This window comes from Nocardia sp. NPDC050406 (assembly GCF_044459025.1).
GTDB lineage: Bacteria > Actinomycetota > Actinomycetes > Mycobacteriales > Mycobacteriaceae > Nocardia.
In genome coordinates, this window is sequence record NZ_JBITIM010000002.1 from 1198739 (window position 1) to 1429424 (window position 230686).

Sequence of the window (230686 nt, forward strand, 5' to 3'; positions counted from 1 at the left end):
GACCAGCGCGGACCTCTCGGTCGCCGCCCTGCTCGCCGGAATGGCCGCCGGGCATATCGCCAGTATGAATCTGGTGCGCCAACACCAGCGCATGACCGAGCAGCTACAGCGCGCCCTCACCACCCGCATCGTGGTCGAACAGGCCAAAGGCGTTATCGCGCACGCGCATCGCACCACACCCACCGCCGCCTTCGAACTCATTCGCGCCCACGCCCGGCGCAATCGGATCACCGTGCACGCCGTCGCCCGCGGCATTATCGAACTCGGCCTGCGAATCTGAGCGCACGCGCCGAGTTTTGCGAAGTTGAGTGACCCTGTGAAGATCGCTGCGTACGCATTACGCATGTCCGGTAACGTGGCGGGAGCGGAGCCGAGATCCCCTGTCCCCGGACGGATTCCGTGGCGTTGACGACCATCCCTACCCTCGATGGCCCGTTGCGACCCGCAATTCCTCTGGGGGAAGATCCATGTCACGAGCACAACGGCCCGTCGCGGGCGCATCCACGCGCTGCGGCAGTGATCACGACGATCTCCTACGCCGCATCGGCACCGGCGACCGCGAAGCCTACGGCCAGTTCTACCGCGCCACGCGCGCACTGGTCTTCACCCGGGTGCGCGCCGTCGTGCGCGACCCGGGCTACGCCGAGGAGACCTGTCACGAGGTGTACCTGCAGGTCTGGCGCAGCGCGGCCGCCTTCGACTCGACGCGCGGCAATGCCCTGACTTGGCTGTGCGCCCTGGCCCACCATCAGGCCGTGGACCGGGTGCGCCGCGAACGCATCGCCTACGGCTACGAAAACCAGTGGGGCGTCAACGATTACCGCCGCCCCGCCGACGTGGTCTCGGAGGAGATCGTGCGCCGCCACGACGAACACGCCGTGCGCATGGGCCTGACCGCGCTCACCCAGCGCCAACGCGAATCGGTGGTGCTCGCCTTCTACGGCGGGCTGACCTACCGTCAGGTGGCCGCGCGCCTCGGCATCGGCGAACCCGCCGCCAAGGAGCGCATCAGATCCGGCCTGGCGCACCTGCGCACGGCGCTCATGGCCGTGCAACCGCACTGAACCCGGCCGCCGCCCGGCTCTCGTCGCCGCCTCAATGTCCGGCCGTCGCCCGAAACCCGCGCGGCACCAACACCACCGCCAGCACCGCCACCGACCCCACCAGCGCCACGGAGATCCACGAGGTCGTGGTGAGCGCCGAATCATAAGCCTGCCGAGCGGTATCGAGGATCTGCTGACCGGCCGCACCACCGGTCTGGTCGGCCACGTAGGCCGCGCCGCCCACCGAACCCCGCGCGGTATCGAGCTCCGCACCGTCCAGTGGCAGCCCGGTCATATGGCTGGCGAACACGCGCGCGTGAATACTGCCCAGCAGTGCCACGCCGAGGCCGATGCCGAGTTCGTAGTTGGTCTCCTCCACGGCCCCCGCCTGTCCGGCGCGCTCGGGCGGCACCGCGGCGACCATGACGGCCGCCGCCGCGGTCACCGCCAGGCCATCGCCGAGTCCGAGCGTCACCAGCACCAGCGCCACCACCGGGTACACCGTCGGCTCCGGCGACAGCGCCAACACCGCGAAACCGCAAGCGAGAGCGCCCAATCCGATACCGAGTACGCTGCGCACCCCGATATGGCGCAGCAGCCACGGCGTGGCCAGCGACCCCAACAGCGTCGCGATGGCCGCCGGAATCGTGCGCAACCCCGCCTCGAGCGGTGAATAGCCGTGAATGTATTGCAGCCACAAGGAGATCAGGAACAGCGCGGCACCGATGGCGAGCATGGCCAACAGCGTGGCCAGCGCCGCCGCCAGGAAGGTCCGATTGCGGAACAGCCGCACGTCCAGCAGCGGATCGGGCGAGCGCAGCTGCCGAAAGGCGAAGAGCCCCAACAGCGCCAGCGCGACCAGCAGCGTCAGCACATCCATCGCCTCGACACTGCCCGCGGCGACGTGTTTGATTCCCCAGGCCAGCGCCACCACGCCCACGATGGACACCAGCGCGCTCACCCAGTCCAGCCCGCCGGACTGCGGCGCGCGGTACTCCGGCAGCAGTTTCACCCCGGCCGCCACCGTCACCACGACCACCGGCACATTCATCCAGAACGCCGCCGACCACCCGAAGTGCTCCACCAGTACGCCACCGGCCACCGGCCCCACGCACGCGCCCGCGCCCGCCACCGCCGCCCAGATGCCGATGGCGAGGGTGCGCTCGTGATCGTCGGTGAAGATCGTGCGAATCAGCGACAGCGTGGACGGCATCACCATGGCCCCGCCGATACCGAGCAGCACCCGTCCCGCGATGAGCTGCCACGGCTGCTGCGCGGTCGCGGCCACCACCGAGGCGAGGCCGAAGAGCACGAATCCCACCAGGAACAGGCGCTTTCGGCCGAATCGGTCGCTGACCGCGCCGCAGGTGATGAGCAGCCCGCCCAGCACGAGGCCGTAGATGTCGATGATCCACAGCTGTTCGATGGGGGTGGGCTGCATGTGGTCGATGAGCGAGGGCAGCGCCACATTCAGAATGGTGGCGTCCATGGCCACGAGCAGCAGCGACGCGCAGAGCACGGCCAGCATGGCCCAGCGCCCCGGCAGCGCGGCGTCGGGTCCGTCGGGGCGCTCGGCGTCGAATGCGGGCAGCTGCCCGTCGGAGACTCGACCCACGGTTTCCCGCCTCCTCGCTTCGGCGATATCAGCTACGGCTCAGCTAGCCAACGATAGCGCCGGGGGCGGTTACTTCTTCAGCCCGTCCCCGCCGGTGCCGCCGCTGGCCAGCCCGTCGGCCAGGGCATCGACCTTCAGCGCGTGCCTGCCCTCGACCACGCCATTGCCGTCGGCGGAACCACCGCCGCGCTGCGCGGCGAGCAGATCGCGAATCTCCACCAGCAGCTCCAGTTCGGTGGGATCGGCCTTCACCTCGGTCGGCGCGGCGAAGCGCTTCTTCAGGTGGTTCATCGGCAGGATGAGCACGAAGTACAGCACCGCGGCCACCAGAACGAAATTGATGCCAGCGCTGATGATCGGACCCAGCGCCACGAAGGTGGCCGGTTTGCTGCTGATGAGCTGAATGCCAAGGCCCAGTTCGCCATTGGTGCCGAACACCGCGAGCAGCGGTTCCACCAGCCCCTTGGTCACCGAGGTGACGATGGCCGTGAACGCGGTGCCCATGACGACGGCCACCGCGAGATCGATGACATTGCCCCTCATCAGGAAGTCTTTGAAGCCCTTGAACATGACGCTGGTGGTATCCAATCCGAAATCAGTTCGCTAATGACGCGCGGAAGTCTAAAGGTGATTTCCCCGGCGACGCGCGCCACCCATCGAAAAGAGTTGCTGTGAGATTGCCAACGTGTGGCGGTCGAACTGTGTTCCGCCCCGCCGTGCTCGGCCTCCGACAAGGAAAACCTTTGTCGGAGGCCGAGACTCGGGGTGTCAGCCCAACTTCGACTTGAGATTCTCGACGATCTCGTTGAGCGCCTTCACGGCATCCGCCGCCGCGCCCTCGAGATTCGCCCGTACCTGTTCGAGGGTCTTGGACAGATCCTCGTTCGCGAGCTTGTCGGCCAGGGCCTTCGCCATATCGGCGAATTCGGCCGCCGCGGTGCTGGCCCGATCGGCGAGTTCGGCGGCGGTGCCGCTGGCCTTCTCCGCCAGCTGTCCGGCCGCCTCACCGGCTTTTCCGGCCAGGCCCCCGACGGTCGCGCCGACATTCTCGGCGAGTTCGTCGGAGGTGGCGGTGAGGTTGTTGTCCTCCTCGGTCATGGCCGCGATCCGCCTACCGGTCCTTACCGCCGAACTTGTCCTTCGCCTGTTTCATGGCGTCGTCGCCCTTGCGCTTGGCGTCGTCGGCGGCGTCATGGAACTTGGTTTCGAATTCGTCGGCCTGGTGCTCGATCTTGGAGCCCATCTCCTCGGCCCGGTGCTTGGCCTTCTCGGCGGCTTCCTTGGCTTTGTCCTTCAGAGACATCGAAACCTCCCTTGGTATGACACGCCCGGGGGCCGGGCGTGCGTTACGGGGTACTCGACGAGCTCACTACACGGTAGCCATCTTTCAGCAAACCGGAAAGTATCAAGATCAACCGATCGGGCCGAGCACCCGCTCGAGGTAGGGATTCGTGAATCGGCCCGCCGGGTCGAAGCGCCGCCGCACCTCGGCGAAGCGCTCCCAGTCGGGATAGCGTTCGCGCAGCGTCTCGGCGGTCTGGAAATGCCGCTTACCCCAGTGCGGCCGACCGTTGTACCGGTCGAACACCCGCTCGCACGCGCGGAAGTACGGCTCGTACTCCATCCCCACGTACTGGTGCACGGCGATGTAGCAGGTATCGCGGCCACCGGCGGGGGAGAGGAAGGCGTCGTCGGGAGCCACCCATCGCACCTCGATCGGCATGACCGTATCGAAGCGCTTGGCCACCTCTTTGATCTCGCGAATGGCCGCGACCGAGTGCTCGCGCGGGATGGCGTACTCCATCTCGGTGAACCGGAACAGCCGAGGGCTGGCGAAGACCCGGTGCGAGCGCTCCACCTGGCGGCGGTAGCTACCCGCGCGCGCCGAGAACTTCTGCACCTGTGGGATCAGCGCCGGGGTGCGGCGGGTGAGGCGGCACAGGGCATCGAACATGTGATTGTTCAACAGCACGTCGGAGAACCACTCCACGGCCCGACCACGCGGCTCCTCGGGTAGCTCGACGGTGTTGTTGCGCTTGGTCATGGCGATCGAGCTGTGCGCGAACATGTAGAACTCGAAGTGCTCGTTGCCGTCCACATGGGAGTCCAGGTCGGCGAGCACCTCCTCGAGCGGTATCGGTCGTTCGATGCCCTCGAGCACGAACGACGGGACCATCTGGAGGGTGACCGCGGTGACCACGCCGAGCGCGCCCACATTGACCCGCGCCGCGCGCCAGCCCTCGGGGTCGGTCTGCTCGTTGAGTTCGACAATGCTGCCGTCGGCGGTCATCAGCTCGATGGAGTGCAGGGCGGCCGAGAGGTTCTGCAGCTTAGCGCCGGTGCCGTGCGTTCCCGTGGCGGTCGCGCCCGCGATGGTCTGGACGTCGATATCGCCCAGGTTCGGGAAGGCCAGGCCGAGCGGGTGCAGGGCATTGCTGGCGGCATTGAGCGTCAGGCCCGCGTCCACGCGCACCAGGCCGGAGGCGCGATCCACCGAATGGATGCGGTTCAGCTTGGACAGCCGCATGAGCAGGCCGTCGGTGAGCACGGTTTCGGTGAAGGAATGGCCGGATCCGGCGACGCGCACGGTCTGTCCGGCGGCCTCGGCGCGCTTCAGCAGCGCGGCGATCTCCTCGGCGGAACCCGGTTCGGCGATGGACGCCGGAGTACAGCTCTGATCCCCGGCCCAGTTCGCCCAAGAGTTGGTCATGTGACCAACATAAACCGCCCGGTGTGATCGGCGCTACCGTTTGCGGCACTCCCATATGGCCGATTTGGCGCGTTCGACCTCGTCCTCGGTCAGCGGTGCGATGGTCAGGGGCAGCCGGGGTACCGAATCGCCGCGCACGCCATTGAGGATCAGCGCCATATAGCGTCGCCAGACCTCCGGATTGACCGGACGCGCGAAGCCCGCGACGGCGTCGACCATATTCACCATGGCGAACAGATCGCCCGGCTCGATCTCCGGCTGCAGTACGCCCGCGTCCTTGGCGCGCTGCACCACCTCGTGCATGCCGGGGCGAATGCGGTCGCGCATACACGCGAAACGCTCCATGCTGTCGCGCATTTCGAGCAGCACCTCGGCGAGGCCGCGATTGGTGGCCATGTGCTGGCAGGCGTACTCGAACACATCGGACAGGCCCTGCCAGGGGTCCGACTGCTGCAGCGCCGCGTCGATGGCCTGGCCGAAGGCCTCGACATTCTGGTCGAAGACCTCGGAGATGAGCTCCTGCTTGTTGGCGAAGCGGCGGTAGACGGTGCCGACGCCGACGCCCGCCTTGTCGGCGACATCGTCGAGGGTGATCTCGAGACCGTGCTCGGCGAACAGCTCACGCGCGGCCGCGATGATGCGCTGCTGATTGCGGGCGGCGTCGGCGCGCAGACGGCGAGGCGGTTGACCTGCGGCGATAGCTGGTTCGTCGGAGACAGTGGCGTGATTCACACCGCCATATTATCAAGCTCCGGGATTAAGTGGAGGACTTCTCTCCGTTTTGCTGGTAACTTCACAGAAAACCGGAGGGGGCTCCTCCACTCAGCGTACGGGACAAGGAATCACCTATGACAACCACAGTCGACATAGCCAAGGCCGCGCCGCCGACCGGCCGCCGCGGCTCGCACGCGATGCGCTGGTGGGTGCTCGCGGTACTGGGCGTCGCACAGCTCATGGTCGTGCTCGACGCGACCGTCGTGAACATCGCACTGCCCGAGGCCCAGGCCGATCTGGGCTTCTCCAATGCCGACCGGCAATGGGTCATCACCGGCTACGCGCTCGCCTTCGGCAGCCTGCTGCTGCTCGGCGGACGCCTCTCGGATCTGTTCGGGCGGCGCACCACCTTCATCGCCGGACTCGTCGGCTTCGCGGTGGCCTCGGCCGTCGGCGGCGCGGCGGCCAACTTCGAGGTGCTCGTCGCCTCCCGCGTCGCGCAGGGCGTATTCGGCGCGCTGCTGGCACCGGCGGCCCTGTCGCTGCTGACCGTTACCTTCACCGAACCTTCCGAGCGCGCAAAGGCTTTCGGCATCTTCGGCGCCGTGGCGGGCGCGGGCGGCGCGCTCGGCCTGCTGCTCGGCGGCGCGCTCACCGAGTGGGCGTCGTGGCGCTGGGTCATGTACGTGAACCTGGTCTTCGCGGCCGTCGCACTGGTCGGCGCGGTACTGCTGCTGGCCAAGCACGTCAGCACCGACCGGCCGAAACTCGATGTGCCCGGCACGATTACGGTGACCGCCGCGCTGTTCGGCATCGTCTACGGCTTCTCGCACGCCGAATCCGACGGCTGGACCGATTCGGTGACACTGGCCTTCCTCATCGGCGGCGTGGTGTTGCTGGCGGCCTTCGTGGCCATCGAAGCGCGGGTGGCCAATCCCTTGCTGCCCTTGCGGATTCTGACCGACCGCACCCGGGCGGGCTCCTACTTCGCGGTCTTCGCCATCGGTATCGGCATGTTCGCGATGTTCCTGTTCCTCACCTACTACATGCAGCAGACGCTCGGATACACGCCGATCATCACCGGCGTGGCCTTCCTGCCCATGGTGGCGGGCATGGTGATCTCCTCCACCACGGTGCCGTCGCTGGTCATGCCCAAGGTGGGGCCGAAAGTCGCGGTGGCCGTGGGCTTCCTGCTCGAGGCGCTCGGCATGGCGTTGCTGACCCGCATCGACCTGGACACCTCGTACGTCACCCACATCCTGCCCAGCCTGATCCTCATGGGCCTGGGTGGCGGTACCGCGATGTCCATCGCCTTCCAGGGTTCGACGGCGGGCGTGGAGCACACCGACGCCGGTGTCGCCTCCGCCATGGTGAACACCAGCCAGCAGGTGGGCGGCTCCATCGGCACCGCGCTGCTGAGCACCCTGGCCGCCAGCGCGTTCTCGGACTACGTCGCCGAGCACGACCCGACGGCGCCGGTCACCATGGCCAAGGCCGCGATCGAGAGCTACATCACCACCTTCTGGTGGGCGGCGGGCATCTTCGTGGTGGGCGCGATCGTGGTGGCCCTGCTGCTGCCGAATACGGTTCCGGCTCCGGCCGAGGGGGAACCGGTGCTGGCGCACTGAGTTTCGCCACGCTGACTGAAGAGAGCCGAGCGCCCCGTCCGCTGTCGCGGACGGGGCGCTTGTTTGTGCTGTCTCAGCAGTTGGACGGGGCGGGGATGCCCGCGAAGCGATCCGAGAGATATCCGGCGGCATTGGCCGCGCCCGGGAAGATCGCGGTGCCGTGGTCCGCGCCCGGGATCACGTCGAACTGCACCCGCGCGCCCGAGGCGCAGTAGCGGCCCGCGGTGCGCTGCGCGAGATCCAATGGCACCTGGTCGCTTCCGCCGTGCCACTGGTAGACGGGCACCCTCGGCACGCCCGGATGGATCTCCAGGCTGTTGTCGTGCAGGATCCGGATATTGGTGGCGTCGGCTTCCATTCCGGGACGGAACATCTCGCCGATGCTGTGACCCGCGCCCGCGTTGATGATCTCCTGCACACAGGCATTCGCGATCTGCGAGCGCAGCGCGAAACCGGCGGGGCTGAGACCGTCGTCCAGATCCATCTGGCCCGGGTACTCGCGCTCCAGTCCGACCGCGACCGCGAAGCCGAGGCCGAAGAGCGGATGCGGGGTGTTGCCGACCTGCAGGGCCAGCTTGCCCGGATTCACCGGGACACCGCCCATGGCCACGCCGACCAGGGGGAGTTCGGGCGCGTACTCGGGCGCGAGCACCGCCGCGAAGCCGGTCGACATCGCGCCGCCGGAGTACCCGGCCAGGCCCACGGGGGAGCCGCCCAATCCGGCGGGCGCGAAACGCTTCGCGGCCCGGATGCCGTCGAGGGTGATCTGTCCGCCCATGCGGGCCGCGCCGTACGCGCTGGTCGGACCCAGATGGTCGGGGACCGCCACCGCCCAGCCGCGGGCCAGCAGCAGGTTCAGCGCGGGGGCCTCCTGCAGGGTGCCGTCGAACAGGCTGTGCGACGGAGCGCATTGCAGGCCCAGGGAATTCACGAACGGCTGATACGAGACCAGCGGTCGCGCGCCGCCGCCGGGCGGCACGATCAGGGTGGTCACCGCGGCGATCGGGGCGGCCGCGGAATTGGTGGAGCGGAACAGCAACTGCCAGACCGTGGCGCCCGGGAATCCAGGGGCGGGCACCACGCGGCTGTTGATGACATCGCCGGGCGCGTAATCACCGAGATTGCCTGGGGGCGCGTAGAACCCGTCCGGATCGGGAATCGGATAGATGGCCCCGTGCGCGGCCGGAATTGCGTTCAGGCCGCTTGCCAGAGCCGTCGCCACTGCCGCGGCGAATACAGAGCTCCGGACCAGCAACCCTCTGAGAGACTGCCGTACCGCCAACTTGGCTCCTCGAGGCCGATGGGACAACGCTGGGATGGCGGCACTATCCTTCCAGTTCCGAGGTGTCGTTTCGGCTCAGCAACACGCCGAATAGCAACGAATTGGCAAACGAGGGTGGGAGGGCCGGTGTTCACACGCTCCGAAGCGCCGGTCCTCCTGGCCATCGCCCTCGGCGGCGCGGTGGGGGCGATCCTGCGCTACGGCGTGAGCGTGTGGCTGCCGCAGCGCGGCGATATCCCGTGGCAGACGTTGGCGGTCAACGTCATCGGCTGTTTCTGCATCGGGGTGCTCATGGTGTGCGTCACCGAGGTGTGGACGGTGCACCGGCTGACGCGACCCTTTCTCGGCATCGGTCTGCTCGGGGGGTTCACCACCTTCTCCACCTTTGCCGTGGAAGTTCGTACACTGCTCGAATCGGGCCGGGCGCAGACCGCGCTCGGATACGTCGGGGGAACCGTGGTGGCGTCGTTGGGCGCGGTCGTGCTGGGGGTGGGCGTGACGCGATGGGTGACCGGATCGGCACGAGGATTGGGGGCAGGCGATGAGTGATTCGACCGAGATCGCGCGGCACGCCCGGGATATCGGATGGGTACGCCCCGTCGGGCGGGGGGAGCCCTCGTGACAGTGCTGCTCGTGGCGCTCGGCGGTATGGTCGGCGCACCCGTTCGCTACCTCGCGGATCGCGCGATGGCCCGTCGATTCGCTAGTGTCTTCCCACTGGGCACATTGCTGGTGAACGTGACCGGGTCGGCGATCTTGGGCGCGCTGATCGGAGCCGGAGCAAACCATTGGCTGCTCGCTGCCGCGGGAACGGGCTTCTGCGGTGCGCTGACCACGTTCAGTACGTTCGGATACGAGACGGTTCGATTGGCTGAGGAGGGCGCTTACAGCTATGCGGTGGCGAACGTCGTGATCGGCGTTGCGGCAAGTCTGGCCGCGGCTTTCATCGGAGTATCGGCGGCGCAGTCGTTCTCGAACACAGCGCAGGTGTGGCCATGATGCTCATGACGAGCCGGTCCCAGGCGATTCGGAAGGGAGGTCTCCCCATGGCTCACGATCGTGCCGGTCGTCCGGCCCGGGCCACGGATCTCGTGGACGTCGCGCATCTGGTGACGGCCTACTACAGCCGTATCCCGGATCCCTCGGATCCGGCGCAGCTGGTTGCCTTCGGCACCTCCGGGCATCGCGGCTCGAGCCTCGACAACGCCTTCAACGAGGCGCATATCCTCGCCATCACGCAGGCGATCGTGGAGTATCGCGCCACCCGCGGGATCACCGGGCCGGTGTATCTGGCCCGCGATACGCACGCGCTGTCCGAACCCGCGTGGACCACCGCCATCGAGGTGCTCGCCGCCAATGATGTGACCGCCATTGTGGATTCGCGCGACCGGTACACGCCCACCCCGGCGCTGAGCCACGCGGTGCTGCGCCACAATCGGGGCGGGACGCGGCATCAGGCCGACGGCATCGTGGTGACGCCCTCGCACAATCCGCCGCGCGACGGCGGGTTCAAATACAATCCGCCGCACGGTGGTCCGGCCGATACGGTGGCCACCGATGCCATCGCCGCGCGCGCCAACGAGCTGCTGCGCAACGGTCTGATGGAGGTCAAGCGCACCACGCTCTCGCATGCGCTGGCCACCAAGGTGGAGCGCTACGACTATCTGGACCGCTACATCACCGATCTGCCGAATGTGTTGAACCTGGACGCGATTCGCGGTGCCGGGATCCGGCTCGGGGCCGACCCCATGGGTGGGGCGAGCGTGGACTACTGGGAGGAGATCGGGCAGCGCTACGACCTCGAACTCGAGGTGGTGAATCCGTTTGTCGACCCGACCTGGCGGTTCATGACCCTCGATGCCGACGGGCGGATTCGGATGGATCCGTCGTCGCGCTACGCCATGGCGTCGCTGGTGTCGATTCGCGACGACTACGACATCTCCACGGGCAACGACGCCGATGCCGATCGGCACGGGATCGTGACACCCGATGCGGGACTGATGAATCCGAACCACTATCTGGCGGTGGCGATCGAATACCTGATCGCCAACCGGATGGGGTGGGACGCGCTGACCAAGATCGGTAAGACGGTGGTCACCTCCGGGATGATCGACCGGGTGGTGCGGGTGCTCGGGCGCGACGTGTACGAGGTGCCGGTCGGGTTCAAATGGTTCGTGCCCGGATTGTTCAGCGGCAGTCTGGCTTTCGGCGGCGAGGAGAGCGCGGGCGCGTCGTTCCTGCGCAGTGACGGCACGGTGTGGACCACCGACAAGGACGGGATCCTGCTGGCGCTGCTGGCCGCCGAGATCACCGCGGTCACCGGGCAGAGTCCATCCACGCGGTACTCGGAGTTGGAGAAGCGCTACGGAGCCCCGGCCTACGCGCGCACCGACGCCGACGCCACCGTGGAACAGAAAGCGAAGCTCGCGGCGTTGACGCCGGACATGATCACAGCGACCGAGATCGCCGGGGAACGCGTCACCGGCGTTCAGACCCGAGCGCGCGGCAATGGCGCGGCCCTGGGCGGGGTGAAGGTCACCACCGAGAACGCGTGGTTCGCGGCCCGGCCCTCCGGCACCGAGGACAAGTACAAGATCTACGCCGAATCGTTCGAGGGCCCCGAGCATCTGACCCAGGTGCAGGCGGCCGCCGAGGAATTGGTGCGAACGGCGCTATCGGAGTGAACAGATCCATCGCAATGAAGCGGGGGAGATCAGGCGCCGCTTTGCCGGTCGAGATCTGGGTGCTGGTCGGGGCGGCGTTCACCATCGCCATCGGATTCGGGCTCGTCGCACCGGCGCTGCCGCAGTACGCGCGCGGGTTCGGGGTGGGGGTCGCGGCGGCCTCGGCGATCGTCAGCGCGTTCGCGTTGATGCGCTTGCTCTTCGCGCCCATGAGCGGGCGGCTGGTGCAGAAGCTGGGGGAGCGGCCGGTCTATCTGGGCGGGCTGTTGATCGTGGCGGTGTCGACGGGGGCGTGCGCGTTCGCGCAAACCTATTGGCAGCTGCTGGTATTGCGGTCGCTCGGCGGGGTGGGGTCCACCATGTTCACGGTGTCCTCGCTGGCATTGGTGATCCGCATGTCGCCGCCCACCGAGCGGGGGCGGGTATCCGGGGTGTACTCGACCAGCTTCCTGATCGGTTCGATCAGCGGACCGCTGGTCGGCGGCGCGCTCGCCGGGCTGGGGTTGCGGGCGCCGTTCATCATCTACGCCCTCGCCCTGCTGGTAGCGAGCTTCATCGTCTATGCGGCGCTGAAGGATTCGCCCCTCGCGTTGCCGGAGGTGCACGGCGAAACACCCGTCATGACCTTCCGCCAAGCGCTCGCCAAGCCCGAGTACCGGGCGGTGCTGTGGTCCAACTTCGGCAATGGCGCGGCAGTCTTCGGCGTACGCATGGCCCTGGTGCCGCTGCTCGTGGTCGAAGTCCTGCGCTACGAGGCAGCCCTCGCCGGTGTGGCCCTCACGGTCTTCGCCGCAGGCAACGCCACCGTCCTGTTCCTCTCCGGCCGCTGGTCCGACCGCCTAGGCCGCAAACCCTTCCTGATATCCGGAACCCTCATCTGCGCCCTCGGCACCGGCGTCCTCGGCATAGCCCCCAACCTCACCTGGCTCCTCATAGCCTCCTTCATCGCAGGCGTCGGCTCCGGCATGTTCACCCCCGCCCAACAGGCAGCCGTAGCCGACATAGTCGGCACCGGCCGCCGCGGCGGCCCCGTCCTCGCAGGCTTCCAAATGGCAGGCGACCTCGGCACCGTCCTCGGCCCCTATGTGGTAGGCCTACTCGCCGAACACCTCTCCTACGGTTATGCCCTCGGCATCACAGGGGTCCTGCTCGCCTCAGCGGCAGTGGCGTGGCTGGTAGTACCGGAACCATTGGCGGGCAAGCCCGTCAGCGTGGTCACGCCCGGCCCGGCGGAACGCGAATCCTGACCGCCTTGCGTGGAACTCGGGCCCGCGGTCACTGCGGGCGTTGAGAGGCAGTCGCCGGGCTAGGAGTAAGGCAGTCACCGCAGCTACTGCGGGCTGGGGAGAAACCGGGCACCAGAAAGGTGGGCAGCCATTACGGGCCGGGCCGGGGAGGAGGTAGTTGCTGCGGCCTGAGTGAGGGGCAGCCGTGGCTGGCCGGGGGAGGGGCGGGCGTGGCAGGCGGGGATAGGGGTAGTCATCGCGCGGTTCTGTGCGGGTGGGTTTGGGTGGATGTGTCTGGGCGCTTGTGATCTCGGGGTGCGTGTCACGGGGGGTGGGGTTTGGGGCAGAGTGGGGGCTGTGAGCAAACCGACTTCGAACTACACTCCTCGGCCGGTGTCGAACAAGACGACGTACGCGCTCGGCGGCGTGGCCGTGGTGGTGGTCGCGCTGATCGTGTTCGCACTCTTCCGGTGGAACAGTGGCGACGGCGAGATTCGTAATGACGGGTACGGCGCGGCGCACGATCCGGCGGTGTCGGTCGCGCTCGACTCCGATGGCGCGATCGTGCTCGGCAAGCCCGGTGTCACCAAAACCGTGGAGCTGTACGAGGATCCGATCTGCCCCGCCTGCGGGTCGCTGGAGCGCATCTACGGGCAGGAGATCGCGCAGCAGCTCGACGAGGGCAAGATCGCGGTGCGCTACCGCCTGGTCAATTTCCTCGATGAGCAGTCCGACAGCAAGGACTACTCGACGCGCGCCATCGCCGCGAACGAATGCGTCGCCCAGAACGGCGACGGCGTCGTCTACTCCAAATTCCACGAACAGCTCTTCACCACCAAGCAGCCCACCGAAGGCAGCGGCGACCTGAGCAACACCGACCTCGCCGCCATAGCCACCGCCGCCGGTGCCCCCGCCGACGTCGCCCAGTGCATCACCACGGGCGCTCGCCTCGAATCCGCGGGCAACCACGCCGAAGCCGCCCTCACCGCCCTCAAAGCCGCCAACGACGGCAAGGTAGCCACCCCGTCGGTCTTCATCAACGGCAACAAGATCGACTGGAACGACCAGGAATGGGTCCTGACCGCCGCCAAGTAATCCGGCACCCCCTGAACCAGTGCGGGCTCCCACCAGGTAGCCCGCACTCTCGGAACGCCTGGCGATGACTATGCGCCGACCAGGTACTGGTGGTGGGGTTCTCTCGGGCTTTGCCGCCACCAGTACCTGGTGATCATGGTCCACCGTTGCGGCCCAGGTGCGGCCCGTGGATCACGAGGGGGAAGTGGTGGCGGACTGGTCTTGGCCGTTGCCGCCACCATTTCCCCCTGATCGGTTGTCCACCAAGGTGGGTGCGGCTTCTTCGGTCCAGTAGGTGTGGCTTCTACGCCTTGCCTGGGAACTGGTGGTTGGGGCGACCCAGGATGGTCGCCCCAACCCGGGACACGCGCCCGCCCTCGTCTTTCGGGCGCGTGAGGCAGGGGTTACTCGGCGGCTTGGAGCGGCAGAGGAAGGGATGCCGCCTTAACCCGCCGGAATCGATCTCACGGGTCTGTACGCGTCGAAGCTCGGCGAGCGTCGCGAGTAGCGTGCGCGGAGGATTTCATCCGCGGCGTATGACCTGCGGTGCGCGCCCGCCCTCGTCTTCGGGCGCGTGAGGCAGGGGGTTACTCGGCGGCTTGGAGCGGGAGAGGATCGGGATGGCTGCCCAACCGGGGTGCGCGCCCGCCCCCGTCTTCGGGCGCGTGAGGCAGGGGGTTACCCGGCGGCTTGGAGCGGGAGAGATCCGGATGGCCGCCCAACCGGGGGTGCGCGCCCGCCCTCGTCTTTCGGGCGCGCGAAGCACGGTTACTCGGCCGCTTGGAGGGGGAGGGGATCCGGGATGTCGTTGTCCGGGGTGCAGCGGGAGAGTTGGGGGTGGATTAGGGGGTGGTTGTCCAAGGGGTAGGTGAGGTTGGACGGGTGTGGGCGGGTGGGTTTGGGGGGTTGGAGGGTTACGCGTTCGTAGGGGGTCGGTGGGAGGTGGGGGGCTTCGGTGTCGGTGTGGGGGAAGAGGTAGCGGGCCCCTTCGCGGGTGGTGGTGTGGGTTTCGCCGGAGGGGTCGGTCCAGTCGATGCGGTCGGTGTCGGGGCGGCGGATGCGCCACGCCTGGGATCCTCTGTCGGCCAACATTTTCAGGCGGTGGTGGCGGGTGCACAGCGCAGCCACGTGCGCCATACCCGGGAGCCGCGGGCGGGGGTTCGCCGCTTCGATGTAGGCGAGTTGGGCGTCGACGGCGGGCATGGGGCATCCGGGAAACCGGCACAGGCCGTCGACGGCCCGGACCTCCTCGGGATGCTGCGACGACGGATGGCGTTGCCCCGCAGGGGGATTCGGAGGCTCGGCCACCACCTCGATCCGCGCGTGCGCGGCGAGGGCTCGAACCAGCGCCCCATCGATCGGCCCATATCCGGCCAGCAGTCCCGGATCATTGCGGATCCCGGCGAGCGTCTCGGCCGAAACCCCCACCTGAATCAGCGGCTGCCGCGACACCGCCGACTCGGCACGGGCCGCCACGGATTCACGCGGCCGCGCCGAATCGTCGCCGCCGCGCGGAGCTTCCGCGTGCGCCCCGTGCGCCGCGCCGCGGTCAGAACCGGCCGTTGGGATGCCTGGCCACCCTGATCCGGCACCGCCGCGAGCCCTCCCGACCTCACCGCGAGACTGTTCGGCACCAGCACCAGTTCCCTCGGCGTCGTCGTAGGCGTGGTCGGCCGCAGCACGAGTCTGGTCGGCGTCGGCGGGGACTCGGCCGGTACCGAAAGGTATCCGTTCGGCTCCGGATTGTTCGGCATCGACAAAGATTTCCTCGGAATCTGTCCTGCGGGTCTGACCGGATTCGCGGCGGGATTGGGGGCAGCGGGAACCGCGGCCGCAATGGCAGGTGAGGCGGTTCGAGCCGTCGGCCAGCGCAACCAGCGCGTCGGCTCGACGCTGCGGCATCGGACGGGGGTCTTCGGGGCAGACCTGCATGGCCAGTTCGCGGAGGCGGTTGGCGACGGTTTGAGCTCCGACCGCGGGGAGGAGGCCGTCGAACACCGCCATCCCGTCTTGGACGGAGCGGATGCGGATATCGCGATCCTGTTCCCGCGCTTCCCGACGTTCACGTTCACCGTCGGGGTCGACGCGAGCCACCCAGCGCCGGGCCGTCTGGCGTAGTCGGGCCGGATCGGAACGGGTGGCGGCGTCGATGAGGTTGGGCTCCACGGCTTCTCGCACCTCACGCGATAGCCCGCGGGTGGTCTCCGTGATCACCTGCACGCGCGCCAGGTCGATGCGCCCCGCGGCGAAGGCCAGCTGCGTCTGCGGCAGTTCGTCGAGCGCCAGCCCGATATCGATGAGCGCGGCCGCCACATTCTCCGACACCTGCACCGCCACCGCGATCTCGGCCGCCGCGAACTCCCCGGCCCGCACCCCGCCGGGCCCGGGCGCGGCATTGCCCGCCCGATGCCTTCGATACAGCTCGCGCACGGCTGTGATTTCCGCCGCCTGGGCAAACGCAGCCGCACCATGTGCCCGCCGCAGCGCGTCGACCAGCTCTTCGTCACCCATCACCTGGACCTCCCTGCTGTCGAACATATGTTCGAGCCTACGCTCGAAGATCGCCATTGTCACCCATCTATCCAGGCGATTTGGTTCGTGGAACAGCGGTGGTGTAACTTCGTTCAGGCCAGCGGGGAACACGCCGCAGGCGCAACCGAACATGGGGCTATGGCGCAGCTGGTAGCGCACCACACTGGCAGTGTGGGGGTCAGGGGTTCGAGTCCCCTTAGCTCCACCCAAGAAAATTCCCCAGGGCGAATGCCCTGGGGAATTTCTTTTTCTCCCTCATTGCTCCCATGGAGCTTCGATGGATGGATCATCGAACGCCTTCGCCGCGTCGTGATAGAGCTCGGTGATCCGTTTCCGGACCCGCTCGCGATCCTTCTCTGAGATATGCGCCTGGTTCAACCGCCCCGCCGCGTGGGTGACCGCTCGTAGGACGCGTTTCGGCTCGCCGCCGATAATGTCCGCCACCGGGAATTTGTAGTCGGCCTCCGTCGCCGGGTCGCCATCGGGATCGCGATAGAGGTAGATGCGGGCGAGTTTCAGTGGATCGCCCTGCGCCCACTCTCGCGCGCGCGATTCCGCTTCGTATCCGGTCCATTCACGATCGCGTGGCGCCCAGGGCAAATCCACGTCGGCGGCGTTGTCCGACGCGGGCGGGACGGGCTTGTTCGCTTCCTTGTCTGTGCTCATGTCTTCCTCCCAACGGCTGCTGTGCTGGGCATGTCCTCTGACGGGTTACCCAGGACCACCTTCGGCAAGCAGGCTGCTGAAACCCGTTCTAGACATATGAGCCAATCTGTCTTACCGTAGCGATATGCAGGTCAAAATGTCTCACAAGCCCCGTTTCGAACTCCGATCCGGCGAGGGGTGGCGCGACCCCTGGCCGATGTACGCGGCGCTGCGCGATCACGATCCGGTGCACCATGTGGTTCCGGAGGGGCGCGAGGACGAGGACTACTACGTGCTCTCCCGGTATCAGGACGTGTACGAGGCGGTGCGCGATGCCGAAACCTTCTCTTCCGCACAAGGTTTGACGGTCGACTATCACGGGCTGGACGTCGTCATGAACATGGGCGAGAACCGGCCGTTCGTCTTCACCGACGCACCCGATCACACCGTCTTCCGCAGGCGGGTGGCGAAGGGGTTCACGCCGCGGCAGGTGGATGAAATCCGACCGGCGGTACGGGCTTTCGTCGTCGAACGCCTCGAGCGGCTGCGCGCGGCGGGGGAGGGCGATATCGCGGCGGAGTTGTTCAAACCGCTGCCCACCATGGTGGTGGCGCATTATCTCGGTGTGCCGGAGGAGGATCGGCCGCGTTTCGACACCTGGTCCGAAGCGATTGTGCAGGCCTCGGCCACCGGCGGCGTGCATCAGGCGAAAGAGGCGGTCGGTGAACTCATGGGCTACTTCACCGAACTCGTCGAGCGCCGCCGCCGCGAACCCGGCGACGACACCGTCTCGCACCTCATCGCCTCGGGTCTGGGCGCGGACGGGGACTTCGGGGGCATTCTCCAGATCCTCGGATTCGCCTTCACCATGATCACCGGCGGCAATGACACCACGACCGGAAACCTGGGTGGCGCAGTGCAATTGCTGACACTGCATCCGGATGAACGTCGTCGGCTGGTGGAGGATCCGAGCCTCATCGCGGGTTCGGTCGACGAATTCCTGCGCCTCACCTCGCCCGTACAGGGCTTGGCGCGCACCACCACCCGCGATGTCGAGATCGAGGGCGTGACCATTCCGGCCGATCGCCGGGTGCTGCTGCTCTACGCCTCGGCCAATCACGACGAACGCGAATTCGGCCCGGACGCAGCCGAACTCGACGTCACCCGCAATCCTCGGGGGATTCTCACCTTCGGCAACGGCAACCACCACTGCCTCGGCGCGGCGGCCGCCCGCATGCAGGCCACCGTGGCGCTCCAAGAGCTGCTCACTCGCTGCCCGGACTTCACCGTCGATATCGACGGCGTCCGCTACTCCGAGGGCAATTACGTGCGCTGGCCCATGAGCGTCCCGTTCCGGGCGACGGCGTGAGCGACTGGCTCGGTGGCGAGCGTGCCGCCCTGGCCGCCGAACGCATTGTCGACGCCGCCGCCCGCCTGTTCGCCGAGCGCGGTGTAGCCGCCACCCAGATGGTCGATATCGCTTGGGAGGCAGGATGTTCCCGCGCCACGCTGTACCGGTACTTCGACAGCCTGCATGCCGTCCGGCTGGCCTTCGTGCACCGCGAGGCGCGACGGGTGGGCGCGGCCGTCGCCGCCGAGACCAGCGCGATCAGCGACCCGGGTGAGCGCCTGGTGGAGCTCATTGCCGCCGCCCTGCGCATGGTGCGCGCGGACCCGCTGCTCATCGCCTGGTTCCGCCCCGCCGATGCCGGATTCGCCCTCGAGATCGGCCAGTCCTCCCAGGTGATCGAGGCCATGGTGGCCTCCTATATGCCCCTCGACGATGAGGACCGAATCACTCTGGCCCGCTGGACAACTCGCGTTATCGTCTCCCTGCTCACCGTGCCCGGCCGCGACGAGGCCGAGGAACGCGCACTCCTGCAACGCTTCGTCGCCCCCGTGCTGACCCGAAAGGCCGACCGTGCCCACCCCCAGTGACATCGTCACCGAATTCTGCGCCCTGTGGGCCGAGCCGAAGCCGGAGCAGTTGATCACCTACTTCGCCGAAGACGCTGTGTACCACAACATTCCGATGCCGGAACTGCGTGGGCGCGAGGCCATCCTCGGCTACCTGAAGACCATCCCGCAGATCTGTGACGGCATCGACTTCGTCATCCACCACCAGTTGGCCGAGAGCAATCGGGTGATGAACGAGCGCACCGACTACATCCGCCGCAACGGCGGTCGCGCGGAACTGCCGGTCATGGGCTACTTCGAGATCGACGACACCGGCCGCATCGGCGTCTGGCGCGACTATTTCGATCTCGGGGGAATCACCAGAGCCTTCTCCGCCTAGCCCGTCAATCGGCCAGCAGCGGGGAATGATCGCCATCCGTGGCGGCGTATTCGATGCCGGTGACGATATCGGCGGTGATCCTCACGAGGTCCACGCCCGAACTCGCCTCAGGTGGCGAGAATTGCGCACGGTAGCGGTCGATATCGTCGGCGCTGGTGATCTTCTCGGCCGTACCGGTGACGATCACGCACCAGCCCAACTGGCTGTCATGGTCGATCGTATCGGCCTCATAGGCGACCACCTGGCGGAAGCTCGCCAGCGTGGTGCCGGTACCGGTTCTGATGATGATCTGATCGCCGTCCACCACATGGTTCACCGGCCGGATCACCGGTAAAGCGTGACGAGAGAAGACAACTCGCCCGAACCGGACCGTCGACAGCAACTTCATCGACACCTCGGGGGGCAAATCGCGACGTTCCGGTGATTCGATAGCTGCCACATCCACGATTGTGCTCGGATCGTCCTCGGTACGGATCGTTCTGCCGACTGTTGGGAAAGGATTGACATCGAGTGTTCCCGAAGGCCGCACACGCCAAACCACATGGTGTTACAACATTCGCATGAACCGGTCCACGGGCGAGCGCTCGAGGAGAGCGCCGCGAGCCTTCACGGTGGTGAAGGCGAATGCTGGACGGGTCCGATAGCGTCGAGGCGTTCGCGGCCGGGCTGGCCGAGCTGACGGCGGTGGTGCTGTCGACCCCGACGGTGGAGCAGGCGCTGCACGACACCGTGGCCATCACCGCGAAGATACTGCCGGGCAAGCCGATGGTGGCCGTCACATTGCATATCGACGAGGACCCGGTGACGATCGCGTCGAGTGGTCCGCACGCCCAAGTGATCGACGAACTCCAGCACAGTCACGGTCTCGGGCCGTGCCTACAGGCCATCGAATCCGGTCGCACCGTAACGTCTCCCGACCTGATCGAGGAACACCGATGGGGCGGCTACCCGTCCCGGATGCTCGCCGAGGGGATTCGCTGTGTGCTCTCCGAACCCCTGCTGGTGCGGGACGCGACGGTCGGGTCGCTCAATGTCTATTCCGTACAGCCCCAGGCGTTCAGCGAACGCGACAAACAGTCCATCGTGGTGACCGCGGCCCATGCGGCCGTCCTGTTGGACGCGGTGACCCGCATGCGGCGGCAGGCGGAGCTGACCGAGCAACTCCAGGCCGCGCTGGCCTCCCGCACGGTGATCGATCAGGCGCTGGGAATCGTGATGGCACAGCGCAAATGCGGTGTCGACGCGGCGTTCGAGGCGCTGCGGCAGGCATCGCAACGGCGCAATGTGAAGGTCGCCGCGGTCGCCGCGGACCTGATTCGCGTGACGACCGGAGCCGAGCCTGGCACAACACATTTCAACCGTCCCGGGCAGCGGCGTCGGAAAGATGGGGACCGGTAGCCCATTCGCATGTCGCGCTTCGAGCGGTACACTCGCCGCATCATGTGATTCTCTCGAGTCCAGTAGCGCGGCTCGGTCCCTACTTGCTTGGGAGGCCCACGATGACCTCGGCGTCGCACCTCTTCGCGTCGGGCACACCGGATTCCGTCAGCCACGCCGATCGCCTGGTTCGTCACCTTTTCGATACGGGCCTACGTCTGAGCACGCTGTCGCGGACGGCGATGGACAGCGATCTCACCGCCCTGCTCGACGACCTGGACAAGATCATTCGCGATACCGGTCTGGTCATGCTCGCCCTGGCCAAGGAGGATTTGGCGCGCGAGGACCCCGCCGCGGATCCCCTGGAGAGAATCGCCTCCTAGACCGTCAGCGCCTACCGGATGGAACGCGCTTGCGGGCCGTATCGCGCTCGCTGATGGCCTCGCCGACCATGGCGCGCACCGCGTCTCGCAGACCGTAGAGCGGATGGTGATGGGCGGGACCGGCTCCCGGATCCTCCCGCAACTCCTTGATGAGCGACCAGCACAGCGCCAGCATCACCAGCACGAACGGCAGCGCCACCAGGATGGTCGCGGTCTGTAGGGATTTCAGGCCGCCCGCGACGAGCAGCACCGCGGCCACACCGGCCATGAGCACACCCCAGGTGACCACCAGCCAGGACGGCGGATGCAACGCGCCACGACTGGTCAGCGACCCCATCACCAGGGAGGCGGAGTCGGCGCTGGTCACGAAGTAGGTCATGACCAGAATCATGGAGACCCACGAGGTGATGCCGCCCAGCGGCAGCGCGTCGAGCATGCCGAACAGCGACGCCTCGGCATCGGAGGCGTACTGGGCGATGTCGGCCCGCCCGGTCGCGGAGAGCCGAATCGCGCTGCCGCCCATGATGCAGAACCACACCGCGGTCACGCCGCTGGGGACCAGCAGAACGCCGACCAGGAATTCGCGAATGGTGCGCCCGCGCGAGATGCGCGCGATGAAGGTGCCGACGAACGGGGCCCACGACACCCACCACGCCCAGTAGAAGATGGTCCACGCGCCGAGCCACTCCGGATTGGCGTAGGCGCTGGTGCGGGTGGCCATGGGCAGCAGATTGAACAGGTAGTTGCCGATGCTGGCGGGCAGACTGTCGAGAATGTAGACGGTCGGTCCGAGCACGAAGACGAACGCCATGAGCAGCGCCGCCAAACCGATGTTCACCGTCGACAGCCACTTCACGCCCTTGTGCAGTCCGGAGAACGCGGAGACCACGAAGGCCGTGCCGAGCGCCACGATGATGATCAACTGCACGGTGATGGTGTCGGGAACATCGGCCGTCAGGTGCAAACCCTTGGCAACCTGAAGCGTGCCCAATCCGAGGCTCGTGGCGGTACCGAAGACCGTGGCGAACACCGCGAGCAGATCGATGCACTGACCCGCCCAGCCGCGCGCTCGACGCTCACCGAGCAGCGGGACGAAGGTGGCCGACAGGCGGTTGCCGCGCCCCTTGCGGAATCCGGCGTAGGCGAGCGCGAGGCCGACCATGCCGTAGATGGCCCAGGGCGTCAGCGTCCAGTGGAACAGCGAGTATTGCAGCGCGGTCCGCGCCGCGGCGGTGGATTCCGGTGCGATATCGGTGCTCGGCGGCGGGGAGACGAAGTGCTGCAGGGGTTCTCCGACGCCGTAGAACATCAGGCCGATACCCATGCCCGCGCTGAACATCATGGCGATCCAGGCCAGATTGCTGAATTCGGGTTCGGAGTCGTCGGCGCCGAGCCGAATGCGCCCGAAGCGGCTGACCGCGATGACCACGCACAGCACCAGGAACACGTCCGCCGACACCACGAACAGCCAGTCGAAATTGCTGAGCACCCAGCTCAGCGCGCTGCTGGAGGCGGTTTCGAAGCTGTTCGCGCCGATGGCCGCCCAGGCGGAGACGGCAATGACCGCGACCACCCCGATGGAGATGAGGCGCAGGTCGGGTGTGGTCGGCTGGTCGGGCTTGTCGGTACTCATCGCCTTCAACTATCGCCGGTAGCCAGTCGTTAGCCGAATTGACGCGCCGACGGCGTAGCTTGAGGAGGTATGCGTACTTTCGTACACCTGCTGCTGTTCGTCGCCGCCATTGTCATCGCCGTGGGCTCGTTCGGTCCCTTCGTCGGTACGGTCGGGGGCCGGGAGATCGGATTCGACGATATCCGTTCGGGGTTCGCGTCCGGCCGCACGCTCGAGGACATCGGCGGCCGTTCGGTCTCGTTCCTCAATTCGTTGACCCTGGCCCTGCTGTGCGTGGCCGCGGTGATCCTGTTGGCCGCGCTGTTCGGGTCGCGCCTGCTGGGCTGGCTCGGCGTGATCGCCGGATTCGCCGCTCTCGGCGTGGCCGCCTGGCGGTTGAACGAGCGGTTCGACGACCGGTTCCGCGGCGAGTACCGGGACCTGCTCACCGGTGCGTGGGGCCTGTACCTGGTCGGCGGCGGACTGGTGCTCGCGCTGCTGTGCCTGCTGGTGCCGCGGGAGCGGGCGCTGTCCTCGCCCGCGCTACCGCGCTGAGCCCTCGGGCAGCGGCGGGAGCGGGTGGCCGTAGAGCCACTCGTCCCACAGCGCACGCAGCGGTGTCGGGCTGTAATGCCCTGCCAGGTCGGTGAATTCGTCCGTGCTCACCGACGAGTGTCGGTAGCGCGCGGTCCATTCGCGCAGCAGGTTGAAGAAGGCCGGGTCGCCCAGGGTGCGGCGCAGCGCGTGCAGGGTGAGCGCGCCGCGCTTGTAGACCCGGTCGTCGAACATGTGGATCGGGCCGGGGTCGCCGACGATGATGTCCTGCGGCAGCCGGGCGAGCATCTGGTGTGCGGCGTGGGCAAGAGTGTCGGCCGACGCGCCGCCGGAGGCTTCGGCCCAAAGCCATTCGGCATAGCAGGCGAAACCCTCGTGCAGCCAGATATCGCGCCACTGTCGAATGGTGAGGCTGTTGCCGAACCACTGGTGCGCGAGTTCGTGGGCGACGAGGCGCTCGGATCCGCGCTGGCCGTCGCAGTGATTCGCGCCGAAGACCGAAACGCCCTGCGCCTCAATGGGTATCTCCAGGTCGTCATCGGTGACGACCACAGTGTACCCGTCGAAGGGGTAGGGCCCGAACGCCTCGGTGAAGACCTCCATCATCCGCGGCTGCCGCGCGAAATCGTGGTCGAAGGCGGCGCGTACCCGCGGCGGCAGCACGGCCTGCATGGGCACGGTGCCGCGCGGTGCGTCCATGCGCTGTTTGCGGTAGTGGCCGATCTGGATGGTGGCCAGGTAGCTCGACATGGGTTCGGGCTGTTCGTACACCCAGGTGGTCTGGCTGGCCTTGGTCTGTTTGCGCACCAGCGTGCCGTTGGCGAGCGCGTAGTACGGCGAGTCGGTGGTGATCGAAATCCGGTAGCTGGCTTTGGAACTCGGGTGATCGTCGCAGGGGAACCAGGACGCCGCGCCATTGGGTTGGCTGGCCACCAGCGCGCCCTCGGTCAGCTCCTCCCAGCCGACCTCACCCCACGGCCCGCGCACCGGTTTCGGTACCCCGGCGTACTGCACGACCACGCCGAGCACGCCGCCCGCGGGTATCCGCTGTTGCGGGGTGATCACGAGTTTGCCGTGCTGGTGTAGGTATTTCGCGACCTTCGCGCCATTGACGAATACCTTGCTCACGGTCAACGACTGCGACAGGTCCAAGGCGAAGCGATCCCGGATACCCGTTGTGACAGCGGTGATCTCGGCGCGCCCCGCGAGCCGGTTGCTGGCGACCTTGTACACCAGTTCCAGTTCGTAGCGCGAGACCCGGTAGCCGCGATTGCCGTTCTGCGGCAGGTACTCGTCGATGGGGTCCTCGTAGAACTTGTGCGGCGTCATCGCGCATCCCACGGCGCGATCGGGTTGCCCCACCATCGCGTCGACGGCGGCACGGTGTCACCGCGCATGACCAGCGAGGCGGGGCCGACGGTCGCGCCCGCGCCGATCCGCGCGGCGGGCAGCGCCACGCAGTGCGGGCCCAGGGTGGCACCCTTCTCGAGAGTCACGGTGTCCATGGCCATGATTCGATCATGGAAGAGATGGGTCTGCACCACGCACCCGCGCTCCACCGTCGCGCCGTCCCCGAGCGTCACCAGATCCGCTTCGGGCAGCCAATAGGATTCGCACCACACGCCGCGGCCGATGGACGCGCCGAGTCCGCGCAGCCACAGATTGAGGACCGGCGTGCCGGTGGCGGCGCGGGCGAACCAGGGCGCGGCGACATGCTCCACGAAGGTGTCGGCGACCTCGTTGCGCCAGACGAACGAACTCCACAGCGGATGCTCCTCGGCGCGAATACGCCCGACCAGCAGCCATTTCGCGAGGATGGAGGCGATTCCGGCGACCGCGCCCGCGCACATCAGCACGACACCGCTGAGCAGCGCGGTGGGTAGGTGGCCGAAGGTCTGCGCGAGCCAGGCGAGGGTGAACAGCACGCCGAGTCCGATGGCGAAGGTCACCAGCACCGGGATGAGGCGGCAGGTCTCGACGATGCCGCGGGCGATGCGCAGCCGCGGCGGCGGATCGAAAGTGCGTGCGGTGTCGGTGGATTCGGCGGCTCGGCGCAGGCGCACCGGCGGGCTGCCCAGCCAGGACGAGCCCGCCTTGGCCTTGGAGGGTGCGGCCGAGAGCACCGCCACCAGGCCGTTCTTGGGTACGCGGCGGCCCGGCGCGGTCATACCCGAATTGCCGAGGAACGCGCGCTTGCCGACCTTGGCCTCGCCGATGCGCAGCCAGCCGCCGCCGAGTTCGTAGGAGGCGATCATGGTGTCGTCGGCCAGGAACGCGCCGTCGGCGACGGTGGTGAATTTGGGGAGCAGCAGTACCGTCGAGGCCTCCACGCGCTTGCCGACCTTCGCGCCCAGCAGGCGCAGCCAGACCGGTGTCAGCAGGCTGGCGTAGAGCGGGAACAGGAAGGTGCGGGCCGAATCCAGCAGCCGTTCGGTGGCCCAGGCCTGCCAGCCGACGCGGCTGCGCACGGGGTGGTAGCCCTCGGTCAGTCCGATGCTGAACAGGCGCACCGCGATGATGGTGACCGCCGCGTAGACACCGAGGCTGAGCAGGGTGGCGACCGGCAGAATCGGGAAGGCGCGGCCGAGTGCCGCCGTGAGCGTGGCGGTGTCGCGGATCCACCAGGCGATGAACGCGCCGCCGGTGCCCAGGCCGAGAATCGGGACGGCGGCCAGCACCATGGAGGTGACACCGAAGATGCCCACCCAGTGCGCGGCGCGCGCCGGGGTCTCGTCGGGCCACCGGTGGCGCGCTTTGCCGACCTTCACGGCGGGGGAGCCCGCCCATTCCTGATCGGCCTTGACCTTGCCGGATACCGCTGAGCCCGGGGCGATTTCGGCGTTCTTGCCGATTCTGGTGCCCGGCAACAGGATCGAGCGCGCGCCGACCACGGCACCGGGGCCGATGACGATCGGGCCGATATGGACTTGGTCGCCGTCGATCCAATAACCGGAGAGGTCCACCTCGGGTTCGACGCTGCAACCGTCGCCGAGTTCGAGCATGCCGGTGACCGGCGGCAGGGTGTGCAGGTCGACGCCCTTGCCGATTCGCGCGCCGAGCGCGCGGGCGAAGGGCACCATCCATGGTGCGCCGGAGAGGTTTTCGGCGCCGCTGGCCTCGGACAGGCGCACCGCGGTCCACAGTCGCAGATGTGTCCAGCCGCCGCGCGGGTATGTGCCGGGGGTGAGGTCGCGCAGCAGCAGCCGAGAGCCGGTCACACACAATGCCATTCGGCCCGGCGGGGAGATGAACAGCAGGAAGGCGACCAGCGCCCACCACCAGGACAGCTGCGGCAGCCAGGGCAGTGAGCCCGACCAGGCCGCGATATTGCCGACGATGGCCAGCCAGGTGAGCCACTGCAATCCGGTCAACGTGGTGAGCGGCACGGTGGCCAGAACCTGGAACAGCTGAGCGGACAGGGGAGTCGGGCGCACGGTGCGTTCCTCCACCGCGGCGGCGGGTGCGCTCGCGTCGAGCAGCTCCGCCAGCGCGCCGAGGCGAGGGTGGTCGTAGAGGTCGGCGACGGCGATCCACGGGTAGCGGCTGCGCAGCGCGGTGACCAGTTGCGCGGCGGCGAGGGAACCGCCGCCGAGGTCGAAGAAGTCGGCATTCGGGTCGGTGACCTCCGCGCCGAGAATCGAATCCCACTGTCCGGCAACCCACTGCTGGGTGGGGGTGAGTCCGGCGTCGGCCTCGGCCTTGCTGGCCTTGGGCAGCGGCCAGGGCAGCGCGTCGCGGTCGACCTTGCCCGAGGTGCGGGTGGGCATATCGGCGACGACGGCTAGGCGGGGCACCAGGGGAGCCGGAAGTTGGTCCGCGAGAAGTTTTCTGGCCGCCGCGAGGTCGTAGTCGGCGGTCGGGCCGGTGAGGTAGCCGACGAGGATCTTGTTGCCCGCCTTGGTGGTTCGTATGGCGGCGGCCGCGCCGGTGACGCCGGGTAGGTGTTGTAGCGCGTTGTCGATCTCGCCGAGTTCGATACGGCGGCCGCCGAGTTTGATCTGATCGTCGGCGCGGCCCAGGAAGACCAGGCCCGCGCTGTCGTTGCGCACCAGATCGCCACTGCGGTAGGCGCGTTCCCAGCCGAGGGATTCGAGCGGCGCGTACTTCTCGGCGTCCTTGGCCGGGTCCAGGTAGCGGGCCAGCCCGACACCGCCGATGACGAGTTCCCCGGATTCGCCCTCGCCCACCGGATTTCCGGCCGCATCGACCACGGCCAGATCCCAGCCGTCCAGCGGCAGACCGATGCGCACCGGCCACCCGCCGTTCAGCAGGGCGGCGCAGGCCACGACGGTGGCCTCGGTGGGCCCGTAGGTGTTCCACACCTCGCGCTCGGAATCCTCGGTCCCGGCCAGACGCTCGGCGAGCTCCGGCGGCACCGCCTCGCCGCCGAAGATCAGCAGCCGCACGGAATCGAGGGCTTCGGCTGGCCAGGTCGCCGCCAGCGTCGGCACCGTGGACACGATGCTGATCTCTCGACGCACCAGCCACGGCCCGAGGTCGGCTCCGGTCCGCACCAGCGCGCGCGGCGCGGGCACCAGGCAGGCGCCGTGCCGCCACGCCAGCCACATCTCCTCGCAGGAGGCGTCGAACGCGACCGACAGCCCGGCGAGTACCCGATCGCCGGGGCCGATCGGGGCATCCTGAAGAAACAACCGCGCCTCGGCATCGACGAAGGCCGCGGCGTTGCGGTGTGTGACCGCAACGCCTTTCGGTGTGCCGGTGGAACCGGAGGTGAAGATGATCCAGGCGTCGTCGGCGGGCGCGGGTGATTCGCTCGGCCGCATGGGTGACGCGGCGTCCGCCCTTGTGGCCAGCCCAGTGCCGGGAGTCGGGGACGACCGGGCGTGGGCCTCGGTGGTCGGGGTCGACTCGGCAGGGGCCTTTGCGGCCCAGCTGGCGTTCGCAGACGACTCGGCGCGCGCCGCGCTCGGAGCGGGCAGTGACTTCCCAGCCGAGTCCCCTGTGGCCCGGGCGATTTCGATCCCCGCCGCCGTCACGATGGCGCTCACCCGCGCCTCCCCGAAGACCAGTTGTGCCCGCTCCTCCGGATCGTCCGCGTCCACCGGCACGTACGCGGCCCCGGCGTGCAGTACGGCGAGGATGGTGACGTACAGCGCACGCGTCCCCGAGGGCATGCGCACGCCCACCCGGTCGCCCTTCCGCACCCCGGCGGCGGCGAGCTTGCCCACCTCGAGGTCGATCTCGGCGAGCAATTCGGCGTAGGTCAGGACCGCGTCGCCGTCATCGATGGCGGGTGCGTCAGGATGGGTAGATGCGACGTCGGCGAGGATGTCGACCAGGGTCCGGGCAGGTGGGGCGAGTGCGGCCCGCAGCAGTGGGCTCGCGCCCATCGCGGTATCGACCTGCGGGTGCAGCATCACGTCCTGCCCATCTCTCATAGACCTGCCCGGATTTCCGCGTTTGTTGTTTCACATGAGGGTTACCAGTGGGCAAACAATGTGCCTGGGGGTTTACGTTACCTGGGGGTTGGGGTGGGGGCTGGTTGGCCTGAGCGGTCACAAATCGTGGTCAGGCGGCGAAAAACGCCGGGTCGGGGAGAAGTTCGACCGCTCAGGCCAACCCCGCGGGGCATCCTGGAACCATGCGCTACACAACGCGCCCCCCAGACCAACCCCTGGCCCCGTACGTGGACTACCTGTGGTACCTCCGCGACACCCCCACGCATTCGACCGAGCGCATCGTCCCGACCGGCACCCTCGAACTGGTGGTCAACCTGCACGAGGACGCGGTGCGCGTCCACGATTCCCGCACCGGGCAGTGGCGGCGGTATTCCGGCGCTGTCGTCTCCGGCGCTCACCAGCGCTACTTCGTCGCCGATACCCGTGCACACGCCGCGATGGTCGGCGTGCACTTCAAACCGGGTGGGGCGCTGCCATTCCTGGGTATACCGCCCGGCGAGCTCGCCGACCAGCACGTCGACCTCGAGCTGCTGTGGGGCCGCGCCGCCGTCGACCTGCGCGACCGCCTCTGCCTGGCCACCACCACGGCCGCACGATTCGCCGAGCTGAACCGCGCCCTGCGGTCCCGCCTGCCGCTGTCGGCCCCAGGGCATCGCGCGCTGCCCTTCGCGCTGGAACAACTCGCCCGACCCGAGGTCACCGTCGGGCAGGTGGCGGCGAGCGTCGAGCTCAGCCATCGGCGGTTCATCCAGGTGTTCACGGCCGAGGTCGGTATGCCCCCGAAGCGGCTGAGCCGAATACTGCGGTTCCAGCGCGTCAGCGAACTCGCACGCGCGGGCACACCCGATTGGCGGCAGGTGGCCGTGGCCTGCGGCTACTTCGATCAGTCGCATCTCATCAACGAGGTCGGCGAGCTGACCGGTGCGACGCCGGTGGAAATGGTTCGCGCCAGTGCCCGTGTGAAGGAGTTCCACCTGGTCGACGAGGGGTCAATTTTCTCCAAGACTTCCCGCTGAACGCGGTCGTACCGTGCGGTTATGACCAAGGCATTCACACCCCTCAGCACCGATGCCGTCGTGCGCTACCAGAGCGTCGACGTCGAGCGCGCGGTCGACTTCTACACCGGCCAACTCGGATTCCATCTCGATCACAGCTTCGGCCCGGTAGCCATGATCTCCCGCGGCGCGCTGCACCTGCTCCTCAGCGGCCCCGACAGCTCGGGTTCGCGTCCGCTCCCCGACGGCCGCCGCCAAGAACCCGGCGGCTGGAACCGAATCGTCCTCTACGTGGACGATTTCGACGCCCTCGTCGCCCGCCTGCGCAGTGCCGGAGCGACTTTCAGCAATGAGATCGAGATCGGCCCCGGCGGTAGGCAAATCCAGATCACCGACCCCGACGGCAATCCCATCGAACTGCACGAGCCGCCCGAATAGGCCGTCGAGCCACGCGAACGCGGTACATTCGGGCGCTATGGCTTTCCCCACCGAATTTCTCGACCTCGCCAAACGTGTGAACAATTGGGGGCGTTGGGGTTCCGATGACCAGATCGGGACATTGAATCTGATTACCGACGAGGTGGTGCGGGCCGCGGCCGCGACCGTGCGCAGTGGACGGCGGGTCGCCCTGGCGGTGCCGTTGAGTCAGCGCGGAATTCAGACCGGAATGATTCCGGGACGGGTGAATCCGCTGCACAGCATGGTGGCGGTGAACTGGGAGCTGTTCGGCGAGGGGACGGTCGCCACCAGCGATGATGTGGTGACGATGGGTTTGCAGGCCGGAACCCATTGGGACGCTTTGCCACACGTCTCCTACGAGGGTCGCCTGTACAACGGCCGCAGCGCCGACACCATTACCGCCCACCGCGGCGCGACCTTCGCGGGCATCGACGCGGTGCCGCATATCGTCTCGCGCGGAGTGCTGTTGGATGTGGCGGCGGCGCGCGGGGTGGAAGGCCTCGACGGCGGTTACGCCGTCACCCCGGAGGATCTCGAGGCGGCCGAGGAGTTCGGCGGGGTTCAGGTTCGCGCGGGCGACGTGGTGCTGGTGCGCACCGGCCAGATGCGACTGTTCCTGGCCGGAGACCGAGAGGGCTACGCCATGCCCGCACCAGGGCTGTCGGTGCGCTGCCCCGAATGGTTCCACGCCCGCGACGTCGCCGCCGTCGCCAACGACACTCTCGCCTTCGAGGTCATGCCACCGGAGATCGACGGCGTCTGGCTCGCGGTGCACGCCCTGCACCTGGTGGAAATGGGCATGCTGCAAGGACAGAACTGGAATCTGCAAGGGCTGTCGGCGGCCTGCGCGGACGAAGGGCGCTACGAATTCCTGCTCTCCGCCATGCCGGAGCCTTTCGTGGGCGCGACCGGAACACCCGTCGCGCCTGTCGCGATTCTCTGAGGCCACCCGGACCGGTGCCAGGGGACGCCTCCTTCACGCAACCCGGGTGACGCCCAGTCGTATTCGTTGCGCGGGCCGGTGGCCGGGAGGTGAACTGGGCCCCAACGGTCCACGGGGACCCTGGAATTGGGGTTTTCGTGGGCGGGGCAAATCGGTGGCCGGGGGGCGGGGGGTCCCGTAGCATTCGGTCACACGGATGGGCCTGACGGTGGTCGGGGACCGGGGGAAACTATGGGGATACAGGTCCCGGCGAGGGTTCGCGACTGGAGTGACTGGTTGCGGCGGTTCGGTCGGACGACGCCCGGCGTACTGGGTGCGCTGGCGATCGTTTCGGCTGCGCTGTGTCTGGTCACGGGTGTGGTGTGCGCGAATCAGTTGAATGGCAAGCAGACTCGGCGCGATGTGCTGTTGGAGCGCACCGAGCCGGTGGCCTTCGGGGCGCAGCGGCTGTATGTGGCGCTGTCGGCGGCGGATGCCTCGGCGGCGACCGCGTTTCTCTCCGGGGGCGTGGAAGCGCCGGAGGTGCGGGACCGCTATCAGCAGGCTTTGGGGGAAGCGGCGGCGGCGTTGGCGGAGGCTACCGCCGGTGCCGACGATGATCAGACGAAGGAGATCGTCGCTCGGATCACGGCCGAACTGCCCGCCTATACCGGCTTGGTGGAATCGGCGCGGGCCAACAATCGGCTGGGCCATCCGGTCGGCTCGGCCTATCTGCGCCAAGCCTCGGGGTTGATGCAGAACTCTCTGCTGCCGACCGCGGAAAAGCTGACCAGCAACCGCATTTCGGCTGTTCGCGACGATCAGCGCGGTATCGCCGCGCAACCCGGCACCGCCATCTTCCTGCTGCTACTCACCCTCGTCCTGCTCGCGGCCACCTCACTGATCCTGTTGCGCCGCACCAACCGTCGCGTCAACCTCGGCCTGGTGACAGCCGCCGGGCTGACCATCCTGACACTGCTGTGGACGGTCACCGCGACCCTCGTCGCCGCCCAAGCGGTGGACGACAATGCCACCGGGGCGCGCGCACGGTTCGAAACCCTCGTCCAGGCCCGCATTCTCGCCCAACAGGCCCGCACAGTGGAGACCCTGCAACTGGTCACCCGAGGCGACATCACCGAGAGCGAGCGTGCTTTCGCCAACCACACCGGCGGACTGCGCAGCCGCCTCGACACCGTCCACGACGCGGTCACCCTCGCGGAGTTCACCGCCTGGACCGACAGCCACGCCCGCCAGACCGAGGCCTACCGCACCGACTACGCGGCGGCGGTCGACCGCGCCATCGGCGACGGACCGGACACCACCGCAACGAATTTCGGCGACCTCGACGCCGCCCTGCTGGACGCGCTGACCCGGGTGCGCGGGGAGCTGCGCGACGGTGTCGACGCCGGTGGCGACCGCCTGTGGCTGAGCCCCTCGGGCGCGCTGCTGTTCATGGCCGCCGCGGCCGCGGCGGTACTCGTCGGAATGTGGCCGCGCCTGAAGGAGTTCCTGTGAACACACGGCTGCGTATCGCACTGCTGACCGTCGCCGCGGCGACACTGGTGAGCGCCTGCGGCACGGGTGCTCCCGAGCCCGACACCATGCCCGCCACGGTGGTGGACTCGCTACCACCCGGCGCGGTCGAACTCACCAGCACGCCGTCCCAGCGCGGCGACGACTCCTGCAATCCCACAGCGAGTTTGCGCCCCGGTGCACTACCGTCGCCCGGAGCCATGCCCGCCGGATCCACCATGGCCGAGATCGTCGCCAACGGCCGTCTGCGCGTCGGCGTGAACCAGGACATGCTGCTGTTCGGCTTCCGCAATCCGACCACCGGCGAGATCGAGGGCTTCGACACCGATATCGCGCACGAGATGGCGCGCGCCCTCTTCGGCGATCCCAACCGCGTCGATCTGGTCCCCATCGCCTCGGCCGAGCGCGTGCCGGTGCTGAAGGACAAGAAGGTCGACATGGTGGTGCACACCTTCTCCGCGACCTGCGAACGCCGCCGCGATATCGAGTTCTCCAGCACGTATTTCGTGTCCAACCAACGCATTCTGGCGACGAAGGGCTCCGGTATCCGTACCAGCGCCGACCTCACCGGCAAACGGGTGTGCGGTGTCTTCCTCACCACCACCCTGGAGCCGGTGTTCCGGATTCCGAACCGCCCCACCGTCATCGGCATGGCGAACTGGCTGGACTGCCTGGTCGCGCTTCAGCAAGGACAGGTGGACGCGGTGAGCACCGATGAGCCGATCCTGGCCGGATTGGCCGCGCAGGACCCGAATCTGGAGATTGTCGGCGAGGCCATGGCCGAAGACGCGTACGCCATCGGAATCCAGAAGGAGGACACCGATTTCGTGCGCTTCGTCAATGGCGTACTCGACCGCATGCGCGCGGACGGCACCTGGAATCGCATCTACGCCGCCCGCATGAGTGTGCTCGGCACTCCGCCCGGCCCGCCTCCGGCGCGCTACCTGGATTGAGCCGCCTATGAAGATGCTCACCGCGGCCGAGATCGACAGCGAATTGTCCAGGCGCGAAACCGAAATCGACGCTATCGCCGCCACTCTGGTGGAGCTGGACAAGCACCCCGGACACAACTTGGTGCGCGAATTCCCGCCGACGGGGGAGACCGAGCGCCGCTGGGGTCCGATCCAGCAGGCCATCGCCGAACTGTGGGAGGATTTCGGCCGCCTGCGCACCATTCTCGACACCGCCCGCCAAACCCGCCGACGGCACCTGATGCTCAGTGACCGCGACCGCGTCGAACTGACACAGCTGTTGCGGGAGAAGAGCTTCGAGGTCAGCCGCGAACAGATTCCGCTGTCGCGGCGCACGATCACCGGGCCGCGCGAGGAGATCCGGTACATCTCCCTGGCCGACATCCTGGACCGCATGCGCGCGGGGTTCCCGGCCGTCGTGGAATTCCTGGAGACGGTGGAGACGGTGAACGCCAAGGTGGCGGCGGGCGTGACCCCGCTGCGTGTCGAACTCGACAAGGTAGGAGCCACAACGACTCCCGCCCTGCGCGCCATCCGCGACGGCATCGCCGACCTGCTCGGCCGCGCCGCCGCCGACCCCCTCGCTCTCGCCAGCGAGGTCGACGACCGTATCGCCGAGCTGACCGAACAGCTCCGCCAAGAAGCCGCCACACTCGCCGAACTCCGTGTCCTGGTGGCGAATTGGGATGACGCGGTGACCAAACTGCGCGAGGAGTTGGAAGGACTGCGCCAAGCGCGCACACGGACCGCCCTGGCGCGGGCAGAGGTGCAACAGAAGATTCTGACCGGCCCGCTGCCGCAGCACGGTGACGAAACCCCGGCGCTGAGGGCGGAATTGGATGCCCTGCGCCCCGGCGAAGGAGAAGCCCTCCACCGCCTGCGGGCCCGCATAGCCGATGCCCGCGCCCAGGCGGCGGCCGACGAACAACTCATCCAGGGCCTCCTGGACCGCCGCGCCGAACTGCGCGGCCGACTCGGCGCGTACCAGGCCAGAGCGAACCGCCTCGGCGTAGGCGAGGACCGAGACGTCATGTCCGCCAACCGCATAGCCACCGGCCTCCTGTCGCGCACCCCCTGCGACCTGGCGGCCGTCACCCGCGCTATCGCGGACTACCGCGGCGTAATCGCACAGAAGTCGGGGAGGACAATGTGAAGTGCGCTGAACCCGGGTGCACCGGTGAGATCGTCGGCGGGTATTGCGAGGAATGCGGCACCGCGCCGGTCACGCAGTCGGCCCCCGGAAGTATCGGTGGTCCTTCCAACCCACCAGGTTCGGCAGTAGCCGCTGGATCGGACTCGGCTGTAGGAAGTACTACCAATTCCGCAGGTTCGGCGGCTGGCTCGGGTACGACCGCGCAATCTGTCTCCGGAAGTGCCAGTGGCAGTGGCTCATCCAATCCACCGGGGCCCACAGTCGCGGCCACACAATCTGCCGCCGGAGGTGGCGCGTCCGATCGATGCCAAGAGCCCGGTTGCGGAGGGCGGATTGTCGACAGCTACTGCGACAGTTGCGGCACCGCGCCAGCGGCCACATCGTCGAGCGGCGCGGCGGGGACCGATTCGAGTTCCCAAGGGGCGACGGTCACCGCGGGGTCGGGGCGGCGAACCGGTCGTTCGGCACGTAGTGGCCGGTCTACCTCGTCCCAGTCCCGACGCGGTCGTCTCGGCGCGGGCTTGGTGGATGTACCCCGAGTCCCCCGCGTGGACCCCGCTTCGGCCGTTCTCACGAATCCGGTCGTCCCCGAACACAGCCGCTACTGCGGCCGCTGCGACAAGCCCGTCGGCCGTGGCCGCGGCGACACCCCGGGCCGCACCGAGGGCTTCTGCCCGAACTGCGGCGCGCGATTCTCGTTCTCGCCCAAGCTGTCCCGAGACGATGTCGTCGGCGGACAGTACCAGGTGCTGGGTGCCCTCGCACACGGTGGGCTCGGCTGGATCTACCTGGCCGTCGACAGCGCGGTGAACGGCCGCACGGTCGTGCTGAAGGGCCTGTTGAACTCCGGCGATCCGGACGCCGTGCAGGCCGCCATGGCGGAGCGGCGCTTCCTCGCGGACGTCAACCATCCGAGCATCGTCCAGATCTTCAATTTCGTCGAGCACACCGGACCCGACGGCGTCACCACCGGCTATATCGTCATGGAGTACGTCGGCGGCACCTCGCTCAAACAGCTGCTGCGCGGCCACCTCGAGGCCGAGCACGCGTTTCTGCCGCCCGCGCGCGCCATCGCCTACGTCCTGGAGATGCTGCCCGCCCTGGGCTATCTGCACGCCCAGGGCTGGGCCTACTGCGATTTCAAACCCGACAATGTGATGCAGACCGATGAGCAGCTCAAACTCATCGACCTCGGCGCGGTCATCGATATGTCGGATCAGGACAGTCCCATCTACGGCACCGTCGGCTATCAGGCCCCGGAGATCGCCGCGACCGGCCCGACGGTCGCGAGCGAGGTGTACACGGTGGGCCGCACCCTCGCGGTGCTCATGTTCGATATGCCGCAGCGCGACGGCCGCCTGGCCGACGAACTGCCCGATCCGGCCACCACCCCGGTCCTGGCCGAGTACGAGTCGCTGCACCGATTCCTGTCGCGCGCAACCGCTTCCGACCCGGACGCGCGCTTCACCTCCATGGACGAGATGTCCGACCAGCTCACCGGTGTGCTGCGCGAGGTGCTCTCCCTCGACGACGGCAAACCCCGCCACGGCATGTCCACCTGCTTCGGCCCACCCCGCTCGGCCTACGCGGTGGGCGAACAGCCGCCGCGCGAGCCCTCGGAAATCATTGCCGCACTACCGGTTCCGCTGGTCGACCCGGCCGACAGCGGTGCGCCGCTGCTGGCCGCGACCACCGGCACCACGGTCGCGGAACTGGATCGCGAACTGACCGCTGGCCTGAAGTCGGTGGTGACCAGCGGTAATGCCTCCCGTGAGATCCCGCTGCGACTGATCCGCGCCGCGGTCGAATCGGGCTACGCCGCCGACGCCCTGCGCCGCCTCGACCAGCTGGCGCCGGACGCGCCCGACGACTGGCGGCTGCCCTGGTATCGCGGACAAGCGCTGCTGCTGAAGCGCGAATACGCTTCGGCCACCGCCGAATTCGACAAGGTCTACAGCGAACTGCCCGGCGAGGCCGCGCCTAAGCTGGCCTTGGCCGCCACGGCCGAACTCGCCGCCACCGACGGCGACCACACCAAGGCCGAAAGACACCGAGCCGCACGGTATTACACCATGGTCTGGCGCACCGACCGCACCTTCACCAGCGCCGCGTTCGCCCTGGCCCGACTGAGCCGAACCGATGGCAGCCGCGCCGACGCCATCGCGGTCCTCGACCAGGTGGATCCGGCCTCCGCAGTCTTCACCGACGCGCAGATCGCCGCTGTCCGAATACTTCTCGACGTACCCCGACCGGGCGAACTCACCGAATCCCTCCTGCGCGAAGCCGGTGCCCGCGTCGACCGTCTCCGCCTGGACTCCAAGAGTCGCAAGGCCGAAATCCGCTCCACCGTTCTCGAGGCCGCCCACACCTGGCTGCGCCTCGGCCGCCACAGCACCGACCCCCGCCCGCTGCTCGGCCTACCGCTCGACGACACCGGCGTGCGCGCCAATCTCGAACGCTGCTACCGCGACCGCGCCCACGAAGCCGACGATATGTGGCAGCGCATCGCACTCGTGGAGCGTGCCAACACCATTCGACCGAGGACCATGCTGTGACCCAACCCGAACCAGGCCGACCCGACACCGAGCCCCGCTCCGCCGACCGCGAGGCGGTGACCGTGGTGGCGCGGACGGTGGCCGACCCGCGCTGTCCGAACTGCGCGGCGAGCGTCGGCGACGACGACCGGTTCTGCGAGGAGTGCGGCCGCGAACTCGGCGTCGTGCGCGCGGCGCTGCCACCTTCGGAATTCACCACCGAACCCTGTGCGGGCTGCGCGGGCGAACGCTTCGACGCCCACGGCTACTGCGCCGACTGCGGAGAACTACGGCGCGCCCCCGACCGCTGCGAGGCGATGCTCGACGGCATCGCCCTGATCACCGATCGCGGTGTGTCACATGCCCGCAACGAGGACGCGGTCGCCGCGGCGGTCCTGCGCGACACCACCACCCTGCTGGCGGTCTCGGTCTGCGACGGCGTATCCAGCACTCGCGACCCGCAATTGGCCTCCGGCGCCGCCGCCCGCGCCGGTGCCGAGGCCTGCCTCACCGACCTCATGACGGGCCGAACCGCCGCCGAAGCGGTGCTGGCAGGGCTGGATTCGGCGTGGAAGACGGTGCGCGGCAACGCGGAGGCGGACTCCGATGCGGCGTCGTGTACCTATGTCGCCGCCGCCGTACGCGGCCTCGAATCGGATGAAGTCGAGATCGCTGTCGCCAGCGTCGGTGACAGCCGCGCCTACTGGCTCGACGCCACCGGCGCGCACCAGATCGGCTCCGACGATTCCTTCGCCCAGGCCCTGGTCGACGGCGGTATGGACGAGACCGCCGCCATGCGCCACCCGCAGGCCCACGCCCTGCTGCGCTGGCTCGGCGCCGACTCCGACACCAGACCGTGGTCCGACGACTGCGTGCACACGCTGCGCACGAGCGGCCCCGGCACGCTGCTGCTGTGCAGCGATGGACTGTGGAACTACCTGCCGGATGCGGCGGCTCTGGCGAGCCGTGTCGGTGACGGCCCCGCCCCCGTGGCCGCCCGCGATCTCGTCGACTTCGCGCTGCGCTGCGGCGGCCACGACAACATCACGGTCGCCCTCGTTCCCGTTCCCTTGTTCGACCGGCAGGAGTAGTACCGTGAATTCGCAATCAGCCGAGGGCATTTCGATCGCCGTCGACCAGAACGAGTATCTGGCCGAGGGGTCGGACACCGTCCACGCCATCGTCACCGTCACCGCGACCGGTGACCTGGTTGCCGCCGCCCCGCCCGCGCCCCGGGTGGAGATCCTGGTCATCGACTGCTCCAGTTCCATGACCGGAGAACGGTTCCAGGAGGCTCGCAAGGCCACCCTGGCCGCCCTCGACGTCCTGCCCGACGGCGTCGAATTCGCGATCGTCGCCGGAACCGAAGTGGCCAGCCACATCTATCCGGGCGCGCCGCGGACCACACCCGCGAACCGGGCCTCGCGGGCCGCCGCGCGCGATGCCCTCTCGACGCTGCGGGCCTACGGCGGCACCGCCATGAGCACCTGGCTGGCTGCGGCTCGTGAACTGGCACAACAGCATCCGACCTCGATCGCGCACGCCATTCTGCTCACCGACGGCAAGAACGAGGGCGAGACCCGTGTCGAACTCGACAGGCAGGTCGAGCGGGCGAAGGGCGTGTTCAGCTGCGATTGCTTCGGCGTCGGCAGCGATTGGAATCCGGAGGAGTTGCAGCACATCGCCGGGGCGCTGTTCGGCCGGGCCGAGATCGCCAAGAAGCCCAAGGAATTGGCCGCGCACTTCGCCGCCACCATGCAGTCGTCGATGGCCAAGACGATCCCCGATCTCACACTGCGCGTGTGGATTCCGACCGGTGCGGAGATTCGCTCCATTCGGCAGGTGGCGCCGACCATCGAGGACTTCGGTCAGCGCCGTGTCGACAGCGGCCCACGCACCGGGGACTACGCGTTGGGCGCGTGGGGTGCCGAAGACCGCGAATACGAACTCGTCGTGCGGGTGGAGCCCGCGCCGGTCGGCCGCGAGAAACTCGCCGCGCGGGTGAGTGTGCTCGCTGAGGACCAGATGCTGGGCGAGGGGCAGGTCAAAGCCAAATGGACCGACGACCTGACCCTCTCGACCCAAATCAGCAAGCGCGTCGCGCACTACACCGGGCAGGCCGAACTCGCCCAGGTCATTCAGGAGGGCCTGGCGGCGCGCGCGGACAAGGATATGGCCACAGCCACGGCCAAACTCCAGCGCGCGGTGGAGCTGGCCAAGGACTCCGGCCACGAGGGCACCGCCAAACTACTGCGCGATGTGGTGGACGTGGACGAGCGCACCGGCACCGTCAAACTGCGCCAGAACGTGGACCCCGCCGATGTGATGGCGCTGGGCCTACGCTCCACCAAGACCGCCAGGCTCGGTAAGGATCCGAAATGACGACCTGCCCCGACGGCCACCAGACGACCGCGACCGACTACTGCGATGTGTGCGGTGCCGCGCTGGTGCCGGACAGCGCGGCCCGCACCATTCCGGCGTGCCCGAATTGCGGTGCGCCGAGCGAGGGGCGGTTCTGCGAGGAGTGCGGGCACGATTCGGCGCTGCCAGCGCCGAGCGGGACGCAGACGGCGGGCAGGGCACCGACATCGAGCGGAGTAGCGACGGGAGGTCCGGGACCGGCCACGATCTGGATCGCCACCATTACCGCGGATCGCGAGTACTACGACCGCGTGCGCGCCCGCAAAGGGCCCGATGCCGACAGCGTGGACTTCCCGGCCTTCTATCCGCATCGGCGAATCATTCTGCGCGGCACCGAGATTCTGATCGGCAAGCGCAGCATCTCCCAGGGCGTGCACCCCGATATCGACCTCGGGCTGCCCCCGGCCGATATCGGCGTATCCCGGACGCACGCGGTGCTGCGCGTCAACGGCAACGGAGTCAGCATTACCGACCTCGGCTCCATGAACGGCACCAGCCTGAACGGCAGTGACGACCCCATTCCGGTGGACAAGCCGGTGGAGTTGCACAGCGGGGACCGCATTCACGTCGGCGGCTGGACCACCATCACCCTGACCGCCGAACCACACTGAGCCGCAGACGATTTCAGCCCCGGCGGGCACGTAGGAAATCGTCCACCAGGTGGGCGCAGTCGGCGCGGGTGCCGACTCGTAGGCCGGTCAGTTTGGCGAAGACGATGGGGCCGATGAGCTGGGCCATGGCCATGGTGAGGTCGAAATCGCCCAGTTCGGTGCGCGCTTCCGGAGTGTCGAGCAGTTGGTCGAACGGCTGCCGATACTGTTCGATCACACGGTCGCGCAGAGACGTGAAGTGCTGGGGCGTACCGGCTTTCGGTTCCGGATCGCTCATGGCCAGCCAGGCCAGAGTGGTGAGCTGCATGGGCGCCTCCTCGATGAGGACGGCCTGCCGGGTGAGTAGCTCCACCAGACGGTCGCGCAGCGTACCGGTGTCCGGCGGTGGATCCACCTGCGGTATCAGGCGTTCGAAGGTGGCGGCCACCAGATCGGCGGTGCTGTCGAAGTGTCGATACAGCGTGGTGCGCGCGACCTTGGAGAGCGTGGTGACGGCGTCGACGGTCACCGCTGGCACCCCACCGGATGTCAGCAAGGTCGTGGCGGCATCGAGCAGTCGGGCGCGTGAGCGTGCTTTCCGGGGGTCGGAATCGCGGTCGTCGGAACGCGGCGAGGGCACCGGGTCGATTCCTTTCTCGCACAGGGTCTATCGCGGCCGGACCGACTTATGCTACAGATAGTAGCGGAGCGATACCGATAGTATCGTTTGTCGGGAGGTCCGATGGTAGCCACGGGAAGACGACCAGCGCGGCGCTGTCGCTGGCGCAGCGGTGGATGCTGACGGTCTCGTGCCTCGCGATCGCCCTGGTGGTCGCGGCCATGGCCGCACTGTATTCCGCCTTACCCGCGATCGCCGCCGAAACCGGTGTGACGCAACAGCAATTGACCTGGGTGGTGGACGGATACACCCTGGCGCTGGCGTGCCTGGTGCTTCCGGCGGGTGCGCTGGGGGACCGTCTCGGCCGCCGGGTAGTGTTGATCGTCGGTCTGGCCGTCTTCGCGCTGGCTTCGGCGGTTCCGCTCGTCGTCGACGGCGCGTTCTGGCTCATCGGGTCACGGGCGGTGGCCGGTGTGGGCGCGGCATTCGTCATGCCGTCCACGCTCTCGCTGCTCACCGCCGGATTTCCGGAAGAGCGTCGCGGGCAGGCGGTCGGGGTGTGGGCCGGAGTGGCGGGATCCGGTGGCGCGCTCGGGATCATCGGCTCCGGGCTGCTGCTGCAATGGTTTTCGTGGCAGTCGATCTTCGTGGCGATGACCGTTGTGGGCGCGGTGCTGTTGGCGGCGGGATGCACCGTGCGGGAATCGCTGGAGGCGGAACGGCCGCCGCTCGACCCGTGGGGGTCGGTCACCGTGGCCCTCTCGGTGGGGTTGGTGGTGGTCGCCGCCATGGAGGCTCCCGCGCGCGGATGGACGGATCCGATAGTGCTCGGAGCGCTCGCCGGAGGGCTGCTCGCGGCGGCGGTCTTCGTCCTCGTCGAACTGCGGGTCGCGCATCCGCTCTTGGATGTGCGCCTGTTTCGCGATCGTGGATTCGGCAGCGGCACAGTGTCGTTGGCGGTGCAGTTCCTGGTGTCGTTCGGGCTGTTCCTGCTGATCGTCCAGTACCTCCAGCTGATTCTCGGGTACTCGCCGCTGGGGTCTTCGCTCGCACTCGGGCCGATGATCGTTCCGCTGGTGGTGGTTTCGCTGTTCGCGCCACGGCTGGCGGAGCGTTTCGGGCTGCGCGCGGTGAGTCTGATCGGCCTGGCGCTGGTGGGTATCGGGCTACTCGCCCTGGCCCGGCTGGACATGTCCAGCGGGTACGCGCATGTGCTGTGGTCATTGTGTGTGATGAGCACTGGAATGGGACTGTGCACGGCACCGGCCACCGCGGCGATCGTCGCGGGGACCCCGGTGGAGAAGCACGGCGTGGCCGCCGCGGTGAACGACGCCGCGCGCGAAATCGGTGCGGCACTGGGCATTGCGATCGCCGGTAGCGTGTTGGCCGCGGGATACGCGCACCACATCGCTCCAGCGCTGCCGCGACTTCCCGAAGCCGCTCGTGGGCCGGTCTCCGATTCACTCGCCGCCGCCCTCGAGGTGGCCGAGCGGGCGGGGCCGCAGGCCGAGCCGCTCGCGGCCTTCGCGAAAACCGCTTTCCTGGAAGGGTTTCAGCAGGCGGGTACCGCGCTGGGCTGGCTGACGCTCGGCGCGGCGGTACTCATCGCCGCGTGGGCTCCGGGTGCGCTGCGGTCATCCCAGCCGAGCGTGCTGGATAGCCCACCAGACCTGTAGCGCGGTGTGCGGGCTGCGCAGATCGCAGCCGGTCAGCTCCTCGAAGCGGCCGATGCGGTAGCGGACGGTGTTCTGGTGCACGATGAGTCGCGCGGCGGTGGCCTCGACCCGCATGCCGGATTCCAGGAAATGCGCCACCGTATCGACGAGAACGGTTGTGGCGTCGCCGGTTCCGAGCGGAAGCAGGTAGCGTCGAACCAGCTCCGCGCCGAGTTCCGGGTCGGCGACGACCGCCGGGAGCAGGCCGAGTTCGGTGAAATCGCAAGTTCCCCTGCGGCCGAAGGCGGCGGCGGTGGCGTACGCGCGGCTGGCCAGGCGGAACGAATGGTCGAGATCCGCCAGACGCGTCGCGGTGCCGAAGCCGATGGGGACAGGGGCGTCGAGGGTGAAGTCGCGGTCGGTGAATCCGGCGAGGTCTCCGTCGATGCGGGTGAGGAAGACGCGCTCGGCGTGCAGTGCTTGGCGCAGTAGGCGTTCCAGCTCCTCTGCGGTGACCGCCTCCGACGGCCGGGTTCGAAAGGCGCGGTACTCGCGGCCGGTATCGAGTCCATAGCGTTGGGCCTGCTGGTGCAGTTCGGTCGGGCCGACCCGGCCGGTGAGCAGGGCTGCGGTGAACTCGGCTCGCTGCTGGCTCTCCCGGCCGATGCGCTCGAGTTCCACCTCGCGGTGGCCGCGCGAATACGCCAGGATGGCGCTGTCCACGATATCGAGCAGCTCGTTGGTCATCTGCAGCAGCAGGCGATCGTCGGCGCCGGAAGCCGGTGCGGCGGCGGCGAGTTCGTCGAGCAGCAGGCGAATCGCCAAGCGCCAGGCGCGCAGTACGCCCTCCAGCGAGATCCGTTGCCGCGCACGCTCTCTGCCGTACTCGACGAAGGTGGCGAGTTCGGCGGGGGTGGGGCCGCGCTGACCGTCCAGGGCGGCGAGCAACTGGTCGATCATGGCGTTGGTGGTGGGGCGCAGCATCTCCGCGACCGTCGGCGCGTAATCAGGGATCTGCTCGAGAACGCGTTCGATGATCATGGCGACCATGCGCTCGCGATCCCCGCGCAGCCGCGCCACCAGCCTCCGCCGGGGAGTCTTCGCAGGTGGGCGTGGTTTCGCGGACATGGTCAGCCGAGAATACGCGGCGGCTTTGGAGAAACCAACAATGTCCGGGGTCCGGAGTTCGGCACTCATTCCATGGCTCGCGCCGATGTAACCCACGACACTCGACGGCATGTATCTCACCCAGGGATTGCACCGGGCGGTGCAGCAGCATCCCGACGCCGTCATGACCGTTTTCGGAGCGCGGGAGCGCACTTTCGCCGAGGTCGCCGAGCGCGTCGCCCGGCTGGCGGGCGCTCTGCGCGGCCTGGGTGTGGCGGCGGGGGACCGGGTCGCCATGTTGGCGCTCAACTCCGACCGCTATCACGAATATCTGCTGGCGGTGCCGTGGGCGGACGCGGTGTTGAATCCGATCAATATCCGCTGGAGTCCGGTGGAAATCGGGTACTCCCTGGTGGATTCGGAGACCTCGGTCCTGTTCGTGGACGATGCGTTCGCCCCCATGCTCCCCGCGTTGCGGCAGGCGCACCCGGGGCTGACCACAGTGATCCACTGTGGCGACGGACCGACCCCGGAGGGCATGCTCTCCTACGAGGAATTGGTGTCCGAGTCCGCGCCGGTCCCGGATGTCCGGCGCGGCGGCGACGCCCTCGCGGGCATCTTCTACACCGGCGGCACCACCGGAAATCCCAAGGGCGTCATGCTCACTCACGCGAATCTGGCCGTCTCCGCCCTGGGCGCACTCGGCACCGGATTCGTCTTCCGCCCCGGTGCGCGCTTCCTGCACGCCGCCCCCATGTTCCACCTCGCCGACCTGGCGGGCTGGCACGGACAGCTCATGCTCGGCGGCACGCACGTCATGATTCCGGCCTTCGATCCGGTGGCCACCATGAACGCCATCCAAACCCACCGGGTCACCGAATCGGTCCTGGTACCGGTCATGATCCAAATGCTCGTCGACCATCCCGAAGTCGTGAACTACGACCTCTCCAGCATGACCGGAATCATGTACGGGGCCTCACCCATCGCCCAAGCGGTCCTCGAACGAGCCATGAAGATCTTCCCCAACACCGGTTTCGTCCAGGCCTACGGCATGACCGAACTGGCCCCCATAGCAACACTTCTCAGCCCTGACGACCACCTGGCGGGCCGCCTGCGCTCGGCCGGTCGCGCGGCACCGCACTGCGAGGTCCGCGTCGTCGACCCCGACGGCGTCGAAGTCCCACGCGGCACCGTCGGCGAAGTCGAAGTCCGCGGCGGCCACGTCATGACCGGCTACTGGAACAAACCCGACGAAACCGCCGCCGCCCTGCGCGACGGCTGGATGCGCACCGGCGACGGCGCCTACATGGACGACCACGGCTACCTCTACATCGTCGACCGAGTCAAAGACATGATCGTCACCGGCGGCGAAAACGTCTACTCCGCCGAAGTCGAAAACGCCCTGGCCGCCCACCCCGCCATAGCCGCCTGCGCCGTAATCGGCGTCCCCGACCCCCAATGGGGCGAACGAGTCCACGCCGTAGTCGTCTGCCAACCAGGCACAACCATCACCCTCGAAGAACTCCGCACCCACGCCAAAACCCTTGTAGCTGGCTACAAAGCCCCCCGCAGCCTGGAACTCACCGAATCCCTCCCAGTCTCCGGCGCAGGCAAAATCCTCAAACGAGAACTCCGCGCCAAACACTGGCAACACACCCCCCGCAGCGTCAACTAACCACCCCGCCACCCGATTTGCCCCCCACCCCACCACCTGTGTAACTTCATCCGCGCACTCGGAGCACCCACTCCGACAGCATCCGGGGCTATGGCGCAGCTGGTAGCGCACCACACTGGCAGTGTGGGGGTCAGGGGTTCGAGTCCCCTTAGCTCCACCAATCGTGTCATTGCACGAACCGACTCCATTGGGGCTGGTACCGCAGAAGCGGTACCAGCCCCAATGTCGTTTCCGGGTTGAGGGATGCGGAAGGTGGGGACCAGGCGGTCGGGGCCGATGATGGCGACCTGGGCGACGAGCGCCTCTATGAGTGCTTTCGCCTGGGTGCGGGTCCCATTGATGATGATGTCGGCGATGTGGTCAGCAATGCCGTCCAACGCGGCGGGTTCCGGGGCGATGGGTTCGCTGTCGAGGGTGGCGGTGAGCTCGTCGCGGCGGGTGGCAAGTTGGCTTGTCCTGGTGCGCAATTCGCTGAGCCTTCCGGCGAGGATTTCGGGATCGAGAGTGCCGTTTTCGAAGGCGTTCAGGTAGCGGTCGATCGCCTGCTGGGCTTTGGTTAGTTCGGTGGTGACGGCGTCCAGTTCGACGCGGGTATCACTACTGGAATCGTGGTGGTGGCGCTGCTGGGCGGTGACGGCTTGGTCGATCAGATCATGGCGGGTTCGGTAGAACTTGCCCAATGCCTCCAGAACGGCAGCGTCGACGGAGTCGGCGTCGAGGCGGGTGAAGTCGCACTTGTCGGTGTCGTAGCGGGCACGGTTGAAGCAGGTGTAGTAGCGGTAGGTGCGGGAGCGTCCGGTGGCGCGGGTGCCGATCATGGCGCGTCCGCAACGTGGGCAGCGCAAGCGGCCGGTGAGCAGGTAGTCCGAGGAGTTGGCGGCGCGGTGGGCGTGGGATTCTCCGCGCGCTTCGAGGACTGTTTGGGCGTGGTCGAAGGTGTCGGTGTCGATGAGGGCGGGGTGGGTGTCGGTGACGGTGGTGTCGCGGAAGGTCAACTCGCCGAGGTAGATTCGGCTGTTGAGGATGCGCAGCACGTGATGGCCGGACCATTCGCGGCCGGTGCTGGCGCGGTGCCCGCGAGCGTTCAACTCCGCGGCGACGGCGCGGGCACCGAGACGGTGGCAGGCGTACAGGTCGAAGATCATGCGCACGACCACGGCTTCGGCCTCGTCCACGACAAGGGTTTGGGTGGTTCTGTTGACTCGGTAGCCGTAGGGCCGTTTGCCGCCCTTCCAAAGTCCTTTGGCGGCTTTGCGTTCCATGCCTGCGATGACGCGGTCGATGATGGTGTCGCGTTCGAATTGGGCGAACATGCCCAGCATCTGCACCAGCATGCGACCCATGGGTGTGGAGGTGTCGAATGGTTCTGTGGCGGAGCGGAACACGACCTTGGCCTGGTCGAGCTCGTCGAGCAGGGTGACCAGGTCACGCAGGTTGCGGGAGAAGCGGTCAACCCGGTAGACCACGAGCACGTCGATGAGTCCGGTACGCGCGGCTTGCAGCGCGCGTTGCAAGCCTGGCCGCTCGGTGCTGGCCCCGGAAGCGTCGTCGGTGAAGGACGTCGTGTGTCGCCAGCCGGGTTGGGAATCGATGTAGGAGTCCAGGCGGGCGTCTTGAGCTTCGATGGAGTAGGGCTGGTTGTCTTCGGTGGTGGAGCGGCGGGTGTAAGTCCCTACCCGCACGTCCTGTTCCCATGCGCCCGTGCCGGTGGAGATACGTGACGTCGAGGATTTCTTGGTGCCTGCCATGCTGCCGGTCCTTCCCATCGATACACGCTTCTCGACAATATGAATGTCCGAAACAACCTGCGGCGGCACGGAATTCGGGTTCGGGATTCGGGGTGTGCCGCCGGGTTTATTGTCCCTCGATCGGTTTTCGGATGTATTGGTGTGGCGGGTATTTCGGTCGTGGTGTTTCATGCGGCGTTCCGTTCGCCGGCGTCGGTGTGATGGCGGTGGGTCCATGCGGTGATGAGGTCGGCGAGGAGGTTGACCGCGTGGTCGTGTTGGGTGGTGGTGAGGGATTCGGTATCGATTTGGTCGATGTGCCAACGTTGGTGGGCACGGTCGCGGGCGGGCGGCTTGGTGGGTTCGGTGCCGGTGGAGGCGCGCTTTCGGGGTTCGGGGTGTTCCATTGAGGCTCCTGTGTGATGTTCGGCGTTTGGAGTGCCGTCACCCATGTACTGGCAGGGGAACCCGCGTTTTATCCATGTAGGGGACTCGAATTGATGCAATTCCGTTCTGGGTGGTTAAAGTTCGGAGTCGATCATGGGTACGCTGCCTGCCGGGTATCTGGGGGCGTCACGACTGCTAACTGCCGAGAAGGGGCCCGATTTCGACATTTCAGTCCGAAACGGTTCGATAACGATCGTCGTCACTACACACGAGCACCTCAGGGGCCGATTGCTTTGTCCCTGAGGTGCTTTGAATATGAATGGGGCGGTGGATGGCGCTATTGCCGGTTGACCAGCCCGGTTTGGTCCTGTCCGTAGTCAGTGGCGGCGTATCTGGTGCCGGTGACTACGCAGATCACGTCGGCGATCTTGGCCAGTGCCGGGATGTCGCCGTGCCCGAAATGCTCTGTGCTCGGCGCGATCACGGCGTTGGCGTGCTCGCTGTAGGCGAAGTTCATCAGGCGGTTGATCACCGCGCCACCCGGCCGGTTCGGGCCGCCGTAGTACACCAGGATCACCGACCACCCGCGCTTGGCAGCGAACGCGTGGATCCGCGCCTCGTCTTCACCCCACTTCTCGCCGGACACGTCCGGTCGCAGGAATCCGATCACATATTTGCTCATGGACGTACCCCTGCGTAGTCGCGGTACACCGGCCGGGTTATCGCGAGGCGACCGCGGCCGGTGCAGCGCCATCGTGCTGGACCCTGCATTGTGCTCGTCGCCAGCCCGGTGCGCGAGAGTCGCAGTAGCGCCCGGTGAACTGAGGTCTCGGGCAACCTGGTTGCGCGGCAGAGTTGCCGCACGGTCAGCGAGTGTGGTGGGTCGAGGTTCGACAGTGCGCCAAGGACTTTCGCCTCGGGTTCGGTGAACGCCATCGCTCACCACCCCCTGCTGATCGGTACGTATGGGCGTGGTGGTTCGGCTGCCAGGCGCGCTTGAATATCGGCGACGGTCAGTCTCTTCGGCTGCTGCGTGCGTTCGGCATCCGGCAGTGCGTGGGCGGCGAGGAAAACCAGCACTAGCGCGATGATGGTGGCGACAACGATGATTTCCATGTCGGGTGTTCTCCATGTCCCTGGAACGGTGTTGGAGTGCACCCGACGCCGGGGACTGGTGATCGAACCGACGTCGGGGCAATGTGGAACGTATGCCCGGCCGACGCCGTGAACGGGTACGAACGTACCCCCAATGCCGTTACGCTGGCGATTGTCGTGACAACACGACCAGGAGGTGGTCCCCGTGAGCGGTTCCGAAGGTCCCTCGCAGATCGGTCAGCGAGTTCGGCTATACCGAGAACGCGCCGGAATGGCGCGGCCTGTATTGGCCGCCCAGATCGGCCGGTCCGCCGAGTGGCTAAAAGCCTTGGAGAACGGCAGAATTCAGCGCACACCCAGCCTTGAGCTATTGCTGCGCATCGCTCGCGTCCTGGATTTGGACGACCTCGCCACGCTCACCGGGGACGATCACGCCGTCCCGGTGACGGTGTTCGCGGGCGAGCGCCATGCCGCCCTCTCCGAGGTGCAGGCCGCACTGACCGACTACCGCATCACCCCGAACGATCGGCCGGTCAGCCTCGGCCATCTCGATGAGCGGCTGCGCAAGGCGTGGCGGATCCGCCATTCCAGCCCCGATCACCGCTCGCAACTGGGCTCGCTGCTGCCAGGTCTGATCCGTGACGCCCAGACCGCCGCGCGGACGGCCGAGGATCGCCGCGCTGCGCGCCGGACGCTGGCCGGTGTGTATCAGCTGGCAGACTTCTATGTCGCCTATCAGCCCGCGCCCGAGCTGGTGTGGATGGTCGCTGATCGCGCTATGAGCGAGGGCTATGAGGCCGACGACCCGTACGTGATCGCGTGCAGCGCCTGGGCGATGGTGCAAGCCTTGCGCGATTCCGGGCGGTGGGAGGAAGCAATCGCACTGGCCCGCAATGCGATCAACCAACTTGCCCCCTACCTCGACCGGGCCGAAACTCCCGACGATTGGCACGGCATCGCCGGAGCCCTGGAATTCGAGATCGCCTACGTCCACGGTCGGCGCGGCCGCTCCGGCGACGCCTGGCGCGGTCTCGAACAAGCCGACCGCATCGCCCAGCAGCTCGGTCCGACCTATCGGCACGTGCAGACCAGCTTCTCCCAGCCGGTAATGGTCGCGCACGCAACAACTCTCGGCGTGGAACTGCGCCAGCCTGGCGAAGCGCTTCGCGCGGCCCGCTCCATCGACGCCGACCACATCGTGTCCGTGCCTCGCCGCGGCCGGCACCTCATCGAGGTCGCTCGCGCGTATCTGCAGCGAGACGAGGACACTGCGGCGCTGACTATGCTCGTGAAATCTGAGCAGACCGCGCCCGAGACGATCCGTTACAACGGTTTCGCCCGTGACATGCTCCGGGACCTGTTGAAGAAGCCGCCAACGGGCATGCGCAACGATGTGCGCGAACTCAGTCAGCGGGTAGGCGTCCGCACCTAGGTACTGGGCAATCAGCACGGACTGACGCTCAACTCACGTCGACCTGGATGGTTGCCACTGTATCGACACGCGTAACACGGCCGGTCCGAGCTTGGCTCAGTGTTGCTGCTCAGGCATGATGGCCGGATGCAGCGCGATCTCCTGACCCTGGCTGAGCAGAACCGCGTAGCCGCCCTCTCCGGGCTTGAGGCCAAGAGCCAGGAGGCGTTAGGCCAGTTCTTCACTCCTGAACGTGCCGCATCGCTAATCGCGAGGATGCCGCGTCTCCCCGAGAGTGGGCACATCCGGGTTCTCGATCCTGGTGCGGGTTCTGGAATGCTGACCGCAGCACTGGTGGCTCGTGTCCTTCAGGAGCGTCCGAGGCTGTCGGTCCATGTCGTCGCCGTCGAGTGTGACTCTTCCGTTGTGCCCTTTCTTAGGAACACTCTAGAAGCCTGTTCGGCCGCAAGTGGGGGCCGAGTAACTACCGAGCTGGTTGCTGCCGACTACATTACTGAAGCGACTGGGCTTGATGCGGATGAACGGCTGACCGGCTTCGATCTGGTAATCCAGAACCCGCCCTACGCGAAGCTGGCGGCCTCATCGGCGGCACGCGCCGCCGTGCGGAGTATTGGCGTGGACGCACCGAACCTGTATGCGGCTTTTCTGGCGCTCGCAACGGTCGCTCTCAACCCAAATGGCCAGCTTGTCGCCATCACCCCCCGATCGTTCTGTAACGGTCCATATTTTGGCGCGTTTCGCAGTCATCTGCTCGACGAGATTGCACTGGACCGAGTGCATGTTTTCGAGTCTCGCTCAACAGTTTTCGCTGATACTGGAGTGCTGCAAGAGAATGTCATCTTCTCTGGTACCAGGGGTGGCAGTCGAGACAGGGTGATGCTGTCAACAAGCAACGGGCATGAGGACGATGCCGCGCATCGTGACGTCGCATACTCCGATGTCATACATCCCGATGACCCTCATCGATTCCTTCGAATCGCGGCCAACGACGACGACACCGAAGTCGCTGAACGGATGCTGTCATTTCCCCACACCTTGGCTAGCTTGGGAATCACCGTTTCGACTGGGCGTGTTGTCGACTTTCGATCGAAGGAATGCCTGCTCACCGAGCGTTCCGAGGATGCTGCTCCGCTTATCTATCCAGGCAATATTCGCGACGGCATGGTCAGCTGGCCCCGCGAGATTCGGAAGCCGCAGTGGTTCTTGCCGGTGACCGGCAAGGACGAGAAGCTGCTGGTCCCGGAGGGGTGGTATTGCGTCGTCAAGCGGTTCTCCTCGAAAGAGGAGCGCCGTCGCATCGTGGCGGCGGTGTGGTCGCCGGAACGCACACCCGGGCCGGTCGCCTTCGAGAACCACATCAATGTCTTCCACATCGCTGGCGAAGGTCTCGACCGAGACACAGCATTCGGCCTGTCCTTGTGGCTGAACTCCTCGCTGGTCGACAGGTTCTTTCGCACCTTCTCTGGACACACCCAGGTGAACGCGACCGACCTTCGAACCCTGCGGTTTCCGAATCGGGAGTCATTACGCGAGCTGGGTTCACTTGCACCGCAACAACTTCCAGGCCAGGAAGAGATCGATACGCTCGTCGAGAAGGTTCTCGATGTGGTAGACACGGCTGCGTGAACAGCATCTCCGCTCGGGTCAGCGAAGCAAGGTCACTCCTCGTAGCACTCGGCATGGATGCCGATCGTTCCAACGAACGATCGGCACTGACTCTGCTAGCCCTACTACAGCTACGCCCATCCGACCTATGGAGCTCAGCCGCCAATCCCATGCTCGGTACCCGGGCGATTATGGACTGGATGCGTGACGAGTACGCCCGCGACTACGCGGCCAACACTCGCGAAACCGTCCGGCGTTTCACGCTTCACCAGTTCGTGGAAGCGATGCTGGTGCAAGAGAATCCGGACAAGCCGGACAGGCCAACGAACTCGCCCAAATGGAACTATCAGATTGATATCGCGGCACTCAAGGTCATCCAGTGCTTCGGCACCCCGGGCTTTGATTCGGCCCTCGCTGACTACCTCGCGGAGGTTCCGGGCTTGAAGGCGCGATATGCCGCAGCCCGAGAGATGAACCGGATCCCCGTCCGCGGCACTGACGGCAAAGAATTCACTTTGTCTCCAGGTGGACAGAACCCGCTCATCAAGCAGATGACGGAGGATTTCTGCTCACTATTCACACCCGGCGGTGAGCTGCTCTATGTTGGAGATGCAGGCGACAAGTTTGTGGTCTTCGAAAAGGAGCGCTTCGCTGAGCTTGGCGTCACCTTCAATGCTCATGGAAAAATGCCGGATCTGGTTGTTTACATGGAGGACAAGAACTGGCTGGTCCTTATGGAAGCCGCTAACTCGCATGGGCCAGTAGATTCAAAACGTCACGGCGAACTCGCTGCACTATTCAAAGCGGCTACGCCGGGCCTTGTATACGTGTCTTGCTTCCCTGACCGCAGAGAGATGCGGAAATATCTGCACCAAATTGCTTGGGAAACTGAGGTCTGGTGCTCCGAAGATCCGACTCATTTGATCCACTTCAATGGAGAACGGTTCCTGGGTCCGTACGCGTGAGCTGCCAAGTCGCACTTCGTGCCCCAAGTTATTCAGAGACTAGCAAGTTGGCCTGACTCTCAATGTAACAAACTCCCTCGAGTTCTGATGTAAGCAGATAAGTCATGGATTTTATCATCGGAGATGTACCAGAAGAATTCATAAACGAAGCAATTCGTATACGAGAGGAGCGAGACGGCCTGTATGGGAATATATTCACTGAGAAGTGTAGTGATCTCAGGTGGGTCGGCGAGATCGGTGAGATCTGTCTTAATAAGTGGTTGAGACTGAATACTTCTCTTCCTGTGGAATGGATCCTGGAGGAGGCGGCGGGTAAGGCAGATTTCATAGTTGGCGGTAGCTCAATCGGAATGAAGACCGTAAAAAGGGGAGGTCCTGTTAAAGCTGGTTATACGGCACAAATTACCGCCAAGCACGCTACGGAGCCAGTCGATCACTTTTTCTTTGCGTCTTATGAAGTCCCACGTAAAAGGTTGTGGCTCCTAGGCGGAATAGCGAAAAGCAACTTCATGCAGGGTGCGACATACTATGGGGCGGGGGATGAAGTTCACAAGCACTACATCGTTCGAGAAGGTCATGAGATATACAATATTGAGATAGAAAAGCTGATTCCTCCTCGACTATGGGTTTCATCCCTGGGCAGCTCGTGACGCCCAGGGTAGCTGCCAACAGTCCAGCCTTCCTCCTAATTGATAGCGATATGCTGGTTGGCAAAGAGCGGTGATGGAAGTTCCTTGCGTCCCTGGAGCCACGAAACGGTCCATTGAAGGTGGGGAAACCTTGCGACTGCTTCTTTACTGGTACGTTTGTCGAGCGCCCCCGCATATGCGAGGGCGACGAGATAAGCTCGTAAGATGCCGGGGTCATGTTCCGTATCAAACTGCGAACGTAGCCAGTAAATGTCCTTCTGGGCGCGGCCGCGTGCCATTACACAAGCCGAAATGGCACGTAGGTAGCTAGTATTATTCTGATCCTGCGTATCGGACCTTGCCGATTCGATGAAGGACTCGGGAGGTTGTCCGCACTCCAGCATGGCTGCATATAGCCAACATCTCAGAAACTCCGAGTAGGAAATCTCCCGATTTTCCAGAAACGCAGTGATCCGACCTTGGACGCTTTTCCGGCCAATGAAGTGCTTGAGATAGGCGGCGACTACGGACGCTAGGGGGGCTAGATCCTCAAGACGGTCGAGGATGCGCCTCAGCGAGGTGTGTTCCCGTATTCTAGTTAGACGCCACAAGCTGAATTTTACATCGCGCTGAACAATGCGCTCCTTACCTAATGCGCTGTTGAGGATCTTTTTCAACACGGGCCGTGCGCGCTTGAGGTTGTTTGCCTCGAAGAAGTAGTTGGCGATGGCCCTATCGCGTCCGTCGTCTGCTGATTTGTACGTATCAATATCGAAGACTTCAGTCTTCGAGGTTGAACAAATCAATCCGCGCCTTCTGCAAAGGTGTTCGAAGTCGCGTATTGCAGCAACAGTTTGTTGCTTCGATTTTGCGATGATTCGAACGTCGTCCATATATCTATAGTAGTTGTGCCCCAGGGCGGCCATCTCCTCGTCAACACGAGAGAGATAGAAATTTCCTAGCATCCGGGAGGCATTTGGCCCTTGAGGTAATCCCACGCCCTCGACTGAGGTCCATCTTGAGAGCATCGTCCGCAAAGCCTTCAGTGGGTGTCCGGAGACTCCAATAGCCGAGAGATCGTTGAACAGAATATTGTGATGAATATGCTCAAAGTAGGACGATATGTCGGTTTGCCCAACCCATTGACCGAGCCCTTCGTTCGCGGCTTCAAGTACTGAATTATGAAACCTGACCCATCGCACAGTACCGCGTTCCATGAAGTACTTACCCGAAGGTGCAAGACGGCTTGAGAAGACGTTCTCTCCTATCCTGCTGTCGATTTCGGAAGCGAAGGATGACACGACCGCCTGATAGCAAATTCGATCGACTATCGTAAGGAGAACTCCTGGACGGTTCGAAACCGTGCTCTTCGGTATATCAACCTTGAATACGGGATCGAATTCAAGCGTTGACAGTCGATTGTTGGCGAGATCTATTAGTTCCGAGGTGTTCTCGACGTAGTCGCGAAAACGAAGGACGTCAGGCACCCAAGCTTCCGGCAGATCGGTTGATTGTACGAATGTCCAAGCCTTTTCCAGATCGTAGGTTGTGATGAGCCCCTTAGGGGCTCGTTTACGCCCACTGCCGCGCTTGATGTCTTTACGCTCGATCAACCACTGAGTGCCGGCCTTCGTTGCGCTGAGCGCACCGCTCTGACATCGTCGCCGGATCGTGGCCACAGAAACCCCGGCGAGTTCTGCGGCTTCCTCGACAGTCACGTAGTCCACAACGACTCCTTATGATCGTGTGCGATCACGCTATGCCATGAGCGCGAACGCTCACAACTGATTTGGGTCTGCCCGGCCGGGCATTTCGATCAAGGTCGTCATGTGGACAGATGAGTTACCGTTGAGAGCTGGATCGGGTGGGGCGCAACAGCTAGGACTTGCGGGGCCGGAAGAGGCTGCGGATCCCTGGGGCGTGGTAGTCGAAGGCGGCTTCGTTGTAGGGCTGGCCGATATGGGAGTGGTGGGTGACCTGTGGGCCGCGTTCAGGAAGGTCGGCTAGCCGCAGACGGTCAGTGACGATATCGCCGCTGGCATCCGTCCATAGGGCCCAGACTGGCCCTGCTACACCATCGGGGTGGCACAGGTCTCGGGTAGTCGTGGCGATCACCAGCCCGGGGTCGAAGCTGCCGAGTGCGTGGCGCAATGCGGTCCGTAGCCCGGTTTCGCGGCGCGCTGAATGGACCGAGAACAGCAGGATCCCGAAGTTGTCGGTCGGGAAACTTTGGTAGGCGTCGAGTTTGGCGGTGACGATTTTCAATGACTCTGTGCCGGTGTCGTATTCGAGGAAGAAGCGCACCGTGCGGCAGTCCTGTTCCCAGCAGCCGTAACCGTCGGGGCGGAGTTGGTCGTTGCCGGAGATTGTTGTCCAAAACGTGTCGGTGCATTGCTTCTCCGACCACCACTGCGTCAGCCCTTGCACTGGGATCGTGGTCGCAAGGCGGTGGTGACGGGCGGGGTTGCGGTGGGCGGCAAGGGTGCAGAAGAAGTCATTTACACCGAGCCTGTGGCCGAGGGTCGGGGAGCATGCCAGCCGCTCCAGACTGAGGGCGTAGGCGGCTGGGGTGGGTGGCTTTTGGGCGCGTTGGGCGGCAATGAGGCGTGCGCCCGGGTAGCCGAGGGCGTGGCGGGTTTGGCTGGTGCCGCCGCCCTCGAGGGACTCGCGAAAGGCGAAGAGCATGCCCATCTCTCGGAGTTTGCGGAGCCGGTCCTGTGCGCGGCGGACGGAGGCGAATTCGAGGGCGGCGATCTGGTCGGTGGTGAGGACTTTGTGCTCGGCAAGGAGGGAGAGCAGCCGTCGGTCGCGGTCGAGCAGACGGAACCAGGGACCAGCGTCTGGGTGCCCACCCCGATGCACACAGCGACCGCCGCGCGGTCCTACGGGGGAATGTGTATGAGTATTAATATTCATTCTGGATTTCGCCCCTTTGCTCCGAATGTGCGCCCGAGCGGCCCGGATGCCGCTCTCCTGTTCGGCGTTTGGGGTGGCGGCTATAGGACGCCGAGCACCCGCCACCCCATCCGCGCCACCAGACGCCGCCCCATTCGCCGTCGGGTTGTCGTCGTGGCCGTTCATCAGGCATCACCGCCGACCAGTTGCCGGGTGCCGACCGCCCGAATCACGATGTCCGGCCCGTCCACCAGCACCGCCCGGTTCGTATGCTGGTCCGTCAGGTCCACCATCGAAGAAGCCGCATGTCAGAGACGTGCGGCTTCTTTCGTTCGTGGCATGGGTCAGTTCACGGGGGTGATCTGCCAGGTGATTCCGTGTGGTGTGAGGGAGTTCAGGAAGTCGGTGGGGGTGAAGGCTTCGGCGGGGGATAGGGCGCCGGGTTTGGTGGGGGTGGTGGTTAGGCGGGTGGCGGCTTCTACGGCCATTAGGGCGGTGTCTCGGTAGGCGTCTGGGCCGGTGAGGAGGGCGCGGATGGTGGTGCCGTCGGGGGTGGTGGCGTCCAGGACCAGGTCGTAGTGGAGGTGGGGGCTGGGGGCGGGGAGGGAGTTGAGGATGTCGGGGGTGAGGTTGGCTAGTTGGGTGAGCATGTCGGTGGCGACTACGCCTGCTACGAAGGAGACGTTGGTGTGGCGGGGGAGGGTGAGGACGGGGGGTTGTTGGAATTTCGCGACGGGGGTTGGGGTCGAATCGCCTGGGAAGGTCATTGCGGAGGGGTGGGGGAGGGGGCCGGTGTGGAGTTCGCCGTTTTCGTAGTGCCAGCCGCCTGAGCGGAACCAGTCCAGTCCTGCCAGAACGGTTTCCGCGCTGCCTCGGGAGCCGCCGCCTTCGCCGCGTGCGATCAGGCTCATCACTATCGCGGCGGGGGCGGGGAGTTGTCGGGCGGCTAGGTGGCCGAGCAGGTCGCCGGGGAGGTTGCTGTTGGTGATGCCGGGGAGGAGGGTGACACCGGCGGCTTCGGCGCGGGGGCCGTACTCGTCGAATACCTTTTTCAGGAACAGTTGCTCGCCGGAGGTGTCGGTGTAGTGCGCGCCCGCGGCGATGGCGGCGGCCAGTACCGGTTCACCGAGGGTGACGTAGGCGGGCAGAGTGCTGATGACGACGTCGACCTCGGTGAAGGCGGTTGTCAGGGCGGCTGGGTCGTCGAGGTCGGCGATGCGGATTTCGGCGGTGGGGACGCCCGCGCGGACGGCCGCGTCTCGCAGGCGGGTTTCGTTGCGGCCCACCAGGATAGGGGTGATTCCGCGGCGGTGGAGTTCGCTGAGGACGTAGTTGCCGGTGTGGCCGGTGGCGCCGTACACGGCGATCGTGGGGAGCGACTGCGTTTCGGTGTTCGTCATGACTTCGAAGTTATGGGGATCGGGTGAGGCAATGAATGGCTCTGCGGCTCAGTTCGATGCTCGATTCACTCAGTGCTCGATCGACCCGTAGGTTGGGCGGGTGGATGTGCTCAGCGAAACCATTACCGCGATACGCACCGGCGATCCGACCTGCGGAATGTTTGCTCGGCACGCTCCCTGGGGGCGCGGCTATCCGAGGGTGCCGGGCACCGGATTCCATGTGGTGCTGCGCGGTTCGTGCTGGCTGATCCCGCCCGCCGGTGACCCGATCGCACTGGCCACCGGCGATGTGATCCTCATGCCGCGCGGGGCCGAGCACGCGCTCGTCGACAGCCTCGGCAGCGTCGTGACCGAGCGGGCTCACCTCGGCGAACCGCGAGAGATCCTCGGTCCCGGCGCGCGCAGCGAACTCTTGTGCGGCGCCTACGAACTGGGTCGTCAGCGCAGTCATCCGCTGCTCGACGAGTTGCCCGAATTCGTCCATCTCCCAGCGCATCCCGATCGAAACCCGGCGCTGCGCGGTGTCGTCGAGATTCTGGCCGCCGAGATGGCGCGGCCTCGCGTCGGCACCGATGCGGCCATCCCGCCGTTGCTGGAAGCCATGGTGTTGTTCGCGCTGCGGGCGTGGTTCGAGGCGCAGGGCCCGGCCCGGTCCGGCTGGGCCGCCGCCTTCACCGACCCCGCGGTCATCGCCGCGCTGCGCGCCATGCACGGTGCGCCCGAACGGGCGTGGACTGTGCCCGAACTCGGCGCTCTCGCCGGAGTCAGCCGGGCCACGCTGACGCGACGGTTCGCCGCCACGGTGGGGGAGCCGCCGCTGTCCTATCTCACTCGATGGCGCATGCTCACCGCCGCCAGACTGCTGCGCGAGACCGAAACCCCGCTGGCCAGCGTGGCGCGCAGGGTCGGCTATCAGAGCGAGTTCGCCTTCGCGAAGGCCTTCAAACGCGAATACGGCCTCGCGCCTGGTCAATACCGTCGCAAGGATGACGCTCCGGCCGTTGTCGCGGTGTAACCGGTGCCGCGGTAGCGGTGTCGGCCTCTAAGTAGCTTTCGGGGGTGACGCGGGACGAATCACCTTCTCCGACTTAATTGTTCGAGATTGGGATCGCTGGCGTGCGGGTGGTGCGATACTGGGCTTCCTTATCGACCGTCCAGGAGGGATGGATGGGGGGCAGCTGGCTGTTGGGGGTGGCGTTCGGCGGGGCGGTGGCTGCGGCCAGGCTGGATCTGGCGCTGCGGCAGGTGCGGCCGATCAGATTGCGCGGTGGGGGTGGGATTCCGCCGGAGCCGGAGGCTGTGGTGTGGGTGCTTCGGGCGGCGCTGGCGGCGGAGGTTGGACAGGGTGGCGAAGCGCCCGTTGGATTGGTCCTGGCGTGCCCGGACGAGTGGCTGCCTGTGCACGCCGGGATGCTCGCGCAGGCGGCGGGGGTCGTGGGGTATCCGGTGAATCTGGTTCGGCTGGTACCGATTTCGGTCGCTATCGGTCGCTGTACGACCGGCTATCCCGGCGGACCGGCCTCGGCGGCCGCGTGCGGTGCGCTGCTGCGTGCAACCGATCCGGCGGGCTATCAGCCTCCAGTGCAATCGAATTCGGACCTGGCTCCAGCGGCGGCGAGCACGCGGCCGCCTGCCCGCCGAGCCCCCCGGTTCTGGATGCCCGGCGTCGCGCTGGCGATCGTAATCGCCAGTGGGACAACAGCTGTCATCGGCGCGACCCGTAGCGACACCACGGCGAGCGCCGCGACGGCGTCCGCCACACCACAACCCACCACACCACAACCCACCACACCGCGGCCGACCATCGTCATCAGCCCCGCAGCGGGCGGCCGCAACCCCGCGCAGCCCGGAATCACGAAACCGACCTTGCCGCCGCAGATCCCGCCGCCGGAAACCAGCGAACCGCCGCCCGTCCCGGAGCCGCCCGCCCCGACCACCACTGTGCAGCCCCCGCCGACCGCGGTACGGCCCGTCGAGCCCGAGCCCGCGAGTCCCGCCCCACCCGAACAACCCGCACCACCGAACGATATGCGCGAGGCCACCATTCGCGGCTTCTGCCAAGGAATCCTCAACCAGGCGGACACCTTCCCAGGCGGCCTGTCGGCCATGCGAGCTCGAGTACCGCCGCCGCTGTTCGCCTCGCCCGCCGATTGGTCGGAGGCATTCGACCGAGCGGCCGCCGGATCATGCTCGTGAGCGTCAGGCACGTCCAGCCCCACCCTTGACAGTTAGTGACCGATCGGTTGCAATGTTGAGTGTGAGCTATGACACGATCATCAAAGGTGGCCGTTGGTTCGACGGCACCGGTGCACCGTCCGCTGTTCGGCATATCGGGTTACGAGGGGATCGCGTGGTCGCGGTGTCCGCGGAGCCCCTCGATGAGGGTGGGTGTGCGCGGGTTGTCGACGCGCGGGGGAAGTGGGTGGTGCCGGGGATGGTGGATATTCACACCCATTACGACGTCGAGGTGTTGGGAGAGCCGGGGCTGGCGGAGTCGGTGCGGCATGGGGTGACGACGGTGCTGTTGGGGTCGTGTTCGCTGTCGACCGTGCACGCGGGGGCCGTGGATGCGGGGGATCTGTTCGGGCGGGTGGAGGCCATTCCTCGGCGGCATGTGATCGACGTGGTGGCGGGGAAGACGTGGGGTTCGGCGCGGGAGTACGTCGCGGCGCTGGAGGCTTTGCCGTTGGGCCCGAATATCGCCGCGATGCTGGGGCATTCGGATATTCGGGCCGCGACGATGGGACTCGATCGCGCGACTCGCAAGCAGGTGCGGCCCACCGCGGCCGAGCAGGCGGCGATGGAGGCCGCGCTCACCGAGGCGCTGGACGCGGGGTTCGTCGGGATGTCGGCGCAACAGCTGTTGTTCGACAAGGTCGATGGTGAGGTGGCGCGCTCGCGGACCCTGCCGTCGACCTATGCGAGGTGGCGGGAACGACGGCGGCTCAACGCGATTTTGCGGCGGCGGGGTCGAGTGTTGCAGGGCGGGCCCGATATTCAGCATCCGCATCGCATACTCGCGGTGGTCTTCGCCAGCGTGGGCCTGCTGCGGCGGCGGCTCAAGACCACCTTGATCTCGGCGGCGGACCTCAAAACCAATCCGCTGCTGGTGTCACTGCTCACCACGATGGCCCGCGTGGTCAATGCCCTCGGCGGCGATTTCCGCTGGCAACATCTGCCGGTGCCGTTCGAGGTGTACGCCGACGGCATCGACCTGGTCATCTTCGAGGAATTCGGTTCCGGCGCGGCCGCCTTGCACCTGGCCGATCAGGTGCAGCGCAATGCGCTCATGAGCGATGAGAACTACCGGCGACGGTTCCGCAAGGACTACGACTCCACATTCGGGATTCGGGTCTGGCATCGCGACTTCTTCGACGCCGAGATCGTCGACTGCCCGGACGGCAGCGTCATCGGCAAGACCTTCGGCCAGGTCGGCGTCGATCGTGGCGGCGTGCACCCGGTCGACATCTTCCTGGACCTCGTGGTCGAGCACGGCACCAAACTGCGCTGGCGCACCACGATCTCCAACCATCGGCCCGAGATCCTGAACAGGCTCAGTGTGGATCCAGGGGTGCAACTCGGGTTCTCGGATGCGGGCGCGCACCTGCGGAACATGGCGTTCTACAACTTCGGCCTACGCTTCCTGCGCCGGGTGCATCAGGCGGAACAGGCCGGGAAGCAGTTCATGTCGCTGGAGCGCGCGGTGCACCGGGTGACCGGCGAACTCGCGGACTGGTACGGCATCGACGCCGGTCATCTGCGGACAGGCGACCGCGCCGACCTGGTGGTGATCGACCCCGCCGGGCTCGACGATTCCCTCGACGCCTACGCCGAGTGTCCGGTCGCCATGTACGACAACTTGCCCCGTATGGTCAATCGCAACGACAAAGCCGTGTCGGCCGTATTCGTCGGAGGCCAGTACGTCTTCGGTGACGGGCAGCCCGCCGAGGTCCTCGGCGCCCGCCGAACCGGCCGATTCCTGCGAGCTGGAGGGTAATTGACGACCGCGCGACGAACCCAGGCCGAGCGCCGCGCCAACACCATGGCCAAACTCGTCGATGCCACCATCGACACCATTGCCGAAATCGGTTACCACAAAGCCTCTTTGGGCGAGATCAGCAGCCGCGCGGGCATATCCAAGGGTGCCATCTTCCGGCACTTCGACTCGCGTATCGATCTCGTGGTGGCGGCCGCCGACGAGGTCCGTCGCCGTCACATGGCGGCGGTGGAGAATCTGCGGCTACCCGAGAACACCGGCCACCCGGTGGATCTCGCGGACATCATGCACCTGATCCGCCGCGAGGTCCGCGACGCCACGAACACCGTGTGGCTCGAACTGTTCGTCGCCGCCCGCACCGAACCCGAACTGCGCGAACGCTTCGAGCCCGTCGTGCGCACCCTGATCAGCGAGGTCGAGGAGATCGCGGTGGCCGCGCTGGCCCCGGACGTCTCGCCCGAGGTCGCGCGGCTCATAGCCACGTCCCTGATTCACATGTTCGACGGCGAGGCGATCTTCCGGAACACCTACCCGCGCCCCGAGATGGAGGCCGCCCGCATCGAGCTCATCGCGGCGGCCTTCCGGAGCGCGACCGCCGCGAATCAGCTGTCGAGTTAGGCGAGCGGTCCTCACGCGCCGAGCGCCTCGGTAATCTTCCGGGCCATCGCGGTGACGGCGGGGGTGGGCTGCTTGCCGGAGTGGGCGGTGGCCTCCACCGCGACCAGGATGGTGGCGCGGAAATTGTCGGCCTCGGCGGGGTCCTCGCCGTTGAGCACGCTCATCGCGGCGCTCAGGGCGGGCAGGACCTGCTCGGCGAGTTCGGCGGTGTTCTTACCCTTCAGCTTGATGTCCTTCGACTTGGCGGCGAGGACGTGCCCGACCAGACCCGTCGCCGAGGTCAGGGCGATGGATCCCTGGGTGACGCCCTTGTGCGGGGCACCGGCGGAGGCGAGCAGCGCGACCGCGCCGTAGGCGGCGACGCGGATGGTGGACTTGTCCTGGTCGGTCAGGGTGATGATGGCGGACATGATGTGCTCCTTCGGTTTTCGTTTCGACCGGAACCGGGTCGGTCCCGGTTGCTTCGTTCGATGTACACACAGTCGCCGGTCGCGCTGACACCGCGCTGACCGCGCGCTGACATGGCCGCTGACACGATGTGCGGACTCGGCGGCCACCGGTATCAGCGCTACCGTTGACGTGATGGTCGAATCCGCGCGAAAGCTTCCTCGGCAGCGGCGGTCCCGGGAGACGGTGGACACGCTGCTGGAGGCCGCCGCGCAGGTGTTCACCCGAGAAGGGTTGGGGGCGACGACCAATCGGATCGCCGAGCGGGCGGGGCTGTCCATCGGGACGCTGTACCAGTACTTTCCGAACAAGCAGGCGCTGTTGCGGGTGTTGGCCGAGCGTCATCTCGCGGAGAGCGGAGCGCGGCTCGGGGCGGTGCTGGCCGAGATGCGGGTGACGCTACCGCCGTTCGAGGAGGCCATGCGGGGGATCCTTGAAGTGGTGGTCGAGTTGCATCGGGATCGGCCGGGGCTGCACGCGCTGCTGCATCGAGTCGCGCCGCGGGTACAGGCGGAAGTCGAAGCGCTGCAAGGGTTCGAGGATCATCTGGTCGCCGAGATCGCGTTCCATCTCGACCGGTGTGGCCGCGGCGGAGACGATGCGACGGCGACGGCGCGGTCCCTGGTGCATACGGTCGATGTGCACGTGCACCGTGTACTGCCCCGGCACGGGGTGACCACTGATCAGCTCATGGCCTTGGTGCGGAGGCTGGCTCCGGAATCGTGAGAGCTGCTGTCATGTAGTGCTTTTCGTTGCGGCCAGGATTTCGCGAAGTGTGGTGGCGAGTTGGGTGAGGCCGGGTTCCTCGAGGGGGAAGTGGCCGCAGCCGTCGAGCAATACCACTCGCGTGGGCGCGGCGACGCGGGAGAGGAAGGCCGTGCTCAACTCGGGTGGAGTCCAGCGGTCGGCGGCGGGATGGGTGAGTGTGATCGGCACGGCCGCAAAGGATTCCGGCGCGGTATGCCGGAAGGAGAGGAAGTCGGCGAGCAGCCCGAACGGCACGCTGACCCCGCCGCCCTTCGGGTCCGACGTGCAGATGCGCGACACCTCGGGGTCCAGGCTCATATTGCCCATGTCCACCAGCCATCGAATCGGCACCCGCACCCCACCCAGCAGCGGATCGACCGCACGCAGCAGCGCCGGTGCGATACCGCCCGTGAAAGACCAGCGGGCGGCCGCGCGACGCGCCGCCGGATCGGCGGGATCGAGCAGACAGGTCGCCACCACATGCGCGATGCCCTCGGTGCGGGCGGCGGCCTCGTAGGCGAGCATTCCGCCCATGCTGGCACCGAACAACACCAGCGGTCGCGGGTCGGATTCGATTTCGGCGCAGACGAATTCGGTGAGCAGCTCTGCCCAGTCGCGGTAGCGCACCGAACCGGGACGCGGTTCCACGGTGTCGCCGTAGAGCGGCAGATCCACCGCCATCACCTCGACGCCCTCCTGCCGGGCGGTCGCCGTCAACGGCCACAGTAGACCCGCGTGGCCGCCCGCCCCGTGGATGGCGAGCAGCCGCACCGTCGCATTCGGATTGTCGGTGCGCGCCACATGAATTCGGCGGCCGCGCCACGGCCACCAGGTGTGCCGAGGTTCGGGGATGGGGTCGCGGCGATGGGAGGCGGGCAGCAATTGTGCGTATCGGAGGAAATCCACCACCTCAGCCTCGTACCGCCGCGGATGGCCGACAACTCGCGTTCCGGCCGCTCGCTGTCGCCGCGCGACAGTGGCTGAGCTGCGTCGATACGCGTGCGTCGCACAGGTTCCCGGGTCTGCTCGCATTCCGTCGCGCGGCCTGACATTTGCCGGGGTTGTCTCGTCGGAGTGTCATGACTGCGAACGAAGATGAGATCAGGGCGTTCCTCGCGCGCCGCACCGAGGCGCAGCGCGCCAAGGACATCGATCGACTCATGGCGTGCTATTCGCCCGACATCGTCTATTACGACGTCGTCGCGCCCCTGCGATTCACCGGCGCCGACGAAGTGCGGCGCAACTTCCTGCGGTGGTTCGACGGCTACACGGGCCCGATCGGCTTGGAGACGCACGATCTGACCATCGGCGTGGAGGGCGATGTCGCCTTCGCCAATATGCTGCACCTGGATTCGGGGACGCATATCGGCGGCGTCGAGTTGTCGATGTGGGTGCGCGAGACCGTGTGCCTGCGCCGCGTGGACGGCCGGTGGTTGGTTACCCACGAGCACATCTCGATGCCGGTCAGCCCGACCAACTTCCAAGTCTGGTGCGCGAAGTCGAAGGACGCGCCCGCGCGCGGTGGCGGCAGCACCGTGTTCGGACTCGTCCTGCGCGGCCTGCGGGCGCGCGTCACCCGACGACGGTAGCTCCTTGACCGTGGCCGGGGGCTGTTCTATGGTTCATTACATCAGTAATGAACCATAGAACTGGTGCCACGTCAGGTGCGCCCGGATGCGATGGAGTGCCGTGTTCGACAACCGGAGCCCGATCTATCAGCAGATCGCCGACCAGATCCGCACGGACGTACTGCACGGGACGCTTGCGGAGGATGAGCAGATCATGTCCACCAACCAGTACGCGCAGATGTTCCGGATCAATCCGGCCACCGCGGCCAAGGCGTTCGGGGAGCTCGTGGCCGAGGGCGTGATCTACAAGCGACGCGGGGTGGGCATGTTCGTCGCGCCCGGCGCGCGGGAGGCGCTGGCGCGTCAGCGCCGGGAACGGTTCTTCGCGGAAGTGGTGGACCCGATGATCGCGGAGGCTACCGCGCTCGGGCTGCCGCTCACCGAGGTTGTCGCACATATCGAAAGTGCGGGGGAGGAACGGAAATGACCATACGGATCGAATTCGACAAGGTGAGCGTGCGATATCCGCGCAGCGCCGACACGGCCGTGGACGGGGTGACGTTCAGCATGGCCGGACCGGGTATCCACGGTGTGCTCGGCCGCAACGGCGCGGGCAAGACCACACTGCTCTCGGTGCTGGCCGCCTTCCGGAAGCCCAGTGCGGGAAGGGTTTTGCTCGACGGCGAACCGGTGTACGAGAACCCCGCCGCGATGAGCCGCATCTGCCTGATCAGCGGCGGCGGTGACACCGTCGAACACAACTGGCCCGAAGACCGTGTCGCCGACGCGCTCACCATGGCCGCGCTGTTTCGGCCGAACTGGTCGGCCGAGTACGCCGACGAACTGGTGGCGAAGTTCGAACTGGCTCCGCGCAAACGGCTTTCGGAGCTCTCCCGCGGGCAGCGCGCACAACTCGGCTGCGTGCTCGGCCTGGCCTCCCGTGCGCCGGTCACCATTTTCGACGAGACCTACCTGGGCATGGACGCACCCGCGCGGCACCTGTTCTACGACGAACTGTTGCGCGACTACGACTCCCACCCGCGCCTGATCATCCTGTCCACGCACCTCATCGACGAGGTCGCGCCACTGTTGGAGGACGTGGTGATCCTGCACAAGGGTCGGCTGCTGGTACACGACGACGCCGAGACCCTGCGCGGGCGCGGCGCCGCCGTGACCGGCCCGGCCGACCGGGTGGATGCCTTCATCGGCGATCGCACCGTCTTGAGCCTGCGGGAACTCGGTGGCACCAAACGCGCCACGGTGCACGGGGAACCGTGGTCGGAGCAATCCGCGCTGGCGGCGGGTGTGACCGTCGAACCCCTTGCGCTGCAAGAACTTTTCGTTCACCTCACCACCAGAGGAGCCCGGTGATGCGACGCTTCGCGGTAACTCGAAACCTGTGGCACTCCAGCGGACTGGTGATCGTCTGGGCCGGGCTGCTGATCGTGTCCCTGCTGGTGACCGTGGCCGTCAGCTTCTTCCGGGACATCACGATCAGTGGCTGGGGCGTCTTCGTCTTCATCAGCCCCTGGTACATGCTCGGCATGGGCGTCTACGTCACGGCGATCTACCTGCCGATGTACATCGCCCACGGCGTCACCCGACGCCAATGCCTCTCGCAGGCACTGCTTTTCGGCCTGCTGTTGGTCACCGTGGGTGCCGCGCTGGTGACCCTCGGCTTCGGAATCGAACGTGCCGTGTATGCGGTGGCGGATTGGCCGCAAGCCCTGGAGGCGGACGCTTCGGCGTTGTACACCTCCGCCGACCAGTACGGATGGATATTCCTGGGCTTCTGGCTGGGTTTCGCCATCTTCCTCGCGGTGGGCGCGGCCATCGCCGCGGCGTTCTACCGTCGGGCCTGGGGCGGTGTGGGCGGGCTGCTGCTCGTCGTCGCCGGACTGATCCTGATCGTGCCCGCCGGAATGGCGAGCGCGACGAACATCCCGACGAAACGCATACTCGAGCAGTGGGCCGATTCGGTGGGCACCGCCGCCATCCTCACCGCCTGCGTCCTCGCCGCCCTCGCGGCGACCGCGGCCACCTGGGCGCTCGTCCGCGATATGCCGATTCGCCTCGGCAGCAGGTGATTCGCGGGGCCGATCCGGGCCCACTGTAGGGTCTGTACCCGGCGTAGGGAACACCGGTGCGAATCCGGGGCTGTCCCGCAACTGTCACCGGGGAGCTATCCACCGATTTCATGGCCACGACCTGCCCAGGTTGGAAGGCCGGTGGGGTGTGTTGATCCGGGAGCCAGGATACCTGCGCCCGCGGTATCGGGATCACACCCACGAGGATGGCAATGAACAACTACACATCGGATCGGCCGGGATTCGGCCGCCGGACGTTCCTGCGCGGCAGTGCGGGGGCGTTCGGCGCTGTCGTGCTGGGCGGGGCCGGAATAATGACGGGCTGCGGCTCCGACAGCGGCAGGGGCGCCGCACAGGGGCCGCCACGATCGGGCGGGCGCTTGCGCACCGTCATCGCGGGGCGGTCGGCGAGCGCCGATGTGCTCGATCCGCATCAGGCCGGTAGTTCGGCGGGCGGCGCGGTGTCGAAGAACGTGTGGGACAAGCTCGTCGCCTACAACAACGATCTGACGCTGCGCTATCGCCTCGCGGAATCGCTCGAGCCCAATGCCGATGGCAGCCAATGGCGTATCCGGCTGCGGCCGGGCGTGGTCTTCAGCGACGGGAGCCCGCTCACCGCGCGCGATGTGCTGTGGAGCTTCGAGCGCATGCTCGACCCGGCCAAGAAGTCGTCCGGCGATCTTTCCGCGGTGGATATGTCGCGTACTCGCGCCGAGGGCGATCTCGACGTGGTGGTCGCCATGAAAACCCCACTGGCGGACTTCGGTTCGGTATTGGCGGGCTGGTACTGCTACATCGTCAAGGACGGCACCGGCGTGATCGACGGGTCGGTGCTGCCCGTCGGCACCGGACCGTTCGCGCTGCAACGCTGGTCACCGGGTGACCGAACCCTGCTGCGGCGCAACGAGAGATACTGGGACGGCGCCGTACTGCTCGACGAGGTCGAGATCATTCAGATCGCCGAGACCGAGGCGCGCGTGAACGCCTTCCTGTCCGGGGAAGCCGATGTGGTGCACGAGATCTCGTACCTACAGGCCCGAAATCTCGCCGGTGATCCGGACACCACCGTGGTGGTGCCACCGGCCGGGCTCATGGGCGCGTTCCAGATGCGCGTGGACATACCGCCTTTCGACGATGCGCGGGTGCGCCAGGCCATGCGGTTGGCGGTGGACCGGCAGGCCATGGTCGATGCGGTGTACTACGGCTACGCCGAGATCGGCAACGACGTCTACGGCAAGGGCGCGCCGTTCTATCACGACGGCCTGCCGCAGCGCTCCTACGATCCGCAACGGGCGCGCGAGCTGCTGCGCGCGGCGGGCAAAGAGAACTTGACGGTGACGCTGCCCACCGCCGACGGCACGCCGGGCATGCTCGAATCGGCGACGCTCTTCGCCGAACAGGCGAAGGCCGCGGGCATCACCATCCAGCTCGAATCGGTTCCGGCCGACACCTACTTCTCGCAGGTCAGCGGTAAAGCGCCGCTGTCCCATATCGGTTGGTGGAACTACAGTCTCGACTATTTCTACGGCCAGACCATGACGAGCGATTCGCCGAGCAATGGCACCGGCTGGCGGCGGCCGGGATGGGATGCCAAGTTCGCGGCGGCGCGCGCGGCCATGGATCCGGCAAGGCGCGCCGCGCTGTATCGCGAACTCCAGCAAGAGCTGTGGGACGAGGGCGGCTACATCCTGCACAGCTTCGCCAAGCGGCCCGACGCGGCCAAGAACCATGTGGGTGGCGTGCGCGACGGCGTGCCCGGCACCGACGACTGGGCGAACTACGCGACTACCTGGCTGGCCGAGCACTGATCCGATCGTGATCGCCTATATCGCTCGGCGCGTGGGCGCCGGGATCGGTGTGCTGTTCGCTGTCGCACTGATGGTTTTCGTACTGTTCGAGGCGCTGGATTCCGATGCGGCCACGGTGATTCTGTCGCGCCAAGGCAGCGGCGATCCGACCCCCGAACAGCTGGCGGCGCTACGCGCGCAACTGGGTCTGGACCGGCCTGCTCCGGTGCGCTTCCTGGAATGGGTGGTCGACTTCGCGCGGGGCGATTTCGGGAACTCCCTGATTTCGGGTCGGCCCGTGCGCGATGTGTTGCTCGATCGGGCCGCCAACAGCGTCACCCTCGCGGTACTGACTGCCGCCCTGCTGATTCCGGTGGCGCTGGCACTCGGCCTCGTGGCGGGTGCGCGGCCTGGTTCCCGGACCGATCGGGTGATCAGCATGAGTGCGCTGGCGGCGGAATCCATGCCCTCCTTCGTTTTCGGGGTGTTGCTGGTGGCCACGGTGTCGCTGTCGCTGCGGCTGCTGCCCGCCGTATCCCTGCTGCCGACCGGGACGAGTGCGTGGAGCCGTCCGGAGATTCTGGTGCTGCCGGTGACGTGCCTGCTGCTCGGCCTGTGCCCGCACCCGGTGCGTATGGTGCGGGCACAGACGACCGAGGTCATGGCCAGCCCGTACATACGGACCATGCGGCTCAACGGGATTGGTGGGCTGCGGTTGATGGTGCGCCATGTCGCGCCGAATGCGGTGTCGGCGTCGATTCACCCGCTGGCGGGATCGGTGGTCGGTCTGATCGGCGGGGTTGCCGTGGTGGAGACGCTGTTCGCGTTTCCGGGTCTGTCACAGGAATTATTGCGCGCCATCGAATCTCGGGACTTTCCGTTCGTGCAGTCGGCGGCCGTACTGTTGGCGGCCGTCGGTATCGGGATCTACCTCGTCGCGGATCTGCTGACGCTGCTGGTGAGTCCCCGGGCACGGCAGGTGGCGATGGGGGAGAACAGATGAAGGGGCGCGGTCGAATTCGTTCGGTCTGGCTGATGGTCGTGGTGGCGGTACTGCTGCTCGTGGTGGTCGGCCCGCTACTCGCGCCGTATGCGCCGACCGCGCCGACCGGTCCGCCGTATCAGGAGCCCTCGGCGCGGCACCTGCTCGGCACCGATGTTGTTGGGCGGGACGTGCTTTCGCGGGTGCTGCACGGTGGTCTGCCGCTGCTGTCGATCGCGGGGTTGTCGCTGGTCGTCGCCTACACGCTGGGTTTGGCGCTCGGGCTGATCGCCGGGCTGCGCGGGGGATGGGATCGCTGGATCATGCGGCCCGTGGACGCCATCGTCGTGGTGCCCTGGTTTCTGCTGCTCGCCGTGATCGCCACCGCCATGGGAGCCGGGCCCGCCGCCATCGTGGTGACCGCGGCGTTGGCGTCGGTGCCGTGGATCATTCGTATCGTCCGCACCGGCGTCCTCGAACTCACCACCACCGGATACGTGGAATCGGCGCGGGCGAGGGGTGAACCGCTGTGGCGGCTCGCGGTGGTGGAGGTGTTGCCGAATCTGCGGGCCGTGGTCCTCGCCGATGCCGGGGTGCGGATGTCGGCGACCATTTCGCTGGTCGCGGTGAGCGGGTTCCTCGGTCTCGGCATGCGCCCGCCTTCACCCGACTGGGCCTTGATGATCACCGAGAATCGGCCCGGGTTCGGTATGCAGCCGTGGGCGGTGCTGGCACCCGCGTTGCTGATCATGCTGTTGGTGGTGTCGGTGAACATGGTGAGCGACAGGGCGTTTGGGGTTGTTCGCCGGAGCAGGGTGCGTCCCCTGGAGACCGACGCGGCGGTGTCCGGACTGCTGGTCGACAGGCTGACCGTTCGTGATTCTCGCGGAAATGTTGTCCTGGAGGATATTTCGCTGCGTATACCGCAGGGCGACAGCGTGGCCGTGGTCGGTGCGTCGGGTGTGGGGAAGACCACGCTCGCCTTGGCCGCACTCGGCGCGTTGCCGCCTGGCATGGTCGCCTCGGGATCGGTCGGAATCGGTACACCCGGTGATCGGCGCGCGGTCGGCTACGTGCCGCAGGATCCGGCGACCGGACTCAATCCCGCGCTGCGCATCGGTACGGCTATCCGCGAAATGGCAAAGCTGCGAGGGGTTCTCAAGGAGGGTGCGGTCCGCGAGGCATTGCGCCGAGTGGATCTGCCCGCCGATCGAGAGTTCCAGCGGCGATTCCCGCATCAGCTCTCCGGGGGCCAGCAGCAGCGGGTGCTACTGGCCATGGCATTGCTGGGCGACCCCGCGCTGTTGGTTCTCGACGAGCCGACCACAGGATTGGACAGCCGTACTCGGGAGCTCCTGGTCGAGACGCTGGTGCGGATTCGCCGCGAGGCCTCGACCACGCTGTTCGTGATCACGCACGACCTGGCGGCACTGTCCTCGCTCATCGACCATGTGCTGGAACTGGATCGGGGCAGGGTGGTGTCGTACGCACCGTATCGGGAGGGTGCCGCCGATACCGCCGCTGTGGTGCGGAAGCCATGCGCCACGGCGGCGGTACCGGTGCTCGCGGTGCGGGGACTCACCGTGTCGCACAGCCGCCGCGCCGAGCCGGTCGTCGACGACGTGTCGTTCACCCTCCGCCCCGGTGAATGTCTTGCCATTACGGGACGGTCCGGTGCGGGCAAGACAACGCTGGCGCGAGCGCTGGCGGGACTACACAGTCCGGTGCGGGGAGTAGTCGAATTGGACGGTGCCCCAGTGCATCCCCGCGTGGACCGCCGTCCATTCGAACACCGCCGCGCCATTCAGCTGGTCTTCCAAAACCCCGCGACCTCGCTGAACCCCTCGTATCGCATCGACACCCAGGTCGGCCGACCACTACGTCTGCTGCACGGCATGGACAAGAGTGCCGCCGCCCAACAGGCCCGGCAGCTGCTGGACCAGGTCGGCCTGGGCGACGACCTGATCGTCCGCCGCCCCGCCCAGCTATCCGGCGGGCAACAGCAGCGCGCCGCCATCGCCCGAGCTCTCGCCGCGCGACCGCGCATTCTGATCTGCGACGAAATCACCTCCTCCCTCGATAGATTCGCGCAGCAGCGGGTGATCGACCTCCTGGACGAACTGCGGCTCGCCGGGATGGCGCTAATCGTGATCAGCCACCAGAGCCACGTCATCGACCGTCTCGCCGATACCGTGCTCACCCTCGACGCGAGCCGCGGCTCGGTCACGAACGATGAAGACGATGGCGAGCGCCGCGAGGGCGGCCCCGATCAGGCATACGCTGGTGAGGGACGCGCCGCGGGTGAGAGTCGAGGCCGCCAGTAGCGGGGTGGCGCTGATTCCCAATTGGAAGGCGGATACCGTCGTCGCTCCGGCCAGGGTCGGAGCGTCGGCGGCAATCGTGAAGACACGGCCGTACTGGGCTGGGTTGAGTACGAAAGCCGCTGTGCCGAGCAGGAATACGACCGGGACCACCAGCCACGCGTTCCGCATGGTGATCGCCAGAATTAGCGAGAGCAGCACGATGGCGACGGAGCCCGTGAGCAAGGCACGATGCGGATGCTGGTCGGAGATGCGGCCGCCGATGGCGAGCCCGGTGAAGGCCCCGATGCCGAAGAGGGCGAGGACGGCCGGAATCCAGACGTCGGGAATCGCGGTGATCTCGGCGAGCATGGCCGCGAGGTAGTTGAACGTGATCATATAAGCGGCGGTCGTCAAGATCGTGATCGCGAATATGCCCCACAGCAACGGATTTCGCATCGTAGCCAGCTCGCGCTTCACGCTGGGGCGTTCCTCCGAAGGCGAGGTCGCGGGCAGCCCGAGCAGACACCCGACAATCCCGGCCAGGGTCAACACCACAACCGCCCAGAAGCCGCCACGCCACTGCGTGAAGTGACTCAACAGCGTCCCGACCGGACCGCCCACCACCATGGCAATACTCAAGCCGCTCACCACAACTCCGGAAGCGCGTGCCTTGCGATCCGGGCTCACCAGCCTGATCGCCGTCACCGCCGCGACCGCGAAGAACCCCGCATAAGCGAGACCGGAAACGAACCGAGTGAGCAAGAGGACCTGGTAATCGCCCACAAGACCGACGGCAACGCTGGCGGCGAACACCGCTTGCGTGGCAACCAGAGCGGTACGTGGCGGCCAGTGCAAACTGAGTACCGCGAACGGTGGGCCGCCCAACACGACGCCCAGCGCGAACGCAGTGATCAGCATGCCCGCTGACGAAAGCGAGATATCGAGATCCGCTGCCACATGCGGCAACACACCCGCCAAGAGGAACTCGGCCGTCCCCATGGCGAACAGGCAGAAGCTCAGCAGATAGACGCCAACGGGCAAACGGTTGTCCGTTGTGCTTGTTTTCGTATCCAAGTGGATCACCTCCGCTACGGAGCATCGGAGGTCGTCGGCGAGGACGACGAAAAACGTTGCCGTTTCCGGGAATCGGACATCAACGATTTGAAGATCCTTAGATCAGAAATATTTCCTGCACTGGCACAGCGAATTTCGCGATAGAATAGTGCCATGAATTCGGGTGGGGAAATCAACAAGAAGGGCGCGGAAGCCATTTTGGCCGACCTCGACGCCCTTCTCGATTCTCTGCTCGACACCCCGACCGCCATTATGTCCGATGATGAATTCATCGACCACATGCGCGAATTCGAAGCCTTCGCCCGCAAAGTCGCCGTCGTACAACACCGCTTCGCGCAAGCGGTCGCCGACCGCGGCCTCGCCCAGCGGTACGGATTCAGCCCCACCGCCGGAGTGCGCAGCTTCCTCGTGGAGACGTTGAATCTGTCCAGGGGCGATGCGGCGGCGCGGGCGAACGCGGCCGAGCATCTGGATGATCGCCGGTTCAGCCCGAACGGGTACCTGCCGCCCGCGTTGCCGTTGACCGCGGCCGCGCAAGCCGCGGGCGAGGTGTCGGCCGACCATGTGCGCGTGATCATCTCGGTGATGGACCGCATCCCCGCCAGTGTCGAGCAGCAGTCGCGGACCGAGGCCGAGGAGCGGCTGGTCGAGTCCGCGCGCGTGTGCACGCCCGATGGATTGAAGAAGGTCGGCGCGCGCATCCTCGCGTTCCTCGACCCCGACGGCAAGTTGACCTCCGACCGGGATCGGGCGCGGATGCGCTCGCTGGTGCGCAGCACGCAGCGCATCGACGGGATGATCGAATTCAAGGGCCTGTTCAACCCCGAAGCAACGGCGTTTCTCGACACCATGTTGGCGAAGTGGGCGCGTCCAGGGATGTGCAATCCCGAGGATCCCGACAGTCCGATGGTGGCCGATCCCGATGGGGACGACCGCAGTCTCGTCGAGGCGGCCGCGGCGCGCGACACGCGGTCGCAGGCGCAGCGCAATCACGACGCGCTGTTGGCTTACCTCAAGCACGGCGGCCCGGAAACGCTTGGCAAGCATCGTGGTATCCCCGTGAGTGTCGTGCTCACGATGACCGTCGAGGATGTGGAGAAGGCATCCGGGTGCGCCACGACCGCGACCGGCGGCACGGTGCCGATGAAGACGGCGTTGGAGATGGCCGAGGGCAGCATTCCGACGTTGATGGTGTTCGACCACACGCAGAACAAGCCGCTGCACCTCGCGCCCGGCGTGCGCCTGGCGAACAAATGGCAGCGACTCGCGCGGATCGCGACCGATCGTGGCTGCACGCGTCCGGGTTGTTCGGCCCCGGCGACGATGTGCCAGATGCACCACGTCCTCGGCTTCGCCCAGGGCGGCTTGACCCACATCGAAAACCTCACGTTGGCGTGCGATCAATGCCATGGACGGATCACCGGCACCGCAGCAGGATGGGAAACCGAAGTCCTCGACCACAATTCGGACCATCCCGGCAGAGTGGGGTGGCGAGCCCCCGCGCATGTGGACCCGACCGGTCTACTCGAGGTCAATCATGTGCATCATCCCGACGAGGTCTTGTATCAGGCCGACGTCCGCATAGAGGCACGCCGCCAACACGAATCACGGTCCGACACAGCAAGATCCGCCGCACCCGAACCCCCGTGGTGACAACCCCGGACGCTGGTCCTGCCGCGCCACAACCCCGGGGTATCCCACGCGCGGCGGTCCTCGGCGATGATGAGCTTCACCGGCGGATCGAGCAGCGTACGGGCTTGTGCCCCGGCGGCATTGGTGGCCAGCACGTGCCGCAGCCGCCCGGGCTCTGATAGATGGTGTCTCCTGCTACGCGGGGTCGGGCCCGCACACCCGTGCCCTGCTAGTTGTGCCGGGAGGCAAGCTCACCTCTCTCCAGCCCCCTGGTGACAGCCCAGGCGGAGGTCGTGCCGTGCCAGAACCCCCGGGGGAATCCCACTGCACCCGCGCCGCCGGGAGTCGTGCCGGGAGGCGAACCCACCTCACTCCAGCCCCCGTGGTGACAACCCCGGACGCAGGTCCTGCCGCGCCACAACCCCCGGGGTAATCCCACCGCACCCGTGCCGCCGGAAGTTGTGCCGGGAGGCGAACTCACCTCACTCGAGCCCCCCGTGGTGACAACCTCGGGCGGAGGCCCCGCCGCGCGACAACCCCCGGGTGTATCCGTCAGTGAAAAATCTCTAAAACAGCATTAGTGCAGTCCGCAGGCTGGAATCGCAGGCTTACGGCTCCTAAGTCGCGTCAGCTAAAGTCAGGAAAGGCAGGCGACGCAACCACACTTAATTTCGTTTAAAACCTATCCAGACAAAGACATTTGATTCGTGGCAGTTTCGGTGTCACTCGCTGACCAGTTCGGTGATGAGGTGTTCGACTCGTGTGCGGATTTCGTCGCGGATGACGCGGACCGCCTCGATGCCTTGCCCGGCTGGGTCGTCCAACTTCCAGTCGCGGTAGTCCACTCCGGGGAAGTACGGGCATGCGTCGCCGCAGCCCATGGTGATTACGACGTCGGAGGTTTCGACGGTGTGGGGGGTGAGGATTTCGGGGGACTGGTGGGTGATGTCTATGCCTAGTTCCGTCATGGCCTCGATTGCGGCTGGGTTGAGGGTGTGGGCGGGGGCGCTGCCTGCGGAGCGGACTTCGATGGTGTCGCCTGCGAGGTGGGTGAGGAAGGCTTGGGCCATTTGGGAGCGTCCGGCGTTGTGGACACAGACGAACAGGACGCTCGGCTTGGTGGCCATGGGTCAGACCTTTCGGGGGGTGGTCGGCGCGAATCGTTTTCGGAGCGCAAGGGATACGTAGACCAGGGCGACGAGTACGGGGACTTCGATGAGGGGGCCGACTACTCCGGCGAGGGCTTGGCCGGAGGTGGCGCCGTAGGTGGCTACGGCTACGGCGATGGCGAGTTCGAAGTTGTTGCCCGCCGCGGTGAAGGCCAGGGTGGTGGTGCGTTCGTAGCCGAGTCCGAGTAGCGCGCCAAGGGCGTAGCCGCCACCCCACATGACCGCGAAGTACACCAGCAGCGGCAGGGCGATGCGGGCGACATCCCAAGGGCGGCTGGTGATCTGGTCACCTTGCAGGGCGAACAGCAAGACGATGGTGAAGAGCAGGCCGTACAGCGCCCACGGCCCGATTCTGGGCAGGAACTTCCGCTCGTACCACTCGCGTCCACGCCCGCGCTCACCGATCCGCCGCGAAAGATATCCGGCCAGCAGCGGAATCCCGAGGAAGATGAGTACCGACTTCGCGATCTGCCATGGCGAGGTGTCGATGGTGGTCTGCTCCAGACCGAGCCACCCGGGCAACACCGACAGATAGAACCAGCCGAGCACCGCGAACATGATCACCTGGAATATCGAGTTCAAGGCGACCAGCACGGCGGCGGCTTCCCGATCCCCGCAAGCCAGGTCGTTCCAGATGATCACCATGGCGATACAGCGAGCCAGCCCGACGATGATCAAACCGGTCCGGTACTCCGGCAGGTCGGGCAGCATGAGCCAGGCCAGCGCGAACATCAGCGCCGGTCCGAAGACCCAGTTCAACAGCAGCGAACTGACCATGAGCCCGCGATCGCCGGTGACGGCGTCGAGCCGGTCGTAGCGCACTTTCGCCAGCACCGGATACATCATGATCAACAGGCCGATGGCGATCGGCAGCGAGATGCCGTCGATCTGGACCTTCTCCAGCGCGGTGTTCACCCCGGGTACGGAGCGGCCGAGCAGCAGCCCGGCCACCATGGCCACGCCGATCCACACCGGCAGGAACCGATCCAGCGTCGACAGCTTGCCCACCACGCCGCGCCGGTCGGCGGCGGTGTCCACGCTCACGCCTCGACTCCCGCCGCGGCACCGCTCTCGACCAGCAGTACATCCGAAAGCCGTTGCAGCGCTTCGGGAACCACGCGGTAGTACACCCACGACGCCCGTCGCTCGCTGGCCAACAGCCCGGCCTCGCGCAACACCTTCAGGTGATGGGAGATCGTCGGCTGCGTCACGTCGATGCCCTCCGAGAGGTCGCAGACACACGCCTCCTGTCCGGCTCGGCTGGCGATGGCGCTCAGCAATCGCAACCGGACCGGGTCCGACAACGCCCGGAACACGCTCGCCAACTCGACAGCGGCCTCCTCGGCGAGGGGTTCGCGCACGAGCGGCGCGGCGGAACACGCCTGCACGGGCGTCACGGGTAGCTTCGACTTCGACATGCGCCGATATTGACAGATATCGAAGTGGTTTCTCAAGCAAACTTTCGGTGAATAAAACCCGAAATAGTGAATTCCCTTGCGTACCAGTCGAATTGTCAATAAAAAGCCAATACTTCGGACCGGTGCTGCAATAATTCCCTGGATCCTGTAGGGATCGCGCCGCGGTTTAGCGGGGAATTGGAGTCACGGGTCGAATGAGAATCTATACGACCAGGACGGGACGACGGCGCAGCGTACTAGCGGCAGTCGCCTGCGTCATCGCATTGACGGCCTCGGCCTGTGGGCTGGGCGGGGACGACGCCGCCGCCGTCACCTACGCGGAGGCCAAGGAATCGGGGCGGATCAAGGTCGGCTTCGCGAACGAGGCCCCGTGGGCCTTCCTCGACGAGAAGGGTGAGCTCACCGGCTACGCGCCCGTTGTCGCACGCGCGGTGCTGAAGAAGCTCGGCATCAACGAGATCGAGGGCGTGGTCACCGATTTCGACGGCCTCATCGACGGCCTGCGAGCACAGAACTACGGCTTCGTGGCGGCGGGCATGTTCATCAACCCGAAGCGCTGCGAGGGCTCGGCCTTCGCCATTCCGGACTACCAGGTGGGCTCGGCCTTCCTGGTGCCGAAGGGAAATCCCAGCCAGATCAACCGATTCGAGGACATCACCAAGGCGAACGTGCGCGTCGCCACGCTCGGCGGCGCGGTCGAGAACGGGTACGCGGAAGGCTCCGGCGTGCCACCGAATCTCATCGAGCCGATGGCCAAACAGGACGACATCCTGCGGGCCGTGCGCAATGGCGACGTGTACGGGGCCGCCATCCTCGACGTCACCGCCTCCTGGCTGGTGCGCAACAACCCCGACGCGAATCTCGAAGTCACACAGTCGTTCCAGTACGGTTCGCGCCCGGATGTCGGCACCTTCAACTTCCGGATCGGCGATGACCAGTTCCGCGAGGACTTCAATCGCGAACTGCGCGCACTGCACGAGAGCGGTGAGTGGCTACGCCTGGTGGAGCCGTTCGGGCTGACAGCGGCCAATGAACCCAATCCCGCCGCCACCACCGAACAGTACTGCGCGGGCTGATCGGAAACGGCATGTCCGGCAACACATCCATCTATCTGGAGCGCATGCTGGCCGGGCTGCCCTTCACCCTCTGGGCCACGGTGGGCGGTATCGCGCTGACCATTGTGCTGTCCTTCGTGGCCGGTATCGCCCTGCTCTCCACTCGGCGCTGGGTGCGTGTGGTGGCGCGGGTGTACACGGAAGGATTCCGGGGCAGTTCCGAAGTGGCGCAGCTGTTCTTCTTCGCGGTCGCCGTGCCGATCCTGCTCGGTGTCTCGATCGGCGCGACGGCGCGCGGCATGCTGTTGATCGGCGTCGTCGTGCTGGGCCTCAACCACGGCGCGTACGGCGCCGAAATCGTGCGCGGCGCGGTGCAATCCGTGCCCAAGGCGCAGCTCGAAGCGGCGGTGGCGCTGAATCTCACGCCCCTGCAACGACTCTGGCGGGTGGTGCTGCCGCAGGCCGTGGTGGAGATGCTGCCCTCGTTCAACAACCTGTTCATCCAATTGGTGAAAAGCACGGCGCTGCTGAGCTTCATCGCCGTCCCGGAGATCTTCAAGAAGACCGACGAACTGCGCGCGGTCCCGGAGTTCTCCCGTGAACTGGGTGTCATCTACACCATGGAACTGGTGTTCTACCTGCTGATCGCCATTGCCGTGACGCTGGTGATGCGCGTACTCGAAACCCTGGCCGCACGTCGCGCGGGCCGTCCGGCGCCGAGTCGGCGGCGGCGGCTCGCGAAGGCGGTGGCCTGATGGAGAAATGGCGCTGGGACCGGTTCTTCGAGACCTTCCCCTACATCTGGGACGGCCTGCTCGTCACCATCCAGTTCACCCTGCTCGGCTCGCTCGTCGCCTACGTGCTGGGCCTGTTCTTCGCGATCGTGCGCGGTATGCGCATTCCCGTGATCGACCAACTGCTGTGGGCCTTCATCGAATTCGTGCGCAGCACACCGCTGCTGGTGCAGATCTTCTTCCTCTACTGGGTGGTCCGCCCGGATCTGCTGGGCGCTCTGCCCGTCGACACCCAGCGGCTCGTTGTCGGCGTCACCGCACTGGGCGTGCACTACGCCTGCTACACGAGCGAGGTCTACCGCGCCGGTATCGAGGCGGTACCGACGACCCAGTGGGAGGCGGCGCGGGCCCTGAGCCTGCCCGTCACCCGCACCTGGACCGATGTGATTCTGCCGCAGGCGATTCCGAGGGTGCTGCCCGCCCTGGGCAACTACACCATCGCGATGTTCAAAGAGGTGCCGTTGCTGTCCGCGATCGTGGTGCTCGACATGGTCTACCAGGTCAAGACGGTCTACGCGGCGAGCGCCGGTGGCGCGGGCCCGGAGGCGTGGTTCGCGGTCGGACTCACCTTCTTCGCCCTGAGCTACCCGTGTTCGATCCTGGTTCGAAAGGTACAACAACGTGTCGGAACCGTCTGAAACCACCGCGGCCGATTCCGGCATGATCCGGTTCACCGACGTGACAAAGCGTTTCGGCGAGGTGGTCTCGCTCGATGGCGTGAACCTGACCGTCGCGCCGGGGGAGTTCGTGACACTCATCGGCCCGTCCGGATCCGGCAAGACGACGATCCTGCGCCTGGCCATGACCCTCGAGCGGGTGAGCTCCGGCACCATCGACATCGGCGGCGAATGCCTGACCCATATGCCCAAGGGCGACCGCATGATTCCCGCCGATGAGAAGCATCTGCGGCGGATGCGCCAGCGCATCGGCATGGTGTTCCAGCAGTTCAATCTGTTCCCGCACATGACGGTGCTGCGCAATGTCACCGAAGGCCCCATCCGCAGTCTCGGCAAGTCGCGTGAGGAGGCGGAGTCGCGGGCGCGCGAGCTGCTGGAGCTGGTCGGCCTCGCCGACAAGATCGACGTGAAGCCCGGCAAGCTCTCGGGCGGCCAGCAGCAGCGGGTGGCGATCGCGCGCGCCCTGGCCATGGATCCGGATGTGCTGCTGCTCGACGAGGTGACCTCGGCGCTCGACCCCGAACTGGTGACCGGCGTGCTGAAGCTGCTCGCCGATATCGCCGCGGCCACCGATATCACCTTCCTGTGCGTCACCCATGAAATGCGCTTCGCGCGTGGGGTTTCCGATCGCGTCGTGGTGCTCGACCGGGGTCGCATCATCGAAGAGGGAACGCCGGAAAGGATTTTCGCCGACCCCGTCCAACCGCGCACACGCGAATTCCTGGCGGCCGTGCTCGACCGCGAGTAACCGGCGGCCCCCCGGTCAGCGCACCCTCGGCAACCGCCGCGGCGTTTCTGTGTTGCGGCGGTTGGGTATTCGTATTGTCACGTACTCCCGATCTGTGAGGGATGGTGTGATGGGCGCGAATCTGCTGATCGTGGAGGACGACGACCGAGTCCGCGGCATCCTGCGGCTCGCCATGGAGGACGAGGGCTACGAGGTCTTCGAGGCCTGGGCGGCGGAGAACGCCCTGGACCAGCTGCGCAGCCGGGGCGCTCCCGATCTCATGATCGTGGACCTGACGCTCGGCGGCATGGACGGCTTCACCTGTATCCGCGAGGTCCGCCGCGACCACGATGTGCCGATCATCGTGGTGAGCGCGCGCGACGACACCCACGACGTGGTGGCCGCCCTGGAGGCCGGGGCCGACGACTTCATCACCAAACCGTTCGAGATCAAGGAGATCACCGCGCGTATGCGGGCGCTGCGCCGCCGCGCCCGCCTGGCGCAGGGACGTGACCAGCCGCCGGAGGACGGGCAGCCCGATATCGTGCTCGACGCCGATTCGTCACCGCCGCTGGTGCTCTCCCGGGAGAGCGGCAGGCTTCTGCGCGGCGACGAGGAGGTGCACCTCACCCTGACCGAGTACCGGCTGCTGTGTGAACTGGCCGAAGCGCCGGGCCGGGTGCTCAGTCGCGACACCCTGCTCGGCAGAGTCTGGGACCGAGGGTTCTTCGGCGACCAGCGCATTGTGGACGTCCATGTGCGCCGTCTCCGCACCAAGATCGAAGCGGACCCCTCGCGCCCGCGGATCGTGGTGACCGTACGCGGCCTCGGCTACCGATTCGACCCGGTGCCCGCGGCCCGACCCGCCGTATCCGGGCTGGGTATCGAGGTGATCACCACCAGCCGAGAATCGGTGCCAGCCGCCGCCCGAGCGCTGGGGCCAGGGTGCGCGAATACGTCGCGGTGAGGTGGTGTTCGTCGTGATAGACGAGAACATTGCCCTCCACCGCGGCACAGATATCGGGTCCGCAGACAGCGTCGCTGAGGTCGATCGGGAAGATCGTGGGGTAGGCGGCCGCCGCCGCCACGGCCGGATTGTCGGGGCTGAGGGCGTCGGCGCGGGGCATACCGCAGCTGAGGCGGTCACCGCCCTTGGTGAGGCAGTCCACGGCGCGGTAGCGAATGCCATTGCGCCGCAACCACGGCGTATCACGAATGACGACGGTGTTCAGGCCGCGCGCGGACAGCTCGTCCCACACCGCCAGGTAGTCGACGGGCGTCTCGTCGCCGCCCTCGTCCACGGGGCGCGTGCCGGTGGTGAAAACCCAGTCCGGACGGTCCGCGTCGAGGCGGTCGAGGACCTCGCGTGACCAGTCGAGGCAGTCCCGCGTATCCGCCTCGGTGTCGAGCGGCTCGTCGGTGACGATGAGCGGGCACCCCATCTTCAGGTAGACGGTGATCCGGAACCCGTGCTGTTCGGCGAGCACCTGGAGAGCCGAAAGCCAATGCTCGGCATGCGAACTGCCCACCACCGCCAAGGTCCGCCCGGCCTCGGCGACACCGTAGACGCAGGTCACCACCTCCCGGGTGTTCCAGTCGGAGATACACCCGTCCCGCGTGGGCGGCGGCAATTCCTCGGCGGCCCCGAGCGCGGACGGCCGCATCGGCGCATCGGGCGTCGGCAGGCCGCTGGCGAGGGCTTCCGCACCGGGGTAGAGGTCGGGGACGAGCGTCTGGGCGGCCTGCGGCGGACTGGCGCGCACCACCACGTGCCAGGTTCCGGCGATACCGATGGTGAGCACGCCGAGAAGCGCCACCGCGACCCGCGCCACCTTCGGGTAACCGTGTGTGACGCGGGGCGTTTCGCCACCGCGGCGCATGCGCAGCGGCTGCTCGATCCACCGGTGGGTCACCTCGGCCAACAGCAGCGAAGCGCAGATCACGCCGAGACCGGCGCCGAATCCCGCTGCGGCCTGCCCGGTTTCGGCCAGCACGAAGATGAGCAGCGGCCAGTGCCACAGGTAGAGCGCGTAGGCCAGCTCACCCAACCGCACCATCGGCGGTGTGGCGAGCAGTCTGTTCGGCAGCGGTCGCCCGGCGGGCTCGACATTGGCTCCGCTCACGATCATCGCGATCGCCGCCCCGACCGGCAGCAGGGCGGCGGGCCCGGGAAACTCGTTGGCCCCGTCCAGAATCCAGCCACACGCCAGGACGCCCGCCAACCCGAGCGTCGCCAGCATCCAGCGCACGAACAGCGCGGGACGCAGCAGCGGGGCGACGGCCGCGAGCGCGGCTCCGGCCAGCGGCTCCCAGGCCCGCGCGAAGGTGTCGTAGTAGTTCCAGCCCTGATGATCGACCGTGCCGTGCGCCGCGTAGCCGAATGACACCACCCCCACGCCGATCGCGACCGCGAACACCGCTCCGCGCGCGGAGATCCATTCGACCCGACGGCACAGCCACACGAGCACCGCGACCACCAGGACGGTGGCGAGATAGAACTGTCCCTGCACCGACATCGACCACAGGTGCTGTAGCGGACTCACCGTGGGATCGGCCGCCAAATAGTCCGCCCACGACAGTGCGAGCTGCCAGTTCTGGTAGTAGAACGCCGATGCCAGGGCCTGCGCGGCCATATCGGACCACTGCGTATAGGGGCTGATGACCACCACCGCGGCCACTACCGCCGCGAGGACCACCACCAGCGCGGGCAGCAGCCGCCGCAGCGTGCGACGCAGCGTATACGCCACTCCCACCGCACCATTCGACTCCCCGCGCCGCAGCAGCGAATCGGTGAAGAAGAAGCCCGAGAGCACCAGGAAGACGTCCACGCCGCCGGACACCCGCCCGAACCAGACGTGGAAGACCACCACCAGCGCGATGGCCAACCCGCGCAAACCATCCACATCGCCGCGATAGACGGCACTCCGGCGCGACCTCATGCGGTCGCCGACGACACCGGAGTCGATCAACGAACTCATCTACTACTCACACCAGATCTGCCGAGGACTCCACGCAGGCGATACCGCCTGACACGATCTCGAGTGATCGTACGTATCGAACTCCGGCCGTCGGCGGGCAGCCTGATCAGCGCGGGGCGTAGACCTCCAACTCCGAAATCCCCGGGGGCTCGGCGGGATTCGTTCCGGTGACGCCGATGCGCACGTAGCGGGCCGACACCGTGGAGCCGAGATCGCCGGTCCCCGGGGCGGGTTCGACCCGGGTCCACGTGGCGTTATCGGTGGATACCTCGATGGTGGACGCGGTCGGAGCCGGATCGCTCCAGTGGGCGACTATGCGGTTGATCCGGTTCTCGGTGCCGAGATCGACGGTGAGGCTGCCGGTCTCGACATCGGACTCCCAGCCGGTGGCGGTGCTGCCGTCATTGGCGGCATTCGGGTAGCGGCCGGGCTCCGACGAGGTGGCGCTGATGGGATCGCAGCGCGCGATATTGTCGGTCGGTGCCAGATCGGGCCGACGCGTCTTCACCGACAGCGGCTGTGCCGGGCTGAGTATGTGCTCCCCCGAGGGCGTGTTCACCCGGATCGGGTCGCCCTGGGTAAGAGTGAGCTCCGTGTCCTCGGTGCCGATACGGGCGTCGAATGTGCGCCCCTGCCAGTGAATTCCGCGCAGCGTCACCCCGGGCGCCAGTTGCGGCGGCAGCATCGGGTCGATGGCGATGGTCTCCGGATCGAACCGCAGCCCGAGCAGACCATTGGTGAAGGTTTGCAAGAACCCGCCCGCGGCGGTGACGAAGGTGAAGGCGGGCGCGCCCGCGAGCGGGTCGGCGGCACCGGCCTTCTCACCTCGGGCCTCGGCGAATTGACCGAAGGGCGCGCGCACGAACGGCCGGGCGGAGCGTTCGAGGAAGGTGGCCACCGCGCAGCCGGGCACCCCGATATCGGCGGCGTCGACGGCATGGACGGAATCGGTCATGGCGGGGCCGTCCGGATCGGTGCGCTGCGAGTAGTAGTCGAGCACGGCCGCCGCGACCGTCGGTGGCATCGGCCAATCCAGCGGGTAGATGAGCAGTACGGTATCGGCCTGTTTGATGGGAGTGCCGGTGTAGCCGTCGAATTGGAGGAAGATGCGCTGGGCCTGATCGAAGGGCATGCGCAGCCGGTCGGCGATGGCGGCCCACTCCGGCGGACGGGACTCGCCGAGGATCGCGGCGGCGGTGTCGGCATGGCGCAGCGCCAGCGCCGCCACCGCATTGGTGTAGGACCCGTCGGTGACCCCGTTGCTGTATTCGTCGGGCCCGGCCACATCGCGAATCGAGTAGCTGCCATCGGGATTCGGCGTCACCCGCGACGCCCAGAACGCGGCCAAATTGGACAGGATCGGCCAGCCCCGGTCACGCAGCCACGCGGTATCGCCGGTGGCCTCGTAGTACTGCCAGGCCGCCAGCGCGATATCGCCCTGCAGGTGAATCTGGGTGAGGCAGTGCGGCGGATCCCAACTGTGGCACTCCTCCAGATCGCCGCGACTGGTACTGGTCCACGGATAGAACGAACCCTTCAGACCGAGCCGCGCGGCATTGGCCTGTGCGGCGGGCAGGGTGCGATAGCGGTACTCCACAATCGATTTCGCCAATTCCGGCGCGAATTGCAGCAGCGCCGGGAACACCCAGATATCGGCGTCCCAGAACACCGCGCCCGCGTAGTTGTCGCTGCTCAGACCCACCGGGGAGACGCTGTTGTCCTGTTTGGCGTTGGTCGAGGAGTACATCGAGTACAGCGCGCCCCTGATCCACCCCTGCACCTCCGCGCGGCCGGGAACCTCGATATCGCCGGACCACTTCGCCCGCCACGCGGCCGCGGTGTCCGCGAGCAGCGGCTCCCACCCCGCGTCGGCGGCACGGCGGGCGGCGTCGAGGGCCGAGGTGCGGGGATCGGCGGCGGTGAGCGCGGTATCGACCGCCACGAATTTGGTTACCTCGTAACTGTTTCCGTCCTCGACCTGGAACTGCGCCTGCTGACTCGCCGTCAGATCCTGTGTCCGACCCGTGGTGTCGGCGTCGGCGCGCAGCACCGACGCCAGCTCACCGGCGACATTCGTACCCTCCGTGCGGAATCCGACCCGCACCGTATCGTCGGCCAGCTCCGCACCGGCCGGTGTCACCCGGCGCGCACCGGCCCCGTCGATCAGATCGGTCACCCCGATCTCCCCGGACCAGCGCGGCACCAGGGTGACCCGCACCGCGCCGACATGCTGATCGGCCTGACTGGTCACCACCTCGTAGACCAGATCCGTGGCCCGTCCGTCCGGCGTGGTCCAGGTCAGGGTGCTGCGCACCAGACCGCACCGCATATGCAGGGACTGCCGGAAATTCGAGATCTGCGCCGCGGGAGTGGCGGTGTCGTAAGTGTTCTCGCCGACCTGGACGGTGAGGCCCGACCAATTCGGCACGGCCGCCGCGACTTCCCGATTGTCGGCCACACTCGGCGTCCGCGCGTACAGCCCGGCGACGAACGCCCCGTCGTAGGCGGGCGTGTACAGCGGCCACCCGGTCATCTCCCCGGTCTGGGTGTATCCCGAACCGCGCGGCGGCACCCGCAGCCCGAGATACCCGTTCCCTACGAAGGGATGCCGGTCGATACCGGCATCCACCTCGGTGCTCGACGGCGACCACTCGGGGCTGGACACACCGTCGCCCGGACACACCCCACCCGCGGCTTCCTCCGAGGACGACGGCCGAAAGACCAGCAGCGCCGCCACCAGAACGATTACCGCGAGCAGCACCAGACCAGCGAGAACCTTGGTACGAGCCGACACACCGATACCTCCACAATCGAGTGGAACGTCCGTCTTCCGCGCGTGCCTTCGATTGTCGCGTATGTCGGGTCTCGTGGGTGGATTACGCTCACACGCCCGTGGCAGCGGTGTGACGAAGTTGCAGTTTCTGAAAAATTGCAGATTCTGCTAAATTTTCGGATATGGCCGAGGAGAACCACGCGGAGCTGGGGCTGCGGGAGCGGAAGAAGCGTCGGACGCGGCTCGATCTGTGCATGGCCGCGCGGCGGTTGACGATCGAGAAGGGGCTCGACGCCACCACCACCGATGACATCGCGAAGGCGGTGGGGGTCTCGCCGCGCACGTTCTTCAACTATTACGAGACCAAGATGGACGCGGTGGTCGGTCCGGTCGGTGAGATCGGAACACCCTCGGCGCGCACCGAATTCGTGGGCGGTGGGCCCACGGGCGCGCTCATCGACGATGTGGTCTGGCTCTACGCCTCCGGCTACGAACCGGACGACGAGGTGCGCGAGAGCGTCGCACTGGTCGCGGAGATCATCAAGACCGAGCCGCGCGTGCTCGCCGGATTCATCGCCGCCGGATCGCAGCACGAGGAGGCGCTGCGGGAGCTGCTGGTCGCGCGCACCCGCGGTGCGGTGTCGGCCGAATACGCCGGACTCGTCGCGGGACTCATGTCCACCCTGTCGACTCGGGCCGCTATGTCGTTGGCCGCCAATCCCTCTCGGCCGCTGGCCGAGGCGCTGCGGGCACAGTGCGCGATGGCGGCCGACCTGTTCCGCACAGCTGAGAAGAGATGAAGGAGATGTGCCGATGACCACGACGGCTGATTCGCCGCCGACCCCGATAGTCCTGACGCAGAAGCGGATTTGGCTCATCTTCTCCGCGTTGATCGCGGGAATGTTCCTCGCCAGCCTCGACCAGACCATTGTCGGCACCGCGATGCCCACCATCGTGGGCGAGCTCGGCGGCGTCTCCGAAATGGCTTGGACGGCAACGTCGTACCTGCTGGCCACGACGATCGTCATGCCCATCTACGGCAAGTTCGGCGACCTGTTCGGACGGCGGTGGCTGTTCCTGTTCGCCATCGGCGTCTTCACCGCCGCCTCGATCGGCGCGGCACTGGCCACCGGTTTCTGGGAGTTCATCGTCTTCCGCGGCCTACAGGGCGTGGGCGGCGGCGGCCTGATGATTCTGGCGCAGGCCATCATCGCCGATGTGGTGCCCGCGAAGGATCGCGGCAAGTACATGGCCCCGATGGGCGCGGTCTTCGGCATCACCTCGGTGGCGGGCCCGCTGCTGGGCGGCTTCTTCGCCGATCACATCGGCTGGCGCTGGTGCTTCTGGATCAATGTGCCCATCGGCCTGGCCGCCATGGTTATCGCGTTCCGCTACTTGAGCATTCCGAGCCACCGCCCCAAGACCCGGCCCGACTACCTCGGCGTCGTCCTCATGTCGTCGGCGACGGCGCTGCTCATTCTGCTCACCGACTGGGGCGGTAAGCGCTACGCCTGGGATTCGGGCGTCATCATCGCCATGATCGCGGCGCTCGTGCTGGTGATCGGCGTGTTCGTGGTGGTGGAGTCGCGCGCGGAGGAGCCCATGCTGCCGCTGTGGCTGTTCCGCAACCGCACCTTCGTGCTGACCTCGGCCATCGGTCTGATCGTCGGCCTGGTCATGTTCGCGGCGCTGGCGTTCATTCCCACCTATCTGCAAATGGCAACGGGCGCTTCGGCTTCGGTCTCGGGTCTGCTGCTCATTCCGATGATGGTCGGCATGATGGCGACGCTCATCGGGTCCATGGGCGCGATCACCAAGACCGGCCGCTACCGCATCTACCCGCCGATCGGCGCGGTGGTCATGGGCCTGGGCATGCTGTGGCTGACCCAGCTCAGCGCGAACACCTCCATGTGGGTGGTGTCGGCGATGCTCTTCGTCATGGGCGCGGGGCTGGGCCTGATCATGCAGATCATCGTGCTGGTGGTGCAGAACGCGGTGAGTCCGGATCAGATCGGCACCGCGACCAGCGCCAACAACTACTTCCGGGAAATGGGCGGCGCGATCGGCGTGGCCGTGTTCGGCTCCATCTTCACCCACCGCCTGACCGAGGGCCTCGGCGAGGCGTTCCGGGCCAATGCGCAGGAGGCGGCCGGGGCCGGACTGGATCCGAGCATGCTGGTGCCGTCGGTGGTCAAGAATCTGCCCGCCGAACTGCACGACGCGATTGTCGGCGCGTACGTCGACGCCCTGGTGCCTGGCTTCTGGTATCTGATTCCCGGTGTGGCGGTGGCGTTCCTGCTCGCACTGTTCATTCCGCAGCTGACGCTCTCCGATGAGGCGGGCATGGTGGCGCGCGGCGAGGCGGTCATGGAAGAGGATGCGGTCGCGGTGGAAAAGGATGTGGCCAGCGCGGATTCGGATTCCGCACTCGTCGCCGACCGCTGAGCGAGCTACTGTCTAGCACATGGCCGCGAACGTGGGGGACGAGTCCATGCCGCCGACCGCCGACCGGTTCGCGCTCCAGCGCGGGCCGGTCAGCGGTCGTTATGAGGGTGTGGGCATCAGCGACGGCACGCGGGCCAGCTTCCTCGAACTGCGCCTCGATATCGATACTCGCTACTCGGCGGATTCGCCGGTCATGAACCGGGTCAGCGGTGACCTCTTCGACCTGCCCGGCGGCACACCGCCCGCCGAACCCGCCTACGTCGAATCGTGGATCGTCGACAGTCCCACCGTCACGCGGAGCGCGGACGAAATCGTTGTCGCCGGAACGGTTCGGTACTGGCGGCGTACCGCGAATCCGCCTGTCACGGTGCGGATTACGGTGCCTTCTACCGGCCCGGTCACGGTGGAGTTCGCGACCGGGACCACGACGGCCAGCTATCGGTGCGACTACCGATCGGACGCCTTCCGGGAGACGGTGTTCGAACTCGACTACGCCGCATCGGTGAACGTGGCACCGCACGTCCCGGCCTACGACACCCACGGCCACGCCACCCGGCCGGGAGATATCTCGCGGCGCACGCTCACCATCGAGAGCGCCTACCGGGAAGCGGGCATCGGGGTGCGCATCGACCCGGAGCGCACCGTGATCGACGACAGCGCAGCGGGTTTCACCCGCTGGAGCGCCGCCGAACTACACGACGCCATGGCCGCCGCGTTCAGCGCCTACGGTGACCGGTGGCCCGCCTGGAGCCTGTGGGGAATGCAGGCGGGCACCTTCGAATCCCCGGACGTCGGCGGCGTGATGTTCGATGCCGCAGCGGATTTCGGCGGTGCGGGCCGCGCCCCGGAACGGCAGGGCTTCGCGGTGTTCCGCGACCACGAATGGTTCCGCGACCTGGTCACCGGCGCACCCGGCAGCCCGGCACAGGCCGCGGCCATGCGGCACTTCCTCTACACCTGGGTGCACGAGGCGGGCCACGCCTTCAATCTCCTGCACTCCTGGGACAAATCGCGACCGCGCGCCCTGTCGTGGATGAACTACGACTGGCGCTACGACCGGATCACCGGCCCCGACAGATTCTGGTCGGACTTCCGATTCCGTTTCGACGACGAGGAATTGCTGCACCTGCGCCACGGTGACCGTGCCGCCGTGGTTTTCGGCGGCGATCCGTGGGCTACGGGCGAGCATTGGGAATCGCCGCCCACGCCCGGTGTCCCCTCGAACCGTTCACTGGAACTGCTGCTGCGCGCGCCCGCGTACTTCTCCTTCATGGAACCGGTCGAGATCGAGTTCCGGCTGCGCAACCCGCTGCCCGTCCCACAAACCGTCGACACCCGGCTCGAACCCCATTACGGCACAACGTCCGTGCTGGTGCGCACACCCGATGGCAGAACGGTGCGATTCCGCCCGGTCATGTGTCTGTACGGCCGCCCGGTCACGCAGGTGCTCGCGCCCGCGGGCAATGCCGAGGAGTGCCCCGACCGCTACAGCGCCCTCGTCCCCTTGACCTTCGGCAGGGACGGCTTCGTCTTCGACCAGCCCGGCCGATATCTGCTGCGCGCCACCTATTCCGACGGTGTGCGGCAGACGGTGTCCAATACCCTCGCCGTGCGCATCGGCCAGCCCGCCACTCGCGAGCAGGACCGTTTCGCCGCGGACTTCTTCGACCCGCGGGTCGGCCTGGCGCTCACCTTCGGCGGATCCATGTCGCCCTTCCTCGCCTCCGGTATGCGCACCCTGACCGAGGCCGCCGATCGCTTCGCCGACCAGGACTTCGGCACGAAGGCGGCCGTCACCCTGGCCAAGAGCGTCGGCTCCGACTTCTTCGCCCGCACCATCGCCGACGGCGACGACCGCATGGTGCGCCGCCATCGCGCCGATCCCGCTGCCGCCCTGGCGATCACCGAGCCCGGGCTGCGGCGCTACCGCGACGCCACCGAGCCGACGACCAGTATCGGCTACAACGAACTCGTCGCACTGCGCGCGAATCTCCATATCGCCAACGGTGATCCGGGGCTCGCCGCGCGGGAGCTCACGACGCTCGCCGACGACTTGAGCCATCGGGGCGTCAATCCGACCGTGCTGCGGGATATTCGGGCCAAGGCTCAGGCCGTGCGGGACCGACGGTGAACCGGCTCGCGGCGTTCACCGAGGTCCGCCCGCTGCTGTTCACCATCGCCTACGAGATCCTGGGCAGCGCCGCCGATGCCGAGGATGTCGTGCAGGACAGCTACCTTCGCTGGCGCGACGCACCCGCCGAGGAGGTGACGCACCCGCGCCGCTACCTCACGCAGATCGTCACGCGGCAGGCGATCAACCAGCTGCGCACCGTGCGGCGGCGGCGCGAGGACTATGTGGGCAGCTGGCTGCCCGAACCCATTCGCACCGCCGAGGACGCCAGTCACGATGTGCTGCTGGCGGAATCGGTCTCGATGGCCATGCTGCTCGTACTGGAAACCCTCGGCCCGACCGAGCGCGCCGTCTTCGTGCTGTCCGAGGTCTTCGGCCACAGCCTCGTCGATATCGCCGACATGGTCGGGAAATCCGAGGCCGCCGTACGCCAGATCGCGCACCGCGCCCGCGCCCACGTGCGGGCGCGGCACAAACGCTTCGCCCCCGATACCGACACCAGCCGGGCGGTGATCGACCGCTTCCTGGCGGCCGCCCGCACCGGGGACGTTCAGACCCTGCTGGATGTGCTCGCTCCCGACGTCGTTCAGATCTCCGACGGTGGCGGCAAGGTCACCGCCGCGCGCCGACCCATCATCGGGGCGGAGCAGGTCGCCACCTACCTGATCGGGCTCGCCGCCAAGAGCATGGCCGCAATGAGCGCCGAATTCGGCAGCTGCAACGCCCTGCCCGCGATCCTGTTCCGCGACGACGGGGCCCTCGACTCCGTCCTCGTGATCGAAACGGCGGGGGAGCGCGTCACCGCGCTGTACGCCGTCCGCAATCCCGACAAGCTGCGGGCCCTCGACACCGTGCGCACGCTCGACCGCTGACACCGTGACGCAGGGCACACGCACCCGATGTCACGGTCTCGGGCCGGGCGGTGTCCTGGAGCGTGTCCGGAATCAGTGAGTGACAGGAGCATCGTCATGAAGGCCGTCATCGTGTGCACATCCGTCTCCCATGGCAATACGCGGCGGATCGCCGACGCCATGGGCCAGGTCCTCGAGGCCCGGGTCGTCGCGCCCGGGCAGCTCGACGCGGCCGAGCTGGCCCGCTACGACCTGGTCGGGTTCGGCTCCGGCATCTTCCTCGGTTCCTTCCACGCCAACCTGCGGGCGTACGTCGAGGCGCTGCCTCGGGAGCAGCGGGGCACGGCTTTCGTCTTCGCGACCAGCGGTTTTCCCGATGCCGGGCCGCAGCGCTTCTCCCGGCCGCTGGTGCGGCTGCTCACCGAACGCGGCTTCGACGTGGTCGACACCTTCTCCTGCCGAGGCTTCGACACCTACCTGCCGTTCAAGATCGTCGGCGGTATTCGGAAGGGTCGGCCCGATGCCAGCGATCTGGCCGCGGCCCGCAGCTTCGCCGAGGGTTTGCGCGCCCGGATCGCCGCCGCGTCCTGATCGTGTTCTCCGACGCAGGTTGGGTGGTGGAAGGGGGCCGCCGGTATAGTCGCCGCGGATGAGTAGTTCCACCGCTGTTGCTGAGCCGAAGTCGCCGGACCGCCGTTTCGGGCGGGCGATGTGGCTCGTTCCGGCGTTGCTGGTGGCCTTCACCACGCTGTGCCTCATGCTGCCGCTCTGGCCGTTCAAGGAGATCACCGGTGGGTTCATCGACCTACAGGTGTACCGGCTCGGCATCGAGACGCTGCGCGAGGGCGGCGATATGTACGGACAGCTGCCGCAGACCACCATCGGTATCGGGCTGCCGTTCATCTACCCGCCCTTCGCCGCGCTGGTCCTCGCGCCGTTCGCGCTGCTGCCCTGGGATGTGGCCAGATTCGCCTTCTTCATCACCTCGGTGGCGGCGTTGGCACTCTCGCTCTACCTGGTGGCGCGGCGGGTCTGGCCGGGGGAGGACCGCCGTCGGCTCGCGCTGTTCGTGACCTGCTGTGCCACCCCGTTGGCGCTGCTGCTGGAACCGGCCCGGTCGACCCTGGACTTCGGTCAGGTCAACCTGCTGCTCATGGCGCTGGTGGTGGCCGACTGTCTGACCGAGAAGCCGAAATGGCGACGCGGCATGCTGGTCGGAATCGCCGCCGCGGTGAAGCTGACGCCCGCCGCGTTCGTGCTCTACTTCCTGATCCGCAAGGACTACAAGGCCGCGATCACCGCCGCCGTCACCGGTGCGGTCGCCACCGCGCTCAGCTTCCTGATCCTGCCCGACGCGTCCATGAAGTACTGGTTCGGCGGTTTGGGCAATGTGAAGGGCCTCAGCGGTTCGGCCTTCCACACCAACCAGTCGATCCAAGCCGTATTGGCGCGCTTCGAGATTCAGAAGCCGCTGTTCACGATCATCTGGCTGGTCCTCGGTGCGGCGTTGCTGGCGCTGGTCGTCGCCGCCATGCGTCAGGCCATCGACTTCCCGCCGCTCATGCTGGGCATCAATGCCGTGTTCACGCTGCTGGTTTCGCCGATCTCGTGGTCGCACCACTGGATCTGGATCGCGCCCGTACTGCTCGGCATGTTCGGCTACGCCACTCGGCAGCCTTGGCGCGGCGCTGCGGGCTGGTACGTGGTCACGGCCGTCACCGCCGCGGTGTTCGTCTACGGTCCGCAGAACTGGCTGCCGGATGGTGAGAACCGGGAATCGGCCTGGACTCCGTGGCAGCACTTCATCGGCAATACCTATATCTGGCTGAGCGTGCTGCTGGTGGCGCTGTTCCTGGTCACCCGCCGACGCGCGGCGAGCCCGGCACCGGCTCCGGTGCTGGAGCCGAGCCGGGCACAGGCCGTCGATCACTAAGCGGCGGTGGCGGTTTCGAGCCGCCCGGGCCAACGGCGGTGGTTGGCGTCGATGACGTAGACGTGAGTGTGGCGGTAGTGGCGCTCGTCCACGCGATCGGCATCGGCCAGCACGGCGGCGTCGACGGTGCCCACCTCGTGGAGATGCGTGATCACCTCCGGATCGTGGCGCGGCCACATCCGCAGCGCCACAGTGATTCCCACGCCCGCGAAGACCGTCAGGGTCACCCAGGTGGCGGTGAAACCCGCGGCGGTGGTGAGCCATCCCGCGATCGGGTAGGTGAGCAGCCAGGCCAGGTGCGAGAGCGAGAACTGCGCCGCGAAAAGCGCTGGGCGATCGGCGGATCGCGAGGAGCGCCGCAGCACCTGTCCGGTGGGAGTCAGGATGGCCGCGCTGCCGGAGCCGATGAGCGCCCACACCGCGATGGCGGCGGCCCAGCGCCAATCTCCGGCCGTAGCGGTGGACAGCGCGATACCCGCGCCGAGTCCGGCGACGAGCGTGCCCGCGCCGGTGAGCATGACCGGCCGTGCGCCGACCCGATCCAGCACACCCGGTAGCGCCAGCGCGACGAGCATGGTGCCGAAGCCGTTGGCGGCCAACAACACCGCCACACCGGACTGCGTGCCGCCGAGGGTGTCGCGCACGTAGTTCACGGTATTGACCATGATCACCGATCCGGCGGCCGCGACCACGAGATTGAGGCCGAGCAGTCCGCGCAGGCGCGGGGTGGCGGCGAAGATGCGCATACCCACGGTGATTCGCTCCCGGAACGAGCCCTGGGTGGCGGCGCTCGCGTTCGGAATGCGGGTGCCGATGACCAGTGCGGCCGAGACGGCGAATCCGACGGCGGTGCCGAGGAACAGCCAGTGGAAGCTGATCACCGCCAGCGCGGCGGCGGCGAGCATCGGGCTCAACAGGGTCTCCATGGTGGCGGCCAGCTGCGCCGCCGAGAGCGCGCGGGTGTATTCGCGCTCATCGGGCAGGATGTCGGGGATGACCGCCTGATAGGTGGGAGTGAAAGCGGCGGAAGCGGTTTGCAGTACCGCGATGAGCACGTAGATCTGCCACACCTGGTCGATGAAGGGCAGCGCCAGCACCACGGCGGCGCGAATCACATTGAGCGACACCAGGAACAGGCGGCGGGGCAGCCGGTCGGCGTAGGCGGCCACGATCGGGGCGACCGTCACGTAGACGAGCATCTTGATGGTCAGCGCCGTTCCGAGTACGGCGGCGGCATTGCCCCCGGCGAGCTCGTAGGCGAGCAGCCCGAGCGCGACGGTGGTGAGCCCGGTGCCGAACAGGGCGGAGACCTGGGCGGTGAAGAGTCGAAGGTAGTCACGATTGCCGAACAGCGAGGTGATCATCGGCGTGGAGCTCATAGGAGGCACTTCCTTGGCAGGGGTGGGGTGGATCGCGGGCGCTGGGACATCGGCATCGGCACATGCGGGGAACTGTATACCCCTAGGGGGTATATCTGCAAGCGGTGACCGCGCGCCGATGGCACGATCGGGGATGTGACCCTGGACTACTACGACCTCGGGACGTACTCGCGGCCGGTGACGGCGGCCTCGGAGGCCGCGCGGCTGTGGTTCGGCCGCGGCCTGATCTGGACGTACTCGTTCACGCACGAGGAGGCCGCGCGGTGTTTCGGGCGGGCGGCGGCGGAGGATCCCGGATGCGCCATGGCGCACTGGGGGCTGGCGTTGGCGGTGGGGCCGAACTACAACAAGCCGTGGGACGCCTTCGACCCGCGGGATCTCGCCGATACCGTTGCGCGCGCCCATGATTCGGCCCGGCGGGCCGCGGAGCTCGCGGGTGCGGCCACGGCGGTCGAGCGCGCGCTGGTCGAGGCGATCAACGCGCGCTACCCGGCGGGGGCGTTCGAGGGCGACGGATCGGCCTGGAATCGCCGCTACGCCGAGGCCATGCGCGATGTCTACCGGCGCTTTCCGGATGATCTCGACGTCGCGACGCTCTTCGCCGACGCGCTGATGAACCTCACGCCGTGGGCGCTGTGGGACCGGCGCACCGGCAAACCCGCCCAGGGATCGTTCGCGCTGGAGGCCAAATCGGTGCTGGAGCGGGCCATGGCCACCGCGGCGGGCCGCGAGCACCCGGGTGTGCTGCACATGTACATCCACCTGATGGAGATGTCGCGCACGCCCGAGGCGGCGCTCACGGTGGCCGACCGGCTGCGCGGGCTGGTGCCCGACGCGGGGCATCTGGAACATATGCCGTCACACATCTACGTGCTCTGCGGCGACTATCGCGCGGCGGTATCGGCCAATTCGGCCGCCATCGTCGCGGACGAGAAGTATGTGCGCGAACAGGGGCAGATCAACTTCTTCACGCTCTATCGACTGCACAATCTGCATTTCAAGATCTACGGCGCGATGTTCCTCGGACAGCTCGACACGGCACTGGAAACCGTTGCGCAGCTGGAGGATTCCATCCCCGAGGAGCTGTTGCGCGTACCGTCGCCGCCCATGGCGGACTGGGCGGAGAGCTTCGTCCCCATGCGCGTGCACGTCCTGATCCGCTTCGGGCAGTGGGATCGGCTCATCGACCTGCCGCTGCCCGAGGACCAGGACCTCTACTGCGTCACCACCGCGATGCTGCACTACGGCAAGGGCGTCGCCTACTCGGCCACCGGCCGCGTTGTCGAGGCGGAGCAACAGCGCGACCTCTTCCTCGCCGCGCTCGACCGGGTGCCGGAATCACGGATGCTGTTCAACAACACCGGCCGCGACATCCTCACCGTCGCCGCCGCCATGCTCGAAGGTGAAGTCGAGTACCGAAAGGGCAACTACGACAAGGCTTTCGACGCGCTGCGTCGTGCCGTCGACCTGGACGACAGCCTGCCCTACGACGAACCGTGGGGCTGGATGCAGCCGACCCGCCACGCCCTGGGCGCACTGCTGCTCGAGCAGGGGCATATCGACGAGGCGGAGGCCGTCTACCGCGCCGATCTGGGCCTGGACGACACCCTGCCGCGCGCCTCCCAGCACCCCGCGAATGTGTGGAGCCTGCACGGATTCCACGAATGCCTGGTTCGGGCGGGCAAGACCGAGGAGGCGCGGATCGTCGAACAACAGCTGAAACTCGCTGCCGCCGTGGCGGATATCCCGATCGAGGCGTCCTGCTACTGCCGTCTGCCCACCGATCCGGCGAACGGTCCGGCCGATCACTGTTGTGCCGGAACGACTCCCAGCACCTGATGCAGTCCCAGTCCGCCGTCCTCGAATCCGAGGGCCGAGGCCGCCATGTACACCCGCCAGACCCGCGCCCGGCCCTCGCCGACCAGTGCCACCGCCCGCTCCCACTCGTTCTCCAGATTGGCCACCCACTGCCGCAGCGTCAGCGCGTAGTGCTCGCGCAGCGCCTCGACATCGCGCACCTCGAATCCCGCTCGCTCCAGGGCCAAGACGACCTCGCCGACATCGAGGAGCTCGCCGTCGGGGAAGACGTAGCGGCCGATGAAGGAGCGGCCGCGCATGGTCGAACCGCCGACCGAGGAGATGGCGTGATTGAGCAGCCGTCCCTCGGGACGCAGTAGCGCGCGCAGGGTGTCGAAATATCGCGCGGCGCGCTTCGCCCCGACGTGCTCGAACATGCCGATCGAGGAGATGGCGTCGAACTCCTCGCCGCGCAGATCGCGGTAGTCGCACAGGCGGATCTCGACATTGCCGCTCAATCCGGCCTCGGCGACGCGCGCCCGCGCGAGGTCGGCCTGCGTGCGACTGATCGTGACGCCCACGACGTGTGCCCCGTACGTGGAGGCCGCGTGCATGGCCATGGACCCCCATCCGCATCCCACATCGAGGAGCCGCATTCCGGGCCGCTCGGGCAGCCCGAGCTTGCGGCAGACCAGATCGTGTTTGGCGCGTTGCGCGTCCGCCAAGGAAACGGTCGGGTCCGCGTATCCCCGCCGCAGGTCGTCCTCCGGCGCGAAGCGGGCGCACGAATAGGTCATGCTCGGCCCCAGCACCAGTCGGTAGAAGTCGTCACCGACGTCGTAGTGATGGCTGATCGCCGCCGCGTCCCGCCCTCGGGTGTGCGATCGCCCCCGCGCGGGCCGTGCTTCTTCCGGCGGAACCGGCGGTCGGTGCCCGAGCGCCCCGAGCCTGCGTGCCGCGCCGACGGCCCGCCACGCTCCGGCCAGTCCCAGGCGCGCATCACCCGGCACCGCCGACTGCAGGGCGCGCAGCATGCCGAACAGATCCCCGTCGAGATCGACATTTCCGGAGACGTAGGCGCGGCCCAAGCCGAGTTCGCCTGGGGCCCAGACCATATGGCTCAGCGCGTCTTTCGATCGGATGCGCATGGTCCCGGGCGATGCACCGAGCGGCGCGACCGCGCTGCCGTCCCAGAATTCGAATCGCACCGGCGGCCGCGCGCCGAAGGCCAGTCGCAGCAGCGGTGCGAAGGTGTCCGCGACGGTCGCCGGGTTGCCCATGCGACCACTATGTCCCCTGGAAGGCCCGCGCGGCACCGGCGACACGGGCGGGGTGGCTGCCGATCTCTCCCCTCCGTACAGATCGGAGCGACCACCCCGACCGCTGCTCAGGGAGCAGTCACAGCCTAGGGCAGCGCCCGAGTACGCCACATTCCTGGCGGCCTGTGTACGGGAGCGGCGGCGCGAGCTCAATTTCAGTCTCGACGACACCATCGCCGCCGGGGGTCCCACGCGTCGAACGCTGGTGCGCGTCGAGGCGGCCACGTTGGGCCCGGCGCCGAAACCGGTCACCTTTCGCCGCCTCGACGCGGCGCTGTCGTGGCGCAGCGGCAGCGCCGCGCGCGCCTATTGGCGCGGGGAGAAGCCTCGGCCCGTCGCCGAGCGGCGGCAGCTGGACGCGGGCACGGCGTTCGTCGCGGTCCCGGCGGCGCTCGCCGTGGAGCTGTTCGGCATTCAGGTGGAGTTGAACCAGGTGGTCGGCGCGCACCCGCTCGATCCCGCGCGGCTGCGCGCCACCGTCGACCGGCTCAATACCGATCTCGGTCGCCTGCTGGGCCTGTACCTCACCGATCTGCTGGAACGGAATTGGCAGGCCGACGGTGGACCGTTGCCGCTGGTGGAACAGGCTTTCGGGGACCTGTTGAGCGCCCCGGTCGCCGCCGACGACCCCGACTACGAGGACAAGCTGTACCGTCGCTGGCTGATCGGTGACACGGCAGGCGTTCCGGACGAATTGGCGGGTAGATTCGTGACCAGGCTCCAACAGGCTCGGGAGGATGTAGGAGATGGCCAGCCATGAATGTCGTCGCGGATCGAGTCAACCGGCTGTGCGGGTTTCTCGGGACGTCCGACGACGAAGCTGACCAGAACGCGACCCTGGCCGAGGCCACCGGCGCCATTCTCGGCCGCACCGTGACCATCGCCGAGATCGCCGCGGTGCGCGAGGGCGCGGCGGATGTCGCGCCGGAGCTGCTGCGCGCCATCGCGATCCACTTCGACGTGGACGCGCGCTACATCACCGACCCGCACCTCGCGGAGATGCGGGTGCTCGACCAGAAGCTCGCCATTCTGGAGACGGCGCGCACGCTGGGAATCAAGTTGGGCGGTGCACTTTCGCGGCGGGGACGTCGATATCGGCTCCCTGGAGACGCTGGTCGCCACGATTCGGGACGCGCGCGCCGCCGCGCTCGGGAACACCCTGGACTCGGGGCATGGCCAGCGATGACCACCTCGCGGCACTGGTCGCGACGCTCGACATTCCCACCCCGTGGAATCTGCGACAGTTCATCGACCGCCTCGCCGACCAGCGCGGCAAACCCATTGTGCTGACCGGACATCGGGGCCTGCGGGCCGCCGGATTTCCGTGTGGACTGCTCGCGGAGATGGATGATCTGACCCTGATCGTGTACGAGGAGCGCTCGTCGCGGTACATGGTCGAGCACACCGTGCTGCACGAGATCGGCCATTTGCTGTTGGGGCACGAGGGGGAGCGCATGCACGAATCGCTCGGCGAATACCTCGGTGCCTTCGTCGGTTCGACGGCGCTCGGTCGCATGGAGACCATGCTCGCCCGCGGCGCGTTCGATTCGACCAAGGAGCAGGAGGCCGAGACCTTCGCGAATCTGATCATGCCCGCCATTCGCCGCAGACCCTTCGAGCCGCTACGCAATGCCTTCGGGCGCCGCTGATGCTGCCACCGAATTCGGCACTGGCCGAGGTGATCGCCTGGCCGCTGTGGACCATCACCGCGACCGTCACGCTGCTCCGGTTCCGCTGGTGCAACGGCACTTTCGCCCATCGGCGCATCAACGGCGCGCTGCTGGGGGCCACCATCGCGTGGCTGTTGGAAATCGCCACGGCCCAGCAGTGGATCGTGCAGCTGCTGCCGTGGCTGACTCCGGCGCGGCAGTACCAGCTCGCCAACGCGGTGATGATCCTGGTCACCGCGGAGGCGTATCTGATGATTTCCCATGCACGCCAGCGCAATCCACCGTCACAGCCGGAGGTGTACGCGGCGGCGGTGGCCATGGGGTTGGGCTACTTGGCTTTCGGGCATCGGGTGGCCGAGGGCGGCGGGATCGTCCTGCAATATCCGGGCTGGCAGGCCCTGCCGATGACAGTGCTGTTCGTCATATTCCCGTACGCGTGCGCGGTGTTGCTGGTGGCCACCAGCATTCGCGCGCTGCGGCAGCGGCCACCGCTCGGTCCGCGCCTGTTCTACCTGGTGTTCCTCGCCATCTTCAGCGGGTTGATCGGCAGCCTCACCTTCGGGCTCACCACCTCGTTCATTCTCGCGACCGGGCACGTCAACGGGTTCACCGAATACGCCGCGCACACCGACCGCATGGCGTTCGTGACCGATATCGTCGCCTCCACCCCGCTCGCCGCGATCCCCTTGGTACTGCGGGCAATCGACGCCGTGCGCGGGGACCCGGCGGCCCGCGCCATCGCCGATCTGACCGAATTGTGGGAGGACCTCACGGCGGTGTGTCCCGAGGTGGTCCAGCCCCGGCCCGACGCCGTCACCCCGACCTATCAGCTGCACCGCATGGTCATCGAGATCAACGACGCGATCCTGTCGCTGAGCCAGTACGTGCCCGCACACGAGCCCACCGCGGATCTCGCCGAGATCGCCGAGCTTCTCGTAGCCGCCCGCGACGCGAAAACCGCCGGAGCAGAACCGAATCCCGCCGCGGCGACGCTGGAGATCCCCGGCGGAGCCGACCTGCAAACCGAAACCCACGTCCTGTCCACGCTCGCAAAGGAGTGGTCGCGATGCCGACCGTCCCCCATCCGCCCTGGCGCATACCGCTCATAGGCGACGCGCTGTCGCTCTCGGCCAAGACTCCGGCGCAGAGCATCACCGGCTACGCCAGGCTCGGTGACGTCTTCGAGGTGCGCGTGCTGCGGTATCCGCGCATGCTCATCGTCAATTCGGCCGCGCTCGCCGAGCCGATTCTCGACGACGCGGCATGGACGAAGGTGAACGGACCGGCCTTTCGGCGACTCGCCCCCCTGGCCCCGACCGGACTGCTGTTCACCGGAACCGAGGACGAACTGTGGCGGCGGGCGCACGAGCGGCTGCAACCGGCGTTCAGCCGCAGCGCCATGCGCGAGTACCACGCGAGCATGAATCCGGTCATCGCCGACCATGTGCGGCGATGGGCGGCGGGGCCGCAGCCGGTGCCGATCACCGAGCTGACCCAGGATCTCGCCTACGACATCATCACGCGCGCGGGTTTCGGGGCGGCGCTCACGCGCGAACAGCGAGACGAGTTCGTGCACACCATGTTCGCGCTCATTCGCACCACCAACCGGGGCAAGGTCATTCCATTCCTGGACGCCGTACTCGGGATGAACCCGACGCCCCCGCACGCGGGCGCGCTGCGGCGACATGTCGAGATGATCCTCGATACCCCAGGAGCCGACGCGCCTATTCCGCGTGCGCTCACCGACACCGACGGCGTGGCCCTGACCCGCGATCAGATCATCGACCAGGCGATCGTGCTGCTCATCGCCGGACACGAGACCACCGCTGGCACAGTGGCTTTCGCGCTCTACGAGCTGTCCCGGCATCCCGAGGTCGTCGAGCGGGCGCGCCGTGAGATCGCCGAGACCGGTAAGCATCCGAGCGAACTCGCCTACGAGGACATCGTCGGACTGCGCTACCTGCGCGCGGTCATCGACGAGACGCTACGACTGCATCCCGTCGCCCCGGCCTTCATTCGGAGTGCTCTGGGACCGACGACCATCGGTGCGCACCGCGTCACGCCCGACGACTGGGTGTATCTGAATCTGCTTGCCATCCATCGTGATCCGGCCGTGTGGCGCAACCCGGACCGGTTCGATCCGGACCGCTTCGCCACCGCGGCGACGCCACGTACCTACAAGCCGTTCGGCACCGGTGCCCGCGCCTGCATCGGGCGTGGGCTCGCACTGCACGAGGTGGTGCTCACCCTCGCCCACGTGCTCGGTGACTACGATCTCGCCGCCACCGGCTACCGCCTCGATATCGAGGAGTTCCCGACCCTGAAGCCGCGCGGCCTCACCCTCGGGCTCACGGCCCGCCGGTCGGTCAGTCGGCCGTGACGAAACCCTGCTGAACCATCCAGTCGCGGGCGACCTCGGCGGCCTCGCGGCCCTCGATATCGACGAGGCGGTTGAGTTCGGTAATGGTCTCGTTGGTCAGCAGGCGCGAGATCGGCTCCATGACCTCGATGACCTTCGGATGCGCCTCGGCGAAATCCTGCCGCATGACCAGTGCCGCATTGTATTTCGGGAAGAACGCGCGATCGTCGACGAGCAGTTTCAGGTTCAGTGCCGGAATGCGGCCGTCGGTGGCGGCGACGGATCCGAACCGGCACTGATTGCCGTCGGCGGTCATCTGGAAGACCAGCGAATCCTGGACGATCTGCTTCTGCACCTTGCCGACATCGATGCCGTACTTGCGCGCCATGCCCGGGTAACCGTCCTGGCGCACATTGAATTCGGTGCCTACACAGGTCGCGGCCGCGGTGGGATCGGTATTGACCAGATTCGCGTAGTCGGACAGCGTCGTGATGTTCTTCTCCGCGGCCACCGCCGGATTGGCGACCAGGGCGTAGGTGTTGTTCATGGGGGCCATGGCGGCCCAGACCATGCCGTTCTCCGCGAGATCCGCGTCGCGGACGGCCACGAACTGTTCCTCGGAGGTGGGCACCGGATTCTCGTTGCCCAAGTAGTTGATCCACCCGGTGCCGGTGTAGTCGTAGGCGATATCGACCTGCCCGTGCAGCTGGGCATCGCGCAGGCTGTTCGAGCCGACGATATCGGTGAGGTCGCGCACCTCGGCCCCGGCCGCGCTGAGCGCGAACTCGATGAGATACCCGAGAATGTTCTGCTCGGTGAAGTCCTTGGAGCCCACCGTGATTCGCACGCCGTCGAGTTCGGATACCGGCTGGATACTGCCGGGGCCCACCCGCAGCGGAACCGCGCTACCCGATTCCAAGCCGCAGGCCGAGACGAGAAGCCCGACGACCGCCGCCAAAACCGCACACGTACAACGGATTCGCCGCCTCACCGCAGCCCCCTCGGTCCGAGATAGCGTTCGGCGAGCGCGCCCAGCCAGTCGATGAGCAGGGCCAGCGCCACCGCGAGCAGTGCGCCCACCCACAGGGTGACGTTGTCGCGCAGCTTGTAGCCGGTGTCGATGAGAATGCCGAGCCCGCCCGCGCTCACCAGGAACGACAGCGTCGCGGTGCCCACCGCCAGCACCAGCGAGGTGCGCAGACCGGCGAGGATATAGGGCACGGCGAGCGGAAACTCGATGCGGCGCAACAGCGTCAGCGCCGACATGCCCTGGCCGCGACCGGCGTCGATGATCGTCGGATCGACCTGCTGGTAGCCGAGGATGGTGTTGCGCAGCACCGGCAGCAGCGACAGCAGCACAATGGGCGCGACGCCGATCCAGAAGCCGGTGGTGCGGGTGATCAGATAGAACAGCACGATGAGCCCGATGGCGGGCGCGGCCGCGCCGATATTGGCCAGTCCCACGAAAACCGGTGCGATACGCCGGAATCCGGGCCGGGTGATGAGCGTGCCCAGCGGTACCGCGATGGCGATGACAATGGCCACCACCGTCACGGTGATCCGCACGTGCTGCCAGGTGACGGTGGCGATATTGCTCGCGGTCAGGCTGGCCTGCTGGGTGACGGTGAGCTCACGCGCGAAGGCCCACACCAGCACTCCGACGGCCAGGGCGAGCGCCAGCACCGGTTGGGCGAGCAGCCGTATCCGTTCGGCCTGCCGCTCGGGATGCCGGGTCGGTGTACTCATCGGCCGTCATCCCCGCCGGTCTCACCGCGTGCATGCGTATCTCGCTTGTCGGACAGATGCGTGACGAGGGTGTCGATGGTGATCAGCCCGACGTATTCGCCGCGCCGCCCGGTGACGACGGCATGGGCATTGCTCTCGGCCAACAGCGATTCCAGCGCCTCCTGGAGGGTGGACTCCAACGACACCATGCCGCCCACCGGGGTGCCGACGGTGCGCAGCGAATCCGCGTGCGCGAGCTGTGTGAGCCAGACCCAGCGCAGCGGCCTACCCTGCTCGTCCTGGACGAGCCCCCACTCGCGACCGCTGTCGACAATGGCCTGCCGAAACGCTTCCACCGCCGTCGATTCCGGTGCGACGGCGCATTCCTCGCGCGGCACATCGCGCACCCGCGTGAGGGTGAGGCGTTTGAGTCCGGCGTCCCCGCCGACGAATCCCGCCACCGTGTCGTCGGCGGGATCGGTCAGCACCGCCGCCGGGGTGTCGTACTGCAGAATGCGGGATTGGTTGCCCAGCACGGCGATTCGGTCACCGAGCTTCACGGCCTCGTTGAAATCGTGCGTGACGAAGACGATGGTCTTGCGCAGTTCGGCCTGCAACCGCAGCAGTTCGTCCTGCAACAGGCCACGGGTGATCGGGTCCACCGCGCCGAACGGCTCATCCATGAGCAGCACCGGCGGATCGGCGGCCAGGGCGCGGGCGACACCGACGCGCTGCTGCTGCCCGCCGGAAAGCTGTCGGGGATAACGGTTTCGGAAGGTGCCGGGGTCCAGGCCCACCAGATCCAACATTTCGTCCACGCGGTCGGCGATGCGTTTGCGGTCCCAGCCGATCAGGCCCGGCACCGTGGCGACATTCTTGGCGACGGTCAGATGCGGGAACAGTCCGGCCTGCTGGATCGAGTAGCCGATGGTGCGGCGCAAGCGATCCGGATTCTCACGCAGCACATCGCGGCCGTCGATGGTGATGGTGCCCGAACTGGGCTCGATGAGCCGGTTGATCATGCGCATGGTGGTCGTCTTGCCGCAGCCGGACGGCCCGACCAGCACCACGGTCTCCCCGGCGGGAATGGTCATGCTGACCCGGTTCACCGCCGGGTCCTCTTGTCCCGGATAGCGTTTGGTGACCTGGTCCAGAACGATCTCGACGCCGGAGACGTCTGCTGGTGCGACGGTTTCAGTCACGGACTCTCCCGGGTGTGGTGACTCGACCGATGAGGACGAGGAGGGCATCGAGGGCCAGCGCCAGCGCCACGATGAGCACCGTGCCGGTCAGCGCCTGCGGCACCGCGTTGGGGCTGCCCAGCCGCGACAGCCCGGCGAAGATGAGATTGCCCAGCCCCGGACCCTTGGCATAGGCCGCGATGGCGAGAATGCCCATGATCATCTGAGTGCTGACGCGCATACCCGCGAGAATGGCGGGCCAGGCCAGCGGCAATTCGATACGGGTGAGCACCCGCAGGCGATTCATGCCCACACCGCGCGCGGCATCGGAGACCGCCGGGTCGACCGAGGCGAGGCCCACGATCGTATTGCGCAGAATCGGCAGCAGCGCGTAGAGCACCAAAGCCGTCACGGTCGGGCGCACACCCAATCCCATGACGGGAATCAGCAATCCCAATAGAGCGAAAGAGGGGACGGTCAGAATAATGCTGGCCGTGGCGGTGGCCGCCGCCGAACCGAGCGGGCTGCGATAGACCACAATGGCGACGAATACCGCGACGATCGTGGCGATCAGCACCGATTGCACCACCGCCGAGACGTGCAGATAGCTGTCGGTGATCAACTGTTCACGGTGGCTGGTTATGAAGTTCCACAGTGCGTTCAGTGTCCTGACCTCCCCCCAGATCGACGAGCCGCAGGCGCACTGGTGCCAACTTAGCCTGAGCGACAGCGGAATTCGGGGCGGTTCGGTAACTTACCCTGAATGGGAGGTACACGGGTGGATACGGCAGCGCGTTTCGGAAACCGGCGACACGATTGGCTGCGCAAGACCATCACGGTCTTCGCGACGGCGCTTCTGGTCTCGTCGGCCGGTGCGACGGTGGCCACTGCCGCGCCGGTCCACGCACCGGTGCTGCGCGCCCCGGCGGGCGGTTACGAGGAACTCTGGGTGCCGTCGAGCATGGGGCCCATCAAGGTTCAGGTGCAGTGGGCGGCCCGCGGCGGCAGCGCGGCGGTCTATCTGCTCGACGGTCTGCGCGCGCCCCACGACCACAGCCAATGGGCCTCAGACACCGACGCGTTGCGGCAATTCGTCGGCGACAATGTGACTTTGGTGCTCCCGGTCGGCGGCCACTCGAGTTTCTATACGGATTGGTACCGGCCCAGCAGCACCAATGGCCAAAGGGTCACCTACAAATGGGAAACCTTCCTGACCCAGGAACTTCCCGCCTTCCTCGAAGGCTATGGCGTATCGCGCAGCAACAATGCCGTCGTCGGCGCGTCCATGGGCGGTAATGCCGCCCTCATTCTGGCCGCCTACCACCGTGACCAATTCCGTTTCGCCGGATCGTTCTCCGGTTACGTGAACCCGACCTTCCCGCTCTGGAACGAGGCCATGCGCGCCGCCATGCGCGACGAGGGCAATTTCAATGTCGACGATATGTGGGGCCCCGCCGGTGACCCCGCCTGGAGCCGCAACGACGCCACCGTCCAAGCCGAACGCCTGCGCGGCCTGCCCATGTACCTCTGGACCGGCAACGGCGTCCCCGGCCTGCCCGACCTCCCCTACGGCGTCGGCAACACCCTCAACGCCATGAGCCTGGAAGCCATGACCCAGGTCGCCAACCAGATCTTCCGAAACCGCGTCGCCGCCTTGGGAATCGGCGCACGCATCGACTTCGGCCAGGGCACGCACACCTGGCCGTACTGGGGCCAGGCCCTGGCAACCGCCCGCCCGATGATCCTCGACGCCCTCGGCGCGCGCTGACACTGATCACCTCCGCTTCGTAGCGAAACGGTTGGCCCGCTGCTCCTTTCGGAGGATACTGCTCATCACCCTGTGCGAGGGGCAATGGAAGGGCCGACATGAAGCGCCTGGTCGTCTGCTGCGACGGCATGTGGAAGGTCGAATCGACCGAGACGGTGTCGAATATCGTCAAGATCGCGCATACCATTCGGTTCGATGCGCGCGGGCCGCACGGGGGAGTGGTCAACCAGTCGGTCGCCTATGTCGCCGGGCCCGGTTCCTTCGGCTACCTGGGCGACCGACTGATGGCTCGGCCGGTGTGGAGCGGTATCGGGCTGAACGCCAATCTCGCCGCTGCCTATTCGCATCTGGTGGCGAACTGGGAGCCGGGCGACGAGATCTATCTCTTCGGCTTCAGCCGCGGCGCGTACGTTGCCCGCGCGCTGGCCGGTCTGATCGACAAGGTCGGGATCATGACCTCGCAGTCGGTGATCGACGGGCGGCTGGGTCAAGCGTTGGGTCTCTACCGACAGCGTTCCCACCGGCCGTGGGATCCACCGGCGTGGAAGGAGTTCCGGCGCGAGCACTCCCATCATCCGGTCAAGGTCGACTTTCTGGGCGTGTTCGAGACGGTCGGTGCGCTCGGCGTCCCGGGGCTGGCCGCACGGCGGCACCGATTCCACGATCTGCGGCTGCCCACCAGCGTGCGCTGCGCCAGGCAGGCGCTGGCGATCGATGAACGCCGCCGCAACTTCGAACCCTGCCTGTGGGAGACGTCGATCGAACTGAATCAGAAATACAACCCGCAGATCCCCCGTATCAAACAGGTCTGGTTCGAAGGCGTGCACGCCGATATCGGCGGCGGATACGAGGAGGGCGGGCTGTCCGATATCGCCCTGCGCTGGATGGCGATGGAGGCCTCGCAGATCGGTCTCGTCTTCGATTGGGACCTACTGGAGTCGCTCGGTGCGGACGGTCGAGCTGACGGCTCCCGCTACTACCAGCGGCACGTATCGCTCCGGCGGATCGATGCGATCACGAATGTGCTTCGCGCACTCCGGAATCCACGACGCCAACGGTTCTATTCGGACTCCAGCCGTCGACTGTATGCCCCGGGCGCACAGGGAGTTCGATTGGCCTCGAGTGTGCTGGACAAACCGAACTATCGGCCCGTCAATCTGGAGCGTTGGCGGGCCGAGCACGACCGATCGGTGCCGCTGCCGGAGGAGAGTCTCGAGAAGACCGACGCCGTCCTGGCGGGCTTGGCGTCGAAATCCGAAGAGGAGAGCGCGGATTCGGGGCTTATGACCGACCGCGAGGTGCAGGTGTGGTCTCTCTCGGGCGACAGGGCCGTGATCGGAACGCCGACGCGGGTCGCGTTCGCGGTGCTCGTGCCCGAGAAGGCGCCCGCCGGGTCGAGAGAGCGTGACCCGCTGCCGGAACCCGTCGCGCTGCGGGTGCTCGTGCAGTCCGACGAAGCGAGTGTGCGACCTATGACCCAGGTGGTGGTGCTCGATACCGATCGCACCAGCACGCCCATCGAATTCGAGGTCGTACCGAGCGGCCTCGGCCAGATCCAGCTGACATACCGGATCTATCAGGACGATGACGGGCAGTTCCTCCAGGAGGTTCGCCAACACCTGAATGTGGGCTTGGCGGACAGGCAGACGACCCGGCCATGACCCGCGAATCAGGGGACGCGGCCGACAACCGTACGGCCCTGCGGCGTCCCGCTTCTCGTCCGTACAACCGGAATCGGACCGTATACATCCGCTTCGGTACCAAGGACGACGGATACGAGGTCCAGGCGTGGGGGAGCGCCTTCCCGCAAGACGGCGGTGGCGGCTACCAGGGGAAGCTACAGGCCAAGCGCAACGAGATCGAGGACGCCGTCACGGTCGTGCGCGAACGGTGGCAGCGAGGCGTCATCGACTTCAAACCCGAGGGGCGCAAGGGAAGTGGGTTTCCCTTCACCGATCGATGGGATCTCTCCGGCTCGGAGGACCGCGAGCTGCTCGACGCGGTCGGGTTGGGTTTGGCCCAGGCCGGGCACGAGCTGTTCCACCTACTGTTCGAGAACGGCGATCCGGGCTTGGCCGAGATCGGCGAATACCTGGTCTACGCGCTGCGCGACGGCGAACAGGTGATCACGATCGAGTCCGACCATCTGTTCGCGCCGTGGCCGCTGCTCTACGTGCCCATGGACGCGTCGCAGCGGATGTACGGGGTCGGCTCCAGCTGGTCGATGTCGGGATTTCTGGGGTACCGCCACCTGGTCGAGCACAATCTCTCCCGGGCGAAGGGGTTCGACAGTCGCATCGTGTTCACGTCGAAACCGAATATCGGGCTCAATGTCAACGAACACGTGGACCGCGAGCACCCACCGACGCCGTTCGTCGAGCCGGTCCTGAAGTTCTTCGACGACCGAACCCACGCCGAGGTGCGGCGGACCAGAGACGAGCTGGCGGTGGCCCTGTTGGAGCAGCGGGCCACCGAACACATCATCTATTTCGGTTGCCACGGACAAGTCAGCAGTGGTGAGTTGGGCCGCTCGTACCTCGAACTCGGCGACGGTGAGAAGATCTTCAGCACCGAGCTACAGAGCTGGCTGTCCAAAGGGCACCTGCGCAGTCAGCCGGTGGTGTTCATCTGCGCCTGCAAGGGCGGGCGGATGGCAGCACACTTCTATCCCGCATTCGGACAGCACTTCCTGAAATACGGGGCGCGCTGCCTGGTCGGCCCCCAGGTCGACCTGCCCAGGGCTTTTGCCTTGGAGTACACCACGAGGCTCTTCACCGAATTCCTGGATCCCGGTAAGCGCCTGGGTGATGTGATGCGCGCTCTGACAAGGACATTCGCCGACGAGTATCGGAATCCGCTCGGCCTGATCTTCTCGCTGTATCGCGGCATCGACGTGCATCTGTGGAAGGAGTCGCCGTGAGCGACCCGTGCGGTGAGCACATCATTCTCGACCTCGACGCGAATGGGGATTTCCTGGATCCCGGTTCGGGGAAGCCGGTTGAGCCGAGGTACCTGCGGGGTTTCCTGGCTCGAGAACTCGATATCCCCGAAGACGCCACCGACATAGTCGTTTTCGTGCACGGCTGGCGGAATTCACCGGAGCGGGCGGCGGATTCGGGCCAGCGGTTGTGCGCCGCGCTGGAATCCACCCGCCGCGAGAACGCGGACAGATACCCGAATCTGGGTCCGTGGTCCGGGTATTACGTGACGGTGCGGTGGCCGTCGACGAGCAATCCGCTGCCGTGGGGTTACCGCCGGATTCGCGATCGTGCCCACGCCATGACCACCGAGGGGAATGCGGCGGAAGCGTTGGCACATCTGCTCGGTTATATCGACGAGACGCGTCGGTTGCCCGGCTCGGCCCCGGTGCTGAAAACCGCGGCGGGACAGTACCTGCACTGCGTCGGGCACTCGTTCGGCGGCCGGTTCCTGGTCGAGGCCGTGCAGGCGGCGGCGGAGAGCCGTCCCACGACGCTGGGGTGGAACCGGAGCAATCCGAAGTACCCCTACACCGTGGATACCCTCGTCGTATTCCAAATGGCCGCGCCGCCAACGATATTCGCCGACCGGCTGCCCCGGCTGCTCGGCGATGCGCCGATCAACGGGCCCATCGTGGTGACCCACTCCACTGCCGACCGAGCGAATGGGCTCTGGCATTGGTTCGCCGAACGTGCCACCGGTGTCGGCTATCGGGGTGTGCGGGAACCCGCCGACCAACTTCAGTCGATACGGTTGCGCGCGCTCGGCGAGGAGTACGGGTACGACGATTTCGAAGCTCGTATCGTGAATGTGGACGCGAACTGGCGCTACCGCTCCGGGCGCTTTCGCCGCGTGGAGGGCGCGCACTCCGACTTCTGGTATCCCGAATCCGCGCACCTGATACTCGGGCTGGCCAACCTCGCGCGCTGACTCGGCTCAATTGGTTCGGTCGGCATAACCCGTCGGCAATTTGCCGGGCGCGCGGTCGATCACGGTGTCGTCGTCGGGGTCTCGGGTTTCGAGGAAGGTGATGCGGCCGTTGGAGGAGACGAGGGTCAGCGGATAGGTGGGGCCGCGGTCGCGGTCGGCGATGATGTCGTCGAGATTGTCCTCGTAGCGGCCGAGAGTGCTCTCGGGATAGTCCAGCATCCACTGCGGGTAGGAGATGGTGGTGTGGACGCGGCGGTCGGGCAGCCACAGAATGACATTGGTGGTGGTGCCGGTCGGCTCCACCCAGGCGAGTTTGTAGAGGCCATCGGTCAGGCGGACCATTTTGGCGGGTTGGTTCTTCGACCAGCGGCCGAACATCGGTCCGAGCAGGCAGCGGAATTCGATGGTCTCCGCATTGCGTACGTAGAGTTCGTATTTCCAGCCGTTGTCGTAGGCGTAGATCAGATGTTTGCCGACTATGCCGGAGAGATCGTCGATCGAGGCGCACTGCGATATGGGGGTGGGGCCGCCGGACATCGGCTACTCCTCTCGGTCAACCTGCGCGAACGCCAATCCCGAATCGCCTCAGCCTAACGATTCGACCCGGATAAATCGGGCGTATGCCGCCGAAAGCCGGTGCCAGGGCGTGCCACCGCCGCGCATCCGGCCGGTGGGCGCGAGCTATGGTCGAACGCGTTGTCCGTTAGTTGCTGGAGGTAGTGAACATGGCTCGAATCCCCACGTCTCTGCTCGCGGCCGGTGGCCTCACCGGCGGTTTCGCGCTGGCCCAGGCGACGAAGCAGCGGCAGCTGGGTGGTGCGGTATTCGCGGCGGGCACCCTCGCCGCCGTACCGCGGTGGTACAAGAGCGCCGGTGTTGGCGGGGCCGCGGGACTGACCGCCCTGTCGATCGGAGCCATGGGGGCCTCGCATCCGCTGGCCAAGAAGATCGGCGCGTGGCCGTCGGTGGCGGTGGTGTCGAGCGCGGTCGCGCTGGCCGCGTGGGCCACGGTGGACCGCCGCGCCTGAACCGGCCGCGGCCCAGTCGCCTTGCCTCGCCGCGATGTCCGATTGCCTCGCCGCGATGTCCGTGCCAGCCTGGACATCAGACGAAAGCCCCGCCGAGGCGCGCCGGTACCGCGCGCCCGGTGCGGCGTCGAGGAGGAAGTCGTGCGGCACCAGGTCGGGCTCGAGGCCCTGGAGACACTGCGGGTGACCATCGGGTCGCCCGACCCCGCCACCCGATCACTCGACATCCAGTGGTCGCTCGCCGGGCCCTCGGCGATTCGACTGCGCTTCGAATACGCGCGGCTGTTTCTCATCACCCCGGGCGGTGAGCGCGTCTACCTCGACATCGTCGACGGACCGCCCACCGCCTCGGTGCGGCTGCCCGCTACCGCGCCCGACGGTGAATACGCGCTCGAGGTGGACGCCTACGGCAGCGCCAGCTGGGGCGACGGTCGCCTGGAGGCGCGTGGGCGCAGCGCCTCGTTCACCCTCGGCTAGGCCGGAACTCCTACAGGTAGCCCCCGCTGCCCGCTGGCGGATCCACGGGTGCGGCCTGAATACGGGTGCGGGATTCCCGGGCTTCGATCAATTCGGCCAGCGTCATGCCGTCGGGGCCGACCACGGGTTTCGGGCGGTCGGCGAGCTCGCGGTCGAGCCACGCGGCGGCCTCGGCCCGCGGGAGCGGGCCCACCTCCAGTTGCGCCAGGCAGCGGCCGGGCCGGATCACCGCCGGGTGCAGGCGCGAGATGTTCTCGTTGGTGGTGATGGCCACCAGCACGTCACGGCCCTGGCCCAGCATGCCGTCGGTGAGGTTCAGCAGCCGTGAAAGCCCTTGGCCGGTGGACTCTTTGGCGGTACCGCGAATGAGTTCGTCGCAGTCCTCGAGCACCAGGAGTCGCCAGCGGCGCTTGGCCTCGTCGTAGGTGTCCACGCCGATGGCCACCTCCATGAGGTAGCCCGGGGTGGCGAACAGGGTCTCCGGATCGAGCACGCAGTCGACCTGGCACCAGTCGGACCACTCGCGGGCCAGGGCGCGCAGGGCCGAGGTCTTGCCGGTGCCGGGCGGGCCGTGCAGGAGCAGCAGGCGGCCGGTGACATCCTCGGGACGCAGCGCCATAAGGCGGCGCATGGCGGCGCCGACGCCGACGGCGTAATTGGCTTCCACCTGCGCCCAGGTGGCCGCGGAGATCTTGCGCTCCTTGCGCAGCGGGCCATGGCCGCTGTTGTGCCAGAAGCCCATCTCCACCAGGCTCTCGTCCGGCTCCGGCTCCCTGGTGGCATCGGTCGTGCAGGCGTCGAGGACCTCGCGGGCCAGCGCCTCGGTGGCGGCGCAGACATCGATCTGCGCGGCGCCGGAGGAGCGGCGCACCACGCGCAGCGTCCAGCCGTCCCCGGCGCAGAGGATGGCGCGGGTGCCGTTGTCGTCGCTGGTGCGCAGGACGCGGGCGTCGGCGGGGCGCAGCGGGGCGTCGGGCTTCACATGGTCGAGTCCGGTCGAAAGGGCGTGCGGCTGTTCGCCGCTGAGGTACGGGGCCAGTCCGAGGGCATCGATTACATCGCGGGGGGAATCGGAATCGTCGAGATTCATTACCCACGAGAGCGTCTCGGCCGTCGCGGCCGCGGGATCCTCGCGGCCGATCAGCCTGAGGCGTTCCTGGGGCGTCGAGGTCACCCGGAGAATAATCCGGACATCCTGGGCTACCGTCCAACCATTTTCCGATCTCGGTCCGGGGGCCGCATACAGTGGCGCTATGAACCCGTTCTTCGAGCGCAGCCCGCTGCCGTACGAGCTTCCGGTATTCGCGGAGATCGGCGATGAGCATTATCTGCCCGCCTTCGAACGGGGGATGGCCGAACAATTGGCCGAGGTCGCCGCCATCGCCTCGAACTCCGAACAGCCCTCCTTCGACAATACGATTGTGGCGCTGGAACGTTCGGGGACGCTGCTGACCCGGGTGGCGAACGTCTTCTTCAATATCGCGAGCTCCGATTCCAGTGCGCGGACCGAGCGGATCGAGGCCGAGATCTCGCCGAAGCTGGCCGCGCACCGCGACGCCATCCACCTCGATGCCGCGCTCTTCGGCCGCATCGACGCGCTGTATCAGCGCCGCGGTGAACTGGGACTCGAGGGCGAACAGGCGCGGCTGTTGGAGCAGTACCACCTCCGATTCGTGCGCGCCGGTGCTCGGCTCGATGCCGCCCAACAGGCTCGCCTGCGTGAGCTGAACGCCGAACTCGCCGCGGCGGCAACGGAATTCGGGCAGAACAATCTCGCGGCGACCAATGCGGCGACACTGGTGCTGGACAGTGCGGAGCAATTGGCCGGATTGGGTGCGACGGCGGTCGCGGCCGCGGCGGAGAACGCGAAATCGCTCGGCCACGACGGCAAATACGCGCTGAGCCTACAGAACTTCTCGAATCAGCCGGTCCTGGCCGAATTGGCGGATCGCGATGTGCGCCAACGGGTTATGGCGGCGTCGTTGGGGCGCGGGTTCGAGGAGAACGGCAACGGTGTCTTGGCCGCCCGGATGGCGGCGCTGCGCGCCGAACGCGCGGCGCTGCTCGGCTACGCCGACCACGCCTCCTACGCCGTCGAGGATCAGACCGCGAAAACCGCTGCGGCGGTGGAGGATATGCTCGGGCAGCTGGTTCCGCGCGCGGTCGCCAATGCCGAACGCGAGGCGGACGAGCTGGCGGCGGCCATGCGCGATGCCACCGACGACGGCGAACTGCGCTCCTGGGATTGGCAGTTCTGGTCGGAAAAGGTTCGGGCCGAACGGTTCTCGGTGGAGGCCGAGGCGCTGCGCCCCTACTTCGAATTGGAGCGGGTGCTGCGCGACGGCGTGTTCTACGCCGCCGAACAGGTCTACGGCATCACCCTGCGCGAGCGCGACGATCTGATCGGCTACCACCCCGAGGTGCGGGTCTTCGCGGTCTTCGACGCCGACGACGCACCGTTGGGGCTGTTCCTCGGCGACTTCTTCACGCGGCCCTCCAAGCGCGGCGGGGCGTGGATGAACGAATTGGTCAGCCAGTCCACGCTATTGGGCCAGCGCCCGGTGGTGGTCAACAACCTCAATATCGTGAAGCCGCCGGAGGGGGAACCGGCCCTGCTCACCTGGGACAATGTCCGGACCCTCTTCCACGAGTTCGGCCATGCCCTGCACGGGCTGTTCTCGAATGTGGTGTACCCCTTCTTCTCCGGCACCGAGGTTCCGCGCGATTTCGTGGAGTTCCCGTCGCAGGTCAACGAGATGTGGATGGCGCGCCCGGAGATCCTGGCCAACTACGCCAAACATGTCGAGACCGGCGCGGCCATGCCCACCGAACTGGTCGAGCGCATGGCCGAGGCCGAACGCTTCGGCGAGGGTTTCCGCACCGTCGAGTACCTCGCCGCGGCCCTGCTCGACTGGGCCTGGCACCGCCTGCCCGCGGACGCCACCCGAACCGACGCCGAGGAATTCGAGGAGGAAGCCCTCCGCACGGCGGGCATCGCCCTCGCGGCCATCCCACCGCGCTATCGCACCGGGTATTTCGCGCATATCTTCGCGGGCGGCTATGCGGCGGGCTACTACTCGTATATCTGGAGCGAGGTCCTCGACGCCGATACCGTCCAGTGGTTCGAGGACGGCGCGGCGTCCGTGCGCGAGAAGGGTGAGATCTTCCGCCGCGAGCTGCTCTCGCGCGGCGGGTCGGTCGATCCGCTCCAGGCCTTCGCGGCCTTCCGAGGTCGCGGCCCGGACATCGATCCGCTCCTGACCCGGCGGGGGCTGACCGCCTGACGGTGGGCCGGGCGTCAGGGCAGGTGGGCGACGCAGACCACGATGCGACGCTGGTCGTAGACGAAACCGGCGTCGCCCGACGGGCATCGGGTGATGTCGGTGGTGTCTCGTTCGATGGCCAACACCCGGACCGCCTGGGTGTCGGCGGGAGTGTGACAGTCGATATGCGTCGGGTCGTCGCCCAATCGCATACATCCACCGACCACCCAGTCGATATCCAGGCACACCGCGTCGTTGTCGGCGCCGAGTCGCGGCTCGTGGTGGATGTGATCGACGTCGGCGGGGCAGTGGCCGTGCTCGGCTGCCGTCTGGACGATTCGGTAGCCGGATTCGCCGGTGCCGCAGGCGGTCTTCGCCAGGGGCGCGTCGTTGCCGACATCCACGCAGTCGCCGACGTTCACGGCGGGGCGGCCCTGGGCCGCGGTCTTGTTGGTGAGCGCGGTGCGGCCCGGGACGGCCGGATCGGCGAGGGCGAGCGGGCTCGCCTCGAAGGTCATGGCGGGCATGGAGACCGGTGCCGCGCCCGTGGTCGGCGCGGTATCGCCGGAGGTGAGACCGGGTAGCGACAAGGCGGCCGCCAGCACACCGGCCACCGCCACCGCGCCCCCGATCACCACCGCCGTCAGAATCAGACCGGCTTGAAAACGTCGGCTGGACAATCAATCCTCCAGGGCCGCAGAACCAAGATCACGGAAGATATACACCATAAGACGCACGGGTGTCGAATTGCTCTGAATCACAATCATTTTGATCAAATGACTAGATCACGATGTGGCAACGATGAGCTGTCAAGTATCGCCAATCATGCTGTGCGACAGCCACGTTTCTCTCGGCGCACCGCAGACGCGCCATCCGATGATCTGTGAAAAGGAACAAATTCAAAATGAGGTTCGGGACATTCGCCGCGACCACGGTGCTGGCCATTGCCGCCGTCGGGATCTCGGCGGGAACCGTGGCGGCCGAGCCCGCCGCGGTCGACCGGCAGAATGCCAGCTCAGGCGTGGATCGGGGGGTCGGCTACCGTACCGTGCTCGCCGATCTCGACCGGACGGTCACCACCTCGGTCGATGGGGGGCGATTCGAGATGACCGCCGACGGCGCGCGGGTGCTGGTGCGCTCCGAGGGCGGCGAGGTGATCGCCGAAGTGCCATTGACTTTCGACATCTCGGGCCAACGCCTGGAACTCGTGGAACAAATCGACGACCACGGGGAAAAGCTCACTCTGACACCGCGAATGACGGCCGAGGAAATCGGTGAGCTGCGCGCGATCGGGTCCATGGATCGACTTATCGCCGAAATCGACCGGAATATCGTCGGGGTGGTCGTGGGCGGTATTCTCGGCGGAATCATCGGCGCGGCAGTCGGTTTGCTGATGTTGAGTGTCATCACCGGGCCGATCGGGCTGATCGTCGGCGCGATAGCCGGGGGCATGATCATGGGCGGCCAGCCGTTCACCGACGCGTTGACGGCGGTCGCGACCGGCCAGCCCTGATCCCGCCCGCCTACTGGCGATAGGAGGCCAGGAAGCGTCCGATGCGCTCGATAATGGCCTCCAGGTCGTCGGCGTGCGGCAGGGTCACGATCCGGAAGTGGTCGGGGCGCGGCCAATTGAAGCCGGTGCCCTGGACGATGTGCAGCTTCTCCTGCAGCAGTAGGTCCAGGACGAACTGTTCGTCATCGCGGATCTGGTACATCTCCAGGTCGATGCGTGGGAAGGCGTACAGCGCGCCTTTGGGTTTCACGCAGGAGACGCCTGGGATGGCGTTGAGCGCCTCCCAGGCGCGGTCGCGCTGTTCGCGCAGGCGGCCGCCGGGCAGGGTGAGGTCGTGGATGCTCTGGTGGCCGCCGAGCGCGGCCTGAATCGCTTGCTGCGCGGGCACATTCGCGCACAGGCGCAGGCCCGCGAGCATGGTGAGGCCCTCCAGGAAGCTCTCGGCGTGCTGGGTCGGGCCGGAGACCGCCAGCCACCCGGAGCGAAAACCCGCGGCGCGGTAGGACTTCGAGAGGCCGGAGAAGGTCAGGCAGAGCAGGTCGGGGGCGAGCGAGGCCGTCGCGGTGTGCTGGATGTCGTCGTAGGTGATCTTGTCGTAGATCTCGTCGGAGAAGACCACCAGGCTGTGGCGGCGCGCCACCTCGAGGACCTGGCGCAGTACCTCGGGGGAGTACACCGCGCCGGTGGGGTTGTTCGGGTTGATGAGGACGATGGCGCGGGTGCGGTCGGTGATCTTGGCTTCGATATCGGCGACATCGGGGAACCAGTCCGAGGATTCATCGCAGATGTAGTGCACCGGGCGGCCGCCGTTGAGGGTGGTCGCGGCGGTCCAGAGCGGGAAATCCGGTGCGGGGACGAGGACTTCGTCGCCGTTCTCCAGCAGCGCCGTCATGGCCATCATGATGAGTTCGGAGACGCCGTTGCCGAGGAAGACCTCCTCGACGTCGACATCGTTGACGCCGAGGGTCTGGTAGTACTGCACCACCGCGCGGCGGGCCGAGAGCAGGCCCTTGGAGGTGCAGTAGCCGCTCGAGGAGGGCAGGTTGCGCACGATGTCCTGCAGGATCTCCGCGGGCGCCTCGAACCCGAACTCCAGCGGATTGCCGGTATTGAGCTTCACCACGTGGTGACCCTCGGCCTCCAGCCGCGCGGCCTGCACGGCGATCGGCCCGCGAATCTCGTAGGAGACACCCGCCAGCTTGCTGGACTGCTTGACCTGCATGAACAACCCCTTCTCGATCCGGTTGCCGCACACTCTACTTGGAAATTCCAAGTTTGCACTTGGAATTTCCAAGCGATTCGTTACAGTGGGCTCGTGCCACGCCGCAACTATGACCACTACTGCTCCGTCAGCCGAGCGCTCGAGATCGTCGGCGACCGTTGGAGTTTGCTGGTGGTGCGCGAATTGTGTTCGGGCCCACGCCGATACAGCGACCTCTTCGCCGACCTACCCGGCATCAGCACCGATATGCTCGCCGCCCGCCTCAAAGACCTGGAGCGCGAAGCCATCCTGACCCGCACCCGCGCCGGAGCCCGCACCTCCACCGTCGTCTACGAACTGACCCCCCTGGGCCTGTCCCTACGCCCAGTCCTCGAGGCCCTCTCCACCTGGGGCACCCCCCTCCTCGGCGAACGCCGCCCCTCCGACGCCGTCCGCCCCCACTGGTTCTCCCTCCCCCTGGGCCGCGCCATAGCCCAACTCCTCCCCACCGGCACAGCCACAGTCCACATCGCCGACACCACCCTCCACTACGTGATCACCGACACCGCCATCACCCACCACGACGGCCCCGCCCCCACCCCAGACCTGGAACTACACCTAGACCTCCCAGCCGCAATAGACGTAGCCCTCGGAACCCGCACCCTCGAAGACGCCGCGAAAGTTGCCCCCTTGCCGCGACTGAAGCCGACCGCCGATTGCTAGTGCGACCGGGCTTCGAGTGCGGCGCGGATGAGTGCTCGTGCTCCCTCGCCGGTCACCGATTGCCTGGCCAAGGAATCGAATGCGCGGCCGTAGAGCGCGATCTCGCGCGGCTGGGTGACGCTCATCTCGGCCGTCACGGTCTCGATCATGACTCGCGTGTTGTCGAACATGATGAAGTTCGAGATCGGCACACGGTACCGGGTGGTGGCGGGAACGATGCCGAGCGTGACGCGGGACATGGTCGCCACCGCCAGCAGACGGTCGAGTTGCCCGATCATGATGTGGTCGTTGCCGACGGTCGTGTTCAGGGCCTGCTCGGCGAGGACGAAGTGGAACCGGTGGTTGCGGCGGTACAGAACTTGTTGGCGCTCCATTCTTTTCGCGACGCCCTCGTCCAGATCGTTGGCGGTGCGGTAGAAGTCGATGACATTACGCATGATCTCTTCGGCGTACTCCGCCGTCTGAAGCAGCCCAGGTACGAGGAACGGTTCGAACCACCGCATGAATTCGGTCTGGGCCTCCAGCCTCACCGAAACCTGTTGGCGTCGTTTCGTGCCGGTACCGAGGATCCGTCGCCACTCCAGGTACGCGGCTTCGATATTGCGAACCGTCGCGATGAGGTCGGCGACCTGGGATTCGCCGTTGGTGACGGCGCACCAGGCCCGTATGTCGGCGTCGGTGGGTGTCTGTTTTCCGTACTCGATTTTCGAGACCTTGGTTTGATGCCACCCCGCGCGTCGGGCCAGGTCGGTCCCGGTCAGACCGGCGTCGAGGCGAAGCTCTCGGAGCCGTTGTCCGAGAGCCTCTTTGGCCTGGTGCGGATCAGCCGTCACTGCTCGCTGTATCCCGCCAGCGGGACGGCCGAGGACCACACCCGCTCCTTCACCGTCCGGGCGAACTCGACTATGCGGCGGTCCGTGGTGACCGCGGCACCGGCCCATCGCCCGGACCGTTCGAACACCGTGAAGCCGAGAACGGCGTCGTCGAACAGCCACCAGTCGTCAGCGGTCAGGTCGCTGTCATCGATGAGGTGGCGGGGCAAGTACCGAACGTCTTCCCCCGCCTCGACATTGAAGCGCGCCACCGACTTGGCGAAGCGGGTGTAGTCGGTGTGCGGCTCGGTGACCACCCGCGCCCGGTTGACGGCTACACCTCTGGCTGTCGTCGCACGAATGTGATCGAGCCATGGCCGAAACCACTCGTAGTCGTCGTGTTCATCCTCGAGGAATCTCCGGAACGGCTCGGATTCCTCGGGAGTTTCGTAGGTGTCCTGCACTTCGAGATGGAAGGCTTCCCGCTCGGCCTCGTGGAAAAGTTTCAGAAAATCCTCACCCTGCGCGAGTAGCACCGTAGAACGTCCTTCCTAGCTTGGGCACTTCCACGCAGGTTTCGTCGGGGTAGATGTCCATCTGTGCGCGCGTTTCACGATCGGTGACCGGGGTGCCGGTCAGCGTGAAGGTTCCGCGTCCGGTGTCGGTCATGGTGGCACCGATGAAGGTATCGGCCAGCGCGAATCCCGTTAGCAAGTGCGGTATTTCGACTTGGTCGGGAGTGTCGGTTCGCCAACCTTGGACGACGTAGGTCTCGCCGTCGGTGGCGTACAAGCTCGGGCAGCCTCCGCCGGTGGTGCCACCCTTGCCGAGAAAATGCAACCGCATGGTCGGACTCCAATCGGTGTTATGCGTTCGAATGCTCACGCGTCTTCAATGATGACGTCCAACAGCGGCATCCGAGCAGGAATCCGTCACCTCGCGCATAGTCACGCATAACCGTGGTGGGCGGCGCGCGGCCCTTCGTAACGTCGTGATGCGGCGTTCCCCGGTAGCGACTACGAACAGGGATCGACATGACACCACAGCAAGGCGAGAAGCGAGTCGGCGACGATTGCGAGAAGCGGTATGTGTTTCCGCTGGATCGTGAGCGGGCAGAAGGGATTCTGAAGATTCACGCGGTGTGTGATCCTCCGTGTCCGCGGAAGCAGACGGCGGCGGCGTTCCTGAGTGGGGTGCGGCGGAGTCGGGGCGCGTGATGTACCGGCGTCGGTTGACCGTTTTCCCCGGGGGGATGGTTGAGACCATCGAGTACGCGGGGGAGGAAGACTCGCCGGGGTTCGGGGTGGACGATGAGTTTTGGGGTGGTGGGGCGTCTTTACTGGTGTCAGCCGCGAATCTAGGAGGAAGCATGTTGCCTGAACCTGTGGAGGCGAAGGATCTCAATATCTATGGGGATGCGAAGTTGCCGTGGAGTCGGGCGTACAAGGCGCTCGAGGTGGGGATCGGGTTGGCGGAGACGGCGTCGTTTCTGACTACCGTGGGGGTGGATTCCAGGCCGCATTCGACGGGGATCGGCGCTATGGCGCATGGGGGGTATTTGTATTTCACCAGTGGTCCGCGGACGGTCAAGTCGCGCAATCTGGCGGTCAATCCGGCTTGTGCGCTGGCGTTTCGGTTTCCGGAGGTGGATCTGACCTTCGAAGGCGATGCGCAGCGCACCACCGAGATCGACGAACTGGATGCCTTGACGGAGCTCTATCGGCGCTTCGACTGGCCCGCGGAGCGGTCCGGCGATGCGATCACCGCGCCGTTCAGTGCGCAGAGCGCGGGGCCGGGGCCCTGGCATCTCTACCGGTTCGTCATTCGTACCGCTGTCGGCGTCGCGCTCACCGAGCCGCACGGCGCGACCAGTTGGCGTTTCGAATAAGCGGTTGCCGCACCAGGATTGGGAGACGCCGCGGTCGTCGACGGCCGGTGATTGCCTAGAGTGGCGAGGTGAATCCTCGTCTCAGTCGTCGTACGCTCCTCGGCGGTGCCGCAGCCCTGGCCGCCACCGGATTGATCGGAGTCGATCCGCTCGCCAAAGCCGAGCCCGTCAATGAAACAGATTGCCGTGGCGGGCTTTTCGGTGCCTTGCGGTGGCCGGAGCAGACGACCGAACCGATTCCGGTGCGGTTCCGCGTGCAGGGCATGTGGACCGAACCCATTGCCGCGCAACCGCCCACACACGGACGCGACGGACGACCCGCACCGCTCTCGGAGCCGTTCGCGATTCCCGCCGGTGCCGATCGCGTCGGTGTCGTCGCCGAAACCGTCACCGCGCCCCGTATTTTCGGCCCGCCCACCAAGTCGCCGTTTCGCGCACCCGTGCTGACTTCCTACGCGTGGGGATTTCCCGTGGTGACACGCTCCGGATGGGGCGCCGACGAGACCCGCATGACCTGGGGAGAACCGGAATACTCACCGGCGCAGGTGATTACGGTGCACCACAGCGCCATTCCCACCGGCGAGGAATTCGACGACTACCGCGACGCCGTCCGAGAGGTCTATCACATGCACGCCTGGCCCGAACCGGACGGCCAGGGCTGGGGCGATACCGGCTATCACCTCATCATCGACCCGAACGGCGTCATCTACACGGGCCGCCACGCCGGAACAGACGATTCGCCCATCTTCAAACCCGGCGGCGACCTACGCCCCGGAGCCGAGATCGTCACCGCCGGACACGTCGCCGGAGCCAATGCCGGAAATATCGGCATCTGCCTGATCGGCGATTTCACCGATGCCCTACCGAGCAAGGCCGCACTGCACAGCCTCGATATCGTGCTCACCCACCTGTGCTCCGGACTGGGCATCAACCCCTTCGCCCAGGTCCGCTACACCAACCCGGTGACGGGCCGCATCGTCGACATTCCGGCCGTCTCCGGCCACCGCGACTGGCAGGCGCTCGGCGTCCGCACCGCCTGCCCGGGCGACTTCCTGCATACGGTGCTGCCCCTGCTGCGGGGCCTGTCTCAGCTCGGCTGACACACCCCACACACAGCGAAGGCTGGCGGGGCCGGGCTCGCGCCCCGGCCACACCAGCCCTCGGCAGCGCGACTAGCCCAGCTGGCGGCACGCCCCGGTGCCGTCGGCCTCGCCGACCACCGGCGGCATGCCGAGGATGGTGCAGTAGGCACCGGCGGGCATGGGGGTGACGCGGATGTCGGGGCCGCTCACACAGTTCACGTAGGCGGGGTAGCCCTGGATCGCGAACGTGACCTTCTCGTACACGCCGCCACCGGTCTCGGCGCACACCTGAGCGGCCTGCGCGTCGTAGTCGGCGGGGTTGCCCGCGCTTGCGGAAGCGGTGCTGGCGGCGGTCAGCGCCGCCGCGGCGAGGCCCACGAATGCCGCGGTCCGGACGTTGATCATGGTGAATCTCCTTGTTTTTGGGATGGTTTCGTTCCCGGTTCCCGACCTCTGGACACGGTACGGGGCGATAGGTCCATCAGCCAAGATTTCCGGCTACCTATCGGGAAACCTGGGGGCTCATCTCGAAACCGGTTGGTGTGCGGGAAGTTTGCTGAAAACTTTGAGAGCTGTTTGATCTCAATAAACAACGTTTGCCGTTCTGGGTGGCTCGTCGACGGCCACATTCGAAGCGATCACCGCGAACTCGCGCGGTATGCTGCCCGCGACGCCCGCCGCGCCGAAAACCGGTGCGCACGGGGAGATCATCGAGGGGACGCGGCGGCCGCCGCGCAAGGGAAAGGCCAAAACAAAATATGCGAGGCATGGCTGTGCCAGGGGCGCGGGAGCGCTCACACACATCCCGGGGAGGATGGCTCAAGCGGACCGCGCTGGGTGCGGCGGTGGTCGCATTGCTACCGTTCGGGGCGTCGGTGGCAGTGTCCGGGACCGCCGCGGCGGCCTACGATCCGGCCGGATTCGACTTCTACGTCGACTCCAGCATGGGTTCGATCAAGAACCGGATCTTCCGCGCGGCCGACGGCAGTACCGACCGTGTGGTCTACCTGCTGGACGGGGAACGCGCCGAAAGCGACCTGAACGGCTGGGAGGAGTACACCAAGATCCCGGCCGCCCTGGCCAAATTCAATATCAATGTGGTGATGCCGGTCGGCGGCCAGTCCAGCTTCTACGCCGACTGGAACGAGCCGAGCAGCTTCAACGGCGTGAACCCGGACGGTTCGGCGCTGCCGGGTTCGGACTCCGGTTCGGCGGTCTCCGGCTGGACCGAGACCTCCGGCAAGAGCTACACCTACATGTGGGAGACCTATCTGACGCAGACGCTGCGCGACGCGCTGCGAGATCGGTTGGGCTTCAGCAGCACTCGCAACGGTGTCTTCGGGCTCTCCAGCGGCGGGACGGCGGCGCTGGTGATGGCGGCCTACCATCCGGACCAATTCGTCTATGCCGGTTCGCTTTCCGGGTACCTGTACATGTCCGCGCCGGGTATGCGCGAGGCGCTGCGCCTGGCCATGATCGCCGCGGGCGGCTACAACATCGATTCGATGGCTCCGGCGGGCAGCGAGAAGTGGGCCCGCATGGACCCCTACTCGTTCGCGCCGCAACTGATCACCAATGGGACGCGGCTGTTCATCAGCGCGGGCAGTGCCATTCCGGCGCAACAGGATCTGGCGTCGGCGGACGCGGTGATCCAGGGCATGCCCCTGGAGGCCATCGCGCTGGCGAACACCAAGGCGTTCCAGTCGCGCATGCAGACGCTCGGGTACGAGAACGTGACCTACGACTTCCCGAGTATGGGCGTGCACAACTGGGGGCAGTGGGAGCAGGTGGCCAACCGGTTGATCCCGGATATGGCGCAGCACATCGGCAAACCGCTGCCGCCCGGCTCGCAGCCGCCGCCTCCGGCCGAGGGGCAGCAGCCTCCAGGGGAGGGGCAGCAGCCCGCGCCGCAGAACTGATCGGGGTACGAAAAGAACCGCCGCCGTCCGGGTTCGGACGGCGGCGGTACTTTTGCCTGCGGGCGAACGGGGCGCTGCGGGGGGCGCGGGCATGAGACGCCTGCTCGCCGTGTTCCACGGGTCAGTCGGACTCGTCCGGCCGTGCGGGCCAACCGGACTCATCCGGCCGTGCGTTTCAGTCGGGCGTGTCCGGCTATGCGGGTCAGCCCGACTCATCCGGCCGTGCGGCTCAGCCCGGCTCACCCGGCCATGATCGGCTCGTCTCCTTCCCAGCCCCACCGTGTTTCGACGCTGACGCCCACGGTGGCGTGTGGCGCATCCACGTGCGGGGTGAGGCGTTGCAGCTCGCCCCAGTCGCGGGTCCAATCGTTGTCCAGGTAGGTGGGGACGGTCTGTGAGCGCACCAGGAGGCCGCTCCAGCCGATCGGGCCGCCGCCGGTGTCGCCCTGCCAGGTCTGGGCGACCTGGCCGTTGAGCTTGTCGGCCGTGATGCGCCAGCTGGGGAGTTCGGCTACGCCGTCCTTGTGGTCGAAGGGGCGTTGGCACGGGAATGCCAGGCCCACATGGAAATCCGTCAATACGGGAGCGGTGTTGCCGACGACCGTGTTCAACGTTTCCAGGCGGGGGAGACGCGGTGGGGTGACGGCCAACCACTGCTTCTCGCTGGGAGTGTCGGCCTCGGCGACCAAGCGAATCGCGTTGGTTCCCTCGGGGATTCGATCCAATGCGATCGGCAGATTGCGCCAGGTCGGCGCGCCGCCGACATTCGGGGGGACCAGATCGCCCAGGGGTGTGACGGTCCCATCGTCGGCACGCCGCGCGAACTCCACCCGCAACTGTTGGCCCTCGACCGCCCGGCCACTGTCATCAGTCGAGGCGATGCGCCCGGCCGCCGTGAGGATGAGCACACGGTACGCGGGATCCTGTTGCGCGGCAGCGAGATCCATTCTGTACCACTGCGTCGTCAAGCGTGCGGGCTCGCGCGCCCCCTTCGCATAGCTGCCCAGTACGGGTGTCCGCGTCGGGTCCAGCCCGAATGGCAAGGCCACTGTGCTGCCATTGATCCCGGGCTTCGCATCCGCTTTGTCGCCCGCACCGCCCGGTGTTGGGCCGGACGGCTTGTCGCCGCCCTCTGTACCGCCGGGAGTATCGCCACCGCTCGGTACTCCGCCACTGCCCGGCGCATCGCCACCGCCCGGCGCATTGCCGCCGTTCGGTGCGCCGCTGCCGCCCGAGGTATTGCCGCCGTTGGGCGCGTTGTTGCCACCGGGGGCCTTCTCATCCTTGGGTGAGTCTCCGCCACTTGGGATTTCGTCGCCACCAGGAGCATTGTCGCCACCGTTGGGTGTGTCACCGGCGCTGGGGCCACCGCCCCCACCCGAACCTTTGCCGCCACCGCCGCCACCCGGCCCGCCATCCGGCGCGAGCGACCCCACTCCGTCGGCGGTGAATCCGGTGTTCTCGGCGGCCAGTCCGTCGGCGGCCGAGCCGGTGTAGGGCTGCAACAGCGAGTCCGCCGTATTCGTCTCCACCAGAACGTCATCCGCCATCGCGCAGGGCTGCCCGGCCAGCGTGCGCAGGTTCGACAGCGCGACCGAGTACGCGGGGTACTGCGCGTAGGCCGCTGCCGCCAGCGACACCACCTGGAACGCCACCAGGGCCGCTGCGGCCACTGTGAGGGGACGCAGGGCGAAGTGGTCGAAAAACCCGGTGTCCGAAGCATTTCGGCGGGTTCGATACGGCTCGCGGAAGTACTGCCACGCGGCCACCAGCAGGCACAGCGCCGCCAGCCCGAGCAGCATCGTGGAGATTCCCACCCCCGAAAGCTCCGGTGAGCGGTCCGGCCACCGCATGCCGTACCCGGAGACGTACCACCACCCATTGGACCCGGTGAACGAGAACGCCAGCAGGAACATCACGGCCGCAGCCACCAGGGACCTGTGGTGTCGAGCGCGAATTCCCTTGCCGACCGCGACCGCGGTCACCGCGCCGAGCGCGCCCGCCAGCCCGGCGTACACACCGAAGTGATGCGTCCATTTGGTGGGCGTGAACATCATCAACAGCAGCGACATGAACACAATGCCGAGCACCCGCGCCACCGGTCCGCGCGCCGTATCCGGAATCCGCCCACCCCTGCGCAGTGCCACCAAGACGCACACACCAAGGCACAGCAGCATGCCCAGCACGCCGAACCGTCGCGCCAGGGATCCGTCAGGTGTCAACGACAGCAGCGATTCCCACCGCGTGGTCTCCTCGAACCACGCCAGATCGGGGCCGATGAGCTTGCGCACGCGTGTCGCCTCCACCACCGACGCGAAGGTCTGATCGGCGAAGACGACCACCAGGACCAGCGCACCGGCGGCGAGGATCGGTGCCACGAGAGCGCCGAAGTTCAGCAGCGACCCGCCTGGGTTACGCGGGGCAGTCTGTCGACCGGAAAGGGCCGCTCGGCCAGCGCGAGCGCGCGAGACGAGCGTCTGCACGACCTGTCGCGAGCCCACGAAAAGTGCTGCCAGACAGATCAATCCGCTCGGACCCGCAGCGAGCGAGAAGGCCGCGATCAACACCGCGACGGCCGCCGGAAGCAGGCGTCGAGTAGCGATGGCACGTTCGATCGAGCACCACGTCAGCAGTGCGCCCAGAGCGATGAAGGGTTCGGGCCGAAGCCCATTGTTGTAGGGCAGCCAGATGGCGAGGAACACCAAACCGGCGGTCCATCGCGCGGTCGCCATGGCCGCCACCCGAGAACCCAAGCGCGGCAGCACCTCTCGGCTGAGCACCCACCAGCACAACACCCCCGCGAGCAGCGACGGCAGCCGCATCCACAGACTGGCGTCACTGACCCGGGTCATCAGCGCCAACACCTCGTACGGCCACCCGAACGGCGCCTCCGCCACCCCGAACCACCGGTAGTAGTTGGCGGTATACCCCGCCTGCTTGGAGGCCCGAGCCATGGTGAGGATGTAGCCGTCATCGGAGGTATTGGCCCCGATCACGTGCCACAGCAACAGGATCGCCCCCACCACCGCGTCGGTCAGCCGAACCCGCCACCACAGCGCGGGCAGGAACCGCCGCGCCCGCCGCCCGTCGAACGTGTCGAGGCGATGCAGACACAGCAGCGCGACCAGCGTGCACAAGACAGCCCCCACCATGGCGGCGAGCTTCAGCGCACTCGGACTCGACGAGAACCGCGAATCCACCTCGGCATGCAACCGCGCCGCACCCAACTGCGCGCGATCCAGATCGGTGTACACCCCGACGATCTGCGGCCGGACATCCTTGCCGACGGTGGTCCGGTACGCACTGCCGTCCGAGCGGGTCAGGCCGGTGAGTTCGGCCGTGGTGCCGTTCGCATCGGAGTGCACGACGAGCGCGGCGCAGCCAGTTCCGGACTGCGGATCGGCCTTGGGAGCCAACCCGTTCCGGGCCGCGGTGCCCTGGTCGGGATCGGTGCCAGGTTGCGCGGTACCGCTCGGCGGCACAGAGGTGCCCGCAGGAGGGGCGGCACCTGGCGAGGGCGCACCCGACGGCGAAGGGCCGAGCGAGGGGGCACCCGAGGGCGGGGGAGCGCCGGGGGAGAAAGCGCCCGGCGATGGACGGACACCACCGGGCGAGGGCGCTCCTGACGGCGGCTGGCTCCCGGGCAACTCCGCACCCGAGGGTGGGGAGCCGGGCAACGCCACATTGGTTGGTGGCGGTCCTCCGGGCGACGCCACGCCTGACGGCGGAGGCCCGCCGGGTAGAGCCACACCCGGCGGCGGGGGCCCGCCGGGCAAAGGGCCTCCGGGCGGCGGGGTTCCGCCGGGGGCAGGGGCACCCGAGGGCGGAGCGCCGCCGGGCGGGCCAGCTCCTGGCCGAGGTCCCTCACTGGGCTGTGAACCCTCACCCGGTCGAGCCGTGCCCGGCCCAGGCTGCGCACCATCCCCATTTTCCGACGGCTGCTCGGAACCCACTGCCGCACCGACGATCTCGGAGATCGGGGCACTGATCAGCGGGATGTTCCGCACTGTCACCGACAGGCTCGGCCCGGCATCCCCTTTGTCATCGACGCGCGCCACCAGCCCTTTGGCGGTGCCCCCCGGCGCCTGCCCGGGCACCGTCGAGACCACGACCCCGCTCTTCAAGTCCCGCAAGGCCGTACACGACACACTCACGTCCAGCGTGAACGGTACGTAGTCCACCAGCGGCGCGGTCACCTGAACCGATTGCGCCTGCGGCCAATCCAGCGCCGCGCGATCCTGCTGCACCGGCAGTAGCGGGGTGAGCACTGCCAGCAGCAAGCCCAGCACTCCGCAGACGAGAGCAGCCAGCCTGATTCGGCCTGAACCGGATGAATCTGCCTGTGCGAACGTCGATGTGGGTATGCGCGCACTGGCCATCCGCCGAAATTCCCTCCCCGTGGTGGGCGGCACCACCGTGCCGCCCAACAGCCGCTACGGCTGCGTGAAAATCACCGCACGCAGTGTAGCGTCGCCCCCGGATGGCGGTCTCCCACCATCAAATGCCCGGTCGCGGCACATCCCCACGCCACGCGCCCTCGGCATATCCCTGCTCCTCGATGAACTCCTTGAATCGCTTCAGATCTCCCTTCACTCGGCGATCGAGCACACCGAGCTTGTCGCCGACATTCTCGACGAAGCCCTCGGGGTCGATATCCATCTGGGTGATCACCCGCGTGGTGGTGTCGTCGATGCGGTGGAAGGTCACCACACCCGCGTGCTCGGGCCCGCTGTCGGAGCGCCACGCCACCCGCTCGTCCGGATGCTGCTCGGTGATGGTGGCGTCGAACTCACGCTCCACCGGTCCGATATGCACCTTCCAATGCGTATGCGTGTCGTCGACCTGCGCGACCTGCTCCACGCCCTCCATGAACCGAGGGAAGGACTCGAACTGCGTCCACTGGTTGTAGGCGGTGCGGATCGGCACCTTGACCTCGGTCGAAGCGGTAACTGTGCTCATGGCAACCTCGCTTCCTCATTCCCACGTGCCGCGACCGGCTGTCCCGGGGCGGCCCGTCCGCCGAAATCTTCGGCGTCATTCGGGCGGCTACCCGCGAGTCCGAGGGGTAAACGGCGCGCCCCGCCCACGGCAGCCCCGACGAAAGCCGTTCCGACGGCCGAGTATCCGCCCGCCCCGGTCGTCGGTATGTTCGACAGGGTGAGTGAGTGGTTGGGGCGGACGTTTCACCGGGTCGGCCGGGTCGATCGGGCGATGAGCGGGGCCGTCGCGCGGATTCCGGAGTCGGCCGTCGATCGCGGCCTGTTGACGTTGACGCGCGCGGCCGATGGCGGCGTGCTGTGGAGCCTGGTGGCCGGGGTGCTGGCCGTCAACAAGGGCGCGACACGGCGGGCCGCGCTGCGCGGATCGGTCTCCGTGGCAGGAGCGACCCTGGCGGTGAACGTGGTGCTCAAATCGGTGATCGCGCGCCGCAGGCCCGCCGCCGAACTCCAGCCGGTGGACCGCCGCCTGCTGAAAGCGCCGACCTCGTCCTCCTTCCCCTCCGGCCACAGCGCCGCCGCGGCCGCCTTCGCCACCGCCGTCGCCCTGGAGAGCCCGCGCACCGCGCTGGCCATCGCCCCGCTGGCCGCCACCGTCGCCTATTCGCGGGTTCACACCGGCGTGCACTGGCCTTCGGACGTATTCGTCGGCGCGGCAGTCGGTTCGGCTGTGGCGCTGGCCACCCGCCGCTGGTGGCCGATCCGAGAATCCGACGAGGCCCGTGCCCGCGCGGTCCGCGAGGTTCCCGCCCTGGTCGAAGGCAAAGGCCTTGTGGTCCTGGTGAATCCGATCTCCGGTGATCCGAACTACGATCCGACCGCCGATATCGCCGCCGCCCTGCCCGCGGCCACGGTCCTGGTGAGCGAGCGCGGCCGCGACGGCATCGAACAGCTGGAATCGGCCCTGGCCGAGAGCTCCGAGCCCGCGCTCGCGGTGGGCGCGGCGGGTGGTGACGGCACCATCGCGGCGGCGGCCGCGGTCGCGCTGCGCCACCAGCTGCCGCTGGTCGTGATACCCACCGGCACGCTCAACCACTTCGCCCGCGACCTCGGCGTCTACGACATCCTCGAGGTGGTCGACGCCACCGGGGCGGGCGAGGCCGTGGCCGTCGATATCGCGAGCGTCGAGCTGGAGACCGAAAACGGTTCCCGCACACACTATCTCGTCAATACCGCCAGCCTCGGCGCGTATCCGGACCTGGTGCGGCTGCGCGAGCAGTGGCAGGAGCGCTGGGGCAAGTGGCCCGCCTTCGCCGCCGCGCTCATGATCATGCTGCGCCGCGCGCAACCGATTCGCATTCGCCTCGACGACCGCTGGCACGATGTCTGGTTCGTCTTCATCGGTAATGGGCCCTACCACCCGCACGGCGCGGTGCCCGCCTTCCGCGCCCACCTCGACAGCGGACTGCTCGATGTCCGCTGGGTCCGCGCCGACCTGCGCTTCTCCCGGACCCGCGCCGCGCTGGCGCTGCTGTTGGCCGCCATCGGCAGCAGCAAGGTCTACAACGAGCGCCAGGTGCACGAACTGGTGGTGGACCTCGACGCCCCCGAGGCGGTCGCCGCCGACGGCGAGGTCATCGGCGAGGCCGCGCGGCTGCGCTTCGCGGTGGCGGGTCAGGTCGCCGCCTACCGCCGCGACGAGGACAATCCGCGCTGGGCCACCCGCCCGCGCCCGCACCACCGTCGACCGTTGGCGTTCTTCACCGCGCGCCGAAACTGAGTCGGCGCGCGGGGTTTCCGCGTCGGGTTCGGCGAATTCTGGGAATTCGCCCGGGATCTCGCCGCACCATAGCCCTATGCACACCTCCGATACCGTTCTGATGCCCAGGTTCATCCTGTCTCGCGCGGCAGCGGCGGGAATCGATCCGGCACGGCTGGCCCGCGAGGCCGGTATGCCGGGTTGGCTGCTGGCCGATAACACGGCGAGGGTGCCCAGCCACTACTACCCGCGCCTCTGGGAATTGCTGGAACACGCGGTGGGAGAACCGGATACGACGCTGCGGGCGGTCGGCGAGTACAAGGTGGGCGACCTCGGACTCTTCGACTACTTGATCTCGACCGCCGATACCCTCGGGGAGGGTCTCGGTGTGGTGGGGCCCTACGTCGGTGCGGTGAGCACCAATTTCCGCATGGACCCCGGGGAGCAGACCGAGACCGAGGCGACCTTCGATCTGTACATGGTCAATGCCGAAGGGCACGGGCGGGATCTGAGCGTGCAGTCCTCGCTGGGGATTCTGGTCTCGCGGATCCGTCAGGTGACCGGGCAGCCGATTCACCCGGTGCGCATGACATTCCAGCAGCGCGCGCCACGCCGCACCGAGGCATTCCGTGCCCACTTCGGTTCCGCCCGACTGGATTTCGGCGCGCCGGTGAACAGCATGACCTACCGGATCGCCGATTTCGAGCTGCCCCAGGTCACCGCCGACCCCATGCTCGCGGCCGTCCTGCGCCGCCATGCCGCGAGTATGCCGCCGCCTCCCCCGCGCGCCACCGAATGGCCGGATCGGGTCGCGGCGGTGCTGGAGCGCATGCTGCGCGATGGTGAACCCGCGCTCGATGCCGTGGCGCGCCGCCTGTTCGCCAGCCCGCGAACCTTGCAGCGGCGCTTGGCCGAATCGGGCACCACGTGGCGGCTCGAGGTGGAGCGGGCGCGCAAGCGGCATATCGAGCAGCTGGCGGCGGAATCCGAGAGAGCCCCGGACATCAGCGGGTGAGTGCGCGTTCGGAGTGGTCCGACAGCATTCTCATGGCGCGATTCGTGCTGGAGCGGGCGGCGCGGGCCGGGGTCGACGCGGAGGCGTTGGCGCGCGCCGCCGGGGTGCCGGGGTGGACGGAAGGCGGTGAGGACAAACGGGTTTCGCGACGGCACTGCACCCGGTTGTGGGAGTTGTTGGAGCGGGCCCGCGACCCCGGTATCGCGCTGCGCAGTGCGGGTGACAGCGTCGTCGGTGAACTCGGTCTGATCGAATACCTGTTCCTGTCCGCGCCCACCCTGGGGGCGGGACTGGATACCTGTTCGCGGCACAGCGGTTGTCTCACAACGAGTTATGGATTCCGAGAGGCTCGGCGCGGCGGTCGAACCGTCACCTACGAACTACTGAGTTCCGGTGAGGACGGACGCGGCAGGGAGTTGGTCGTCCATGCCGCGTTCGCTCTGCTGGTCGATCGCGCGCGCACGGCCACCGGCCGCCGGATCGATCCGGTGCGGGTGGCGTTTCGTCAGCGCCCGCCCCGTCTCCGCGCTGATTTCGTCGACGTATTCGGCACGGGCGAACTCGAATTCGACGCCGAGGCCGACACCGTGACCCTGCGCGTCACGGATCTCGACCTGCCCCTGACGACGGCCGATCCGGCCTTGGCGACCGTACTGCTCGATTACGCCGCCGCGCTGCCGCCCCCGGCGGAATTCGCCACGAGCTGGGTCGACCGAGTCGCCGCCGCTCTGGACCGCGCACTCGCGGAGGGACCCGTCACCCTCGACGCGGTGGCGCAGCGGCTGCACACCTCACCGCGTTCACTGCAACGTCGACTGGCCGAATCGGGCACCGGGTGGCGGCGCGAACTCGACGCGGCGCGGCGTCGCCGATTGGCGGGCGCCGCCGAACTGCCGCGGGCTCAACAGGCCAAGCTGCTCGGCTACTCCGATCCCGCGAGTCTGCGCCGCTCCGTGCAGCGTTGGCGCGACGGGTCCTGACCCGGATTTGGCGCGTGCGCGACCGAGTTGGCGTCTTCTGATCTCCCCGGCATCCACTCGGTTAATGAGACTGGACGGAAACGCTGGAATGGTCGCCCGCCCCGGTTCTCGATTGGAGCTCTCGACATGACCCACACCGCCGAAACCGCCACCGACTACGTCATCACCGCCGTCGAGGCGAAGGGCACCGCGACCAGGCACGACTTCGATATTCCCAGCATTGTCACCACCACCCACTACCTCACCGAATCCTGGGATTTCGACAGCGTGGACCCGAACACCTTCTGGAATATCGCCGCCACCTTCCTGCGGCCCTAAGGGCAGGGGGACTCGGGGTACTCGAGGTTCAAGGCCCGGTGGACGTAGTACGCGACGGCCGGTGATTCCGGGAGGATGCCGTGGTGGAAGGTGTCGGTGGGACACAGGTCCTGCACCCACAGGTTCTCGACCGTCGCGCCGCGGCCCGCGCGCAGGAAGGTGGCCTCGGGCGGCGTGACCACGCGGTCGACGCGGCTGGCTATGGCCGTGTAGTGGATGCCGGGTTCGGTGTCCCCGGCGGCATTGAGGGTGCGCAGGAAGTCGCTCTTCGAAAGCTGCTGTGCCGCCGCGGTTCCGAGTGCCATCGAGATGAGGCCGTCGATGGTGCCCGTCGCGCTGCCGGTCGGCAGCAGTTCGCCCAGGCCCTCCGCGGTGGTGCCGTGATGGGTGGCGGCGATGGTGATGAGACGTTCGACGGTGTTGCGGGCGGGATTGTCGCGGTGCGCGCCGCCCTCGAAGCGCAGGTACTGGCGCACCAGCGGGCCGCCCTGGGAGTGCGCGACGATATCGACCTTGGCCGCGCCGGTGGCGGTGCGCACGCGGTCGACGAAGTGGGCGAGTTCCTTGGCCGAGGAGCGAATGTCGGCGGTGCCGTAGACGCCGGGATCGACGCCTCGGACGCTGTGCGGGGCGTAACCGTAATTGAGCGAGAAGACGCAGAGGCCTTGGGCTTTCAGCTGTGGGGCGAGTACGTCCCAGGAGCTCTGGTTGCCCCAGGTGCCGTGCACGAGCAGGACGGGGCGGGCGGTGGTCGGCCGACAGGACCAGTCGTTCGCGCCCGAGGGTGCGGCGCTGCCGTCCTCGACGGTCTCCGCGTGGGCCGATCCCGCCGCGATCAGGCTCGCGGCGACCAGTGCCGCGCAGCGTAGGCCGAGTCGCCCGAGGCCCCGGCGCAGGACATGCGAAGGCATTGGGGCACAGCTCCTTTCGCCAGCAGTGGGTTCTGCGTGGCAAATTCGGCTGTGTCCGTGCCGACCTCGTCATCAGGTGTCGCGGCTCATGGAACCATGGGGGCGAACGGGTGGCAAACACCCGGTCGGAGTGGCGCGCGAGGTCACTCGAACCCGTGCGCCTGCCCCACCAGATCGAAGAACACCCACACCCCGCCCTTGTCGTACGCCTCCGGCTCCTCGGACCCGCCCAGGAACGGATACGGCGTCGCGATGTACACCTCGTCCTCCGCCAACGCCCCCAGCCGCCGCCGAATGGCCGAAACATGGTGGGGTTGCAGCACATACGTAATGAAGTCCGGATCGAACAGCACCCGCTCGACGAACCCGTCCACGTCCCCGAAGACCCCATAACTCTTGGTCCCCGCACTGTAAGGATCGAGCACCGCGTACTCCCCACTCCGCGTGCTCATCACAAACGCGTGCCCCAAATCCGAATACCCGAAGACCATGTCGAACCGCGGAAACTGCTCCGCCCACACAGGCATGACCTCATCGAGGCGCCGAGGCTTGATCAACCGAAACGGGATACTCACCGAGCCATCCAACCAGACCCTTCCCGCCTCTCGGACACTCGTGCCCCGCTGCCTCCGGCAGCGGGGCACGAGAGGGGATAGTGGGCAGGTAGCGGTCCCCTAGACCGCCGTGGGATGGCGGGGCGTGCTCCGTGCGCGTGTGGGTCGACATTGCGGCGTTTGCGGCGGGTCAGGGCGTGTTGCGGTCTGTCAGGGTGCGGAGGGCTTTGTCCAGGCGGGTTTTTCTGGCTTCGGGGGTGCGGGCTTGGAGGAGGGGGAGGAGTAGGAGGTAGCGGGTGGTTTTGTCGAGGGCGTTGTAGGCCTCGTTGGCGGTGGGGTTGGTGGCGAGGGCGGCGGCCAGGTCTGGGGGGAGGGTGGCGGTTTTCTGGGAGTCGTAGGCGGCGGACCAGCGGCCGTCGGCTTGGGCTTTGCGGATTTCGGCCAGGCCGGGTTCGCGCATTCTTCCTTCGGCCAGGAGGGCGGCGACCTTGTCGACGTTCACTTGGGACCAGAGGCTTTTGGGGCGGCGGGGGACGTATTTCTGGAGGTAGTAGCGGTCGTCGAGGGTTTTGCGCTGGCCGGAGATCCAGCCGTAGCACAGGCCGATGTCGACCAGCTCGTCGTCGGTGACCGAGGGGATGCCGGATTTCTTCTTGGCGACCTGGACCCAGACGCCCTCGCCGCGGGTGTGATGCGCGGCCAGCCAGCTCTCGAATTCCGCGCCGCTGGCGAAGGTCCTGACCTCCACACCATCGAGTTCGTCCACCTGCCCAGGCTAGCGTCGCCCACCGACACGATGTCGGTATGGCAGCCTTTCGCGCACGCGCCGATTCGCTTGCGCTATAACCGGTCCCGCGTCGGATACCCTGCCTGGCGATTCGAGGATCTGGCCACGTTCGACCCGGGGTAACAGCGAAAGGGAACGATGAGCGGATTGGGAATTTCGCGCGGTATCGCAGGCACCGCGCTCGCGGCGGCGGCGCTGACCATGCCGATGGTGTCCGCACCGCACGCGCTCGCGGCGACCGCGCCGACCATGGCGGTCTCACTGACCGGCTCGGCGCTCGGCGCGGCCCGGCTGGCGGCGGTCAACTGCACGCACACCGCCACCGCGACGGTGAAGATGCCCGACGGCAGCCCGGTCTCCACCGGCTTCGTGGACTTCACCAGCCGACTGCCCGGTATGCCCGGCAATATCGTCGGCACCGTGCCGGTCACCAATGGCACGGCCAGCATTCCGTGGACCCCCGATATCGACGGCCAGCACGTCATCAGCGCCGTCTACTTCGACGGTCCGGCCGAACTCCGGCCCGCCGCCAGCTACACCACCGTGACCGCCATGAACACCGGCGGCCTCTGCGCCTGACCGCACCGACAGCGAAGCGGCCGACGCCAGCGTGGCGTCGGCCGCTCCGTCATCAGGGCCGTATCAGGGCTGCGCCGACTTCATGATCCGGAACTCCGCCCCGAACGGGTCGCGAATTCCGGCGATCCGGCCGAACGGGGTGTCCTCGGCGGCCAGGCTCACGCCGCCGCCCGCCTCGGTGGCCCGCCGCAGCGCGGCATCGACATCCTCGATCTCGAAGTAGGTCACCCACCTGGATTTCGGCGCGGACGGCTCGGCCTGAATCCCGCCGATGGGCCGCTCGTCGGGCCGATGCAGCACCGTGAAGTCGAATTCCGGCAGTGGTTCCGGCGTGTGGTCGAAGACCGCGACATAGAAGTCGCGTGCCGGTTCCGGTCGCGCGGTGAACAATTCGTTCCACACGATCGACCCCGGCTCGTTCACGATCTCCGCGCCGATGTGCGCCCGCCCCTGCCACAGCCCGAACTGCCCGCCCGTGGTGTCGAAGGCGATCGCCATCCGCCCCTTGTCCATGACATCCATCGGCTCCATGGGAACCTGCCCGCCCGCATCGGTGATGCGCTTGGCGGTTCCGTCGCAGTCGTCGGTGGCGAAGTAGACGCTCCACCAGAACTCGCTGGCGTCGGGGTCCGGATTCGGCATCATCGCCGCGACCGGCTTACCCCGCACCAGACACATCGTGTACCGCCCGGTCTCGGCCGGACCCTCCTCGAACTCCCACCCGAACACCGCGCCGTAGAACTCCATCGCGCGTTCGAGATCCGGAATGCCCAGGTCGACCCAGCTGGGAGTACCGTTCGGCGGCGCCTGCGTAAGCTCCATCCCTCACTCCTCCATCACATGCGATTACGCTGACCACCCCCATCGTTCTCCGCTGACGACCCACCGTGGGGCATTCGGGCATTTCAGCCCGAACCGGTCAGGTATTGACCGGTAGCGAGATCACCACCTCCCGTTCGTTCTCCGGCAGATAGTGCACCTGCACGATCCGCCCCACCTGGACCTGCGCCACGCTGGCGGGCGGCAGGAACTTCTCGGTCCGTGTTTCGAAGCTGGTGCCATCCGGCCGGGTGACCACGAGCGTCAGGTCCAGCCGCGAGTGCCCATCGCGGATCTCGCCCGGCACGGCGAGCGCGCGGACCACGGCCTGGGCGGCGATGCCGCGGCGCGCGATATCGAGCTTGGCGGGAGTGGTGACGCCCTTGCGAATCATGGCGGCGTTCATGGCCTCCTGGGCCGCCGACGCGTCGCCGGAGAGGTCCACCTCCACGCGGTCGGTGCGGTCGGGCAGATAGCGGACGGGCAGCACCACGCCGGGACGCAGCAGCGACAGTTCGGTCAGCGGGACGATCATCTTCGCGTACGCCGGGAAGATCTGCCCGTCCGCGCCCTCGACCTGGAAGTCGATGCGGACCTGGGGTTGGTCGTTCAATGTCACCCCGGTGTGGCCGACGGACCGCACGGTGCCCAGGCCCATCAGCCCGTCGCGGAACTCGCTGCTGTTGGTGCCGGTGAGCGCGGACAGGATGCTGTCTCCGGTGAAGGCGAAAGCCATGGGCACCAGGGTGATCGCGATCATGGGCAGCGCCATGTGACCGCCGACCCAGGGCAGCAACGATGTGGAGGTGAGGCTGGCCCACAGGTAGTAGGCGAGTGACAGGCCGAGGAAGGCGAGCGCGGCGGTGCGGATGCGGGTTTTCATGATGACCTCGAAATCTGGAGTGGGGGAACGAATCCCGCTCATGCCCGGCGCGGCATGAGCGGGGGAGCGGAATTACGCGCCGACGACGGTGGAGCAGACGAAGGTGATCTCGAACTTCGAGTTCTTGGCCCCGGCAAGGGGATTGGACATATCCGGGGTGCCGACACCCTCACCGGTCACCGTGTAGGTGGAGCCGTTCTTGACGACCGTCGCCGAACCGCCGGGCATGCCGTTGCCGAAGCCGACGGCGTAGGGCAGCCCGTTGTCGCCGCCCTTGCTGCCCGCGATACCCACGGCCTGCACCGTGGAGTCGCCGGTGACGGTGGCGCTCACGCTGAGCTGTCCGTAGGTGGAGTTGGCGGTGTCGGTCAGCGCCAGCGCCAGCGTGTCGCCCTGTTTGGCGCAGGTGGTCTCGAAGGCGGCGTCGAGGGCCTTGCCGTCGACCGTGGCGGCGGACTTGCCGGACGGTGCGGTGGTGCCGGGCGCGGTGGGGGCCGAACTGGCGGTGGCCGGGGAGCTGCCGGAATTGTCCGAGCAGCCGGTCAGGACCAGGACCGCGGCGGCGGTGGCGGCGACGGCGGCGGTGCGGCGAATCGACATGGCGTTCATGGTGTTTCCCTGTTCTCTCGGTGCGGCTCGCCGGTGGAGCCGATGCGAGAACGGTAGAAAGGACCGGTCGCCCTACCGATCCCAACTTTCGGCGCGCGACGGGTGCGGAAACTCCGCTAACCTGGGCGAATGCGACGACCGAGGGCGATGGTGCTGGATGAGGTCTGGCGTCGCCTCGAGGGTGTCGAGGCCTTGAGCGGACCGCACGGCGGACCGCTGCGCCGCACCGTGAAATCGATCCTCGACCCGCTGGTCATCCGCCCCGTGCAGCACCCCGAATGCGCGGGCGCGATCCTCACCCCCGACGGCGCGGTGCTGCTGGCCACCCGCCTGCACGCCGCCGCCGACGTGCTGCGCGCCACCGCCGCCTGGTTCACCCTCCTCAAACAGACCCGTCGAGCGCTGCGGATCACCGAGGGCAACGCCCAGGACCTGTATTTCCAACGCTGCTTCGAACTGGCCACGCTCTCCGGCCTCCCCGACCCCGTCCGTGATCGCCCCGCCGCCGAAGCCGCCCTCCGCGAGATCCACGGCCTCACCGCGGGCCGCACCACGCAGGCCCTGCGCGAGTACCTGGCCGACCCGGTGCGCGGACACGAGTTGAGCGAACTGATCGCGATCGCGTGGCGACGCCGCCCCACCGCCGTCCCGCCGAGCCCCGCGATGACCTTGGCGGAGCTGCTGGACGCCTGCGCCGCCGCGCGACCCGGCGCGCAGGACCGGATCGGTACCGCCGGTCGATCCGATGCGGTGGACGTCGACGAAGCGGTAGCCGCGCATCTGGGCGCGCACAGCGGAATTCGGCTGTGGTACGACGAAACCGGCGGTGCGGCAGCAGAACTCGGGCTCACCGCGCATCCCCTTCCGCGGCCGCCGAGGGTGGGAGAGTCGGCCTCCACCGCCACCATGGCTCTACCTTTCGACCGCTCCATTCACGAGCGGGTGTTCACCGTCCTCCAGGTCTCCACGGAACGCGCCGAGCTCCCGCCGATCCCGGAACTGGTCAGCGCCGAAATCGCCCGCGCCTGCGCACCCTGGGCGCTGCTGGACGAATCCCTGCGGCTGGTGGCGGCGGCCGGAGCGGTGCTGGCCACGCGCTTGCGGCCCATGGGAGATCCGCCCACGGGAGTCGGCCCGCGCGCCGAGCCGGTCACGGCTCTCGGCGACCGCGGCGATGCGCGGGAACCACACGGCCCGCTGCCCGGTATGGCCGCCGCGCGGGTCGTCAACGGTCGCTGGGAGCGCGAAGCGTATGTGCTGCAGGCGCGGCGGATGGCGATCGGGGTGGAGGCGGCGGGGCCGCTGGCGGGAATCGCGGCGGAGCTGCGGGTGCCGTGGCGGCCGTATCTGCGGCGGCTGTGGGCGCGTCTGCACGGGCGGGACGTGCGGGAGATGTCGGTGTACGCGGCGGATGAGCTCTGGGATCTGCTCGATGGGGTGGCGCGGTCGGTGATTCTCGACCACCGGATGCGGGTGAAGCGGGCGTTGGCGGCGATGGACGGTGTGGCCGACCATGATTCGATGGAATCGAGGGCGGGATGACGAATCCGGAGGTGCGGATCGCTCGCTACGGGGACGGGATCAGCGTGGTGGCCCCCGCGGGGGCGTCGACGGTGTTGGAGCCCTCGGCCGATCTGGATGTTCTGGTGTTGGAGGTCGCGGGCGCGCATCTGACGTGGAATCTCCTTGCCGGGCACCGGATTCCGGCGGCGGTGATTCATGACGTCGAGCGTGCGCAGGAGTGGCTGTGGGCGATCTACGGCGAATCCCTGGCCGTGTCCCTGCACGATTCCTACTCGGCGACAGTCACTCCCGAACCGGCACTGCCACCCTTGGCCGTGAGCGCCTGGCGACTCGCCTACGCGCACTGGGCCGCCCGCTGGTGGCCCGCCTCGACCCTCGACGACATCCCCGCACTCGATCCTGCCCTGCTGGACCGGGAGACAGCTACCCTCACCGAGGAGTGCGAATCCCTCGTGGACGGCGCCGACGCGATCGCCCCCGCCGTACTCGCACCGGTCGAAACCTTCCCGCGCGCTGATGATTACGCCTTGGCGGCAGGCACCGACCACCCCGATGGCCTGGTCCTCGCCCGCGGAGTAACCGGCTGGGACTGGCGACTCTGTCCACCCGGCCTGGTCGACGCCTCCGAACGCGCCGTCTCCTGGGAGCTGACCCGCGCCGGTGGCACCACCACCCTCGGAGTGAACGTCGCCGCCGCCCCGAACACCCCAGCCGAGGTTCCCGCGTACTTGATGCCTTGGGCGCGAGCCGAATCCAGCGGCGCGACGGTCGATATCCCCCTGCGCCCCCGACCGGGCGCGTGGTTCGGCGAGGCCCCCATCGCTACGACAGCGACGGCGGTCCACGTCACCATCCATGTCCCGGGATTCGGCGTGGGGGAGAACCGGACCGCCGCGGTGATGCGCGATCCCGCCGTGCAGGCGGTCCGCCGCCGCATCAGAGAATTCGCCCTGGCCCGCCTCCGCTACGCTGCCGAACCTCCTACCGGCCCCGACCCGAACGCGTACGACGTCCCCTTGCTCGCCGAAATCGCGGCCTCCGCCCAGGATTCGGACTTCTGATGAATCTCGGAGGTGAGGGCGAATCCGACCTATTGCGTGCCGGGGCGCGTGCACGCGAGCACGGTGACCTCGCTACCGCCCTGCGGCTGTTCGAGCAGGCGGCACGCGAGGAGTCCGGAGACCTGCGTCTGTGCGCTCTCGTCGATATCGCCTGTGTGACAGACGAATCGGGTGACCACGCCCGTGCGGTCGAACTTTTCCACGCAGCGCTGGCACAGATACCGCCCGACGCGCCACGCCTGCGCCCAGCCGCCCTGCTCAACCTCTCCCAGGCACTGCAACGCCTCGGCGACCTCGACGCCGCGCAGCACGTCCTCGACCAAGCGCGCACCCTGCTGACCGCCGACACCGCCCCCGGCGAACTCCGATTCGCCTGCCTGGTCTCCGCCACCGCGCTCGCGCTGCACCGACACCAGTGGCCCCGAGCCATCGAACTGGCCAACGAATCTCTCACCGCCGCCCGCCGTTTCGCCCCCGAGCAGGCCGGACACCCCCTCATGAACCTCGCCGCCGCGCACTTCGAAACCGGCCGCTGGGAACTGGCCGAGGATTTCGCCACCCAGGCCCTGGCCGCCTTCGAGGCCGTCGACGACCGCGACGGCATCGCCGAGTCCCGCCAGAACCTCGCTCTTATGCGCACCCGCACAGGTCGATTCGACGAGGCCGAACCCCTCCTACGAGCCGCGCAGGAGTTCTTCGAGACCGCCGGTATCGCGCACCGCGCCGGAATCGGCTGGAAGCTCACCGGTTTCATCACCGAGCACCGAGGCGATACCGACGGGGCCGCCCAGCACTACCGCCGGGCCCTGCACCGCTTCGAGGAATCCGGTGCACTCCTCGACGCCGCCGATGTCCGTCTGCGCCTGGCCACCCTCGCCTGCGCCGCACACCAATACGCCGACGCCGCGACAGAGTTCGCCGCCGCCCGCGCCACCTACGCCGCGCGAGGGCTCGGAATGCACTGCGCCCAACTCGATTACTGGCACGCGGCGCTGTTGGAACCCCTGGTCCAGGCCCGGCCCGACTATCTGCCCCAAGTGCTCGATCTGGCCGTCCCGGCCGCGCTCGCGCTCGACGCGGTGCGCTACGAACTACCCGACGGAGCCCAACGCCACGCCTGGAACAGCCGTATCGCGGATCCGGCCCTGCGCGTGGCCTTCCGCTACGCCTATCTGGCCCAGGACGCCCGGCTACTCGCCGACCTGATCGAAACACGCTGCGCGGGAACGATTCCGGAAATCACGACCATGACCACCACGCCCTTCCCGGCCACCCTCGACCTGCTCGAACCCTTCGACCCGCCGACACCCTCCGGCCCCACCTCCGACGCTCTGCAACTCGGCTCCGCCCTCGCCGCCGTGGCGGCCAGCGCCGGACTGCCGGTCTCCCCACCCCCACGCGTCGCCGTCGCCCCCGACGCCCATATCGCCCTGGCCGATTGGATCACCGCCGCCGAACAACGCTACGGCCGTCGTCTGCGCGACGACCGAGTGGTGCAAGCATGAGCGCCGCACAGCCGACCGCCGTGATCCGCATGGCCGATGCCGGTGACCTCTACCTCACCTGGCGCTGGGAGGACGGCAGCGCACCCGGCGGCGTCAGTGTCATCGCCGAAGCGCAGGTCGAGGCCGCGGTGGGCCGGTTCACCGCCGCCCTGCCCGCGCCCGGACATCCGGGCGGCCTCGAATCCGCCCTCACCACGGGCGAACTGGCGACCTACGAGACCGAACACGCACTGGCCCAGGGACTGTCGGCGACGTTCCTGCCCTACAACCTCGCGGTGCGACTCCACGAACTCCATGTCGCGGGCATACGCCCGCACCTGCGCATCCAACCGTCGCCGCGCGTCGCCCAAATCCCCTGGGAGCTCATGGCCCCCGACCCGGACCTGCGCCTGGTCGATATCGCCGACATCAGCCTGCTCGCACCCGCTGGAATCGTGCACGCACCCGCCCGCGCCGCGCGATCCTGGGCGCACACCCACGACCAGCCCGTCGTCGCCATCCTCGATCCGCGCGTCCCCGGCTTCCGCGCCGACTCACCACTCGGCTCGGTACTGGGCCGCATGGACCCCACGGCCCCGCTGGCGGCACTCGTCGAGCAGGCCCGAGATCGCTTGGTACCCAAGGTCGCCGACCCAGTCGACGCCTTCCGCCGCACCGATCTGGACCGCGACTGGCTCGGCCGAGTCCTGCGCGCGGGCGCGTCCCGCCTGCTCTACGTCGGCCACGTCACCGCCGCCGCCCCCGCCTCGGGCCACAGCGAATCCGCGACACTGCATCTCGCGTGCACCGCCGACACCATCGGCTTCGCCCCCGTCCAACGCGACCACCGACCCCTCTCCGCCCGCGACCTCCTCTTGGGCACCCACACCCTCGCCGACCACCCCCGCACCGGCCCGCAACTGTGGCCCATCCCCAGCCGCGTGGCGCTCATCGCCTGCGAGAGCGGCGGCGACCTGCGCTTCGCCGAACCCCTCGGCCTGCTCGCCGCCATGCTCACCGGCGGAGCGGAACTGGTGACCGCGGGCCGCTGGCCACTACCCACCGACCTGGCCTTCCATCGCCTCGGCGGCGCCCCCGCGACCTCCCGCCCGCTCCAGGAGGCCGTGCGCGCGATCGATGCCGCGCACGAATCCCCCACGCCGGTAACGGTTGTGAACGCTTGGCAGCGTGAGCGCGCGGCCGCCTGGCGCGAAACCGGCAGCATCGAGAATTCCCCGCTGGTGTGGGCGGCCTTCGCGACCATCGACACCCGCACAACCGAGGAGATGGCGGCATCGCCCTGAGCGTCCCCGACTCCCCGTAAGTTGGCCGCTATGCCCTTCACCCTCGCGCACCCGGCGGCAATCCTCCCGCTGCGCCGGTACCTGAGTCTGCCTGCGCTGGTGGCGGGTTCGATCGCCCCGGACATCCCCTACTACCTGCCGCTACCTGGTGACGTTCACTCCCATTCCATCGCGGGGCTCTTCGGCTGGGACCTGCTGTTCGGGCTGATCCTGCTGGCGCTTTTCCAGGCTCTCACCGGACCGGTGCTCGCCCTGGCACCGGCTGGTTGGCGGAATCGAATAACGAGGCCACACAGCGTATTTCGCCCGGTCAGACAACTCCTCGCCCTTCTGGTCTCGGTAATCACCGGCGCGGCAACACACTTGGTGTGGGACGCGTTCACGCAAACAGATGGTGCCGCCGTACAGGCGTGGTCGTGGTTGCGCGTCCCCGTAGTCGAACCACACAAGCTCTACAACGTGATCGGATACGCATCCTCGATCGGCGGCCTGCTCGTAATCGCCGCGGCGATCGCGACCTGGTACCGCCGCACCCCACCGATCCCTGACCGCGGCCGCGCCCTACGTGGACGACAACGGTGGATGGTCGTCGGCGGCCTAGCCTCGACGATCGCCCTGGGAATCGCAATCGGCTTGTCCGACCCCGTGATTCACGTCAGCGGCTACGACCTGGTCCGCCGCATCCTCATCGGCGCGGTACAAGGCGGCACCCTGGGCCTCCTGCTCTATGCCGCCATATGGCAGCTCTCCCGCCCCCGATACCGGGGGCGCGACAAGTTGGGGCTAGCTGGAAAATAACCGCTCACTAGCCTTGCTCTCGGTACCTGAAACGGGTCGGGGAGTGGAGAGGCAAGGCGTGCGTCGTTCGTTGATGGGCGTTGCGATGGCGGCGATTTCGGTGGGAATGCTGCTCGTCGGCATCGACTCGCCGGTCGCGCGCGCGACACCGGAACCGCTGAAACACTGTGCGCTCAGTGACGGTCGGCAGCTGGAAACCGCGAAACCCGAAGAGGTGGGCCTGGATTCGGCCGCGCTGCGACGGGCCATCGATTTCGCCGCCGACCCGACCCGGTTCACGGTGCGGGTCTACCGCAACAACTGCCTGGTGGCGGGCCGCGAGAACACCGAGCGCTCCGGCGAGACGGCATGGAACCTGTGGAGCAGCACCAAGAGCGTGGTCGCCATGGTCACCGGTATCGCCGTCGACGAAGGCCGCCTGCGGGTCGACGATCCCATCGACGCCTATCTGCCCGCCGGACTGGGTGATTCGGCCCATCGCGCGATCACCGTCCGCAACCTGCTCACCGAATCCTCGGGTATGCAGGTGGCGGTGGCCTCGGAAGGCATCACCGGCCTGGCGCAGATGGATCCGAATGTGGTGGCCCAGGCCCTGGCCATGCCGATCGTCCACGAACAGGGCACGCAATGGCAGTACAGCCAGCGCGCGGTGGATCTGCTCGTCCACGTCGTACAGCAAGCCGTCGGCGAGGACTTCCAGGCCTACGCGCAGCGAAAACTGTTCGACCCATTGGGAATACCGGCCAGCGACTATTTCTGGGCGCGGGACCGCAGCGGAAACACCTACGGCTACGCCCATCTCGTACTCCCGCCCGACGACTTCGTGAAACTCGGCCTGCTGCTGGTCAATCGCGGCGACTGGAATGGCCGCCAGGTGATTTCACAGGCGTATCTGACCGAAGCCGTCAGCCCGGTCGCGACCAATTCCTGCTACGGCTTCCTGTTCACCGTCAATGGCGACAACTGCGAAACCATGTTCCCGGGCCTGCCCAAGGACGCCATTCAGATGTCGGGCATGATGCGCCAGGACAATTTCATCGTGCCCAGCCTCGGCCTGCTGGTGAGCTGGACCGGCGTCACCGTACCCGGCAGTTCGGTGAGCTTCCCGCACGAGGTGCTGCGCGCCGTGACCAGCGCCTTCGCCACCCCGCGCCTGCAGGATCCGGGCCCCTACCGACCCATGCCGGACATCACGCTGAACGACCCCATGATCTCCAATCCGGACGCCACCTACGCCGCCCTCGGCTTCGGCCCCATGGCGTACCCGGGCTGCAACGCCGCCGAATGCCTCGGCAAACCGCTCTACCCGCCCTTCGCGAACTGGCCGCCGGGCTGCTTCGTCATCGGCTGCGTCGGCCCCGATCCGTCGACGCCGGGCATCCGCTAGAAACCAGTGACGGTCGGGGGCGCTCCGCCTCCGACCGTCACGAATCCCGCTGTCCCGGGAGAGCTTCAGAATCTCAAATGCACCGCGGCGATCTTCCAGAAGATGGTGCGGTGCACCTTGTCGAAGTCCCAGGTCTCACTCAGCGCGTGCGTTCTGGCGACAATGGCGGGCACATCGAAATCATCGCGGGTGGCGGTGCCCTTCGCCTCCAGCGCGGCGATGACGTAGGCGGTGGCGCTCTCCATGGTGTGGGGCATGCGAACTCCAATCAACATTGAATGGTGTGGGCTATGCGGGTACTGCGGCAATCACGTCGTGGCATCGGAAAGCACGTCTTCGTAGCGATACTCGGTGGGAATGGGAGTGCCCGCGCCGTACGCCTGTTCCTCGCGCTGGCGTAGCTCGACGCGGCGGATCTTTCCGGAGATGGTCTTCGGTAGTTCGGTGAACTCCACCCGGCGTACACGGAGATACGGGGCCAGGTGGTCGCGCGCGTATTCCAGGATGCTGCGGGCGGTTTCGCGATTCGGCTCCCATCCTGCGGCCAAGCTTACATAAGCCTTGGGGACCGTGAGGCGTGTGCTGTCGGGTTGCGGGACCACGGCCGCCTCCACCACGGCCGGATGCTCGATCAGCACGCTCTCCAACTCGAACGGCGAGACCTTGTAGTCGGAGGATTTGAAGACATCGTCGGTACGGCCGATATAGGTGATGTAGCCGTCCGCGTCCCGCACCGCCACATCACCGGTGTGGTAGTAGCCGCCCGCCCGCACGGCGGCGTCGCGCTCCGGATCGCCGAGATAGCCGGTCATGAGATTCACCGGCTCGGCGCTGAGATCCAGACAGATCTCGCCCTCGTCGGCCAGCTCGCCGGTGATCGGATCGACCAGCACCACCGGAACGCCGGGCGCGGGCCGCCCCATGGATCCCGGCCGCACCGGCTGGCCGGGCGTATTGCCCACCTGGAGTGTGGTTTCCGTCTGACCGAAGCCGTCGCGAATGGTTAGTCCCCAGGCCTTCTCCACCTGCGCGATGACATCCGGATTGAGCGGCTCGCCCGCGCCGAGGATCTCCCGCAACCCGGTCGGACGCTCGCCCAGCTCGGCCTGAATCAGCATGCGCCACACCGTCGGCGGCGCGCAGAACGTGTTCACCTCGGCGCGGCGCAATTGCTCCAGCAGCGCGGCGGCCTCGAATCGCGCGTAGTTGTAGACGAATACGGTCGCCTCCGCGATCCAGGGCGCGAAGAAGCAGCTCCACGCGTGCTTGGCCCACCCGGGCGCGCTGATGGCCAGATGGACGTCACCGGGCCGGACGCCGATCCAATACATGGTCGACAGATGCCCGACCGGATAACTGATCTGCGAGTGCCGCACCATCTTCGGCTTACTGGTGGTGCCGGAGGTGAAGTACACCAACAGCGGATCGGTGGTCTCGGTGACCGCCTGGAACGGTCCCGCCGACATGAAGCTGTAGGCCTCGGTGTAGCCGTGCCATCCGGATACCGGGTCGCCCACCACGATTCGCGTGTAGTCCCCGGGCACCCGGTCGAATTTGGCGGTGTCGGCGGTATTGGTGATGACGACACCGACCTCGCCCCGGACGATTCGGTCGGAAAGATCCTCCGGACCCAGCGCGGCGGTGGTCGGCATGATCACCGCCCCCAATTTGGCGATGGCCAGCATGGCCTCCCACAGCTCCACCTGATTGCCGAGCATGAGCAGCACCCGATCGCCCTTGCCCACCCCGAGCGAACCCAGCCAGGTGGCCACCTGATCGGAGCGGGATGCCATACCGTCGAAGGTGATTCGCTCCTCGGTGCCGTCCTCCTGGACGATCCACAGCGCGGTGCGGTGATTGCCGCGGGCGATCACGTCGAACCAGTCGGTGGCCCAATTGAAGGCGCCGCTCAGGCGCGGCCAGCAGAACGTCCGCAGCGCGGCGTCGTAATCGGTCGCGACCGATACCAGGTGGTCGCGGGCGGTGCGGTAGGCCTCCGTATTGGCGGTCATTGCTGCTCCTCGACGGGCAGGTCGAGCAGTCGCGCGGCGATCTCGCGCATCTCGACCTTGCGGATCTTGCCGGTGACGGTCATGGGGAACTCGTCGGTGACGTGGACATAGCGGGGAATCTTGAAGTGGGCGAGGCGGCCGGTGCAGAATTCGCGCAGCGCCTCGGCGGTCATCGGCGTCGCGCCCTCGCGCATGCGAACCCAGGCCATGAGTTCCTCGCCGTACTTGGCATCGGGTACGCCGATCACCTGGGCGTCGAGGATATCCGGGTGGGTGTAGAGGAATTCCTCGATCTCGCGCGGATAGATGTTCTCGCCGCCGCGAATGACCATGTCCTTGATTCGGCCGGTAATGGCGACATAGCCGTCGGAGTCCATGGTGGCCAGATCTCCGGTGTGCATCCAGCGCGCGGAATCGATTGCCTCGGAGGTCTTCTCGGGATCGTTCCAGTAGCCGAGCATGACCGAGTAACCGCGCGTGCACAGCTCACCGGGCTCACCGCGCGGCACGGTCAGCCCCGTCACCGGGTCGACGATCTTGATCTCGATATGCGGTCCGGCGCGGCCCACGGTCGCGGTGCGCTGGGCCAGGCTGTCGTCGGCGCGCGTCTGGGTGGAGACCGGCGAGGTCTCGGTCATGCCGTAGCAAATGGACACCTCCCGCATGCCCATCCGCTCGATGACCTGCTTCATCACCTCCACCGGGCAGGGTGAGCCCGCCATGATGCCGGTGCGCAGCGAGGACAGGTCGTAGTCGTCGAAACCCGGTTCGGCCAGCTCCGCGATGAACATGGTCGGCACGCCGTAGAGCGAGGTGCACCGTTCGGCCGCGACGGTTTCCAGCGTCGCCTTCGGATCGAAGGCCGGAGCCGGAATGACCATGGCCGCACCGTGGCTGGTGGCCGCCAGATTGCCCATGACCATGCCGAAGCAGTGGTAGAAGGGCACCGGAATGCACACCCGGTCCTGCTCGGTGTACCCGCACAGCTCGCCCACGAAGTAGCCGTTGTTCAGGATATTGTGATGGCTGAGCGTTGCGCCTTTGGGGAAACCCGTTGTGCCCGAGGTGTATTGGATGTTGATCGGATCATCGGGGGAGAGTGCGGCCTGTGCTCGCGCCAGCTCCGCCCGATCGGCGGAGCGCCCCGCCTCGAACAGGCCCCGCCAGACCTCGCTGTCCAGCAGCACCACCTGTTCGAGATCGGGGCAATCCTCCCGAACCTCCGCGATCATGGCCGCGTAGTCCGAGGTCTTGAAGGCCGGTGCGGCGATCAGGGCGCGAATTCCGGCCTGCCGCAGCACGTACCGCAGCTCGTGCGAGCGATAGGCCGGGTTGATGTTCACCAGGATCGCGCCGATCTTGGCCGTCGCGTACTGCGTCAAGGTCCACTGCGCGCAGTTCGGTGCCCAGATCCCCACCCGGTCACCCTTCCCCAACCCGGCTCCCAGTAAACCCAGTGCCAGGGCATCCACCTCGGCCACGAATTCACGGTAGGTCCAGCGCTGGCCGGAGGTGCGGTCGATCAGGGCCTCGCGGTCCGGATGCGCGGCGGCCGTGCGGTCCAGGTTGTCGCCGATGGTGTCGCCCAACAGCGGCGCGTTCCATACCCCGAAGGAATAGCTCATCAACGGCCTGAGCCGGTCCATGCTCTCGCTCACTCCGATAGGATCCACATCACACCGACCCCCTCGATACCCCCGAAAGGGGCTGACCGATGACCGGGCCCGCCGAGCTGCTCCGTCCACGCGACGCCGATGCGTTGCGGGCCGAGCTACGGCGTATCGCCATCGTCACCGGGACGCCCGTGGCCTTCGGCGGGGCGGTCCACGCCGGGACGCTGGTACTCAGCGAATTCATCGGCACCAGGACCAATGGGATGCGCGGTCTCGCGGTCCAGCCCAAGTCCGGACTGGGCGGTCGGGCACTGGCCAGTCGGCGGCCCACCTCGGTGGCCGACTACCGCTCCGACGCCACCATCACCCACCACTACGACGGTCCGGTGCTCGGCGAGGGGCTGCGCGCGGTGGCGGCGGTCCCCGTCGTGGTCTCGGGTGAATCGCGCGCGGTGCTGTATGTCGCCAACCGTGACCCCAGCCCCATCGGCGACCGCATCGCCGAGGTCATGGTGCAGGCCGGGCGTCGGTTGAGCGTCGAATTCACCATTCGCGACGAGGTGGACCGCCGTATGCGGCTGCGGGCCACGCACTCCGAGGCGTCGGCGGTGGAGCAGATCCGCACCGAGCAATTGCGCGATCTGCACGCCGAACTGCTGGGGCTGAGTCAGACCCTCTCCGACACCGCCGCCCGGAATCGACTGCGTGGCGTCTCCGAACGGCTGGCCCGGCTGGTCTCGGGCGTCATCGATCCGGACGACCCGGTGAACCTCGCCCCCCGCGAACTCGACGTCCTCGCCCAGATCGCCCTGGGGTGCACCAATATCGAAGCGGCCCAACGGCTTTCCCTCAAACCCGAGACGGTGAAGAGCTACCTGCGCAGCGCCATGACCAAACTGGGCGCGCACAATCGGCACGAAGCGGTGGTGTCCGCCCGGCGGCGCGGACTGCTGCCGTAGCCGAAAGGCGCTGTAGCCCAAGAAAATCGGTGGTGGCGCGGACGCGGTGATCCCTACACTGCGGAGATGAATACCGCAAGTCTGCTCGATCACCTCCGTACGCACGGCACGCCGCTCACGGTGTCCCGCGCCGGAGTCGTGGGCTGGGACGACGCGGATCTGCACCGCGCCGCCTACGCCGACGACCCCGAGGGCTATGTCCTGCTCGCCCTCGTGCCGGGCGTGCGCACCGAGCAGCGGGCGCGGGTGCTGTTGCGGGCGTTGAGTTCTTCGCGCGTGGGCCTCGCCGAGCCGACCCGCCGCGTCCTCGACCGCGCGGTGCGGGCACTGCTGTTCGGGCTGCCGCCCGAGACCGTGATCACGGTCCTGCTCGCGCTGCGACGGCTGCGCGCCAATCACAAGCACACCACCCGCGCCGTCCTCGCCTTCGTCCTGGAGCATCCGGAGGCCGAGTCGATCATCGCCGCCCGCCGTCCGGCGCTGGTGGACTGCTACGAGCACGCCCTCGGCAAGACCACCGCCCGAGGCTGCGCGCGTCGAATCGCGGAGGGTGACAACAGTTCTCCCGAACTGCGACGCGATCTACTGCGCTTCACCGCCGATGCCGAGATCGCCATGGCCCGGGTGGCCGCACTGTACGCGCCGGGCACCTACGGCGTCGCGGCACCGCGGGATCCGATCGCGCCGCTAGAGCCCGCCCGTACCCGTCCGCCCGTGGTCACCGTGACCAACCGCGGCGATATCGCGGCCACGCTCGTGCACATGTACCGCGGCGGTGCGGAGGCCGAATTGCGTTCCGCGCTCGCCGAATACGTCGCCGAGGCCACCCGCGCGCTGCCGCGACTCGACGCGACCGTCGCGCTGGTCCTCGACACCTCGGAGTCGATGCGCGGATACGGCGACCGCGAGTGGGCGCTGCTGTCGCAGGCCCAGGCGCTGCGCATGGTGGTGGGCGCGGTGTGCGCCCGCCTCACCGTGATCGAGGTCGGCGGCGACCAGGCCGGGCCCACCGACCTGGCCACCGGACTGCTCGACGCGCTCGACACCGCACCCGATGTCGTCGCCGTACTCACCGACGGCTACGAGAACCGCTACCCGGGCGATCTCGCCCGAGTGGTCGCCAGCCTGCCGCGCGCCGGAATCACCACGCCGATCGTGGTGTGCCAGGCCCTCTTCACCGACAGTGACGACCGCGGGCTGCGCGATCCGGCGCCCGCCCTGCCTCGGCACGGCTTCTGGCATCAGGACGATTTCGCCGTGCTGCTGCCGTGGCTGATCGCGCGCGTGCCGGGCGGTCGGGACTGGATCCGTTGTGCCGCACTGCGATTCCTCGACGACCGCGACGACAACCGCATGGGCCGCCCCGTACTCGAGGGCCGTTTGGAAGGAGCCCGCCCATGACCCGACTGGAGAACCTCGTCCCCGCCACCCTGAGCCTGCCGGGATACAGCCTGGGCTTGCCGCAGCGCGCTGGCGCGCTCACCATGGTGCCCGTCCACGGTCCCGGCCGTCCGGGTATCGTGCCGCCGCGCTCCGGGCTGAAGCTGCACCGTGTGGTCGGGTACGGCAATGTGGAGCTGCACAATGGCGCGGACTCCGGTGTCGCCATCGTGCCGCTGCACATCGGCTACATCCAGGACGGTGCGCAGAACCACGCGCTGTGCTCGGCCGCCCTCATGGCGGCGGGACAGACCCGCCTGTTCCGGGACGCGTGCTGTGTCCAGGCCGCCCAGGGCGGTTACCTCGAGGGCCGCGATCAGTGGTTCTTCGTACTGCCCTGGGAGCTGCGCGGCAAGGCGCTGGAACTGCGTGGGCGCGAAGGGTATTCGAAGCTGTGGACCGATATCTCCGCCGTCAACCGCCGCTACGGACTGGCCGAGCGCGGCCATCTGGAGCAGATCCTCACGCGCAAGCGCGCCGTGCTCACCCAGTTCCGCAACCGTCTCGAACTGGAGCCGGAGCAGCTGGGCGCGGTGTTCTTCGTCGGCGACACCTTCGTCGGCCTCGAGATCGCGCCGGATCCGCGGTTCTTCGCCGAAATGTGGATGCCCCTGGTGTGTTTCGCGTACGGCGTCGCCGCCTGGCACGCCGAGCCGCAGCGCGTCGAGCCGGAGCCGTTCGAGGCCACCGACCTGACCGGGTTGCGTTCGGCGCTGGAGCGTTCGCGGACCGATCGCGAGCGCGAGGTGCTGTCGTGGCTGCCCGCGCGCACGGACCTGACCGCCGTGGAGGAGGAGCGCTACCTGGATCTGCGACTGCACACCGTCACCGGTACCGGCCTGGCCGGACAGGTGGTCGGCGAGCACGACCGGATCGTCTACGCGTCGATCTTCGCCACCAATTAAACCGCTTGCGCCCCAAGGGAACCGGATAGTTGAATAGGAATCACGGGAACTGTGCCGAGCACGGTGGGAACCTACTTCATTCCAGATGAAGGTATCGCCTGATAAGCGAAGTCAGCCCCATCATCGCGTCGGCCGCCTGTCCCGTCCCTTCGGGGAATCCGATTTCCCGGTCCGCTCGATACGCGGATCCTCGGGCACCTCATAGCGTTTCACGTACGCGCTGAAAAAGCCCTGCACGGTGGCGGTCGCCGGAATCGCCAACAGCGCCCCGACCGCCCCGAGCAGCGCGCCACCGCACAGCACCGCCAACAGCGCCACCGCGGCGTTCACATCCACCGTGCGGGCGGTGATCCTCGGCTGCAGCAGATAGTCCTGGAACCACTGGTAGAGCACCGCGAAGACGATGATCCAGACCGCGTCGAGCGGCTGATCGGTCAAGGCCACCAGAATCGGCAGCAGCGCCGCCACATAGGTGCCGATGGTCGGCACGAACGAGGCGATCACACCGAACCAGATGCCCAGTGCCAAGGCGTTCGGCAGGCCGATGAGGGCCAGGAACACGCCGTGGCAGACCGCCGAGATCACCGCCAGCAGCGCTCGGCTGTAGAGGTAGCCGCCGGTCTTCTCGATGGCGAGATCCCAGGCCCGCAGCACCGCGTCCTGGCGTCGCGGCGGCAGCAGCGAGCACACGTTTCGCCGCAGCTTCGGACCGTCCGCGGTCAGGTAGATGCTGAACACCGCGATGAGCGCGAGTTCACCCAGGCCGCCGAGTACGGTGCCGGACAACCCGATTCCCTTGTCGGCCGCCTGCTCGGCGTAGTTCTGTACGGCATCGGAGTCGTGCAGCAGCCGGTCGCGCACCTGATCCAGGGTGAGGTGCTGATGGAAGGTGGCGTTGATCCAGTCGATCAACCGGTCGAGCAGACCCGGCAGCTCGGTGACGCCTTGGCCGACGGTCTGCACCAGCAGCACGCCCAACGCGATGGCGAAGATGATCACGGCCCCGTTCACCAGCACGAAGACGAGGGCGGTACCGAGCCCGCGGGGAATCCCCCTCGCCGCCAACGCGTCCACCGCCGGTTCCATGGCCAGGGAAATGAAGAAGGCCACCAGCAGCACGATGAAGATGTGCAGCAATTTGTGGGCCGCCCACCCCGCGATCTCGAACAACCCGAGCAGCAGCAGGGCCAACACCATCGCCCGGGGCAGCCAACTCGGCATACGGCGACTGTCCGATACGTCGGTCGGCTCCGTGTCGGCTGGTTGCTCGGTCACGACCCCAGTCTGCGCTATTCACCAGCGAATTCATCGCTCCGACGCAGCGTATGTCGGTGCGACGGCCTATGGTGTCCGCAACGACGGTTCACCGGGGGAGGAATACATGGGGCGATACCGCAGTGCGTTCCCGCTGCCATTTCCACGCGGCTGGGATATCGACACCTTCGAGGGCATTCGGTTCGCCCTGATTCCGGCGGTGGTCGGGTTGCTGCCGACCGTCGTGCTCATCGGCTGGCTGATCGGCCTCGGCACGTCCGGCGCGCAGCCGGGGGACTACCCGATGGTCGCGATCTGGGCCCCGATCGTCATCGCCGGTTACGTGTACGCCTGGCGGGCCTGGCCGAGGTACGCGGACGTCTATGTCGAAGCCGTCACCCGAGACGGGGAGAGCGCGCTGTCGATTCCGCTGCGACCACCGACCCGCACCGCGGCCATTGCCACCGGGACGGTCGGCGCGCTGCTGATCATCGGCGGCGCGGCGATTCTGGTGCGGTCCTTCGGCTCCGACCCGTCGGCCGGATTTCTGTGGTTCGCCGGGCTGGGCATGGCGGGTCTCGTCCTAGTGGTCGTCGCCATCGCTCCCACGACGACCGTTCGCGACACCGCCGAAATCCTGCTGACCCCAGCACATCTGCGCATCGACGACGGCGAGGAGACCATTGTCGTCGACTGGGACGATATCTCCGGCATTCGGGCCTCGCATCAGCCCCGAGTCACCGTCACCGCCCTACCCATGGTGCCGGGAGCCAATCTGCTCGCCGTCCTGGTGCGCGATCCGGCGGTGCTCGACACCGACACCGTTCCCGTCGTCGACGATCGGGACCACACCGGATACCTGGCCTACGAATTCGCGCACAAGCAATTCGCCACCGACCCGCTGCTCACCTATCACGCCCTGATGTTCTATTGGCGGCATCCGCGACTACGCGCGGAACTCGGCACCGAGGCCGCGATGGAGCGCTTTCTGGCGGGACGCTTCGAAAATACCGGGGCGGCAGCGGAATCCGAATCGTGACGCGGGTCAGCGGCGCGCGGCCATGACGGCGGCCAGGCGATACGGATCGATGAGCGGATAGGCGTGCGGCGCCGGTAGTCGGTCCTCGGACAGCGACATCCGGCCTTCGTCGCGGGCCGCGCGGGCCTCCGATCCCGGCTCGCGACTGTCGGCTCCGGTCGTGCCCGGGGCCGCCGTGCCCGCGCGCCGCGATCGAATATCGGCGCGCACCGCATCCGCGAACAACAGATACTCCGCCGACGGAACGCACACTTCGCGCTGCGGCAATAGCCGCAGCGCGGGGGAGCGGCGCGAGCCGGGGATCACCACACCGCGGTGACGTCCGGTGGCGTCTTCTTGATGGCGAAGCCACGCGCGCATGTGGCGGGAGGCGATGCTGGGCAGGTATTCGACCGCGCGCTCCCACTCCATGCCGTCGACGCTGCGCGGGTCGGCGACCGCGGTGACGACGACGGCGTACGTGGTTGCGATCATCGCCGATCAGCCCCCTTCTCCCTGCTGCGGCGTCGCGGCGTCCTGCTGAGCGACGGCGACGCATCGTGGTGATGGTGCGTCCTCGTCGAAGCCCGCTGGGGGGCCTCTCCTCGATCTCCGAGGCGGGGACTGGTTGAGCCCTCTCAGGATACTGCGAAATAGATTGCGCAACTGTGAGTTTCATTGTGGAGGCGCACAAGTGGCCCGCCCGCATGCGTCCCGACCGGTCCGTGAGGGGGTGCGCGGGGGATGCCCGACCGTAACCGTCGCTATCCCGGTCCGGCATAGTTGTACTGCTACGACCAGTGGGAGGAGCGCCATGGGGACTGTGCGGGTGAGCGGGCCGAGCGCCCGTCCGGGGAGCGCGATGCGGCATGGGTGACGAGCGTCTCGCGGTCCGAAACTCGCCGCTGACGGCGTATCGCGGCGCGGCCTATACGGCCGGGCCGGGTACCCGCATCCGATTGATCGCGGTCTTGCTGCTGGCCAGCGTGGTGCTGTTCTGGGCCGCCGAGCGCGCGCCGCGCGAGGGCACCGACCACGCCTGGTTCCTCGCGGTCGCGCTGTCCGGGCTGTTCGTGGCGCGTGGGCTGCACCTGCGTCGACCCGTGACGCTGCCGCATCTCACCGCCGCCATGGCGGTGCTGGTGCTGGCGCACCTCTCCTATCACTACCACCACCAGGTCATGGGCTTCGTCTTCCTGGCCATGAGCGGTGCGGTACTGGTGCTGCCGGTGCCCAGCCGTCCGGAGCCGGAACAGCTGGCGCGCGTGGCGGAGCTGGTGCGCCGCAGCCACGGCGATCCGCTCGCGCCCTTCGCGCTGCACTCGTCCAAGAGCTACTTCTTCAGCGCCGACCGCTGCGCCGCCATCGCCTACCGAGCTCGGTTCGGGATCGCGGTGGTGGCGGGCGATCCCATCGGCGACCGCCGCGCCTTCGGCGAATTACTGGGCCAATTCTCGACATTCGCGAGTGAGCACGGATGGCGCATCGCGGTGCTGGGCGCCAGTCCGGAGATCAGTGCGCTCTGGCGGGAGCGGGCCGGGGACCACCGGGGGCTGCACGCCATCGCGGTGGGGCGGGATGTGGTGCTCGACGTGGACACCTTCGAGCTGGTCGGTCGGCGCTTCCGGAATCTGCGGCAGGCGGTGAGCCGCACCCACAATGTCGGCGTCACCACCGAGGTGGTCCCCGAGGCCGCCCTCACCGCCGCGCAGCGCGCACAGCTGCTCGCTATCGTCGACGAATGGGGGCACGGGCGGCAGACGCGCGGATTCTCCATGATCCTCGACCACCTGCTCGACGGCCGCCATCCCGGCATGGTGGTGGTGATGGCCCGCGATGGCGGCGGACGGCTCGTCGGATTCCAGCGCTATGGCGTCTCCGACCACGGGCGCGAGCTCAGCCTGGATGTGCCGTGGCGGCGGCACGATGCCCCCAACGGTCTCGACGAACGCATGATCATCGACCTGGTGGACTACGCGCGCGAGCGCGGGATCACGCGAATCTCGCTGGCGTTCGCGGCTTTTCCGGAACTGTTCGCCGACCGGCAGCGCTCGCGCACCGGCCAGCTGGTGTATCTGGCGGTGCGCCTGGGCGATCCGCTGATCCGGCTGGAATCGCTGTACCGGTTCCTGCGCAAATTCCACGCCTTCGGCGAGCAGCGGTTCGTCCTGATCCGCTGGCGCGAGGTGGTTTTCGCGGCGGCGGCACTGCTGACCCTGGAGTTCGTACCGCACCGACGGGAGCACTGAGCGGGGCTCAGCACAGGAATTCCACCAGCGCCGACGAGAAACCGGGATCGGCGACGGCGGTCAGGTGGTCGCCGGGGACCACGGCCAGCCGGGCATCCGGGAAGGCCGCGGCGAGGCGATCGGGTTCGGCGGCAAAGGGATCGGCGGCACCGGCCAGGACGAGCGTGGGCATGGTGAGGTGCTCGACGCCGCGAATCGGAGCCTCGTTCAGACCCGTCGCCACCGCCGCGATGGCCTCGCGGTCCGCGCCCACCGCATCGGCCAGGAGCCGGAAAATGCTTCCCAGCGGGGTGGTTTCGGAGCCGTCGCCGCGCATGGCCGCCACGATGTCGGCCTGGCTGATCACCCGGCTGTCGATACCGCCGCGGTCGAGCACGCCGGAGCCGACGCCGCCGATGGCCAGCCGTGCGATTCGCTCGTCCTGCTCGGCCACCAGCAGGGAGACGATCGCGCCCATCGAATAGCCCACCAGCGCGACCTCGTCGAAGCCGAGTTCGTCGAAGAGCGCGCGCAGATCCGAGGCCATGGCCTGCCAGGAGTACCGGCTCGGGTCGTGCGGCCGCTCGGAGCGACCGTGCCCGCGCGCGTCCAGCGACACGATGTGATGTCCGGCGGACTCCAGGGCCGACACCACGCCCATGCTCATCCAATTCGCGTTGGTGTCGGCCACGATGCCGTGCTGCAGCACGACGGGCAGGCCGTCGCCCTCCCACACCCGATAGTTCAGTCGCAGACCATCCCAGGTGGTGAACTTCGCCATCGTGCGGATGGTAGTCGCCGCGCCTCGACAGCGGTGCGGTCTCGCGCCGCGGATGCGTCCGCGCCGCGCGAGGGCCGCTCAGCCGAACTTGGCGACCAGGCCGCGGGGTAGGCGAGGGAGGGCGAATCCCAATACTCGCCAAGGCCATGGGGGGACATCGGCGCGTACGGGCTCGCGCTCGATGGCCGTGACCATCGCGGCGACGCCCTTGTCCAGGGGCGCCACGAGTTTCGCGTCACCGGCGCGCGCGGACATATCGGTGGCGATGAAGCCCGGCTGTACGGTCGTCACGGTGATGGGGCTGCGGCGCAGTTCGATCGCCAAACCCTCGCCCAGGGCGGACAATCCGGCCTTGCTGGCCGAGTACGCCGCCTTCTTACCGGGCAGGCCGCGCACGGCGCTGATGGAGGAGATCAATACCAGGTGACCGGAGTTCGCGGTGCGGAAGATCTCCATGGCGGCCTCGGCCTGGGCCAGGGCGCTCACGAAATTGGTTGTGGCCGTGGCGATATTGGCCTCCGCGCGGCCGGTGCCGAGCAGTGCGCCCTTGCCGATGCCCGCGTTCACGATCACCCGGTCCAGTCCGCCCAGCTCCTCGCGCAGCTCGGCGAAGACCTTCGGCACCGCCGCGTGGTCATCGACGTCCAGGGCGCGCACCGCGACCGTGATCTCGGGATGCGCGGCGCGCAATTCGTCGCGCAGCTGCTCCAACTTGTCGAGACGGCGCGCGCACAGCGCCAGGTCACGTCCGCGACGGGCGAACTCGCGGGCCATACCCGCCCCGAGTCCGGAGCTGGCTCCGGTGATGAGGATCTTGCGCCTGGTCATACCGTCACCCTAACGGGACGGTGCCACGGCCGTGGAGGACACGAGTTCGCCGGGCCACCCGCCCTCGAGCGGCCCGGCGAACGGTGTGCCGTGGAAGTAACGGCCACGCATCAGATCAGGTCGTCGAATTCTCCGGCCTTGCATCCGGAGATCCACGCCGCCATCTCCGCGCGCCGGAACAACAGTGTTCCGGCGTCGGGGTTGTTGCTATTGCGCACGGCGATGGATCCGTCGGATGTCGCTGTCGTTTCGACGCATTCGCCGTTGGTTCCACTGAAACTGCTTTTGCGCCAAACGCCGAACCGGAGTTCACTCCGGGACGGCTGGGATTTACTCATGTGTACACCTCTGCCTGTAGAGATCGCTGCTCGCGGCGACACTGCCGAAAGGCGGCGCGAGAGATTGCCGCGCCCACACTTTCGATTACCCATTCCGGCGCTTCGTACTGCAACCCTCGGTCAGCCGAAGGAGCCGGTGCTCGGCTTCGGAACCATGCGCCAGCTGCCACAGTTGTCACTACGGAAGGCCACGTCGCTGGCCTTGATCTCGGCGCGGACCGGACGAACCCGGGTGAAATCGCTGGCGATGATGTAAAAATTCGGGTCGTTGTAGTCCGATTCCGTCTGGACTTTCCACAACCGCCGCCAAAAACACGCGGCGTTCGGGTCTTCGGCACCCGAGGCTTCGTAGTAACCGGGCTGGATGTCGACGCCGACCAGATACAGCCCGTCGCCCGGCATTTCCGCGGCCGGTTGCGCGGCGGCGAATCCGGATGTCAGCAGGGTCAGCGCGGATGCCATTGCCCCCGCGATCGCAAACGTGCGTGCACGCACGGCGGTCCTCCTCGAAATCTCGCGACAGCCGCACGAATTGCGGACGTGCGGCATCGGGTGAAAGATCCCCGAATCTCTCAGGGCGCAGGTCTATCAGATAACGACCGGATAATGCGGCGAAACGACCGAATTGATTGCGTACAAACCGGTTTCGCCTTCCCCGAAGATCGAACAACCCGATTACTGGACGGTTGTACAAATTCGTGGCCCCGGCTGAGCGGTGTCTCCGGAATTAGGTAACCGCCACCGATGTCGTTCTCGGCACCGCCCGCGATATTCAGGGCATGAGACGCTTGCACGCCCTCGGCGACACCGCTGTAGACCCCGCTGGACCCACCGGCCCACCCGGCCCCGAGCCCACTGTCCCGCCCCGTTGCGCCCCGCGCTGCGCCGGACTGTGCACGAACTCCGGCGTCGCGGCCGTACTCGCGGCGGACAAGGCGCTGTTGCATTGGCGGGCGATGCGGCGGCTCGGGGATACCGGGCTGGCCGAGCACGCGGTGCAGGAGACGCTGTTGCGGGGCTGGCGGGCCTGCGCCAGCTACAACCCCGATCGCGGCAGTGTGCGCACCTGGCTGTTGACGATCGAGCGCAATGTGCTCACCGATATCGCCCGCGTTCGCGCGGCGCGGCCGGGGGACAGTTCCTGGGACGAGCTCGGCGAGGTCGCCGAAGGCCGGTACGCCGGGCCGGATTTCACCGACAGCTTGGCCGACGGCCTCTTGGTCGCCGATCTGCTCGCTCACCTGCCCGCCCCACAGCGCGACGCCGTCGTCCAGGTGATCCTGCGCGACCGCGCCTATCAGGACGTCGCCGCCGACCTCGGCGTGCCCGTCGGCACCGTCAAGACCCGCGTCCACTACGCCCTGCGTTCCCTGCGCCGCCTCCCGCTCAGCGCCTGAGTCACCGCCCCCGATGTCGAGATGATCGTGTCCCATACCCCGGCCGCCAAGCCCAGCGCTGGCGGACCGACCCACCCCCACGCATCGCGGTTCAGGCCCGAGGACGCCGCACCGGCCAGCCCGCCCGTAGGCACCGACCTTCGAATCGCAATCGCCCCACCACTCGTCATCTCGACAGCCATCCCACAGCCGCGCTCCCACCCTCAGCCCCAGGAGAACCGATGAACCGGGCCGGTCCGATATTCACCCTGCTGGCGGTGGTCCTGCTCGGCGGCGGTCTGCTGTTGACCAACTTCACCGGCGGCGTCGACTCGTCGTCGGCCCCGACCGCCACGACAACCGCAGCGCCCATAGCGCCCGCCACGACCACCGCGCCCGCCACAACCACCGCGCCCGCCGCCTTCCCGAAGCAGGCAGACTACGTCACCACCATCGAGAACGCGAGCCCGCCGCTCACCCTCTCGTTCACCGTCACCGGAGCGAAGGCCGTCGCCTATGTCTGTGACGGTGTGACCGTGGAGAGCTGGTTGCGCGGTCCGGCCGAGAACGGGCGAATGAACTTGACGGGCAACAACTCTCATCTGGAAGCCACCCTGGAGGGGCGGGACCTGCGCGGCACTCTCACCCTCGGCGAGCGCCGCTACGACTTCACCGCGCCGCCGGTACAACCCCCGGCGGGCCTCTACGTCGCGCGCGGCCCCAACGGGCGCGACAGCTGGATCGTCGACTCCGACGGCACGGTCACCGGAGTCCGACGCAATCCGGACGGAACCACCACGCCCGCACCGCAATTGGCTCCCGACGCGCAGAAGGTGCGAGGCAATGACGATTTCTGACTTCCCGACACAGCCGAACCAGCCGGTGAACGAAACAGACACTCGCGCAACGGTTTCCGCAATCATTCTGATAGTCCTCGCCGGTGCCGCCACCGCCGTCGCGATCGGCGTCTACGGCGCGGTACACACGCCATCCGGCAAGTCCGTGAACCTGGCTGGCTTCTCCAGCCCGGGCGCGGTCAAGTCCTGGCTCGCCACCGCCGTGGTCGTCCTCGCCATCGGACAGCACCTCAGTGCCCTCGGCATGTACGGCCTCCTGCCGAAAATCCGCCCCACCCGCTGGCTCGCGCGCTGGCACGTGTGGTCCGGCCGCCTCGCGGTCCTGCTCAGCGTGCCCGTCGCGGTGCACTGCCTCTACGCCTTCGGCTTCGCCGCCACCGACACCCGCGTGCTGCTGCACTCGCTGTTCGGTTGCCTGGTCTACGGCATCTTCGTCACCAAAATGCTGCTGCTCACCCGAAAAGGACTGCCCGGCTGGGTGGTTCCGCTCGCGGGCGGGCTGCTGTTCACCGGCCTCGTGGGGCTGTGGTTCAGCTCGGCGGTGTGGTATTTCCGGGTCAAGGGCTTCACGGTGTGAACCCGGGGCACGGCAGGTTCGTCCATTCATCAGGTGGAACCGTCCGGATTCCGCCGCGCATCGAGGAGTAGCTCCATGAGCATCGACAACACCGGCCCGCGCGTCGACCGCCGCGCCGCCCTCGCGGGCGCGGGGGTCGCCGCCACCGCGCTGACCCTGGCGGCGTGTTCCAGCTACGGCGGCACCGAGACCACTCCGGCCGCGCCCGAGGACGCGTCGGGCCAACCGCGGGAGTTGGCGAAAACCGGCGATATTCCGGTCGGCGGCGGGATCATCACCGGCGACACCGTCATCACCCAGCCGACCGAGGGCGTCTACCAGGGCTTCTCGTCCACCTGCACGCACCTCGGCTGCAAGGTGAACGAGATCGTCGACGGCCTCATCAAGTGCCCCTGCCACAAGAGCGACTTTCGGCTGGACGGGACCGTGGACAGCGGCCCCGCACCGAGGCCGCTGGACAATCGCTCGATCCGGGTGGACGGCGACCGCATTCTCTCGTCCTGACGGTGTAAACCCCTCTGACCACTGGTAACAGTTCGATCACGGCGCTGGCAAGAGCTTGCTATGAGATAACTGGCGTTGCGAGAGTGAACCTCTGGGTTTGGTGTTACTAGTGGGAAGGGAGGGGCGCACCTCGCCGAGGAGCGCCGTCACCGCTTATGAAGCCAAGCATCATCAGGGCCGGAATCCGTACCTGTATCACGGCCGCGGCGATCGCCACCGTGGCCGGGTTCGCCCCCGCCACGGCCGGTGCCGTGCCCGGACTACCCGAACTACCCCAGAAGCTCGCGGGGAAGACCGTCTTCCTCGACCCGGGCCATCAGGGCGCGAACCACAACCAGAACGTGGCCCGCCCGGTCAGCGATGGCCGCGGCGGCAGCAAGCCGTGTCAGACCACCGGAATGACCACCGTCAACGGCATTCCGGAACACACCATCAACTGGAATGTCGCGCAGCTGGTCAAGACCTCGTTGCAGGGTCTCGGCGCGAATGTCGTGCTCAGCCGCCCGGACGACACCGGCTGGGGCGGCTGCATCGACGAACGCGCGGCCGCCGCCAACCAGTCCGGCGCGGATGTCGCGGTGAGTATTCACGCCGACAGCGCGCCCGCGGAGATGCGCGGTTTCCATCTCATCGTGCCCGCGCTGCCCATTCCCGACGCCAAGGCGAACGAGGCGCAGTCGGGCGCGGGGCTGGCGGCGAGCCAGATCATGCGTGACGCCTACGTGAAATCCGGTTTCCCGGCCGCCACCTACGCCGGGGCCGACAACGGCATCATGACCCGCGACGATATCGCCGGACCGGCGCTGACCCATGTGCCGGATGTCTTCCTGGAAATGGGCAACGGCGCGAATCCCGAGGACGCGGCGCTGCTCGAATCGCAGGAGGGGCAGCTGCGGCACGCGGTCGCCATCACCACGGGTATCGCGGCATTCCTGCTCGGGTTGACGCCCGGACCGGCCGAGTCCGATCAGGTGAACGTGCCCGAACAGGCGCCGCTGCCGCAGGTTCCGGGCCAGCCCTCGGCGGTCGAGCCGCAGACCCAGCCCGGCACCCAGCCGTCGACGGGTACCGAGCAGCAGCCCGCGACGGTGCCGCAGCCCTCGGTGGTCGAGCCGCAGGTTCCGGGACAGCCGTCGGCCGTCGAGCCGCAGGTGCCCGGGCAGCCGTCGGCGGTGGAACCGCAAACGCCGAGCCAGCCGTCGGTGGTGGAGCCGCAAGCGCCCAGTCAGCCCTCGGCAGTGGAGCCGCAGACGCAGCCGGGAACCGACCAGTCGACGCAGCCCGCACCGGTTCCGGCGTATCCGGCGCAGCCCGCCGGGGTCGAACCGCAGGCCGCGCCGCAGAACCCGCAGCCGTCCGCGCCGAGTGGTCAGCCGCAGCCGGGTGAGCAGATTCAGCCCGCACCGGCTCCGGCGGAGGTTCCGGTGCCCGCCGAGTCGAATCCGGCACAGCCGCAGGCGTTCCCGGGCCAGAACGATCAGCCCGCCCGGGTTCCGGTGGTGCGGCCGATCGCGGAGGGCATCCCGTATCCGGTTCCGGCCAACCCGAATTCGGTGGGCGCGCCGGGCGCACCGCAGGTGCCCGCCGCGGCCGCCAAGCCGCAGCCCACGGCCCCGGCCGCACCGGGCGCCACGGCACCGGGTGTGAACTCGCCCAACACCAAGCCGAGTCCGGGTGGCGCCAAGCCGTCCACGCCGGGCGGCACGGACAAGAGTTCGCCCTCCGAGGACGCCTCCATCAAGTCCCTGGTGCAGACGGCCATACAGCTGCTCACCCCGCTGGCCAAGATGTTCGGTATGGACAGCCAGGAAACCGGCATCGCGTCGAGCATGATCAACCTGGCCTACACCCTGGTCTCGACCCTGGTGTCGGAGTTGGTGTCGCCGAGCAACTGACGGTGAGACGGCTGTACGAAGGGCGCGGGGCCTGGCCTCCGCGCCCTTCGCGCATGTGTGGGGGAAGTGAATTCCTCGGTGTGCTGGCGCTTTTCGAGTATCCATGATCAACCGGCGGACCGACCGGTGCGTGCGATATCGGCAAACTGCTCGCGATCCATCCCCGCGCGCGCGAAGCACGGACGCCACAGCCGCTCAGCGCCCGTCCGCGCGCGAAGAGGCGTGCGAGCGGACAACTACATGTCCGGTGGTTGGCAAGCATCCGGCGCAGTGGTTGCCTGAAACGCGGGTCGGGTCAGGGTGACTGGGGAAAACGACTCGTCGATCGAGGTGGACAGATGGTGTTCGGCGTCGGTGTGAGTATCGGTACGGTCAATACGGTGTGCGCGACGGCATCGGATCGTGCGGGCAAATATCCGCCGGGTCGCCGTCGGGGCGCACCACCGATCACCTGGCGCACCACCCTCACCTTCGACAGTTCGGGTACCGCGCGCGTGGGTCGAATTCCCAAGCACGGCCGCGTCATCACCGAATTCGCCGATCTGGCCCAGCGCGGCGCGCCGACCGCGCGGGTCGGCCATCGCGCGCTCACGGCGGCGGATCTCGTCGCCACCGTGGCGCTCAGCGTGATCGAGGAGGTGCTGGGGAAGGCTCCGGCCGCGGACACCGCGATCGCGGTGACCCATCCGGCCGGGTACTCCGAGAACACGGTGGCCGACCTGCGCGCCGCACTCGACGGCGTCGGTCTCGACCAGGCCACCCTGCTGGCCGAACCCGTCGCCGCCGCCACCTGGTTGGCCGCCGAACGCGGACCGCTCACCCCGGGCCTGCTGCTCGTCTACGACCTCGGCGGCGCGGGACTCGACGTGACGCTGGTGCGGGTCGGCGCGGGCGCGGCGAGCAATCCCATTGTGGGCGAACCACTGCACTCGGCGGAGTACGGCGGCCGCGCCTTCGGTGGACTGCTCGCGCAGCAGCTCAAACGCAAGGGCGGCACCGTCGGTTCGCAGATCTCCGACGCCGACGCGAGCGAGCTACGCACCCGCCACGTCCGCAAATCCCTCGAACTCGTCTACAAATCCCTGCGCATCGCCGATGTCACCATGGCCGACGTCGACCGCGTGCTGGTGGTCGGCGGCGCGGCCCGCCCGCGCGAGGTGGTCGAAGTGCTCGCCGCCGAACTGGCCCGCCCGGTCCTCGTCGCCGCCGACCCCGAACGCACCATCGCCGACGGCGCGGCCATCGCGGCGCGCGACGCTCTGCTCGCCGAAGACGCCGCCACGCACCGCCACCCCGGCTTCCATCTGTTCCGGCGTCGTCTGGCGAAGGTCGCCGCCATCTGAGAAACACCCACCCCTGAGATCTCGTGCCCCCGTCGCCGACGCGACGGGGGCACGAATAGTCGAAGGGGTCGGAGGTAGACCCGATATAGGGGGAGCGGGGGCCAATAGGACACCGACTCGCGAGTAACCCGCCGGTCATGGCATGGTCTGTTGACGTAACTCCGGTTTGGTGTAACCATTGGACACAGTTACCCGACGCTGAACTTGGAGAGGCTGTGACGACGATGTCCGTAGCCACATCGCCCACCGACGACCCCGTGGTCGCCGAAGCTCAGGAATACGCGCAGAAACTTCTGCTGCTGTCGGAAGGGTCGGTCAACAAGCACTTCGATCCTTACGAGGACATCGACTGGGAGAACCCGGATTTCGATGCGAACGCCAAGCCCGAGCGCTGGATCCTGCCCGCCTCCGCCGACCCGCTGGGCCGCCACCCGTGGTACCAGGCGCTGAGCGACGAGCAGAAGATCGCCATCGGCAAGTACCGCCAGGCCAATGTCGCCAAGGTCGGTCTGCAGTTCGAATCCATCCTGATCAGCGGCATGGTGAACCACACCTTCTCGCTGCCCAACGGTGACCCGGAATTCCGGTACTGCACCCACGAGATGGCCGAAGAGCTCAACCACACCCTGATGTTCCAGGAGATGGTGAACCGCATCGGCATGGACGTGCCCGGTATGGGCCCGATCGTGCGCCAGCTGCGCCACCTCGGCGTGCCCGTCGCGGTCATGTTCCCGAACCTGTTCTTCATGGCGGTGCTCGCGGGCGAGGAGCCCATCGACCACATCCAGAAGCAGATCCTGCGCTCCGGCGAGGACGTGCACCCGATCATGCGCGGCGTCATGGCGATTCACGTCGCCGAGGAGGCCCGCCACATCTCCTTCGCGCACGAATTCCTCAAGCAGCACGTGCCCGAGCAGGGCGCGCCGCAGCGCCTGGTCCTCTCGGTCGCCATGCCGATCGTCATGTGGATTCTGGGCCGCTCCATCGCGACCCCGCCGAAGTCCTTCTTCAAGGAGTTCGACATTCCGGAATCGGTGCGCAAGGAGCTGTTCTACGGCTCCAAGGAGGCCAAGCAGGTCTTCGCCGACTACTTCGTGGACGTGCGCGCGCTGGCCAAGGAGATCGGCCTGATGAACCCGGTGTCCAAGGCGGTCTGGAAGCTGCTGCGCATCGACGGTCCGACCTCCCGGTACCGCTCGGAGCCGCTGCGCGGCGCCAAGGCGGTCTAGATGCCCTACGTCGTCACGCAGTCCTGTTGCAGCGACGCGTCCTGCGTCTACGCCTGCCCGGTCAACTGCATCCACCCCACGCCCGACGAGCCGGATTTCCGGACGGCGGAGATGCTCTACGTCGACCCCAAGGCGTGCGTCGACTGCGGCGCCTGCGCGACCGCGTGCCCCGTGGACGCGATCGTCTCCTCGAAGCGCCTCACCGACGAGCAATTGCCGTTCATCGAGATCAATGCCGACTTCTACCGGCAGGATCGGCCGCGGCCGCTGCTGGCGCGGCCCATCCCCGCGCCGGAGGTCAAGCCGGGCCGGGAACCGTTGCGGGTGGCCGTCATCGGCTCCGGTCCCTCGGCCATGTACGCCGCGGACGAACTGCTCACCCAGCAGGATGTGCGCGTGACGGTCTTCGACCGGCTCGCCACGCCCTACGGTCTGGCCCGCTTCGGCGTCGCGCCGGATCACACCAAGACCCGCAAGGTGAGCACGCTGTTCGACACCATCTCGGCGCAGCCGGGATTCGGGTCGTACCTGAATGTCGAAGTGGGCAAGCATGTCTCGCACGAGGAGCTGCTGAACCACTACCACGCCGTGGTGTACGCGGTGGGCGCGTCCTCCGACCGCAAGCTCGGGATTCCGGGCGAGGGTCTGCCGGGCGCGGTCTCGGCCACCGAGTTCGTGGCCTGGTACAACGGGCATCCCGATCACGCCGACCGCTACTTCGACCTGTCGCAGAAGCGGGCCGTCATCGTCGGCAACGGCAATGTGGCCCTCGATGTCGCGCGACTGCTCACCACCGATCCGGAGCTGCTGGCGGGCACCGATGTCTCGCCCAAGGCGCTGACCGCGCTGCGGCGCAGCAAGATCGAGGAAGTGGTGATCGTCGGGCGGCGCGGTCCGGCCGAATCCGCCTTCACGGTGCCGGAGTTCGTGGGCCTGCTGGGCGCGGACGTCGATATCGTGGTCGAGGGTGAGATTCCCGAAGACGTCGCGGGACAGCCGGAGAAGGTGCGCCAGAAGCTGAAGCTGCTGCGTAGTCTGGCCGCACGGCCCACCGGTGGGCGCAAGCGGATCGTGCTGCGCTACCTGTCCGCGCCGACTTCCATCGCGGGTATCGACCGGGTGACCGGTGTGGAGCTGGTGCGCAATGGGCTCGTCGCCGACGCCGAGGGCGTGGTGCGGGCGGTGCCGACCGAGGAGACCGAGACGCTCGAGACCGGGCTGTTGCTCACCTCGGTGGGTTACCGGGGCGTACCGCTTCCCGGACTGCCCTTCGACGAGCAGGCCGGGGTGATCCCGAATCTCGATGGCCGGGTGCTGGAATCGGTGGGTGGCGCGGTCGTCTCCGGCACGTATGTGACGGGGTGGATCAAGCGGGGACCGACCGGTTTTATCGGGACCAACAAGTCCTGTGCTCAGGAAACCGTGCGGCAGCTGGTCGCCGACTTCAATGCGGGGCGCTTGCCCCAACCCGCCGGTAGCGCAGGCGAATTCGACCGACTGGTTGGAACTCGGCAACCGCAGGCCATTCGCGGGGGTGCGGCCAACCAGCCTCGGCGCTCGCTGCGATTGCTGGTGCGCAGCCGGTAGTACTCCTCCCTCGACGGAACAGCCGCCGCATACGACCTCGTTCGTATGCGGCGGTTGGCGTTTCGCAACCGACCAGGATGTGTGGGTTGTGAACCTTCCGCGGGGTCTCGAACGGCGGGCGCGGCTTCCGGTGTGTGGCGGGGGAATTCGCTCGGCGGCGGCAATCCACACCATTCGGGGCATTGAACTTTCGGGCGAGCAACCGACCAGTCACTTGAAACTCGGACCGTCGTGCGCGTATTCCGGTTTTCTTTGTACGGGGTCTTATCGGCGACCGGTTGGTATGCAATGGGATTCGCTGTGTTGTAGCCACAATTGGAGACTGGTCGGTATTCATGCGCGGCCAGTTCGTTTCGATCTTGGTCTGACTATCCGACGACCAGTGGATTCGCAAACTTGGCTACCGTTCATGAAACCTTTTCCTCCAATTCAACATTCACGTCCGGCATGCGCCAGCTAACCTGAACGCGCTGTTTGGTAAACGACCGCGACCACATGGTTGTGCGACGTGGGGCCGTGGTCACGGTGCGTTTGACGGGATGGCAATGACTGTTGGCTTTGGCATGAGCATCGGCACAGTGAACTCCGTGTGGGCGATTACGGGATCGAATTCACGGTCGAGCGGTGATCGAAACAGGCCAGCCGTTCGAGTTCGGCGAACCGCCATCACCTTCGATAGCGCAGGGGGTGCCCGAATTGGTGGGATTCCTCAGTTCGCCCCGGTTGTCACGGATTTCGCGGACCTGAGTCGGGAGCCCGATCCGGTCGTGATCGGCGGACGCATCTGGTCCCCGGCCGACCTGGTGGCCGCCGTGGTGAACGGGCTCATCGAGAGCAACGCGCCCGAGGTGCCCGCGGTAACCGCCTATCCCGCAAGCTATTCCGAACGGTACGTGCACCGGCTGCGACGGGCGCTGGACTGGTCGGGCGCGGCCGATGTGACGCTCATGCCCGAACCCGTCGCGGCGGTGGAGTGGTTGGACGCCCAGCACGGAATCTCCGACAGCGGACTCACCCTCGTCTACGACCTGGGCGGCAACAGCCTCGATATCGCGGTGGTGCGCACCGAGGCCGATCGCGGGGAGCGCGGCGTGCTCGGCCGTGCCGTGCGCTCGCACGACTACGGCGGGCGGCCGCTCGGTACGCTGCTGGCGCGGTACGCGCGCAGTATCTCGCCCGAGGCCACCCAGCCGGTGTCGACCGTGGTGCCCGCCGCGGATACGAGTCGCTTGCGCACCTGGCATATTCGCAATTCGCTACGGCTGGTGCGGGCCTGCGTGCACCGGTCCGGGTTGAGCATGAACCACATCGACCGGGTGCTGCTCATCGGTGGTGCGGCGCGGCCCGTCGAGGTGGCGCGCGCGCTCACCGAACTGGGGCTGCCCATCATCATGTCGCCGGATCCGGCGCACACCGTGGCGGTCGGCGCGGCCATCGCGGCGGCGCGCGGCGCCGAAACCGGTTCGAATATCGGGAAATACGCGCCGAAGGCCGCCGCGCTCTCCGGCGCGGCCGTGGCCTCGGCACTGGCCATGTCGGCCGCGACCATGCTCGGTGGTACGCCCGGAGCGCCCGGCTTCGAGGCCGCGCCCGATACCACCGGCGCCACAAAGACTTCCGGGACCGGCGCACACGACGTACTCCTCCTCGACGACGTGAGCGCCGCTCCCGGGAGCCGCGGCCACGCGGTCAGCCCCGCCGCCAACTTCCGCCCCTACGGCGGCATCGCGCCGACCGTGACCGGCACCTGGTCCGGTGGGCGGCCGGTGAGCACCGCGCGCGGCAAGAACAGCTGCGAACCCAGTGTCAACCGAGGCAACTCGACCTACGCGGACCCCTCCCGCTTCACCAACCCGATCCCGTTCCACATAGCCCCGTCACCCAACTCGTCCCTGGCCATCGGCCCCGTCACCCCCGGCCAACTGCCGTCGGTGAGCCTGCCCGACCGACCCAACACCGGCCAGCCCGTCACCAATCCCATTGGGACACAACCCGGCCCGATCGGAGTCCCGGGTACGGACCCGGGCACCACTCCGGTCGGCGGCACCCTCCCGGACATCCCCTCCGCCCCGGGCACACCCCCCGACGCGACCACTCCCGGCACCGCGCCCGGTGGTGCGACACCGAGCGACCCCACCACCCCCGATGTGACATCACCCGGCGGAGGAACAACCACCCCGGATGGCACAACCGGTGGCGGGACCGCCCCCAGCGACGGCACCTCAGGGGGCGACACCTCCGGCGGCACCACGGGCGGCGGAGCCACCGACGGTGGAAGCACCAGCGGCGGAACGTCTTCCGGCGGAACCTCCGGCGGTGGTACCGGTGACTCGACCGGCGGCTCCACCTCCGGCGGTACCGGGGGCGGCACTGGCGGCTCTGGTGGCTCGGCTGGTTCCGGTGGCTCGGGCGGTTCTGGTGGCTCGGGCGGTTCGGGCGGATCTGGCGGTTCGGATGGTTCGTCCGGCGGCTCCGGCACTGGCGGCTCCAGCTCAGGCGGAAACTCCTCCGGCGGAACGTCTTCCGGCGGCTCAGGCGGCAGCGGCGGCTCCGGCGGATCTGGTGCGTCGGGCGGCAGCGGCGGATCTGGCGCGTCCGGTGGTAGCGGTGGCTCTGGCGGTAGCGGTGCGTCCGGCGGTAGTGGTGGCTCTGGCGGTAGCGGCGGGTCCGGCGGTAGTGGTGGGTCGGGCGGTAGTGGTGGCTCTGGCGGTAGTGGCGGGTCCGGCGGCAGCGGAGGCTCCGGCGGTGGCGGTGGCGGTGGCGGTGGGGGAGGTGGCGGCGGAGGCAAGTAGCTCGAACCCGACGTCACGCCAGGAGGTCCCACTCCCCATGAACACCCCCGACCCTTCGAACCACCCAACCCCCGAACGCCCACACCACATCTCACCCCCAACCCAAACCCACCCCTCCATCCAACCGCCCCCGCCACCCGACCCGACAACCCCCTCGCCGCCATTTCACTGGTTCGACCACGCACCGCCGGTAGGAGAATCGAGTACCACCGCCTCGCCGCGCCGGTTCGAGCGTGAGTCGGCGCAAGGCGAGATGCAGGGATCCCGCATTCCACCTCGCCAGGTGGAACCTTGGTCGGCGACAGGTGAGGAGTCGAGTGCTGCTGCGCCGCCGCGCCGGTTCGAGCGTGAGTCGGGGCGAGGCGAAGTGCCGGACACCCGCATTCCGCTTCGTCCGCTGGAGCCCGGGTCGGCGAGAGGTGCGGAGTCCAGCACTGCTGCTCCGCCTCGCCAGTTCGAGCATGAGTCGGCGCGAGGTGAGGTGCAGGGATCCCGCGTTCCGCCTCGTCAGGTGGAACCTGGGTCATCGACAGGGGAGGAGCCGAGCGCTGCTGCCTCGCCGCGCGGGTTCGAGCGTGAGTCGGCGGCCGGGGAGACGCTGCGCGATTGCGCTCCGTCCCGGTGGTTCGAGCAGCAGGCGCCGCTGTGGGAGGCGTCCGGTTCGGCGGGTGCGTCGCAGCGGGGTTCGGAGGCGGTGCGGCCGTATTCGAATTACTGGGTGGGGCTGGGGGATTCGGTTTTCAAGCCGCGGCGGACGTGTGCATCGCCGTCTCGTGCTCATGGCTACGGTCGGCGGCGTTCGTCGCCGTAGCCCGCCAGGCGGCCGACCGTCACGCCCCCCGTGCGACCCAGCGTGACGGTCGGCTCGCCGCCCTGCACCCCGGATCCCAGTTGCCCCTGCGGCCTTCCGGATCGTGCCGGGCGGCACCGGAGCCAGCCCATCCCGTGTCGTACCGTGCCCCCGACGCGGGGTGGGCTTCCTCTGACTTCGGTTCAGCGAGCGGTGAATCCGCCGTCGATCGCCAAGGCCGCGCCGGTGATGAAGCTGGCCTCGTCGCTCAGCAGGTAGGCGCAGAAGGAGGCGACCTCCTCGGGGCGGGAGATGCGGCCCAGGGGATGCAGCGCCGCGATAGCGGCCTCACCATCCGGGGTCGCGCCCATCGAAGCGCGGAAGGCTGGAGTGTCTACTGCGCCGGAGACCACCGCGTTCACGCGGATGCCCCGATCGGCGGCCTCCAGGGCGACGGCGCGAGTCAGCCCCACGACGCCGTGCTTGGCGGCCACGTACGGCGCGACCTGCCCCATGCCGACCACGCCGAGATTGGAGGCGTTGTTGAGAATCGCGCCGCCCCCGGAGGCCGCCAGCGCCGGAACCTGATGGCGCAGACCGTAATACACGCTGGTCAGGTTGAGCTCGATATCCGCCCGCCAACCGGACTCGTCCACCTCGTCGACATTGCCGAAGGCATTCACCGCACCGGCATTGTTGAAAGCCGCGTCCAGACGGCCGAATTCGCGCACGGCGGCATCGGTGAGCCGCTCCACATCGGCCTCCACCGTCACATCGGTGGGCACGAACACCGCCCGCCCACCGGCAGCCCGAATCTCCTCGACCATCCGGTCGCCGACCTCTTTGCCCCGCGCGCCCAGCACCACGGCGGCCCCCTCGGCGGCGACCCGCCGCGCGACCGCCGCGCCGACACCGGAGGTGGCACCGGTGATCAGAACAACCTTCGACTCGAACCGAGAACCCATCGCTCTATCCCCTTGCGGTAGAACTTTTTTCGTTGACGTGTCTAGTAAACGTCGGCACAAGGGGTGTGGCTGGCGGGAATCGGTCGTGGCATTTGACGTGTCATGTAGGAGGTCGGGCTGGTCGCTTCACCCGGGAATCACGCAGGTCAGATGCGGGGGAGGATATCCACCAACGCATCGAGGCCGTCGACGACCACCCCGTACTTGCTCGCCTGCGGCAGCTCCGAGTGCAGGTAGCCCCACGGCCCCCGACGCACCAGGACTGGAACCATCCCCGCCGCATTGGCGGGCATCACATCGTTGTCCACCCGGTCGCCGACATAGCAGATGTCGGCGGCCGCCACCCCCGCCACCTCCGCGACCTTCAGGAAGAACTTCGGATCCGGCTTCTCCAACTCCCACTCGGCCGAGGTGTAGATCCCGTCCACCGGCAGATCCATCCGCTCCAACGCCGCCTTCGCCTGCGGCGGCTGATTTCCGGCGATCAACACCCGAATCCCGCGCTCGCGCAACGCACCCAGCGCCCGCCGCACATCCGGATACAGATCATCGGCATCGAAGTTCACCCGCAACCCCTCGGGATCCTCGGCCGCCCACTTGATCTGCTCGGCCTCCAGATCGATTCCGGGAGAAAGGATTTCGAAGGCGTCCGCGAGCGGCCGCCCGGTGGCGGCCATCCCGCCGATCACCCCGAGCATGGCGAAGCGCGGCACCCCCAGACGATCGGCCCACCGGCTCCAGATCCGCGTCTCGTCGATCAGCGTCTCGCCCACATCGAACACCACAGCCTTGATCATCGGCCCAGCGTATCGGTGTCGACCGGCATTCCGGGGCCGGGTGTCGGGATCACCTCGCGCGCGGTCATCTCCGCACGGCAGGAATCGCATTCGAGTCGGATATGGGCCTCACCGTCGCAGTCGCGATGCCCGTAGCGCACCGGTGGGCCCTCGGGGGCCATGTACGTGTCGCCCCAATCCCGAATGGCCATGAGGATCGGGTAGATGTCGTGGCCCTTGGGAGTGAGCCGGTACTCCTCGTGCGCCCCTTCGGCTGATTGCTGTTTCACCAGAATGCCGTGCTCGACCAGCCGCGCCAGGCGGTCGCCGAGCCGACTGCGCGAAATGCCCAGCGTCGTCTGGAAGTGGTTGAACCGTCGCACGCCCATGAAGGCGAATTTGAGAATCAGCAGCGTCCAGCGGTCGCCGAAGATCACCAGCGGCCGCGTGATCGAGCACGGGTAATCGGCGAGTTCCTCGTAGCGCACGCCCCGATGCTACCCCTGCGGTTCCAAAATGAGACCGAATCCTGTTAGTGTTCGGTCTCGAATCGAGACCACATCGGCAAGGGGTTCCACCATGGCAACGGATCAGTACGACGTCCTGCGCGACATCCTCGACCAGCGCTGGACCTGCCGACAGTTCCGGCCCGACGCGGTACCGCGCGAGACCATCGAACGGCTGCTGGAACTCGCCCAGCGCACCCCCTCGTGGTGCAATACCCAGCCCTGGCAGGTGGTCCTCACCTCGGGCGCGGCCACCGACCGCTTCCGTAAGGCGCTTCTGGAGCATGTGCGGAGTGCCGCTCCCGCAGCCGATTTCGACTTCCCGGCCAAATATGACGGGGTGTTCCGAGACCGCCGCCGCGAGTGCGGATTCCAGCTCTACGACAGCCTCGGCATCGTCAAGGGCGATCAGGCGGGCACCATGCGGCAGATGCTGCGCAATTTCGAACTCTTCGACGCCCCGCACGTGGCCATCGTGACCAGCGAGGCCGACCTCGGGGTCTACGGAGCCGTCGACGCGGGCCTGTACATCGGCAATTTCCTGTTGGGCGCACAGAGTCTCGGCCTGGGCGCCGCACCCCAGGCCGCGCTGGCGAACTACTCGCCGTTCCTGCGCGAGTACTTCGAGATTCCCGACCACCGCCGCGTGGTCGCCGCGATCTCCTTCGGCTATGCCGACACCGACCACCCGGTCAATGGATTCCGCACGCGCCGTGCGGATCTGGCCGAGGTCGTCACCTGGCACACCGACTGATTCGCCGCAGCCTCAGACCGGTTTCGTCGGCGTGAGCACCGCCACCGGCAGCACCCGGCCACCCGCCTTGCGCTGGTAATCGGCGAAGAACGGTGCCCGCGTGGTGATTTCGGCGAACAGCTGCTCCCGTTCGGGGTCCTCGGCCACCCGCGCCGAGACCTCGTGGGTATCGGCTCCGATTCGCATCTGCGCGTGCTTGGCCGCCGCCAGGTTCTTGAACCACTGCGGATCCTGTTTCATACCACCCGCGGAGCCGCACACCAGGTACGCCCCGTTGTGGTCGAAGTACACCACCGGTGTGGTCCGAGGTTGTCCGGTCTTGCGGCCCGGCACGGTAAGCAGGGCGACGGGCAGGCCCTTCACCGAGCCGCCGAACTTGCCATTGCTGCGGCGGTAGACCGCGACGGTGGCCGATTGGCCGAGGGTGATGATCTTCTTCAGCATCGGATTCATGGCGATCTCTTTTCTGGGGTGCTGAGCCCAGTGTCGCGCGTGCGGCACCTCGGTGTTCCGGTTTCGGGAGCACCGGCGGCCGGGAGTGGGTATGGTGCGGACCAAGTTGTGAAACTAATGCCTTTCAAAAAGGAGCTCCACCATGCGCACCATGCTGCGGACCGGCGCTATCGCCTTCGGAATCGGCGCTGCCGCCCTCGTCGCCGGATCGGCCTCGGCCGAGATCCCCTTGGTGGACGCGCCGTCCGTCGAGGTCGTCGCGCCGCATTCGGCCCCGATCGCCGATGACGACAACGCCATGTGCTCGAAGGTGACCGGTTCCTTCGGCAAGGACTACGAAGCCTGCATGTGAGCCGTGCCGCGAGGCGCGAGTCCCGCTGTCGGCCGGGGCTTCCCGGGCAGGGAACACGCTCTGGCCGACAGTGTGGATTCGCGGGGCAGGCCGGTCCACCGCTCGATCGTCAGGCGCTGAGCGTGAGCGGTGCCGCCACCGCCGCCTCGTAGCGATCCCACCCGATCTCGGTGAGCGCCCGGTGCGGCCCGATGACCTCGGCATGCACCGTATCGGACGCGGCGTTCCACAACCGGTCGGTGAGCAGTCCGGGGGCGAGGAACCAGGGCGCCACCAGCACCTCGTCGGCCCCGCGCGCCCGCAGTCGAGCCACCGCCTCGCCGACCGTCGGTTCGGTGGTGGCGAAGCAGATCTCGGTATCCCAGCCGGTGATTCCGGTGAGCAGCCGCGCCACCCACGCGGTGCGGGCATTCGCCGCGGCCGACGACGAACCGACGGCCGCCACGGCCACACCCACGCGTTCGGGTGAGCGGCCTTGTGCGGCAAGCGCTTCCAGCGCCCGATCGCGCAGCGCGGCGATGAGCCGGGCATCCGGCCCCAGCACATCGGCCTGGGTCAGCCGCAGCCGAGGATTGCGGGCCCGCGCGGAGTCCAGTAGCCCGGGCAGATCCACCCGAGCGTGAAACGCGCTGCCCAACAACAGCGGCACCACCACGGCGTGCGTATGCCCGTCCGCCGCAACGGCATCCACGACCTGCTCCACCGAGGGCGTACTCAGATCGAGAAAAGCCAACCGCACGTCGACGCCCGGCCGTCGCGCGGCGATACCTTCCACCACCGCGTGCATGGTCGCCGCCGAGCGCGGATCGCGGCTGCCGTGCGCGACCGCGATCAACGCCGGTGCGCGCACCCCCTCCACCGGTGCCGCCGAGGCGACACCGAGGACGGGCCGGATCATCTCAGACCCCGATTTCCGCGCCGACCTCGACCGCGGTCAGCGCATCGCCGACCAGTCCGGCGGCGAGGGTGTTGCCACCCGCCGGATCGATCAGCAGGAAGCTGCCGGTGTGGCGGTTGACGCTGTAGTCGTCGGCGGTGATGGGGTCGGCGACGCGCAGGGAGACACGGCCGATGTCGTTGAGCGCCAACGTCTCCGGATTCGGGTCGGCCGACAGGTGCTGCTCGTCGAAGCGCTCGAGGAGCGCGCCGACGATCGCCTGGGTGGTGCGGGTGCCGTGCTTGAGCAGCAGGCGCGCGCCCGGGCGCAGCGGCTTGTCGCCGAGCCAGCACACGGTGGCGTCGAAGGAGTCGATCGGCTCCGGGGCGTCCGCGGCGGCGGCGATGATGTCACCGCGCGAGACGTCCACGTCGTCGGCCAGGATCAGCGTGACGCTGCGACCCGGCTGTGCCTGCGGCAGTTCACCATTGGGGGTGTCGATGCGCTCGACGGTGGTGCGGATACCCGAGGGCAGCACCACGACCTCGTCGCCCTTGGTGACCACGCCCGCCGCGACCTGCCCGGCGTACCCGCGGTAGTCCGGGTACTCGGCGGTGCGCGGCCGGATCACGTACTGCACCGGGAAGCGCAGGCCCACCTGGTGGCGGCCCTGGGCGTCGGCGTCCACCGGCACCGATTCCAGGTGCTCGATGAGCGAGGGCCCGGTGTAGTACGGGGTGTTCTCCGAGCGCGAGGCGACATTGTCACCGTGCAGCGCCGAGACCGGGATCTCCTGCACGTCCTCGGGAGCCCAGCCGAGTTTGGCTGTCAGCACCGCGAATTCGGTGCGGATGGTGTCGAACACCTCGGCCGGGTCGTCGACCAAGTCGATCTTGTTCACGGCCAGCACCAGCTTCGGCACACCCAGCAGCGCCATGACGGCGGCGTGGCGGCGGGTCTGCTCGATGACGCCCTTGCGCGCGTCGACGAGCAGGATCACCAGCTGCGCGGTGGACGCGCCGGAGACGGTATTGCGGGTGTACTGCACGTGCCCCGGCGTATCCGCGAGCACGAAAGACCGCTTGGGCGTGGCGAAGTAGCGGTAGGCCACGTCGATGGTGATGCCCTGTTCGCGCTCGGCGCGTAGGCCGTCCACGAGCAGCGACAGATCCGGCGTGGACAGGCCCTTGTCGACCGAGGCGCGGGTGACCGCGTCGATCTGGTCGGCCAGCACGGATTTCGTGTCGTAGAGCAGGCGACCGACAAGGGTGGACTTCCCGTCGTCGACCGATCCGGCGGTGGCTAGTCGGAGCAGGTCGGACATCAGAAGTAACCCTCTCGCTTACGGTCTTCCATGGCCGCTTCGGAGACACGGTCGTCGCCGCGGGTAGCGCCACGTTCGGTGAGTCGCGACGCCGCCACCTCGGCGAGAATCGCCTCGTTGTCGGCCGCGTCGGAAATGATCGCGCCGGTGGTGGAGCCGTCGCCGACGGTGCGGTAGCGCACCGACTTGGTCAGCAGCTCCTCACCCTCGGCCGGGCCGCCCCAGACGCCGGGGGTCATCCACATGCCGTCGCGCTGGTACACCGGACGCTCGTGCGCGTAGTAGATGTTCGCCAGTTCGACGTTCTCGCGGGCGATGTAGCGCCAGATGTCCAGCTCGGTCCAGTTGGAGATGGGGAAGACGCGCACATGCTCGCCCGGAGCGTGCTTGCCGTTGTACAGGTTCCACAGCTCCGGCCGCTGCCGCTTGGGGTCCCAGCGCCCGAAGGCGTCGCGCAGCGAGAAGATGCGCTCCTTGGCGCGCGAGCGCTCCTCGTCGCGGCGGCCACCGCCGAAGACCGCGTCGAAGCGGTTCTCGTTGATGGCATCCAGCAGCGGCACGGTCTGCAGCGGATTGCGGATGCCGTCGGGTCGCTCGGTGAGCCGACCGTCGGCGAGGTACTCCTCCACCGACGCGACATGCAGTCGCAGGCCGTACTTCTCGACCACCTTGTCGCGGAATTCGAGCACCTCGGGCAGGTTGTGCCCGGTGTCCACGTGCAGCAGCGCGAACGGCAGCGGCGCGGGCCAGAAGGCCTTGAGCGCCAGGTGCAGCAGGACGGTGGAGTCCTTGCCGCCGGAGAACAGGATCACCGGCCGCTCGAACTCCCCCGCCACCTCGCGGAAGATGTGAATGGACTCCGACTCCAGTGCTGCCAGGGTGTCGAATTCGGTCTCGAGAGAAGTCATGAGGCGTGCAACCCGCATTCGGTCTTGGCGAGGCCAGCCCAACGGCCGCTTCGCGGATCGGATCCCGGTTCCGGCTTCCGTGTGCACGGAGCGCAACCGATGGACGGATATCCCTCCTCCACAAGGGGATTGACGAGAATGCCATTGGCCTCGATATAGGCGGCCATGTCCTCGTCCGACCAAGCGGCAATCGGATTGATCTTCACCAGTCCGAAGCCCTCGTCGTAGGAGATGAGGGGAGCGTTGGCGCGGGTGGGAGCCTCCACCCGGCGGATGCCGGTCACCCAGGCGTTGTAGCCGGTGAGCGACTTCTTCAGCGGCACCACCTTGCGCAGGCGGCAGCATTCGGCGGCGTCACGGGCGAACAGGTCCTTGCCGAGCAGCTGATCCTGTTGCGCCACAGAGTTTTCCGGGGTGACGTTGACAATGTTCACGCCGTAGACCAGCTCCACCGCGTCGCGGGTGCCGATGGTCTCGGCGAAGTGGTAGCCGGTGTCGAGGAACAGCACGTCCACATTCGGATGCACCTGCGCGGCCAGCTGGACCAGCACCGCGTCCTGCATGTTCGAGGCCACGATGTAGCCGTTGCCGAAGGTGTCCTCGGTCCACTGCAACAGTTCCTGCGCGGTGGCGTTCGGGCCCAGCTCGGCCGCGCCCCGCTCGGCGATGGCCCGCAGTTCGGCCTCGGCGAGTTTCGTCGTCGATTGTGTTGTCATGGAACAGTTCTCCCAACTACCGCAGATCCGCTTCGTCGGCACGGACAGCCCACTGTGCGAACCGCTCTCCACCGTCGCGGTTCTTGACGAAGTTGCGCACCACACGCTCGATGTAGTCACCGAGCTCCTCGCTGGTCACCTTGTGCTGGCGCAGCTTGCGGCCGAAGCCGCTGTCGAGCCCGAGGCTGCCTCCCAGGTGAACTTGGAAGCCCTCCACCTGATTCCCCTCGCCGTCGTCGACGAGCTGGCCCTTGAAGCCGATATCGGCGATCTGGGATCGGCCGCAGGAGTTGGGGCAGCCGTTGATGTTCACGGTGATGGGCACATCGAGGTCGGCATTGATATCGGCCAGGCGCTGATCCAGTTCGGGTGCCAGCACCTGTGAGCGCTTGCGCGTCTCGGTGAACGACAGCTTGCAGAACTCGATACCGCTGCACGCCAGCAGGTTTCGCCGCCAGTGCGACGGACGTCCGTGCAGGCCGAGCGGTTTCAGCTCGTCGATGAGCCACTCGACCTTGTCGTCGGGCACGTCGAGCACGATGAGCTTCTGGTACGGGGTGAACCGCACTCGGTCGGAGCCGATGCTCGCGACGGCGTCGGCCACCTGCTGCAGGATGGTGCCCGAGACGCGTCCGGCGATGGGGGAGAAGCCGATGGCATTGAGGCCGTTGCGCAGCTTCTGCACGCCGATGTGGTCGATGGGCCGCTCCGGCTTCTCCGGCGCGGGGCCGTCGATGAGCTTGCGCTTCAGGTACTCGTCCTCGAGTACCTGGCGGAACTTCTCCACGCCCCAGTCCTTGACCAGGAACTTGATGCGCGCCTTGGTGCGCAGGCGGCGGTAGCCGTAGTCGCGGTACAGCGAGACGATGGCCTCCCACACATCCGGCACCTCGTCCAGGGGCACCCAGGCCCCGAGGCGCTGCGCCAGCATGGGGTTGGTGGACAGGCCGCCGCCGACCCACACATCGAGGCCCGGACCGTGCTCGGGGTGTTCGACGCCGATGAAGGCGACATCGTTGATCTCGTGCACCACATCCTGCTGACCGGAGATGGCGGTCTTGAACTTGCGCGGCAGGTTGGAGTACTTCTTGTCGCCGATGTAGCGCTTCACGATCTCCTCGATCGCGGGCGTGGGATCGAGGACCTCGCCGAAGGATTCACCGGCGAGCGGGGAGCCCAGCACCACGCGGGGGCAGTCGCCGCACGCCTCGGTGGTCTGCAGGCCGACCTCTTCGAGCCGCCGCCAGATCTCCGGCACGTTCTCGATCTCGATCCAGTGGTACTGCACGTTCTCGCGGTCGGAGAGATCGGCGGTGTCGCGGCCGAACTCGGTGGAGATCTCGCCGAGGGTCCGCAGCTGCTTCACATTGAGCGCACCGGCGTCGCAGCGCACCCGCATCATGAAGTACTTGGCCTCGAGCAGGTCGATGTTCTCGTCGCCGGTGAAGGTGCCGTCGTAGCCCTGCTCGCGCTGGGTGTAGAGACCCCACCAGCGCATGCGGCCACGCAGATCGGCCTTGTCGATGGAGTCGAAACCCTGCTTGGAGTAGATGTTCTCGATGCGCGCGCGCACATTGAGCGGGTTGTCGTCCTTCTTGCTCTGCTCGTTGGCATTGAGCGGTTCGCGGTAGCCGAGCGCCCACTGGCCCTCGGACTTGCGCCGAACCGGCTTGCCGGTCCGCTCCCGCGGCGCCACCGGAGCCGCCGAACGCGGACGGTCCGGGCGCACGCGGCGTTCCGCGGCGGCGGGGCGTGCGGGGCGAGCGTTATCGGAACTCGAGGCGTCGGTGCTCGACGTCATTGGAGCGCTCCTGGGGGTCTTGCGGGCAGGCGGGAGGGGCTGGCTCTCGCCTCCGGAAAATCAGTGAACCGACCGCTCGGCGTCGACTGGGACGCCGGGATCGAGAGAATGGGAGCCGATCTACCGGAGGCTTCCCGGCAGACAGCTCGCGCTGCAAACTCGCTTGAAGTCGACATGGCGACGCGCCACGAGTCGTACTCCAAGTCCAGTCATGAGGGATATTGTGCCACCTCACGAGGGCCGTTTGGACCGTCCGCCAGTATTTTCCGCACTTTCCCGGGAAATCCCCTGGACGCGTGACCGGATTTGTGACGCGTCTCATAGATCGCCGCCGTGGGCGCGGATTGACCTGAAGCATGGTTGATATTTCACGATCGACGGCATGAGCACAGCAGCAGAAGTCGACACCACCGCCGAACTCGAGGCCATCCACGCCGTCGTGGCCGCCGTCGACCGGGCGCAGCGCGCCGAGGACGCCGACGCGTTCCTCGCCCTGTTCCACCCCGACGCCATCTGGACCACCGGCCACGGCAAATTCCTCAATGGCCTCGACGAGATCTCCACGTTCACCCGCGCGGTGATGCCCGGCGCGACCAAGGACGGCTACGCCACCTACGAACCCTTCTTCGTCCGGTTCATTCGGCCCGACGTGGCCGTGGTCAAGGTCCGCCAGCTGTACTTCGATCACGACGGCGTGGTGCGGAGCGAGGGCTCGCCGCTCTACGGCATGACCAAGGAGAACGGCCGCTGGCTGCTCACCTTCAACCAGAACACCCCGGTTGTCACCGACTGACCGGATGCGGTGTGACCGGCGCGACCGGTCACACTGGTGTGGTGACCTCCATCGGGACCCCCGCCCTGACCACCGCGGCTCAGCCCACGCTGACGCTGCGTGATTTCGGCGGTGGCCCCTTCGGGATCTACATCCACGTGCCGTTCTGCGCCACGCGCTGCGGGTACTGCGATTTCAACACCTACACCGCGGGCGAGCTGGGCACCTCCTCCTCGCCGGAATCGTGGCTGACGGCACTGCGCGGCGAATTGGCCACGGCGGCGCGGGAATTCGACGCGCTGCCGTCGGCGACGCCCGCGGTCGAGACCGTTTTCGTGGGCGGCGGGACGCCCTCGCTGCTGGGCGGCGAGGGGCTGGCGACCGTACTCGACGCCATTCGCGACAACTTCACCCTCGCCCCCGGGGCCGAGGTGACCACCGAATCGAATCCCGAATCCACCTCGCCGGAATTCTTCGCACGCCTGCTGGACGGCGGATTCACCCGGGTCTCGCTCGGCATGCAGTCCGCGGCCGCGCACGTGCTGAAGGTGTTGGACCGCACCCACACTCCCGGCCGCGCCGTCGCCGCCGCCCGCGAGGCCCGCGCCGCCGGATTCGAGCACGTCAACCTCGATCTCATCTACGGCACGCCGGGGGAGACCGACGCCGACCTCGACGCCAGCATCGACGCGGTGCTCTCGGCGGGCGTCGACCACGTCTCGGCCTACTCGCTCATCGTCGAGGACGGCACGGCCTTGGCCCGCCGGGTGCGCCGCGGCGAACTGCCCGCCCCCGACGGCGATGTGCTCGCCGATCGCTACGAACGCCTCGACATCCGGCTGCGCGCCGCGGGCCTGGACTGGTACGAGGTCTCCAACTGGGCCGCCGACGCCGCCGCCCGCTGCCGCCACAACCTCGGCTACTGGGACGGCGGCGACTGGCTCGGCGCGGGACCGGGCGCGCACAGCCATCTCGGCGGCGTCCGCTGGTGGAATGTGAAACACCCTGCGCGCTATGCCGACAGCGTCGCCCAGGGCGGTCTGCCCGCCGCCGGGTGGGAGCTGCTCACCGACGAAGAGCGCTACACCGAGCGCGTCATGCTCACCGTCCGCCTGCGCACCGGCCTGCCCCTCGACGACCTCGACGCCGACGGCCGCGACGCGGCGCGGCGGGTGATCGCCGACGGACTGGCCGAACGCCGGGCCGATCACCTCGTGCTCACCGACCGCGGCCGCCTGCTCGCCGACGCGGTGGTGCGTGAGCTGCTGACCTGACTCCCGGCCGAAACCACGCCGCGAAGACGACGATCCGGACTAGGCTCGGGCCTATCAGGGCTCCCGAGTCCCGCGTTGCGGCTGCGAGGTATTCGTCATGTTCGACGATGACATTGTCCCCTTCCAGATCGAGATCACCCGGACCGAGCAGTGGGATCTGCGCCGTCGGCTCGGCGAAACCCGTTGGCCCGCACAGATTCCCCATGTCGGCTGGGCGCGCGGCGTACCCGTCGACTATCTGCGCGAACTGGCCGGGTACTGGGCCGAGCAGTTCGACTGGCCCGCCTGGGAGAAGCGCCTCAATTCCTTTCCGCAGTACGTCACCACCATCGACGGTGCGCGAATCCATTTCCTGCACATACGGTCTCGCCAGCCCGACGCGGTTCCGCTGCTGCTCCTACACGGCTGGCCCGGTTCGGTCGTGGAGTTCCTGAAGATCATCGAGCCGCTCACCGATCCCGGCGGCCCCGGCCCGATCTTCGACCTCGTCATCCCGTCCCACCCGAACTTCGGATTCTCCGGTCCCGCACCGGATTCCGGCTGGGACAGCACCCGCACCGCGCGCGCCTACGTCGAACTCATGCACCGTCTGGGCTATCCCCGCTACGCCGTACAGGGCGGCGATTACGGCGCGTTCATCGGCCCCGATATCGGCCGCATCGCCCCCGACCGGGTCATCGGCGTGCACGTCAATGCCGCCACCTGGGGCTTCATGCCCACCGGCGCGGTGCCCGACCAGGAGATCGAGACCTTCACCGAACTCGAGCGCATACGCCTGCGCAGTATCGGCGCGTTCCTCTCCGACGGCAGCGGCTACTTCCAGATCCAGGGCACCCGCCCGCACACCCTCGGCTTCGCGCTTGCCGACTCCCCGGCGGGCCAATTGGCTTGGATCGTCGAGAAATTCGAGTCCTGGACCGGTTCCGAAGGCACCCTCGACGACCGTGTCGACCGCGACCACATGCTGGCGAACATCTCCGTGTACTGGTTCACCAACACCGGCAGCTCCTCGGCCCAGATGTACTACGAGACCGCGCACGCGCGGAACCGGCCCACCCGATCGCCGGTGCCCACGGCGGTGGCGAACTTCGCCGAGGATGTGGCCATTCGCCGCTACGCCGAACAGACCAACACCATTGCCCGCTGGACCGATTACGACAGTGGCGGCCACTTCGCCGCCATGGAGACCCCCGACATCCTGGTCGACGATATCCGCGCCTTCTTCCGCGAACTGATCTGATTCGCCGAGCCCACCCGCCCGCGCGGGCGGACAATGGACGCATGGCTCTCGAATCGCAGATGGTCGAACTCGGTACGCCCGCACCGGACTTCACCCTGCCCTCCGTCGAGGGCGAATTGGTGTCGCTCGGCAGCTTCGCCACCGCGCCGGGCCTGCTGGTCGTCTTCCTGTCCAACCACTGTCCCTACGTGCGCCACATCGAGAAGACCTTCGGCGCGGTCACCGCCGAACTGCGGGCCGAGGGCCTCGCCACCGTCGCCATCGCCAGCAACGACATCCAGAACTATCCCGACGACGATGCCGAGCACCTGCGCGAACAGGCACAGCGCGCGGGCTTCACCTTCCCGTACCTGCTCGACGAATCGCAGGAGGTGGCCAAGGCCTTCCACGCCGCCTGCACCCCGGACCTGTTCCTCTACGACGCCGACCGTCGGCTCGCCTACCGCGGCGAATTCGATGCCGCCCGGCCCGGCAACGACCTGCCCTGCGATGGCGCGTCGCTGCGCTCGGCGTGGTCGCATCTGAGCTCCGGCGGTCTGGTGCCCGAACCGCACGCGCCGAGTATCGGCTGCGGTATCAAGTGGCGGCCCGGCAACGAACCGAGGTTCACCCTGGGCTAGTCCGCGCGCCCACCGTCCGCGCCGCTCACGACGCGTGCGCGGGCGATTCGCCGACGGGGAATTAAACTGGATTTCGGATCAACCGGGAATCCGCGTGGATCACGCTGTGCCGTAACCGGCGGATTCGGCGAACCCGAAGGCGAACGAGGAGGTGGGGCCCATGTCGAGCACCGAACAACGACGGCTCGAGGTCCTGCGTGCGATCGTCGCGGACTATATCGCGACCAAGGAACCGATCGGCTCGAAGAGCCTGGTCGACCGGCACAATCTGGGTGTCTCCAGTGCCACCGTGCGCAATGACATGGCCGTGTTGGAGGCCGAGGGATACATCACCCAGCCGCACACCAGCTCCGGGCGCATTCCGACCGACAAGGGCTACCGGCAATTCGTCGACCACATTGCCGAGGTCAAGCCGCTGTCGGCGGCCGAGCGCCGGGCGATCATGGAATTCCTGGAGAGCGGCGTCGATCTCGACGACGTGCTGCGCCGCGGCGTGCGACTACTCGCGCAGCTGACCCGCCAGGTGGCCATGGTGCAGTACCCGACGGTGACCGCGTCCACGGTGCGCCACCTCGAGGTGGTGGCGCTCAATCCGGCGCGACTGCTGCTGGTGGTCATCACCGATACCGGCCGCGTCGACCAGCGGCTCGTGGAACTCGGCGATGTCGTCTCCGAAGAGGACCTCGCGGCACTGCGCGGCATGCTCGGCAAGGCCATGGACGGCAAACGGCTCGGCGCGGCCTCGGTCGCGGTGGCCGAACTGCCCAACAACGCGCCCGCCAAGCTGCGCGATGTGCTCATTCGGGTCTCGACCGTGCTGGTGGAGACCCTCGTCGAACATCCCGAGGAACGGCTGGTGCTGGGCGGCACCGCCAACCTCACCCGCAGCGCGTCGGATTTCGCGGGCAATGGCTTCCCGGGTTCGCTGCGCTCGGTGCTCGAGGCGCTCGAGGAGCAGGTGATCGTGTTGAAGCTGCTGGCCGCGTCCCAGCAGCCGGGTACCGTGACGGTGCAGATCGGTGAGGAAACCAAGGTCGAACAGATGCGTGGCACGGCGGTGGTGTCCACCGGCTACGGGGTGACGGGTACCGTTCTCGGGGGTATGGGTGTGCTTGGTCCGACTCGGATGGATTACCCGGGGACCATCGCTTCGGTGGCCGCGGTCGCCCGGTATATCGGTGAGGTGCTCGCCGAACGGTGAGGAACTCGCCCACACGGTAGGCACGGCCAGAGTGAACGAATCAGGACAGGACTAGAGAGCGCAAGTGGCACGGGACTATTACGCACTGCTCGGTGTCGCGCAGAACGCGACCGACCAGGAGATCAAGCGCGCCTATCGCAAACTGGCACGCGAACTGCATCCCGACGTGAATCCGGATCCGGCGGCGCAGGAGCGCTTCCGCGAGGTGTCGAGCGCGTACGAGGTGCTCACCGACCCGGAGAAGCGGCGCATTGTCGATCTCGGCGGTGACCCGCTGGAGTCCGGCGGCGGTATGGGCGGCGGCTTCTCCGGCGCGGGCTTCGGCGGGCTCGGCGATGTCTTCGAGGCGTTCTTCGGCGGCATGAGCGGCTCCGGCGGGCAGCGCAAGCCGCGCGGTCGCGTACAGCCCGGCGCGGATTCGCTGCTGCGCACCCGACTGTCGTTGCAGGAGTGCGCGGTCGGCGTCACCAAGCATCTGACCGTCGACACCGCGATCCTGTGCGACCTGTGCCAGGGCTCGGGCACCAATGGCAACTCCAAGCCGGTGCGCTGTGAGACCTGTGGCGGCGCGGGCGAGGTGCAGACCGTGCAGCGGTCCTTCCTCGGCCAGGTCATGACCTCGCGGCCGTGCCCCACCTGCCGTGGCGCGGGCGAGACCATCCCGGACCCCTGCCGCAAGTGCGGCGGCGACGGTCGGGTGCGGTCGCGCCGGGAGATCTCCGCGCCGATTCCGGCCGGTGTGGCCAGCGGTATGCGGGTGCGGCTCGCGGCGCAGGGCGAGGTCGGTCCGGGCGGTGGTCCGGCCGGTGACCTCTATGTCGAGATCGTGGAGCAGCCGCACGACACCTTCGTGCGCGACAGCGACGACCTGCACTGCACGATTCGGGTGCCCATGGTGGACGCGGCGCTCGGTGCCACGGTGGTCATCGACACCATTCTCGACGGCCCGGTCGAGCTGACGATTCCGGCGGGCACCCAGCCCGGCGAGGTGTCGGTGCTGCGCGGGCACGGTATGCCGAAGCTGCGCGCCAATTCGCGCGGTGACCTCATCGCGCACCTGGACATCGTGATTCCGACCAAGCTGGACGGTAAGCAGACCGATCTGCTGCGCAAGTACAAGGGGTTGCGCGGCAACGAGCGCACCGAGGTGCTGTCGGCGCAGTCCGAGCACAACAGCGGGCTGTTCGCGCGGCTGCGCGCCTCCTTCAGCGGACGCTGATCCGTTGGCCGCCACCGTCTTCTACCTCGACGAGGTGCCGGAGCCGGGCAGCACCGCGGTACTCGACGGCCCGGAGGGACGGCACGCCGCCACGGTGCGCCGCATCCGCGTCGGCGAACCCATCACGCTGTCGGACGGGCACGGCGTCCTCGCCGAATCGGAAGTGGTCGCGGCCCAGAAGGATCGCCTGGAGTTGAAGGTCCTCGGTCGCCGGGTCGCCGACCCGGCGACCCCGCAGGTGACGGTGATCCAAGCGCTGCCCAAGAGCGACCGCTCCGAACTCGCCGTGGAACTCATGACCGAAGCGGGCGCGGACGCGATCATCCCGTGGCAGGCGGCGCGCTGCGTCTCCAACTGGGAAGCCAAGGCGCACAAGGCCGTAGAGAAGTGGCGCACCGCCGCCAAACAGGCCGCCCGCCAATCCCGCCGCCCCTACATTCCGGATGTGGCCGACCTGCACCGCACCGCGGACGTGGTGCGGCTGGTTCGCGACGCGAAAGCGGCGGGCGCGGTGGTGGCGGCTCTGCACGAATCCGGTGCGGGCCGCTTCACCGAGTTGCCCTTCGACGGCGTAGCCGAAGTCATCCTCATCGTGGGACCCGAAGGCGGCCTGGACGATGCGGAACTGACCGCCCTCGCCGACGCGGGCGCGGACATCGTGCTGCTCGGCCCCACCGTCCTGCGCACCTCCACCGCCGCGGCGGTAGCCCTCGGCGCGCTGGGCGCACTGACGCCGCGCTGGTAGCGGGGCGTGCGATCTGCTCACGCGGCTTCGGTTGCCCCGGTTGTCGATTCATCGGGCGCGGCCGCGACGGACGTGGTCGCCTCGGGGATGACACGCAAAGTCATCACGAGAATCGCCGCCACGGCCACCAGCACGGCGATGTAGCCGACCAGGCCGGGCCAGCCCGCCCGGCCGAAGGCGAGGCCCGCGAGGCCGCCGATGACCGAATTGCCCAGGTAGTAGGCGAAGAGGTACAGGGAGGACGCGGCAGCGCGATTGCCCACGGCGGCGGCTCCGACCCACCCGCTCGCCACCGCGTGCGCACCGAAGAAGCCCGCCGTGCACAGCAATACGCCGAGCAGGATGAGGGGCAGTCGCTCAGGCAGGGTGCATGCCACGCCGAGTCCCATGGCCGCGATGGCCGTCGTGAGCACCCGTGCGCGACCCAGGCGATCCGCCAGCCGCCCCGCGAAAGTCGCCGATACCGTGCCCGCCAGATACATGATGAACACCGAACCCGCTGTGGCCTCGGATAATTCGAATGGCACATCGGTCAGGCGGAAGCCCAGGAAGTTGTACATGGCCGTGAAACCGCCTGCCAGCACGAAGGCCAGTCCGAACAGTGAGAGCAGGGTGCGGTGGCGCAGATGACCCACCAGATCGCCTGCGAGAGTTCGGATATCGACCCGCTCGGCGGTGAAGCGTCGCGACGGCGGCAGTGTGTGGACGAACCAGGCCGTGCACGCCGCCGCCAGTGCGCCGAGCAGGGCGGCGGCCCAGCGCCACGACGCCGCCTCCAGCGCCACCGCCGGAATCAACCGTCCGGCGAGCCCGCCCACGGTCGTGCCGGATACATAGACGCCCATGGCCGCGCCCAGTCCAGCGCTTCCGATCTCCTCGGCGAGATAAGCCATCGCCACGGCGGGCACCCCGGCCAAGGCCACGCCCTGAATCGCCCGACCGGCGAGCAGGACCTCCAGCGAGGGCGCGAAAGGCAGCAGCAGCCCGATAGCGCAGGTCGTCACCGCTGACACCCGCATGACCCGCGTCCGCCCGAATCGGTTCGAGAGGACGCTCACCGGCACGATCGCCGCCGCGAGCAGTCCGGTGGTCAGCGAGACCGCCAGCGCCGTGTGCGCGGGAGTCGACCCGAACGCCGCGGACAGGCTCGGCAGCAGCGCCTGCGCACTGTACATCGACGCGAAGGTGGTGAGCCCGGCGGCGAAGAGCGCCACGATGATTCGCCGATCGTGGCGCGCGGTAGCGGGAGGCTCGGTGGCGGCTGCGAGGTTCATCTGCTCACCATGCGCAGACCGAGGTTCCGAAAGGAAATGCATAATAGAGTACGAGTTGATGCAATCAGCGCATAAGCAGAGCTGATCCCGGGGAGGCAGTCGATGTCGAGTGACGACCTGCACTGGTTCACCACCCTCGCCGAACTCGAGCGCGTCGGCGCGGCCGCCGAACGCCTGCATCTGACCCAGCCGACGCTGTCGCGCATGCTGGCCCGACTGGAGCGCCGCCTCGGTGTACAGCTGTTCGACCGTCACGGAAAGCGCTTGACTCTCAACGACTTCGGCCGTGTCTACTACGAGCACGCCCGCCGCGCGCAGTCCGAACTCGACGCCGCCGCAAGAGAACTCGCGGATCTCGCCAATCCCGCCAAAGGCGTTGTGCGCCTCGCCTTTCAGCACTCCTTGGGTGCACGCCTGGTACCCGAGCTCATCGCGGGCTTCCGCCGCACGTCGGGCCGCATCACCTTCACCCTCAGCCAGGACGCCGCCGACGTGGTCACCGATGCCGTCGTCGACGGCACCGCCGACCTCGCCCTGGTCTCCCCGAAACCCACCACCCCCGGCCTGGGCTGGCGCCCCCTGCTGCGCCAACGCCTGGCCCTGGCGGTCCCCGCCGACCACCGCCTGGCCACCCGCCGCCACATCCACCTCGCCGAGGCCGCCGACGCCGAATTCATGGCCATGCACCCCGGCTTCGGCATGCGCCGCGTCCTCGACGACCTCTGCGCCGCAGCCGACTTCCGCCCCCGCATCACCTTCGAATGCAGCAACCTCGGCACCATCGCGGGCCTGGTAGCCGTCGGCCTCGGCGTCGCGCTGCTGCCACTGGAGGACCCGCGCGTCATGGGCCTACAGCCCGGTCTTACCCTGCTGCCCCTCGCCGATCCGAACGCGACGCGCACGGTGGGCATGATCTGGTCACCGGCGGCGGCCCCCTCGGAGGCGGCGCGCCGGTTCCGCGACTACGCCTTCACGTGGGCCGACGCCCAGCCCGAGCCGTAGCCCTGACCCCCTCTCGCGCTGGTCACCGCCGCGGCTCGGGTGCGTGACGGTCTCGCAGCGCGCCTGTCGGTAGCAGAGTATTCACTGGGCGGGCGCGGCTGGCGGCGGTAAACTTTCCTCAACGAAGTGATGCTCGAGACCGGAAAGCAGGCATTAGCCACTTTTGAGAACACCAGGCGAAAACGGCGATCAGACCGCCCCCACCGCTGACATCGGGGCCGTCGGCAATGGTACGGGACCAGCAGGTCGGACCGTTCGTTCGAGCATCGAGCTCGCACCGGAGTCGGTGTTCGGCTTCCTGGGCTCGGCCGATGAGAATCTGCGCGAACTCGAGGGGCTGCTCGACGCCGATATCCATGTGCGCGGCAATTCCGTCACCTTGACCGGCAGGCCCGCCGATGTGGCGCTCGCCGAACGCGTTGTCGCCCAATTGGTCGCGCTCACCGCGCGCAATCGGGTGGTTACGCCGGAGGCCGTGCGGCACACCTACTCCATGCTCACCGAGGGCTCCTCGGACTCCCCGGCGGAGGTGCTGAGCCTGGACATCCTGTCCCGGCGCGGCAAGACCATCCGGCCCAAGACGCTCAACCAGAAGCGCTACGTCGATGCCATCGACGAGCACACCATCGTGTTCGGCGTGGGTCCGGCGGGTACCGGCAAGACCTATCTGGCCATGGCCAAGGCCGTGCAGGCGCTACAGTCCAAGCAGGTCAACCGCATTATCCTGACCCGGCCCGCGGTCGAGGCGGGGGAGCGGCTGGGCTTCCTGCCGGGCACTCTGAACGAGAAGATCGACCCGTATCTGCGTCCGCTCTACGACGCGCTGCACGACATGATGGATCCGGAAGCCATTCCGAAGCTCATGGCGGCCGGGGTCATCGAGGTCGCACCGCTGGCTTATATGCGCGGTCGCACCCTCAATGATTCGTTCATCATTCTCGACGAGGCGCAGAACACCACGGCCGAGCAGATGAAGATGTTCCTCACACGCCTCGGCTTCGGTTCGAAGATCGTGGTGACCGGTGACATCACCCAGGTCGACCTGCCCACCGGCGCACGGTCGGGGCTGCGGGCGGCGGTGGAGATTCTCGACGGGATCGACGATATCCAGATCTCCGAGCTCACCAGCGCCGATGTGGTCCGCCACCGCCTCGTCGGACAGATCGTGGACGCCTACGACCGCTTCGAATCCGAGGCGCGTCCGGCGGTGACGGCGCACTATCCGGGCAATCGCGCGCAGCGACGTGCCGCGAGCCGAGGAGAGCGTCGCTGAACTCGGCCGATAGGCTGAGCGGGTGAGCATCGAGATCGCCAATGAATCGGGTATGGACGTATCCGAAGAGGAGCTGGTCAGTGTCGCGCGCTTCGTGATCGGCCAGATGGACGTGCATCCGGCGGCGGAGCTGTCGATGGTGCTGGTCGATCTCGACACCATGGCCGATCTGCACATGCGCTGGATGGACCTACCCGGCCCGACCGACGTCATGTCGTTCCCCATGGACGAGCTGGAGCCGGGCGGGCGGCCCGACGCCGGTGAACCCGGCCCGTCCATGCTGGGCGATATCGTGCTGTGCCCCGAATTCGCGGCACAGCAGGCCACCAAGGCGGGCCACGGCCTCGACCACGAACTCGCGCTGCTGACCGTGCACGGCGTCCTGCACCTGCTCGGCTACGACCATGCCGAGCCCGAGGAGGAGAAGGAGATGTTCGCGCTCCAGGCCTCCCTGCTCGAGGGGTGGTACGAGAGCGTGCGCGAGGCCCAGCGCCGCGCCGAACTGGCCGAACGCGACGCCCGACTGCTCGGCAAGACCGGATTCACCGCACCCGGTGATCCACTGGACCCGGCGTGAACTCTTTCTTCCTGCTGACGCTGGCGATCGTGCTGGTGCCACTGGGTGGCATATTCGCGGCGCTGGATTCGGCGCTGAACACCATTTCCCCGGCCCGCGTGGACGATCTCGTCCGGGCCGACCGCACCGGCGCGGTGCGGTTGACGCGCATCATCGCCGACCGGCCGCGCTACGTGAACCTCATGGTGCTGCTGCGCGTGCTGTGCGAGATCACCGCCACCGTGCTGTTGGCCGCCGTCCTGCTGGACTGGTTGGACGAGGCGTGGGCGCTGGTCATCACGGCCGCGGTCATGGTGCTGGTGGACTATCTCGTGATCGGCGTGGGGCCACGCACTTTGGGCCGTCAGCACGCGTATTCCATTGCGCTGGCGGCCTCTTTGCCCGTGCAGGCCATCGGCACGCTGCTGGGGCCGATCAGCCGACTGCTGATTCTCATCGGCAATGCCATCACCCCCGGTAAGGGATTTCGCAACGGGCCCTTCGCTTCCGAGATCGAGCTGCGCGAGGTGGTGGACCTCGCCGGCGAGCGCGGTGTGGTGGCCGACGACGAGCGCCGCATGATCCAGTCGGTCTTCGAACTCGGTGACACCACCGCGCGCGCGGTCATGGTGCCGCGCACCGAGATGGTGTGGATCGAATCGACCAAGACGGTGGCGCAGGCGATGTCGCTGGCGGTGCGGTCGGGGCATTCGCGTATTCCGGTGATCGGGGAGAACGTCGACGACGTGGTCGGCGTGGTGTACCTGAAAGACCTTGTGCTCTACGCGGATCGGGGCAGGAAGGTGCGCGTGGCCGATGTCATGCGCCCGCCGGTGTTCGTCCCCGACTCCAAACCGCTGGATGATTTGCTCGACGAGATGCAGCGCCGCAGAAACCATATGGCGGTGCTGGTGGACGAGTACGGCGGTATCGCCGGGCTGGTCACCATCGAAGATGTGCTCGAGGAGATCGTCGGCGAGATCGCCGACGAGTACGACACCCACGAGGTGCCGGACGTGCAGGAGATCGGCGACGGCAAATACCGTGTCTCCGCGCGGCTTTCGGTGGAGGACCTGGGCGAGCTGTTCGGCATGGCGATCGAGGAGGAGGACGTCGACACCGTCGGCGGCCTGCTCGCGCACGAACTGGGCCGCGTCCCGCTGCCGGGCTCGAAGGCGGTCGTGCACGGATTGGTGCTCGAGGGCGAGGGCGGCGCGGATACGCGCGGCCGGGTGCGCGTGCACACGGTGGTGGTGCACCGCGCCGAGAAAACGAAATCGGAACCGGCCGAGGATAATTCGAGCGGTTCGGACAGTGTCGGCGAGTCCGGCGCGCACGAGGATGGAGAGGCCGATGACTGAACTGGACGCCGAGGACAACAAGCTGTTGATTCTCGCCCGAGGCGCCATGGGCCGCACCGGCGGCAGCGGCGGGGCCGCCATTCGCGATACCGACGGGCGCACCTACGCCGCCGGTGAGGTGTCCCTGAAGGCGCTGCGGTTGACCGCACTGCAATCCGCGGTGGCGGCCGCGATCTCCAGTGGCGCGGAGGGTTTCGAGGCGGCGGTGGTGATCGGGACGCGGTTCTCCGATCGCGGTGTCGCGGCCGTGCGCGAGGTGTCCGAGGAGGCGCGCATTATTTTCGCCGACGCCAAGGGCACGGTCTTCGACATTGTCGACGGACCCGTGGAGGGGGATCCAGCCGCCCGTTCCGGCATTCCGGAGGGCTTCGATCTCGACACCGAATCCGAGGTATTCGAATGACTCCCACCGACGGCGAATTCCGTTCCGGCTTCGTCTGTTTCGTCGGGCGGCCGAACACCGGCAAGTCCACCCTGACCAATGCGCTGGTGGGGCAGAAGATCGCCATCACCTCCTCGCGGCCGCAGACCACGCGGCACACGATTCGCGGCATCGTGCACCGCGAGCACGCCCAGCTCATCCTGGTGGACACCCCGGGCCTGCACCGTCCGCGCACCTTGCTCGGCCAGCGGCTGAACGACCTTGTGCAGGATACGTATTCCGAGGTCGACGTGATCGCCATCTGCATTCCGGCCGACGAGAAGATCGGTCCCGGTGACCGGTGGATCGTCGAGCAGGTCAAGCTCATGGCACCCAAGACCACCCTGTTGGGCGTGGTCACCAAGATCGACAAGGTGAGCCGCGACCAGATCGCCCATCAGCTCATGGCCGTCTCCGAACTGCTCGGCCCCGAGGTCGACGTGGTGCCGGTCTCGGCGGTGAAGGGTGAGCAGGTCGAGGTGCTCGTCGACGTCATCGCCGCGAAAATGCCGGAGGGCCCGGCCTTCTACCCCGATGGCGAGATCACCGACGAGCCCGAGGAAACCCTCATGGCCGAGCTCATTCGCGAGGCCGCGCTGGAGGGCGTGCGCGATGAACTCCCGCACTCCCTGGCCGTGGTCATCGAGGAGATCGAGCCCCGCGAGGAGAACGAGGACGAGGCCGACGGCCGCCGTTCCGCCCCCGGCATGCTCGACGTGCACGCCCTGCTCTACGTCGAGCGCCCCAGCCAGAAGGCCATCATCATCGGCAAGGGCGGCAGCCGCCTCAAAGAGGTCGGCACCAACGCCCGCAAGCAGATCGAACACATTCTGGGTACGCGCATCTATCTGCACCTGCACGTGAAGGTGGCCAAGGATTGGCAGCGCGATCCAAAACAGCTGGGGCGCTTGGGCTTCTGACGGTGGCGGTCGAGTCCGCCACTGTGGCTTACACCCGCGCGGCTTGAGCCCTGACGGTGGCGCGTCCTGTTGTCTGCCGCGCCTGATCGACCGCGCCGGAGCCAGGGTGGCGGCCCGGCCCCGGAGACCGCGTCGTGCGAGCGGGGAGCGAACCGGGTGCACACGGGCGTGTCCGCCTGCGGTGGCGCTCGGTCACCGGCGCGCCTCGATGGTCAGCCCGCCCGAGACAACCTGGCGCGTCATCTCCCGCTCCAGGAACTCGTGCGGGAAGCCCAGGTCGATGGCGCTGGCTTGGTCCAGGCGGGCGAGGTGTTCGGCGTCGAACTCGACCTCCAGCGCCCCGAGGTTGTCCTCCAGTTGCTCCGGGGTGCGCGCGCCGATGATCGGTGCCGTGACGGCCGGATTCTGGAGCGTCCACGCCAGGGCGACCTGGGCGGGGGTCTTACCCAGTTGTGCCGCGACCTCTTTCACCACCTCGGCGATGGCCAGTCCGCGCTCGGTGAGCGAATCATTCGCGAGGGCCACGTTCTTGCGGGTGCCCTCGGGTGAGCCCACGGCGGAGCCGCCGAGATCGGAACGCGAGTACTTGCCGCTCAGCACGCCGCTGCCCAACGGAGACCATGGGATCACGCCGAGGCCCAGCTCCCGCGCCATGGGAATCAGGTCGCGCTCCACCGTGCGTTCGATCAGGCTGTACTCGATCTGCAAGGCCACCAGCGGCGACCACCCGCGCAGATCCGCGATGGCCTGCATGCGCGAGACCTGCCAGGCCGGGGCGTCGGAGATGGCGACGTAGAGCACCTTGCCTTGGCGCACCAGATCGTCCATGCCGCGCAGGATTTCCTCTACCGGTGTGTGGAAGTCCCAGGCGTGCAGGTAGAGCAGATCGATGTAGTCGGTATTCAATTGCCGCAGACTGGCTTCCACGGAGGCGAACATGCTCTTGCGGTGGTTGCCGCCGGAGTTCGGATCGCCTTCGCGGCGCAGCATGGTGTATTTGGTGGCCAGCACCAGGCTCTCGCGATTGTCGCGGGTGAACTCGCCCAGCAGCCGTTCCGAGCTACCGCCGGTGTACATGCTGGCGGTATCGATGAAATTGCCGCCGCGCTCGACGTAGGTGTCGAGCAGTTTGCGCGCCTCGTCCGCGTCCGCGCCCCAGCCCCAGTCGGAACCGAAGGTCATGGTGCCCAGGGCCAGCGGGGACACCCGCAGGCCGGAGCGGCCCAGCAGCCGATAGGTGTCGAGGGTGAGGGGCATGGTGATCTCCTGTGCTCGTGGTCGCTTTCCGGCATCGAGTCTGCGGCGGCCGGGAGCGCGCGGTAAGGGAAGGATCTTCCTGGGAACGCGGGTCCTACCCTGGCTAGGATCGAATGGGTGACTGGCACCGTGGACGCGACTCAGGAGCTGGCCGTCTTCCTGCGGTCTCGGCGGGAACGCCTGGACCCGCGCGATCTCGGACTCCCGCTGCGGCGGCAGACCCGGCGCACACCCGGCCTGCGCCGCGAGGAGGTCGCCGAACTGGCCGGGGTGAGCACCGACTACATCGTGCGATTGGAGCAGGGGCGGCCGCTGCGACCCTCCTCGGACGTGCTGGAGGCCCTGGCCCGTGCGCTGCGACTGGCCCCGCACGAGCGCGCCTACCTGTTCGATCTCGCCCAACAGCGCCAGCCGCAGGACGGTAAACCCGCCGAGACCGCCGCTCCGGAGCTGCGCCAACTGGTGGAGGACCTGGCACCGCTACCCGCCATGGTGACCAACCACCGCAGCGACATCTTGGCCTGGAATCGCGAAATGGCAAGGCTCCTGCTGGATTTCGACCTGCTGCCGCCGCGCCAGCGCAATTCCATGTGGCTGTGCCTACTGCACCCCGGCATGCGGGATTTCTTCGCCGACCGCGAACGCTCGGTGCGGGAGGGGATCGCGGGTCTGCGCGCCGCCTGGGCCGCCCACCCCGAGGATCCGGTCCTCGCCGACCGCATCGACGAATTCCGCTCCGGGAGCCCGGAATTCGCGCATTGGTGGGATCAGCGCGATATCAGCCTGAACGGCCGCGGCCGAAAGACCCTCCGCCATCCCGACGTCGGCTCCGTCACCGTGCGCTACGAGGCCCTGCTGCCGCTGGAGGATCCGGACCAGCGCCTGATCATCTACCGCGCCGCCGACCCGGACAGCCAAGCCGCCCTGAATCGGTTGTGCGACAGCGCTTCTACAGCTGGGTGAGCGCCGCCAGCAAGGTGAGTGCCGGAAACAGCGCTTGTTTGGCGGCGGCGTTCACCTTGTCCCGGTACTTGACCGCCAGCACGATCGCGGCCGCCAGCATGGAGCCACAGCTCAGGAGGATCAGCGCCCATCCCGCCGAGGTGTCCCTGCGCACCAGCGCCACGCCAACGAAGGCGCCGATGGCCAGGAAGAGGTTGTAGAACCCCTGGTTGAACGCCCAAGGGGTAGCCGCGGCCACCTCGTCGTCGCGTACCCCGAAGACGCCGCGATGCACCTTGGGGTCGCCGAACCGCACGACCTCCAAGTAGAAGATCCCCACATGGACGAGCCCGGCCAGACCGGCCAGGATCTGCACGACTGCCAGCACGCGGCCTCCCAGGAGTGAGTTCAGCTGCGCGGACGCTACCCCGACTCGGGGGTGCGGGGCTGGAAGGCACGCCGTCCTACCAGCGCAATCGGGGTGCTATCGCGGGTCTGTCACCGGACCTAGCGGCGATCCGGTCGCCCGCGTCAGGCGGCGGCGCTGCTCCACCAATCCGTCGGACGGTGCTTGTACCACTGGAGTTCCGATTCCAGTTGGGCCGCGACGGAAACGAGGAGCTCCTCGGAGTTGGCGGGGCCCATCAACTGCGCGCCGACGGGCAGCCCCGTGGCGGTGAAGCCCGCGGGGACATTGATGCTGGGCCAGCCCAGGACGTTCCACGGCCAGGTGTAGGGGCAGGCCGCGGTGATGAGGGCATCGGTGGCCATGGTGCCGATGCCGTCGATCTCGTGGACGCCCGGGGGCGGGGTGGCGGTGGTGGGGGCGAGCACCACGTCGTAGTTGTCGAAGAGGCTGCCGATTCGCATGCGCAGCAACGGTTCTGCCTGGCGGGCCGCGAAGAGCGCGGGAGCGAGGATACGGCCGAGCAGCGCATTGTGCTTGGTGCGCGGATCCACCGTCGCACCGGGCAGGCGTTCGAGGGCATGGCGAATACCGACCATGGAGCGGGGGAGGAAGGTCGCGCCGATCAGCACGCCGTAGTGCACGTCGGCGATGGTGACCTCGTGGCCGAGTCGGCGCAGGGTCGCCGCGGTGGCGTGCACGCGCGCCTCCACCTCGCGGTCGAGCGCGGTCTTGGTGGCGGTGAACGGGATTCGCAGCGAGAGCGCGATGCGCAGGCGGCCCGGATCGCGGCCCACCGCGTCGGAGACCCGCATGGCGCGGGGGACGTGCTTGTCGCCCGGATGTGGTCCGGCGGCGGCGTCGAGCAGCAGCGTGGCGTCGGCGACGGTGCGCGCGAGGGGGCCGTTCACGGTGAGGCCTTCGAACGCTTCCGCCAACGGCCAGGTGGAGATGCGCCCGCGCTGCGGCTTGATGCCGACGAGGTTGTTCCACGCCGACGGGATTCGTACGGACCCCGCACCGTCGGAACCCAGTGCGGCAGGCACCAATCCGGCCGCCACCGCCGCCGCGGAACCACCGGAAGAGCCGCCCGGGGTGTGCCCGGCATTCCACGGATTCCTGGTGTGGCCGAAGGCATCTCCGCTCGTGAACGGCAGCTGCCCGAGTTCACAGGTATTGGTCTTGCCGACGATCACCGCACCGGCGGCGCGCAGCCGCCGCACCGATTCGGCGTCCTCGGTCTTCGCCGGGAAGTCGCCACCGCATCCGAAAGCCGTTGGGGTCCCGGCCATATCGGTGTCGTCCTTGATGGCGATGGGCACGCCGAGCAGCGGTGCCCGCTCCCCGGCGGCGATCCGCCGATCCGCCTCGGCCGCCGCCTGGAGGGCCTGCTCGCGCACCACGACCCGGAAGGCGTTCAGCGCGGGCTGGCTGGCCTCGATCCGATCCAACACCGAGGTAGTGGCCGCCACCGAGCTGATCGTTCCCTTGCCGAGCGCCGCCGCCAGCTCGACCAGCCCCATCTCACCCACGGCCGCCATCGTCATGTGATTCCCGTCTCCCGTCGTACCCATGGGTAACGTAGCGCGATTCTGGTCACACGTCCAATGCCGCGTGACCGCCCTTTTCATGGCGAGGGGGAACTGGTGGCGCGAGTCTCTCGGACGACGCCGCCACCAGTTCCCCCTCGTGAAAGGAAGCGCGACTCGCCGGGGGAGGTGTTAACGGGTGGTGATCTTCCAGTGGTGGTAGGCGGCGGGGAGGCAGGCCGCGCAGGGGCGGTAACCTGCGGCGATGGCTGTGCGTTCGTCGGCGAAGAACACTCGGTGGCGGGTGTATCGGCCGCGGGCTATGGCCCGTAGAGCCGCCGGGCAGTCCAGCCGCCCGTAGATCCGTTGTCGCCGATGGCCGCCCAGGGTGCCGGGGGTCTCGCTGACATAGGGGAGGCCGTCCGCTCCGAGCAGAGTGAAGGTCATATCGCGCTCCGTGGGCGAGCCCGGGGGGTGGTGCCGTGCGTGATACCGGTTCGCGCGCACATGGTTTCGGCGGTGGTGTCACGCCGCGTCGTGGAAGACGAGGCCGAGCGTGTGGCGACGGCCCGATCGCACGGTGCTGACACCGTGGCGCATGGGTCCGACGGACCAGCCCCGGCTGCTGGGAACGGGGCGATCTCGCGTGGTGAAGACCAGGCCGTGGCCCTGCGGCAGAGTTGTTGCCGAGCCGCGTGATTGGGCGCGCGGGCGCTGTTCGACCATGAGGAATTCGCCGCCGGTGTAGTCCACGCCCGGGACGTCCAGGCCGATCACGACTTGCAAGGGGAACACCATGTCGCCGAAGACGTCCCGGTGCAGGGCATTCCAATCCCCGGGCCCGTACCGCAGCAGGATCTGCGCCGACCGCGTCTGCTCCGCGCGATGGCAGCGCTCGAGCCACTCGTCGAGCGAATCCGGCCACGGCGCGGGCAGCGCCAACCGCTCGGCCCAATCCCGGGCAATGGGAAGCAGTCTTGGATACAGCGCCTCCCGCAATCCCCGCACGATCGTGGGCAGATCATGCGTGAAGTACCGATACTGGCCCGACCCGAACCGGTGCCGCGCCATGTCCACCGTGCTCCGAAACAACTCGTCGCGTCCGTAAAGCCCGGCGAGAGCACGACATTCGTCCGCGTCGAGCAACGGCCCGGTCAACGCGTGCCCGTACTGATCGAGCTCGGACCCGATCCCGGCCCAATCCTGTTGTGCCACCACGTGTTCAGCTCGCTCCACCGCACCCTCCCTCCTTCCGATGCCGAGGGCGGCCGGGTCGGCGTCGCACGTGTCCGGGTGGATGGACCGGGCACCCGCGTCGCCGGACGCCACTTCCGGTTCGGTCCCTTTCCTGGTCGAAGCCGTGGCGGCCGAGCCGCTGCCGGTGGCCCGGCGGCGCTCGGCGGCCACGACACTGTCGCCGCCACTCATGCGGGCAGCAGGACGTGCTCGAGCTCCAGCAACCGTTGCTTGCGCTCCAGCCCACCGGAGTAACCGGTCAGCGCGCCGTTCGCCCCGATCACCCGATGGCACGGCCGCACCACCACCAGCGGATTCGCGCCGATCGCCGCAGCCACCATCCGCACCCGCTCCCGAGGCTCGCCCGCCTTCGCGGCGATCTCCCCGTAGGTGACGGTCGACCCGTACGGAATCCCGTCGAGCGCCTCCCACACTCGTTGCTGGAACGCGCTACCGCCACGCACGAACTCGAGGTCGAACCGAGTCCTCGCCCCCGCGAAGTACTCCCGCAGTTGCCCAGCCACCGCGGAGAACGCCCCCGCATCCGCAACCCACTCCGGCCGAACGCTAGCTCCACCCTTCTGTCCAGGCATGGACACCGAGGCGAGCGCGACCCCGCTATCGGTCGCCTCCCCAACCAACAACAGTTCCCCCAACGGGCTGTCCACAGTCGTGTAAACGGTCATCATCCCTCTCCTCTCATCCGTTGTTCCCCCTCGACTCTGCCCGTCGACCCAGCCCATAACTGGCGGAATTCGGACATGTCATTCAGCGTCCTGACCAGCCATAACGCACCTCGGTGGACGTCGCCGCGCTGAACACCGGGCGGTGGAGCAATTCGTCGCCGACGACTGGGGTGCCGCCAACGAGGCGTTCCCTGACCTCCAGCGAACCTGGCACGCGCACGCCGACCAGCTCAACGCCACTCTCGGCGGCGCGGCCACCCTGATCCGCACCGGCAACGCCGAATTCCAGGAAGCGACCCGCGACGCGCAGGCCGCGCGACGGTTGATACCTCCCCGACCTGCGAACACCGGTGGCGGTGGCCGCCAAGGAAATCCATCACCAAGCACTGGGAGCGGCTGTGCGAGTGGGTCCGCCACCCCGCCCGACCACCGACAAGATTCAGACATATCACCCAGCGCACTGGCCAGCCGTAGCGCCAAGTGGCGACCCGCTCATGCGCCTCGCATGGTGGACATTCGATCACCAGGTACTGGTGGCGGCATCGCGCGAGTGAACCCCGCCACCAGTACCCGGTCGCGGGGCGGGCTGGAGGGTTCGGGTGGAGCGGAGACGCGGCTGGGCGGGTCGGTGGACGGGGGGGGCGGTGGACAGGGATGGAAGGGCGGCTGCGTGCAGGGCGAAGGCGTGCTGGCAGGGAGGGGCAGAGAGATGGCCTGTTCAGAGGTGGGCCGCGGGTCTGGCTGGGGTGACATGAGGTTGGTCGCTGGGTGTGGTGGATGGAGGGGTAGGTGTTGGTCGCTGGGTGTGGTGGATGAAGGGGTGGGTGGTTGGTCGCTGGGGTGTGGGGTGTGTGCCGAGGGGTTGCGACGCGGGGCGGGTGGAGGGGGTTTGGTCGGGGTGGCGTGGGAGACTGGCTCTCGTGCGTTTGTATCGGGACCATGCGGTGGTGGTGCGCCAGCACAAGCTGGGCGAGGCCGATCGCATTGTCACGCTGTTGACCCGCCAGCATGGGCTGGTGCGGGCGGTGGCGAAGGGGGCGCGGCGGACTCGGTCCAAGTTCGGGGCGCGGTTGGAGCCGTTCGCGTACGTGGATATCCAGCTGTATCCGGGGCGCAATCTCGACACGATCACCCAGGTGCACACGGTGGAGGCGTTCGCCGCCGATATCGTCGCCGACTACGGCCGCTACACCACCGCCTGCGCGGTCCTGGAGACCGCCGAACGACTGGCCGGTGAGGAGCGCGCCCCCGCGCCCCGCCTACACACCCTCACCGCCGGAGCGCTGCGCGCCATCGCCGCCGCCCACCGCCCGCACGAACTCATCCTCGACGCGTTCCTGTTGCGCGCCATGGGTTTCGCGGGCTGGGCCCCCGCCCTCACCGACTGCGCCCGCTGCGCCACCCCCGGCCCGCACCGCGCCTTCCACGTGGCCGCGGGCGGCGCGGTCTGCGTCCACTGCCGCCCACCCGGCGCCGCCACCCCCCAACTCGGCGTCCTCGACCACATGCACGCCCTGGAACGCGGCGACTGGTCCCTGGTCGACACCGTCCCCGACCCCCTCCGCCGCCAAGCCAGCGGCCTCATAGCCGCCCACCTCCAATGGCACCTGGAACGCCAACTCCGCACCCTCCCCCTCATCGAACGCACCCGCCCCCACGAGCCGACCGAACCCGCGCAAAGCCGCGTCGGCTGACCCCCGAACCGAAATCGGCCCTGCCACAAGCGAAGTAGCGTCGGGCGGTGAAGTGTGCGTCCACTGCTGCCACCCCCCAACCAGCCGTCCTCGACCACATGCACGCCCTGGAACGCGGCGACTGGTCCATCCCCGACCCGCTCCGCCGCCAAGTCAGCGGCCTCATAGCCGCCGACCTCCAACGGCACCTGGAACGCCAACTTCGCACCCTCCCCCGCGAGTCGACCGAACCCGCGCAAAGCCGCGTCGGCTGACCACCGAACCGAAAACGGCCCTGCCACAAGCGAAGTAGCGGCGGACGGTGCAGTGTGCGTCCGCTGCTGCCACCCCCAAACTCGGCGTCCTCGACCACCCGCTCGCCCTCGAACGCGGCGACTGGCCCATCCCCGACCCGCTCCGCCGCCAAGTCAGCGGCCTCATTGCCGCCCATCTCCAATGGCACCTGGGACGCCAACTCCGCACCCTCCCCTCGTCGAACGCACCCGCCCCCACGAGTCGACCGAACCCGCGCAGACCCGCGTCAGCTGACCACCCCATCGAAATCGGCGCTGCCACAAGCACAACGGCCACGCGCAGCGGCACCTCCATACCCTCGTCCGGCGGTGACCTCGTTGGCCAGGGTGTAGACATCCACCTGCGCGCGTCCACAGGGCGGACAGGTCACGATTTCGAGCTTGCGGGGGTCAGCGGCCTGCCGGTGTGATCCCAGCCTGCTCGGCGAAGCGCGTAACCCGTCGACGTGATCCCGGATCCAGTCAGCACCCGTGAGGGGGAATTGGCGGCGGCATCGCGCGAGTAGCTTCCACCACCAGTTCCCCCTCGTCAGCGGGTTGGGAAATTGGGTTGCGCCGGGTGGGTACGGTGGCTGTACACGGGGAGTATTCGGGGAGGGAAAGCTATGCGATTCAACAAGTTCGGGGTTTTCGCGGGACTGGCCGCCTGTGTCGTCGGGGCGGTGGGGGCCGCGCCGACGGCCGAGGCTGCGCCCCCGGGGTTCGTCACATGTTTCGGTGGACCGGTGGAGAGTCGAGTGGAGGCGGAGTGCGGCAACAGCGACGTGGGGGCGGCTACGGCTGGGCTCGCGGTGTTGTGCAGCAATCTGCGGTATCTGGTGCAGCATGAGCGGATGGCGGGGGAGTCGACGGTTCGGCTGGTTCAGGATTGTGGGGCGGGGGCCGTGCCGGTCTGGTGGACCTTCAATGGTGAGACCGACTTCCAGCAGAACTTGCGGTCGGATGGTTAGTCCGATGTGTGGAGGGTTTGCGTAGATCCGGTGGCACCTGGCGGGGGCTTGCGGGTGGTGGTGCAGGATTGGGGGCGTGATCGGTAACCGCAAGTCTTCCGCAGCCGCTACTCGCAGTGTGCGTCCGCCGTCGCCGCATCCGTCGGGGGCCACGCCGCCCAATATCCCGGCCGAGTTCGTGCCCCGGCACGTCGCGCTGGTGATGGACGGCAACGGCCGGTGGGCGCAGGAGCGGGGGCTGCCGCGGACCGCAGGGCACGAGCGCGGCGAGGCGGTGCTCATGGACGCCGTCGAGGGCTGTATCGAGATCGGCGTGAAGTGGCTGTCGGCCTACGCCTTCTCCACCGAGAACTGGCGGCGCAGCCCGGAGGAAGTGCGCTTCCTCATGGGCTTCAACCGCGACGTGATCCGCCGCCGCCGCGACGAAATGCACGAGATGGGCGTGCGGGTGCGCTGGGCGGGCCGCCGACCGCGCCTGTGGCGCAGCGTGATCAAGGAACTCGAGGTCGCCGAGGAACTCACCAAGGACAATACGGTGATGACCTTGACCATGTGCGTGAACTACGGCGGCCGCGCCGAGATCGCCGATGCCGCAAGGGAAATCGCGCGTCGCGCCGCGGCGGGCGAGATCGACCCGGAGAAGATCACCGAGTCCACCTTCGCGCAGTACCTCGACGAACCGGATATGCCCGACGTCGACCTGTTCCTGCGCCCCTCCGGTGAATTCCGCAGCTCGAACTTCCTCATCTGGCAGTCCGCCTACGCCGAATTCGTCTACCAGCACACGCTTTTCCCGGACTTCGACCGCCGCAACCTCTGGGAAGCCTGCCTCGAATACGCCAAGCGCGACCGCCGATTCGGTGGCGTGAAGTGAGCGATACGACCGACGAACTCCAAGCCCGGGCCGGTGCCTGCCTCTCCCGCTACGACGTGGCGGTTCGCGTGGAGGAGGGCGGCCTCGGCTTCGAATACGAGGGCGCGCTCTGCTCCCTGCGCGCCGTCAACCTCGCCCCCGGCCTGGACGTGCTCACCCTGACCTGCGTCTTGGCCTGGGATCGCCCGCTCAAGGCGCAGCTGCACAAGCGCGTCGCCGACCGCAATGCCGAACTCCAGTTCGGCTCCATCACCATCATCGGCCACGACAAGCAGGCCGATGTCATCCTGCGCTACACGTTCCCGGCCGCTGGGCTCGATGATGAGGCGTTGGCGACCATGCTGTTGCTGGTGTTGTCGGGTGCGGGGAGGGCGCGGCAGGGGTTGTTGCCCTGAGGGTTAGGCCTGAGCGGTCACACATCGCCCCCAGCGGGCGTTTTTCGCTGTCTCACACCGATTTCCGACCGCCCAGGCCTAAACGACCTCCCCGGCCCGCCGGTAATGCGGGAACAACAACTCCGTCCCCTTGGCGATATCGTCCGGACTGGTATCCCCCAAGATCAGGTGCTGCAGGATGAACCCCGGCAGAATCCCCATGAGCGTCTTGGCCACCGCGTCGATATCGGCGTCCTCGGGTAGCCACCCCTCCTCGCGCATGCGAATCGCGTACTCGCTCCACATGCGCCGTATCCCCCCGATATTGCTGCGCACGTAGTCCCCGATATTGGGATCGGTGAGCGCCAGCGCCCACGCCTGCGGGATGAGGCGCACCGGCCCGCCGGGCTGGCTGAGGTCGGTGATGACGTAGGCGATGGTGCGGACCAGTTCCGGGGGAGTGGGCAGGGGGTCTTGCCGCACCGCCTCCGTGAGCGCCTGGCGTAGGCCGCTGGTCGCCTCGGTGGTCAAGGCCGTGATGATGTCGTCTTTGCTCTTGAAGTACCGGTAGACGGCTCCGGCAGAGAGTCCGGCCTCGGCGAACACGTCCTGCATGGTGGCGGCGTGCAGCCCTTTGCGGGAGAAGCACTGTTGGGCGGCGTCGAGGATCTGCTGCCTGCGGCGTTCCAGGTGTTCTTCGCTGACTCTGGGCATGCACCCAAAGTAAAACGAATATCCGTTCTTGACAAGCTGACAGCTGGATGTCAGCCTTGTCCCATCAAAAAGAACGGTCCTCCGATTTTCTGGGAGCCTCCTGATGAACACCACCCAGCGCGCCTTGGCCCTCGGCGCCGCGGCCGCCCTCATCCAGGCGATCATGCTCATCGCCTTCGCCTGGCCCGCCGTCAATACCGCGCCCCGTGATCTACCGGTTGTCGTCGCCGGACCACAGGCGACCATGGTTGCCGACAAACTGGCGCAACGCGATCCCGACGCCTTCGAAATCACCACTGTCACAGACGAATCCGCCGCACGTGCCGCGATCTCCGACCGAGAGGCCTACGGTGCCATCGTCACCGGCGGCGGTCAGCCGCAGGTGCTCGTCGCCTCCGCCGCGAGTCCGATTGTGGCGCAAACGCTCACGGCCATCGCCGGACAGCTCTCGGGTGCACCGGCCGCCCCCGTCCAGGATGTGGTCGCGGCCGATCCCGACGACCCGCGCGGTGCCGGATTCGGTGCCATGGTGCTGCCCCTGGTCATGTCCGGCATTGCCGCCGGGGTCCTGCTCTCGCTGCTCGTCCCGGCCGTCGGCGGCCGCGTCATCGGCCTGTTCGGCTTCGCTGTCGTCGGTGGCCTGCTCAGCATGGCCATCGTGCAGGGCTGGCTGTCGCTGCTCCCCGGCTCCTACCTGACCCTGGCCGCCATTGCCGGTCTGGTCTCCTTCGCCGTGGCCGGAACGGTGGTCGGCCTGGCCACCGCCATCGGCCGCGCCGGTATCGGCCTCGCCGCACTGACCATGCTGCTGATCGGAAACCCGTTCTCCGCGGCCACCTCCGCCCCCGAACTGCTCCCGCAGCCGTGGGGTGCCCTCGGCCAGCTGCTCCCGCCGGGGGCCGCCGCCACCCTGCTCCGCTCGGTCGCCTTCTTCGACGGTGCAGGCGCGGCGGCACCGCTCATGGTGCTGCTGGGGTGGGCCGCCGTGGCGCTGGCACTGCTCGGGATCGGCGCGCTGCGTGGCCGTCGCGCCGACGAGGTCCCCGCGAACGCGCCGATTCCGGTCGCCGCCTGATTCGCGACGAAAAGTGCCCGCTCCCACAGGGAGCGGGCGCTGTCACGTCGAAACGCCTATGTACTCAGCGCTTCCCGTTGGAGCAGGGACGGCAGGTTCCGAAAACCTCCACGGTATGGCTGATCTCGCTGAACCCGTGTTCGGCGGCGATGGATTCCGCCCACGCCTCCACGGTCGGTCCCTCCACCTCCACGGTGCGCCCGCAGTGCCGACACACCAGATGGTGGTGATGTCCTTTCGAGCACTGCCGGTACACCGACTCGCCCGTATCGGTCCGCAGCACATCCACCAGTCCGGCGTCCGCGAGCGATTGCAAGGTGCGGTACACCGTGGTCAGCCCGATGCCCTCGCCGCGCTTGCGCAGCTCGTCGTGGAGTTCCTGGGCCGATCGGAATTCGTCGATATCCGCCAGCAGCGCCGCGATGGCGCTGCGCTGGCGGGTGCTGCGCACCCCGACCGTCTTGGTCTCGGCCGTCTTCTCCGCCACGATCACCCTTCCTCGGCGTGTGCGACGGCATCCACCACGATGTGCGCCAGATGCTCGTCCACCAATTCGTAGATCACTTCGCGCCCGGTCCGCTCCCCGCGCACCACGCCCGCGGATTTGAGGATCCGCAGGTGCTGGCTGATCAGGGGCTGGGTTACCCCGAGCGTGTCCACCAATTCGTGTACGCAGCGCGGAGATTCGCGCAGTTGCAGCACGATGGCGATGCGCACGGGGGCGGCCAGTGCGCGCAGCAGTTCCCCGGCATTGTCGAGGATGCCGCGCGGCGGTACGGCCGGTGGCGCGGGCGACCGGTACGGGTACGGGTCGTGCGGAATGGCGGTCGGGGCCTCGGTGTCCACGCGGGATCGCCGCGTCGGGGCGCCGCTGTCGGCGGTCATCGAACCAACTCCTTATTGGAAACCGCTGCCATTATTGATATGCACAGGTGCGCATGTCAAACAGGCGCGCGGAAGGTGTCGCAACCGTGTCCCGGACACGACCGCTGTGGCCCCGGTGACACACAGGCCGACTGGGTGTAAATCCACTTGGTCACTGCCGATACTCTGGAACCAATCCCTAGCAATCTTCCGGACCGGATGGAGAACTCTCGCGTGGCACCCAAGTCGAAGGTGGACACCGTCGCCAATCTCGCCAAACGTCGGGGTCTGGTGTACCCGTCGGGTGAGATCTACGGCGGCACCAGGTCGGCGTGGGATTACGGCCCGCTGGGAACCGAGCTCAAGGAGAACATCAAGCGGCAGTGGTGGCGGTCCATGGTGACCAGCCGCGAGGACGTCGTCGGCCTCGACTCGTCCATTATTCTGCCCCGCCAGGTGTGGGTCGCCTCCGGCCACGTCGCCGTCTTCAACGATCCGCTGGTCGAATGCCTGAACTGCCACAAGCGCCACCGCCAGGACCACCTGCAGGAGGCGTACGCGGAGAAGAAGGGCCTCGACGATCCGGACGCCGTGTCCATGGAGCTCATCGGCTGCCCCGACTGCGGCACCGTCGGCAAGTGGACCGAGCCGCGCGACTTCAACATGATGCTCAAGACCTACCTGGGTCCGATCGAATCCGAGGAGGGCCTGCACTACCTCCGTCCGGAGACCGCGCAGGGCATCTTCGTGAACTTCGCGAATGTCATGAACTCCTCGCGCAAGAAGCCGCCGTTCGGCATCGCCCAGATGGGCAAGAGCTTCCGCAACGAGATCACCCCGGGCAACTTCATCTTCCGGACCCGCGAGTTCGAGCAGATGGAGATGGAGTTCTTCGTCAAGCCGGGCGAGGACGAGCAGTGGCACCAGTACTGGATCGACACCCGACTGGCCTGGTACACCGATCTCGGTATCGATCCGGAGAATCTGCGGCTCTACGAGCACCCGAAGGAAAAGCTCTCGCACTACTCGACTCGCACGGTCGATATCGAGTACCGCTTCCGTTTCGCGGGCAGCGAGTGGGGTGAGTTGGAGGGCGTCGCGAATCGCACCGATTTCGACCTGAAGACCCACTCCGAGCATTCGGGTACCGACCTGAGCTTCTACGATCAGGCCGCCGAGGAGCGCTACACCCCGTATGTCATCGAGCCCGCGGCCGGTCTGACCCGCTCGCTCATGGCCTTCCTCATCGACGCCTACACCGAGGACGAGGCGCCCAATGCCAAGGGTGTGATGGAGAAGCGCACCGTGCTGCGCCTGGATCGCCGTCTCGCTCCGGTCAAGGCCGCGGTGCTGCCGCTGTCGCGCAACGCCGACCTCTCGCCCAAGGCGAAAGACCTTGCGGCACAGCTGCGCAAGAACTGGAACGTGGAGTTCGACGACGCGCAGGCCATCGGCCGCCGCTACCGCCGCCAGGACGAGATCGGTACGCCGTTCTGTATCACCGTCGATTTCGAGACCTTGGAGGATCAGGCGGTAACGGTTCGGGAACGAGATTCCATGGCGCAGGAGCGAATCGGCCTCGATCAAGTGGAGAACTACCTGGCCACCCGCTTGCTCGGCGCCTGAAAAAGATCATTTGCAAAAGACCGGTCGAATTGACCGGTCTTTTCTTTTGTATCAATGCCCCAGGAATTCGGGGCACACTCAGAATTTCGGGTACCCCACTACTCGTGTTAACGACCCATGACCGTCGCACTATTTATGTGTATGAGCAACGGTTTCATCCGCTGTAGCTCTATCTGCCTGAGGTGAGTCATGAGCGAGCGAGTAATCGGCCCCCGCTCGGGGTTGCAATGGGTTTCATTGGGGGACACCCGATCATCCACCTGCCCCGAGGCGCGGTCCACGGTAGCGGAATTCAGGTCCTGGGCGGACCGGTTTCTGACCCAGCCCTGCGACGATCTAGGTCGAGACGGACCGGTGTGTCCGTATGTCCGGCCCTCCCTACGCCGAGATCTACTGTGGCTGGGACAGGTTTCGGCCGCGCGGCCGCACCCGAAGTGGGTGCGCGCGATAATCGAGGACGCCCTCGAGGTGTATCCCGAATTGCCCACGGGCAACGGCAGTTCCAGCTCGGTGCTGCGTGCGTTGGTGACGGTCTTCCCGAATATGTCGGATTATTCGCTGATCGACCAAATCCATGCGGAATTCAAGAGCAATTTCGTGGAGCGCGGGTACATGCTGGGACAGTTCTATCCCGGATGTGATCAACCGGGATTGTGGAACAAGGATTTTCGGCCGTTGGACGCGCCGCTGCCCATGTTGGTGGTGCGTTCCATGATGACAACCGATTTTCCGTTCCTGGTCGATCGCCCGGAATGGATGGACGCTTATGTGCGCAAGTTCGCGCCGATGATTCCGGCGCATGTGCGCGCGCTCGTGGTGCGGCGCTTGACCTCTCGCGCGGAGGCGGTGCCCGCCTACGAGTCGCAGCCGGAGGATTCCGACTGCCCGTCGCCCAGTCGGTGATCGGTCATGACGCGCGAGCTCGCGGCGGAGCCCACCGCCACCGTGTTCCCCCTCTCGCCCGGCCAGCTCGGATTCTGGTACGCGCAGCAGCTGGATCCGAGCGTGCCGCTCTCGGAGGCCCAGTACGTGGAGATGCGCGGGCCGCTGCGGTTGGCGGCGCTGCGTAGCGCGGTCATGACGGCGGCGCGCGAATTCGGTTCGGGCGTCCTGCGATTGGTGGAGATCGAGGGGGAGCCCTACCAGGTGGTGGACCCGAGTCTGGAGGCGGCGGTCGGGTTCCTCGACTTCTCCGGTCGGCCGGATCCCTTTGCCGCGGCGTTGGAGTGGATGCGCGCCGAGGTGGCCGAACCCATCGATCTGCTCGGTGATCGGGCCGGGGTGTCGGTGGTGCTTCGGCTCGGGGCGGGCCATCACCTGTGGTACTCGCGGGTGCATCACATACTGATCGACGGATTCGGTTCGGCGACCATGCTCTACCGGGTCGCGGAGCTCTACAACGCGGCGGTGCGCGGTGAGCCCGCCGCGCCCGCGACGGCGGCGTCGCTGCTCGAGGTGTACGAAGCCGAAGTGGCGTACCGGAATTCGAGCCGCTTCCAGAGCGATCAGCGGTATTGGCGCGACATCGTGGCCGGTATGCCGCGGCGGTGTTCGCTGGTGTCGGCCACCGCACCGGCCTGTGCGTTGGCGCGGGAACAGCGCAGCGAACTGGGGGCGGAGGACGCCGTACGGTTGGAGCGCGCCGCGCGCCGGTTCGAAACCAGTTCCGCCACAGTGATCATGGCGGCGCTGGCGCTGTACTACGCGCGCATGACCGCCATGGACGAGGTGGTCTTGAATCTGCCCGTCTCCGGGCGCACCACCGCCATGCTGCGCCGCTCCGGCGGCATGATCGCGAATGTGGTGCCGCTGCGGGTGCGCGTGCCGCGTGACGGCTCGGTCGGCGCGGTGCTCGAGGAGTTGCGGGTCGCGGCGTCGGGAGCGTTGCGGCACCAGCGATTCCGCTATGAGGACATGCGCGAGGAGACCGACGACCAGCCCGAGTTCGGGCGCGGATTCGCCGGGCCGGTCATCAACATCATGCTCTTCCCGAACCCCATCGATTTCGACGGCCTCGAGGTGGGGCTCGACGTCGTCACCTCGGGCCCGATCGACGACCTGTTCGTCAACTTCTACCAGCACGGGGTCGACGCGCCGATCCACGTGGATTTCGCCGCGAATCCCCGCCTCTACGAAGAGGATTCGTTGGGTCGGCACCACCGGAGGTTCATGACGCTGCTGGATTCACTGCTCGACGCCGACAAGGGCACGCCGGTCGCTGAACTGGCGTATCGGACCGCCGAGGACGACGTGGTCCTCGGCGGGGCGTTCGGTGCCGAACCGTCCGCGCCCCGGTTGTTGCCGGATATCCTGCGGGACGGGCTGAATCGCGCCGGACGTGACGCGATCGCGGTGGTGTCGCGGGACCGTGAGGTCGGCTATGGCGAACTCGACGCTCTGTCGGATCGGCTGGCGCACAGACTGCTCGAGGCAGGGCGAGCGATCGGCTCTGCCGTAGAACCGGAATCGGCTGTGCTGCTGGCGTTACCGCGTTCGGTGGCCATGGTGGCCGCGATCTGGGGCGTGGCCAAAACCGGCGCGGCCTTCGTGCCCCTGGGGACGGCGCTACCCGCGGAGCGTGTCGAGCGCATCGCGGGGGAGTGCGGCGCGCGGATAGGGCTCACCATCGCGGGAAACGCTGCGGCCCTGCCGGATACGGTGACCTGGCTGGAGCTCGACGAGCATTCGGGTGAAGTTGTCGCACTGCGGCGGATGCCAGGTCAGATGGAGCCAGTGCTCTCTGATGGGCATCAGGTGCCCGGCCATCCTGTGGCCCCCGCCCCGCTAGCGCCTGCGCGCCTGAACAACCCGGCGTACATCGTGTTCACCTCCGGCTCCACGGGTGTGCCCAAGGGTGTGGTGGTGACACATCGCGGTCTGGCCGGTCTGGCGGCGGCCATTGTGGACGCCTATCACACGACGCCAGGTTCGCGCGTATTGCAATGTCTCAACCCGAGTTTCGACGCCGCGATCCTGGAGTGGTTGCAGGCCTTCGCGGCGGGGGCGACGCTGGTGGTGGCCGATGCCGATCCGGTGATCGGACCGGAAATGGCCCGCATCGTCCGCGAATACGCTGTGACGCAAGTCTGTTCGACACCCGCCGTGCTGGCGACCCTGGAACCCGACGCGCTCGACGGCCTGCGGGCAGTCTCCACCGGCGGTGAGCCGTGCCCGCCGGAGTTGGTGGCGCGCTTCGGTCCTGGTCGGCGGCTGCTGAACTCTTACGGCCCCAGTGAGACCACGGTGGCGGTGACCTACACCCGACCTCTGCTGCCCGGCGTGCACGCGGGCATCGGAGATCCCGTGCCAGGTGCCGGAATGCTCGTCCTCGACAGGTTCCTGCGCCCCGTGCCGGTCGGCGCGGTCGGCGAATTGTATGTAGTCGGCTCCGGCGTGGCACGCGGCTACGTCGGTCGCCCCGGCCTGACCGCGCAACGGTTCGTGGCCGCGCCGAACGGCGCGCGGATGTACCGCACCGGTGATCTGGTGCGCTGGACCGTGGTGCGGCCGGTCGCCGCTACGGAGACGCAGAGCGAATTCGGTTCCGCCACCGATGGTTCCGTGGTGCTGGAGTACGTGGGCCGCGGTGACTTTCAGGTGAAGCTGCGAGGAATGCGGGTCGAGCTGGGGGAGATCGACGCCGTGCTGTGCGGGCATCCGGGTGTCGAGATCGCGGTGACGGTGGCGCGCGCTGGCGGGGCGGGCACGACATTGGCGGCCTACGTGGTGCCGGTGGCGGGGACTCGCCTCGGAGAGCCGGAGCTGTTGGAGCACGCGGCACGGCGATTGCCGCCGTATATGGTGCCCGCGACCGTGACCGTGTTGGGGGCCTTGCCGCTCACCGGCAACGGGAAGGTGGATCGCGCGGCACTGCCGGAACCGGTTGTAGCGCAGCCGGTTCGCCAGAGAGAGGCCGCCACGGAAGCGGAGCGGCTCCTGTGTGGGCTGTTCGGCGAGGTTCTCGGCATCGCACAGGTCGGTCCGGAGACCTCCTTCTTCGCGCTCGGCGGGGATTCCATCATGGCCATCAGCCTGGTGTCGCGAGCCAGGGCCGCGGGCTTGGTGTTCTCGGCGCGCGATGTTTTCGAGCAGCGGACACCGGCCGCGCTGGCGGCCGTCGCGAAGAGTGAATCGGCTGGCCCGCAACGGCTTCCGGAGCTGCCCGGCGGCGGTATCGGGCGGATGCCGCTCACCGCCATCGCCGCCTGGCTGCTCGCCCGCCCGGGGTGGGAGCGTTTCGCGCAATCCATGGTGGTGCGGCTGCCCGTCGGCATCGAACCCGAGTCGCTGACCCGCACCATTCAGGGCCTCCTGGATCGCCACGACATGCTGCGCGCCCGTGTGGTGGACGGCCCGCTGCTCGAGGTTCCGCTGCCGCACACCGTAGACGCCGCGGACCTGCTCGTTCGAATCCCCTGTGCCAGCCCGGATGAGGCGGTCGATCGTGAACTCACCTCGGCGGTCGACCGCCTCGCTCCGCGCGCTGACCGAATGCTCGCCCTGACCTGGCTCGATCCGGGAGCGACCGATTCGGGGCGGCTGCTCATAGTCGCCCACCATCTGGCCTGTGACGCCATCTCCTGGCGGATTCTGCTGCCCGATCTCCTGTCCGCCTGGTCGCAGACCTGCACCGGGCACACCGCGTCCTTGCCGGAGGTCGGGACGAGCATGCGCACGTGGGCGCATGCTCTCCAGAACCTCGTCGCCACAGCCGATTTCGGTGCGCGCTTCGGCGACGCGAAGTACTGGCGCGAGACACTAGCGCCCGATCCGGTACTGGGACAGCGCCGACTCGATCCGGAAATCGACACCCGGGCAACCGCGGAGTCTCTCGAGGTCGAGCTGCCGGACGCCGTCACCGCGGAGCTGCTGGAGCGCGTCGCCGAGGTCTACCGGTGCGGCGTCGAAGAGGCGCTGCTCGCCGGACTGATGCTCGCGCTCGGCCGATGGCGTTCCCGCCGTGGTGTTTCCGATAGCGAGACCGTGGTGACCGTGGAGCGGCACGGTCGTGACGACGGCGTGGTGCCCGGCGCGGATCTGTCGCGCACCGTCGGATGGTTCACCCAGCAGGTGCCGGTGCGGCTCGGACCGGTGGCGGAATCCGTTGCGTCGGCGGTCAAAACGGTGAAGGAACAGCTGCGGGCCGTGCCAGCCGGTGGCGCTGGATACGGTCTGCTGCGGTACTTGGGACCGGATGAGACGTTCGGGGGAGTGCTGGACCCGCAAATCGGATTCAACTATCTCGGCCAGATTCCGGGTGCGGCCGTGGAGGCGGACTGGATGCCGGTGGGTATGGCGGACCGCCTCGGCGGCCACGCCGACTCGACTATGCCACTGCCCGCCGTAGTGTCGATCGACGCCGCCGCCATGGTCACCGAGCGCGGCACGCGCGTGCACGCCATCTGGCAGTACGCCGCCCACGCCATCGACCGCGTCACCGTGGACGAGATCGCCCGGGAATGGGTTTCGGCCGTCACCGAGATCGCCGAGGGACTGCGCGCGCCTGATGCGGGCGGATTCACACCGAGCGACCTGCCGCTCATCACCACCACGCAGGCCGAGATCGACACCTGGGAAACACGTTTCGGCCGCCTCGACGACATTCTCCCGCTCACCCCGCTCCAGCGTGGCCTGCTGTTCCAGGCGCAGCTGACGCCGGGCGGGCTGGACGGGTACTCGGTGCAGGCGGTGATCGATATCGAGGCCGACCTGGAGGTCGACCGGTTGGCCGCGGCGGCCACCACGTTGGTGCGCCGCCACCCGGCCCTGCGCGCGGCCTTCGTCCAGAATGCCGATACCGCTGTACAACTGATAATTTCGGAGGTCGAGGTCCCCTTCACCTTCGTGGAGGCGCAGGGTGCGAGCGCGGCCGAACTCGACGATCTGGCCGTGCGGCAACTGCGCACACCCTTCGAGGTCGATCGCGCCCCGTTGATTCGATTCGCCTGTATCGCGGTGGGCGAGAACCGTTTCCGCCTGGTCATCACGAATCACCATCTGATCCTCGACGGTTGGTCCATGCCGCTGCTCTTCGGAGAGCTCGTCGCATTCTACGAAACCGGCGGCCAGGACACCGGATTCGCGGAGCCCGCGCCCTTGCGCAGATACCTGGAGTGGCTGTCCGAGCGCGACCGCGAGACCGCGCGCACGGCCTGGGCGAAGGCCCTCGCCGGTCTGGACGGCCCGACCATGGCCGCACCCGGAGCGCCCCGGGCCGACCAACCCGCCGCCCCGGTCTCCCACGAGGTGACGCTTCCCGACGGCTTCGCCGACAAGCTGCGCCACGCCGCGGCGGCCCGCGAGGTCACCGTGAACACCATGGTCCAGGTGGCGTGGTCGCTGCTGCTGGCCGAACTGACCGGCGGTACCGATATCGTGTTCGGCGCAACGGTTTCCGGCCGACCACCCGACCTGCCCGAGGCCGACCGCATGATCGGCATGCTGGTCAATACCGTCCCCGTCCGCATCGCCCTGCGTCCGGCCGAGCCGATCGCCGACCTGCTCTCCCGCGTCCAGACGGAACAGAGCGCACTCGCCGAGCACCACACCCTCGGGCTGGACGAGATCCAGGCGCTCGCGGGCCTGGGACCGCTGTTCGACACCGCCACCGTGTACGAGTCCTACCCGGTGGACGCGGAAGCTCTCAGCGCGGCCACCCGCCAAGCCCGACTGCACGTCACGGGCGTGCGCGGATACGACGGCACGCACTACCCCCTCGCCCTCGCCACCTATGCCGGTGACGGCCTGCGCCTGGTGCTCAGCCGCTCGCCACGGTATTTCGATGCGGCACAGGCGGAATCGCTGACGACCCGCCTGGCACGCATCCTGACCGCCCTGGCGAGCGACGACAACCCCCGCACGGCCCAGGTGCGCGGCATCGAGCCCGATGCGACCAGCACGGGCTGGTTCGGACCCGCCAGCCGCCGCACGCGTCTACTGCCAGAACTGCTCACCGCCGTGGGCACCCGCCACGCCATCGCCGTCACCACGGCGACCGCGCCCGCCACGGCCCTGAGCTACGCTGAACTCGACGAACTGTCGAACCGGCTCGCGCGCTTACTGATTCGCGCGGGTGCTGGCCCCGAGCGCACCATCCTGCTCGCTCTGCCGCGCTCGGTGGACTACCTGATCGCGCTGTGGGCGATCGCCAAGACCGGCGCGGCCTTCGTGCCCGTCGACACCGCTCAACCGGTGGCCCGCCTGGCGACCATCGCCGCCGAATGCGGTGCGACGCTGGGAATCAGCGCAAACCACACGTGTTTCGCAGCCGACTCCACCACACACCGTGATGCCGCCACCGCCCTGGTTCCGGTGGCGGGAACCACCAACTCCGATACCGCCTTCGGCACCGGTGTGGACGCGAGCGACGCGCAGCGTGCCGGGACGACGAATCCCGCACTGCCGGACACGGTGTCGTGGTTGTTGCTGGACGACGAACGCACTGCCGTCGATACGGCCGCCATGTCCGGAAGCGCCCTGAGCGACGCCGACCGGATCGCGCCATTGCGCCCCGACCATGCGGCGTACGTGGTCTTCACCTCCGGCTCCACCGGCACCCCCAAGGGTGTCGTGGTCACCCATGCCGGGCTCTCGAATCTGGCCGCCGCCACCGCATCCCGTACAGGGATAACCGGTGACGCCCGGGTGCTGCACTCCCTGAATCCGAGCTTCGATGCCGCGATCCTGGTGTGGCTGGGCGCATTCGCGGCCGGTGCCACCCTCGTCGTCGCGCCCCCGCAGGCCAGCGCCGGTACGGAACTCGCGGCCGCCATAGAAGCGGGTGCACCGACCCATATCGTCGCGACCCCAACGGTTCTCGCCACTCTGACCGCCGACCAACTGCGCGGTGTGGAGGTCGCCGTGATCGGCGGTGAGCCCTGCCCGCCTGCGGTCATCACCCGGCTGGGCGCGGACCGCCTGCTGATGAACTCCTACGGCCCCGCCGAGACAACGGTCGCGGTCACCTTCGGCGACCCCATGACGCCGGAGACCACCAGCGTGCTCGGCGCACCGGTTCCGGGCGCATCGCTCCTGGTCCTGGACCGATGGCTGCGACCCGTCCCGGTCGGCGCGGTAGGAGAACTCTATGTGCGCGGCCCCGGCCTCGCCCGCGGATACGCCGGTCGCACAGCCCTTTCCGCCGCCCGCTTCATCGCCGACCCCTTCGCCGCGGGACGACGCATGTACCGCACCGGCGACCTGGTCCGTCGCACCGCACCCGAAACGCTGGAATATCTGGGACGCAGCGATTCCCAGGTGAAGATTCGCGGAATCCGCGTCGAGCCGGGCGAAGTCGACGCCGCACTGCTCACCCACCCGCAGATCGAATCCGCGGTCACGATCGCGCGCCGCAACCGCGCCGGTGCCACGGCGCTGTGCTCGTATATCACCGCGGGCAGCGCATCCCCGACGAGGTCGCTGTCGATTGCCGACGTGGCGGGGTGGCTGTCGGACCGGTTGCCGCGCTATCTCGTGCCCGCCAGCATCACCGTGCTCAGCGACCTGCCGCGTACCCGAACCGGCAAGGTCGACGTGCGCGCGCTGCCGGAACCCGAGACGCTGCACGCGGATTACGTCACACCGACCGGAACCGAGGTCGTCATTGCGGAGGTGTTCGCGGAGGTCCTGCGCATCGATCGGGTCGGTGCCCGCGACGACTTCTTCACGCTCGGTGGGGATTCCCTCATCGCCACCCGAGTGGCGGCTCGATTGAGTGCGGCCCTGCACACCACCGTGCCGGTGCGCGTCCTGTTCGAAGCCCCGACGGTGGCCGACCTGGCTCGACGGTTGGATACCGCCGCCACCACGGCATCTCGCCCCGCTCTCGCCCGCGCCGACCGGCCCGATCGCATCCCGCTCTCGCCCGCGCAGCAGCGCATGTGGTTCGTCAACCGCTACGACCCGACCTCGCCCGCCTACAACATCCCTGTCGCACTGCGCCTTTCGGGCGCACTCGACCGCACCGCGTTGCGTGCTGCCTTCCACGATGTGCTCGAGCGCCACGAATCCCTGCGCACCATCTACCCGGATGTCGACGGCACCGGCGTACAGCGCGTCCTGCATACGGAATCGGTCTTCCTGGACTTCGACCCCATCCCGCTCACTCCGGACCGCCTGCCCGAGGCCGTCACCCAGACCGTCGGCACCGGCTTCGATGTCACCGCGGCAGTTCCCCTGCGGGTCAGGCTGTTCCGCGTCGAGTCGGATCAGCACGTCCTCGTGGTCGTGGCACACCACATCGCCCTGGACGGCTTCTCCATGGCCCCGCTGGTGCGGGATATGGCGGCCGCCTACGCCGCCCGCGCCGCCGGTGCCGCACCCGAATGGCAGCCACTGCCGGTGCAGTACGCGGACTACGCGCTGTGGCAGCACGCGCGGCTCGGGTCGGCCGAGGACGCGAATTCCCTTCTCAGCCAGCAGCTTCGGTTCTGGACAAAGAACCTCGCCGACGCCCCGGATCAGCTGGACCTGCCGACCGACCATCCCCGGCCCGCACGTGCCACCCATCGCGCGGCAGAGGTCACCGGTCGCCTGAACGCCGACCTGGTCGCCGCTCTCGACCGCTGCGCCCGCGAACACAAGGCGACACCGTTCATGGTCGTGCACGCCGCCATGGCGGTCCTGCTGGCTCGGCTCAGCGGTTCCGGAGACGTCCTGATCGGCACCCCGATCGCCGGTCGCGGCGAAGCCGAACTCGACGACCTGGTGGGCATGTTCGTCAATACCCTGGTGTTGCGCAGCGACATTCGCGCCGCCGAGAGCTTCGGCGAACTCCTGGACCGAGTCCGCCGCACCGACCTGGACGCCTTCGGCCACGCCGACCTCCCGTTCGAACGCCTGGTGGAGGAACTCGCCCCGGCCCGCTCGGCGGCCCGCCACCCGATTGTGCAGGCCATGCTGGTCTTCCAGAACCTCACCCATCCGGAATTCACCCTGCCGAACCTCACGGTGGCACCGCTGGACCTGCCCCAGACCACGAGCCGGTTCGACCTGAGCCTCACTGTCTCCGGCGACGCCGACGGAATGGAACTGCGCTGCGCCTACGCCACGGACCTGTTCGATCAGGCCACTGTGACGGCGCTCCTGACACGAATGGTCAACCTGCTCAAGGCCGTAACCGCCGACCCCACGATGCCGGTCGGCGATATCGACCTGCGCACCGAGGACGAACGCGCCCGCACCGAGCACACCCGCCCCGCCGCCGCGCCGCGTCTGCTCGCCGACCTGATGGCGGACGCCGTAGCCGCGAACCCGGACGGTCTCGCGGTGATCTGCGGTGACCGGCGGCTCACGTATCGCGAACTCGACGCCCGCGCCGACCGGCTCGCGCAGCTGTTGATCCGAGCCGGTGCCGGACCGGAAACCCTGGTGGCCACGGGCATTCCACGCTCCATCGAGTCGGTGCTCGCGGTATGGGCGATCACCCGCACCGGCGCGGCCTACGTCCCCGTGGACCCGGCCTACCCACCCGAGCGCATTGCCCGGATCGTCGAGGTCTCGGGAGTCACGCTCGGGCTCACGGTCACCGAACACCGTGACCGGCTGCCGAATTCGGTTCGATGGTGGAGCCTGGACGACCCGGATGCCCTCCGGTACTGCGAGGAGCTGGCCGGGCCCGCGCTGCCCGCACGTCCGGACAATCCCGCCTACGTCATCTTCACGTCGGGGTCGACCGGTGCCCCGAAGGGCGTCGTCGTGACCCACTCCGGTTTGGCCAATCTCGCGGTGGCGCAGCGAGACCGAGATGGCATCACCGAGGCGTCGCGGGTCCTGCACGTCGCGTCCCCGAGTTTCGATGCCTCGGTGTGCGAGCTCGTCATGGCGATCAGCGCGGCCGCCTGCCTGGTGGTGGCACCGCCGACCGTCTTCGCCGGACCGGACCTGGCAGACCTGCTCACCCGCGAACGGGTCACGCACATCGCCCTCACCCCCTCGGCGCTAGGGACGGTCGATCCCAGCGGCCTCGACGACCTGCGCACGATCATCACCGGCGGCGAACCGTGCCCGCCCGAACTCGTCACCGCCTGGGCCGCGCCGAATCGCCTGCACTTCAACGACTATGGCCCGACCGAGACCACGGTGTGGGCGACGGGCAGTGAGCCGCTGCGGCCGAACGAACCGATCACCATCGGCGCACCCGCCCCGGGCGTACGGGCACAGGTGCTCGACGAACGCCTGCTCCCGGTGCCCGATGGCGTCGTCGGCGAGCTGTATCTCGCCGGAATCGCTCTGGCCCGAGGCTATTTCGGACAAGGTGACCTCACCGCGAGTCGCTTCGTTGCCGACCCGTACGGTGACGCCGGACAGCGCATGTACCGCACCGGCGACCTGGTCCGCCGCCGCGGCGCGAACCTGGAGTACCTGGGCCGCACCGACCATCAGGTGAAACTGCGCGGACTGCGGATCGAACTCGGCGACGTGGAATCGGCACTCACCGCCGACGAGGCGGTGGCGCGCGCCGTCGCCGTCATTCGCGACGACGACCGCGGCGGCAGCATGCTCGCCGCCTACGTCGTCCCCGTCGCGGGCGCGGACCCACGCCCGGTCGAGCTGAAGAAGGCTGTGGCGCAACGTCTGCCGTCCTACATGGTGCCGTCGGCCATCGCGGTGCTGAATGTCCTGCCGCGCACCGCCAATGGCAAACTCGACCTGGCCGCCCTGCCCGCGCCCCAGGCCATCACCACCGAACGCCGCGCCCCCGAAACACTCGCGCAGCGGGCGGTAGCCGACGCCTTCGCCGAGGTCCTCGACCTCGACCAGGTCTGGCTCGACGACGACTTCTTCGCGCTCGGCGGCAATTCCCTCATCGCCACCCGGGTGGTGGCCCGACTCGACGCCGCCCTCGACACCGCCATCGCGGTGCGTGCGGTGTTCGACGCCCCGACCGTCGCGGACCTGGCTCAGCTCATCACCTCCGGTAGCGACTCCGGCCGCCCCCGCCTCGGCCCGCGTCCGCGACCCGCACGCATCCCGCTGTCGGCCGCGCAGCAGCGCATGTGGTTCCTCAACCGCTACGACCCGGGCTCGCCCGCCTACAACATTCCGGGAGCGTTCGAAATCGACGGGACGCTGGATATCACGGCATTGCGCACCGCCGTCGGCGATGTGGTGGCCAGACACGAAACCCTCCGCACCGTGTACCCGCCCGGGCCGGACGGGCTGCCGTACCAGCACATCCGCACGCCGGAGGAGGCCGAGGTACCGGTCCGCGAACTCCACCTCGACAGCGCGGAAGAAGTATCCGACGGAGATGTCGCGGCCGCGCTGGCGACCGAACTGTCGCGCGGTTTCGACCTCACGCGCGAAACCCCGTTGCGGATATGGGTATTGCGCCTGTCGCCACGGCGCACCATCCTCGCCATGGTCGTGCACCATATAGCCGCAGACGGCTGGTCCATGGCACCGCTGGCACGAGATCTGCTGGGCGCGTTCATGTCCCGCTCGATGGGCGCCGCGCCGCAGTGGACGCCACTGCCCCTGCATTACGCCGACTACGCCCTGTGGCAGCGCGAACTCCTCGGCGACGACGCCGACGAATCGAGCCTCGCCCACCGCCAGTTGGAGTTCTGGCGCACCACACTCGACGGCCTCCCGGAACTGCACTCCCTGCCCACCGATCGGCCCCGCCCGCAGGTCCCCTCGGGCGCCGGTGACCGTATCGCCTTCACCATCCCCGCCGCCGTGCACGACCGCCTGCAACTTCTCGCCCGCTCGCACGGCGCGAGCCCGTTCATGGTGGCGCACACCGCTCTCGCGCTGCTACTGGCCCGGCTGTCGAACGCCACCGATATCGCGGTCGGTTCGGTGGTGGCCGGTCGGGGAGAGGGTGAACTCGACGACCTCGTCGGCATGTTCGTCAATACCGTGGTGCTGCGCTCGCATATCGATCCCGCCGTCACCTTCGCCACCGCGCTCGCCGACACCCGCCGAACCGACCTGGCCGCCTACGGCAATCTCGACCTGCCCTTCGAGAAGCTCGTCGAAGCCCTCGCCCCCACTCGCGACACCTCTCACCATCCGCTGTTCCAGGTGCTACTGGCGTTCCAGAACCTGCCTTTGGAGGCAACAACGCTGCCCGACATGACGATTCGCCCCCTGGAGACGGCCGCGCCCGGAGCGAAGTTCGACCTCGAATGGATGCTGGCCGAACAATTCGGCCTGGCGGGCGAACCGGCCGGAATCACCGGTTCACTCATCTTCGCCACCGACCTGTTCGACCGTCACACCGCACAAGCCATGGCGGACAGCTTCCTTCGGCTCCTCGACACCGCCACGGCCGCCCCCGACACCACCGTCGCGGACCTCACCGACTGGAGCGCCGCCACCGCACCGACCGGAACCCCCACGGTGCGTGGACATCTCGAACCCGCGCCGCGCCGCGCCTACCGCGCACCCCGCACCGACCTCGAACGCGCCATCGCCGCCGCCTTCGAATCCGTCCTCGACACCACCCGGGTCGGCGTGGACGACAACTTCTTCGACCTCGGCGGCAACTCCATGGCGGTGGTGCGACTGGCCGAACAGCTGCGCGAGCGTATCGACCGCACCGTGCCGTTGCAGTGGATGTTCATCGACCCCACCCCCGCCGCACTCGCGCGCCGAATCACCGAGGGCGACAGCGAATCCGGAATCGACCCGGCCCTGCGCGTCCTGCTGCCGCTGCGGCCCGCGGGTGAACGACCGCCGCTGTTCTGTATCCACCCGGCCATCGGATTGGCCTGGTGCTACACGGGATTGGTGCAGCACATCGACCCGTCGCGCCCGGTGTACGGCCTTCAGTCACCCGGTATCGGCACCGGCGGCACGCCCGATCGAACGGTGCGCGATCTCGCCGCCCGCTATGCCGACGAGATCCAACGGGTACAGCCGCACGGCCCCTACCACGTCCTCGGCTATTCGGCGGGCGGCCCACTGGCCCACGCCACCGCCGTGGCACTGCGCCGCCGCGGTGAAGCGGTCCCCGCGCTGATCATCATGGACGGCCGCGCCGACATCGAATTCACCGACGACCAGATCCCACCCCCGGAAATGCTGCTCGCCGAGTTCGGCGGTATCGACATCCCGGCCGGGGAAGGCGAACTGACGCCGCAACGCGCCGCGGAACTGCTGCGATCGGTCACCGGCGCGGCGAGCGGCTTCTCCGCCGCCGACCTCGAGAACCTCTACAGCGATATGGGGCACCTCATGCGCCAGATCGCCGACCACCGCTCTGAAGTGTTCGACGGCGACCTGCTGTTCTTCGGCGCCGAGGGCGGGCCGCCGGAACCCAATGTCGCCACCTGGATTCCGTACATCGACGGCGAAATCCACGACCACCATGTGGAATTCACGCACAACCAGCTCGTCGGACCGCAGGCGCTGCGACTCATCGGCCCGAGGATCGACGCGTACCTGTCGACCTACTCGTCCTCGTCCTCTTGATAGGTGAACGATTCGAGGTACTCCAGATCCGCGCCGATGGCGTGCAGGCTGAACGACTCGTACGGTGAGCTCGCCCGCCCCGAGCGAAAACAGGTATCCAGCGGTTGCCGAAAGCCGAACTCGCGCAACAGCTCGACGGCCAACTCGGCGGCGAACTCGCTGCGATCCGGCGGCAGCGGGCGCACCCACCGCCACTGCCCGCCCACCATCGGGACGAAACCGCGCGCGGTCAGCCAGGTTCGGTCGACGGTCGAACCGTCCACGTAGACGCGCGTCTCCGCGATCCGCTGTTCCAACTGCACGATGCGCGGGTCCTCCCAATGCGTACAGCCATACGGGGCCAAGCTGATTCGCACCGTATCCGGCTCATCGTCCAACGGGCCCGGAGCCCCGACACCGAGATAGCGCATACCCAGATACACATCGCGCAACGTCGCGGCGAGACCCTCGGTCATCTCCTCCCAGGTGCGCGCGAACGCCGTGAACCAGCTACCCGGGAACTCCTCGCGCACCGCCGAGGTACCGCCCAACCAGGAATACGGCGCATTCGCCACCGTGAGGTCGCCGGGCTCGCAGACGCGCGCGAACCACTCCTGGCAGGCGCGCGGATCGGTGGCGAGGGCGGTCACCGCCGCCCGCGCGTCCAGCTTCAACAGTCGAAATACGCTGTCGCCCTGCCATAGCGCGAAAACACCGTCCGCACCGCCGTACAGCGACACCGGACCCCATTCGCGGACAGTGAGCGCGAGGTACTCCCGAAACTCCTCGGGCGCAACGGGTCCCGGGTGCACGGGCACCTCCACCCGCGTGACCTCGGCATTGTCGTGACGCAGCGCCCCGAAATCGGTCCGGGCCAGCGCCGCCAGCGCGGCGCGCAACCGTTCGTCGGTGGTGATGTCGGCCATGGGTCTCTCCTCGTATGCGCCGCAAACTTACAGCGCGCACGGCCGCCGCGCCTGTTCTACCGGACCGATCCGCGCGTGGGCCGCGTCACCGCGGCCGCGCCCGATACCGACGGCGTGTCGGCCGCCGGGGCGCAGCGACGGCCCAGCACATCGAGGCGTCGGGACCAGCGGAGGCATTCTTGCCGCGATAGCGACGAAACTTTCGGACCCACCCTCCGCTTGGGGAAGAATGGGGCCGACGACAGATCGCGTGGGAAGCAGGTTCGGCAGTGTCGAAGAACGAGAAGCGGCTGCTCGGGGCCGCCGCGGTAGGACTGGGTGCGCTGGGCGCGGGAGAGTTGATCGCGGCGAGCCGGGGTGGGTCACTTCTCGACGAGGTCGGCCGCCTGGCCGTCGACTACGCGCCGCTGACGGTGGTCGAGGAGACGGTGGCGCGGGCGGGCCGCCACGACAAGGAGGTCACCCGCTACGGGTCGCTCGCGGGTGCCGTCGCGGCGGCGGCCGGGCTCTCCACCCTGCCGCAGCGCCTGCGCACGCCCGCCGCGCTGGCCCTGGGCGCCGGAGCCGGTGCGCTGTCGGCGCGACAGGCGAACCAGTCCCCGGCCGCGCTGGTCGGCAGTGCGGCGGCCGCCGGACTACTCGCCCGCGGGCTGCGACGGCCACCGACCGGATTCGCGGGCCGATTCCTGTGGGCCGCCGCGGGCGCCGGATTCCTCGCGGGGGCCGAGACGCTGCTGCGCCGCGCCGACCGCGAGCATCGCGAACGCGTCCGTCGCGTCGGCCCCATGGGGGCGCACCAGCCGATTCCCGACGACGGCTTCGGTCTCGAGCAGGGCCTCTCTCCGCTCATCACCCCCGCCACGAAATTCTATGTGGCGGATGTGAATTCGCGACCGCCCCGCATCGACCCGCGGCAGTGGCGGCTGGCCATCACCGGCAAGGTCGCGCACGCGCTGCGGCTGTCGCTGCCCGAATTGGCCGAGCAGGCCGAGGAATTCGACGCCGTCATGGTGTGCGTGCACAACACCGCGGGCTCCGGGCGCGCCGGTAACGCGCGCTGGCTCGGCGTCCCGCTGACCAAACTCTTCGACCACGCGCTGCCCGAATCCGGTGCCACCCGCCTGGTCACCCGCGCCAGCGACGGCTACACCATCTCCCTGCCGCTGGAGCCGCTGCGCACCGGCGAATGGCCCGGATACCTGGTCATCGGCATGAACGGGGAACCGCTGTCGCCCGAACACGGCTTCCCGGCCCGCGTTTTCGTACCGGGCATCTACGGGCAATACACCGGCGCGAAATGGCTCACCGAACTGGAACTCGCCGACGACAGCCACGTCGACTACTGGATCAAGCGCGGGTGGCCGCAGGAGCCGCTGTGGGTGCGCCCGCAAGCCCGCATCGACGTCGCCGCCACCGGCAGCCCGGGCTCGGGCAAATGCACCGTCGCCGGTGTCGCCTGGGCCCCGCCGCACGGCGTCGCCGGGGTGGAGATCCGCATCGACGAAACCGACTGGATCCCAGTCGAACTGGGTGCGGAGCTGGCCCCCGCCGCATGGCGGCGCTGGCGCACCATCATCGACCTGCCGCCCGGCTCGCACACCATCGCCGCCCGCGTCACCAGCCGGTCCGGCGAGGTACAGGACGCGCAGACCCGGCCGCCGTACCCGCTCGGACCGGGCGGGTTGCACACGGTCACCGTCGACGCGTGAGGGCATGGTCGCGCACGGCCGCCACCCGCCTCACAACCGGGGGTCGTTGACCAAGCGGAAGTCGTGCAGATCGTCCCGCCCACCGGCCGCGGTGAAATAGCGGCCGGGCAACTCGTTGGGGGGCATATCGCACGCGCGGGCGATGACCGAGGCGGGCAGGCGCAACAGATCTCGGCCCAGATGCCATGGGGTGACGAGGCGTGCTTCGTCACCGAAGAGCAGAACACACCGCACCGGGACGCGGCCATCGGGCAGCAGGGCACGATCGGCCGTGTGCCGCCACTGCGTGAGGGTGTCGAACAACCCAGTGAGGTCGAGGCTTTCGCGCGCCCCCTCGAGCGCCGCGGCATAGTCGCGATCGAACCGCTCGATATCGCCCGCGTCCAGACAGGCGCGAATCGCCGCCGGACTGGCATGCGCGGGTAGCGGGAAACCGTGCTCGAACTTGGCGTAACCATGCTCGGCTGTCATGAAACCCACGCTAGACGGAAGTCGAGGGGTCTTGCGTGGAATCGGTACGGAACGGTCCGCTTCGACTCGCCGAGCCCGCCGCCGTGATGAGCCCGCCGCCCTGCTCGTCAGAAGCGCCCGCCCCTGCTGATCCGCCGCGATCCGGACGAACCGCCGAAGGATCCGGGGCCGTAGCTTCCGCCGCCGAAACCGCCTCCACCTCGGCGGTATTCGGTGCCCATGCCGCGCAGCACGCTGTTGATGAGGATTCCGCCCAGTACCGCGCCTGTTTGTGAGTTGCCGGACGAGTGGCTGGCCTGCCAGGTTCGCACATCCGCTTGAGCGGTGTGCAGCGCTCGGGTGCCCAATTCCGCTGCCCGTTGCGCGGATTGGAGCGCCTGGGCCGGGTCGGTGGTGGCGAATCGTTGGGCGTCGTCGAGATGGCGCTGGGCCTCGGCGAGGCGGGTGCGGGGCTCGGCGTCCACGCCGCCGCGGCGGGTGCTGATGAAATCGGCGGCGGCATTGATACTGCCGCGCGCGGCGGTGATCGTCTGGTCGAGGCGGCGCGCGAGCTCCTCGGCGGCGAGTTTGCGGTCGGTGGCCGCGGCGATGGCGCGGTCGAGGGTGGTATCGGCCGCGACCGCCTGCTGGAACGCGCCCAGCGGATTGCTGTCGCCGCCGGTCGTCGCCTGGTCGAGCGCGGTGCGCGCCCCCGCCAGCGCCGTCGGCAGCTCCGATCCGCCATGCGTCGCAAGGGTTTCGGCGGTGGCGATATCGCGTCGCAACTCGTCGACGATCCCGGGCAGCCCGGCGCGCGCGTCGGCGATATCGGTGGCCGCCGTATCCACCGCGTCGAGCAGGGTCTTCGCCGCGTCCACCGCGGATTCCGCCGCGCGAATCGCCGCCACCGCCGGGCCCTGCTGCCCGACCGGCCGCGCCACCGCCGCGCGCCCCTCCTCGATACCGCGCTCCGCGAAGGCGATTCGCTCCCGCGCCATGCGCACATTGTCGCGAACCGGGGCGAGCACCGACGCCGGTTGCTCACGCACCAATCCGTCGAGAGTGGCCTCCGAGCGCGGCGTCCGCGCCGTCAGCTCCACCAGGTCGCGCGTCAAACCATCCAGCCGCGCACCGGCATTGATGAGCAGATCGCGCATGGCGTCGAATTCGCCCACCTTGGCGTCGAGTTCGCGGTCGGCGCGCCCACAGGTGCTGATCAGCTCCACCAGCATGCCGCGCCGCTGGTCGGGCGACTCCGGAATATCGTCGTCGAGCTGCTGCCGGATCGAGAAGGCCTTGGCCAGAGCGGTTTTCGCGGCATCCAACGCGGCGGCGAACGGTGCGGTGGTGGTCGCCCCGAATTCGTCGGTGGCCAGGCGCAATTCCTCGGCGCTGGTGCGAATCGCGTTGTCGGTGTCGACCAGCAACTCCTTGGACCTGGCGTCGAGGGTCGGCAGCGGCAGCGCCGCGAGCGCGGCGGTATCGGTGGGGTCGAGCGCCCGAACCCGATCCAGCTCGGCGCGTGTACGTCTGGCGTGCCGGGTCTTCGACCAGAACCACAGCCCCAGCACCAGCAGCGCCACGAGTGCCGCGAGCACGAGAACCGTCCACACGCTGACACCGCCGGACTCACCCATGGCATCCGAGAGCCCGTGCGCCGCCGCCACTCCGGCCCCGGCCCAATCGCCCGCGCGCAGACGCGGCTCCACCTGGTCGACGAGTACCGCGTCCAGCTCGCCGTCGGTCACCGAACTCGGCATCGCCCCGGTGAACGCGTAGGCCCGATCGTCCACGGCGATCGACAGCAGCACGTCGCGATCCCCGAAGCTCGACGCCGAGGCGGTGCGCTCACCCCACTCGTTCGGCTCCAGCCCCGCGAAATTCCGAACATAGACGACCCACAGCCGTTCGCGTTCGCTCTCGTAGAGCGAGTCCACCGCCGCCTGCAACTCGGCTTCCTGCCCGGCGTCGAGCACCCCGGCGGTATCGGTGACGTAGCCGGGCAACCGCAGGGGCTGCTCGGCGCGGGCCTGCGCGGAATGTCCGGCGAGCATCGCGCACGCCAGCAGCAGCCCGGTCACCAGAAGGGTCAGCGGCTTCGGTAGCGCCATGGGTCCGAATCTATCCGCAGACAAGGGGTGCGTGAGTTTTCTTCCGTGCACCCGTGTCGGCGGCGATGACTACCATCGGCTACGTGATCACGATCGATTCGCCCTATACGGGCCACGTCGGCCCGGAAACCAATCCGCAACAGCGCGAGGTCCCGGGCGCACGCATCGTGAAGATGTCGGTGGGGCAGATGGACAACAACGCCTACCTGGTGCAGTGCGCGACGACCGGTGCGACCCTGCTCATCGACGCGGCCAACGAGGCGCAGCGGCTACTCGAGCTCATCGCCCAGGAGGCGGACGGGCGAATCGAGCTGATCGTCACCACCCATCAACACCCCGACCACTGGTGGGCGCTGAAAGATGTGGTGAACGCCACCGGCGCCCCCACCGCCGCCCACGAACTCGACGCGCCGCCGCTACCCGTCCAGCCCGACCGCCTGCTCGCCGAGGGCGA

Annotated in this window: 207 protein-coding genes, 2 tRNA genes, 6 pseudogenes and 1 riboswitch (2 of these 216 cut by a window edge); of the genes and pseudogenes, 126 read left to right on the forward strand and 89 right to left on the reverse strand. The window is 67.7% G+C overall.

All coding sequences use genetic code 11. The annotated features are described in order from the left end of the window. On the forward strand, positions 1 to 280 hold the final stretch of the coding sequence (locus ACIBH2_RS18700) for an ANTAR domain-containing protein (protein ID WP_397118957.1). 422 nt of this gene lie to the left of the window's left edge; 280 of the gene's 702 nt are visible here — the last part of the coding sequence; its start codon lies beyond the left edge, outside the window; the stop codon is at positions 278 to 280. Between the two features lie 187 nt (positions 281 to 467). After that, entirely contained in the window at positions 468 to 1064 is a 597-nt protein-coding gene (locus tag ACIBH2_RS18705; protein WP_397118960.1) for a sigma-70 family RNA polymerase sigma factor, read from the forward strand. A gap of 31 nt (positions 1065 to 1095) precedes the next feature. On the opposite strand, the gene ACIBH2_RS18710 is transcribed toward ACIBH2_RS18705, so the two are convergent. The 6 genes from ACIBH2_RS18710 to ACIBH2_RS18735 all read right to left on the reverse strand — a co-directional run bounded on the left by ACIBH2_RS18710 (position 1096) and on the right by ACIBH2_RS18735 (position 6100). Further along, on the reverse strand, positions 1096 to 2658 hold the full coding sequence (locus ACIBH2_RS18710; RefSeq protein ID WP_397118962.1) for an MFS transporter: 1563 nt from the start codon (positions 2656 to 2658) through the stop codon (positions 1096 to 1098). Positions 2659 to 2727: 69 nt separating this feature from the next. Next, a complete protein-coding gene (mscL, locus tag ACIBH2_RS18715; RefSeq protein WP_397118964.1) occupies positions 2728 to 3246 on the reverse strand; it encodes a large conductance mechanosensitive channel protein MscL in 519 nt (172 codons plus the stop codon). A gap of 180 nt (positions 3247 to 3426) precedes the next feature. After that, positions 3427 to 3756 (reverse strand): hypothetical protein, encoded by a 330-nt coding sequence (locus ACIBH2_RS18720; protein ID WP_397118967.1) that lies wholly within the window; start codon positions 3754 to 3756, stop codon positions 3427 to 3429. Between the two features lie 13 nt (positions 3757 to 3769). Further along, the gene (locus ACIBH2_RS18725) at positions 3770 to 3961 is read right to left on the reverse strand and encodes a hypothetical protein (RefSeq protein ID WP_397118969.1); all 192 of its coding nucleotides are present in this window, start codon (positions 3959 to 3961) and stop codon (positions 3770 to 3772) included. A gap of 108 nt (positions 3962 to 4069) precedes the next feature. Continuing rightward, a complete protein-coding gene (locus tag ACIBH2_RS18730; protein ID WP_397118971.1) occupies positions 4070 to 5368 on the reverse strand; it encodes a D-arabinono-1,4-lactone oxidase in 1299 nt (432 codons plus the stop codon). A gap of 33 nt (positions 5369 to 5401) precedes the next feature. Beyond that, positions 5402 to 6100 (reverse strand): TetR/AcrR family transcriptional regulator, encoded by a 699-nt coding sequence (locus tag ACIBH2_RS18735; protein WP_397118974.1) that lies wholly within the window; start codon positions 6098 to 6100, stop codon positions 5402 to 5404. 116 nt (positions 6101 to 6216) lie between these two features. Between ACIBH2_RS18735 and ACIBH2_RS18740 the strand changes: the two genes are divergently transcribed. Continuing rightward, a complete protein-coding gene (locus tag ACIBH2_RS18740) occupies positions 6217 to 7710 on the forward strand; it encodes an MFS transporter (RefSeq protein WP_397118976.1) in 1494 nt (497 codons plus the stop codon). A gap of 73 nt (positions 7711 to 7783) precedes the next feature. Here the strand turns inward: ACIBH2_RS18740 and ACIBH2_RS18745 are convergent, their stop codons facing one another. Then, positions 7784 to 8932 carry a lipase family protein gene (locus ACIBH2_RS18745; RefSeq protein ID WP_397118978.1) on the reverse strand — a complete coding sequence of 383 codons (1149 nt, stop codon included), beginning with the start codon at positions 8930 to 8932 and terminating at the stop codon, positions 7784 to 7786. Between the two features lie 186 nt (positions 8933 to 9118). On the opposite strand from ACIBH2_RS18745, the gene crcB (ACIBH2_RS18750) reads away from it, so the two are divergent. The 5 genes from crcB (ACIBH2_RS18750) to ACIBH2_RS18770 all read left to right on the forward strand — a co-directional run bounded on the left by crcB (ACIBH2_RS18750) (position 9119) and on the right by ACIBH2_RS18770 (position 13997). Next, positions 9119 to 9541 (forward strand): fluoride efflux transporter CrcB, encoded by a 423-nt coding sequence (gene crcB / locus ACIBH2_RS18750; RefSeq protein WP_397118980.1) that lies wholly within the window; start codon positions 9119 to 9121, stop codon positions 9539 to 9541. Positions 9542 to 9610: 69 nt separating this feature from the next. Next, positions 9611 to 9991: a fluoride efflux transporter CrcB gene (gene crcB, locus ACIBH2_RS18755; protein WP_397118982.1), complete on the forward strand. Its 381-nt coding sequence runs from the start codon at positions 9611 to 9613 to the stop codon at positions 9989 to 9991. A 47-nt stretch (positions 9992 to 10038) separates the two neighbouring features. Beyond that, positions 10039 to 11676, forward strand: a complete 1638-nt coding sequence (gene pgm, locus ACIBH2_RS18760) for a phosphoglucomutase (alpha-D-glucose-1,6-bisphosphate-dependent) (protein WP_397118984.1) — start codon at positions 10039 to 10041, stop codon at positions 11674 to 11676. 14 nt (positions 11677 to 11690) lie between these two features. Further along, entirely contained in the window at positions 11691 to 12923 is a 1233-nt protein-coding gene (locus ACIBH2_RS18765; RefSeq protein ID WP_397118986.1) for an MFS transporter, read from the forward strand. A gap of 372 nt (positions 12924 to 13295) precedes the next feature. Next, positions 13296 to 13997 carry a DsbA family protein gene (locus ACIBH2_RS18770; RefSeq protein ID WP_397118988.1) on the forward strand — a complete coding sequence of 234 codons (702 nt, stop codon included), beginning with the start codon at positions 13296 to 13298 and terminating at the stop codon, positions 13995 to 13997. Between the two features lie 747 nt (positions 13998 to 14744). Here the strand turns inward: ACIBH2_RS18770 and ACIBH2_RS18775 are convergent. Beyond that, positions 14745 to 16514: a DUF222 domain-containing protein gene (locus tag ACIBH2_RS18775; RefSeq protein ID WP_397118990.1), complete on the reverse strand. Its 1770-nt coding sequence runs from the start codon at positions 16512 to 16514 to the stop codon at positions 14745 to 14747. Positions 16515 to 16640: 126 nt separating this feature from the next. Between ACIBH2_RS18775 and ACIBH2_RS18780 the strand changes: the two genes are divergently transcribed. Beyond that, positions 16641 to 16713, forward strand: a tRNA-Ala gene (locus ACIBH2_RS18780). Positions 16714 to 16763: 50 nt separating this feature from the next. Here ACIBH2_RS18780 and ACIBH2_RS18785 read toward each other — a convergent pair. Next, positions 16764 to 17174, reverse strand: a complete 411-nt coding sequence (locus tag ACIBH2_RS18785) for a hypothetical protein (protein ID WP_397118992.1) — start codon at positions 17172 to 17174, stop codon at positions 16764 to 16766. A 124-nt stretch (positions 17175 to 17298) separates the two neighbouring features. Between ACIBH2_RS18785 and ACIBH2_RS18790 the strand changes: the two genes are divergently transcribed. Genes ACIBH2_RS18790 through ACIBH2_RS18800 form a run of 3 tightly spaced genes read left to right on the forward strand, consistent with a single transcriptional unit; the run spans position 17299 to position 19449 of the window. Then, a complete protein-coding gene (locus tag ACIBH2_RS18790; protein WP_397118994.1) occupies positions 17299 to 18522 on the forward strand; it encodes a cytochrome P450 in 1224 nt (407 codons plus the stop codon). Next, positions 18519 to 19091 carry a TetR/AcrR family transcriptional regulator gene (locus ACIBH2_RS18795; protein WP_397118996.1) on the forward strand — a complete coding sequence of 191 codons (573 nt, stop codon included), beginning with the start codon at positions 18519 to 18521 and terminating at the stop codon, positions 19089 to 19091. The genes ACIBH2_RS18790 and ACIBH2_RS18795 overlap by 4 nt, the downstream gene beginning before the upstream one ends. Further along, positions 19075 to 19449, forward strand: a complete 375-nt coding sequence (locus tag ACIBH2_RS18800) for a nuclear transport factor 2 family protein (protein ID WP_397118998.1) — start codon at positions 19075 to 19077, stop codon at positions 19447 to 19449. Before ACIBH2_RS18795 ends, ACIBH2_RS18800 begins: the two co-directional genes overlap by 17 nt. A gap of 4 nt (positions 19450 to 19453) precedes the next feature. Here the strand turns inward: ACIBH2_RS18800 and ACIBH2_RS18805 are convergent, their stop codons facing one another. Further along, on the reverse strand, positions 19454 to 19888 hold the full coding sequence (locus ACIBH2_RS18805; RefSeq protein ID WP_397119000.1) for a pyridoxamine 5'-phosphate oxidase family protein: 435 nt from the start codon (positions 19886 to 19888) through the stop codon (positions 19454 to 19456). A gap of 185 nt (positions 19889 to 20073) precedes the next feature. On the opposite strand from ACIBH2_RS18805, the gene ACIBH2_RS18810 reads away from it, so the two are divergent. Then, positions 20074 to 20847, forward strand: a complete 774-nt coding sequence (locus tag ACIBH2_RS18810) for a GAF and ANTAR domain-containing protein (RefSeq protein ID WP_397119002.1) — start codon at positions 20074 to 20076, stop codon at positions 20845 to 20847. Between the two features lie 101 nt (positions 20848 to 20948). After that, on the forward strand, positions 20949 to 21209 hold the full coding sequence (locus ACIBH2_RS18815; RefSeq protein WP_397119004.1) for a hypothetical protein: 261 nt from the start codon (positions 20949 to 20951) through the stop codon (positions 21207 to 21209). Positions 21210 to 21213: 4 nt separating this feature from the next. Here the strand turns inward: ACIBH2_RS18815 and ACIBH2_RS18820 are convergent, their stop codons facing one another. Then, positions 21214 to 22842: a BCCT family transporter gene (locus ACIBH2_RS18820; RefSeq protein WP_397119006.1), complete on the reverse strand. Its 1629-nt coding sequence runs from the start codon at positions 22840 to 22842 to the stop codon at positions 21214 to 21216. 69 nt (positions 22843 to 22911) lie between these two features. Between ACIBH2_RS18820 and ACIBH2_RS18825 the strand changes: the two genes are divergently transcribed. Beyond that, positions 22912 to 23376 (forward strand): hypothetical protein, encoded by a 465-nt coding sequence (locus ACIBH2_RS18825; RefSeq protein WP_397119008.1) that lies wholly within the window; start codon positions 22912 to 22914, stop codon positions 23374 to 23376. Here ACIBH2_RS18825 and ACIBH2_RS18830 read toward each other — a convergent pair. Both ACIBH2_RS18830 and ACIBH2_RS18835 read right to left on the reverse strand, forming a co-directional pair. Further along, complete coding sequence (locus ACIBH2_RS18830; RefSeq protein ID WP_397119010.1) at positions 23365 to 24705, reverse strand: M1 family metallopeptidase; 1341 nt, start codon at positions 24703 to 24705, stop codon at positions 23365 to 23367. The genes ACIBH2_RS18825 and ACIBH2_RS18830 overlap by 12 nt on opposite strands. Next, positions 24702 to 28754, reverse strand: coding sequence for a Pls/PosA family non-ribosomal peptide synthetase (locus tag ACIBH2_RS18835; RefSeq protein ID WP_397120871.1), 4053 nt, complete (start codon positions 28752 to 28754; stop codon positions 24702 to 24704). Before ACIBH2_RS18835 ends, ACIBH2_RS18830 begins: the two co-directional genes overlap by 4 nt. Before the next feature lie 224 nt (positions 28755 to 28978). Between ACIBH2_RS18835 and ACIBH2_RS18840 the strand changes: the two genes are divergently transcribed. From ACIBH2_RS18840 to ACIBH2_RS18885, 10 genes are all read left to right on the forward strand, one after another. Then, positions 28979 to 29812, forward strand: a complete 834-nt coding sequence (locus tag ACIBH2_RS18840) for a DUF6597 domain-containing transcriptional factor (protein ID WP_397119012.1) — start codon at positions 28979 to 28981, stop codon at positions 29810 to 29812. 21 nt (positions 29813 to 29833) lie between these two features. Beyond that, on the forward strand, positions 29834 to 30229 hold the full coding sequence (locus ACIBH2_RS18845; protein ID WP_397119014.1) for a VOC family protein: 396 nt from the start codon (positions 29834 to 29836) through the stop codon (positions 30227 to 30229). Positions 30230 to 30266: 37 nt separating this feature from the next. After that, complete coding sequence (locus tag ACIBH2_RS18850; protein ID WP_397119016.1) at positions 30267 to 31193, forward strand: cyclase family protein; 927 nt, start codon at positions 30267 to 30269, stop codon at positions 31191 to 31193. 276 nt (positions 31194 to 31469) lie between these two features. Then, the gene (locus ACIBH2_RS18855) at positions 31470 to 32687 is read left to right on the forward strand and encodes a hypothetical protein (RefSeq protein WP_397119018.1); all 1218 of its coding nucleotides are present in this window, start codon (positions 31470 to 31472) and stop codon (positions 32685 to 32687) included. Further along, complete coding sequence (locus ACIBH2_RS18860; RefSeq protein WP_397119021.1) at positions 32684 to 33658, forward strand: glutamate ABC transporter substrate-binding protein; 975 nt, start codon at positions 32684 to 32686, stop codon at positions 33656 to 33658. The genes ACIBH2_RS18855 and ACIBH2_RS18860 overlap by 4 nt, the downstream gene beginning before the upstream one ends. 7 nt (positions 33659 to 33665) lie before the next feature. After that, on the forward strand, positions 33666 to 34829 hold the full coding sequence (locus ACIBH2_RS18865; RefSeq protein WP_397119023.1) for a hypothetical protein: 1164 nt from the start codon (positions 33666 to 33668) through the stop codon (positions 34827 to 34829). A gap of 332 nt (positions 34830 to 35161) precedes the next feature. Continuing rightward, positions 35162 to 37384, forward strand: a complete 2223-nt coding sequence (locus ACIBH2_RS18870) for a tetratricopeptide repeat protein (RefSeq protein ID WP_397120873.1) — start codon at positions 35162 to 35164, stop codon at positions 37382 to 37384. Beyond that, positions 37381 to 38454, forward strand: a complete 1074-nt coding sequence (locus tag ACIBH2_RS18875) for a protein phosphatase 2C domain-containing protein (protein WP_397119026.1) — start codon at positions 37381 to 37383, stop codon at positions 38452 to 38454. The genes ACIBH2_RS18870 and ACIBH2_RS18875 overlap by 4 nt, the downstream gene beginning before the upstream one ends. 4 nt (positions 38455 to 38458) lie before the next feature. Further along, on the forward strand, positions 38459 to 39745 hold the full coding sequence (locus ACIBH2_RS18880) for a VWA domain-containing protein (protein ID WP_397119028.1): 1287 nt from the start codon (positions 38459 to 38461) through the stop codon (positions 39743 to 39745). Then, positions 39742 to 40395 (forward strand): FHA domain-containing protein, encoded by a 654-nt coding sequence (locus ACIBH2_RS18885; protein WP_397119031.1) that lies wholly within the window; start codon positions 39742 to 39744, stop codon positions 40393 to 40395. The genes ACIBH2_RS18880 and ACIBH2_RS18885 overlap by 4 nt, the downstream gene beginning before the upstream one ends. 13 nt (positions 40396 to 40408) lie before the next feature. Here ACIBH2_RS18885 and ACIBH2_RS18890 read toward each other — a convergent pair whose 3' ends face one another. Next, complete coding sequence (locus ACIBH2_RS18890) at positions 40409 to 41023, reverse strand: TetR/AcrR family transcriptional regulator (protein ID WP_397120875.1); 615 nt, start codon at positions 41021 to 41023, stop codon at positions 40409 to 40411. A 146-nt stretch (positions 41024 to 41169) separates the two neighbouring features. Between ACIBH2_RS18890 and ACIBH2_RS18895 the strand changes: the two genes are divergently transcribed. After that, positions 41170 to 42669, forward strand: a complete 1500-nt coding sequence (locus ACIBH2_RS18895; protein WP_397119033.1) for an MFS transporter — start codon at positions 41170 to 41172, stop codon at positions 42667 to 42669. Here the strand turns inward: ACIBH2_RS18895 and ACIBH2_RS18900 are convergent. Then, positions 42628 to 43776: a PucR family transcriptional regulator gene (locus tag ACIBH2_RS18900; RefSeq protein ID WP_397119036.1), complete on the reverse strand. Its 1149-nt coding sequence runs from the start codon at positions 43774 to 43776 to the stop codon at positions 42628 to 42630. The genes ACIBH2_RS18895 and ACIBH2_RS18900 overlap by 42 nt on opposite strands. Before the next feature lie 109 nt (positions 43777 to 43885). On the opposite strand from ACIBH2_RS18900, the gene ACIBH2_RS18905 reads away from it, so the two are divergent. The 3 genes from ACIBH2_RS18905 to ACIBH2_RS18915 all read left to right on the forward strand — a co-directional run bounded on the left by ACIBH2_RS18905 (position 43886) and on the right by ACIBH2_RS18915 (position 45990). Then, positions 43886 to 45430, forward strand: coding sequence for a long-chain fatty acid--CoA ligase (locus tag ACIBH2_RS18905; RefSeq protein ID WP_397119038.1), 1545 nt, complete (start codon positions 43886 to 43888; stop codon positions 45428 to 45430). Between the two features lie 84 nt (positions 45431 to 45514). Continuing rightward, positions 45515 to 45590 (forward strand) — tRNA-Ala (locus ACIBH2_RS18910). Between the two features lie 76 nt (positions 45591 to 45666). Beyond that, positions 45667 to 45990 (forward strand): hypothetical protein, encoded by a 324-nt coding sequence (locus tag ACIBH2_RS18915; RefSeq protein ID WP_397119040.1) that lies wholly within the window; start codon positions 45667 to 45669, stop codon positions 45988 to 45990. Between the two features lie 177 nt (positions 45991 to 46167). Here ACIBH2_RS18915 and ACIBH2_RS18920 read toward each other — a convergent pair. The 5 genes and pseudogenes from ACIBH2_RS18920 to ACIBH2_RS18940 form a co-directional block, all read right to left on the reverse strand. Next, a pseudogene (locus tag ACIBH2_RS18920) lies at positions 46168 to 47394 on the reverse strand (recombinase family protein); the annotation flags it as partial. Further along, positions 47346 to 47609 carry a hypothetical protein gene (locus ACIBH2_RS18925; RefSeq protein WP_397119042.1) on the reverse strand — a complete coding sequence of 88 codons (264 nt, stop codon included), beginning with the start codon at positions 47607 to 47609 and terminating at the stop codon, positions 47346 to 47348. The gene ACIBH2_RS18925 and the pseudogene ACIBH2_RS18920, both read right to left, overlap by 49 nt. 272 nt (positions 47610 to 47881) lie before the next feature. Continuing rightward, positions 47882 to 48226, reverse strand: a complete 345-nt coding sequence (locus tag ACIBH2_RS18930) for a hypothetical protein (RefSeq protein ID WP_397119044.1) — start codon at positions 48224 to 48226, stop codon at positions 47882 to 47884. Next, positions 48223 to 48480: a MarR family transcriptional regulator gene (locus ACIBH2_RS18935; RefSeq protein WP_397119047.1), complete on the reverse strand. Its 258-nt coding sequence runs from the start codon at positions 48478 to 48480 to the stop codon at positions 48223 to 48225. The genes ACIBH2_RS18930 and ACIBH2_RS18935 overlap by 4 nt, the downstream gene beginning before the upstream one ends. Before the next feature lie 3 nt (positions 48481 to 48483). Next, positions 48484 to 48660, reverse strand: a complete 177-nt coding sequence (locus ACIBH2_RS18940) for a hypothetical protein (protein ID WP_397119049.1) — start codon at positions 48658 to 48660, stop codon at positions 48484 to 48486. Between the two features lie 184 nt (positions 48661 to 48844). Here ACIBH2_RS18940 and ACIBH2_RS18945 point away from each other — a divergent pair, with 184 nt between their 5' ends. The 4 genes from ACIBH2_RS18945 to ACIBH2_RS18960 all read left to right on the forward strand — a co-directional run bounded on the left by ACIBH2_RS18945 (position 48845) and on the right by ACIBH2_RS18960 (position 53291). After that, on the forward strand, positions 48845 to 50071 hold the full coding sequence (locus ACIBH2_RS18945) for a helix-turn-helix domain-containing protein (RefSeq protein ID WP_397119051.1): 1227 nt from the start codon (positions 48845 to 48847) through the stop codon (positions 50069 to 50071). A 126-nt stretch (positions 50072 to 50197) separates the two neighbouring features. Next, positions 50198 to 51697, forward strand: a complete 1500-nt coding sequence (locus ACIBH2_RS18950; RefSeq protein WP_397119053.1) for an Eco57I restriction-modification methylase domain-containing protein — start codon at positions 50198 to 50200, stop codon at positions 51695 to 51697. Continuing rightward, a complete protein-coding gene (locus ACIBH2_RS18955; RefSeq protein WP_397119055.1) occupies positions 51694 to 52641 on the forward strand; it encodes a BsuBI/PstI family type II restriction endonuclease in 948 nt (315 codons plus the stop codon). The genes ACIBH2_RS18950 and ACIBH2_RS18955 overlap by 4 nt, the downstream gene beginning before the upstream one ends. A gap of 104 nt (positions 52642 to 52745) precedes the next feature. Next, positions 52746 to 53291: a hypothetical protein gene (locus ACIBH2_RS18960; RefSeq protein ID WP_397119057.1), complete on the forward strand. Its 546-nt coding sequence runs from the start codon at positions 52746 to 52748 to the stop codon at positions 53289 to 53291. Between the two features lie 35 nt (positions 53292 to 53326). On the opposite strand, the gene ACIBH2_RS18965 is transcribed toward ACIBH2_RS18960, so the two are convergent. The 3 genes from ACIBH2_RS18965 to ACIBH2_RS18975 form a co-directional block, all read right to left on the reverse strand. Next, positions 53327 to 54997 (reverse strand): reverse transcriptase domain-containing protein, encoded by a 1671-nt coding sequence (locus ACIBH2_RS18965; protein WP_397119059.1) that lies wholly within the window; start codon positions 54995 to 54997, stop codon positions 53327 to 53329. Between the two features lie 151 nt (positions 54998 to 55148). Further along, a complete protein-coding gene (locus ACIBH2_RS18970; RefSeq protein WP_397119061.1) occupies positions 55149 to 56186 on the reverse strand; it encodes a replication-relaxation family protein in 1038 nt (345 codons plus the stop codon). 323 nt (positions 56187 to 56509) lie between these two features. Continuing rightward, complete coding sequence (locus tag ACIBH2_RS18975) at positions 56510 to 57565, reverse strand: saccharopine dehydrogenase NADP-binding domain-containing protein (RefSeq protein WP_397119062.1); 1056 nt, start codon at positions 57563 to 57565, stop codon at positions 56510 to 56512. 100 nt (positions 57566 to 57665) lie between these two features. Between ACIBH2_RS18975 and ACIBH2_RS18980 the strand changes: the two genes are divergently transcribed. The 4 genes from ACIBH2_RS18980 to ACIBH2_RS18995 all read left to right on the forward strand — a co-directional run bounded on the left by ACIBH2_RS18980 (position 57666) and on the right by ACIBH2_RS18995 (position 62180). After that, the gene (locus ACIBH2_RS18980) at positions 57666 to 58580 is read left to right on the forward strand and encodes an AraC family transcriptional regulator (protein ID WP_397119063.1); all 915 of its coding nucleotides are present in this window, start codon (positions 57666 to 57668) and stop codon (positions 58578 to 58580) included. Positions 58581 to 58732: 152 nt separating this feature from the next. Further along, on the forward strand, positions 58733 to 59761 hold the full coding sequence (locus ACIBH2_RS18985; RefSeq protein WP_397119065.1) for a hypothetical protein: 1029 nt from the start codon (positions 58733 to 58735) through the stop codon (positions 59759 to 59761). Positions 59762 to 59822: 61 nt separating this feature from the next. Then, positions 59823 to 61562 (forward strand): amidohydrolase family protein, encoded by a 1740-nt coding sequence (locus ACIBH2_RS18990; RefSeq protein ID WP_397119067.1) that lies wholly within the window; start codon positions 59823 to 59825, stop codon positions 61560 to 61562. Next, positions 61563 to 62180, forward strand: coding sequence for a TetR/AcrR family transcriptional regulator (locus ACIBH2_RS18995; protein ID WP_397119069.1), 618 nt, complete (start codon positions 61563 to 61565; stop codon positions 62178 to 62180). A gap of 11 nt (positions 62181 to 62191) precedes the next feature. Here ACIBH2_RS18995 and ACIBH2_RS19000 read toward each other — a convergent pair whose 3' ends face one another. Beyond that, positions 62192 to 62590 carry a hypothetical protein gene (locus tag ACIBH2_RS19000; protein ID WP_397119071.1) on the reverse strand — a complete coding sequence of 133 codons (399 nt, stop codon included), beginning with the start codon at positions 62588 to 62590 and terminating at the stop codon, positions 62192 to 62194. Positions 62591 to 62762: 172 nt separating this feature from the next. On the opposite strand from ACIBH2_RS19000, the gene ACIBH2_RS19005 reads away from it, so the two are divergent. Next, entirely contained in the window at positions 62763 to 63353 is a 591-nt protein-coding gene (locus ACIBH2_RS19005; RefSeq protein ID WP_397119073.1) for a TetR/AcrR family transcriptional regulator, read from the forward strand. Between the two features lie 9 nt (positions 63354 to 63362). On the opposite strand, the gene ACIBH2_RS19010 is transcribed toward ACIBH2_RS19005, so the two are convergent. Then, entirely contained in the window at positions 63363 to 64280 is a 918-nt protein-coding gene (locus ACIBH2_RS19010) for an alpha/beta hydrolase (protein WP_397119075.1), read from the reverse strand. Between the two features lie 173 nt (positions 64281 to 64453). On the opposite strand from ACIBH2_RS19010, the gene ACIBH2_RS19015 reads away from it, so the two are divergent. The 7 genes and pseudogenes from ACIBH2_RS19015 to ACIBH2_RS19045 form a co-directional block, all read left to right on the forward strand. Continuing rightward, positions 64454 to 64963, forward strand: a complete 510-nt coding sequence (locus ACIBH2_RS19015) for a YybH family protein (protein ID WP_397119077.1) — start codon at positions 64454 to 64456, stop codon at positions 64961 to 64963. Positions 64964 to 65063: 100 nt separating this feature from the next. Further along, positions 65064 to 65429 carry a GntR family transcriptional regulator gene (locus ACIBH2_RS19020; protein WP_397119079.1) on the forward strand — a complete coding sequence of 122 codons (366 nt, stop codon included), beginning with the start codon at positions 65064 to 65066 and terminating at the stop codon, positions 65427 to 65429. Beyond that, complete coding sequence (locus ACIBH2_RS19025) at positions 65426 to 66313, forward strand: ATP-binding cassette domain-containing protein (RefSeq protein ID WP_397119081.1); 888 nt, start codon at positions 65426 to 65428, stop codon at positions 66311 to 66313. Before ACIBH2_RS19020 ends, ACIBH2_RS19025 begins: the two co-directional genes overlap by 4 nt. Beyond that, positions 66313 to 67029, forward strand: coding sequence for a hypothetical protein (locus ACIBH2_RS19030; protein WP_397119083.1), 717 nt, complete (start codon positions 66313 to 66315; stop codon positions 67027 to 67029). Before ACIBH2_RS19025 ends, ACIBH2_RS19030 begins: the two co-directional genes overlap by 1 nt. 45 nt (positions 67030 to 67074) lie before the next feature. Beyond that, a riboswitch (cobalamin riboswitch) is annotated at positions 67075 to 67203 on the forward strand. A 38-nt stretch (positions 67204 to 67241) separates the two neighbouring features. Next, on the forward strand, positions 67242 to 68837 hold the full coding sequence (locus ACIBH2_RS19035) for an ABC transporter substrate-binding protein (RefSeq protein WP_397119085.1): 1596 nt from the start codon (positions 67242 to 67244) through the stop codon (positions 68835 to 68837). Between the two features lie 7 nt (positions 68838 to 68844). Then, complete coding sequence (locus tag ACIBH2_RS19040; RefSeq protein WP_397119087.1) at positions 68845 to 69819, forward strand: ABC transporter permease; 975 nt, start codon at positions 68845 to 68847, stop codon at positions 69817 to 69819. A 32-nt stretch (positions 69820 to 69851) separates the two neighbouring features. Beyond that, positions 69852 to 71858 (forward strand): annotated as a pseudogene (locus ACIBH2_RS19045) (ATP-binding cassette domain-containing protein); the annotation flags it as partial. Between the two features lie 81 nt (positions 71859 to 71939). On the opposite strand, the gene ACIBH2_RS19050 reads toward ACIBH2_RS19045, so the two are convergent. After that, positions 71940 to 73175, reverse strand: coding sequence for an MFS transporter (locus ACIBH2_RS19050; RefSeq protein WP_397119089.1), 1236 nt, complete (start codon positions 73173 to 73175; stop codon positions 71940 to 71942). Between the two features lie 153 nt (positions 73176 to 73328). Between ACIBH2_RS19050 and ACIBH2_RS19055 the strand changes: the two genes are divergently transcribed. Next, the gene (locus ACIBH2_RS19055) at positions 73329 to 74828 is read left to right on the forward strand and encodes a DUF222 domain-containing protein (RefSeq protein WP_397119091.1); all 1500 of its coding nucleotides are present in this window, start codon (positions 73329 to 73331) and stop codon (positions 74826 to 74828) included. Between the two features lie 701 nt (positions 74829 to 75529). Here the strand turns inward: ACIBH2_RS19055 and ACIBH2_RS19060 are convergent. From ACIBH2_RS19060 to ACIBH2_RS19070, 3 genes are read right to left on the reverse strand one after another with little or no spacing between them, the layout of a single operon-like run. Beyond that, on the reverse strand, positions 75530 to 75934 hold the full coding sequence (locus ACIBH2_RS19060; RefSeq protein WP_397119094.1) for an arsenate reductase ArsC: 405 nt from the start codon (positions 75932 to 75934) through the stop codon (positions 75530 to 75532). A 3-nt stretch (positions 75935 to 75937) separates the two neighbouring features. Continuing rightward, positions 75938 to 77014, reverse strand: coding sequence for an ACR3 family arsenite efflux transporter (gene arsB, locus ACIBH2_RS19065; RefSeq protein WP_397120877.1), 1077 nt, complete (start codon positions 77012 to 77014; stop codon positions 75938 to 75940). A 2-nt stretch (positions 77015 to 77016) separates the two neighbouring features. Further along, positions 77017 to 77394 carry an ArsR/SmtB family transcription factor gene (locus ACIBH2_RS19070; protein ID WP_397119096.1) on the reverse strand — a complete coding sequence of 126 codons (378 nt, stop codon included), beginning with the start codon at positions 77392 to 77394 and terminating at the stop codon, positions 77017 to 77019. A 194-nt stretch (positions 77395 to 77588) separates the two neighbouring features. Between ACIBH2_RS19070 and ehuB the strand changes: the two genes are divergently transcribed. The 5 genes and pseudogenes from ehuB to ACIBH2_RS19095 form a co-directional block, all read left to right on the forward strand. After that, positions 77589 to 78470, forward strand: a complete 882-nt coding sequence (ehuB, locus tag ACIBH2_RS19075) for an ectoine/hydroxyectoine ABC transporter substrate-binding protein EhuB (protein ID WP_397119098.1) — start codon at positions 77589 to 77591, stop codon at positions 78468 to 78470. Between the two features lie 11 nt (positions 78471 to 78481). Further along, positions 78482 to 79204, forward strand: a complete 723-nt coding sequence (locus ACIBH2_RS19080; protein WP_397119100.1) for an amino acid ABC transporter permease — start codon at positions 78482 to 78484, stop codon at positions 79202 to 79204. Continuing rightward, on the forward strand, positions 79204 to 79881 hold the full coding sequence (gene ehuD / locus ACIBH2_RS19085) for an ectoine/hydroxyectoine ABC transporter permease subunit EhuD (protein WP_397119102.1): 678 nt from the start codon (positions 79204 to 79206) through the stop codon (positions 79879 to 79881). The genes ACIBH2_RS19080 and ehuD overlap by 1 nt, the downstream gene beginning before the upstream one ends. A 22-nt stretch (positions 79882 to 79903) precedes the next feature. Next, the gene (gene ehuA / locus ACIBH2_RS19090; RefSeq protein WP_397120879.1) at positions 79904 to 80668 is read left to right on the forward strand and encodes an ectoine/hydroxyectoine ABC transporter ATP-binding protein EhuA; all 765 of its coding nucleotides are present in this window, start codon (positions 79904 to 79906) and stop codon (positions 80666 to 80668) included. Positions 80669 to 80777: 109 nt separating this feature from the next. Next, positions 80778 to 81491: pseudogene (locus ACIBH2_RS19095) on the forward strand (response regulator transcription factor); the annotation flags it as partial. 49 nt (positions 81492 to 81540) lie between these two features. On the opposite strand, the gene ACIBH2_RS19100 reads toward ACIBH2_RS19095, so the two are convergent. Both ACIBH2_RS19100 and ACIBH2_RS19105 read right to left on the reverse strand, forming a co-directional pair. Continuing rightward, complete coding sequence (locus tag ACIBH2_RS19100; protein ID WP_397119104.1) at positions 81541 to 83625, reverse strand: acyltransferase family protein; 2085 nt, start codon at positions 83623 to 83625, stop codon at positions 81541 to 81543. 106 nt (positions 83626 to 83731) lie between these two features. Further along, positions 83732 to 86419, reverse strand: coding sequence for a discoidin domain-containing protein (locus ACIBH2_RS19105; protein WP_397119106.1), 2688 nt, complete (start codon positions 86417 to 86419; stop codon positions 83732 to 83734). Positions 86420 to 86580: 161 nt separating this feature from the next. On the opposite strand from ACIBH2_RS19105, the gene ACIBH2_RS19110 reads away from it, so the two are divergent. The 6 genes from ACIBH2_RS19110 to ACIBH2_RS19135 all read left to right on the forward strand — a co-directional run bounded on the left by ACIBH2_RS19110 (position 86581) and on the right by ACIBH2_RS19135 (position 93758). Continuing rightward, positions 86581 to 87198: a TetR/AcrR family transcriptional regulator gene (locus ACIBH2_RS19110; protein ID WP_397119108.1), complete on the forward strand. Its 618-nt coding sequence runs from the start codon at positions 86581 to 86583 to the stop codon at positions 87196 to 87198. A 13-nt stretch (positions 87199 to 87211) separates the two neighbouring features. Continuing rightward, positions 87212 to 88843, forward strand: a complete 1632-nt coding sequence (locus ACIBH2_RS19115) for an MDR family MFS transporter (RefSeq protein ID WP_397119110.1) — start codon at positions 87212 to 87214, stop codon at positions 88841 to 88843. A gap of 19 nt (positions 88844 to 88862) precedes the next feature. Then, on the forward strand, positions 88863 to 90974 hold the full coding sequence (locus tag ACIBH2_RS19120) for a hypothetical protein (protein WP_397119112.1): 2112 nt from the start codon (positions 88863 to 88865) through the stop codon (positions 90972 to 90974). After that, the gene (locus ACIBH2_RS19125; protein ID WP_397119114.1) at positions 90971 to 91846 is read left to right on the forward strand and encodes an RNA polymerase sigma-70 factor; all 876 of its coding nucleotides are present in this window, start codon (positions 90971 to 90973) and stop codon (positions 91844 to 91846) included. The genes ACIBH2_RS19120 and ACIBH2_RS19125 overlap by 4 nt, the downstream gene beginning before the upstream one ends. 96 nt (positions 91847 to 91942) lie before the next feature. Continuing rightward, positions 91943 to 92416, forward strand: a complete 474-nt coding sequence (locus ACIBH2_RS19130; protein ID WP_397119116.1) for a flavodoxin family protein — start codon at positions 91943 to 91945, stop codon at positions 92414 to 92416. Between the two features lie 58 nt (positions 92417 to 92474). Then, on the forward strand, positions 92475 to 93758 hold the full coding sequence (locus ACIBH2_RS19135) for a glycosyltransferase 87 family protein (protein WP_397119118.1): 1284 nt from the start codon (positions 92475 to 92477) through the stop codon (positions 93756 to 93758). Here the strand turns inward: ACIBH2_RS19135 and ACIBH2_RS19140 are convergent. Further along, entirely contained in the window at positions 93755 to 95122 is a 1368-nt protein-coding gene (locus tag ACIBH2_RS19140) for an MFS transporter (RefSeq protein WP_397120881.1), read from the reverse strand. The genes ACIBH2_RS19135 and ACIBH2_RS19140 overlap by 4 nt on opposite strands. Positions 95123 to 95272: 150 nt before the next feature. On the opposite strand from ACIBH2_RS19140, the gene ACIBH2_RS19145 reads away from it, so the two are divergent. Next, positions 95273 to 96976, forward strand: coding sequence for a tetratricopeptide repeat protein (locus ACIBH2_RS19145; RefSeq protein ID WP_397119120.1), 1704 nt, complete (start codon positions 95273 to 95275; stop codon positions 96974 to 96976). Here ACIBH2_RS19145 and ACIBH2_RS19150 read toward each other — a convergent pair. After that, positions 96943 to 98214 carry a class I SAM-dependent methyltransferase gene (locus ACIBH2_RS19150; protein ID WP_397119122.1) on the reverse strand — a complete coding sequence of 424 codons (1272 nt, stop codon included), beginning with the start codon at positions 98212 to 98214 and terminating at the stop codon, positions 96943 to 96945. The genes ACIBH2_RS19145 and ACIBH2_RS19150 overlap by 34 nt on opposite strands. 244 nt (positions 98215 to 98458) lie before the next feature. Here ACIBH2_RS19150 and ACIBH2_RS19155 point away from each other — a divergent pair, with 244 nt between their 5' ends. From ACIBH2_RS19155 to ACIBH2_RS19170, 4 genes are all read left to right on the forward strand, one after another. After that, a complete protein-coding gene (locus ACIBH2_RS19155) occupies positions 98459 to 99013 on the forward strand; it encodes a hypothetical protein (RefSeq protein WP_397119124.1) in 555 nt (184 codons plus the stop codon). A 412-nt stretch (positions 99014 to 99425) separates the two neighbouring features. Next, on the forward strand, positions 99426 to 99902 hold the full coding sequence (locus tag ACIBH2_RS19160; RefSeq protein WP_397119126.1) for a hypothetical protein: 477 nt from the start codon (positions 99426 to 99428) through the stop codon (positions 99900 to 99902). Further along, a complete protein-coding gene (locus tag ACIBH2_RS19165; RefSeq protein ID WP_397119128.1) occupies positions 99902 to 101032 on the forward strand; it encodes a DUF6545 domain-containing protein in 1131 nt (376 codons plus the stop codon). The genes ACIBH2_RS19160 and ACIBH2_RS19165 overlap by 1 nt, the downstream gene beginning before the upstream one ends. Then, positions 100990 to 102303, forward strand: coding sequence for a cytochrome P450 (locus tag ACIBH2_RS19170; RefSeq protein ID WP_397119131.1), 1314 nt, complete (start codon positions 100990 to 100992; stop codon positions 102301 to 102303). The genes ACIBH2_RS19165 and ACIBH2_RS19170 overlap by 43 nt, the downstream gene beginning before the upstream one ends. Here the strand turns inward: ACIBH2_RS19170 and ACIBH2_RS19175 are convergent. Genes ACIBH2_RS19175 through ACIBH2_RS19190 form a run of 4 tightly spaced genes read right to left on the reverse strand, consistent with a single transcriptional unit; the run spans position 102290 to position 105852 of the window. Next, positions 102290 to 103240, reverse strand: coding sequence for a glycine betaine ABC transporter substrate-binding protein (locus ACIBH2_RS19175; protein ID WP_397119133.1), 951 nt, complete (start codon positions 103238 to 103240; stop codon positions 102290 to 102292). The two genes, ACIBH2_RS19170 and ACIBH2_RS19175, sit on opposite strands and share 14 nt — an antisense overlap. A gap of 29 nt (positions 103241 to 103269) precedes the next feature. Continuing rightward, a complete protein-coding gene (locus ACIBH2_RS19180; RefSeq protein WP_397119135.1) occupies positions 103270 to 104028 on the reverse strand; it encodes an ABC transporter permease in 759 nt (252 codons plus the stop codon). Beyond that, complete coding sequence (locus tag ACIBH2_RS19185; protein WP_397119137.1) at positions 104025 to 105257, reverse strand: ABC transporter ATP-binding protein; 1233 nt, start codon at positions 105255 to 105257, stop codon at positions 104025 to 104027. The genes ACIBH2_RS19180 and ACIBH2_RS19185 overlap by 4 nt, the downstream gene beginning before the upstream one ends. Next, positions 105202 to 105852, reverse strand: a complete 651-nt coding sequence (locus tag ACIBH2_RS19190; protein ID WP_397120883.1) for an ABC transporter permease — start codon at positions 105850 to 105852, stop codon at positions 105202 to 105204. Before ACIBH2_RS19190 ends, ACIBH2_RS19185 begins: the two co-directional genes overlap by 56 nt. Before the next feature lie 99 nt (positions 105853 to 105951). Between ACIBH2_RS19190 and ACIBH2_RS19195 the strand changes: the two genes are divergently transcribed. The 4 genes from ACIBH2_RS19195 (at position 105952) to ACIBH2_RS19210 (ending at position 110865) form a co-directional block, all read left to right on the forward strand. Continuing rightward, positions 105952 to 106956: an alpha/beta hydrolase gene (locus tag ACIBH2_RS19195; RefSeq protein WP_397119139.1), complete on the forward strand. Its 1005-nt coding sequence runs from the start codon at positions 105952 to 105954 to the stop codon at positions 106954 to 106956. A 98-nt stretch (positions 106957 to 107054) separates the two neighbouring features. Further along, on the forward strand, positions 107055 to 108617 hold the full coding sequence (locus ACIBH2_RS19200; protein WP_397119141.1) for a DUF2235 domain-containing protein: 1563 nt from the start codon (positions 107055 to 107057) through the stop codon (positions 108615 to 108617). Further along, positions 108614 to 109876: a CHAT domain-containing protein gene (locus tag ACIBH2_RS19205; RefSeq protein WP_397119143.1), complete on the forward strand. Its 1263-nt coding sequence runs from the start codon at positions 108614 to 108616 to the stop codon at positions 109874 to 109876. Before ACIBH2_RS19200 ends, ACIBH2_RS19205 begins: the two co-directional genes overlap by 4 nt. Next, entirely contained in the window at positions 109873 to 110865 is a 993-nt protein-coding gene (locus ACIBH2_RS19210) for a hypothetical protein (RefSeq protein ID WP_397119145.1), read from the forward strand. The genes ACIBH2_RS19205 and ACIBH2_RS19210 overlap by 4 nt, the downstream gene beginning before the upstream one ends. A 6-nt stretch (positions 110866 to 110871) precedes the next feature. Here the strand turns inward: ACIBH2_RS19210 and ACIBH2_RS19215 are convergent, their stop codons facing one another. Then, positions 110872 to 111402 (reverse strand): phenolic acid decarboxylase, encoded by a 531-nt coding sequence (locus ACIBH2_RS19215; RefSeq protein ID WP_397119147.1) that lies wholly within the window; start codon positions 111400 to 111402, stop codon positions 110872 to 110874. Positions 111403 to 111590: 188 nt separating this feature from the next. Between ACIBH2_RS19215 and ACIBH2_RS19220 the strand changes: the two genes are divergently transcribed. Both ACIBH2_RS19220 and ACIBH2_RS19225 read left to right on the forward strand, forming a co-directional pair. Next, positions 111591 to 111893 carry a hypothetical protein gene (locus ACIBH2_RS19220; RefSeq protein ID WP_397119149.1) on the forward strand — a complete coding sequence of 101 codons (303 nt, stop codon included), beginning with the start codon at positions 111591 to 111593 and terminating at the stop codon, positions 111891 to 111893. 141 nt (positions 111894 to 112034) lie between these two features. After that, the gene (locus tag ACIBH2_RS19225; protein WP_397119151.1) at positions 112035 to 112370 is read left to right on the forward strand and encodes a hypothetical protein; all 336 of its coding nucleotides are present in this window, start codon (positions 112035 to 112037) and stop codon (positions 112368 to 112370) included. A 10-nt stretch (positions 112371 to 112380) separates the two neighbouring features. Here ACIBH2_RS19225 and ACIBH2_RS19230 read toward each other — a convergent pair whose 3' ends face one another. Next, entirely contained in the window at positions 112381 to 113544 is a 1164-nt protein-coding gene (locus ACIBH2_RS19230; protein ID WP_397119153.1) for a DUF5925 domain-containing protein, read from the reverse strand. Between the two features lie 79 nt (positions 113545 to 113623). Here ACIBH2_RS19230 and ACIBH2_RS19235 point away from each other — a divergent pair, with 79 nt between their 5' ends. Continuing rightward, positions 113624 to 115654 (forward strand): M3 family metallopeptidase, encoded by a 2031-nt coding sequence (locus ACIBH2_RS19235; protein ID WP_397119155.1) that lies wholly within the window; start codon positions 113624 to 113626, stop codon positions 115652 to 115654. A 14-nt stretch (positions 115655 to 115668) separates the two neighbouring features. On the opposite strand, the gene ACIBH2_RS19240 is transcribed toward ACIBH2_RS19235, so the two are convergent. After that, on the reverse strand, positions 115669 to 116313 hold the full coding sequence (locus ACIBH2_RS19240; protein WP_397119157.1) for a hypothetical protein: 645 nt from the start codon (positions 116311 to 116313) through the stop codon (positions 115669 to 115671). 224 nt (positions 116314 to 116537) lie between these two features. Between ACIBH2_RS19240 and ACIBH2_RS19245 the strand changes: the two genes are divergently transcribed. Next, positions 116538 to 117146, forward strand: coding sequence for a hypothetical protein (locus ACIBH2_RS19245; protein WP_397119159.1), 609 nt, complete (start codon positions 116538 to 116540; stop codon positions 117144 to 117146). Positions 117147 to 117156: 10 nt separating this feature from the next. Here the strand turns inward: ACIBH2_RS19245 and ACIBH2_RS19250 are convergent, their stop codons facing one another. Continuing rightward, on the reverse strand, positions 117157 to 118368 hold the full coding sequence (locus tag ACIBH2_RS19250) for a pyridoxal phosphate-dependent aminotransferase (RefSeq protein ID WP_397119161.1): 1212 nt from the start codon (positions 118366 to 118368) through the stop codon (positions 117157 to 117159). 93 nt (positions 118369 to 118461) lie between these two features. Between ACIBH2_RS19250 and ACIBH2_RS19255 the strand changes: the two genes are divergently transcribed. After that, positions 118462 to 119070 (forward strand): winged helix-turn-helix transcriptional regulator, encoded by a 609-nt coding sequence (locus tag ACIBH2_RS19255; protein ID WP_397119163.1) that lies wholly within the window; start codon positions 118462 to 118464, stop codon positions 119068 to 119070. Here ACIBH2_RS19255 and ACIBH2_RS19260 read toward each other — a convergent pair. The 3 genes from ACIBH2_RS19260 to ACIBH2_RS19270 are packed head-to-tail and all read right to left on the reverse strand — an operon-like array spanning position 119067 to position 120767. Then, positions 119067 to 119903, reverse strand: coding sequence for a helix-turn-helix domain-containing protein (locus ACIBH2_RS19260; protein ID WP_397119165.1), 837 nt, complete (start codon positions 119901 to 119903; stop codon positions 119067 to 119069). The two genes, ACIBH2_RS19255 and ACIBH2_RS19260, sit on opposite strands and share 4 nt — an antisense overlap. Further along, positions 119900 to 120418, reverse strand: a complete 519-nt coding sequence (locus ACIBH2_RS19265; protein WP_397119167.1) for a DUF6879 family protein — start codon at positions 120416 to 120418, stop codon at positions 119900 to 119902. Before ACIBH2_RS19265 ends, ACIBH2_RS19260 begins: the two co-directional genes overlap by 4 nt. Next, entirely contained in the window at positions 120399 to 120767 is a 369-nt protein-coding gene (locus tag ACIBH2_RS19270) for a hypothetical protein (protein ID WP_397119169.1), read from the reverse strand. The genes ACIBH2_RS19265 and ACIBH2_RS19270 overlap by 20 nt, the downstream gene beginning before the upstream one ends. A gap of 484 nt (positions 120768 to 121251) precedes the next feature. Between ACIBH2_RS19270 and ACIBH2_RS19275 the strand changes: the two genes are divergently transcribed. Further along, positions 121252 to 121770 (forward strand): pyridoxamine 5'-phosphate oxidase family protein, encoded by a 519-nt coding sequence (locus ACIBH2_RS19275; RefSeq protein WP_397120885.1) that lies wholly within the window; start codon positions 121252 to 121254, stop codon positions 121768 to 121770. 68 nt (positions 121771 to 121838) lie between these two features. Next, complete coding sequence (locus ACIBH2_RS19280) at positions 121839 to 122870, forward strand: N-acetylmuramoyl-L-alanine amidase (protein WP_397119171.1); 1032 nt, start codon at positions 121839 to 121841, stop codon at positions 122868 to 122870. A gap of 72 nt (positions 122871 to 122942) precedes the next feature. Here the strand turns inward: ACIBH2_RS19280 and ACIBH2_RS19285 are convergent, their stop codons facing one another. Continuing rightward, positions 122943 to 123257, reverse strand: a complete 315-nt coding sequence (locus ACIBH2_RS19285; protein ID WP_397119173.1) for a hypothetical protein — start codon at positions 123255 to 123257, stop codon at positions 122943 to 122945. Positions 123258 to 123619: 362 nt separating this feature from the next. Here ACIBH2_RS19285 and ACIBH2_RS19290 point away from each other — a divergent pair, with 362 nt between their 5' ends. After that, a complete protein-coding gene (locus ACIBH2_RS19290) occupies positions 123620 to 124771 on the forward strand; it encodes an alpha/beta hydrolase (protein WP_397119175.1) in 1152 nt (383 codons plus the stop codon). Between the two features lie 239 nt (positions 124772 to 125010). On the opposite strand, the gene ACIBH2_RS19295 is transcribed toward ACIBH2_RS19290, so the two are convergent. From ACIBH2_RS19295 to ACIBH2_RS19305, 3 genes and pseudogenes are all read right to left on the reverse strand, one after another. Further along, complete coding sequence (locus ACIBH2_RS19295) at positions 125011 to 128253, reverse strand: arabinosyltransferase domain-containing protein (protein WP_397120887.1); 3243 nt, start codon at positions 128251 to 128253, stop codon at positions 125011 to 125013. 489 nt (positions 128254 to 128742) lie between these two features. Next, positions 128743 to 129150, reverse strand: a pseudogene (locus ACIBH2_RS19300) (arabinosyltransferase); the annotation flags it as partial. A gap of 118 nt (positions 129151 to 129268) precedes the next feature. After that, complete coding sequence (locus ACIBH2_RS19305) at positions 129269 to 129730, reverse strand: SRPBCC family protein (protein WP_397119177.1); 462 nt, start codon at positions 129728 to 129730, stop codon at positions 129269 to 129271. 198 nt (positions 129731 to 129928) lie between these two features. Here ACIBH2_RS19305 and ACIBH2_RS19310 point away from each other — a divergent pair, with 198 nt between their 5' ends. The 4 genes from ACIBH2_RS19310 (at position 129929) to ACIBH2_RS19325 (ending at position 133780) form a co-directional block, all read left to right on the forward strand. Continuing rightward, a complete protein-coding gene (locus ACIBH2_RS19310) occupies positions 129929 to 131488 on the forward strand; it encodes a bifunctional phosphatase PAP2/diacylglycerol kinase family protein (RefSeq protein ID WP_397119179.1) in 1560 nt (519 codons plus the stop codon). A 76-nt stretch (positions 131489 to 131564) separates the two neighbouring features. Beyond that, on the forward strand, positions 131565 to 132482 hold the full coding sequence (locus tag ACIBH2_RS19315; protein ID WP_397119181.1) for an AraC family transcriptional regulator ligand-binding domain-containing protein: 918 nt from the start codon (positions 131565 to 131567) through the stop codon (positions 132480 to 132482). Next, on the forward strand, positions 132479 to 133462 hold the full coding sequence (locus ACIBH2_RS19320) for an AraC family transcriptional regulator ligand-binding domain-containing protein (protein WP_397119183.1): 984 nt from the start codon (positions 132479 to 132481) through the stop codon (positions 133460 to 133462). Before ACIBH2_RS19315 ends, ACIBH2_RS19320 begins: the two co-directional genes overlap by 4 nt. Positions 133463 to 133588: 126 nt before the next feature. Next, entirely contained in the window at positions 133589 to 133780 is a 192-nt protein-coding gene (locus tag ACIBH2_RS19325) for a hypothetical protein (RefSeq protein WP_397119185.1), read from the forward strand. Here ACIBH2_RS19325 and ACIBH2_RS19330 read toward each other — a convergent pair. The 3 genes from ACIBH2_RS19330 to ACIBH2_RS19340 all read right to left on the reverse strand — a co-directional run bounded on the left by ACIBH2_RS19330 (position 133777) and on the right by ACIBH2_RS19340 (position 136011). Then, positions 133777 to 134691, reverse strand: coding sequence for an esterase/lipase family protein (locus ACIBH2_RS19330; protein ID WP_397119187.1), 915 nt, complete (start codon positions 134689 to 134691; stop codon positions 133777 to 133779). The two genes, ACIBH2_RS19325 and ACIBH2_RS19330, sit on opposite strands and share 4 nt — an antisense overlap. A gap of 143 nt (positions 134692 to 134834) precedes the next feature. Further along, entirely contained in the window at positions 134835 to 135143 is a 309-nt protein-coding gene (locus ACIBH2_RS19335) for a T6SS immunity protein Tdi1 domain-containing protein (RefSeq protein WP_397119189.1), read from the reverse strand. Between the two features lie 292 nt (positions 135144 to 135435). Continuing rightward, complete coding sequence (locus ACIBH2_RS19340; RefSeq protein ID WP_397119191.1) at positions 135436 to 136011, reverse strand: YdeI family protein; 576 nt, start codon at positions 136009 to 136011, stop codon at positions 135436 to 135438. Positions 136012 to 136170: 159 nt separating this feature from the next. On the opposite strand from ACIBH2_RS19340, the gene ACIBH2_RS19345 reads away from it, so the two are divergent. Next, entirely contained in the window at positions 136171 to 136611 is a 441-nt protein-coding gene (locus ACIBH2_RS19345) for an Ig-like domain repeat protein (protein WP_397119193.1), read from the forward strand. Between the two features lie 63 nt (positions 136612 to 136674). On the opposite strand, the gene ACIBH2_RS19350 is transcribed toward ACIBH2_RS19345, so the two are convergent. The 3 genes from ACIBH2_RS19350 to ACIBH2_RS19360 all read right to left on the reverse strand — a co-directional run bounded on the left by ACIBH2_RS19350 (position 136675) and on the right by ACIBH2_RS19360 (position 138922). Continuing rightward, complete coding sequence (locus tag ACIBH2_RS19350) at positions 136675 to 137433, reverse strand: VOC family protein (protein ID WP_397119195.1); 759 nt, start codon at positions 137431 to 137433, stop codon at positions 136675 to 136677. A 97-nt stretch (positions 137434 to 137530) separates the two neighbouring features. Beyond that, positions 137531 to 138313, reverse strand: a complete 783-nt coding sequence (locus tag ACIBH2_RS19355) for a hypothetical protein (protein ID WP_397119197.1) — start codon at positions 138311 to 138313, stop codon at positions 137531 to 137533. A 72-nt stretch (positions 138314 to 138385) separates the two neighbouring features. After that, on the reverse strand, positions 138386 to 138922 hold the full coding sequence (locus ACIBH2_RS19360; RefSeq protein ID WP_397119199.1) for a lipoprotein LpqH: 537 nt from the start codon (positions 138920 to 138922) through the stop codon (positions 138386 to 138388). Positions 138923 to 139069: 147 nt separating this feature from the next. Between ACIBH2_RS19360 and ACIBH2_RS19365 the strand changes: the two genes are divergently transcribed. Genes ACIBH2_RS19365 through ACIBH2_RS19390 form a run of 6 tightly spaced genes read left to right on the forward strand, consistent with a single transcriptional unit; the run spans position 139070 to position 146480 of the window. Further along, the gene (locus ACIBH2_RS19365) at positions 139070 to 140464 is read left to right on the forward strand and encodes a hypothetical protein (protein WP_397120889.1); all 1395 of its coding nucleotides are present in this window, start codon (positions 139070 to 139072) and stop codon (positions 140462 to 140464) included. Then, the gene (locus ACIBH2_RS19370) at positions 140461 to 141507 is read left to right on the forward strand and encodes a hypothetical protein (protein WP_397119201.1); all 1047 of its coding nucleotides are present in this window, start codon (positions 140461 to 140463) and stop codon (positions 141505 to 141507) included. Before ACIBH2_RS19365 ends, ACIBH2_RS19370 begins: the two co-directional genes overlap by 4 nt. After that, on the forward strand, positions 141507 to 143012 hold the full coding sequence (locus ACIBH2_RS19375) for a tetratricopeptide repeat protein (protein WP_397119203.1): 1506 nt from the start codon (positions 141507 to 141509) through the stop codon (positions 143010 to 143012). The genes ACIBH2_RS19370 and ACIBH2_RS19375 overlap by 1 nt, the downstream gene beginning before the upstream one ends. Then, positions 143009 to 144295: a CHAT domain-containing protein gene (locus ACIBH2_RS19380; protein ID WP_397119204.1), complete on the forward strand. Its 1287-nt coding sequence runs from the start codon at positions 143009 to 143011 to the stop codon at positions 144293 to 144295. Before ACIBH2_RS19375 ends, ACIBH2_RS19380 begins: the two co-directional genes overlap by 4 nt. 30 nt (positions 144296 to 144325) lie before the next feature. After that, positions 144326 to 145093, forward strand: a complete 768-nt coding sequence (locus ACIBH2_RS19385) for a DUF4184 family protein (RefSeq protein ID WP_397119206.1) — start codon at positions 144326 to 144328, stop codon at positions 145091 to 145093. Between the two features lie 58 nt (positions 145094 to 145151). Beyond that, the gene (locus ACIBH2_RS19390; RefSeq protein ID WP_397119208.1) at positions 145152 to 146480 is read left to right on the forward strand and encodes a serine hydrolase domain-containing protein; all 1329 of its coding nucleotides are present in this window, start codon (positions 145152 to 145154) and stop codon (positions 146478 to 146480) included. Positions 146481 to 146545: 65 nt separating this feature from the next. Here ACIBH2_RS19390 and ACIBH2_RS19395 read toward each other — a convergent pair whose 3' ends face one another. From ACIBH2_RS19395 to ACIBH2_RS19405, 3 genes are read right to left on the reverse strand one after another with little or no spacing between them, the layout of a single operon-like run. Continuing rightward, entirely contained in the window at positions 146546 to 146737 is a 192-nt protein-coding gene (locus ACIBH2_RS19395) for a hypothetical protein (RefSeq protein ID WP_397119210.1), read from the reverse strand. Between the two features lie 51 nt (positions 146738 to 146788). Continuing rightward, complete coding sequence (locus tag ACIBH2_RS19400) at positions 146789 to 148492, reverse strand: AMP-binding protein (RefSeq protein WP_397119212.1); 1704 nt, start codon at positions 148490 to 148492, stop codon at positions 146789 to 146791. Continuing rightward, the gene (locus ACIBH2_RS19405) at positions 148489 to 150138 is read right to left on the reverse strand and encodes an AMP-binding protein (protein ID WP_397120891.1); all 1650 of its coding nucleotides are present in this window, start codon (positions 150136 to 150138) and stop codon (positions 148489 to 148491) included. Before ACIBH2_RS19405 ends, ACIBH2_RS19400 begins: the two co-directional genes overlap by 4 nt. Before the next feature lie 68 nt (positions 150139 to 150206). Here ACIBH2_RS19405 and ACIBH2_RS19410 point away from each other — a divergent pair, with 68 nt between their 5' ends. The 3 genes from ACIBH2_RS19410 (at position 150207) to ACIBH2_RS19420 (ending at position 153409) form a co-directional block, all read left to right on the forward strand. Next, positions 150207 to 151064: a response regulator transcription factor gene (locus ACIBH2_RS19410; protein ID WP_397119214.1), complete on the forward strand. Its 858-nt coding sequence runs from the start codon at positions 150207 to 150209 to the stop codon at positions 151062 to 151064. A gap of 66 nt (positions 151065 to 151130) precedes the next feature. After that, positions 151131 to 152465: a hypothetical protein gene (locus ACIBH2_RS19415; protein WP_397119216.1), complete on the forward strand. Its 1335-nt coding sequence runs from the start codon at positions 151131 to 151133 to the stop codon at positions 152463 to 152465. Beyond that, complete coding sequence (locus ACIBH2_RS19420; protein ID WP_397119218.1) at positions 152462 to 153409, forward strand: ARPP-1 family domain-containing protein; 948 nt, start codon at positions 152462 to 152464, stop codon at positions 153407 to 153409. The genes ACIBH2_RS19415 and ACIBH2_RS19420 overlap by 4 nt, the downstream gene beginning before the upstream one ends. Before the next feature lie 120 nt (positions 153410 to 153529). On the opposite strand, the gene ACIBH2_RS19425 is transcribed toward ACIBH2_RS19420, so the two are convergent. Beyond that, on the reverse strand, positions 153530 to 154684 hold the full coding sequence (locus ACIBH2_RS19425; protein WP_397119220.1) for an AI-2E family transporter: 1155 nt from the start codon (positions 154682 to 154684) through the stop codon (positions 153530 to 153532). Positions 154685 to 154790: 106 nt separating this feature from the next. On the opposite strand from ACIBH2_RS19425, the gene ACIBH2_RS19430 reads away from it, so the two are divergent. Then, entirely contained in the window at positions 154791 to 155702 is a 912-nt protein-coding gene (locus ACIBH2_RS19430; RefSeq protein WP_397119222.1) for a hypothetical protein, read from the forward strand. A 6-nt stretch (positions 155703 to 155708) separates the two neighbouring features. Here ACIBH2_RS19430 and ACIBH2_RS19435 read toward each other — a convergent pair whose 3' ends face one another. Next, entirely contained in the window at positions 155709 to 156176 is a 468-nt protein-coding gene (locus tag ACIBH2_RS19435; protein ID WP_397119224.1) for a hypothetical protein, read from the reverse strand. A 374-nt stretch (positions 156177 to 156550) separates the two neighbouring features. Between ACIBH2_RS19435 and ACIBH2_RS19440 the strand changes: the two genes are divergently transcribed. Then, positions 156551 to 157930, forward strand: a complete 1380-nt coding sequence (locus ACIBH2_RS19440) for a bifunctional lysylphosphatidylglycerol flippase/synthetase MprF (RefSeq protein WP_397119226.1) — start codon at positions 156551 to 156553, stop codon at positions 157928 to 157930. A 7-nt stretch (positions 157931 to 157937) separates the two neighbouring features. Here ACIBH2_RS19440 and ACIBH2_RS19445 read toward each other — a convergent pair whose 3' ends face one another. From ACIBH2_RS19445 to ACIBH2_RS19460, 4 genes are all read right to left on the reverse strand, one after another. After that, positions 157938 to 158690, reverse strand: a complete 753-nt coding sequence (locus tag ACIBH2_RS19445) for an alpha/beta fold hydrolase (protein WP_397119228.1) — start codon at positions 158688 to 158690, stop codon at positions 157938 to 157940. A gap of 78 nt (positions 158691 to 158768) precedes the next feature. Beyond that, the gene (locus ACIBH2_RS19450; protein ID WP_397119230.1) at positions 158769 to 159518 is read right to left on the reverse strand and encodes an SDR family oxidoreductase; all 750 of its coding nucleotides are present in this window, start codon (positions 159516 to 159518) and stop codon (positions 158769 to 158771) included. A 110-nt stretch (positions 159519 to 159628) separates the two neighbouring features. Next, positions 159629 to 159949 (reverse strand): DUF397 domain-containing protein, encoded by a 321-nt coding sequence (locus tag ACIBH2_RS19455; protein WP_397119232.1) that lies wholly within the window; start codon positions 159947 to 159949, stop codon positions 159629 to 159631. Between the two features lie 27 nt (positions 159950 to 159976). Then, the gene (locus ACIBH2_RS19460) at positions 159977 to 160351 is read right to left on the reverse strand and encodes a hypothetical protein (protein WP_397119234.1); all 375 of its coding nucleotides are present in this window, start codon (positions 160349 to 160351) and stop codon (positions 159977 to 159979) included. A 284-nt stretch (positions 160352 to 160635) separates the two neighbouring features. Here ACIBH2_RS19460 and ACIBH2_RS19465 point away from each other — a divergent pair, with 284 nt between their 5' ends. The 9 genes from ACIBH2_RS19465 (at position 160636) to ACIBH2_RS19505 (ending at position 172016) form a co-directional block, all read left to right on the forward strand. Next, entirely contained in the window at positions 160636 to 161253 is a 618-nt protein-coding gene (locus ACIBH2_RS19465; protein WP_397119236.1) for a sigma-70 family RNA polymerase sigma factor, read from the forward strand. 221 nt (positions 161254 to 161474) lie between these two features. Further along, positions 161475 to 162089: a hypothetical protein gene (locus ACIBH2_RS19470; RefSeq protein ID WP_397119238.1), complete on the forward strand. Its 615-nt coding sequence runs from the start codon at positions 161475 to 161477 to the stop codon at positions 162087 to 162089. Continuing rightward, complete coding sequence (locus tag ACIBH2_RS19475; protein WP_397119240.1) at positions 162076 to 162666, forward strand: DUF6529 family protein; 591 nt, start codon at positions 162076 to 162078, stop codon at positions 162664 to 162666. Before ACIBH2_RS19470 ends, ACIBH2_RS19475 begins: the two co-directional genes overlap by 14 nt. A 75-nt stretch (positions 162667 to 162741) precedes the next feature. Further along, the gene (locus ACIBH2_RS19480; protein WP_397119242.1) at positions 162742 to 163170 is read left to right on the forward strand and encodes a ubiquinol-cytochrome c reductase iron-sulfur subunit; all 429 of its coding nucleotides are present in this window, start codon (positions 162742 to 162744) and stop codon (positions 163168 to 163170) included. A 155-nt stretch (positions 163171 to 163325) separates the two neighbouring features. Beyond that, positions 163326 to 165065 carry an N-acetylmuramoyl-L-alanine amidase gene (locus ACIBH2_RS19485; RefSeq protein ID WP_397119244.1) on the forward strand — a complete coding sequence of 580 codons (1740 nt, stop codon included), beginning with the start codon at positions 163326 to 163328 and terminating at the stop codon, positions 165063 to 165065. Positions 165066 to 165403: 338 nt separating this feature from the next. Continuing rightward, complete coding sequence (locus tag ACIBH2_RS19490; protein WP_397119246.1) at positions 165404 to 166408, forward strand: Hsp70 family protein; 1005 nt, start codon at positions 165404 to 165406, stop codon at positions 166406 to 166408. 224 nt (positions 166409 to 166632) lie between these two features. Next, positions 166633 to 167637 (forward strand): diiron oxygenase, encoded by a 1005-nt coding sequence (locus tag ACIBH2_RS19495; protein ID WP_397120893.1) that lies wholly within the window; start codon positions 166633 to 166635, stop codon positions 167635 to 167637. After that, positions 167638 to 169224 (forward strand): FAD-dependent oxidoreductase, encoded by a 1587-nt coding sequence (locus ACIBH2_RS19500; protein ID WP_397119248.1) that lies wholly within the window; start codon positions 167638 to 167640, stop codon positions 169222 to 169224. 767 nt (positions 169225 to 169991) lie between these two features. Beyond that, the gene (locus ACIBH2_RS19505; RefSeq protein ID WP_397119250.1) at positions 169992 to 172016 is read left to right on the forward strand and encodes a hypothetical protein; all 2025 of its coding nucleotides are present in this window, start codon (positions 169992 to 169994) and stop codon (positions 172014 to 172016) included. 993 nt (positions 172017 to 173009) lie between these two features. Here the strand turns inward: ACIBH2_RS19505 and ACIBH2_RS19510 are convergent. The 3 genes from ACIBH2_RS19510 to ACIBH2_RS19520 form a co-directional block, all read right to left on the reverse strand. Then, a complete protein-coding gene (locus tag ACIBH2_RS19510; protein WP_397119252.1) occupies positions 173010 to 173771 on the reverse strand; it encodes an SDR family NAD(P)-dependent oxidoreductase in 762 nt (253 codons plus the stop codon). A 146-nt stretch (positions 173772 to 173917) separates the two neighbouring features. Continuing rightward, positions 173918 to 174568 carry an HAD family hydrolase gene (locus ACIBH2_RS19515; protein WP_397119254.1) on the reverse strand — a complete coding sequence of 217 codons (651 nt, stop codon included), beginning with the start codon at positions 174566 to 174568 and terminating at the stop codon, positions 173918 to 173920. After that, positions 174565 to 175035: a winged helix-turn-helix transcriptional regulator gene (locus ACIBH2_RS19520; protein WP_397119256.1), complete on the reverse strand. Its 471-nt coding sequence runs from the start codon at positions 175033 to 175035 to the stop codon at positions 174565 to 174567. Before ACIBH2_RS19520 ends, ACIBH2_RS19515 begins: the two co-directional genes overlap by 4 nt. A 91-nt stretch (positions 175036 to 175126) precedes the next feature. On the opposite strand from ACIBH2_RS19520, the gene ACIBH2_RS19525 reads away from it, so the two are divergent. Beyond that, positions 175127 to 175807 carry a nitroreductase gene (locus tag ACIBH2_RS19525; protein WP_397119258.1) on the forward strand — a complete coding sequence of 227 codons (681 nt, stop codon included), beginning with the start codon at positions 175127 to 175129 and terminating at the stop codon, positions 175805 to 175807. 12 nt (positions 175808 to 175819) lie between these two features. Here ACIBH2_RS19525 and ACIBH2_RS19530 read toward each other — a convergent pair whose 3' ends face one another. Further along, entirely contained in the window at positions 175820 to 176260 is a 441-nt protein-coding gene (locus ACIBH2_RS19530; protein ID WP_397119260.1) for a nitroreductase family deazaflavin-dependent oxidoreductase, read from the reverse strand. A 142-nt stretch (positions 176261 to 176402) separates the two neighbouring features. Here ACIBH2_RS19530 and ACIBH2_RS19535 point away from each other — a divergent pair, with 142 nt between their 5' ends. Next, a complete protein-coding gene (locus ACIBH2_RS19535) occupies positions 176403 to 176612 on the forward strand; it encodes a hypothetical protein (protein ID WP_397119262.1) in 210 nt (69 codons plus the stop codon). Positions 176613 to 176721: 109 nt separating this feature from the next. Here the strand turns inward: ACIBH2_RS19535 and ACIBH2_RS19540 are convergent, their stop codons facing one another. The 6 genes from ACIBH2_RS19540 to ACIBH2_RS19565 form a co-directional block, all read right to left on the reverse strand. Then, positions 176722 to 177510 carry a sirohydrochlorin chelatase gene (locus tag ACIBH2_RS19540; protein ID WP_397119264.1) on the reverse strand — a complete coding sequence of 263 codons (789 nt, stop codon included), beginning with the start codon at positions 177508 to 177510 and terminating at the stop codon, positions 176722 to 176724. Between the two features lies 1 nt (position 177511). After that, positions 177512 to 178813: a sulfate adenylyltransferase subunit 1 gene (locus ACIBH2_RS19545; protein ID WP_397119266.1), complete on the reverse strand. Its 1302-nt coding sequence runs from the start codon at positions 178811 to 178813 to the stop codon at positions 177512 to 177514. Beyond that, positions 178813 to 179739 carry a sulfate adenylyltransferase subunit CysD gene (gene cysD / locus ACIBH2_RS19550; RefSeq protein WP_397119268.1) on the reverse strand — a complete coding sequence of 309 codons (927 nt, stop codon included), beginning with the start codon at positions 179737 to 179739 and terminating at the stop codon, positions 178813 to 178815. The genes ACIBH2_RS19545 and cysD overlap by 1 nt, the downstream gene beginning before the upstream one ends. Beyond that, positions 179718 to 180437 carry a phosphoadenylyl-sulfate reductase gene (locus ACIBH2_RS19555; protein ID WP_397119270.1) on the reverse strand — a complete coding sequence of 240 codons (720 nt, stop codon included), beginning with the start codon at positions 180435 to 180437 and terminating at the stop codon, positions 179718 to 179720. Before ACIBH2_RS19555 ends, cysD begins: the two co-directional genes overlap by 22 nt. Before the next feature lie 16 nt (positions 180438 to 180453). Further along, a complete protein-coding gene (locus tag ACIBH2_RS19560) occupies positions 180454 to 182238 on the reverse strand; it encodes a nitrite/sulfite reductase (protein WP_397119272.1) in 1785 nt (594 codons plus the stop codon). 120 nt (positions 182239 to 182358) lie between these two features. Beyond that, positions 182359 to 182451 carry an Ms4527A family Cys-rich leader peptide gene (locus tag ACIBH2_RS19565; protein ID WP_354835468.1) on the reverse strand — a complete coding sequence of 31 codons (93 nt, stop codon included), beginning with the start codon at positions 182449 to 182451 and terminating at the stop codon, positions 182359 to 182361. 169 nt (positions 182452 to 182620) lie between these two features. On the opposite strand from ACIBH2_RS19565, the gene ACIBH2_RS19570 reads away from it, so the two are divergent. The 7 genes from ACIBH2_RS19570 to ACIBH2_RS19600 all read left to right on the forward strand — a co-directional run bounded on the left by ACIBH2_RS19570 (position 182621) and on the right by ACIBH2_RS19600 (position 189309). Beyond that, positions 182621 to 183031: an SgcJ/EcaC family oxidoreductase gene (locus tag ACIBH2_RS19570; RefSeq protein WP_397119275.1), complete on the forward strand. Its 411-nt coding sequence runs from the start codon at positions 182621 to 182623 to the stop codon at positions 183029 to 183031. A gap of 50 nt (positions 183032 to 183081) precedes the next feature. Further along, positions 183082 to 184284 carry a radical SAM family heme chaperone HemW gene (gene hemW / locus ACIBH2_RS19575; RefSeq protein ID WP_397120895.1) on the forward strand — a complete coding sequence of 401 codons (1203 nt, stop codon included), beginning with the start codon at positions 183082 to 183084 and terminating at the stop codon, positions 184282 to 184284. 97 nt (positions 184285 to 184381) lie between these two features. Then, positions 184382 to 185524, forward strand: a complete 1143-nt coding sequence (locus tag ACIBH2_RS19580; protein WP_397119277.1) for an epoxide hydrolase family protein — start codon at positions 184382 to 184384, stop codon at positions 185522 to 185524. Between the two features lie 41 nt (positions 185525 to 185565). Continuing rightward, positions 185566 to 186144, forward strand: a complete 579-nt coding sequence (locus ACIBH2_RS19585; RefSeq protein ID WP_397119279.1) for a thioredoxin family protein — start codon at positions 185566 to 185568, stop codon at positions 186142 to 186144. Positions 186145 to 186304: 160 nt separating this feature from the next. After that, entirely contained in the window at positions 186305 to 187345 is a 1041-nt protein-coding gene (gene hrcA, locus ACIBH2_RS19590) for a heat-inducible transcriptional repressor HrcA (protein WP_397119281.1), read from the forward strand. A gap of 64 nt (positions 187346 to 187409) precedes the next feature. Continuing rightward, entirely contained in the window at positions 187410 to 188564 is a 1155-nt protein-coding gene (gene dnaJ / locus ACIBH2_RS19595) for a molecular chaperone DnaJ (protein ID WP_397119283.1), read from the forward strand. A 4-nt stretch (positions 188565 to 188568) separates the two neighbouring features. Beyond that, complete coding sequence (locus ACIBH2_RS19600; RefSeq protein WP_397119285.1) at positions 188569 to 189309, forward strand: 16S rRNA (uracil(1498)-N(3))-methyltransferase; 741 nt, start codon at positions 188569 to 188571, stop codon at positions 189307 to 189309. 17 nt (positions 189310 to 189326) lie between these two features. Here the strand turns inward: ACIBH2_RS19600 and ACIBH2_RS19605 are convergent, their stop codons facing one another. Continuing rightward, positions 189327 to 190583, reverse strand: a complete 1257-nt coding sequence (locus ACIBH2_RS19605; protein ID WP_397119287.1) for an MFS transporter — start codon at positions 190581 to 190583, stop codon at positions 189327 to 189329. A gap of 102 nt (positions 190584 to 190685) precedes the next feature. Between ACIBH2_RS19605 and ACIBH2_RS19610 the strand changes: the two genes are divergently transcribed. The 6 genes from ACIBH2_RS19610 (at position 190686) to era (ending at position 196116) form a co-directional block, all read left to right on the forward strand. Further along, positions 190686 to 191585, forward strand: coding sequence for a LysR family transcriptional regulator (locus tag ACIBH2_RS19610; RefSeq protein ID WP_397119289.1), 900 nt, complete (start codon positions 190686 to 190688; stop codon positions 191583 to 191585). Between the two features lie 211 nt (positions 191586 to 191796). Then, complete coding sequence (locus tag ACIBH2_RS19615) at positions 191797 to 192858, forward strand: PhoH family protein (RefSeq protein ID WP_397120897.1); 1062 nt, start codon at positions 191797 to 191799, stop codon at positions 192856 to 192858. A gap of 22 nt (positions 192859 to 192880) precedes the next feature. Continuing rightward, a complete protein-coding gene (ybeY, locus tag ACIBH2_RS19620; RefSeq protein WP_397119291.1) occupies positions 192881 to 193435 on the forward strand; it encodes an rRNA maturation RNase YbeY in 555 nt (184 codons plus the stop codon). Next, positions 193432 to 194775: a hemolysin family protein gene (locus tag ACIBH2_RS19625; protein WP_397119293.1), complete on the forward strand. Its 1344-nt coding sequence runs from the start codon at positions 193432 to 193434 to the stop codon at positions 194773 to 194775. The genes ybeY and ACIBH2_RS19625 overlap by 4 nt, the downstream gene beginning before the upstream one ends. Then, on the forward strand, positions 194768 to 195178 hold the full coding sequence (locus ACIBH2_RS19630; protein WP_397119295.1) for a cytidine deaminase: 411 nt from the start codon (positions 194768 to 194770) through the stop codon (positions 195176 to 195178). The genes ACIBH2_RS19625 and ACIBH2_RS19630 overlap by 8 nt, the downstream gene beginning before the upstream one ends. Further along, positions 195175 to 196116, forward strand: a complete 942-nt coding sequence (gene era / locus ACIBH2_RS19635) for a GTPase Era (RefSeq protein WP_397119297.1) — start codon at positions 195175 to 195177, stop codon at positions 196114 to 196116. Before ACIBH2_RS19630 ends, era begins: the two co-directional genes overlap by 4 nt. A 192-nt stretch (positions 196117 to 196308) precedes the next feature. On the opposite strand, the gene ACIBH2_RS19640 is transcribed toward era, so the two are convergent. Then, positions 196309 to 197373, reverse strand: a complete 1065-nt coding sequence (locus tag ACIBH2_RS19640) for an aldo/keto reductase (protein ID WP_397119299.1) — start codon at positions 197371 to 197373, stop codon at positions 196309 to 196311. A 117-nt stretch (positions 197374 to 197490) separates the two neighbouring features. Here ACIBH2_RS19640 and ACIBH2_RS19645 point away from each other — a divergent pair, with 117 nt between their 5' ends. After that, positions 197491 to 198336, forward strand: coding sequence for a helix-turn-helix transcriptional regulator (locus ACIBH2_RS19645; RefSeq protein WP_397119301.1), 846 nt, complete (start codon positions 197491 to 197493; stop codon positions 198334 to 198336). Here ACIBH2_RS19645 and ACIBH2_RS19650 read toward each other — a convergent pair. From ACIBH2_RS19650 to ACIBH2_RS19680, 7 genes and pseudogenes are all read right to left on the reverse strand, one after another. Further along, complete coding sequence (locus tag ACIBH2_RS19650) at positions 198323 to 198703, reverse strand: DUF1304 domain-containing protein (RefSeq protein ID WP_397119303.1); 381 nt, start codon at positions 198701 to 198703, stop codon at positions 198323 to 198325. The genes ACIBH2_RS19645 and ACIBH2_RS19650 overlap by 14 nt on opposite strands. Positions 198704 to 198846: 143 nt before the next feature. Continuing rightward, positions 198847 to 200268: an amidase gene (locus ACIBH2_RS19655; protein WP_397119305.1), complete on the reverse strand. Its 1422-nt coding sequence runs from the start codon at positions 200266 to 200268 to the stop codon at positions 198847 to 198849. 174 nt (positions 200269 to 200442) lie between these two features. Continuing rightward, entirely contained in the window at positions 200443 to 200697 is a 255-nt protein-coding gene (locus ACIBH2_RS19660) for an Ada metal-binding domain-containing protein (RefSeq protein WP_397119307.1), read from the reverse strand. Positions 200698 to 200775: 78 nt separating this feature from the next. Continuing rightward, positions 200776 to 201486 (reverse strand): 2OG-Fe(II) oxygenase, encoded by a 711-nt coding sequence (locus ACIBH2_RS19665; protein ID WP_397120899.1) that lies wholly within the window; start codon positions 201484 to 201486, stop codon positions 200776 to 200778. Positions 201487 to 201674: 188 nt separating this feature from the next. Continuing rightward, positions 201675 to 202010, reverse strand: a complete 336-nt coding sequence (locus ACIBH2_RS19670) for a methylated-DNA--[protein]-cysteine S-methyltransferase (RefSeq protein WP_397120901.1) — start codon at positions 202008 to 202010, stop codon at positions 201675 to 201677. Positions 202011 to 202013: 3 nt separating this feature from the next. Further along, a pseudogene (locus tag ACIBH2_RS19675) lies at positions 202014 to 202229 on the reverse strand (hypothetical protein); the annotation flags it as partial. A gap of 25 nt (positions 202230 to 202254) precedes the next feature. After that, positions 202255 to 202539 (reverse strand): hypothetical protein, encoded by a 285-nt coding sequence (locus ACIBH2_RS19680; protein ID WP_397119309.1) that lies wholly within the window; start codon positions 202537 to 202539, stop codon positions 202255 to 202257. Between the two features lie 553 nt (positions 202540 to 203092). On the opposite strand from ACIBH2_RS19680, the gene recO reads away from it, so the two are divergent. Both recO and ACIBH2_RS19690 read left to right on the forward strand, forming a co-directional pair. Then, entirely contained in the window at positions 203093 to 203866 is a 774-nt protein-coding gene (gene recO, locus ACIBH2_RS19685) for a DNA repair protein RecO (RefSeq protein ID WP_397119311.1), read from the forward strand. 47 nt (positions 203867 to 203913) lie between these two features. Beyond that, positions 203914 to 204120 carry a hypothetical protein gene (locus ACIBH2_RS19690; RefSeq protein WP_397121017.1) on the forward strand — a complete coding sequence of 69 codons (207 nt, stop codon included), beginning with the start codon at positions 203914 to 203916 and terminating at the stop codon, positions 204118 to 204120. A gap of 304 nt (positions 204121 to 204424) precedes the next feature. Here ACIBH2_RS19690 and ACIBH2_RS19695 read toward each other — a convergent pair. Next, positions 204425 to 204548: pseudogene (locus ACIBH2_RS19695) on the reverse strand (4-hydroxy-3-methylbut-2-en-1-yl diphosphate synthase); the annotation flags it as partial. A 216-nt stretch (positions 204549 to 204764) separates the two neighbouring features. Here ACIBH2_RS19695 and ACIBH2_RS19700 point away from each other — a divergent pair. The 3 genes from ACIBH2_RS19700 to ACIBH2_RS19710 all read left to right on the forward strand — a co-directional run bounded on the left by ACIBH2_RS19700 (position 204765) and on the right by ACIBH2_RS19710 (position 206378). Next, positions 204765 to 205109, forward strand: coding sequence for a hypothetical protein (locus ACIBH2_RS19700; protein ID WP_397121019.1), 345 nt, complete (start codon positions 204765 to 204767; stop codon positions 205107 to 205109). A 67-nt stretch (positions 205110 to 205176) separates the two neighbouring features. Continuing rightward, positions 205177 to 205983, forward strand: coding sequence for an isoprenyl transferase (locus ACIBH2_RS19705; protein ID WP_397120903.1), 807 nt, complete (start codon positions 205177 to 205179; stop codon positions 205981 to 205983). 56 nt (positions 205984 to 206039) lie between these two features. Beyond that, the gene (locus ACIBH2_RS19710; RefSeq protein ID WP_397120905.1) at positions 206040 to 206378 is read left to right on the forward strand and encodes a YbjN domain-containing protein; all 339 of its coding nucleotides are present in this window, start codon (positions 206040 to 206042) and stop codon (positions 206376 to 206378) included. A 78-nt stretch (positions 206379 to 206456) separates the two neighbouring features. Here the strand turns inward: ACIBH2_RS19710 and ACIBH2_RS19715 are convergent, their stop codons facing one another. Next, positions 206457 to 207071 (reverse strand): TetR/AcrR family transcriptional regulator, encoded by a 615-nt coding sequence (locus ACIBH2_RS19715; protein ID WP_397119313.1) that lies wholly within the window; start codon positions 207069 to 207071, stop codon positions 206457 to 206459. Positions 207072 to 207174: 103 nt separating this feature from the next. Here ACIBH2_RS19715 and ACIBH2_RS19720 point away from each other — a divergent pair, with 103 nt between their 5' ends. Beyond that, complete coding sequence (locus ACIBH2_RS19720) at positions 207175 to 208146, forward strand: hypothetical protein (protein ID WP_397119315.1); 972 nt, start codon at positions 207175 to 207177, stop codon at positions 208144 to 208146. A 64-nt stretch (positions 208147 to 208210) separates the two neighbouring features. Here ACIBH2_RS19720 and ACIBH2_RS19725 read toward each other — a convergent pair whose 3' ends face one another. Both ACIBH2_RS19725 and ACIBH2_RS19730 read right to left on the reverse strand, forming a co-directional pair. Then, complete coding sequence (locus tag ACIBH2_RS19725; protein ID WP_397119317.1) at positions 208211 to 208633, reverse strand: Fur family transcriptional regulator; 423 nt, start codon at positions 208631 to 208633, stop codon at positions 208211 to 208213. A gap of 2 nt (positions 208634 to 208635) precedes the next feature. Beyond that, positions 208636 to 209031 (reverse strand): ArsR/SmtB family transcription factor, encoded by a 396-nt coding sequence (locus ACIBH2_RS19730; RefSeq protein ID WP_397119319.1) that lies wholly within the window; start codon positions 209029 to 209031, stop codon positions 208636 to 208638. A 213-nt stretch (positions 209032 to 209244) separates the two neighbouring features. Between ACIBH2_RS19730 and ACIBH2_RS19735 the strand changes: the two genes are divergently transcribed. From ACIBH2_RS19735 to ACIBH2_RS19745, 3 genes are all read left to right on the forward strand, one after another. Further along, on the forward strand, positions 209245 to 210636 hold the full coding sequence (locus tag ACIBH2_RS19735; protein ID WP_397119321.1) for a glycine--tRNA ligase: 1392 nt from the start codon (positions 209245 to 209247) through the stop codon (positions 210634 to 210636). A 189-nt stretch (positions 210637 to 210825) separates the two neighbouring features. After that, a complete protein-coding gene (locus tag ACIBH2_RS19740) occupies positions 210826 to 211539 on the forward strand; it encodes a DUF6875 domain-containing protein (protein WP_397119323.1) in 714 nt (237 codons plus the stop codon). A gap of 6 nt (positions 211540 to 211545) precedes the next feature. Further along, positions 211546 to 225057: an amino acid adenylation domain-containing protein gene (locus ACIBH2_RS19745; RefSeq protein WP_397119325.1), complete on the forward strand. Its 13512-nt coding sequence runs from the start codon at positions 211546 to 211548 to the stop codon at positions 225055 to 225057. On the opposite strand, the gene ACIBH2_RS19750 is transcribed toward ACIBH2_RS19745, so the two are convergent. Next, complete coding sequence (locus tag ACIBH2_RS19750; protein WP_397119327.1) at positions 225036 to 225962, reverse strand: hypothetical protein; 927 nt, start codon at positions 225960 to 225962, stop codon at positions 225036 to 225038. The genes ACIBH2_RS19745 and ACIBH2_RS19750 overlap by 22 nt on opposite strands. Positions 225963 to 226231: 269 nt before the next feature. Between ACIBH2_RS19750 and ACIBH2_RS19755 the strand changes: the two genes are divergently transcribed. After that, positions 226232 to 227671, forward strand: coding sequence for a molybdopterin-dependent oxidoreductase (locus ACIBH2_RS19755; RefSeq protein ID WP_397119329.1), 1440 nt, complete (start codon positions 226232 to 226234; stop codon positions 227669 to 227671). 30 nt (positions 227672 to 227701) lie between these two features. Here the strand turns inward: ACIBH2_RS19755 and ACIBH2_RS19760 are convergent, their stop codons facing one another. Then, positions 227702 to 228142 (reverse strand): DUF6247 family protein, encoded by a 441-nt coding sequence (locus ACIBH2_RS19760; RefSeq protein WP_397119331.1) that lies wholly within the window; start codon positions 228140 to 228142, stop codon positions 227702 to 227704. A gap of 107 nt (positions 228143 to 228249) precedes the next feature. Next, positions 228250 to 230232 carry a TPM domain-containing protein gene (locus ACIBH2_RS19765; RefSeq protein WP_397119333.1) on the reverse strand — a complete coding sequence of 661 codons (1983 nt, stop codon included), beginning with the start codon at positions 230230 to 230232 and terminating at the stop codon, positions 228250 to 228252. Between the two features lie 65 nt (positions 230233 to 230297). Here ACIBH2_RS19765 and ACIBH2_RS19770 point away from each other — a divergent pair, with 65 nt between their 5' ends. Continuing rightward, positions 230298 to 230686: the 5' portion of an MBL fold metallo-hydrolase gene (locus tag ACIBH2_RS19770; RefSeq protein WP_397119335.1), read on the forward strand. It continues 307 nt past the right edge of the window; only the first 389 of its 696 coding nucleotides appear in the window; its start codon is at positions 230298 to 230300; the stop codon falls past the right edge of the window.

Bases quoted from the DNA above. Each gene is read 5' to 3' on its own strand.
- ACIBH2_RS18705 (WP_397118960.1), top strand. From the start codon at position 468: ATGTCACGAGCACAACGGCCCGTCGCGGGCGCATCCACGCGCTGCGGC.
- ACIBH2_RS18720 (WP_397118967.1), bottom strand. From the start codon at position 3,756: ATGACCGAGGAGGACAACAACCTCACCGCCACCTCCGACGAACTCGCC.
- ACIBH2_RS18725 (WP_397118969.1), bottom strand. From the start codon at position 3,961: ATGTCTCTGAAGGACAAAGCCAAGGAAGCCGCCGAGAAGGCCAAGCAC.
- ACIBH2_RS18730 (WP_397118971.1), bottom strand. From the start codon at position 5,368: ATGACCAACTCTTGGGCGAACTGGGCCGGGGATCAGAGCTGTACTCCG.
- ACIBH2_RS18740 (WP_397118976.1), top strand. From the start codon at position 6,217: ATGACAACCACAGTCGACATAGCCAAGGCCGCGCCGCCGACCGGCCGC.
- pgm (WP_397118984.1), top strand. From the start codon at position 10,039: ATGGCTCACGATCGTGCCGGTCGTCCGGCCCGGGCCACGGATCTCGTG.
- ACIBH2_RS18765 (WP_397118986.1), top strand. From the start codon at position 11,691: ATGAAGCGGGGGAGATCAGGCGCCGCTTTGCCGGTCGAGATCTGGGTG.
- ACIBH2_RS18775 (WP_397118990.1), bottom strand. From the start codon at position 16,514: ATGTTCGACAGCAGGGAGGTCCAGGTGATGGGTGACGAAGAGCTGGTC.
- ACIBH2_RS18785 (WP_397118992.1), bottom strand. From the start codon at position 17,174: ATGAGCACAGACAAGGAAGCGAACAAGCCCGTCCCGCCCGCGTCGGAC.
- ACIBH2_RS18790 (WP_397118994.1), top strand. From the start codon at position 17,299: ATGCAGGTCAAAATGTCTCACAAGCCCCGTTTCGAACTCCGATCCGGC.
- ACIBH2_RS18810 (WP_397119002.1), top strand. From the start codon at position 20,074: ATGCTGGACGGGTCCGATAGCGTCGAGGCGTTCGCGGCCGGGCTGGCC.
- ACIBH2_RS18815 (WP_397119004.1), top strand. From the start codon at position 20,949: ATGACCTCGGCGTCGCACCTCTTCGCGTCGGGCACACCGGATTCCGTC.
- ACIBH2_RS18820 (WP_397119006.1), bottom strand. From the start codon at position 22,842: ATGAGTACCGACAAGCCCGACCAGCCGACCACACCCGACCTGCGCCTC.
- ACIBH2_RS18825 (WP_397119008.1), top strand. From the start codon at position 22,912: ATGCGTACTTTCGTACACCTGCTGCTGTTCGTCGCCGCCATTGTCATC.
- ACIBH2_RS18830 (WP_397119010.1), bottom strand. From the start codon at position 24,705: ATGACGCCGCACAAGTTCTACGAGGACCCCATCGACGAGTACCTGCCG.
- ACIBH2_RS18835 (WP_397120871.1), bottom strand. From the start codon at position 28,754: ATGCTGCACCCGCAGGTCGATACCGCGATGGGCGCGAGCCCACTGCTG.
- ACIBH2_RS18840 (WP_397119012.1), top strand. From the start codon at position 28,979: ATGCGCTACACAACGCGCCCCCCAGACCAACCCCTGGCCCCGTACGTG.
- ACIBH2_RS18845 (WP_397119014.1), top strand. From the start codon at position 29,834: ATGACCAAGGCATTCACACCCCTCAGCACCGATGCCGTCGTGCGCTAC.
- ACIBH2_RS18850 (WP_397119016.1), top strand. From the start codon at position 30,267: ATGGCTTTCCCCACCGAATTTCTCGACCTCGCCAAACGTGTGAACAAT.
- ACIBH2_RS18865 (WP_397119023.1), top strand. From the start codon at position 33,666: ATGAAGATGCTCACCGCGGCCGAGATCGACAGCGAATTGTCCAGGCGC.
- ACIBH2_RS18885 (WP_397119031.1), top strand. From the start codon at position 39,742: ATGACGACCTGCCCCGACGGCCACCAGACGACCGCGACCGACTACTGC.
- ACIBH2_RS18895 (WP_397119033.1), top strand. From the start codon at position 41,170: ATGCTGACGGTCTCGTGCCTCGCGATCGCCCTGGTGGTCGCGGCCATG.
- ACIBH2_RS18900 (WP_397119036.1), bottom strand. From the start codon at position 43,776: ATGTCCGCGAAACCACGCCCACCTGCGAAGACTCCCCGGCGGAGGCTG.
- ACIBH2_RS18905 (WP_397119038.1), top strand. From the start codon at position 43,886: ATGTATCTCACCCAGGGATTGCACCGGGCGGTGCAGCAGCATCCCGAC.
- ACIBH2_RS18925 (WP_397119042.1), bottom strand. From the start codon at position 47,609: ATGGGTGACGGCACTCCAAACGCCGAACATCACACAGGAGCCTCAATG.
- ACIBH2_RS18930 (WP_397119044.1), bottom strand. From the start codon at position 48,226: ATGAGCAAATATGTGATCGGATTCCTGCGACCGGACGTGTCCGGCGAG.
- ACIBH2_RS18935 (WP_397119047.1), bottom strand. From the start codon at position 48,480: ATGGCGTTCACCGAACCCGAGGCGAAAGTCCTTGGCGCACTGTCGAAC.
- ACIBH2_RS18940 (WP_397119049.1), bottom strand. From the start codon at position 48,660: ATGGAAATCATCGTTGTCGCCACCATCATCGCGCTAGTGCTGGTTTTC.
- ACIBH2_RS18950 (WP_397119053.1), top strand. From the start codon at position 50,198: ATGCAGCGCGATCTCCTGACCCTGGCTGAGCAGAACCGCGTAGCCGCC.
- ACIBH2_RS18960 (WP_397119057.1), top strand. From the start codon at position 52,746: ATGGATTTTATCATCGGAGATGTACCAGAAGAATTCATAAACGAAGCA.
- ACIBH2_RS18970 (WP_397119061.1), bottom strand. From the start codon at position 56,186: ATGAATATTAATACTCATACACATTCCCCCGTAGGACCGCGCGGCGGT.
- ACIBH2_RS18975 (WP_397119062.1), bottom strand. From the start codon at position 57,565: ATGACGAACACCGAAACGCAGTCGCTCCCCACGATCGCCGTGTACGGC.
- ACIBH2_RS18985 (WP_397119065.1), top strand. From the start codon at position 58,733: ATGGGGGGCAGCTGGCTGTTGGGGGTGGCGTTCGGCGGGGCGGTGGCT.
- ACIBH2_RS19000 (WP_397119071.1), bottom strand. From the start codon at position 62,590: ATGTCCGCCATCATCACCCTGACCGACCAGGACAAGTCCACCATCCGC.
- ACIBH2_RS19005 (WP_397119073.1), top strand. From the start codon at position 62,763: ATGGTCGAATCCGCGCGAAAGCTTCCTCGGCAGCGGCGGTCCCGGGAG.
- ACIBH2_RS19015 (WP_397119077.1), top strand. From the start codon at position 64,454: ATGACTGCGAACGAAGATGAGATCAGGGCGTTCCTCGCGCGCCGCACC.
- ACIBH2_RS19025 (WP_397119081.1), top strand. From the start codon at position 65,426: ATGACCATACGGATCGAATTCGACAAGGTGAGCGTGCGATATCCGCGC.
- ACIBH2_RS19030 (WP_397119083.1), top strand. From the start codon at position 66,313: ATGCGACGCTTCGCGGTAACTCGAAACCTGTGGCACTCCAGCGGACTG.
- ACIBH2_RS19035 (WP_397119085.1), top strand. From the start codon at position 67,242: ATGAACAACTACACATCGGATCGGCCGGGATTCGGCCGCCGGACGTTC.
- ACIBH2_RS19055 (WP_397119091.1), top strand. From the start codon at position 73,329: ATGAATTCGGGTGGGGAAATCAACAAGAAGGGCGCGGAAGCCATTTTG.
- ACIBH2_RS19060 (WP_397119094.1), bottom strand. From the start codon at position 75,934: ATGGCCACCAAGCCGAGCGTCCTGTTCGTCTGTGTCCACAACGCCGGA.
- ACIBH2_RS19070 (WP_397119096.1), bottom strand. From the start codon at position 77,394: ATGTCGAAGTCGAAGCTACCCGTGACGCCCGTGCAGGCGTGTTCCGCC.
- ehuB (WP_397119098.1), top strand. From the start codon at position 77,589: ATGAGAATCTATACGACCAGGACGGGACGACGGCGCAGCGTACTAGCG.
- ACIBH2_RS19080 (WP_397119100.1), top strand. From the start codon at position 78,482: ATGTCCGGCAACACATCCATCTATCTGGAGCGCATGCTGGCCGGGCTG.
- ehuD (WP_397119102.1), top strand. From the start codon at position 79,204: ATGGAGAAATGGCGCTGGGACCGGTTCTTCGAGACCTTCCCCTACATC.
- ehuA (WP_397120879.1), top strand. From the start codon at position 79,904: ATGATCCGGTTCACCGACGTGACAAAGCGTTTCGGCGAGGTGGTCTCG.
- ACIBH2_RS19100 (WP_397119104.1), bottom strand. From the start codon at position 83,625: ATGAGTTCGTTGATCGACTCCGGTGTCGTCGGCGACCGCATGAGGTCG.
- ACIBH2_RS19110 (WP_397119108.1), top strand. From the start codon at position 86,581: ATGGCCGAGGAGAACCACGCGGAGCTGGGGCTGCGGGAGCGGAAGAAG.
- ACIBH2_RS19115 (WP_397119110.1), top strand. From the start codon at position 87,212: ATGACCACGACGGCTGATTCGCCGCCGACCCCGATAGTCCTGACGCAG.
- ACIBH2_RS19120 (WP_397119112.1), top strand. From the start codon at position 88,863: ATGGCCGCGAACGTGGGGGACGAGTCCATGCCGCCGACCGCCGACCGG.
- ACIBH2_RS19130 (WP_397119116.1), top strand. From the start codon at position 91,943: ATGAAGGCCGTCATCGTGTGCACATCCGTCTCCCATGGCAATACGCGG.
- ACIBH2_RS19135 (WP_397119118.1), top strand. From the start codon at position 92,475: ATGAGTAGTTCCACCGCTGTTGCTGAGCCGAAGTCGCCGGACCGCCGT.
- ACIBH2_RS19140 (WP_397120881.1), bottom strand. From the start codon at position 95,122: ATGATCACCTCGCTGTTCGGCAATCGTGACTACCTTCGACTCTTCACC.
- ACIBH2_RS19150 (WP_397119122.1), bottom strand. From the start codon at position 98,214: ATGGGCAACCCGGCGACCGTCGCGGACACCTTCGCACCGCTGCTGCGA.
- ACIBH2_RS19160 (WP_397119126.1), top strand. From the start codon at position 99,426: ATGGCCAGCGATGACCACCTCGCGGCACTGGTCGCGACGCTCGACATT.
- ACIBH2_RS19165 (WP_397119128.1), top strand. From the start codon at position 99,902: ATGCTGCCACCGAATTCGGCACTGGCCGAGGTGATCGCCTGGCCGCTG.
- ACIBH2_RS19170 (WP_397119131.1), top strand. From the start codon at position 100,990: ATGCCGACCGTCCCCCATCCGCCCTGGCGCATACCGCTCATAGGCGAC.
- ACIBH2_RS19180 (WP_397119135.1), bottom strand. From the start codon at position 104,028: ATGAGTACACCGACCCGGCATCCCGAGCGGCAGGCCGAACGGATACGG.
- ACIBH2_RS19185 (WP_397119137.1), bottom strand. From the start codon at position 105,257: ATGCCCTCCTCGTCCTCATCGGTCGAGTCACCACACCCGGGAGAGTCC.
- ACIBH2_RS19195 (WP_397119139.1), top strand. From the start codon at position 105,952: ATGGGAGGTACACGGGTGGATACGGCAGCGCGTTTCGGAAACCGGCGA.
- ACIBH2_RS19200 (WP_397119141.1), top strand. From the start codon at position 107,055: ATGAAGCGCCTGGTCGTCTGCTGCGACGGCATGTGGAAGGTCGAATCG.
- ACIBH2_RS19205 (WP_397119143.1), top strand. From the start codon at position 108,614: ATGACCCGCGAATCAGGGGACGCGGCCGACAACCGTACGGCCCTGCGG.
- ACIBH2_RS19215 (WP_397119147.1), bottom strand. From the start codon at position 111,402: ATGTCCGGCGGCCCCACCCCCATATCGCAGTGCGCCTCGATCGACGAT.
- ACIBH2_RS19220 (WP_397119149.1), top strand. From the start codon at position 111,591: ATGGCTCGAATCCCCACGTCTCTGCTCGCGGCCGGTGGCCTCACCGGC.
- ACIBH2_RS19235 (WP_397119155.1), top strand. From the start codon at position 113,624: ATGAACCCGTTCTTCGAGCGCAGCCCGCTGCCGTACGAGCTTCCGGTA.
- ACIBH2_RS19245 (WP_397119159.1), top strand. From the start codon at position 116,538: ATGAGGTTCGGGACATTCGCCGCGACCACGGTGCTGGCCATTGCCGCC.
- ACIBH2_RS19250 (WP_397119161.1), bottom strand. From the start codon at position 118,368: ATGCAGGTCAAGCAGTCCAGCAAGCTGGCGGGTGTCTCCTACGAGATT.
- ACIBH2_RS19275 (WP_397120885.1), top strand. From the start codon at position 121,252: ATGTTGCCTGAACCTGTGGAGGCGAAGGATCTCAATATCTATGGGGAT.
- ACIBH2_RS19285 (WP_397119173.1), bottom strand. From the start codon at position 123,257: ATGATCAACGTCCGGACCGCGGCATTCGTGGGCCTCGCCGCGGCGGCG.
- ACIBH2_RS19290 (WP_397119175.1), top strand. From the start codon at position 123,620: ATGGCTGTGCCAGGGGCGCGGGAGCGCTCACACACATCCCGGGGAGGA.
- ACIBH2_RS19305 (WP_397119177.1), bottom strand. From the start codon at position 129,730: ATGAGCACAGTTACCGCTTCGACCGAGGTCAAGGTGCCGATCCGCACC.
- ACIBH2_RS19315 (WP_397119181.1), top strand. From the start codon at position 131,565: ATGCACACCTCCGATACCGTTCTGATGCCCAGGTTCATCCTGTCTCGC.
- ACIBH2_RS19325 (WP_397119185.1), top strand. From the start codon at position 133,589: ATGACCCACACCGCCGAAACCGCCACCGACTACGTCATCACCGCCGTC.
- ACIBH2_RS19330 (WP_397119187.1), bottom strand. From the start codon at position 134,691: ATGCCTTCGCATGTCCTGCGCCGGGGCCTCGGGCGACTCGGCCTACGC.
- ACIBH2_RS19335 (WP_397119189.1), bottom strand. From the start codon at position 135,143: ATGAGCACGCGGAGTGGGGAGTACGCGGTGCTCGATCCTTACAGTGCG.
- ACIBH2_RS19345 (WP_397119193.1), top strand. From the start codon at position 136,171: ATGAGCGGATTGGGAATTTCGCGCGGTATCGCAGGCACCGCGCTCGCG.
- ACIBH2_RS19350 (WP_397119195.1), bottom strand. From the start codon at position 137,433: ATGGAGCTTACGCAGGCGCCGCCGAACGGTACTCCCAGCTGGGTCGAC.
- ACIBH2_RS19355 (WP_397119197.1), bottom strand. From the start codon at position 138,313: ATGAAAACCCGCATCCGCACCGCCGCGCTCGCCTTCCTCGGCCTGTCA.
- ACIBH2_RS19360 (WP_397119199.1), bottom strand. From the start codon at position 138,922: ATGAACGCCATGTCGATTCGCCGCACCGCCGCCGTCGCCGCCACCGCC.
- ACIBH2_RS19365 (WP_397120889.1), top strand. From the start codon at position 139,070: ATGGTGCTGGATGAGGTCTGGCGTCGCCTCGAGGGTGTCGAGGCCTTG.
- ACIBH2_RS19370 (WP_397119201.1), top strand. From the start codon at position 140,461: ATGACGAATCCGGAGGTGCGGATCGCTCGCTACGGGGACGGGATCAGC.
- ACIBH2_RS19375 (WP_397119203.1), top strand. From the start codon at position 141,507: ATGAATCTCGGAGGTGAGGGCGAATCCGACCTATTGCGTGCCGGGGCG.
- ACIBH2_RS19380 (WP_397119204.1), top strand. From the start codon at position 143,009: ATGAGCGCCGCACAGCCGACCGCCGTGATCCGCATGGCCGATGCCGGT.
- ACIBH2_RS19385 (WP_397119206.1), top strand. From the start codon at position 144,326: ATGCCCTTCACCCTCGCGCACCCGGCGGCAATCCTCCCGCTGCGCCGG.
- ACIBH2_RS19395 (WP_397119210.1), bottom strand. From the start codon at position 146,737: ATGCCCCACACCATGGAGAGCGCCACCGCCTACGTCATCGCCGCGCTG.
- ACIBH2_RS19400 (WP_397119212.1), bottom strand. From the start codon at position 148,492: ATGACCGCCAATACGGAGGCCTACCGCACCGCCCGCGACCACCTGGTA.
- ACIBH2_RS19405 (WP_397120891.1), bottom strand. From the start codon at position 150,138: ATGGACCGGCTCAGGCCGTTGATGAGCTATTCCTTCGGGGTATGGAAC.
- ACIBH2_RS19410 (WP_397119214.1), top strand. From the start codon at position 150,207: ATGACCGGGCCCGCCGAGCTGCTCCGTCCACGCGACGCCGATGCGTTG.
- ACIBH2_RS19415 (WP_397119216.1), top strand. From the start codon at position 151,131: ATGAATACCGCAAGTCTGCTCGATCACCTCCGTACGCACGGCACGCCG.
- ACIBH2_RS19420 (WP_397119218.1), top strand. From the start codon at position 152,462: ATGACCCGACTGGAGAACCTCGTCCCCGCCACCCTGAGCCTGCCGGGA.
- ACIBH2_RS19430 (WP_397119222.1), top strand. From the start codon at position 154,791: ATGGGGCGATACCGCAGTGCGTTCCCGCTGCCATTTCCACGCGGCTGG.
- ACIBH2_RS19435 (WP_397119224.1), bottom strand. From the start codon at position 156,176: ATGATCGCAACCACGTACGCCGTCGTCGTCACCGCGGTCGCCGACCCG.
- ACIBH2_RS19440 (WP_397119226.1), top strand. From the start codon at position 156,551: ATGGGTGACGAGCGTCTCGCGGTCCGAAACTCGCCGCTGACGGCGTAT.
- ACIBH2_RS19445 (WP_397119228.1), bottom strand. From the start codon at position 158,690: ATGGCGAAGTTCACCACCTGGGATGGTCTGCGACTGAACTATCGGGTG.
- ACIBH2_RS19450 (WP_397119230.1), bottom strand. From the start codon at position 159,518: ATGACCAGGCGCAAGATCCTCATCACCGGAGCCAGCTCCGGACTCGGG.
- ACIBH2_RS19455 (WP_397119232.1), bottom strand. From the start codon at position 159,949: ATGGGTAATCGAAAGTGTGGGCGCGGCAATCTCTCGCGCCGCCTTTCG.
- ACIBH2_RS19465 (WP_397119236.1), top strand. From the start codon at position 160,636: ATGAGACGCTTGCACGCCCTCGGCGACACCGCTGTAGACCCCGCTGGA.
- ACIBH2_RS19470 (WP_397119238.1), top strand. From the start codon at position 161,475: ATGAACCGGGCCGGTCCGATATTCACCCTGCTGGCGGTGGTCCTGCTC.
- ACIBH2_RS19475 (WP_397119240.1), top strand. From the start codon at position 162,076: ATGACGATTTCTGACTTCCCGACACAGCCGAACCAGCCGGTGAACGAA.
- ACIBH2_RS19480 (WP_397119242.1), top strand. From the start codon at position 162,742: ATGAGCATCGACAACACCGGCCCGCGCGTCGACCGCCGCGCCGCCCTC.
- ACIBH2_RS19485 (WP_397119244.1), top strand. From the start codon at position 163,326: ATGAAGCCAAGCATCATCAGGGCCGGAATCCGTACCTGTATCACGGCC.
- ACIBH2_RS19490 (WP_397119246.1), top strand. From the start codon at position 165,404: ATGGTGTTCGGCGTCGGTGTGAGTATCGGTACGGTCAATACGGTGTGC.
- ACIBH2_RS19495 (WP_397120893.1), top strand. From the start codon at position 166,633: ATGTCCGTAGCCACATCGCCCACCGACGACCCCGTGGTCGCCGAAGCT.
- ACIBH2_RS19500 (WP_397119248.1), top strand. From the start codon at position 167,638: ATGCCCTACGTCGTCACGCAGTCCTGTTGCAGCGACGCGTCCTGCGTC.
- ACIBH2_RS19510 (WP_397119252.1), bottom strand. From the start codon at position 173,771: ATGGGTTCTCGGTTCGAGTCGAAGGTTGTTCTGATCACCGGTGCCACC.
- ACIBH2_RS19515 (WP_397119254.1), bottom strand. From the start codon at position 174,568: ATGATCAAGGCTGTGGTGTTCGATGTGGGCGAGACGCTGATCGACGAG.
- ACIBH2_RS19525 (WP_397119258.1), top strand. From the start codon at position 175,127: ATGGCAACGGATCAGTACGACGTCCTGCGCGACATCCTCGACCAGCGC.
- ACIBH2_RS19530 (WP_397119260.1), bottom strand. From the start codon at position 176,260: ATGAATCCGATGCTGAAGAAGATCATCACCCTCGGCCAATCGGCCACC.
- ACIBH2_RS19535 (WP_397119262.1), top strand. From the start codon at position 176,403: ATGCGCACCATGCTGCGGACCGGCGCTATCGCCTTCGGAATCGGCGCT.
- ACIBH2_RS19540 (WP_397119264.1), bottom strand. From the start codon at position 177,510: ATGATCCGGCCCGTCCTCGGTGTCGCCTCGGCGGCACCGGTGGAGGGG.
- ACIBH2_RS19545 (WP_397119266.1), bottom strand. From the start codon at position 178,813: ATGTCCGACCTGCTCCGACTAGCCACCGCCGGATCGGTCGACGACGGG.
- cysD (WP_397119268.1), bottom strand. From the start codon at position 179,739: ATGCGGGTTGCACGCCTCATGACTTCTCTCGAGACCGAATTCGACACC.
- ACIBH2_RS19555 (WP_397119270.1), bottom strand. From the start codon at position 180,437: ATGACAACACAATCGACGACGAAACTCGCCGAGGCCGAACTGCGGGCC.
- ACIBH2_RS19560 (WP_397119272.1), bottom strand. From the start codon at position 182,238: ATGACGTCGAGCACCGACGCCTCGAGTTCCGATAACGCTCGCCCCGCA.
- ACIBH2_RS19565 (WP_354835468.1), bottom strand. From the start codon at position 182,451: ATGACTGGACTTGGAGTACGACTCGTGGCGCGTCGCCATGTCGACTTC.
- ACIBH2_RS19570 (WP_397119275.1), top strand. From the start codon at position 182,621: ATGAGCACAGCAGCAGAAGTCGACACCACCGCCGAACTCGAGGCCATC.
- ACIBH2_RS19580 (WP_397119277.1), top strand. From the start codon at position 184,382: ATGTTCGACGATGACATTGTCCCCTTCCAGATCGAGATCACCCGGACC.
- ACIBH2_RS19585 (WP_397119279.1), top strand. From the start codon at position 185,566: ATGGCTCTCGAATCGCAGATGGTCGAACTCGGTACGCCCGCACCGGAC.
- hrcA (WP_397119281.1), top strand. From the start codon at position 186,305: ATGTCGAGCACCGAACAACGACGGCTCGAGGTCCTGCGTGCGATCGTC.
- ACIBH2_RS19605 (WP_397119287.1), bottom strand. From the start codon at position 190,583: ATGAACCTCGCAGCCGCCACCGAGCCTCCCGCTACCGCGCGCCACGAT.
- ACIBH2_RS19610 (WP_397119289.1), top strand. From the start codon at position 190,686: ATGTCGAGTGACGACCTGCACTGGTTCACCACCCTCGCCGAACTCGAG.
- ACIBH2_RS19630 (WP_397119295.1), top strand. From the start codon at position 194,768: ATGACTGAACTGGACGCCGAGGACAACAAGCTGTTGATTCTCGCCCGA.
- era (WP_397119297.1), top strand. From the start codon at position 195,175: ATGACTCCCACCGACGGCGAATTCCGTTCCGGCTTCGTCTGTTTCGTC.
- ACIBH2_RS19640 (WP_397119299.1), bottom strand. From the start codon at position 197,373: ATGCCCCTCACCCTCGACACCTATCGGCTGCTGGGCCGCTCCGGCCTG.
- ACIBH2_RS19655 (WP_397119305.1), bottom strand. From the start codon at position 200,268: ATGACGATGGCGGCCGTGGGTGAGATGGGGCTGGTCGAGCTGGCGGCG.
- ACIBH2_RS19660 (WP_397119307.1), bottom strand. From the start codon at position 200,697: ATGACCTTCACTCTGCTCGGAGCGGACGGCCTCCCCTATGTCAGCGAG.
- ACIBH2_RS19700 (WP_397121019.1), top strand. From the start codon at position 204,765: ATGCGATTCAACAAGTTCGGGGTTTTCGCGGGACTGGCCGCCTGTGTC.
- ACIBH2_RS19715 (WP_397119313.1), bottom strand. From the start codon at position 207,071: ATGCCCAGAGTCAGCGAAGAACACCTGGAACGCCGCAGGCAGCAGATC.
- ACIBH2_RS19720 (WP_397119315.1), top strand. From the start codon at position 207,175: ATGAACACCACCCAGCGCGCCTTGGCCCTCGGCGCCGCGGCCGCCCTC.
- ACIBH2_RS19730 (WP_397119319.1), bottom strand. From the start codon at position 209,031: ATGACCGCCGACAGCGGCGCCCCGACGCGGCGATCCCGCGTGGACACC.
- ACIBH2_RS19740 (WP_397119323.1), top strand. From the start codon at position 210,826: ATGAGCGAGCGAGTAATCGGCCCCCGCTCGGGGTTGCAATGGGTTTCA.
- ACIBH2_RS19745 (WP_397119325.1), top strand. From the start codon at position 211,546: ATGACGCGCGAGCTCGCGGCGGAGCCCACCGCCACCGTGTTCCCCCTC.
- ACIBH2_RS19750 (WP_397119327.1), bottom strand. From the start codon at position 225,962: ATGGCCGACATCACCACCGACGAACGGTTGCGCGCCGCGCTGGCGGCG.
- ACIBH2_RS19760 (WP_397119331.1), bottom strand. From the start codon at position 228,142: ATGACAGCCGAGCATGGTTACGCCAAGTTCGAGCACGGTTTCCCGCTA.
- ACIBH2_RS19765 (WP_397119333.1), bottom strand. From the start codon at position 230,232: ATGGCGCTACCGAAGCCGCTGACCCTTCTGGTGACCGGGCTGCTGCTG.